Source organism: Pseudomonas sp. EU05-FHT14B02 (assembly GCF_058791055.1).
Genome location: NZ_JBYTDD010000003.1, coordinates 56903 through 263298, shown reverse-complemented (window position 1 = coordinate 263298; position 206396 = coordinate 56903). Strand labels below are relative to the sequence as shown.

At 59.2% G+C, this 206396-nt stretch carries 178 protein-coding genes, 4 tRNA genes, 5 pseudogenes and 1 riboswitch (1 of these 188 cut by a window edge); of the genes and pseudogenes, 82 read left to right on the top strand and 105 right to left on the bottom strand.

Annotation, left to right across the window (positions count from 1 at the left end):
* Positions 1–3 precede the first annotated feature (3 nt).
* The 7 genes from AC3WTM_RS04950 to ltaE all read right to left on the bottom strand — a co-directional run bounded on the left by AC3WTM_RS04950 (position 4) and on the right by ltaE (position 5972).
* Positions 4–80: transfer RNA gene (locus AC3WTM_RS04950), tRNA-Arg, on the bottom strand.
* Positions 81–152: 72 nt separating this feature from the next.
* Positions 153–229, bottom strand: a tRNA-Arg gene (locus AC3WTM_RS04945).
* A gap of 107 nt (positions 230–336) precedes the next feature.
* Positions 337–427, bottom strand: a tRNA-Ser gene (locus AC3WTM_RS04940).
* 62 nt (positions 428–489) lie between these two features.
* Positions 490–678 (bottom strand): carbon storage regulator CsrA, encoded by a 189-nt coding sequence (csrA, locus tag AC3WTM_RS04935; protein WP_002554426.1) that lies wholly within the window; start codon positions 676–678, stop codon positions 490–492.
* Between the two features lie 188 nt (positions 679–866).
* Positions 867–2108 carry an aspartate kinase gene (locus AC3WTM_RS04930; RefSeq protein WP_007971040.1) on the bottom strand — a complete coding sequence of 414 codons (1242 nt, stop codon included), beginning with the start codon at positions 2106–2108 and terminating at the stop codon, positions 867–869.
* Positions 2109–2199: 91 nt separating this feature from the next.
* The gene (gene alaS, locus AC3WTM_RS04925) at positions 2200–4821 is read right to left on the bottom strand and encodes an alanine--tRNA ligase (RefSeq protein WP_102669982.1); all 2622 of its coding nucleotides are present in this window, start codon (positions 4819–4821) and stop codon (positions 2200–2202) included.
* A 146-nt stretch (positions 4822–4967) separates the two neighbouring features.
* A complete protein-coding gene (ltaE, locus tag AC3WTM_RS04920) occupies positions 4968–5972 on the bottom strand; it encodes a low-specificity L-threonine aldolase (protein WP_102669983.1) in 1005 nt (334 codons plus the stop codon).
* A gap of 196 nt (positions 5973–6168) precedes the next feature.
* Positions 6169–6339, top strand: a riboswitch (FMN riboswitch).
* A 103-nt stretch (positions 6340–6442) separates the two neighbouring features.
* Here ltaE and AC3WTM_RS04915 point away from each other — a divergent pair.
* Positions 6443–6952 carry a 6,7-dimethyl-8-ribityllumazine synthase gene (locus AC3WTM_RS04915; protein ID WP_102669984.1) on the top strand — a complete coding sequence of 170 codons (510 nt, stop codon included), beginning with the start codon at positions 6443–6445 and terminating at the stop codon, positions 6950–6952.
* Positions 6953–7082: 130 nt separating this feature from the next.
* On the opposite strand, the gene astE is transcribed toward AC3WTM_RS04915, so the two are convergent.
* From astE to AC3WTM_RS04880, 7 genes are all read right to left on the bottom strand, one after another.
* Positions 7083–8093 (bottom strand): succinylglutamate desuccinylase, encoded by a 1011-nt coding sequence (gene astE / locus AC3WTM_RS04910; RefSeq protein ID WP_102669985.1) that lies wholly within the window; start codon positions 8091–8093, stop codon positions 7083–7085.
* 12 nt (positions 8094–8105) lie between these two features.
* Complete coding sequence (locus tag AC3WTM_RS04905; protein WP_090457332.1) at positions 8106–8396, bottom strand: topoisomerase II; 291 nt, start codon at positions 8394–8396, stop codon at positions 8106–8108.
* Positions 8397–8457: 61 nt separating this feature from the next.
* Positions 8458–9804, bottom strand: coding sequence for an N-succinylarginine dihydrolase (gene astB, locus AC3WTM_RS04900; protein WP_102669986.1), 1347 nt, complete (start codon positions 9802–9804; stop codon positions 8458–8460).
* A 162-nt stretch (positions 9805–9966) separates the two neighbouring features.
* Complete coding sequence (gene astD, locus AC3WTM_RS04895) at positions 9967–11436, bottom strand: succinylglutamate-semialdehyde dehydrogenase (protein WP_173677939.1); 1470 nt, start codon at positions 11434–11436, stop codon at positions 9967–9969.
* The gene (gene astA, locus AC3WTM_RS04890; RefSeq protein ID WP_057713611.1) at positions 11433–12458 is read right to left on the bottom strand and encodes an arginine N-succinyltransferase; all 1026 of its coding nucleotides are present in this window, start codon (positions 12456–12458) and stop codon (positions 11433–11435) included. Before astA ends, astD begins: the two co-directional genes overlap by 4 nt.
* Before the next feature lie 79 nt (positions 12459–12537).
* Positions 12538–13557: an arginine/ornithine succinyltransferase subunit alpha gene (gene aruF, locus AC3WTM_RS04885; RefSeq protein ID WP_102669988.1), complete on the bottom strand. Its 1020-nt coding sequence runs from the start codon at positions 13555–13557 to the stop codon at positions 12538–12540.
* Between the two features lie 209 nt (positions 13558–13766).
* Complete coding sequence (locus AC3WTM_RS04880; RefSeq protein ID WP_057713610.1) at positions 13767–14987, bottom strand: aspartate aminotransferase family protein; 1221 nt, start codon at positions 14985–14987, stop codon at positions 13767–13769.
* A 313-nt stretch (positions 14988–15300) separates the two neighbouring features.
* Here AC3WTM_RS04880 and AC3WTM_RS04875 point away from each other — a divergent pair, with 313 nt between their 5' ends.
* Positions 15301–20328: a dermonecrotic toxin domain-containing protein gene (locus AC3WTM_RS04875; protein ID WP_102669989.1), complete on the top strand. Its 5028-nt coding sequence runs from the start codon at positions 15301–15303 to the stop codon at positions 20326–20328.
* A 17-nt stretch (positions 20329–20345) separates the two neighbouring features.
* On the opposite strand, the gene argR is transcribed toward AC3WTM_RS04875, so the two are convergent.
* The 6 genes from argR to acs all read right to left on the bottom strand — a co-directional run bounded on the left by argR (position 20346) and on the right by acs (position 27287).
* Positions 20346–21326: a transcriptional regulator ArgR gene (argR, locus tag AC3WTM_RS04870; RefSeq protein ID WP_102669990.1), complete on the bottom strand. Its 981-nt coding sequence runs from the start codon at positions 21324–21326 to the stop codon at positions 20346–20348.
* A gap of 248 nt (positions 21327–21574) precedes the next feature.
* Complete coding sequence (locus AC3WTM_RS04865) at positions 21575–22339, bottom strand: ABC transporter ATP-binding protein (protein ID WP_057713607.1); 765 nt, start codon at positions 22337–22339, stop codon at positions 21575–21577.
* Positions 22340–22375: 36 nt separating this feature from the next.
* Positions 22376–23074, bottom strand: coding sequence for an ABC transporter permease (locus AC3WTM_RS04860; protein ID WP_056724135.1), 699 nt, complete (start codon positions 23072–23074; stop codon positions 22376–22378).
* The gene (locus tag AC3WTM_RS04855; protein WP_102669992.1) at positions 23071–23760 is read right to left on the bottom strand and encodes an ABC transporter permease; all 690 of its coding nucleotides are present in this window, start codon (positions 23758–23760) and stop codon (positions 23071–23073) included. Before AC3WTM_RS04855 ends, AC3WTM_RS04860 begins: the two co-directional genes overlap by 4 nt.
* A gap of 91 nt (positions 23761–23851) precedes the next feature.
* Entirely contained in the window at positions 23852–24628 is a 777-nt protein-coding gene (locus AC3WTM_RS04850; RefSeq protein ID WP_102669993.1) for an ABC transporter substrate-binding protein, read from the bottom strand.
* 703 nt (positions 24629–25331) lie between these two features.
* On the bottom strand, positions 25332–27287 hold the full coding sequence (acs, locus tag AC3WTM_RS04845; RefSeq protein WP_102669995.1) for an acetate--CoA ligase: 1956 nt from the start codon (positions 27285–27287) through the stop codon (positions 25332–25334).
* Positions 27288–27756: 469 nt separating this feature from the next.
* Here acs and AC3WTM_RS04840 point away from each other — a divergent pair, with 469 nt between their 5' ends.
* From AC3WTM_RS04840 to AC3WTM_RS04810, 7 genes are all read left to right on the top strand, one after another.
* The gene (locus tag AC3WTM_RS04840) at positions 27757–28020 is read left to right on the top strand and encodes a DUF2790 domain-containing protein (protein WP_057713604.1); all 264 of its coding nucleotides are present in this window, start codon (positions 27757–27759) and stop codon (positions 28018–28020) included.
* A 190-nt stretch (positions 28021–28210) separates the two neighbouring features.
* Positions 28211–28564, top strand: coding sequence for a hypothetical protein (locus tag AC3WTM_RS04835; RefSeq protein WP_102670287.1), 354 nt, complete (start codon positions 28211–28213; stop codon positions 28562–28564).
* Positions 28565–29091: 527 nt separating this feature from the next.
* Positions 29092–30339 carry a ribonucleotide-diphosphate reductase subunit beta gene (locus AC3WTM_RS04830; protein WP_007978181.1) on the top strand — a complete coding sequence of 416 codons (1248 nt, stop codon included), beginning with the start codon at positions 29092–29094 and terminating at the stop codon, positions 30337–30339.
* 1287 nt (positions 30340–31626) lie between these two features.
* Positions 31627–34947 (top strand): STY4851/ECs_5259 family protein, encoded by a 3321-nt coding sequence (locus AC3WTM_RS04825; RefSeq protein ID WP_102670288.1) that lies wholly within the window; start codon positions 31627–31629, stop codon positions 34945–34947.
* 9 nt (positions 34948–34956) lie between these two features.
* Complete coding sequence (locus AC3WTM_RS04820) at positions 34957–41223, top strand: DEAD/DEAH box helicase (protein ID WP_102670289.1); 6267 nt, start codon at positions 34957–34959, stop codon at positions 41221–41223.
* Positions 41224–41665: 442 nt separating this feature from the next.
* On the top strand, positions 41666–42247 hold the full coding sequence (locus tag AC3WTM_RS04815) for a BRO-N domain-containing protein (RefSeq protein ID WP_219736600.1): 582 nt from the start codon (positions 41666–41668) through the stop codon (positions 42245–42247).
* A gap of 116 nt (positions 42248–42363) precedes the next feature.
* Positions 42364–43077, top strand: coding sequence for an HNH endonuclease (locus AC3WTM_RS04810; protein ID WP_102670290.1), 714 nt, complete (start codon positions 42364–42366; stop codon positions 43075–43077).
* 318 nt (positions 43078–43395) lie between these two features.
* On the opposite strand, the gene AC3WTM_RS04805 is transcribed toward AC3WTM_RS04810, so the two are convergent.
* Both AC3WTM_RS04805 and AC3WTM_RS04800 read right to left on the bottom strand, forming a co-directional pair.
* Positions 43396–46899 carry an alkaline phosphatase family protein gene (locus AC3WTM_RS04805; protein ID WP_102670291.1) on the bottom strand — a complete coding sequence of 1168 codons (3504 nt, stop codon included), beginning with the start codon at positions 46897–46899 and terminating at the stop codon, positions 43396–43398.
* Positions 46900–46943: 44 nt separating this feature from the next.
* Positions 46944–48734: a SulP family inorganic anion transporter gene (locus AC3WTM_RS04800; RefSeq protein WP_102670292.1), complete on the bottom strand. Its 1791-nt coding sequence runs from the start codon at positions 48732–48734 to the stop codon at positions 46944–46946.
* Between the two features lie 119 nt (positions 48735–48853).
* On the opposite strand from AC3WTM_RS04800, the gene AC3WTM_RS04795 reads away from it, so the two are divergent.
* From AC3WTM_RS04795 to AC3WTM_RS04780, 4 genes are all read left to right on the top strand, one after another.
* Complete coding sequence (locus AC3WTM_RS04795; protein WP_102670293.1) at positions 48854–49819, top strand: hypothetical protein; 966 nt, start codon at positions 48854–48856, stop codon at positions 49817–49819.
* Positions 49820–49938: 119 nt separating this feature from the next.
* Positions 49939–50256, top strand: coding sequence for a helix-turn-helix domain-containing protein (locus AC3WTM_RS04790; protein ID WP_102670294.1), 318 nt, complete (start codon positions 49939–49941; stop codon positions 50254–50256).
* Positions 50257–50302: 46 nt separating this feature from the next.
* Positions 50303–50665 (top strand): type II toxin-antitoxin system RelE/ParE family toxin, encoded by a 363-nt coding sequence (locus AC3WTM_RS04785; RefSeq protein WP_102670295.1) that lies wholly within the window; start codon positions 50303–50305, stop codon positions 50663–50665.
* A complete protein-coding gene (locus tag AC3WTM_RS04780) occupies positions 50658–50978 on the top strand; it encodes a helix-turn-helix domain-containing protein (protein ID WP_102670296.1) in 321 nt (106 codons plus the stop codon). Before AC3WTM_RS04785 ends, AC3WTM_RS04780 begins: the two co-directional genes overlap by 8 nt.
* A 23-nt stretch (positions 50979–51001) precedes the next feature.
* On the opposite strand, the gene AC3WTM_RS04775 is transcribed toward AC3WTM_RS04780, so the two are convergent.
* The gene (locus tag AC3WTM_RS04775; protein ID WP_102670297.1) at positions 51002–52060 is read right to left on the bottom strand and encodes an MBL fold metallo-hydrolase; all 1059 of its coding nucleotides are present in this window, start codon (positions 52058–52060) and stop codon (positions 51002–51004) included.
* 215 nt (positions 52061–52275) lie between these two features.
* Between AC3WTM_RS04775 and AC3WTM_RS04770 the strand changes: the two genes are divergently transcribed.
* Entirely contained in the window at positions 52276–52884 is a 609-nt protein-coding gene (locus AC3WTM_RS04770; RefSeq protein ID WP_102670298.1) for a TetR/AcrR family transcriptional regulator, read from the top strand.
* Positions 52885–52975: 91 nt separating this feature from the next.
* Here the strand turns inward: AC3WTM_RS04770 and AC3WTM_RS04765 are convergent, their stop codons facing one another.
* Positions 52976–53917 (bottom strand): LysR family transcriptional regulator, encoded by a 942-nt coding sequence (locus AC3WTM_RS04765; RefSeq protein WP_102670369.1) that lies wholly within the window; start codon positions 53915–53917, stop codon positions 52976–52978.
* A 15-nt stretch (positions 53918–53932) separates the two neighbouring features.
* On the opposite strand from AC3WTM_RS04765, the gene AC3WTM_RS04760 reads away from it, so the two are divergent.
* Both AC3WTM_RS04760 and AC3WTM_RS04755 read left to right on the top strand, forming a co-directional pair.
* Positions 53933–54640, top strand: a complete 708-nt coding sequence (locus tag AC3WTM_RS04760) for a CTP synthase C-terminal region-related (seleno)protein (protein ID WP_102670299.1) — start codon at positions 53933–53935, stop codon at positions 54638–54640.
* Positions 54637–54960, top strand: a complete 324-nt coding sequence (locus tag AC3WTM_RS04755) for an antibiotic biosynthesis monooxygenase family protein (RefSeq protein ID WP_102670300.1) — start codon at positions 54637–54639, stop codon at positions 54958–54960. The genes AC3WTM_RS04760 and AC3WTM_RS04755 overlap by 4 nt, the downstream gene beginning before the upstream one ends.
* A 145-nt stretch (positions 54961–55105) precedes the next feature.
* Here the strand turns inward: AC3WTM_RS04755 and AC3WTM_RS04750 are convergent, their stop codons facing one another.
* On the bottom strand, positions 55106–55432 hold the full coding sequence (locus AC3WTM_RS04750; RefSeq protein WP_102670370.1) for a DUF2025 family protein: 327 nt from the start codon (positions 55430–55432) through the stop codon (positions 55106–55108).
* A 211-nt stretch (positions 55433–55643) separates the two neighbouring features.
* On the opposite strand from AC3WTM_RS04750, the gene AC3WTM_RS04745 reads away from it, so the two are divergent.
* Entirely contained in the window at positions 55644–56768 is a 1125-nt protein-coding gene (locus AC3WTM_RS04745; protein ID WP_102670301.1) for a glycerophosphodiester phosphodiesterase, read from the top strand.
* A gap of 128 nt (positions 56769–56896) precedes the next feature.
* Positions 56897–57202, top strand: coding sequence for a PepSY domain-containing protein (locus AC3WTM_RS04740; protein WP_057713587.1), 306 nt, complete (start codon positions 56897–56899; stop codon positions 57200–57202).
* Between the two features lie 60 nt (positions 57203–57262).
* Here the strand turns inward: AC3WTM_RS04740 and AC3WTM_RS04735 are convergent, their stop codons facing one another.
* Positions 57263–58888 carry a methyl-accepting chemotaxis protein gene (locus tag AC3WTM_RS04735; protein ID WP_102670302.1) on the bottom strand — a complete coding sequence of 542 codons (1626 nt, stop codon included), beginning with the start codon at positions 58886–58888 and terminating at the stop codon, positions 57263–57265.
* 271 nt (positions 58889–59159) lie between these two features.
* Between AC3WTM_RS04735 and AC3WTM_RS04730 the strand changes: the two genes are divergently transcribed.
* The 3 genes from AC3WTM_RS04730 to AC3WTM_RS04720 all read left to right on the top strand — a co-directional run bounded on the left by AC3WTM_RS04730 (position 59160) and on the right by AC3WTM_RS04720 (position 62119).
* Complete coding sequence (locus AC3WTM_RS04730; RefSeq protein WP_090457368.1) at positions 59160–60182, top strand: transporter; 1023 nt, start codon at positions 59160–59162, stop codon at positions 60180–60182.
* A 351-nt stretch (positions 60183–60533) separates the two neighbouring features.
* The gene (locus AC3WTM_RS04725; protein WP_090457369.1) at positions 60534–61400 is read left to right on the top strand and encodes a hypothetical protein; all 867 of its coding nucleotides are present in this window, start codon (positions 60534–60536) and stop codon (positions 61398–61400) included.
* Complete coding sequence (locus AC3WTM_RS04720; RefSeq protein WP_102670303.1) at positions 61397–62119, top strand: TylF/MycF/NovP-related O-methyltransferase; 723 nt, start codon at positions 61397–61399, stop codon at positions 62117–62119. The genes AC3WTM_RS04725 and AC3WTM_RS04720 overlap by 4 nt, the downstream gene beginning before the upstream one ends.
* Positions 62120–62243: 124 nt before the next feature.
* Here AC3WTM_RS04720 and AC3WTM_RS04715 read toward each other — a convergent pair whose 3' ends face one another.
* The gene (locus AC3WTM_RS04715; RefSeq protein ID WP_102670304.1) at positions 62244–62678 is read right to left on the bottom strand and encodes a multidrug/biocide efflux PACE transporter; all 435 of its coding nucleotides are present in this window, start codon (positions 62676–62678) and stop codon (positions 62244–62246) included.
* 90 nt (positions 62679–62768) lie between these two features.
* Here AC3WTM_RS04715 and AC3WTM_RS04710 point away from each other — a divergent pair, with 90 nt between their 5' ends.
* Positions 62769–63623 carry a LysR family transcriptional regulator gene (locus AC3WTM_RS04710; RefSeq protein ID WP_057713582.1) on the top strand — a complete coding sequence of 285 codons (855 nt, stop codon included), beginning with the start codon at positions 62769–62771 and terminating at the stop codon, positions 63621–63623.
* A 102-nt stretch (positions 63624–63725) separates the two neighbouring features.
* On the opposite strand, the gene AC3WTM_RS04705 is transcribed toward AC3WTM_RS04710, so the two are convergent.
* The 3 genes from AC3WTM_RS04705 to AC3WTM_RS04695 all read right to left on the bottom strand — a co-directional run bounded on the left by AC3WTM_RS04705 (position 63726) and on the right by AC3WTM_RS04695 (position 65799).
* Entirely contained in the window at positions 63726–64961 is a 1236-nt protein-coding gene (locus AC3WTM_RS04705) for an RNA polymerase sigma factor (RefSeq protein WP_102670305.1), read from the bottom strand.
* A gap of 1 nt (position 64962) precedes the next feature.
* The gene (locus AC3WTM_RS04700; RefSeq protein ID WP_102670306.1) at positions 64963–65307 is read right to left on the bottom strand and encodes a YciI family protein; all 345 of its coding nucleotides are present in this window, start codon (positions 65305–65307) and stop codon (positions 64963–64965) included.
* Between the two features lie 66 nt (positions 65308–65373).
* The gene (locus tag AC3WTM_RS04695) at positions 65374–65799 is read right to left on the bottom strand and encodes a YybH family protein (RefSeq protein ID WP_095944534.1); all 426 of its coding nucleotides are present in this window, start codon (positions 65797–65799) and stop codon (positions 65374–65376) included.
* Between the two features lie 141 nt (positions 65800–65940).
* Here AC3WTM_RS04695 and AC3WTM_RS04690 point away from each other — a divergent pair, with 141 nt between their 5' ends.
* Positions 65941–66426 carry a GNAT family N-acetyltransferase gene (locus AC3WTM_RS04690; RefSeq protein WP_102670307.1) on the top strand — a complete coding sequence of 162 codons (486 nt, stop codon included), beginning with the start codon at positions 65941–65943 and terminating at the stop codon, positions 66424–66426.
* A gap of 130 nt (positions 66427–66556) precedes the next feature.
* On the opposite strand, the gene AC3WTM_RS04685 is transcribed toward AC3WTM_RS04690, so the two are convergent.
* From AC3WTM_RS04685 to AC3WTM_RS04675, 3 genes are all read right to left on the bottom strand, one after another.
* The gene (locus AC3WTM_RS04685) at positions 66557–67045 is read right to left on the bottom strand and encodes a GNAT family N-acetyltransferase (protein WP_102670308.1); all 489 of its coding nucleotides are present in this window, start codon (positions 67043–67045) and stop codon (positions 66557–66559) included.
* Between the two features lie 97 nt (positions 67046–67142).
* A complete protein-coding gene (locus AC3WTM_RS04680; protein ID WP_102670309.1) occupies positions 67143–67628 on the bottom strand; it encodes a GyrI-like domain-containing protein in 486 nt (161 codons plus the stop codon).
* Positions 67629–67694: 66 nt separating this feature from the next.
* Entirely contained in the window at positions 67695–68357 is a 663-nt protein-coding gene (locus AC3WTM_RS04675; RefSeq protein ID WP_057713576.1) for a LysE family translocator, read from the bottom strand.
* A 139-nt stretch (positions 68358–68496) separates the two neighbouring features.
* Between AC3WTM_RS04675 and alaC the strand changes: the two genes are divergently transcribed.
* Complete coding sequence (gene alaC, locus AC3WTM_RS04670) at positions 68497–69714, top strand: alanine transaminase (protein WP_057713575.1); 1218 nt, start codon at positions 68497–68499, stop codon at positions 69712–69714.
* A gap of 96 nt (positions 69715–69810) precedes the next feature.
* On the opposite strand, the gene AC3WTM_RS04665 is transcribed toward alaC, so the two are convergent.
* Both AC3WTM_RS04665 and AC3WTM_RS04660 read right to left on the bottom strand, forming a co-directional pair.
* Positions 69811–71163, bottom strand: coding sequence for a GntP family permease (locus AC3WTM_RS04665; RefSeq protein ID WP_015096544.1), 1353 nt, complete (start codon positions 71161–71163; stop codon positions 69811–69813).
* 81 nt (positions 71164–71244) lie between these two features.
* Positions 71245–71778, bottom strand: a complete 534-nt coding sequence (locus AC3WTM_RS04660) for a gluconokinase (RefSeq protein ID WP_090457379.1) — start codon at positions 71776–71778, stop codon at positions 71245–71247.
* A 215-nt stretch (positions 71779–71993) separates the two neighbouring features.
* Here AC3WTM_RS04660 and gntR point away from each other — a divergent pair, with 215 nt between their 5' ends.
* Entirely contained in the window at positions 71994–73025 is a 1032-nt protein-coding gene (gene gntR, locus AC3WTM_RS04655; RefSeq protein ID WP_057713572.1) for an HTH-type transcriptional regulator GntR, read from the top strand.
* 50 nt (positions 73026–73075) lie between these two features.
* Here gntR and AC3WTM_RS04650 read toward each other — a convergent pair whose 3' ends face one another.
* Positions 73076–73324 carry a DUF6124 family protein gene (locus tag AC3WTM_RS04650; protein ID WP_007974480.1) on the bottom strand — a complete coding sequence of 83 codons (249 nt, stop codon included), beginning with the start codon at positions 73322–73324 and terminating at the stop codon, positions 73076–73078.
* Positions 73325–73768: 444 nt separating this feature from the next.
* Here AC3WTM_RS04650 and AC3WTM_RS04645 point away from each other — a divergent pair, with 444 nt between their 5' ends.
* Positions 73769–74407: a glutathione S-transferase family protein gene (locus AC3WTM_RS04645; RefSeq protein WP_102670310.1), complete on the top strand. Its 639-nt coding sequence runs from the start codon at positions 73769–73771 to the stop codon at positions 74405–74407.
* Between the two features lie 236 nt (positions 74408–74643).
* Here AC3WTM_RS04645 and AC3WTM_RS04640 read toward each other — a convergent pair.
* The 6 genes and pseudogenes from AC3WTM_RS04640 to AC3WTM_RS04615 form a co-directional block, all read right to left on the bottom strand.
* Positions 74644–75051, bottom strand: a pseudogene (locus tag AC3WTM_RS04640) (methyl-accepting chemotaxis protein); the annotation flags it as partial.
* A 138-nt stretch (positions 75052–75189) separates the two neighbouring features.
* A pseudogene (locus AC3WTM_RS04635) lies at positions 75190–75963 on the bottom strand (PAS domain-containing protein); the annotation flags it as partial.
* A 512-nt stretch (positions 75964–76475) separates the two neighbouring features.
* Positions 76476–77489, bottom strand: a complete 1014-nt coding sequence (locus AC3WTM_RS04630) for an ABC transporter substrate-binding protein (protein ID WP_057399024.1) — start codon at positions 77487–77489, stop codon at positions 76476–76478.
* Positions 77486–78034: a sigma-70 family RNA polymerase sigma factor gene (locus tag AC3WTM_RS04625; RefSeq protein ID WP_102670312.1), complete on the bottom strand. Its 549-nt coding sequence runs from the start codon at positions 78032–78034 to the stop codon at positions 77486–77488. The genes AC3WTM_RS04630 and AC3WTM_RS04625 overlap by 4 nt, the downstream gene beginning before the upstream one ends.
* A gap of 139 nt (positions 78035–78173) precedes the next feature.
* Positions 78174–78965, bottom strand: coding sequence for a phosphate/phosphite/phosphonate ABC transporter substrate-binding protein (locus AC3WTM_RS04620; RefSeq protein ID WP_102670313.1), 792 nt, complete (start codon positions 78963–78965; stop codon positions 78174–78176).
* Positions 78966–79108: 143 nt separating this feature from the next.
* The gene (locus tag AC3WTM_RS04615; RefSeq protein ID WP_102670314.1) at positions 79109–80050 is read right to left on the bottom strand and encodes a fatty acid desaturase; all 942 of its coding nucleotides are present in this window, start codon (positions 80048–80050) and stop codon (positions 79109–79111) included.
* Positions 80051–80378: 328 nt separating this feature from the next.
* Here AC3WTM_RS04615 and AC3WTM_RS04610 point away from each other — a divergent pair, with 328 nt between their 5' ends.
* Positions 80379–80789 (top strand): GNAT family N-acetyltransferase, encoded by a 411-nt coding sequence (locus tag AC3WTM_RS04610; protein ID WP_102670315.1) that lies wholly within the window; start codon positions 80379–80381, stop codon positions 80787–80789.
* A gap of 47 nt (positions 80790–80836) precedes the next feature.
* Here the strand turns inward: AC3WTM_RS04610 and def are convergent, their stop codons facing one another.
* Together def and AC3WTM_RS04600 are read right to left on the bottom strand one after the other, a co-directional pair.
* Complete coding sequence (def, locus tag AC3WTM_RS04605; RefSeq protein WP_102670316.1) at positions 80837–81376, bottom strand: peptide deformylase; 540 nt, start codon at positions 81374–81376, stop codon at positions 80837–80839.
* 2 nt (positions 81377–81378) lie between these two features.
* Positions 81379–82335 (bottom strand): YihY/virulence factor BrkB family protein, encoded by a 957-nt coding sequence (locus AC3WTM_RS04600; protein WP_046042267.1) that lies wholly within the window; start codon positions 82333–82335, stop codon positions 81379–81381.
* Between the two features lie 356 nt (positions 82336–82691).
* Here AC3WTM_RS04600 and AC3WTM_RS04595 point away from each other — a divergent pair, with 356 nt between their 5' ends.
* Positions 82692–83069, top strand: a complete 378-nt coding sequence (locus tag AC3WTM_RS04595; RefSeq protein ID WP_008019269.1) for a hypothetical protein — start codon at positions 82692–82694, stop codon at positions 83067–83069.
* A 183-nt stretch (positions 83070–83252) separates the two neighbouring features.
* On the opposite strand, the gene fadD1 is transcribed toward AC3WTM_RS04595, so the two are convergent.
* Together fadD1 and fadD2 are read right to left on the bottom strand one after the other, a co-directional pair.
* Positions 83253–84953, bottom strand: a complete 1701-nt coding sequence (gene fadD1, locus AC3WTM_RS04590; protein ID WP_102670317.1) for a long-chain-fatty-acid--CoA ligase FadD1 — start codon at positions 84951–84953, stop codon at positions 83253–83255.
* Positions 84954–85333: 380 nt separating this feature from the next.
* Complete coding sequence (fadD2, locus tag AC3WTM_RS04585) at positions 85334–87022, bottom strand: long-chain-fatty-acid--CoA ligase FadD2 (RefSeq protein ID WP_102670318.1); 1689 nt, start codon at positions 87020–87022, stop codon at positions 85334–85336.
* A gap of 245 nt (positions 87023–87267) precedes the next feature.
* Between fadD2 and AC3WTM_RS04580 the strand changes: the two genes are divergently transcribed.
* Together AC3WTM_RS04580 and AC3WTM_RS04575 are read left to right on the top strand one after the other, a co-directional pair.
* A complete protein-coding gene (locus AC3WTM_RS04580) occupies positions 87268–88212 on the top strand; it encodes an alpha/beta hydrolase (RefSeq protein ID WP_102670319.1) in 945 nt (314 codons plus the stop codon).
* 44 nt (positions 88213–88256) lie between these two features.
* The gene (locus tag AC3WTM_RS04575) at positions 88257–88727 is read left to right on the top strand and encodes a MaoC family dehydratase (RefSeq protein WP_007995982.1); all 471 of its coding nucleotides are present in this window, start codon (positions 88257–88259) and stop codon (positions 88725–88727) included.
* Positions 88728–88849: 122 nt separating this feature from the next.
* Here AC3WTM_RS04575 and AC3WTM_RS04570 read toward each other — a convergent pair whose 3' ends face one another.
* Positions 88850–89317 (bottom strand): ferritin-like domain-containing protein, encoded by a 468-nt coding sequence (locus AC3WTM_RS04570; RefSeq protein ID WP_102670320.1) that lies wholly within the window; start codon positions 89315–89317, stop codon positions 88850–88852.
* Positions 89318–89519: 202 nt separating this feature from the next.
* On the opposite strand from AC3WTM_RS04570, the gene AC3WTM_RS04565 reads away from it, so the two are divergent.
* Together AC3WTM_RS04565 and AC3WTM_RS04560 are read left to right on the top strand one after the other, a co-directional pair.
* The gene (locus AC3WTM_RS04565; protein WP_003227425.1) at positions 89520–89756 is read left to right on the top strand and encodes a DUF3820 family protein; all 237 of its coding nucleotides are present in this window, start codon (positions 89520–89522) and stop codon (positions 89754–89756) included.
* Positions 89757–89775: 19 nt separating this feature from the next.
* Positions 89776–90957: an aminotransferase class V-fold PLP-dependent enzyme gene (locus AC3WTM_RS04560; RefSeq protein WP_102670321.1), complete on the top strand. Its 1182-nt coding sequence runs from the start codon at positions 89776–89778 to the stop codon at positions 90955–90957.
* 2 nt (positions 90958–90959) lie between these two features.
* Here the strand turns inward: AC3WTM_RS04560 and AC3WTM_RS04555 are convergent, their stop codons facing one another.
* The 4 genes from AC3WTM_RS04555 to zwf all read right to left on the bottom strand — a co-directional run bounded on the left by AC3WTM_RS04555 (position 90960) and on the right by zwf (position 94813).
* Positions 90960–91685 carry an intradiol ring-cleavage dioxygenase gene (locus AC3WTM_RS04555; RefSeq protein WP_102670322.1) on the bottom strand — a complete coding sequence of 242 codons (726 nt, stop codon included), beginning with the start codon at positions 91683–91685 and terminating at the stop codon, positions 90960–90962.
* Positions 91686–91960: 275 nt separating this feature from the next.
* On the bottom strand, positions 91961–92626 hold the full coding sequence (locus AC3WTM_RS04550; protein ID WP_008050561.1) for a bifunctional 4-hydroxy-2-oxoglutarate aldolase/2-dehydro-3-deoxy-phosphogluconate aldolase: 666 nt from the start codon (positions 92624–92626) through the stop codon (positions 91961–91963).
* Positions 92627–92643: 17 nt separating this feature from the next.
* Positions 92644–93357: a 6-phosphogluconolactonase gene (gene pgl / locus AC3WTM_RS04545; protein ID WP_102670323.1), complete on the bottom strand. Its 714-nt coding sequence runs from the start codon at positions 93355–93357 to the stop codon at positions 92644–92646.
* On the bottom strand, positions 93344–94813 hold the full coding sequence (gene zwf / locus AC3WTM_RS04540) for a glucose-6-phosphate dehydrogenase (protein WP_057713554.1): 1470 nt from the start codon (positions 94811–94813) through the stop codon (positions 93344–93346). Before zwf ends, pgl begins: the two co-directional genes overlap by 14 nt.
* 226 nt (positions 94814–95039) lie before the next feature.
* Here zwf and AC3WTM_RS04535 point away from each other — a divergent pair, with 226 nt between their 5' ends.
* Positions 95040–95900 carry a MurR/RpiR family transcriptional regulator gene (locus AC3WTM_RS04535; protein ID WP_170948639.1) on the top strand — a complete coding sequence of 287 codons (861 nt, stop codon included), beginning with the start codon at positions 95040–95042 and terminating at the stop codon, positions 95898–95900.
* 141 nt (positions 95901–96041) lie between these two features.
* On the opposite strand, the gene AC3WTM_RS04530 is transcribed toward AC3WTM_RS04535, so the two are convergent.
* The 11 genes from AC3WTM_RS04530 to edd form a co-directional block, all read right to left on the bottom strand.
* Complete coding sequence (locus AC3WTM_RS04530; protein WP_102670324.1) at positions 96042–96896, bottom strand: D-hexose-6-phosphate mutarotase; 855 nt, start codon at positions 96894–96896, stop codon at positions 96042–96044.
* Positions 96897–97009: 113 nt separating this feature from the next.
* Positions 97010–98356 (bottom strand): carbohydrate porin, encoded by a 1347-nt coding sequence (locus AC3WTM_RS04525; RefSeq protein ID WP_102670325.1) that lies wholly within the window; start codon positions 98354–98356, stop codon positions 97010–97012.
* Between the two features lie 205 nt (positions 98357–98561).
* Positions 98562–99722, bottom strand: coding sequence for an ABC transporter ATP-binding protein (locus tag AC3WTM_RS04520; protein WP_102670326.1), 1161 nt, complete (start codon positions 99720–99722; stop codon positions 98562–98564).
* A 3-nt stretch (positions 99723–99725) separates the two neighbouring features.
* Positions 99726–100571 carry a carbohydrate ABC transporter permease gene (locus AC3WTM_RS04515; protein ID WP_007974434.1) on the bottom strand — a complete coding sequence of 282 codons (846 nt, stop codon included), beginning with the start codon at positions 100569–100571 and terminating at the stop codon, positions 99726–99728.
* The gene (locus AC3WTM_RS04510; protein ID WP_102670327.1) at positions 100564–101472 is read right to left on the bottom strand and encodes a carbohydrate ABC transporter permease; all 909 of its coding nucleotides are present in this window, start codon (positions 101470–101472) and stop codon (positions 100564–100566) included. Before AC3WTM_RS04510 ends, AC3WTM_RS04515 begins: the two co-directional genes overlap by 8 nt.
* 201 nt (positions 101473–101673) lie before the next feature.
* Positions 101674–102972 carry an ABC transporter substrate-binding protein gene (locus tag AC3WTM_RS04505; protein WP_102670328.1) on the bottom strand — a complete coding sequence of 433 codons (1299 nt, stop codon included), beginning with the start codon at positions 102970–102972 and terminating at the stop codon, positions 101674–101676.
* 117 nt (positions 102973–103089) lie between these two features.
* A complete protein-coding gene (locus AC3WTM_RS04500; RefSeq protein WP_102670329.1) occupies positions 103090–104349 on the bottom strand; it encodes a D-mannose isomerase in 1260 nt (419 codons plus the stop codon).
* 216 nt (positions 104350–104565) lie between these two features.
* Positions 104566–105993, bottom strand: coding sequence for an ATP-binding protein (locus AC3WTM_RS04495; RefSeq protein ID WP_198530255.1), 1428 nt, complete (start codon positions 105991–105993; stop codon positions 104566–104568).
* Positions 105994–106024: 31 nt separating this feature from the next.
* Positions 106025–106756 carry a response regulator gene (locus AC3WTM_RS04490; RefSeq protein ID WP_008050538.1) on the bottom strand — a complete coding sequence of 244 codons (732 nt, stop codon included), beginning with the start codon at positions 106754–106756 and terminating at the stop codon, positions 106025–106027.
* A 188-nt stretch (positions 106757–106944) separates the two neighbouring features.
* Positions 106945–107904, bottom strand: coding sequence for a glucokinase (locus AC3WTM_RS04485; RefSeq protein ID WP_102670330.1), 960 nt, complete (start codon positions 107902–107904; stop codon positions 106945–106947).
* Positions 107901–109727 carry a phosphogluconate dehydratase gene (edd, locus tag AC3WTM_RS04480; RefSeq protein WP_102670331.1) on the bottom strand — a complete coding sequence of 609 codons (1827 nt, stop codon included), beginning with the start codon at positions 109725–109727 and terminating at the stop codon, positions 107901–107903. Before edd ends, AC3WTM_RS04485 begins: the two co-directional genes overlap by 4 nt.
* 220 nt (positions 109728–109947) lie before the next feature.
* On the opposite strand from edd, the gene gap reads away from it, so the two are divergent.
* From gap to AC3WTM_RS04440, 8 genes are all read left to right on the top strand, one after another.
* Complete coding sequence (gene gap, locus AC3WTM_RS04475) at positions 109948–110949, top strand: type I glyceraldehyde-3-phosphate dehydrogenase (protein WP_007974423.1); 1002 nt, start codon at positions 109948–109950, stop codon at positions 110947–110949.
* A 136-nt stretch (positions 110950–111085) separates the two neighbouring features.
* Positions 111086–111550, top strand: a complete 465-nt coding sequence (locus tag AC3WTM_RS04470; RefSeq protein WP_102670332.1) for a methylglyoxal synthase — start codon at positions 111086–111088, stop codon at positions 111548–111550.
* Between the two features lie 77 nt (positions 111551–111627).
* Positions 111628–112146 (top strand): RNA polymerase sigma factor, encoded by a 519-nt coding sequence (locus AC3WTM_RS04465; RefSeq protein ID WP_102670333.1) that lies wholly within the window; start codon positions 111628–111630, stop codon positions 112144–112146.
* A 120-nt stretch (positions 112147–112266) separates the two neighbouring features.
* Entirely contained in the window at positions 112267–113232 is a 966-nt protein-coding gene (locus AC3WTM_RS04460; RefSeq protein WP_102670334.1) for a FecR family protein, read from the top strand.
* A 122-nt stretch (positions 113233–113354) separates the two neighbouring features.
* Positions 113355–115922 carry a TonB-dependent receptor gene (locus AC3WTM_RS04455; RefSeq protein WP_102670335.1) on the top strand — a complete coding sequence of 856 codons (2568 nt, stop codon included), beginning with the start codon at positions 113355–113357 and terminating at the stop codon, positions 115920–115922.
* Between the two features lie 113 nt (positions 115923–116035).
* Positions 116036–116644, top strand: coding sequence for a biliverdin-producing heme oxygenase (locus AC3WTM_RS04450; RefSeq protein ID WP_102670336.1), 609 nt, complete (start codon positions 116036–116038; stop codon positions 116642–116644).
* A 160-nt stretch (positions 116645–116804) separates the two neighbouring features.
* Positions 116805–117194 (top strand): YbaN family protein, encoded by a 390-nt coding sequence (locus AC3WTM_RS04445; protein ID WP_102670337.1) that lies wholly within the window; start codon positions 116805–116807, stop codon positions 117192–117194.
* A gap of 147 nt (positions 117195–117341) precedes the next feature.
* Positions 117342–118076, top strand: coding sequence for a hypothetical protein (locus AC3WTM_RS04440; protein ID WP_102670338.1), 735 nt, complete (start codon positions 117342–117344; stop codon positions 118074–118076).
* A gap of 60 nt (positions 118077–118136) precedes the next feature.
* Here the strand turns inward: AC3WTM_RS04440 and AC3WTM_RS04435 are convergent, their stop codons facing one another.
* Positions 118137–118922: a hypothetical protein gene (locus tag AC3WTM_RS04435; protein WP_146023706.1), complete on the bottom strand. Its 786-nt coding sequence runs from the start codon at positions 118920–118922 to the stop codon at positions 118137–118139.
* Positions 118923–119379: 457 nt separating this feature from the next.
* Here AC3WTM_RS04435 and AC3WTM_RS04430 point away from each other — a divergent pair.
* The 3 genes and pseudogenes from AC3WTM_RS04430 to AC3WTM_RS04420 all read left to right on the top strand — a co-directional run.
* Positions 119380–120660, top strand: a pseudogene (locus AC3WTM_RS04430) (methyl-accepting chemotaxis protein); the annotation flags it as partial.
* Between the two features lie 102 nt (positions 120661–120762).
* Positions 120763–121518 carry a methyl-accepting chemotaxis protein gene (locus AC3WTM_RS04425; protein ID WP_371918577.1) on the top strand — a complete coding sequence of 252 codons (756 nt, stop codon included), beginning with the start codon at positions 120763–120765 and terminating at the stop codon, positions 121516–121518.
* 86 nt (positions 121519–121604) lie between these two features.
* On the top strand, positions 121605–122954 hold the full coding sequence (locus AC3WTM_RS04420; protein WP_102670341.1) for a CoA transferase: 1350 nt from the start codon (positions 121605–121607) through the stop codon (positions 122952–122954).
* Positions 122955–123084: 130 nt separating this feature from the next.
* Here AC3WTM_RS04420 and AC3WTM_RS04415 read toward each other — a convergent pair whose 3' ends face one another.
* Together AC3WTM_RS04415 and arcD (AC3WTM_RS04410) are read right to left on the bottom strand one after the other, a co-directional pair.
* Positions 123085–123948, bottom strand: coding sequence for a DNA-3-methyladenine glycosylase family protein (locus AC3WTM_RS04415; RefSeq protein ID WP_102670342.1), 864 nt, complete (start codon positions 123946–123948; stop codon positions 123085–123087).
* Positions 123945–125371, bottom strand: a pseudogene (arcD, locus tag AC3WTM_RS04410) (arginine-ornithine antiporter). Before arcD (AC3WTM_RS04410) ends, AC3WTM_RS04415 begins: the two are co-directional and overlap by 4 nt.
* 445 nt (positions 125372–125816) lie before the next feature.
* Between arcD (AC3WTM_RS04410) and arcD (AC3WTM_RS04405) the strand changes: the two are divergent.
* The 12 genes from arcD (AC3WTM_RS04405) (at position 125817) to AC3WTM_RS04350 (ending at position 140319) form a co-directional block, all read left to right on the top strand.
* Positions 125817–127244: an arginine-ornithine antiporter gene (gene arcD / locus AC3WTM_RS04405; protein ID WP_102670343.1), complete on the top strand. Its 1428-nt coding sequence runs from the start codon at positions 125817–125819 to the stop codon at positions 127242–127244.
* A 33-nt stretch (positions 127245–127277) separates the two neighbouring features.
* Positions 127278–128534: an arginine deiminase gene (arcA, locus tag AC3WTM_RS04400; RefSeq protein WP_102670344.1), complete on the top strand. Its 1257-nt coding sequence runs from the start codon at positions 127278–127280 to the stop codon at positions 128532–128534.
* 24 nt (positions 128535–128558) lie between these two features.
* Positions 128559–129569, top strand: coding sequence for an ornithine carbamoyltransferase (locus AC3WTM_RS04395; protein ID WP_007974406.1), 1011 nt, complete (start codon positions 128559–128561; stop codon positions 129567–129569).
* A 185-nt stretch (positions 129570–129754) separates the two neighbouring features.
* A complete protein-coding gene (gene arcC, locus AC3WTM_RS04390) occupies positions 129755–130684 on the top strand; it encodes a carbamate kinase (RefSeq protein ID WP_102670345.1) in 930 nt (309 codons plus the stop codon).
* Positions 130685–130747: 63 nt separating this feature from the next.
* Positions 130748–131110 (top strand): DUF5064 family protein, encoded by a 363-nt coding sequence (locus AC3WTM_RS04385; protein WP_102670346.1) that lies wholly within the window; start codon positions 130748–130750, stop codon positions 131108–131110.
* Between the two features lie 156 nt (positions 131111–131266).
* Positions 131267–132775, top strand: a complete 1509-nt coding sequence (gene gcsR, locus AC3WTM_RS04380) for a transcriptional regulator GcsR (RefSeq protein WP_102670347.1) — start codon at positions 131267–131269, stop codon at positions 132773–132775.
* Between the two features lie 339 nt (positions 132776–133114).
* The gene (gene gcvH / locus AC3WTM_RS04375) at positions 133115–133498 is read left to right on the top strand and encodes a glycine cleavage system protein GcvH (protein ID WP_007982298.1); all 384 of its coding nucleotides are present in this window, start codon (positions 133115–133117) and stop codon (positions 133496–133498) included.
* A gap of 11 nt (positions 133499–133509) precedes the next feature.
* Positions 133510–136362, top strand: a complete 2853-nt coding sequence (gcvP, locus tag AC3WTM_RS04370; protein ID WP_102670348.1) for an aminomethyl-transferring glycine dehydrogenase — start codon at positions 133510–133512, stop codon at positions 136360–136362.
* 220 nt (positions 136363–136582) lie between these two features.
* The gene (locus tag AC3WTM_RS04365) at positions 136583–137959 is read left to right on the top strand and encodes an L-serine ammonia-lyase (protein ID WP_102670349.1); all 1377 of its coding nucleotides are present in this window, start codon (positions 136583–136585) and stop codon (positions 137957–137959) included.
* Between the two features lie 36 nt (positions 137960–137995).
* Positions 137996–139120, top strand: coding sequence for a glycine cleavage system aminomethyltransferase GcvT (gcvT, locus tag AC3WTM_RS04360; RefSeq protein ID WP_102670350.1), 1125 nt, complete (start codon positions 137996–137998; stop codon positions 139118–139120).
* Positions 139121–139523: 403 nt separating this feature from the next.
* Positions 139524–139736 (top strand): cold-shock protein, encoded by a 213-nt coding sequence (locus tag AC3WTM_RS04355; protein WP_007931076.1) that lies wholly within the window; start codon positions 139524–139526, stop codon positions 139734–139736.
* A gap of 94 nt (positions 139737–139830) precedes the next feature.
* The gene (locus AC3WTM_RS04350) at positions 139831–140319 is read left to right on the top strand and encodes an RDD family protein (protein WP_102670351.1); all 489 of its coding nucleotides are present in this window, start codon (positions 139831–139833) and stop codon (positions 140317–140319) included.
* Between the two features lie 74 nt (positions 140320–140393).
* On the opposite strand, the gene nadA is transcribed toward AC3WTM_RS04350, so the two are convergent.
* The gene (nadA, locus tag AC3WTM_RS04345; RefSeq protein WP_007995624.1) at positions 140394–141452 is read right to left on the bottom strand and encodes a quinolinate synthase NadA; all 1059 of its coding nucleotides are present in this window, start codon (positions 141450–141452) and stop codon (positions 140394–140396) included.
* A 352-nt stretch (positions 141453–141804) separates the two neighbouring features.
* On the opposite strand from nadA, the gene AC3WTM_RS04340 reads away from it, so the two are divergent.
* Complete coding sequence (locus tag AC3WTM_RS04340; protein ID WP_102670352.1) at positions 141805–142761, top strand: alpha/beta fold hydrolase; 957 nt, start codon at positions 141805–141807, stop codon at positions 142759–142761.
* Positions 142762–142859: 98 nt separating this feature from the next.
* Here AC3WTM_RS04340 and AC3WTM_RS04335 read toward each other — a convergent pair.
* The 17 genes from AC3WTM_RS04335 to AC3WTM_RS04255 form a co-directional block, all read right to left on the bottom strand.
* Positions 142860–142935 (bottom strand) — tRNA-Lys (locus AC3WTM_RS04335).
* A 63-nt stretch (positions 142936–142998) separates the two neighbouring features.
* Positions 142999–143691 (bottom strand): 7-cyano-7-deazaguanine synthase QueC, encoded by a 693-nt coding sequence (gene queC / locus AC3WTM_RS04330; RefSeq protein ID WP_090457445.1) that lies wholly within the window; start codon positions 143689–143691, stop codon positions 142999–143001.
* 1 nt (position 143692) lies between these two features.
* Complete coding sequence (queE, locus tag AC3WTM_RS04325; RefSeq protein WP_053155342.1) at positions 143693–144340, bottom strand: 7-carboxy-7-deazaguanine synthase QueE; 648 nt, start codon at positions 144338–144340, stop codon at positions 143693–143695.
* Positions 144341–144506: 166 nt separating this feature from the next.
* Positions 144507–145340 carry a tol-pal system protein YbgF gene (ybgF, locus tag AC3WTM_RS04320; protein WP_102670353.1) on the bottom strand — a complete coding sequence of 278 codons (834 nt, stop codon included), beginning with the start codon at positions 145338–145340 and terminating at the stop codon, positions 144507–144509.
* Between the two features lie 6 nt (positions 145341–145346).
* Positions 145347–145844, bottom strand: coding sequence for a peptidoglycan-associated lipoprotein Pal (pal, locus tag AC3WTM_RS04315; RefSeq protein WP_003178634.1), 498 nt, complete (start codon positions 145842–145844; stop codon positions 145347–145349).
* A gap of 52 nt (positions 145845–145896) precedes the next feature.
* Positions 145897–147186 carry a Tol-Pal system beta propeller repeat protein TolB gene (tolB, locus tag AC3WTM_RS04310; protein WP_173677951.1) on the bottom strand — a complete coding sequence of 430 codons (1290 nt, stop codon included), beginning with the start codon at positions 147184–147186 and terminating at the stop codon, positions 145897–145899.
* A gap of 17 nt (positions 147187–147203) precedes the next feature.
* Positions 147204–148283 (bottom strand): cell envelope integrity protein TolA, encoded by a 1080-nt coding sequence (gene tolA, locus AC3WTM_RS04305; RefSeq protein ID WP_102670355.1) that lies wholly within the window; start codon positions 148281–148283, stop codon positions 147204–147206.
* Positions 148283–148735, bottom strand: coding sequence for a protein TolR (gene tolR, locus AC3WTM_RS04300; protein WP_162130368.1), 453 nt, complete (start codon positions 148733–148735; stop codon positions 148283–148285). Before tolR ends, tolA begins: the two co-directional genes overlap by 1 nt.
* Before the next feature lie 23 nt (positions 148736–148758).
* Entirely contained in the window at positions 148759–149454 is a 696-nt protein-coding gene (gene tolQ / locus AC3WTM_RS04295) for a protein TolQ (protein ID WP_008052448.1), read from the bottom strand.
* A complete protein-coding gene (gene ybgC, locus AC3WTM_RS04290; RefSeq protein ID WP_102670356.1) occupies positions 149444–149911 on the bottom strand; it encodes a tol-pal system-associated acyl-CoA thioesterase in 468 nt (155 codons plus the stop codon). Before ybgC ends, tolQ begins: the two co-directional genes overlap by 11 nt.
* Before the next feature lie 127 nt (positions 149912–150038).
* Complete coding sequence (gene ruvB, locus AC3WTM_RS04285) at positions 150039–151100, bottom strand: Holliday junction branch migration DNA helicase RuvB (RefSeq protein ID WP_102670357.1); 1062 nt, start codon at positions 151098–151100, stop codon at positions 150039–150041.
* The gene (ruvA, locus tag AC3WTM_RS04280; protein WP_102670358.1) at positions 151101–151709 is read right to left on the bottom strand and encodes a Holliday junction branch migration protein RuvA; all 609 of its coding nucleotides are present in this window, start codon (positions 151707–151709) and stop codon (positions 151101–151103) included. It lies immediately after the preceding gene.
* 113 nt (positions 151710–151822) lie between these two features.
* Complete coding sequence (gene ruvC / locus AC3WTM_RS04275) at positions 151823–152347, bottom strand: crossover junction endodeoxyribonuclease RuvC (protein WP_008015799.1); 525 nt, start codon at positions 152345–152347, stop codon at positions 151823–151825.
* A gap of 158 nt (positions 152348–152505) precedes the next feature.
* Positions 152506–153252 (bottom strand): YebC/PmpR family DNA-binding transcriptional regulator, encoded by a 747-nt coding sequence (locus tag AC3WTM_RS04270; RefSeq protein WP_007995641.1) that lies wholly within the window; start codon positions 153250–153252, stop codon positions 152506–152508.
* A gap of 129 nt (positions 153253–153381) precedes the next feature.
* Positions 153382–155157: an aspartate--tRNA ligase gene (aspS, locus tag AC3WTM_RS04265; protein ID WP_102670359.1), complete on the bottom strand. Its 1776-nt coding sequence runs from the start codon at positions 155155–155157 to the stop codon at positions 153382–153384.
* A 119-nt stretch (positions 155158–155276) separates the two neighbouring features.
* Positions 155277–155498, bottom strand: coding sequence for an FmdB family zinc ribbon protein (locus AC3WTM_RS04260; RefSeq protein WP_032829812.1), 222 nt, complete (start codon positions 155496–155498; stop codon positions 155277–155279).
* Between the two features lie 136 nt (positions 155499–155634).
* On the bottom strand, positions 155635–155970 hold the full coding sequence (locus AC3WTM_RS04255) for a ribbon-helix-helix domain-containing protein (protein WP_102670360.1): 336 nt from the start codon (positions 155968–155970) through the stop codon (positions 155635–155637).
* Between the two features lie 511 nt (positions 155971–156481).
* On the opposite strand from AC3WTM_RS04255, the gene AC3WTM_RS04250 reads away from it, so the two are divergent.
* Positions 156482–157084, top strand: coding sequence for a cold-shock protein (locus AC3WTM_RS04250; RefSeq protein ID WP_102670361.1), 603 nt, complete (start codon positions 156482–156484; stop codon positions 157082–157084).
* 65 nt (positions 157085–157149) lie between these two features.
* On the opposite strand, the gene AC3WTM_RS04245 is transcribed toward AC3WTM_RS04250, so the two are convergent.
* Positions 157150–157356: a SlyX family protein gene (locus tag AC3WTM_RS04245; protein WP_008052459.1), complete on the bottom strand. Its 207-nt coding sequence runs from the start codon at positions 157354–157356 to the stop codon at positions 157150–157152.
* Positions 157357–157359: 3 nt separating this feature from the next.
* On the bottom strand, positions 157360–157785 hold the full coding sequence (locus tag AC3WTM_RS04240) for an HIT domain-containing protein (RefSeq protein ID WP_102670362.1): 426 nt from the start codon (positions 157783–157785) through the stop codon (positions 157360–157362).
* Between the two features lie 908 nt (positions 157786–158693).
* Between AC3WTM_RS04240 and AC3WTM_RS04235 the strand changes: the two genes are divergently transcribed.
* Positions 158694–160040 (top strand): OprD family porin, encoded by a 1347-nt coding sequence (locus AC3WTM_RS04235; RefSeq protein WP_102670363.1) that lies wholly within the window; start codon positions 158694–158696, stop codon positions 160038–160040.
* 143 nt (positions 160041–160183) lie between these two features.
* Here AC3WTM_RS04235 and AC3WTM_RS04230 read toward each other — a convergent pair whose 3' ends face one another.
* Together AC3WTM_RS04230 and AC3WTM_RS04225 are read right to left on the bottom strand one after the other, a co-directional pair.
* A complete protein-coding gene (locus AC3WTM_RS04230) occupies positions 160184–161026 on the bottom strand; it encodes a mechanosensitive ion channel family protein (RefSeq protein ID WP_102670364.1) in 843 nt (280 codons plus the stop codon).
* 137 nt (positions 161027–161163) lie between these two features.
* Positions 161164–161649 carry a YajQ family cyclic di-GMP-binding protein gene (locus tag AC3WTM_RS04225; protein ID WP_007977344.1) on the bottom strand — a complete coding sequence of 162 codons (486 nt, stop codon included), beginning with the start codon at positions 161647–161649 and terminating at the stop codon, positions 161164–161166.
* 135 nt (positions 161650–161784) lie between these two features.
* On the opposite strand from AC3WTM_RS04225, the gene AC3WTM_RS04220 reads away from it, so the two are divergent.
* Genes AC3WTM_RS04220 through AC3WTM_RS04210 form a run of 3 tightly spaced genes read left to right on the top strand, consistent with a single transcriptional unit; the run spans position 161785 to position 165368 of the window.
* Complete coding sequence (locus tag AC3WTM_RS04220; RefSeq protein ID WP_102670365.1) at positions 161785–162702, top strand: putative 2-dehydropantoate 2-reductase; 918 nt, start codon at positions 161785–161787, stop codon at positions 162700–162702.
* A gap of 45 nt (positions 162703–162747) precedes the next feature.
* Positions 162748–164784, top strand: a complete 2037-nt coding sequence (locus AC3WTM_RS04215) for a sensor histidine kinase (protein ID WP_102670366.1) — start codon at positions 162748–162750, stop codon at positions 164782–164784.
* A gap of 2 nt (positions 164785–164786) precedes the next feature.
* A complete protein-coding gene (locus tag AC3WTM_RS04210) occupies positions 164787–165368 on the top strand; it encodes a cob(I)yrinic acid a,c-diamide adenosyltransferase (RefSeq protein WP_102670367.1) in 582 nt (193 codons plus the stop codon).
* A 53-nt stretch (positions 165369–165421) separates the two neighbouring features.
* Here the strand turns inward: AC3WTM_RS04210 and AC3WTM_RS04205 are convergent, their stop codons facing one another.
* From AC3WTM_RS04205 to secA, 4 genes are all read right to left on the bottom strand, one after another.
* Positions 165422–166369 (bottom strand): Nudix family hydrolase, encoded by a 948-nt coding sequence (locus AC3WTM_RS04205; RefSeq protein ID WP_492587593.1) that lies wholly within the window; start codon positions 166367–166369, stop codon positions 165422–165424.
* Complete coding sequence (locus AC3WTM_RS04200) at positions 166366–166998, bottom strand: glutathione S-transferase family protein (RefSeq protein ID WP_102671167.1); 633 nt, start codon at positions 166996–166998, stop codon at positions 166366–166368. The genes AC3WTM_RS04205 and AC3WTM_RS04200 overlap by 4 nt, the downstream gene beginning before the upstream one ends.
* Positions 166999–167160: 162 nt before the next feature.
* Positions 167161–168378 (bottom strand): bifunctional glutamate N-acetyltransferase/amino-acid acetyltransferase ArgJ, encoded by a 1218-nt coding sequence (gene argJ, locus AC3WTM_RS04195; RefSeq protein WP_056726069.1) that lies wholly within the window; start codon positions 168376–168378, stop codon positions 167161–167163.
* 120 nt (positions 168379–168498) lie between these two features.
* Positions 168499–171234 carry a preprotein translocase subunit SecA gene (gene secA, locus AC3WTM_RS04190; protein WP_102671168.1) on the bottom strand — a complete coding sequence of 912 codons (2736 nt, stop codon included), beginning with the start codon at positions 171232–171234 and terminating at the stop codon, positions 168499–168501.
* Positions 171235–171541: 307 nt separating this feature from the next.
* Between secA and AC3WTM_RS04185 the strand changes: the two genes are divergently transcribed.
* Entirely contained in the window at positions 171542–171997 is a 456-nt protein-coding gene (locus AC3WTM_RS04185) for a DUF721 domain-containing protein (RefSeq protein WP_102671169.1), read from the top strand.
* Between the two features lie 60 nt (positions 171998–172057).
* On the opposite strand, the gene AC3WTM_RS04180 is transcribed toward AC3WTM_RS04185, so the two are convergent.
* Positions 172058–173545 carry a helicase HerA-like domain-containing protein gene (locus tag AC3WTM_RS04180; protein ID WP_102671236.1) on the bottom strand — a complete coding sequence of 496 codons (1488 nt, stop codon included), beginning with the start codon at positions 173543–173545 and terminating at the stop codon, positions 172058–172060.
* 188 nt (positions 173546–173733) lie between these two features.
* Here AC3WTM_RS04180 and AC3WTM_RS04175 point away from each other — a divergent pair.
* The 5 genes and pseudogenes from AC3WTM_RS04175 to gpgF form a co-directional block, all read left to right on the top strand.
* Positions 173734–174765 (top strand): annotated as a pseudogene (locus AC3WTM_RS04175) (HAMP domain-containing protein); the annotation flags it as partial.
* 93 nt (positions 174766–174858) lie between these two features.
* Positions 174859–175623 (top strand): methyl-accepting chemotaxis protein, encoded by a 765-nt coding sequence (locus AC3WTM_RS04170; protein WP_412072454.1) that lies wholly within the window; start codon positions 174859–174861, stop codon positions 175621–175623.
* Between the two features lie 209 nt (positions 175624–175832).
* Positions 175833–176945 carry an N-acetylglucosaminyl phosphatidylglycerol synthase gene (gpgS, locus tag AC3WTM_RS04165; protein WP_102671171.1) on the top strand — a complete coding sequence of 371 codons (1113 nt, stop codon included), beginning with the start codon at positions 175833–175835 and terminating at the stop codon, positions 176943–176945.
* On the top strand, positions 176938–177714 hold the full coding sequence (gpgD, locus tag AC3WTM_RS04160; RefSeq protein WP_102671172.1) for an N-acetylglucosaminyl phosphatidylglycerol deacetylase: 777 nt from the start codon (positions 176938–176940) through the stop codon (positions 177712–177714). The genes gpgS and gpgD overlap by 8 nt, the downstream gene beginning before the upstream one ends.
* The gene (gene gpgF / locus AC3WTM_RS04155; protein ID WP_102671173.1) at positions 177711–178706 is read left to right on the top strand and encodes a glucosaminyl phosphatidylglycerol flippase; all 996 of its coding nucleotides are present in this window, start codon (positions 177711–177713) and stop codon (positions 178704–178706) included. Before gpgD ends, gpgF begins: the two co-directional genes overlap by 4 nt.
* On the opposite strand, the gene AC3WTM_RS04150 is transcribed toward gpgF, so the two are convergent.
* Entirely contained in the window at positions 178693–178869 is a 177-nt protein-coding gene (locus AC3WTM_RS04150) for a hypothetical protein (protein WP_173677941.1), read from the bottom strand. The genes gpgF and AC3WTM_RS04150 overlap by 14 nt on opposite strands.
* An 86-nt stretch (positions 178870–178955) precedes the next feature.
* Positions 178956–179804: a formyltetrahydrofolate deformylase gene (gene purU, locus AC3WTM_RS04145; protein WP_102671174.1), complete on the bottom strand. Its 849-nt coding sequence runs from the start codon at positions 179802–179804 to the stop codon at positions 178956–178958.
* Positions 179805–180140: 336 nt separating this feature from the next.
* Here purU and mvaT point away from each other — a divergent pair, with 336 nt between their 5' ends.
* Complete coding sequence (mvaT, locus tag AC3WTM_RS04140; protein ID WP_007933316.1) at positions 180141–180518, top strand: histone-like nucleoid-structuring protein MvaT; 378 nt, start codon at positions 180141–180143, stop codon at positions 180516–180518.
* A 99-nt stretch (positions 180519–180617) separates the two neighbouring features.
* Here mvaT and sbcB read toward each other — a convergent pair whose 3' ends face one another.
* The gene (gene sbcB / locus AC3WTM_RS04135) at positions 180618–182048 is read right to left on the bottom strand and encodes an exodeoxyribonuclease I (RefSeq protein WP_102671175.1); all 1431 of its coding nucleotides are present in this window, start codon (positions 182046–182048) and stop codon (positions 180618–180620) included.
* A 187-nt stretch (positions 182049–182235) separates the two neighbouring features.
* Here sbcB and AC3WTM_RS04130 point away from each other — a divergent pair, with 187 nt between their 5' ends.
* The 6 genes from AC3WTM_RS04130 to AC3WTM_RS04105 are packed head-to-tail and all read left to right on the top strand — an operon-like array spanning position 182236 to position 188949.
* Entirely contained in the window at positions 182236–182961 is a 726-nt protein-coding gene (locus tag AC3WTM_RS04130) for an RDD family protein (protein ID WP_102671176.1), read from the top strand.
* Entirely contained in the window at positions 182958–183935 is a 978-nt protein-coding gene (locus AC3WTM_RS04125) for a stage II sporulation protein M (RefSeq protein WP_102671237.1), read from the top strand. Before AC3WTM_RS04130 ends, AC3WTM_RS04125 begins: the two co-directional genes overlap by 4 nt.
* Positions 183922–185466, top strand: a complete 1545-nt coding sequence (locus AC3WTM_RS04120) for a DUF4129 domain-containing protein (RefSeq protein WP_102671177.1) — start codon at positions 183922–183924, stop codon at positions 185464–185466. Before AC3WTM_RS04125 ends, AC3WTM_RS04120 begins: the two co-directional genes overlap by 14 nt.
* 32 nt (positions 185467–185498) lie before the next feature.
* Positions 185499–186626, top strand: a complete 1128-nt coding sequence (locus AC3WTM_RS04115; RefSeq protein WP_102671178.1) for a DUF4350 domain-containing protein — start codon at positions 185499–185501, stop codon at positions 186624–186626.
* Positions 186623–187624, top strand: coding sequence for an AAA family ATPase (locus tag AC3WTM_RS04110; protein ID WP_102671179.1), 1002 nt, complete (start codon positions 186623–186625; stop codon positions 187622–187624). Before AC3WTM_RS04115 ends, AC3WTM_RS04110 begins: the two co-directional genes overlap by 4 nt.
* Entirely contained in the window at positions 187621–188949 is a 1329-nt protein-coding gene (locus tag AC3WTM_RS04105; RefSeq protein WP_102671180.1) for a DUF58 domain-containing protein, read from the top strand. The genes AC3WTM_RS04110 and AC3WTM_RS04105 overlap by 4 nt, the downstream gene beginning before the upstream one ends.
* A gap of 37 nt (positions 188950–188986) precedes the next feature.
* Here the strand turns inward: AC3WTM_RS04105 and AC3WTM_RS04100 are convergent, their stop codons facing one another.
* A complete protein-coding gene (locus AC3WTM_RS04100) occupies positions 188987–189346 on the bottom strand; it encodes a PilZ domain-containing protein (protein WP_102671181.1) in 360 nt (119 codons plus the stop codon).
* A 235-nt stretch (positions 189347–189581) separates the two neighbouring features.
* Positions 189582–189965 (bottom strand): tetratricopeptide repeat protein, encoded by a 384-nt coding sequence (locus tag AC3WTM_RS04095; protein ID WP_102671182.1) that lies wholly within the window; start codon positions 189963–189965, stop codon positions 189582–189584.
* A gap of 210 nt (positions 189966–190175) precedes the next feature.
* Between AC3WTM_RS04095 and pyk the strand changes: the two genes are divergently transcribed.
* Positions 190176–191627, top strand: coding sequence for a pyruvate kinase (pyk, locus tag AC3WTM_RS04090; protein WP_007978464.1), 1452 nt, complete (start codon positions 190176–190178; stop codon positions 191625–191627).
* Between the two features lie 95 nt (positions 191628–191722).
* Here the strand turns inward: pyk and AC3WTM_RS04085 are convergent, their stop codons facing one another.
* The 3 genes from AC3WTM_RS04085 to AC3WTM_RS04075 are packed head-to-tail and all read right to left on the bottom strand — an operon-like array spanning position 191723 to position 194536.
* The gene (locus AC3WTM_RS04085) at positions 191723–192472 is read right to left on the bottom strand and encodes an enoyl-CoA hydratase-related protein (protein ID WP_102671183.1); all 750 of its coding nucleotides are present in this window, start codon (positions 192470–192472) and stop codon (positions 191723–191725) included.
* Between the two features lie 29 nt (positions 192473–192501).
* On the bottom strand, positions 192502–193437 hold the full coding sequence (locus AC3WTM_RS04080; RefSeq protein ID WP_102671184.1) for an iron-sulfur-binding ferredoxin reductase: 936 nt from the start codon (positions 193435–193437) through the stop codon (positions 192502–192504).
* Positions 193430–194536, bottom strand: a complete 1107-nt coding sequence (locus AC3WTM_RS04075; protein ID WP_102671185.1) for a GGDEF domain-containing protein — start codon at positions 194534–194536, stop codon at positions 193430–193432. Before AC3WTM_RS04075 ends, AC3WTM_RS04080 begins: the two co-directional genes overlap by 8 nt.
* 313 nt (positions 194537–194849) lie before the next feature.
* On the opposite strand from AC3WTM_RS04075, the gene AC3WTM_RS04070 reads away from it, so the two are divergent.
* The 5 genes from AC3WTM_RS04070 (at position 194850) to AC3WTM_RS04050 (ending at position 202223) form a co-directional block, all read left to right on the top strand.
* Entirely contained in the window at positions 194850–196373 is a 1524-nt protein-coding gene (locus AC3WTM_RS04070) for a fumarate hydratase (protein ID WP_057396275.1), read from the top strand.
* A 228-nt stretch (positions 196374–196601) separates the two neighbouring features.
* On the top strand, positions 196602–198368 hold the full coding sequence (locus AC3WTM_RS04065) for a sensor histidine kinase (RefSeq protein ID WP_102671187.1): 1767 nt from the start codon (positions 196602–196604) through the stop codon (positions 198366–198368).
* Positions 198362–199696, top strand: coding sequence for a sigma-54-dependent transcriptional regulator (locus AC3WTM_RS04060; RefSeq protein ID WP_057713486.1), 1335 nt, complete (start codon positions 198362–198364; stop codon positions 199694–199696). Before AC3WTM_RS04065 ends, AC3WTM_RS04060 begins: the two co-directional genes overlap by 7 nt.
* A gap of 298 nt (positions 199697–199994) precedes the next feature.
* Positions 199995–201314, top strand: a complete 1320-nt coding sequence (locus AC3WTM_RS04055; protein ID WP_102671188.1) for an MFS transporter — start codon at positions 199995–199997, stop codon at positions 201312–201314.
* 279 nt (positions 201315–201593) lie between these two features.
* Positions 201594–202223: a flavin reductase family protein gene (locus AC3WTM_RS04050; protein WP_102671190.1), complete on the top strand. Its 630-nt coding sequence runs from the start codon at positions 201594–201596 to the stop codon at positions 202221–202223.
* On the opposite strand, the gene AC3WTM_RS04045 is transcribed toward AC3WTM_RS04050, so the two are convergent.
* Positions 202224–202454, bottom strand: a complete 231-nt coding sequence (locus AC3WTM_RS04045) for a hypothetical protein (RefSeq protein ID WP_102671191.1) — start codon at positions 202452–202454, stop codon at positions 202224–202226.
* 41 nt (positions 202455–202495) lie between these two features.
* Positions 202496–202849, bottom strand: coding sequence for a putative quinol monooxygenase (locus tag AC3WTM_RS04040; RefSeq protein WP_102671192.1), 354 nt, complete (start codon positions 202847–202849; stop codon positions 202496–202498).
* Positions 202850–203188: 339 nt separating this feature from the next.
* Between AC3WTM_RS04040 and AC3WTM_RS04035 the strand changes: the two genes are divergently transcribed.
* Entirely contained in the window at positions 203189–204118 is a 930-nt protein-coding gene (locus AC3WTM_RS04035; RefSeq protein ID WP_090457485.1) for an AraC family transcriptional regulator, read from the top strand.
* Between the two features lie 80 nt (positions 204119–204198).
* Here the strand turns inward: AC3WTM_RS04035 and AC3WTM_RS04030 are convergent, their stop codons facing one another.
* The 3 genes in view from AC3WTM_RS04030 to AC3WTM_RS04020 are tightly spaced (at most 18 nt apart) and all read right to left on the bottom strand, a layout consistent with a single transcriptional unit that may run on beyond the window.
* Positions 204199–205254 carry an ABC transporter ATP-binding protein gene (locus AC3WTM_RS04030; RefSeq protein WP_102671193.1) on the bottom strand — a complete coding sequence of 352 codons (1056 nt, stop codon included), beginning with the start codon at positions 205252–205254 and terminating at the stop codon, positions 204199–204201.
* Between the two features lie 18 nt (positions 205255–205272).
* Positions 205273–206121 carry an ABC transporter permease gene (locus AC3WTM_RS04025; protein WP_007978496.1) on the bottom strand — a complete coding sequence of 283 codons (849 nt, stop codon included), beginning with the start codon at positions 206119–206121 and terminating at the stop codon, positions 205273–205275.
* Positions 206118–206396: the 3' end of an ABC transporter permease gene (locus tag AC3WTM_RS04020; protein WP_057713477.1), read on the bottom strand. Its footprint extends 630 nt past the window's final position; 279 of the gene's 909 nt are visible here — the last part of the coding sequence; its start codon lies off the right edge, out of view; it ends in the stop codon at positions 206118–206120. Before AC3WTM_RS04020 ends, AC3WTM_RS04025 begins: the two co-directional genes overlap by 4 nt.

Sequence of the window (206396 nt, the reverse complement as noted above, 5' to 3'; positions counted from 1 at the left end):
GTATGGTGCACTCGACAGGATTCGAACCTGTGACCGCTCGGTTCGTAGCCGAGTACTCTATCCAGCTGAGCTACGAGTGCAATTTGTGTTTTTATACCAGATCACAACTGGTTGAAGCCAAGTTACTTACATTGCTGTAACTAACTCTTAAATGGTGCACTCGACAGGATTCGAACCTGTGACCGCTCGGTTCGTAGCCGAGTACTCTATCCAGCTGAGCTACGAGTGCATTTGTTGCCGCGCATTATAGGCCGTCTAATCTCTATGTCAAACACTTTTTCTAGTAATTTCAACAACTTACCGAAAAAGCCAGATTACAACGTACTACGCAAATAATGGCGGAGAACGGGGGATTCGAACCCCCGACACCCTTTTGAGGTGTACTCCCTTAGCAGGGGAGCGCCTTCGGCCACTCGGCCAGCTCTCCGCAACACGGGGCGTATATTAACCAGCTTCTTCCCCGTTTGCAAACATAAAAAACGATAAAAATTAATGGCTTGGTTCTTCGTCCTTCTCTTTCTTGATACGCAGGTAAATTTCTTCCCGGTGAACAGCCACCTCTTTGGGGGCATTAACACCGATGCGCACTTGATTTCCTTTGACGCCGAGCACGGTCACGGTGATTTCGCCATCACCGATAATCAGGCTTTCTGCGCACCGACGAGTCAGAATCAGCATACCTTTCTCCTCACGCATTACATTTCAGGGACAACAGTCTGCAAAAAAAAGGCACTCGACCCACAACCGGAGCGGTCGCTGCCCTACATGCCTGAGTATTGACTAGCGCGAGCAAAAGAACAGTCTCGGGGGTCACGCCATTCAAAAAAACAAAAGGCGCGGTCAGACCGCGCCTTTTGGCAAACGCATCACTCGCCCTGGCGGGCCGGTGCGTCCAGTTCGAAAGCCGTGTGCAGAGCGCGCACAGCCAGTTCCAGATACTTCTCTTCGATCACTACGGAAACCTTGATTTCCGAAGTTGAGATCATCTGGATGTTGATGCTTTCCTTGGCCAGGGATTCGAACATGCGGCTGGCCACGCCTGCGTGAGAGCGCATGCCAACGCCGACAATCGACACCTTGGCGATCTTGGTGTCGCCCACGACTTCACGGGCACCCAGCTCGCCAGCGGTTTTTTCCAGCACGGCTTGCGCCGCCTGGTAGTCGTTGCGGTGCACGGTGAAGGTGAAGTCGGTGGTGTTATCGTGCGCGACGTTCTGCACAATCATGTCGACTTCGATGTTCGCGGCACTGATCGGGCCGAGAATCTTGAAGGCAACGCCCGGGATGTCTGGCACGCCACGGATGGTCAGCTTGGCTTCATCGCGGTTGAAAGCGATACCGGAAATGATCGGCTGTTCCATGGTTTCCTCTTCATCAATAGTAATGAGGGTGCCCGGACCCTCCTTGAAGCTGTGCAGTACGCGCAGCGGAACGTTGTACTTGCCGGCGAACTCGACCGCGCGGATCTGCAACACCTTGGAACCAAGGCTGGCCATTTCCAGCATCTCTTCGAAGGTGATCTTGTCCAGGCGCTGAGCCACGGACACCACACGCGGGTCGGTGGTGTAGACGCCGTCGACGTCGGTGTAGATCTGGCATTCGTCAGCCTTCAGGGCTGCAGCCAGCGCCACGCCGGTGGTGTCGGAACCGCCACGACCGAGGGTGGTGATGTTGCCGTGCTCGTCGACGCCCTGGAAACCGGCGACAACCACCACACGACCCGCCTTCAGGTCACCGCGAATCTTCTGGTCATCAATCTGCAAGATACGCGCTTTATTGTGCGCGCTATCCGTCAGAATCCGCACCTGGTTGCCGGTGTACGACACTGCCGGCACGCCGCGCTTGATCAGCGCCATGGCCAACAGGGCAATCGTCACCTGCTCACCGGTGGAAACGATCACGTCCAGCTCGCGCGGAACCGGTTGGCCGTCGCCACTGATTTGCTTGGCCAGATCGATCAGACGGTTGGTTTCGCCGCTCATTGCAGACAGCACAACCACCAGGTCATCGCCGGCATCGCGGAATTTCTTAACCTTGTCGGCGACCTGCTCGATTCTCTCGACAGTGCCGACCGAGGTGCCTCCAAATTTCTGTACGATCAAAGCCATTTCAAAGCCGCCTCTGCCCATGAAGGGCGCCCAAATAATCACTCAAACAGCGTTGCGGCCCACCACTAGACTGCGGGCCGCAAGTACTGCCTTATAGACCCTGCTCTACAAACGGAACGGTCAGGGCCAGTGCCGCATCCAGTGCGCCAGCGTCGGTACCGCCGCCTTGCGCCATGTCTGGACGACCACCACCCTTCCCGCCCACTGCCGCAGCGGCTTGCTTCATCAAATCACCGGCTTTGAGTTGGCCAGTCAGGTCTTTGGTTACGCCTGCAACCAGAACGACCTTTTCCTCATGGACACTGCCGAGCAGGATCACTGCGCGGCCGAGTTTGTTTTTCAGTTGATCGACCAGCGCCAGCAGCGCCTTGCCATCCTGACCGTCCAGACGCACGGCCAGCACTTTCACATCCTTGACGTCCAGCGCCTGGGCCGACAGATCGTCGCCCGCGGCACTGGCAGCCTTGGCTTGCAACTGCTCGAGTTGCTTCTCCAGCAGACGGTTGCGCTCCAGCACAGCCGACAGCTTGTCGATCAGGTTATCGCGGCTGCCCTTGACCAGGCTGGCCGCTTCCTTGAGTTGTTCTTCCGCCGCGTTCAAGTAAGCCAGCGCTTGCGCACCGGTGACGGCCTCGATACGACGCACGCCCGATGCCACACCGCCTTCGCTGATGATTTTCAGCAGGCCGATGTCGCCGGTACGGTTGGCGTGGATACCGCCGCACAGCTCGACGGAGAAATCGCCCATGCTCAGTACGCGTACGTTGTCGCCGTATTTTTCGCCGAACAGCGCCATGGCGCCTTTCTGCTTGGCGGTTTCGATATCGGTTTCTTCGGTTTCAACTTCGGAGTTCTTGCGAATCTCGGCGTTGACGATGTCTTCCAACGCTTTCAGTTGTTCAGGCTTGATGGCTTCGAAGTGGCTGAAGTCGAAGCGCAGGCGCTGACTGTCGACCAGCGAGCCTTTCTGCTGAACGTGATCGCCCAGCACCTGACGCAATGCTGCGTGCAGCAAGTGAGTCGCGGAATGGTTCAGCGAAGTGGCGTGACGCACCTCGGCATCCACCTGCGCCTGAACTGGCGAGCCAACGATCAGGCTGCCCGAATCCAGCACACCGTGGTGCAGGAACGCACCGCCGGTCTTGGTGGTGTCGCGCACATCGAAACGCGCAGCGCCAGCCTGGAGGAAGCCGCAATCACCAATCTGACCACCGGACTCCGCATAGAACGGCGTCTGATCGAGAACGACCACGCCCTCTTCGCCTTCGCTCAAAACGTCGACCGACTGCCCATCCTTATAGAGAGCAACGATCTTGGCGGAACCGCTGTGAGCGGTGTAACCAGTGAACTCGGTATCGACGTCAACCTTGACCAGGCTGTTGTAGTCCATGCCGAAGGAACTGGCCGAGCGAGCACGGACGCGCTGGGCTTCCATCTCACGCTCGAAACCTGCTTCGTCAATGGTCAGGCTGCGCTCGCGAGCGATGTCGCCAGTCAGGTCCATCGGGAAACCGTAGGTGTCGTAGAGTTTGAACACTACGTCGCCCGGCACCACGTCGCCCTTGAGCTCGGCCAGATCCTGCTCGAGGATCTTCAGGCCCTGCTCCAGGGTCTTCGCGAACTGCTCTTCTTCGGCCTTCAGCACGCGTTCGATGTGCGCCTGCTGGGATTTCAGTTCCGGGAAGGCTTCGCCCATTTCGGCAACCAGGGCCGCGACGATCTGATAGAAGAAGCTGCCCTTGGCGCCCAGCTTGTTACCGTGACGGCAGGCGCGACGGATGATCCGGCGCAGCACGTAGCCGCGGCCTTCGTTGGACGGCAGCACACCGTCGGCGATCAGGAAACCGCAGGAACGGATGTGGTCAGCCACGACTTTCAGGGAAGCCTGAGCGTCGTTGGTGCAACCGATGGCCTTGGCCGATGCGTTCAACAGGCTCTGGAACAGGTCGATTTCATAGTTCGAGTGAACGTGCTGCAGCACGGCACTGATCCGCTCCAGGCCCATGCCGGTGTCGACCGACGGCGCTGGAAGCGGGTGCAACACGCCATCGGCGGTGCGGTTGAACTGCATGAACACGTTGTTCCAGATTTCGATGTAACGGTCGCCGTCTTCTTCCGGCGAGCCCGGCGGGCCCCCCCAGATGTCGGCGCCGTGATCGTAGAAAATCTCGGTGCAAGGGCCGCACGGGCCGGTATCGCCCATGGTCCAGAAGTTGTCGGAGGCGTACGGCGCGCCCTTGTTGTCGCCGATGCGTACCATCCGCTCGGCCGGAACCCCGATTTCCTTGGTCCAGATGTCATACGCCTCGTCATCGCTGGCGTAGACGGTGACCCAGAGCTTTTCCTTCGGCAGGTTCAGCCATTTGTCGGAAGTCAGGAAGTTCCAGGCGTAGCTGATGGCATCACGCTTGAAATAATCACCGAAGCTGAAGTTACCCAGCATTTCGAAGAAGGTGTGGTGACGAGCGGTATAACCGACGTTTTCCAGGTCGTTGTGCTTGCCGCCGGCGCGCACGCATTTCTGGCTGCTGACAGCGCGGGTGTACGCGCGCTTTTCCTGGCCCAGGAAGCAGTCCTTGAACTGGTTCATCCCCGCGTTGGTGAACAGCAGGGTTGGGTCGTTGCCCGGAATCAAAGAGCTGGAGGCTACACGGGTGTGGCCTTGCTCTTCGAAGAAGCGAAGGAAGGCTTCACGGATTTCTGCGCTTTTCATTAGGTTCTTCCACGGAGGCTGCGGCCAAAGGCCTGTTCGAAACGTCAACAGACGAAGCGACGGCAAAGGGCCGCATTATATCGGCCCTGCGCGCGGGGTACAGCGTGTTTATACGATAGAAACGGTCAATTGGAGTGCTAACGCTATCACTTGCGCGAAAAGTCGACGAATGTCGCGACGACCTGCTCGATTTGCGCACGGCTGACATCCATATGCGTGACCATGCGCAGACGCGCGGCGGCACTGAGTTTGATCCCGTGCCTGGCGGCAAAGGTCTTGATGGCCTCGGCCTGGTCGCCCATCTGCACATAAACCATGTTGGTCTGCACCGGTTCGACCTCGAACCCCGCCCCGCGCAGCCCTTCGGCCAGCAACTGTGCGTTGGCATGGTCATCGGCCAAGCGCTGAACGTTGTTATCCAGCGCATACAGGCCGGCCGCCGCGAGAACCCCGGCCTGACGCATGCCGCCACCGACCATCTTGCGCAGGCGCCGGGCCTTGCCGATCAGCTCGGCCGAGCCGCAGAGCACTGAACCGACCGGTGCGCCCAGCCCCTTGGACAGGCACACCGAGACGGAATCGAAATACTGGGTGATTTCCCGGGCATCCACACCCAGCTTCACTGCCGCGTTGTACAGACGTGCGCCGTCCAGGTGCAGTTGCAAGCCATGCTCGCGGGTAAAACTGCGCGCCCGTGCCAGGTATTCCAGTGGCAGGACCTTGCCTTGCATGGTGTTTTCCAGCGCCAGCAAACGGGTGCGGGCAAAATGGAAGTCGTCCGGCTTGATTGCAGCAGCGACCTGCGCCAAGTCCAGCGAACCATCGGCCTGCACCTCCAGCGGTTGCGGCTGGATCGAGCCAAGCACCGCCGCGCCACCACCTTCGTACTTATAAGTGTGGGCCTGCTGGCCGACGATGTACTCGTCACCGCGCTCACAATGAGCCATCAACCCCAACAGGTTGCTCATGGTGCCGGTCGGCACGAACAGTGCCGCGGCGAAACCCAGGCGCCTGGCCAGTTCGGCTTCCAGGTGATTGACCGTCGGATCTTCGCCATACACGTCATCGCCGGTGGCGGCCTTGGTCATTGCTTCGAGCATGCCAGCGCAAGGTTGGGTGACGGTGTCGCTGCGAAGATCGATAACACTCATGAATCTGGCCTCGGTAAGCAGGGGAAATCCCTTTCAGGAAAGAATTACTGCGGGCATGGCGACGATTAATCAACCCTTGCGTAGGAAAAGGCCGATTAAACCAACAGAAAAGTCGATGACAATCATCCAAAAGGGGTCATGCGCATACCGCAAATATGTGATAAAAACGCTGCGCCACCAAACATTTTGGCGGCAAAAACGTTCTCAGGGCGGGGTGCAACTCCCCACCGGCGGTAATTGCGCGCAATGCGCATAGCCCGCGAGCGCTTGGTGACAGCACGGCTTCGGCGGTGCCTGACAGCAAGGTCAGCAGACCCGGTGTGATCCCGGGGCCGACGGTCATAGTCCGGATGAAGAGAGAACGGGATTGACAAAATAGGGCCGTCCGCCGGCATTCGTGCGAGCGTGCGTACCCTCAAATCCCCTTCGATTCATAACGCCCTGTTTTTCACACAAACAGGAGTCAGAACATGCAACCCACCGCAATCGATAGCAAAAGCAAACACCATCAGGGCGAGCGCGTAGCGTTTATCCAGGCCTGCTGGCACAAGGACATTGTCGATCAGAGCCGTAAAGGCTTCGTCGCCGAAATGATTGCCCAGGGCTATCAGGAGTCCGACATCGATTTCTTCGAAGTCGGCGGTGCCTTTGAAATGCCCCTGCACGCCAAGTTGCTGGCCAAGACCGGTCGTTATGCCGGCATCGTCGCCGCAGCCCTGGTGGTGGACGGCGGGATCTACCGTCACGAGTTCGTCGCCCAGTCGGTGGTCAGCGGCCTGATGCAGGTTCAACTGGAAACCGAAGTGCCGGTGTTCTCGGTGTCCCTGACCCCGCACCACTTCCATGCAGGTGAAGAGCACCAGAAGTTCTTCTTCGAGCATTTCCTGCATAAAGGCCAGGAAGCAGCAAAGACCTGTGCGGATACGTTGCTGAAAATCCGCAGCCTGCGTCGCTCTGAACCGCGCGCCGTAGCGGTCTAAACACCGAAATCCTTGTAGGAGCGAGCTTGCTCGCGATGGTCGTCAACGATAACGCGGGAAGCCTGGCACCCCGCGTCGTTTTCAGATTCATCGCGAGCAAGCTCGCTCCTACAGAGGTTAATTGCCGTAATCAGGCCAGGTTTTCGTCGGTGGTCGGCACGATCAGGATGCCGGCACGCAAACCATTCTTCACCCTGGGGTTCGGGAAAATGATCCGGGCGCCCTCCTCCTCGATGATCCAGCGGGTATTGGCGATGTCTTCAGCCAGCAGGTAACCCACTTCCAGCTCCGAAAAATTCTCGATGTCCGCCGGCAGGTTCAGGCGGAAGCTGTCGCTGTGCTTGATGATTTCTCGCGCCACGCTGTACAGCTGCAAACCGTCCAGCGCGTCCTCAGTCAGTTCTGGTTCGGTACCCTCGATGATCTGCTTGAGGCGCTTCTCCAGCAGCGAGACGTTGACACCGTCGTTCTGACCGAACGGCCGCGCCTTGCCCAACTCCAGGGTAAAGGCCTCGGCACCCAGCTTGTCGTAGGTATAGGAGCTGAACACGATGGACGGCTTGTTCTGCAGCAACACCGCTTCCATGCCGGCAGCACGCAGGCGCGCCAGTTCCTGACGCGAATGCTGGCGGTCCTCCTTCCACGGGTACAAGGCGAACTGCTCGATTTTCGAGCCACGAATCGCCGTGTGCAGGTCGTAGTGCAGGCGCTGGCGATCCGGCAGGCTGAAGAAGCTGGCAGCCAAACGCTCCAGCTCACAGGCGCGCAGAGCTTCGCAACCGCTGCTTTGTTCGTGACGGCCATTGAACAGCCGATTGACGTCCTGCTCGACGAAACGCTCGCCCTTGCGAATCGCTTCCGGGTTGCCGAACAGGAACAGAATACGTGCGCGCGGCTTCAGATCGCCGCGGGCAATGTCGTGCAACAGGCGATCGAGCAACTCGATCGGCGCTGTTTCGTTGCCGTGGATTCCCGCAGAAAGCAGCAGGTCCAGGCCGTTGTCACGGGCTTCAGGTGGCCGGACTTCCAGCGCACCTTCGCTCAACCAGCGCATGCGCACGCCTTCGACAGTCAGTTGAGTCTTCTCCGCCGGTTCGCGGCCGGCGAGGGTCAGTTCAAGCAGTTTGCCGAGGGCGAGCATAAAGCGGTTTCCTTAGTGATCGTGGTTGCAGTCCGGACCGTGGACGTGTTCCTCGTCGTCACCGAGGTCAGCCGGTTCCATTTCCAGTTGCAGACTTACCAGATTAGTCGCCAATGGGCGCAACAGCAGGTTGGCGTACTCGGCGTCGCCTTCTTCGACGTCCACGCCGATCAGCAACTGACCACGGCCATCCTGCTGGATCCACAGCTCTTTACCTTGCCACAGGACCGCGACGCGGGTGCAGGACGTTTCCAGTTGCGTGCCGTCGGTGTCTTCAAGGATCAGCTGCAGGGTATCGCTCATGTCTTTACGCTCTCGTTTGAGATGAATCAGCGCGCTGCCGTAGAAAGCGGCGCGCCGTCGATCAATTGATCTGGAATGGATAAACCGCGCCCAGTTTAAGGATTTGCGTCAGTTCATCCAGTGCCGTCCGGCACTCAAGCAGCAATTGCGGGTCCGCCAGATCGTTTTCGGTCATGCGGTCGCGGTAGTGCTTCTCGACCCATTCGGTCAGTGTGCCGTACAACGGTGCCGTCATGATAACCCCTGGGTTGACGGCCGCCAGTTCGGTTTCGTTGAGCGCGACACGCAGTCGAAGACAAGCAGGGCCGCCGCCGTTCTGCATGCTCTGCTTGAGATCGAAGACTTTCACTTCGCGGATCAGGCCACCGGAGCTGGTCAAACCCTGCAAGTACTTCCAGACACGCTCGTTGCCACGGCATTCTTCCGGCACGATCAACAGCATGGAGCCGTCAGGACGCGACAGCAGTTGGCTGTTGAACAGGTAGGAACGAACCGCGTCTTCCACGCTGACGGCGGAACGAGGCACACACACAGACTGAAATTTCCCACCGACTTTGGCGAGTTTGCTCTGCAATTCAGCGAGCATTTTCTCGGTCTCGAGGAACGCGTCCTCGTGATAGAACAGCACTTCACCATTACCCACGGCGATCACGTCGTTGTGGAACACGCCCTGATCGATCACCGAAGGGTTCTGCTGGGCATAGACCACGCCGTCATCACTCAAGCCGTGCAAACGGGCAACGGCCTGGGACGCTTCGAGAGTCTGGCGCGCCGGGTACTTCTGCGGTGACGGGTAGCGGGTGTCGAACGCACTGCGGCCGAACACGAAGAACTCGACACCGGCTTCGCCGTATTCACGGCAGAAACGCGTGTGGTTGGCCGCGCCTTCGTCACCGAATTGCGCCACGGGCGGCAAGGCGGCGTGGTGGGCGAAGTGTTTCTGGTCAGCGAACATCGCCCCCAGCACGCGGCTGGTGGTCGGGTGTTCGATGCTGCGGTGGTATTTGCAGTTGAGGTTGGCGGCGGTGAAATGCACGCGGCCATCAGCGGTGTCGGCGCTCGGGCTGACGGTCGCGGCGTTGGCCACCCACATGCTCGACGCCGAGCAACTGGCCACCAGCAGCGGCATCGCCTCTTTGGCAGCGCGCTCGATCACTTGAGCGTCGGTGCCGCCAAAGCCCAGGCGACGCAGTGCAGCCACATCCGGGCGCTCTTGCGGTGCCAGTACGCCTTGCTGGAAACCCATTTCCATCAGCGCTTTCATCTTCGCCAGGCCTTGCAGCGCCGCTTCCTTGGGGTTGGAAGACTGTTGGCTGTTGCTCTGGGACGCGACGTTGCCATAAGACAGGCCGCCGTAGTTATGGGTCGGCCCCACTAGACCGTCAAAATTGACTTCATAGGATTTCATCAGCGAGGCTCCACGAGAATCTGTTGTTATAGGCTTCAGTAACTGTTCTTTTAGACCGGGTCGCGGCGATCGCGAGCAAGCTCGCTCCCACAGTGATTGCGTCGTACACAAGATATGTGAACGCCACCGAACCTGTGGGAGCGGGCTTGCCCGCGATGGGCATCACGCCATCTTCACGCCAGGCGTAAGGGCCGCTGGCAATACCAGGCTCGGCGTTTCCAGCGAGGCCACCGGGTACGCGCAGTAATCCGCCGCGTAGTAAGCGCTGGCGCGATGGTTGCCCGAGGCGCCGACGCCGCCGAATGGCGCACTGCTTGCCGCACCGGTCAGTTGTTTGTTCCAGTTGACGATACCGGCCCGGCTTTCCAGCCAGAACTGCTGGTAGCGAGCTTCGGAGTCCGACAGCAGGCCGGCGGCCAGACCGTAAGCGGTGTCGTTGGCTTCAGCGATCGCCGCTTCAAAATCAGCGTAGCGGATCACCTGCAGCAACGGGCCGAACAGCTCTTCGTCAGGACGATCGGCAACGGCGCTCACGTCCAGGATGCCAGGGGTCAGCAAGGCCGATTGAGCCTGAGGCTGAGTCATTTCCAGCAGCGCCACGGCGCCGTTGGCCAGCAGATGTTCTTGCGCATCCATCAACGCTTTCGCAGCGCCAAGGGAAACCACCGAGCCCATGAACGGCGCCGGTTGCTGATCGAAGGCTCCGACTGAGAGGGTCGAGCTGACCGCCACCAGGCGCGCCAGCAATGAGTCGCCCCAGGCACCTTGCGGCACCAGCAAGCGACGGGCACAGGTGCAACGCTGGCCGGCGGAAATGAACGCGGACTGAATGATGGTGTACACAGCGGCATCGAGATCAGCGACCTGATCGACCACCAGCGGGTTATTACCGCCCATTTCCAGCGCCAGGATCTTGTCCGGACGACCGGCAAATTGCTGGTGCAGGTGATTGCCGGTGCGGCTGGAACCGGTGAAGAACAGCCCGTCGATGCCCGGGTTCGCCGCCAGGGCGATACCGGTTTCGCGAGCGCCTTGCAGCAGGTTCAATACGCCGGCCGGCAGGCCAGCCTCGATCCAGCACTTGACCGTCAGTTCAGCGACTTTCGGTGTCAGTTCGCTTGGCTTGAACAGCACGCTGTTACCGGCCAACAGTGCCGGCACGATATGGCCGTTGGGCAGGTGACCCGGGAAGTTGTAAGGACCGAACACCGCCACCACGCCGTGGGGTTTGTGGCGCAGCACAGCGGTGGCATCGCCCAGCGGCCCGCTCTTCTCGCCGGTACGTTCGCGGTAGCTCTGCACCGAGATGGCAATCTTGTTGACCATGCTGGTGACTTCGGTCGCCGCTTCCCACAGAGGTTTGCCGGTTTCCTCGCCGATGGTATGAGCCAATTCGTCAGCGTGATTCTTCAGTGCGGCGGCATAGGCCTCCAGCACCGAGATACGCTCTTCCAGGGTGCGCCGCGCCCAGTCCGGGAACGCCTGACGCGCCGCTTGCACAGCCGACTCGACCTGACCGGCGGTGGCTCCGACGCCAGACCACAGTACCTGCTGGGTCACCGGGTTCAGCGACTCGAAGGCTTCGCCCCCACCTGCCAGCCATTCACCTGCGATGTAAAGCGACTTCATTATTTCGACTCCCGAGCTGCGGACAACGCCACGGCGCGCACTTGATCGCCCGCGTTGAGTTGAAGACGTTTGGCGGTCAGCGGATCGACCACCAGGGTGCCGGCGGCCAGACGTGCAGGCGCGGCAGTGATCCGGCAGTCCTCGCGCTTGCGGTTGTGAATGATGAATGGCGTGGCATCGTCACCCGGTGTGCCGACGGCCAGCACCAGCGCCTGGCTGTCGCGCACCGCGCGGATCTTGCCCGTTTCACACTCGATCGCCGGGCCTGCGTCGAAGATATCGACGTAGCCCTGGTAGCTGAAACCTTCGCTCTTGAGCATGGCCAGCGCCGGCTCGGTGTCCGGATGAACCTGACCGATCACATTGCGCGCATCCGGCGACAGGAAGCAGGTGTACAGTGGGAATTTCGGCATCAGCTCGGCGATGAACGCCTTATTGCCCACGCCGGTCAGGTAGTCAGCTTGGCTGAATTCCATCTTGAAGAAGTGCCGGCCCAGGCTTTCCCAGAACGGCGAACGCCCGGCCTCGTCGGAAACCCCGCGCATTTCGGCAATGATCTTGTTGCCGAACAATTGCGGGAATTCGGCGATGAACAACATCCGCGCCTTGGACAGCATGCGACCGTTGAGGCCACTGCGGTAATCGGCGTGCAGGAACAGCGAGCACAGTTCGGAGTTGCCGGTCAGGTCGTTGGCCAGGAACAGCGTCGGGATTTCACGATAGATGTTCAACTCTTGCGAGGCGCTGACCGTCAGACCGACCCGGAAGTTGTACCAGGGCTCACGCAGGCCAACGGCGCCGGCAATGGCGGAAATGCCCACCACGCGCCCGTCGTCATCTTCGAGCACGAACAGGTAGTCCGCGTCGCCCCGCCCGGCTTCGCCGCGAAAGGTCTTCTCGGCCCAGCCGACCCGATGGGCCAGCCGCTCTTCGTTGGCCGGCAAGGTGGTCAGGCCGGTGCCAGTGCTGCGGGCCAGGTCGATCAGAGCGGGTAAATCGCTGCTGCGTACGGGACGAACGATCATGCTATCTCCTCAAACGGGCCGCTTGCGCCACCCGTGAAACTTCGCTGCTTTCTAAACGAGCAATCAGGCCAGGTCGCTGTTAAACCGCGACCAGGCGCACGCTGGCACCCTCGCCGACACCCAGGGCTTCGGCCGCCTCCAGGTCCAGGGTCACCGGTTTGCCCGGCGCGTAATCGAGCTCGAGCATGACCGCGCGGTAATCCTGCAGCTGGGCATTGGCAACCAGGTACTGGCGACCGACGCCTTTGACCGGTTCACCGATCTTCACCGGCACCACACGGCTCTGGGCGATCGAGCGGATCCCCGAGACACGGGCATGCAGGGTCGGGCCACCGTCGAAGATGTCGATGTAGTGATCGGTCTCGAAACCTTCGCGCATCAGAATGTCGAAGGTGATCTGCGCGCGCGGGTGCACCTGGCCCATGGCCTCTTGAGCGGAGTCCGGCAGCAGTGGCACGTAGATCGGGTAATGCGGCATCAGTTCGGCAAGGAACGTACGGCTTTTGAGCCCGCACAGACGCTCGGCTTCGGCGTAGTTGAGGTCGAAGAAGTTGCGACCGATGGCATCCCAGAACGGCGAGTCGCCGTTTTCATCGCTGTAACCGACGATTTCGGTCACCACGGAATCGGCAAAACGCTCCGGATGGCTGGCTACGAACAGCAAACGGCCACGGGAGTTAAGCTCCGCCCAAGGCGACCCCACCAGTTCGCGCTGTACATAGAAGCTGGTCAGCAAGCTGTTGCCGGTCAGGTCGTGGCACTGCGAGAGCACGTGGATCTTGTTGTGAATCTTCAGCTCGCGGGAAGCGTGCACGAAGGTTTCGTTGCGGAAGCTGTAGAACGGCTCGGAGTAACCGGCCGACGCCACGATGGCCGAGCAACCGACCAGCTTGCCGGTGGTGGAGTCTTCGAGGACGAAGAAATAGCTTTCCTCACCGTTGAAACTCACTTCGGCGGCGAACGAGGCTTCGCTTGCCGCGATCTTGTCGCTCAGGCGCTCAACGTCATCCGGCAAGGAAGTGACACCAATCGGACTGTCCGCAGCCAGACGCTGTACCTCGCCCAGATCAGCCATTTGCGCGGGGCGCATCACCAGCATGGTGTCACTCCTTTTTCTAAAACTCTTTGAGGAAAATAAGCCGGGGCCGCCTTGGAACTCCTGTAGGAGCGAGCTTGCTCGCGATGGAGTGTCAGTCGACACCAATGTGGCTGATCCACCATCGCGAGCAAGCTCGCTCCTACAGTAAAGCGGGCCCGGCATACAAAAATTGGGTTCGACGCCTGAAAGGTCAGGCGTCGAAGGGTCTATCAGGCTTGCGTCAGTTTTGCCGCGGCACGTTCGAAGCGGTCCAGACCGGCATCGATATCGGCGTCTTCCACTACCAGGCTTGGGGCGAAACGCACCACGTCCGGGCCGGCTTGCAGAATCATCAGGCCTTCTTGTTCAGCGGCATTGAAGATGTCCTTGGCCTTGCCTTTCCAGGCATCGCTCAGCACACAGCCGATCAACAGACCCAGGCCACGGACCTGGGTGAACAGGCCGTATTTCTCGCCGATCTGCTCAAGGCGTGCCTTGAACTTGTCGTGTTTGGCATTGACGCCAGCCAGCACCTCTGGGGTGTTGATCACGTCGATCACCGCGCCTGCGACAGCGCACGCCAGCGGGTTGCCGCCGTAAGTGGTGCCGTGGGTGCCGACGACCAGGTGCTTGGCCAGGTCTTCGGTGGTCAGCATGGCGGCGATCGGGAAACCACCGCCCAGGCTCTTGGCGCTGGTCAGGATGTCCGGGATCACGCCGTAATGCTGGTAGGCGAACAGGTGGCCGGTACGGCCCATGCCGGTTTGCACTTCGTCGAACACCAGCAGCGCGTTGTGCTCATTGCACAGCTCGCGGGCGCCTTGCAGGTAGGCCAGTTCGGCCGGCAGTACGCCGCCCTCACCTTGAATAGGCTCCAGGACCACGGCGCAGGTCTTGTCGGAAACGGCAGCTTTCAACGCAGCCAGATCGTTGTATGGCACGTGGGTGATGCCGGTGATCTTCGGACCGAAGCCATCGGAATACTTCGACTGGCCACCGACGTTCACGGTGAACAGGGTACGGCCGTGGAAGCTGTTGAGCGCGGCGATGATCTCGTACTTCTCGCTGCCATAACGGTCGAACGCGACACGACGGGCCAGCTTGAAGGCGGCCTCGTTGGCTTCGGCGCCGGAGTTGCAGAAGAAGGCGCGCTCGGCAAAGGTGGCATCGACCAGCTTGTGTGCCAGGCGCAGGGCCGGCTCATTGGTGAACACGTTGGACACGTGCCACAGCTTGTTCGCCTGCTCGGTCAAGGCACCGACCAGCGCCGGATGCGCGTGACCCAATACGTTGACGGCGATCCCGCCGGCGAAGTCGATCAGCTCGCGACCGGACTGGTCCCAAACGCGGGAACCGGCGCCACGCACAGGAATGAATGCGGCAGGCGCATAGTTGGGAACCATTACCTGATCGAAATCGGCGCGTTGTACCGCAGCGTGCTCAACGGACATCGGAGTCTCCTGAAGAGAAAACACTCGCCTGAAACTGGCGAGCTTGGTGAGGATTGTAAGGACAGTTTTCGGCCCGGCCTTGCCGCCAAGCGACAACTTCTTATAGCGCAAACCCCGGATTTTCCCGGGTTTACGGCAATGCGACATATAGGGTCGCAAAGGCGCAGTTTAACTGGCGGCGGACGTTTGCGGCAGGCTTGCTGCGTTGTAACTCATGGCAATGGCCCGAGCGCGGTAAATATGTACCGCACAGCGTCCGGGCTAACGCGGTTTCCTAAGGGCCTCATCCCACTTCGATGGTCACCTTAACCGCATGAATACCCAACATACCGACATTGCTAGCGATGCATTCAGGCCAGACGCTCACTATCAGCACCTGATCAACGTGATCCCCTCCTGGCTCCGTCAAGCAACGCCTCAACGGCGTGAGGCACTGCGCAACAGCGCGCCAGGCATTCCGGCCGGGCTCAAGGACGCTCCACCCCATCAGCATGCAGAACTGGGCAAACTCATTGCCCGTCATGTGAGCAGCCAGAACCAGGTTGATCAAATGATGGCAAAGCTGCAGAGCCCCGCCGACTTCGCCAAACCACTACTCGAAACGGCGCTCAAGACTCAATTCGGCCTGGAACTGGACGCTCGTAAAACGTTCCTTCGCCTTTATATTCCAGCTCACATTCCATGGCTTCGGCTGAAATCCGGCGCTGCGCGCATCTGGACGGTGTCGCTGCTGGATGCCGCATTGCACAACTTTGAAAGCGCCGAAACCAATGCAGACGCCTTCGAGCCCGCCTCGACTTACATCACGCCCCCCTCTGCTACCGGGCAATTCAATACATTGCCGCAGATACTGGAAAAGATGCCCATCACGGCTTTTACCCGCCTCTGCCGGGAACTGGACATTGGCCAGCGCTATAAAGAGTATCTGGACGACAATCTTGGCATCAGCAATCCCGTGGCCGCGGCAATACTGAAATCGAAAATTCACGACAGCCAGAAAACCGCACTCACCGCTGCCCTGCACATGGCGCAGATGCAAAAATTGCTGGGCAGTGACGTCCACCAACTGACTCTTGGCTTGCTCGACAACCTGCCTTCTTTAGGTTTGCACGGTCTACCCTGGGGCTTCCATGAACTGACAATCATGAACGCTCGCCTGACCGGCATCGTTTTGTTTGCACCGGATCTGGAGCGCGCAACAGAAGTGGTCAGAGTGGTGGCCTACATTCCTGACGACCCCGAACACCCGATCAAGGAATACAGTTCAACCGCCGCATTCGCCGAGGAACTTGGTCAGCGCTTGCGTGCCCCCGAATACCAACAGTTTTTCAGTCGATTCATCAATCATGAGGATCGTGGGCACTTTTTCGCGCAGTTGAACAACGAGCTATCACCTTTAACCTGGCAGCCTGTTCCACCGGGCGATCCGCACCCGACCTGGCGAGAGCGCCCGAACCAACGTCCCGACTTGCACATTGCGGCCAAGCCGGTGAAAGACAATCTCTTGACCCACCTCTACCAGAGCAAGCTCAACAAGATCCTCAACGATGCGCGGGTGATCGCGGTATCCACCGCAACAGTCGACCAGAGAGCCCGCTGGGCGTTATGGGACTCCTTTACCGAAATAGCTTCGACCCTGCTGAACATCGCAGCCTTTATTGCCCTGCCGTTCGTACCTTTCCTTGGCGAGTTGATGTTGGCCTACATGGCCTACCAATTGCTCGACGAAACCTTCGAAAGCATTATTGACTGGGCCGAGGGTCACACCACCGAGGCCTTCGAGCATTTCATGGGCGTTGTTGAATCCGCCGTACAACTGGGCACCTTTGCGGCGGGTGGCGTGATCGCGGCGGGAGAATTTCGCGCGATCCTGCCCAAGGAAATTGTGCAGTTCATCGACCGTTTCAATTCGGTGAAGCAGCCCAACGGCGAAACCCGCTATTGGAAACCCGACCTGACCGCCTACGAGCACCCCGCCACACTCCCAGCCGACTCAAAACCGGATTCACTCGGACTGTACAGGCATCAAGGTAAAACCCTGTTACCCCTGGAAGGCAAAAACTACGCCGTCAGCGAGGACTCAGTCATCGGCGAGCATCGCATCGACCACCCCACGCGCCCTGACGCCTACAAACCACAACTGCGGCACAACGGCAGCGGCGCCTGGCAAACCGAACTCGACCAGCCGTTGAGTTGGGACCAGGCCACCGTGCTGCACCGTATCGGCCCGGACATGCAGCGTTTTTCGGCCAGTACCCGCGAGCGCATCCTCAGTATCAGCGGCAGCCACGAAGATGCCCTGCGCAAGATGCACGTGAATGCCGGGCAGGTGCCGCCGTTGTTGGCCGACACACTCAAACGCTTCGGGATCGATCAGGACATACAAACCTTTATCGATCAGATCGGCAGCGATCAGCCGGAGCACTTCCTCAAGGCGGATCCCGTGACACAGCTGGAACTGCTCAATGAAAACGGTTACTGGCCGGCAAACAAAGGCCTGCGACTGATCGACGAAAATGCGCAAAACCTTTGGCAAAGCCCGGCGCCCGATGTACCCGTGGTGGAAGTCGACGCCTCCCGCCTCACCGACGGCGACCTGCTGAAAACCTTTCTCCTGACCCTGTCGGACAGCGAAGCCAGAACGCTGATGGGCGAAGAATTCGCTCACCCCTCCCCTGGCCTGGAAAACCGGGCGCAGCGGTTGCGCAAGATACTTGCGCAGCTTGCCGAACAGAAACGGCAAGGCCTGTTCGATCAGCGTTATCGCAGACTCGAACGTGGCGCTAGCGCGGCCATACAAGTGGTCATGGATGCCGAGCCCGGACTGCCACGCAGCGTAGCTCAAGCAATTGTGGACACAGCAAGCGACCTGGAACTGCAACAGCTGAAAAAACCAACCATTTCCCCTCGCCTGGTCGAGCTGAGCCAAGAGGCCGGATTGCAAGTGCGCGTGACACGCGCCTACGAGGGGCTTGATTTGCCATCGACCGAGAACAACCTCGACACCGACCGGCTGGCCTTGCACACCCTGGAAAAACTGCCAGGCTGGACGGGACAGCTACGGTTGGAAATCCGCCAGTATGCCCATGAGGGCCTGCTGATCGAGAGCCTTGGCCATGCCGACGCGTCTCTGCGTAAAGTGCTGGTACTCAGAGAGGACGGCTCTTATCAGGCCTTCGATCATGACGGCGAAGAACTCAGCAGCATGGGCTCGCTCTACACCTGCCTGCTACAGGCCATGCCGGACAGTGAACGCACCGCTTTGAACCTTCATATCGGTGAAGGTGAACGACTCAAACAGTTAATTCGCAATCACATCTTGAGCCGTGACGCATTACGCTCGCTGCTGGTTCAACACCCCGACCTCAAACCCACCTACGACCCAAAGGTAATGCGCTTGCTCGGTGGCGGTGACGGGTATCGTCAAATGCCACGCAACACACCTACCTTGCAAGCTCGGGCTCAGACACTGTTCCCCCATCTATCCACCGAAGAGCTCGACGCCTTCGTCGAACGCTTGCAACAGCACCCAAACGGACCGCGGGCAGAACTGAGTCGGCTTATGGTTCAACACACGCAGCTCCAGGAAACGCTTTCTTCCTGGCGCGACGACATTCCGCTGTTTATCCCAGACACACAAACCAGGGTCACCCCCGAGCAATTCGCCGCACAAAAGCAGGTCCGTCAACAGTTCACCATCAACTTGATGGACTGCTGGCGACGGCAATGGACCCTTCCCGAGACCGGGCTTGAAACGGCCGGCTTCAACTTCTTCCAACCGATCATCGGCGAATTGCCAGCCCTGAGCACCGACTTCAGCGGCGTCACGATGCTAAGGATGAATGGTGGTAGCGCCACGCGGGGCATGCACGAGTTTCTGCGCAGTTTTACCGGGCTACGTATCCTGAAACTGCGCGATTTCAACCTTGGCCACTTGCCCGACACCCTTGCATCGCTGCAACTCGAAGAACTCATTCTGAGCAATTGCGCGATCACCCTCAGCCCCGAAAGCCAGCTCGGACTCGCAGGCCTGCATCAGTTGACCACCTTGGACTTGTTCAACAACCCCTTGGGCCTGACACCCGATGTCGGCAGCATGCCCGATTTGAATTACATCGACGTATCGCAGACGGGCATTACTGAACTCCCGCGCGAATTATTGACTCGCCCACGCCTGAGCACCGCCCTGCTCAACAACAACCAGATCAAAGAGTTGCCCGGCGAACTTTTCACGCTGCAACAACGCACCCAGGAGGGTTTCGACCTGGACAACAATCCGCTTTCCAGCGTAACCCGCGAACGCCTAAAACAGCACTTCCATCAGACCCGTCAGGACTTCGGCATCTATGCAGAAGCAGCAGATATCCACCGCGCGCAGGCACTGTACCCCTGGATGGACCAGGAAGATGCCAGCAAATTCATCTACAAACTGCCCGGGACACTGGATGAGGGTCGAGTCGAACTGACCCGCCTGGAAGTCGAACTCACCACCCTGGAGAACGACCTGTCCGCCTGGACCGGCAATATTCCCGCCGTCCACCCCCACAGCAATCAACCCTTCACTGCCCAGCAACTACTGATCGAGCACTCGACACGGGACGCATTCAGAGAGTCCGTACTGCGCTGCTGGCGCCGGGAAACCGAGCTGGATGACTTCGACGATTCACAGCAAACAACTACTTATGACCTGAACCTGGACACGCGGATAACCGGTAACCTGCCGATACTGAGCGCAGACTTCAGCCATGTATCTCTGGTTTACCTGAGTAGCGAGAGTGGCCTGACCACAGGCGTCACCGGATTCCTGGAGTGCTTCCCCAAACTCAAGACCCTCGTTATGAACGACTTCATGCTCGGCGATCTCCCGGAGGCGATCTTCCGGATGAGCGATTTGAGATCGCTCAATCTCCTCGACTGCAACATCACCCTGACCCCGCAGTCTGCCCTGAACCTGGCCGAGATGGCCCACCTGGAATTCATCGACTTGAGAAACAATCCGCTGGGGCTGGCTCCGGATATCAGCCAGATGGCGGATCTGGCAACCCTGCAACTGGACAACTGCGGGCTCACCGAATTACCCCCTGGACTGTTGCAGCTCAAGAGCCTGGAAACCGTAGACCTGAGCGACAACGCAATCAGCCGGATACCCGCCGACCTCCTCGAACTGCCGCTTGAGATCGCCGAAAGCATCAACTTGCGGGGCAATCCGTTCTCCGAAGACAGCCTGCAGATCCTGATCGAGTATTTCAGGCTGACCAGTGTCGACTTCGGCATTCAGGAAGTGATCGATCGGGCAGAATTGGAAGTGTCGACGTCCGAGGCGTCCGAACCGGAAGACTGATCGGGATCAGGAGCTGCTCAGCCGCGTTCCGGCGGCACCGATGACAATTCGAACGGGCTGCTGCTGCGCCGCTGGTTGCGATCTTCCCGCGGCGTGGCACCGAAGAAATTGCGGTAGGCGCTGGAGAAATGCGGCCCCGAGGAGAAGCCACAGGACAGGCCGATCTGGATGATCGACTTGCTGGTTTGCATCAACATCTGCCGGGCCTTGTTCAGGCGCAGTTCCAGGTAATACTGGCTCGGCACACGGTTGAGGTATTGCTTGAAGATCCGCTCCAGCTGCCGACGGGATACGCACACGTGCTGGGCGATTTCGTCGGTAGTCAGCGGTTCTTCGATGTTGGCTTCCATGAGCAACACCGCCTGGGTGAGCTTCGGATGACTGGAACCCAGGCGGTTCTGCAACGGAATGCGCTGGCGCTCGCCGCCCTCGCGGATGCGTTCGACCACCAGTTCTTCGGACACCGCACCGGCCAGTTCCGCACCGTGATCGCGGGCCAGCACGGCCAGCAACAAGTCGAGCACCGACATCCCGCCGCACGCGGTCAGGCGATCGCGATCCCAATCGAACAGGTGACTGGTGGCGATGACCTTCGGAAAGCGCTCGGCGAAATCATCCTGCCAGCGCCAATGCACAGCCGCGCGATAACCGTCGAGCAAGCCCAACTGCGCCAGCGGGTAAACACCGGCCGACAGACCGCCGATCACACAACCGGAACGCACCAGTTGCTTGAGCGCACTGCTGAGCGCCGGCACCAGTGCGGTCGGTGGCTCGTCAGCAAGCAGGAACAGTTTCTGGAAGTTTTCGAGCTTGCCGGTCCACGCCTCACCCGGCAATTGCCAGGCGCTTTCACTCGGCGCTTCGGCCTGCAGGAACGACAGTTCGTAAACCACGTCCGGATGCACACGCTGGGCAACACGCAAGGCCTCCTCAGCCAGCGCAAGCGTCAGTGCTTTAGTGCTGGGCCAAATCAGGAAACCAATTCGATGGGCAGTCATGGGCGAGCGATCCGAAGCGAAGAACAGTGATGAAGGCATGAGCCAATGCTAGCCCGTAAATGAACACAAATCGCAAAACCGGCAAAGATCAAATGTGGGAGCGGGCTTGCTCGCGACAGCGGTGGTTCAGACAGCCATGATGTTGACTGACACACCGTTGTCGCGAGCAAGCCCGCCCCCACAGGGGATCCGGGCCAGCCTTTAGACTGCGAAGCATGCACTATCGCAGTGCACAACGGCAGTTCTGATTACTTCAGGCTACCCGAGAGGAATTGCTGCAAACGCTCGGATTGCGGGTTCACCAGCACTTCGCGCGGGTTACCGCTTTCTTCAACCACACCTTTGTGCAGGAACACCAACTGGTTTGACACTTCACGAGCAAAACCCATTTCGTGGGTCACCACGACCATGGTCCGGCCTTCCTGGGCCAGAGCCTGCATGACTTTCAACACGTCGCCGACCAGCTCCGGGTCGAGGGCCGAGGTCGGTTCGTCGAACAGCATCACCTCAGGTTCCATCGCCAGCGCACGGGCAATCGCCACGCGCTGCTGCTCGCCGCCGGACATGTGCCCAGGGTAAGCATCCTTGCGATGGGCCACGCCCACCTTGTTCAGGTAGTGCTCGGCCTTCTCGCGTGCTTCAGCCTTGGACACGCCCAGCACATGCACCGGCGCTTCCATGATGTTTTCCAGCGCGGTCATGTGCGACCACAGGTTGAAATGCTGGAACACCATCGACAGGCGCGAACGCATGCGTTGCAGCTGCTTCGGGTCGGCGGCCTTCAGCGCACCGTCCTTGTTCGCCACCAGCTTCAGCTCTTCGTTGTTGAGCAGAATCCTGCCCGCGTGCGGCTGCTCCAGCAGGTTGATGCAGCGCAGGAAAGTACTTTTGCCGGAGCCACTGGAACCGATGATGCTGATCACATCGCCGGCTGCCGCTTTCAGGGACACGCCCTTGAGCACTTCGTGACTGCCATAGCGTTTATGCAGGTCTTGGACTTCAAGTTTGTACATGCTGTCGGTTCTCACAAAAACAGTCAGTCAGTGGTATCAGTGCTTGCGCGGGGCCAGGTAGCCCAGCCAGCGGCGCTCGGCCATCTTGAACAGCTTCACCAGGATGAAGGTCAGGCACAGGTAGAACACGCCAGCGGTGATGTACGCCTCGAACGGCAGATAGAACTGGGCGTTGACCGTGCGCGCGGCACCAGTGATGTCGATCAGGGTCACGATGGACGCCAGACTGGTGGTCTGCAGCATCATGATCACTTCGTTGCTGTACTGCGGCAGCGCGCGGCGCAGGGCCGACGGCAGCAGGATGCGCTTGTACATCTTGACCCGCGACATGCCCATGGCCTTGGCCGCTTCGATCTCGCCGTTCGGCGTGGCGCGCAGGCTGCCGGCAATGATTTCGGCGGTGTAGGCGCTAGTGTTGATCGCGAAGGCCAGGCACGCACAGAACGTTGCGCTGGACAGCCACGGCCAGAGGAAACTTTCCCGCACCGCTTCGAACTGCGCCAGACCGTAGTAGATCAAGAACAGCTGCACCAGCATCGGCGTGCCGCGGATCACGTAGGTGTAGAGCCAGGCCGACATGTTGACGACCGAGTTCTTCGAGACGCGCATCAGGCCCAGCGGCAAGGCGCACAGCAAGCCGAAGAACAGCGACAGCGCGAGCAGTTTGAGGGTGGTCACCAGGCCGCCAAGGTACAGCGGCATGGCCTCCCAAATGACGTTGTAGTCGAAGATCATAGATCAGCCGCCCTTACGCCTACCGAGTAGCGCTTCTCAAGGTGACGCAATGCCAGCAACGACACACTGGTGATCACCAGGTACATCGCGGCTACTGCGAGGAAGAAGGTGAAAGGCTCGCGGGTGGCATCGGCCGCCTGCTTGGCCTTGAACATCATGTCTTGCAGACCCACCACCGAAATCAGCGCGGTAGCCTTGGTCAATACCAGCCAGTTGTTGGTGAACCCCGGAATCGCCAGGCGAATCATCTGTGGTACCAACACCCGGAAGAACACCTGAAAACTGCTCATGCCGTAGGCCATGCCAGCTTCGGCCTGCCCCTTGGGGATCGCCATGAAGGCGCCACGGAAGGTTTCCGACAGGTACGCACCGAAGATGAAGCCCAGGGTGCCGATACCGGCGACCAACGGATTCAGGTCGATGTACTCGTCATAACCGAGCATCGGCGCGACGCGGTTGAGCAGGTCCTGGCCGCCGTAGAAAATCAGCAGGATCAGCACCAGGTCGGGAATACCGCGGATCACCGTGGAATACAGATCGCCCAGCCAGGCCAGCCAGCGCACTGGCGAAAGACGCAGTGCCACGCCGATCAGACCCAGGACAATGGCCAGGGCCATGGACGACAAGGCGAGCTGAAGGGTCAGCCAAACGCCATCGAGGATGACAGCCCCGTAGCCTTTCAACATGATTCAGGTCCTCGAAAGTTGGGATGAAAAAATGGCGCAAACCTCAGAGATCCTGTTGCTTGCGCCATTTCGGACTTGTCGCTGGGACGTCTTACTTGCCGTAGATATCGAAGGCGAAGTACTTGTCCTGGATTTGCTTGTACTTGCCGTTCTCGCGAATCGACGCGATGGCGGCGTTGAGCTTGTCCAGCTCAGCCTTGTCGCCCTTGCGAACCGCGATGCCTACGCCGTCGCCGAAGTATTTGACGTCGGTGAACGCAGGGCCGACGAACGCGAAGCCTTTACCGGCGTCGGTTTTCAGGAAACCGTCATCCAGCAGCGTAGCGTCTGCCACGGTGCCGTCGAGGCGGCCGGCGGCCACGTCGAGGTAAATTTCGTTCTGCGAACCGTAAGGCTTGATCTCGGCACCCAGCGGGGCCAGGACTTCGCGGGCGAAACGCTCGTGGATCGAACCACGCTGCACGCCGATGTTCTTGCCTTTGAGCTCGGTCAGGCCTTCGCTGACCGGAGTGCCGGCCTTCATGACCAGGCGAGCCGGGGTGTTGTAGTACTTGTTGGTGAAGTCCACGGACTTCTTGCGATCTTCAGTGATCGACATGGACGACAGGATCGCGTCGATCTTGCGCACTTTAAGCGCAGGGATCAGGCCGTCGAACTCTTGCTCGACCCACACGCACTTGACCTTCATTTCTTCGCACAGCGCGTTGCCGATGTCGTAGTCGAAACCCACAATGCTGCCGTCCGGCGCTTTCGACGCGAACGGAGGGTAAGCCGCCTCGATACCGATTTTCAGAGGTTTTTCATCGGCGAAGGTTGGCAAGGACAGCACGGACAGTGCCAGGGCGCCAAGCAGCACGAGTTTCTTCATCTTGGGACTCCATCGGTAAAGGGCAAAAACGGCAGAGTGAGCAACAGCCCAATATGCGAATGAGTGGAACCAGAAAGCAGTGCTGCGTCCTGGGAAGCGGGTGTTGAAATTCAACACGAGCAACGACGAGCGAGTGATCGGCATTCTAACGACAGGCCCGAGGCCGATATTTCTTCAATGCGACAACTAATTACAGAAGCACCGAGAAAGCCGTTTTAGCACGTTGACAGCCCTGCAAAATCATGCAAGAGCAAAAGATAGTAAACCGATCTATGTTGCAAATTGCGGGCCTATTATTGGCAAACCCTTCTAATCCGGCAAGCGCAGTGTAGCGGCTTATTTTTTTGAGGCGCATTTCAGGCCCGGATTTAAGACCCGGCGTTTCCCAATACCCCGTATTGGCGCGATGCGGTTACACATTCAGTAACCTGAAATAACACAGGTAACAGTAGGAATTGTCCTGCGGCCGAAGCCGATATTTATTGGCCGTTGTTTATTTGGTGTCAGGCAGACCGTCTTCGCGAGCAAGCTCGCTCCCACAATGGTTTTGTGTCGAACGCAAATATCGCATTCACCACAGACCCCCTGTGGGAGCGAGCTTGCTCGCGATGAGGCCAGCCCAGCCAACACAAAAACCCAGGCACAAAAAAGCCCCGCCAGGCTCAACACCTGACGGGGCGTTTAAGTGACTCAGAACCGCCGCTTACGCGACATTCATGGTCTTGTGGGTATCAATCAAATGCTGCACCACACCCGGATCAGCCAGGGTGGAGATATCGCCCAACCCCTCATACTCAGCCGTGGCAATCTTGCGCAGAATCCGGCGCATGATCTTACCCGAACGGGTCTTCGGCAGCCCCGGCGCCCACTGGATTACATCCGGTGAAGCAATCGGGCCGATCTCCTTGCGCACCCAGTTTTTCAGTTCCAGGCGCAGCTGCTCGTTCGGCTCTTCGCCATTTTTAAGGGTGACATACACATAAATGCCCTGCCCCTTGATGTCGTGCGGCACACCGACCACAGCGGCTTCGGCGACTTTCGGGTGCGCAACCATCGCGCTTTCGATCTCGGCGGTGCCCATGCGGTGGCCGGACACGTTGAGCACGTCGTCCACGCGACCGGTGATCCAGTAGTAACCATCGGCATCGCGACGGGCGCCGTCACCGGTGAAGTACATGCCACGGAAAGTCTTGAAGTAAGTGTCGACGAAACGGTCATGGTCGCCAAACAGCGTACGCGCCTGGCCTGGCCACGAATCGAGAATCACCAGGTTGCCCTCGGCCTCGCCTTCGACGATGTTGCCCAGGTTGTCCACCAGTGCCGGCACCACGCCGAAGAACGGACGCGCCGCAGAGCCAGGCTTGAGCGCATGAGCGCCCGGCAGCGGGCTCATCATGTTGCCGCCGGTTTCGGTCTGCCACCAGGTGTCGACGATCGGGCAACGGGACTTGCCGACATTCTTGTAGTACCAGTCCCAGGCTTCCGGGTTGATCGGCTCGCCCACCGAACCCAACAGGCGCAGACTGCTGCCATCGGCACCTTCAACGGCGGCGGTGCCCGAGGCCATCATGGCGCGGATCGCGGTCGGTGCGGTGTAGAGGATGTTGACCTTGTGCTTGTCGACGATCTTCGCCACCCGGGTGATGTCCGGGTAGTTCGGCACGCCTTCGAACAGCAGCGTGGTCGCGCCATTGGCCAGCGGGCCGTAGACGATATAGCTGTGGCCGGTGACCCAGCCGACGTCGGCGGTGCACCAGTAGATTTCACCCGGGCGGTAGTCGAACACGCGCTCGTGGGTCATGGCCGCGTACAGCAAGTAGCCGCCGGTGGTGTGCTGCACGCCCTTCGGCTTACCAGTGGAGCCGGAGGTGTAAAGGATGAACAGCGCTTCTTCGGCGCCCATCTCTTTCGGCGCACACACGGTGCCGGCCACTTTCATCAGGTCCTCGAACCAGATGTCGCGATGCTGGTTCCACTTGATGTCGCCACCGGTACGCTTGCACACGATGACTTTCTGAATGCTGCTGGTTTCCGGGTTGGTCAGCGCGTCGTCGACGTTGGCCTTGAGCGGGATTTTCTTGCCGGCACGAATGCCTTCGTCGGCAGTGATCACCACTTTGGATTTGCAGTCGATGATGCGACCGGCCAGGGCTTCCGGCGAGAAACCGCCGAACACCACCGAGTGAATCGCGCCGATCCGGGTACAAGCCAGCATGGCGACCACGGCTTCGGGGATCATCGGCATATAGATAGTCACCACATCGCCGCGGTGCACGTCCTGGCCACGCAGGGCGTTGGCGAACTTGCAGACTTGTTCGTGCAGTTCGCGGTAAGTGATGTTGCGGCTTTCGGCAGGGTCATCGCCCTCCCAGATGATCGCGACCTGATCGCCGCGCTCGGCCAGATGACGGTCCAGGCAGTTGTAGGAAACGTTCAGGGTGCCGTCGGCGAACCATTTGATGTCGACATGGTGATCGTCGAAGGAAGTCTGCTTCACCGTGGTGAAAGGCTTGATCCAGTCAAGGCGCTTGGCTTGCTCGCGCCAGAAGCCGTCCGGGTTGACGACCGACTGCTGGTACATGGCCTTGTAGGTCGCCTCGTCGGTCAGCGTGTTAGCCAGAACCTCGGGACGAACGGGATACAGGGAAGCCGCACTCATCTTTCTTACCTCGGTGGAATAGTTGTTTTTGTATGACCCTGTTGTAGCCCGGGCCGGGCCTATAGAACCATTCGACGATGGTAGTAACAAGTCCCTACAAAATGTCGTGAATACCCCTACTCCGCCCACAGTTCCCTGTAGGAGCGAGCCCTGCTCGCGATGGTCGTCAACGATAACGCGCCTAGCCTGACACCCCGCGGAGCCCTCAGGTTCATCGCGAGCAAGCTCGCTCCTACAAAAGAAGAGGTTATTCAGGGATTGTTACAGGATCTGTCAAAAGTGTTTATCAAAACCACGCCTATATGGACGAAGCGTCGACGCCTAAAATCAGCCACGCCAACAAGGCAACCTGATTAACCAAGTTGCAGCCCCCACGAAGGCAGTTAATCAAATCCCTGATACCGAAGCTCCACACGCAATCCCAAAAAGATTGCGTGCCCCCTTTCGACCTCTAAAAGGTAAATTTCAAATGAAAGCTTTATTGGTTCTGGCCCTCAGCAGTCTGTGCGCAACCGCCATGGCAAACGAGGTCCCGACTGATGTCGCGCAGCAACAACCAGCAATAGAGGAATACACCTACTCCACCCACCTGGACATCGCCAAAGTGATCTCCATGAGCGAAGCCCCGAACGTGTGTGAAGTTGTGCCGATGAAAATGGAATACGAAGACTCCCACGGCCAACGACATATCCTGCGCTACAGCATGATGGGCAATGGCTGCTCCAACGGCTGATCCCCTGCTTCCCCCCCCCAAAAAAAAGGTTCGACCCACCCGCCGCAATCAGGCAGATGAAGCGCCGAACCTTAATGATCGATTAATTCGATTATTTTAAGCATTTATTTGCGCTTTTTAATCGAAATAGCAGACGTAGAATCAACTGCAACCCAAGACAAACAACACCCACGAATCTGGAGCAACAACCATGAAAACCCAACTGATCCTCGCCCTGACCCTCTCCGTCCTGGCAGCCAACACCTTCGCCGCCGATGGTTACGACCGCACCGGCTCTGCCGTTTACACCAGTGAAGCGGCTGTCGCTTCCGACGGTTCCGACCACACCGGCGCCGCCCGCCTCGCTGCCGATGGTGCCGATCACATTGGCGCAGGCAAACTGGCTTCCGATGGCGCTGACCACACCGGTGCCGCCCGCCTCGCCGCCGATGGTGCCGATCACGTCGGCGCAGGCAAACTGGCTTCCGACGGCTCTGACCACACCGGTGCCGCCCGCCTCGCCGCCGATGGTGCCGACCACGTCGGTGCCGCTCGCCTGAGCTGATCCGCCAGCGTGACTTCACAGCCCGACTTCGGTCGGGCTTAGTTGTGTCTGGAGCCTGAGAAAACCCCACCGAAACACAAGATGTAGTGAAAAAAGCCTTTTTTGGTCATTTCTTGAACAAAAATAATCCGAGGCAAAAAATTAAGAAAAAAAATCTTCCCCCGCCAACATCGTTCAAAGCCCTGTAAACCCTCACTCCGATCGAAAAACGGCCCCCGTCGACCGTTCCGTGAGCCATTTCGCCGCACCACAGCACGCAAAACTTCCCTATAATGCGGCCTTAAACGGGCCTGCAATATTCCCTTACAGGGACGAAAAGCCAGTCTGAAGCCCCGCACAAGCGATCAACGCTTGCTGCGCCCATCAGTGGCTCTCGGAACCCCGTACAAAATTCTGTTTGATGCCTGCGTATAGCTGCCGCAAAAAACGATTCCTTTAGATCCAACGCGGCCAGTAAGGCCGTGTGAAAAACCGACCTATCCAATTTCACACGGGCACACTGGCCCTCACGCAGGAGACGACACGTCATGCTGAGCTGGGACGAATTCGACAAAGAAGACACGGAAGTAGCAGTCAAGAGCGCCAACGCTGGCCACGCCACCGAAGCCAACATGGACCGTCTCGACAGCGCCGGCGGTGCCGCCGCCCTGGAAGCCCGTGCCGTGACCGCCGCTGACTCCGCCGCCGTTGCCCGCGCCAAAGCTGCCCTGGATTCCCTCGACGTCGCCGAAGGCCTCGCCGAACTCGAAGGCGCCTCCGCCCGTGTCGCCGTTGACGAAAAGCGCATGATCAACTGCCGCGCCGACCTCAACCAACTCGTACCCTTCAAGTACGACTGGGCCTGGCAGAAATACCTGGACGGCTGCGCAAACCACTGGATGCCGCAAGAAGTCAACATGACCGCCGACATCGCCCTCTGGAAAAACCCGGAAGGCCTGACCGACGACGAGCGCCGCATCGTGATGCGCAACCTCGGCTTCTTCTCCACCGCCGACTCCCTGGTTGCCAACAACCTGGTCCTGGCCGTGTACCGTCTGATCACCAACCCGGAATGCCGCCAGTACATCCTGCGCCAGGCTTTCGAAGAAGCGATCCACACCCACGCCTACCAGTACTGCATCGAATCGCTGGCCATGGATGAAGGCGAAATCTTCAACATGTACCACGAGATCCCATCGGTCGCGAAAAAAGCCACCTGGGGCCTGAAATACACCCGCTCGATCTCCGATCCGAAGTTCGAAACCGGCACCGTCGAAACCGACAAAGAACTGCTGCGCAACCTGATCGCCTACTACTGCGTTCTGGAAGGCATCTTCTTCTACTGCGGCTTCACCCAGATCCTCTCCATGGGCCGCCGCAACAAAATGACCGGCGTCGCCGAGCAGTTCCAGTACATCCTGCGCGACGAATCCATGCACCTGAACTTCGGCATCGACGTGATCAACCAGATCAAAATCGAAAACCCGCATTTGTGGGATGCCGAAATGAAGGAAGAAGCTTCGCAGATGATCCTGCAAGGTACTCAGCTTGAGATCGAATACGCGCGTGACACCATGCCTCGTGGCGTGTTGGGCATGAACGCGGCGATGATGGAGGACTACCTCAAGTTCATCGCTAACCGTCGCCTGTCGCAGATTGGGTTGAAGGAAGAGTATCCAGGGACGACTAACCCGTTCCCTTGGATGAGCGAGATCATGGACTTGAAGAAAGAGAAGAACTTCTTTGAGACTCGGGTTATTGAGTATCAGACTGGTGGTGCGCTGAGCTGGGATTGATTCCCTAGTCGTGAAGTCGCATCAAAACCTGAACCCATCTCATCAAAAATGTAACGGGTTCTGCGAAAAGGGTTGCCAGCTGGCAGCCCTTTTTTGTTTTTGCTTCGGCGAAAACGAGACTATTGCGGTCGAAGAGGTAGAAGTTTCAGAGCGCGACATTGGCCGTATAGAGAAATCCGTGCGCGCCGGGTAAGAAATCCATGAGGTATTTCCTCGGCTGGCGACGGTAGGCATACGGACGGATTGTGAAGGGGTGAACCTAGTCGTTCATTTTACTAAGAAGGAAGGCGCTCCTGTCCGCTATATCGGTGGTGACGATCCTGCCGATGCGGCAGCGGTGCGTGAGCTAGATCTCCAGGAGAAGTTTTACTTAGAGGCGGCACAGCTCGCGGAGAAGCTCAGTCTGACGCAGCCAAAGGCCAGAGTATTACGAGTCCACTAGGGGGCGATGAGGATGTGTCCTGCCGTCATGTTTTTGAGTTTGGCTCGACCAGACATCCCTGTTTTTCTGACAACGCGTTCAGGAGAATGCGTGAAACCCTGGATAACCTGGATATCGAGGAGATTTGGCGGGCGCGTCCGCTATAGGAGAAGCTGACTCAAAACTCGACGGTCAGCACCTTGATACCCACCGCTTCGCAGAACCGTCCACAGTGGTCAGCGATCTCCCTACCCACACTGGCTCGCGCCGCGAGCAGATCGGCAGCCACTTGGCGCCGAGGCGCAGTTTTAGGCGCCAGGCCTCGCGGTCCCGCAGCACGCGAAACTCTCGCACCGCCCCGGTATCGACCTACGCGCCAGGGTCTACTGCTCAATGGATCTCTTCATTGGCAGCCCTTTCGTCCCACTACTACGCCATGCCCCCCTTTCGCCGAACATAGCTATAGCAAAAAGCCATCTTAAAGGGCGCAACTAAATCTCGGATCACGATACCGCGCCCGATTGTCACGCATTGGCACTGACTAACTCAGTCCACAATCGCCTCGACTCCCCCACCTGTGACTCCATCTCCCGAATCGAATCAACCACCAACCCGCGTCTGATTTCCGGTAAGCGTTCCATAAACCTAAGGACAGCGCGCTCAGCCGAAAAATCAGCCGCGCGTTGCAAGCATGAATAACGATTACAGCTTCTACACTACTATCAAGATACAAATGTCGACGGCGTTTCACGAAGATGGCACAGTGACACACAGCTCAAAAACTGAGGTAGTGCCGCTATAGACGTCGCCAAGAGCCTGCGCAGCGCTGCATGATTTTGAACCATTCAGCATAAGGATTTGCGTCAATGACCGCATACACCCCTGCTGTTAATCCCATAAAAGCTTGGCTCAGTGAATTTTTACTCACCCGAGAGCTATTCAAAGGACCCAACGGCAAACCTCTGTATAGCTACCAACTGTCCGAACACGAGTACGCATCCTTACGTGATTTACTTCGAAAGTATTTGCGTCTGGCGTCCAGTCCAGTACAGGCCATACACCTGGGAGCATGTTTTTGTTTATTCGTCAGCGAGCAGTACCGTAGAAATTACAACAGTTCATGGTCATGGTCAGGCGCTGAGAACGAGCTAGCCATCTCACTTTCACACAGCCAGCATGCAACCTTGACCAGTAAAGGGCTGGAATACTGGAGACGCCCTATTCGGTACCGTGAAAACGGTCGGGATTGGCTAGGGTCCCTTTTCGCAGAAGGCGGGTTACCTTGGCCCCTAGTTCAAAAGGAATCACATGGCTTTGGCAAAGCAGTCCATCGAGGCATTAATCTCTTCAGTGCAGGGAGCAGCCACAGGACAACTGCTGACCTAATAGCGGCGCACGAAGATGAATTGCCAATTTCATTTCGAAATCTAGAAACCAGGCAGCTGCTTGCCGGCATTGTTGAACAGTTGATGCATCTGGCTGGGCAATATCCGCTTAAGGATCAGAAAGACCCTGCTGCCTACCTGGATAAAGTCGCTCCTGAGTGGACAGAAGCCTTTCCAATCCCTCTTGATGAAACTAACGCTAGAGGTCTGATCAATGATTGGCTACATGATGCTGGCAAGCAGCGGCTTGATAGAAAAGAGGCCCTAATTCAAGCCAGAGCATTCACCTGTGAGCATTTCCTATTAGGCACACTGCCGGACTGGAGAATTAGGACAGAGCTGGCCTTGCCAAAGGAACACTCATTTGACATTGATGCCCAGCAGCTGGGTAGTACTCGGCTCGATCAAGCCTATTACGAAGGTGAGCACATATTAGCTCGTGGGCCAGCGGTGTATGCCCAACTGAACGAGTCGCGTCTGACGATTCGCTTCTCAAATCCCTCGATATCAATAGAACGTCGCCGGCTAGGCGAACCTGTCACGCTGCGTTTACTCGACAATGGGCGAGTTGTTCAATGTTATCAATTCGACGGCAGCGAGTTAGATTACGAGGAAACGCCGTTAGTTTTTGAGCAGCGGGCTGATTGCTGGCAATTAGTCGGAACATCCTCTTGCGGTGTTGCTGGTGAGTCCGCACGCATTCGCATTCCGACCAAATTTAGTATTTCGTCAGACGGCCCCGCACCATCACTGCTGACTACCGATAGAGAGAACGGCCAGTGGCTGGATTTACGAGCCGACATATCGCTCCAAAATGGCCCTGACCTCTATCGAATCGAGCTAAATCGAAATCTAAACGAACACCATAAGCCCGCTCTGGCCGGTGTTCAGGGGCTCTATGACAGCAACCCTAGTGTTGTTTATTTGGGTTGGCCACGACTGGAGTTGCCAGAAGACTATGAGTTTGATTTGGGCGATATTCTAGAGTTTGCTAATGGGCAACCCCTGGACACTCTTCGCCGTACCGGGCCCTTAGGTGTCGTTCGTTACACCTTGAAAAGCCGCACGGGAAAAACGCTTTTAACCCGCCGCTTTGCCGTCCTACCCAAAGAATTCGGTACCTCGTTGCTTCCTGCAATCACCGAAAAATCTGCTCGATTACAAGTCAAAGGTGCGCACCAGCTTGACTTAAAAATCGACAGCTCGCTGCTAATGGCCAAGCGATTGGAGACTGATCAGTCCGCAACCACTTTCAGCCTTGTTCATCTAGCTGATACACCTCCTGCTGGTTTTACGCTGGAGATCGACCAGAAAAACAGCAATCAGCCACTACGACTTCGCCTCCCGTATCCGTATCAAGGAGCACGGCTTATTGGACCGGACGACCGGCCCTCACGAGCACACCAACTTACGTTAACTGAGCTGATAGGTCATCGCATCGCATTGACCTCAGGGCAAACTCAAGGGCAAAGTTTCTACATGCAATTGGAACTGGTGTGCGAGGCGCTACCACATCCAAAACGGCACTATGAGATCAAAGTAGGCTCATCGCCCACGCTGCTAAATTTGTTTAGCTACCAAAATGACATGCTTCAAATGCTGGGGGCTGTCGACGAACAAGATGCGTTTATCAAACTCACCCTAGAAACCGAACAGCGCGCGCTCAGCCTGAATATCAGACGGTATAACGGCCGCTTGCAATGGGAGAGTCGAGACACATTCACAATTTGTGAAATAAGTAACGCGACAATTTTGAATGACGCCGAAGTTGAAGCAATGTTGCTTTCTGATCCTAAGCAAGCGCCAGTAAGAATTGAGGAATTCAAAAGCCAGAATGTTGGCACTGGGCGGTTTATTATACCCAATACCATGCTACGCGATGGTCCATGGCTAATCTATCCAGCCAAAAATGGTAAAACTCAATTTCGCCCTGCACTGTTCGTGTCGGCATCGTCGATTACTGATACTCAAACTGAAGTTTTCTCTCTGCACAGAGCGACACAGGTTTTCCACCCAAAAACCAACCCAAACGCCATCAGTCTACAAATCACAGTCATGGCAAAAGAGTTCGGACACAGTGGCTGGCAATATTTAGCGGATTTGAAGCAACACTACGCGCACCTGCCGTTGTCCTCATTTGAAAGCTGGAAGGCACTGTCAAAGCAACCAGAGGCGCTGGCATTCGCAGTGCTCCGACTAGAAATGGACGAAGCGTTCTGCGCTCGAATTCGCGATGAGCTGGCGGTGATCTGGGAAGCAATTCCTCTCCCCATCTGGGTCGAAGCGCATGTACGATTTTTGCGCGGGTTGATGGCGTGTGGCTTGCCTGAGATTCTCATCAAGAACCTTGAAACGAATCGCGCAGCCGTGTTGCGAATTGTGGTTTCCGGTTTTGATTACCTGGGCGACTACCTAAGTACTGGCAATAAAAGCAGTCTGACTAAGATCCCTCCCCAACTGGTGGTACCAGGCTGGAATCAAGCCTTGCGCCAACAGCACTCTACCAATAGGCAGTGGCCCACCGATCTTACTGCGGAGTTGACTAGCTGGCTCCTTCAGAATCCGATACCTGCATTCTTGAGAGAGATTACCCCTGTAGGTTTCACTAAAGCAGTTTCGTACTTACCAATTTTTTTGGCCTATGTGACGGCAGGCAAAGCCACCCTAAATGATCTTCCTGTACCGATGGCGTACCTAAAATTCGCCATTCGATTGGTTTCTGATTTTGACCGTCAGGGATGGTTCGCACCTACTCACGCACTGATGGTTTCGTATTTGCTAGCCTCCGAAGACGAGGCATAAGGAGTTCCGATGCGTTTTTTCACGGATTTAATTGAGCAAAGCCTTAACCGCACGCGGGAAGCAACCCTTGGTGTCCTAGGAATTAACGAATCAGGGCTTCGCCGTCATCTGAACGAAAAAATGGTTGATGAATTGGGCGCCGATGGCTGCTTTCTGGCACCTCCGGTTTTCGAACATACGTTTGGCTGGAAAGAGTCGGAAAAACGTCTTGTGGACTTAGAGGGGTCATTGCTCTCCAAAAGCCTGCTCAATACATTACAAAACGCCCATGCGTATGACTTTCCAAGAGAAGCCCATCCCTATACGCACCAGCTTCAGGCTTGGCGGACTTTGCTTAACGAGAAACCTCGATCTGCCATCATCACCAGTGGTACCGGCTCGGGGAAAACAGAATGCTTTATGGTGCCTATCCTTGAAGATCTAATCCGGGAGCGTGAGCGAAATCAGTCATCCTTGATTGGGGTGAGAGCGCTATTTCTCTATCCTCTCAACGCCCTAATAAACTCTCAACAGGAGCGTTTAGACGCATGGACCCGTGCGTACGGTAAAGATATTCGGTTTTGTTTATACAATGGTAAAACTGAAGAACGCGAAGGGGTCATTCGTAAGATTCAAGAACAGAAACCCAATCAGGTTTTGTCACGTGAGCTTTTGCGCAAAGAGCCTGCGCCAATACTAATGACCAACGCGACAATGCTCGAATACATGCTGGTTCGTCAGGTAGACAATCCTATCCTGGAGATTTCAAAGCAGCAGAAGTCTCTACGCTGGATTGTCCTCGACGAGGCACACACTTACGTTGGTTCTCAAGCCGCAGAAATGTCCCTCCTGCTGCGCCGCGTCGTTCAAGCCTTCGGTAAAAATCCTGAGGAGATTCGTTTCGTCGCAACATCGGCCACCATCGCTGGGGGTGAGGCCGAAGAAAAGCTGAAACGCTACCTTGCAGACCTCGCAGGAGTGCGGCTAGAACAAGTCGACGTCATTGGAGGATCTCGCGTTTGGCCGGATATCCTGTTCGACTCGAAAGTCGAAAAAGCCTCGCTGGAGGTCGTGCAGTCTATCGAGAATGAACAAGAAATATCACCGTCCCGTTTTGATGCTTTAGGACGCAATTCAATAGCACGCTCGTTAAGGCATGCGATTGTTAACTCGACCAAACCGTTGGATTTAAATGAATTACTGGCGATACTGAAATCCGAATTAATTCCTGGCTCGCGGTTGGAGCAGCAACGGGAAGTGTTAGGTTGGCTCGATGTATCAACTGGCACCCGACGCCATAAGGACGAACCGCCGTTTCTTAAGCTACGGACCCATCTTTTTCAACGAATGCTTCATGGACTATGGTCCTGCATAGACCCCAATTGCACTGCCAAATCTGCCAGTCTGAGTGAATGGCCATTTGGCAACGTCTACGTTCATCAACGTGCACTCTGCGAATGCAACGCGCCAGTGTACGAATTAGGATTTTGCGATGACTGTAAAACTCCGCATTTGATTGCAGAGGATCGCAACGGGGTTCTTCACCAATTAAGCCCGTACGCAGGGGATGAGTTTTCTCTGAGCTACGAAAGCGGCGAAGAAGAGACGTCGCCTGAAAGTGTAGTAACCGGCCCCACTACTAGTCGTACGTATGCACAACGTTTGGTAATTGCCGGTTTGCAGGTCGCACAAGATCCCTTTTTTGACGTCAGCCTCGATCTCGACACCCACGGCTTATGTGCTACTAACTCTGCGCGCCCTATCAACATTACCATCGCCGAAGAGAAAGTGGCTTGCTGTAGTCACTGCGATCACGAACTTCCAAACAAAAAAAGCTTTCTGAGAAAAGCGTACTTGGGCGCTCCATTCTATGTTGCGAATGCCGTCCCGACCGTGCTGGAGTTTTGCCCAGATGCCGACAAAAAAGACAGCAATGAGCGCTCCCCAGAAGAATTACCCGGTCGGGGTCGCAAGCTAATTACGTTCACCGATAGCCGTCAAGGTACGGCACGTATGGCCGTACGCATGCAACAAGAAGCCGAGCGTTCGCGGTTGCGTGGCTTAGTATTTGAAACACTTCGGAACGTTCAGGCCAAAGCTGATGCGGAACCTAAAGACGTTCCTACTGGCAACTATGATCTGCTGATGCACCAGGCAGAAGGCTTAGAACAGTCGGGAATGGGTGTAATGGCGGCAGAGCTTCGTAGAAAAGCAGCCGCGCTACGATCCGGCAGCGCCCCACAAAAACGAATCGTCAACGTCGATTGGGGAAGCATGGTGTATGAGCTAGCGGCATCCAAAGATGTTGAACAGTCAATCCTGCGCTACAACCGCTACGCCAATCCTGTCCTTTTTGACGGGAGCCAAGGTGGCGCAACCATGGCTCGCTTACTTTTAGCTCGGGAATTTTCCCGACGCCCAAAAAATCAAAACAGTACGGAGACTCTCGGCCTCGTAAAAGTAACCTACCGAGGTCTCAAAGAAATTAGCTCTACACCGCCGATGTGGACGGAAACAAACGCGGTACCGGCGACAGGACCATTTTCGGCGCCTGAAACTCGCTTAACTCTTGAGGATTGGCACGACTACCTTAAAGTTGCACTTGATTTTTACGTGCGCGAGAACACCTTTATAAACATGGATCGCGACATGCAATCCTGGATGGGCAGCAGGTTCACCCCCAAATCGCTGTTCTCTCCAAAAACCGAGATGGAAGAAAGCACAACAGTAAAAAAATGGCCTCAAGTAAAGTCCGGGAATCCGCATCGGTTAGTAAAACTACTGGAACAAGCCACCGGATTGAATCGGACAGTCGCTACAGATGCGGACAAAATCAATGCTTGGCTAGAGGCTGCGTGGTCTGCTCTGACACAGGCTCTCATCCTGGAGCCCGCAGACCCTGGACATCGTCTGAAGCTAGAAACACTGACCTTTTCGCTATTAGAAGAGGGGTGGCTCTGCCCGATAACACACCGAATCTTTGACTCAACTTTTCGTGGGCTCACCCCCTATTTACCCATAAAGTTGCGTCCGCAAGACTATCGTTGCCAGAAAATCCAACTCGCCTCGCTAGCTAACCTCCAGATAGATGGTAGCGCCGTGGCCAAGCAATTGCAGATTCGTGCGCAGGTCTTACAAGATTCGATCATCCAGCACCTTCGGTCTGAAAATCTCTGGACTGATATCAGCGACCGTACCGTGGAAGGCGGATTTTACTATCGAACCGCAGAACATTCGGCTCAGCAGTCGGCCCAGAGACTCGATGACTATGTTGACCTGTTTAAGAAGGGGGATGTCAACGTACTCAACTGCTCCACGACCATGGAGATGGGCGTAGATATTGGGGGCATCTCTGCTGTAGTGATGAACAATCTGCCGCCCCACCCTGCCAACTATTTACAACGGGCCGGACGCGCCGGACGCCGCAGTGAAGCGCGTGCGATAGCCTACACCCTATGTAAAGCGGACCCTCATAACCAGCGCGCGTTTGCACAGCCCAAGTGGCCATTCATTACCGCCATTCCCGCCCCCACCATTACCTTAAGCTCTTCTCGCATTGTTCAGAGGCATGTCAATTCGCTGCTGCTGTCTATTTTCCTAAAGTCAAAAACCAATAGCGACGGTGACCGAACCAGGCTGACCCTCCAATGGTTTTTTGGCGGTGACGACTCACCCTGCCTGCAATTCAAAAGCTGGCTGACAAGTTGTCAGACCGAATTCGCAGACCCAATCAAACGCCTTGTCAGCGGAACCTGCTTAGATGGCTGCCTGATCAGCTCAATCTCAGCCGAGACTCAGGAAAGCGTACGTATTCTGGAGGACCGATGGCTCGAAGAGTCTCGAAAGCTCAACGCTAAACTGCAAGCGGCGACAGATCTACCGTACAAAAAAGCGCTAGAGCTGGAGAAAAAACGTCACGACGGTGAGTACTTGCTGCGCGATCTCGCGTCCCGTACGTTCCTCCCAGGATATGGATTTCCTACCGATGTCGTGACACTCAATACCTACAACATTGAGGACTTCAAGCACCAGCGAACTCATCCTGAGAGTCGTGAAGACAGCATTTTCAACAACAAAGAGCTTCCGTCTCGCGGCTTAAACATTGCGATCCGAGAGTATGCACCTGGGTCGCAAGTGGTAATCGATGGGCGAGTCTATCGTTCGGCAGGAATCAGTTTGCAATGGCATGCGTCAGGCCAAGTAAACGAAGCACAAAAATTTGATATCGCCTGGCGATGCTCAAATTGTGGTGCGACAGGCGTAATCGAAAATGCGTACACCAACAGCTCCGAGCTAACGTGCTCACACTGCATGCACGCAATTCAACCAAACGAGCGCCGAACCGTCCTTCGCCCTGGCGGCTTTGTAACCGACTTCTATGAGTCCACAACAAACGACATCACTTCTCAGAAGTTCATCCGAGTCGAACGACCTCGCATCCAACTGACTGGCGAGACGATCTCGCTGCCCGACAAACGGTGTGGTTTCGTTCGATTTGGTCACGACGGCAGTGTGTTTCATCATTCATCCGGTGAACACGAAAAAGGTTACGCCGTGTGCCTAACCTGCGGACGTGCAGATTCAATGCTCGCCTCCGGTGACATTCCTAAAAATCTGCTTCCAGATCAGCTACACCGGCCAGTGGGCGGGATCATAGGAAGTCGTAAAGAATTCGACTGCCCCGGCACGGCAGTTAAGCCTAACCTGTTCCTGGGCTATCAAATTCGCACTGACGTCATGGAGCTTTACTTGAGAAGTCCCCAGACAGGCCTGTGGCTCGGAGATAGTCTGACAGAGCAAACCATAGCCACGACTCTTGCCGTTGCGCTACGCGACGTAATCGCCGAACTTTTGGGTATTGCCAGCACAGAAATGGGCTTTGGATTCCGTCTTGATCGCGATATCGAAAGTGGACAAGGGCGAACGGTCATTCAGCTGTTCGATGAAGTCAGCGGAGGAGCCGGGTTTGTCCTGGCTGGCTTAGCGAATACCACCGAGCTATTACGTAAAACGTTAGGGAAACTGCATTGCCCGGTTAACTGCGAAAACGTCTGCTCACACTGTCTTGCCGGTCAAGACAGTCGAGTGGAGCGAGAAGAGCTTGACCGCGAACGCGCCATGGAGTGGCTGACCGTGTCGGGCCTAATCGAACATTTAGACTTGCCCAGCGAGTTTGCAACTGTATTGGGGGCTAGTTATTGCTCGACCGGCCCGATCCGCTATTTGTCCTCTGCGATCAATTCAGCGGAACGCGGTGAAAATGGCACCTCTATTTTACTGGTGATAAGCGGAGATGCAGAGGACTGGGACCTAGACCACCCTTACTTCCGTGAAAAGATTTTGACTTGGGCTATCGCTGACAAACTCAAGGTGATACTGGCAATTCCTTCAGGAGCTTCGCTAAGCAAAGAACAGAAGAACACCCTCTTTGTCCTGGCTAGCCTTGGGGTGGGGATTGAGGAAATGGATAACACCCTCCCAGTGATCAAGCCTTACCTGGTGGCCCAAATACATTCCAAGTCGGGCATCAAGAGTCTTTTTAGCAGCGATGCCTCCGCTGCGACTCCAGGAGCCGGCTGGCTGAATAGCAACGATGGAATAGTATGGGCTGGAAGCGACTGTGTTTCTGCTTGCGGTGGCCAGTCTATCGACGTCCGGAGCTGGCGCCAATTTGAGCAAGGTGCACGGGTCATCGAAATCACCCACGAACTTGACGGGCCTATCAACAACTTGCATAGACGTCTCGCTACTCTCATTGAGAAGCACGCGCCCGAACTGACTGAGTTGATTGCGACGGACCAAGCATCAGTGGTCAGCTATTCCGACCGGTATTTGAAATCTCCTTGGTCGTTAATGTTGTTAAGCGGTTTTCTTGAGCTTTTCAAAAATGAAAAATTTGAGTCGCTTCGAATTCAAACGCTAGCATCCAGTGGCGATCAGTCCAGCAATCAAATTAGTCATGATTGGAGGTTTCAACTTGATCAAGAAGCACTTCTTAAACTTTGGTTGGGTAGTCAGTTCTCCATCTCACCGGAAATTGAAATAAAAGAACGAAGCAGGGAGCTTCAACACGCGAGAGTGATAACAGTAGATTGGGTATCGGGTAAGCGCAGCAAAATTTTCCTTGATCAAGGAATGGGGTACTGGCGAGGTAGAATGCCGTATCGCGACCAGATGGGATTTGATTTCCGTGCTAACCACGAAAGCCAAGCGCTACAAATGTTGGAGAAATATAAAATGGCGCAAATGTGTCCTAGCGGTGATTGGCCCACTTACATGAGTCTGCTCGTGAGCTAAGCCAAGCACCCAATGAGCCAGAGAGTGGTGTCCACCTAAGTTGAAGTGGACGCCACTCGTCTGTCTTTAAAGGCACTCCAAAATTATCTGTGCGTCGGATTTCTTTAGACCACTACACAATTCGAACATCTGATAGCCCCCGATCTGATCGGGGCTTTCTTATGGGGGTAGGAAAACTCCTACTCGCATCTTCAGCAATCGTTAAAACTCCTACGGAAACTCCAGCTCCTTCCGCATTGATGACCATTCAAAGCGCCTCTAAGATCTATCGCAGGTGCCTAAGAAACGCCCAACGTAGAAGCTAACTTCGCCACACAGACCGCATGCTGTTATCAGCTATAAATGCGTAATCCTGTGCCAGAAAGGGATAGCTTGTTGGGATTTCTTAGATCCTCTACGTCGGGTTCGGCCCTCATCAACTTCATACGTAGGGGTAATGGAAATGCCAGTCGACACGCACAACCGCTCTGCGGTACCTCAAAGATCAGTCATATCTGATCCGTACATTTCGACAATTTTCACTCGCCACAACCTCCCTCTACACGCCCTTCTCCTTGAAAACCAACCATGGTTTTGCGCCCGTGATATCGGCCGCTTGATGGGTTTCCATCTAAGTGAGCGCATGGTTAACAAGCTAGACAAGGACCAGCACCGAACATTGTGGATTGAATATTACCGGCAACCGGAAAAGCAGTTGATGCTCAGTGAATCCGGCGTATATGCACTGTTGGTGTATCACTACGTGCCCGGAAATCGGTTACTGCGTGAGTGGATCACCCATCAAGTGGTGCCGGCCTTACGTGACGCGGAGCAGTCGGACAATTCGGATCGACCGATGCTGAGCTTGTTGGATTGGCCGGAGATGTCGCTGAGCCTACTGCATTGGCAGGATGAGCCGTGGATTCGGCTGCGTGATATGCCTTATCTGTTGCTCGATCACACGCAACGGCGGATGCCGGTGGTTAAGCCTTGGTGGCGGAAGGTAGTGCAGGTGTTTCAATTGTCAAAGCAATCGTTGAGTTAGGTGACGTGCTTGTAGGATCGCTTGCGAGATTTGTCTCTGTTTTGTGTAGGAGTTTTCGTAGACAGTTGTAGTGGCCACTCAGTATCGTCCGAGGGTATTTAACCCTCGGCGATTGTATGGATACGGAAAAGAACAACAGCGATTGGAGTGACGAAGAGATTCAGGCTGCGGTCGATGCCTATCTCAGCATGCTTTCTCGCGAGCAGAACGGTCAGGCGATCAACAAGGCTCATGAAAATCGCGTTCTGCGCGAGGGTGCTTTGGCTGGTCGGACCAAAGGTTCTGTTGAGTTTCGGATGCAGAACATTTCTACCGTGTTGGTTGAACTCGGGCGTGATCGCATTGAGGGCTACAAACCCGCCAAAAATGTCGGCGCCAATGTTGCGAAGAGCATTCGTGAAGCACTCAATGCTCCAGGTCCTGTTACCCCCGAGGACTTTACCCCGACAGCGGACGAGGCGACGCTGGAGCAGCGAGCTGCAAAGCTTGAGCGACAACCGATTAAAGAAGAGCCGAAGGGGATTGAGAAACCAGAGCAAACTCAGTCCAGCGGAAAGTCGTATGTTCGCGATCCGGAAGTGAGAGCGTGGGTTCGCCAACAGGCTGAAGGTAAATGCGAAGGGTGTGGTGAGCCAGCTCCGTTTGAAAAATCGGGCAGGCCGTTTCTTGAGGTTCATCACGTTAAGCATTTGGCACAGGAAGGTTCAGATCGAACGAGTAATGCTGTCGCACTTTGCCCGAATTGCCATCGCCGCTGTCACCATTCGAGTGATAGAGAGGAATTCACCGCATCGCTTTATACAAAGGTGAAGCGGTTGAAACCCGAGTAACCGAGCGGAACATTAACCTGTGGCGAGGGGGCTTGTCGGAGCGCCGAACCGCCCCGTTTGGCTGCGCAGCAGTCGTCAATCCGCACAACTCGGTTTGCCTGATGCTCTCGAGTTGCAGTATTTGGGGCCGCTTCGCAGCCCAACGGGGGCAAGCCCCCTCGCCACAAGGTTGGTGCCTGGCTTGGTTGCTGCGTTGGTCTTGCGAATCGCGAGCTCGCTCCCACAAGGGTTCAGCGGCTGGCTTGGGAACGTCGGTGTTATCAAGGTCACGGGACTATCCTGCGGCCCTTTTCTTTGGTTGTGACCGCAGTTACGAGATCATTTCCCCAACCCACTAATCCGCCACGGACACACCGCCGCCCTAACCCCACTCGGCCCAACAATCTCCGGCGTCTGCCCCAACGACCTCGCACTCAACACACTCCCCACCCGCTCAATCAACTGATCAAACCCCAACGTCGCATCCTCCTGATGCAATTTGCGCAGTTGTTCAACCAGGGCATAGGTGAACGCGCCGTAGCTGTTGGACCCCACCTCATACTCATTAGCCTTTTCGTTCTCCCGCGCGGCGTAGAGCATCAGGGGCATGTAGGGCCCGTGGTGGCCGTAGAGTTTGGTTTGGCGTAGCAGTTGGGCTTTTTTCTCGGGGCGCAGGCCGGTGGCGGCGCCTTGGGTGGTGCGGGTGCGGGTGAGGCCGCGGGTTTTGTTGTCTTGTTCGCTGAAGTCGCGGCGGTCGGCGTCGGTAGCGTAGACGCGGCGGTCCCAGTCGCCAGCGTAGGGGTCCCAGCGCAGCATGCGGTGGCGGATGTCGCTGGGTGGGGTGATGCCGCGCACGCGGCCGTTGCCGCGGGTCATGCCGCCGGCGTAGCAGCAGTCGAACATGACGGTGAGTTTGGCGCCGTGGCCGTCCGGGTCGAATGGCAGGTGGCTGTAGAACTGGCGGAACAGTTTGTCGGTGAAGTGGGTGCTTTCGTCGTCCCAGTCGAAGTCGTGGAGCACCAGGGTTTCGTCCATGCAGTCGGCTTCGCCGCTGCTGCTGTAGACCGGCAGTTGAGTGCCGTGGCCGGAGTAGAACAATACGCGCTCGTCGCCGGCACGGGCGCCTTCCACCAGCCATTCGAGGCGTTCGACGAAGTTGGCCCGGGTCGCTCGGGCGTCGTGCAGCAAGCGGATGTCGCCGGCGTCGTAGCCGCTTTCCTGAAGCATGCGGCTGATCAGGTAAGTGTCGTTGATGCAGCCCTCGAGGCGTGCGCTCGGGTCGAGGTAGTCGTTGATGCCGACCACCAGGGCGCGACGTTTGCGTTGACCGCTGCGGGCCAGAAATGCCGGCACTTCCAGCGCTCGCGCCGCCACCACATCGCGGGCCAGTTGCGGCCACAGGCCGGTTTGGCTGGTGGGTGAGGACAAGTAGGCCTGGGCGGCGTGATTGAGGTCGAGCAGGTCATCACGCAGCGGCACGCTGAATTTGGTTTGCAGGTCGACCCGCGCTGAATCCGGTGAGGTGATCGGTCGGGTCAGCAAGCCGTCGTTGGGGTTGTGAAGGTGGAACCAACGGCGGATGCCTCGACCGTTTTCGCTCAGGCGCAGCACCCGCCCGCCCCACACTTCGCGCATCACCAGCGGCAGCGCGATCGGTGAGCCGAAGCTGACGAACACTCGGCCATCGATGCGCTTGAGTGCCGTACCTTTTTTTGCCACCGAGCGGCGCAGGGCGTCATAGCCGATCAGGCTGCCCAGCCCTTGGGCGAAGATGATCTGTGGATTGAATGCCTCGATCTTCTCCAACAGATGTTGAGTCAACGCAGTGCGCAACTCGGCGTCTTCGATCCATTGCACGATGGCGCCAACGGTGGTGCGCAACATTTGATTGACCGGCAGACCCCAACTGCCGAAGTTGTCGTCGGCCTTGCCCCTGGCGTCGGCGCTAAGCATCGCCAGGCCTCGGGTGATCTGGGCGAAGTCTGGCCCCTCCTTGAGTTGCTCGTCGAAGGACAGGAAGTCGATGTCCTGGTCATCGATGGGGCGACCGTTCTGTGCCAGTTGAGTACGGATCAATGAGCGCCACTGGTCCTGCCAGTTCGCATCGATGCCGCCCTGCCCCTGGCCGGCTGGCGTGAAGCCGACACCAGGCAGGCACAGGACGCGCAGCCGTGTTGGTGCAACTTCCGCTCCCGGCTCCGCCAAGGCTTTGCTGGCAGGCAATGCAACGGGGCGAACGGCTTGCCCTTGGGCGGTGACCATCAAATCCTGCAAGCGCCGCAGTTTCGCCTCCAGGCTGTCCGCACTGGGCGCGGCAGGCGTGAGCGCGGCCTGAGCCGGGTCAGCCAGGGCGCGGCTGCGGTTGCCGAGAAAACCACTGACCCATTGGGCGCTGCTCTTCCAGATCTGCTCTGGATCGAGGCCGTCGAGGTAACCGGTGGCGCTGTCCACCACTTGCCGACTCTGGGTCGCCAGCTCCGACTCGATCAATGGCAACCCGACGCGACTGGGCACCACAGTGGCCGCCAATTTTGGCGCAGCCGTTACACCCGGTGCAGCGCACCAGATAGCTGCGTTGCCGAAGTGCTGCGCCGCGACCACCCGTGGGCCGAGGGCACTGCGCGGCAATTTGAAGTGATCGCAAAGAAACGCCAGCAGGCTGGTGTGATCGTAATGCTGGGCCTGGACGTTGCCCGTCCAGGGAATCAAGCCTGGCTTGAGCCACGGCGACGCCAGGATCGCCGGCACCCGAACGCCGAGGCGGGTGAATGGATTTTTCCATGGGACATCGGCCGTTGAACCGGTCGCCACGCAAGTCGGCGGCACCACGTGGTCATGGAAGCCGCCATGCTCGTCGTACAGCAGCACGAACAGGGTTTTGTTCCAGACAGCGGTGTTGGCCGACAAGGCGTTGAACACCTCACCGACAAATTGATCGCCGAAGCGCAGGTCTTCAGGCGGATGATGCGACACATTGGGCCCGAGTTTGCCGTTGAGCAGGCCATAGCTCGGCTCGATCCAGGACAGTTCGGGGAGCCTGTTACCGGCGACGTCCGACTTGAAGTCATCGATGCTCAGGTGCTGAAAACCACCCTTGACCAGCGCCGCCAGCGGGATCGCGCCATCGGAATAAATCCGCGCGTCGTGGCCGTTGTTGCGCAGCAGCGAAAAAATACTCTCGCCGCCGAACTGTGCAATCAGGCTTTTGATGCCGGCCAGCACCGTGCCCGTGGAAGGCATCAGCAGGTGACCATTGCAACTGCCGAGCATGGCAAAAAAACGGTTCGGCCAGGTGGGGCCCGGCACCGAGGAAAACCAGCGGTCGCACACGGTGAAGTTACGCGCCAAGCCGTGGATGGCCGGCAGCGTATCCTTCGCTGGCGTGGCGCCGAACGGGATGTAGTTCATCGCCCGTTGGGCCATGGACTGCGACCAGGTCTTGTACACCTTCAGGTCGCTGCGGGCCTTGTCGTAGGCGTCCTGGGCAAAGCCGGCGAGCGTAGGGTTGGCCGGACTGGTCTTGAAGGAGACGCCCAGTTGCTTCTCCACGTTGACGAACTCGTGGCCAAGGTCGAAACCCTCGCTGTTGTTCGGCGGCAACGCCGGAGGCAGAGGGGGCGGCGGCGCCCACAGGCTGTAGTTCTCCGGGAACTCCGATGCCTGGGTGATCACCGTCGAATTGCCATTGGCCAGCTTCAGCGGGTTGGTGCTGGGCGTCTTGCGGTTGATACCGTCACACGCGGCATTGATGCTTGTGTAATCCCCCAGCAAATGGTCGAACGAACGGTTTTCCATCATCAGCACGACGACGTGCTCAATCCCGGCGGGCCAGTTGTTCGGCATTTTTCGCTCCTTGATGTGAAGTCTCTATTACGATCTCGCGGGTTTCACGGCAATCTGCTCCCTTCATCTTCCCGCGCTCTTTCATCCACCTGATAGTTCGCCACATAACTCTCCACAGCCGTCCCAATCGTAGGAAAAAACGCTGACTCCCCCAACCGCGCAAACAACCCAAATCGCTTGAGCTTGTCCTTGACCGGGTCTTTCATCTCGGCAATGCACAACTCGATACCTGCCGCATGCAGGGTGTCGTCCAGTTCGGCCAGCATGTCGGCAGACGTCACATCGACGCTGGTGACCGGTTCTGCGGCAACCACCAGCCAGCGCACGGGTGTGGGAGATGCCGCCACCGCGTCCAACACTCGGTCGTTGAACAGTTCGGCGTTGGCGAAAAACAAGGGGGCATCCCAGCGAAACAGGACCAGGCCGGGAATCAGGCGTGCGTCGGGGTAGCGTTTGATGTCGTGGTAGCCCTTGACCCCATCGGCGCGGCCCAATACCGCGGAGTACGGGCGCCAGCCGTCCCAGAGGAATTCTATGACGGCAATCACGATGGCCAGGCCGATGCCCTCGATGGCGCCGAACACGGCCACGCCGACGGTGCAGACAATCGACAGCCAGCACTCCCAGCGCTGGATACGATAGATCCGGCGCAGGTCGGTGATTTCGATCAGGCCGATGGCCGAGGCGATCACGACCGCCGCCAGTGCGCTGGACGGTAAATGTTGCAGCAGGTCCGGCGCCACCACCAGCAGCAAGGCAACCGCCAGTGCGCCGACGACGCCGGTCATTTGGGTTTTGGCTCCGGCGGCTTCGGCCACGGGCGTGCGTGACGAGCTGCTGCTGATCGGGAAGCCTTGGAAAAAACCGGCCGCCAGGTTGGCAATGCCGAGGCCCACCATTTCCTGATTCGGGTTGACGTAGGTTCGGGTCCGCGCCGCATAGACGCGGGAGAGCACGCTGGTGTCGGCGAACGAGACGAGTGCGACGGCGCAACCGCCGATCAACACCGGGACGATGTCGGCGCTGGTGATCCAGGGGATGGCGAATCCGGGCAAGCCCTGGGGGAGCGAACCGAGGACCGACACACCGGCGCGCGTCGCAAGGTCGAGTACGCCCACGGCGACTGTCGCGCCAACCACGGCGATCAGGATGCCCGGCACTCGCGGCCATCGTTTGAGCAGCAGGATCACCGCCAGGGTGAGCCCGCCCACCGTGAAGGTGGTCCAGTTGACCTTCCCCTCCATCACCGCTGAGGCAATGGCCCCTATGTTGCTCAATGGGCCGTCGGACTCAATCGTAAAACCGAACAGCTTGGGCAACTGGCTGATCAAAACGGTCAGTGCGATGCCGTTCATGTAGCCGTAGCGGATCGGTTTGGACAGCAGCTCGGTGATAAAACCCAGGCGCGCGATACCAGCCAGGACACACACCGCTCCCGAGACGATCGCCATCATGCCCGCCAGGGCGACGGCTCGCTGCGGGTCGCCGCCGGAGAGTGGAATGATGACCGCAAGGATGACGGCTACGAGGGAGGAATCCGGCCCCATCACCAGAATTCGACTGGGGCCGAACAAGGCATAGAACAGCAGCGGAACGATGGTCGCGTAGAGGCCATAAATGCCGGGCACACCTGAAGCGACCGCATAGGCGATACCGACCGGCACCAACATCGTGGTCAGCACCAGGCCGGCCACGATGTCGTAACGCAACCATGCCGATTGGTATTCGCGCAGCATGCCCAAGCCCGGTAGCCAGCGGCGCCAACCGCTCTGTTCATCCCGGCGTGCTATCCGGCCCGGCTCCGGGAGGGGCGGTGAAGCATCTGAATGGCTCATGAAACCGCTCTCTTTGATGGACTGTGCAGACCCGGCGATATTGAAGTGATCTCAGTGTAGCTATTGCTTCGAATGCGCCATCACTGGAAGCTGTTCATCTAAAGGATTTGGAATCCGTCATGAAATTCGACCTCGCCTACTGCCTCAGCCTCAACGACAAGTTGTCGATCTATGACGTTCGGGATCTGAATTTCGACGAGACGATGGCGTTCGATTCGGCCAAGGAGCATTTCCAGTGCCCCAACGATGCCTGCCGTTTGGCGTTCGATGCGACCAATGAGCTGGGCACCTTCAACGCGAAGAATGTGAATTACGTGCGCACACCGCACTTCAAGAACCTGCCGAGTACGCGGCATGTCGAGGGGTGTCCTTACGCGAGCCTGAAAACGCCGGCGTCGGGTGTGGAGGATGCGGAAACGGATGACAGTCGCGAGGAACATTTCCCGTCGGAATTGTTACTGACTCGGCGTGAGTATGTGCGCAAGCCGTCCAGTCCGAAGGTCGTGGCGGATGCGGTGCGGGAAGAGTCGCTGCCGTCTTCGGCGCCAACCAACGTCGAGCAACCGGGCAGGGAATCGGCTCCGGACAAGACCAGCGTCTTCGCCCATCCGGTGGAGTGTTTCGTGTCGAACTTCGACGACAAGGATTTGCTAAAGCGCGTGCCGCTGAAGATTGGCGAGCACACCGCGCCTTACGGATCGTTTTTCAAGAAGATCGAGTACCTGCAAGACAACAAGGGGCTGATTTACTGGGGCAAGGTCAAGGAGATCAAGGACTACACCCAGAGCTTTCGCATCGATTTCGAGAAGAAGGTCTGGTTCGAGAAAAAGCCTTACTCGGTCAATGTCTACCTGAGCAAGAAACTCATCGACAGCTACCGCAAGCGCAAGGCGTTCCTGGAAGAGATCAAGCACGCCATCGAGAGCGGGCGGGAGTTGTACTGCTTCTTTTATGGCGTGACGCCCGAGTTGAAGCAGGTGCCGAGCAAGAAAAACACCGAGCAGACGTTCGGGGTGTTCAGCGCCAACATCGAGAATCTGGATCACTTCATCGTGCGGGAAGCGCCGGGGTTGGCGGGTAAGTAAGCGCAGCACCGTTCGTCTGCCTGAAACGACAAATCAAAAAATGCGTTTGATCCGGGCTCAAAACAACTGTACAAAAACACAGTGTATTTTGACCAACACTCTCGAGCCCGGAGAACACCATGGCCTCTCAAGCGATGAAAATCACCCTGGAACGTATCGCCCTCTTCCAATTCACCCCGGCCCACTGCGCCCAGGCCCGAGCGATGCTGGGCTGGAGTGTGGAAGAGCTGTCGCGGGAGTCCCGAGTCTCGGTGGAGGCTATTCAACGCTTCGAGGCACGCCAGGAGGTGCTGGATGTCACGCGCCTGGCGTTGGCCTATCGGCTTGAAGCCGAAGGCTTGGTGTTCTTCCCGGGGTTTGCGCCGGGTCGAGGGATGAACATCAAAGGCTCTACGCCGAATCCGGTTGGGCGGGCGGATTTTGCGATGGTGGAGTGAGCCAACTTATCGATTGACGATTATTCCCATTTAGGTATATTTTCACATGAGTACAAGGAAGCCACTCCTGTGGGTTAGCAGCAGTAAAAAAGACCTCAAGCAGATGCCTGCAGATGTACAGGACGTTTTTGGCCACGCTCTTGATCTGGCCCAAAGCAACAAGAAGCACCCAGATGCAAAACCACTGAAAGGCTTTGGTGGTGCCGGAGTCCTTGAGTTGATTGAGGACTTCGATACGAACACCTATCGCGCCGTTTATACCGTTCGTTTTGGTAATGCTGTTTATGTTCTGCACTGTTTTCAGAAAAAGTCGACCACGGGAATCAAAACCGCGCAGCACGACATCGATTTGATCAGGAAGAGACTTCAAGCGGCGCAGGAACACGCAAAAGGATCAGAACATGATTGAAATCGAAGAAGGCAGTGGCAACGTCTACGAAGACCTCGGGACACCGAACGCCAATGAAATGCGAGTCAAATCCCAATTGGCCGCAAAAATTGGCGAAATCATCAAGGCTCGTCATTTGACCCAGGTTCAGGCGTCTGAAATTTTAGGTCTGTCACAGCCCAAGCTATCTGAAATGTTGCGCGGTAAATTTCGTGGGATCAGTGAGGCCAAGATGATGGAGTGCCTGTTACTTCTCGGGCGTGATGTGCAAATCGTGGTCAAGTCGGCCCCGCGCTCACGCAAAGAGGGCCGAATTGAAGTGGTTTTTAGCTGAGGTCTACAACTCAACCAATCACTCTACGCGTTATGAGCGACCACCCGATCACACTCCTCTTCCACCGCCATCCACCACGCCCCACCACGCTGTGGATGCATCAGGTTGAACGCCTCGCCCATCTGCGGCGTGGTAATCGAGACGTTGCGTTCCCAGGCCAGGGCCAGGATGCGGTCGAAAGGTTCGTACCAGGCGTGCATCGACAGGTCGAACGTACCGTTGTGGATTGGCAGTAGCCAGCGGCCCTTGAGGTCGAGGTGAGCTTGCAGGGTTTGTTCGGGTTGCATGTGCACGTGCGGCCAGTCGACGTTGTAGGCACCGGTTTCCATCAGGGTCAGGTCAAACGGGCCGTACTGTTCGCCAATGCGTTTGAAGCCGTCGAAGTAGCCGCTGTCGCCGCTGAAGAAGAGGCGCGTGTCGCCGTCGATCATCACCCACGAGGCCCAGAGGGTGCTGTTGCTGTCGAACAGGCCACGGCCGGAAAAGTGCTGCGACGGGGTAGCGATGAACCGGATGCCATCGACTTCCGTACCTTGCCACCAATCCAGCTGGCGGACTTTGCTCGCGTCGATGCCCCACTTGATCAGGGTGTCGCCTACGCCTAGCGGGGTCAGGAAGTGTTTGGTCTTGTCCGCGAGCTTGAGCACGGCCGCATGATCCAGGTGGTCGTAGTGGTCGTGGGACAGGATCACCGCTTCGATCGGTGGCAATTGTTCCAGGCTGATCGGTGGCTGGTGAAAACGCTTGGGGCCGGCCCATTGCACCGGCGAGGCACGCTCGGCGAAGACCGGGTCAGTGATCCAGAATTTGTCGCGCAGCTTGAGCAACACCGTGGAGTGGCCCAGTCGATAGACGCTGTGGTTGGGCGCAGCGATCAGCGCGGCTTGAGTCAGGGCTTGCACTGGGACGGGCGCGCTCGGGCGGGTGTTTTGCGGTTTGTGGAACAGCACGTTCCAAAGGACGCCCATGGTTTTGCCAAAGCTTAAACGTTGAATCGGCGTAAAGTTTTGATACTGCCCTTGAGCCTGTCGGGACGCTTCGGGTGTGGAAGCGTTGTCCGCCGGGGAGGTTGAATTGGCCATGTCTGAATGACTCCAGAAAAACCGCGCATGACGCGATTCTCCGTTTTGGGACGATGAATGGCCAAAGCACGCACGCATCAGCCGGACTTTCTATTTTTGCTGGGCAGGGTTAACAAAACATTACACTGCACAGTGTAGTTTCAAGGTTGCATCAAAGTCGATGACAAGTAAACTGCTGAGTGTAATTCCCCTCTTCTTCCTGCCGAAGCGTACTTATGACAGCTCCACAGCGCCTCACCGACCGAAAACGCCAAGCGATCATTCAAGCCGCGATCAATGAATTCCGTGACAACGGTTTCGAGATCACCAGCATGGACAAGATTGCTGCCACTGCCGGCGTGTCGAAGCGCACGGTGTACAACCACTTCCCCAGCAAGGAAGAGTTGTTCGCCGAGATCCTCAATCAACTATGGACCCGGGTGACGGCAGAACAGGAAACGGCCTACCGTCCCGACCTGCCGTTGCGTGAGCAATTGCGCGGATTGCTGATGGCCAAGCTGCAAATGTTGGGCGATGACAATTTTCTCGACCTGGCGCGGGTGGCAATAGCGGCGACGATTCATTCACCAGAGCGGGCGCAGGATATGGTGGCGCGAATGGGCGAACGTGAAGAAGGGCTGACGGTATGGATTCGTGCCGCACAGGCCGATGGTCGGTTGAAAGCCATTGCCCCTGATTTTGCCGCACAACAGGTACAGGGGCTGCTCAAGTCGTTTGCCTTCTGGCCGCAGATTTCCATGGGCAAGCCTGGCTTGTCACCCGAAGTACAACACCAGGTGGCCGAGTCCGCGCTGGACATGTTTCTGGCCTGCTATCAGGTGTAATAAATGACAACGTCAACGGCGGTATCGAACGATTGATGGCGCTGATTTGAAGGGCACATTTGTTTCAGAATGAAACTGGCGCTGAACGGCTTCACGGCAGTTTCAGCGCCCGCCCCAACTCATCGAACAAGGTGACCACTGAGCGCAAGGCGCGGCAGTCGGGACGGGTCAGCAGCCACAGCGCGGTGTCGTATCCGTGCAGTGGTTCGCTCAGCGGCTGTAATCCGTCGCCGATCAAAAAGTCCGGCAACGCCGCTACACCCAGGCCGGCCCTGACCAACTCGGTCACCGACAGCATGCTGTTGCAGCGATAGCCAGGCGTTACCCCCGGCAAGGCTTGGCGACGCCAGGTAACGGTCGGGTGATCAGGCAGGAAGTCATCCGGGGCTATCCAGGTCAATGAGGCCAGGTCAGCGGTATTGACCGATTGCAGGTATCGCTCACTGGCGCACACGCGATAGGAAATATCCGCCAGCCGGCGTCCCACCAGATGCTCCGGTGGCGTGCGGGTCAGGCGCAGGGCGATATCGGCATCCCGACGGCTGAGGTTGGCAAAATCATTGGACGTGCTGAGCTCGAGGGTCAGCGCCGGATAGTTCGGCATGAACTGCGCCAGCGCTGGCAACAGCAAACCTTGCAGGACCGAATCGGTACAGGTCAGGCGCACGATGCCGCTGATCACTTCTCCACCCTGCTCCACACCAATGCGCGCCGCCTCCAGAGCCTGTTCAGCGCGCTCGGCCTGTTCCGCCAGGGACTGCGCAAGGGTGGAGGCCAAGTAACCGGCGCGGCTCTTTTCGAAGAGTTGCTGACCCAGTGCAGCCTCCAGCCGGCGAACCGCTCGAAACACCGTCGAGACATCCACCTTCAACAGCTGTGCAGCCCGAGCCAGAGAGCCGCCGCGTACCAGCGCGAGGATCAGGGCCAGGTCCGGGTAGTCCAGCCGATAGTGCGTTACTGCATTGATCACTTGGGAAAACGCCAATATTAAGTGCGTGAGCGCCAATCTATAGTGGGCGCCAGGAATCAACAAGTGCAGAGGCCCCACATGGAAACCCGCCCGATTCGCATCGCCCTGATCGGCGACTACGACCCGCAAGTCACCGCCCACCAGGCCATTCCCGTCGCCCTCGAAATGGCCGCTGAACACCGTGGCCTGAACGTGCAATGGCAATGGCTGGCCACCGATGAAATCCAGGTCGAGACACCGCTGCACAGATTCGACGGGGTCTGGTGTGTGCCGGCCAGTCCTTACCGGAGCATGGACGGTGCATTGCTGGCGATTCGTTTTGCCCGCGAACAGCGTCGACCTTTCCTCGGTACCTGCGGTGGTTTTCAACACGCGGTGCTGGAATATGCGCGCAACGTGCTGGGCTGGTCGGATGCCGAACACGGCGAGACAAATCCCGATGCCGCGCGGGCGCTGCTGACGCCACTGTCGTGTGCGCTGGTGGAAGCGGTCGATACGATTGATTTGCTTGAGGGTTCGTTGCTCGCCAAGGCGTACGAAAACACCGAGATTCGTGAAGGCTATCGCTGTCGTTTTGGTGTGAATCCGCAGTTCGAGGGAGAGTTGCTCAAGCGCGAACTACATGCCGTCGGCCACGATTCGGAACACGGACTGCGGGCGGTCGAACTCAGCGGTCATCCGTTCTTTGTCGCGACCTTGTTCCAGCCCGAGCGGGCGGCGCTCAAGGGCGTATTGCCGCCGTTGGTTGGCGCCTTTGTCGAAGCCTGTGCGGGGCGCTCGTCATGATCGCCGATACGCCAGCTGCGCCTTATTACGCGGTGATCTTCACTTCACTGCGCACCGAGGGTGACCAGGGTTACGCCGAAGCAGCCGCACGGATGCTGGAACTGGCCCGCGAACAGCCGGGGTTTCTCAGCGTGGAATCGGCACGGGGCGAGGATGGGCTTGGGATTACGGTGTCGTACTGGGCCAGTGAGGCGGCCGTCCTGGCGTGGAAGCATCATCCTGAGCATGCGGCCATTCGCGAGCGTGGGCGCTCGACCTGGTATGCGCGGTGTCATACGCGGGTGTGCAGGGTTGAGCGGGCTTACGGATTCAATCAGTAACTGATTTAGAGTTCTTCAGGCCGCCATCGCGAGCAAGCTCGCTCCCACATTTTGATCCCGGTCGGTCACAACATTTGTGCGCGACAAAGATCTACTGTGGGAGCGAGCTTGCTCGCGATGGGGCCCGTCAATTCACCGCAAAAACTCACCCCTGAACCAGACTGCGAACCGCCGAAATCTCCGGCACTTCCCGCCGGTTCATATACACCCGCAACGGCTCGGTGATGTTGATCCGGTCATCGATGTTCTGGTCCAGCAGCAGCTGGATCAATTCACGCTTGAGCGTCATGACCTGCCCGGGCCCCGCGACCCAGACGAATTCGCTGACAGGGATGATGCCGTCGTCCGCCACGTCCATGCCAAACGAGTCTTCGCTGAAGCGCACGATGTAGTGCCCGGTCTTGCGGTTGAGGCCGACGAAGCCTTTGAGTTGGTCGGCAGCCTGGCAGATGAGCTGGGAAGTGATGCGCATGGTAAACCCCGCAATGTTGATCATTGGTTTACACGCAGGGCCTGCGTTTCCCTCTGCCGGGGAAATTGCAGGGCCCCAGCGTACTGCAAACGGGCGCACAAAAGCGCTGACGAAAATCAGCTTTCGACAGGTTTATGTCGGTCTGGCGATAGCGCCTGCAACGATGAATTGTTAAAAGGGACCGCTCATTTATTGCGAAAGGATCTCGACCATGCCCGCAACCTTTACTAAAAGCGCCCTGTTATTGAGCCTGTTGCTCGCCCTCGGCCATGCACAGGCCGCCAGCGAACCCGGTCCCGCGGCACTGGCGACCCGCTTGGACATTCCGCATCCAGCGGTGATCGCCCACCGTGGCGCATCATTCGATGCGCCGGAATCCACCGCCGCCGCCTACAAGACTGCCCGCGATCTGGGCGCCGACTACCTGGAACTGGATCTGCAGCGCAGCAAGGATGGCGTGCTGTTTGCCCTGCACGACAACAACCTGCAACGCACCACCGACGTCGCCAGCAAATTCCCCGAGCGCAAGGACAGCCCCGCCAATGCGTTCACCATGGCCGAACTGAAAACCCTGGACGCGGGCAGCTGGTTCAATACGGCGTACCCGGATCGCGCACGTCCCGCCTTCGCGGGCCTGAAAATTCTGACCCTTGATGAAATCATCGACATCGCCGAGGGCAACAGCCTGCACAAGCCCGGCCTGTACATCGAGACCAAGGAGCCCAAGCAGTTCCCCGGCATCGAGCGCGACCTCAAGGAAAAACTTCAGGACCGGGGCTGGCTGAGCGCGACTGCTTCGAAACCGGCAAAAAACGAGCTGGCGGTCGGCCAAGGCAAAGGCAAGGTGGTCCTGCAGACTTTCGAGAAGAGCAGCCTCGAACTGCTGCAAAAAGAGATGCCGACGGTGCCGAAGATCCTGCTGCTGTGGGTCGGTGAAGGCAGTATCGAGCCCAAGTCCAAGGTGACATTTGCCGAGTCCGGCGAAAAGGACAAAGCCGCTTACTACGCCAAACAGCAACCGAAGGACAAAGCCGAATTCCAGCACTGGGTCGACTACGCCAAGGCCCAGGGCGCCATCGGCACCGGCCCGTCCGCCGCACTGACCCAGGGTGGCGACCAGAGTTACTCGGATCTGGTGCAACCCTGGATGAACCAGTACACCCATGACCAGGGCCTGCTGGTGCACGTCTACACCATCGACGATGCGGTGGACTACCAGAAAGTCATGGACGCGGGAGTCGACGGCATTTTCACCAATCGCGCCAGTGAGTTGTTGAAGTTCTATAAACGCCCGGCGGCGAGTGTTGCGCAGGCGCTACAGAACAACGGGTATTGATCCAGAATTGCGGCGAACACACATTCCCACAGGGATTGATGCAGGACACGTTGAGGGATTTAAGGGTGGATTAAGTTACACAGGTTAACCTGATCTCACTTAAACAGATCACCCAAGGAAAGAAGCCCATGAAGACCCTGACTGCATTGTTTACCGCTGCAGCCCTGACCCTCACCGCCGGCCTGGCCCAGGCCGATGTGCGAGTCGATCAGATCCCGCAACTGGTCAAGGATGGCAAGATCAAGCCACTGGAAGACTTGAACAAGATCGCGCTGGATCTACATCCGGGTGCAACGATTACCAAGACCGAGCTGGACAACCACTTCAACGGTTACGAGTACGAAGTTGAACTGCGTGACGCCAAGAACGTCGAGTGGGATGTGGACATCGATGCCTCCAACGGCAAGGTCCTGGAAAACAAACAGGACACGTAATCCCCAAACAAACAAAAGCCGCACGATGGGAACATCGTGCGGCTTTTGCGTTTTCGGGATTCAAGCGCTCAGGCGCGCCGTCACCTCGTTCAACTGTCCCGACAAGCCGTGCAGGTTGCTACTGGCCGCTTCAGTGCGCTGCACGTTGTCCAGGTTGGTGCTGGCGATGCTGGTGATCTCGGTGAGGTTGCGCGAGATGTCTTCGGCCACCGAGGTCTGCTCTTCGGCGGCAGTGGCGATCTGGCGGTTCATGTCGCGGATGGCTTCCACGGCCAAGGTGATGCGTTCGAGCATGGCGCCGGCCTCGGTCACTTGCTGCACGCTCTGTTCGCTGCGCGACTGACCGCTTTCAATCGCCTGGGCCGCTTCGATTGCACCGGTCTGCACAGTCTGGATGATCTGGTTGATCTCGATGATCGACGCCGCCGTGCGCTGGGCCAGGCTTCGCACTTCGTCGGCCACCACAGCGAATCCGCGTCCGGCCTCACCGGCGCGGGCCGCTTCGATGGCTGCGTTGAGTGCCAGCAGGTTGGTCTGTTCGGCGATCCCGCGAATCACCTCCAGAACCTTACCGATGCGTCCGCTGTCGGTTTCCAGTTGGCGGATGACCGTGGCGGTGTTGGCGATTTCGCCGCGCATCTGGGTGATGGTGTGGATGGTGCCCTGCATGACTTTTTCGCCCTGCTGGGCGGACTGGTCGGCATCGTCTGCAGCCCGCGCCGCTTCGGCGGCATGGCGGGCCACTTCTTGTGCAGTGGCGGACATTTCGTTCATCGCCGTGGCCACCTGATCGGTGCGGTTGAACTGCTCGTTGGTGCCGCCGGCCATCAGGGTGGCGATCGAGTTCAACTCACCGCTGGCGCTGTCCAGGTCCGACGCGCTGCGCTGCAAACGGCTGAAGGTTTCGGCGAGGAAATCGCGCAGGGTGTTGGCGGCGATCGCCAGTTTGCCCAACTCGTCCTGACGGGTGCTGGCCACGCGCTCGGCAATACGCCCTTGGCTGAGTTGCGCCACGTATTCGATCAGTTTGCGGATCGGCTCGACCAGGTTGCGGTTGACCAGCCACAGGCTCAGCAGGCCGATCAGTACCCCCGAAACCAGCATCACGACCAGCCCCAGCAACACCGTGCGCTCGGCACTGGCGCTGATCAGTGTCGATTGCTCGGCGCCCTGCTTGCGCAACTCGCTGACCAGTTCACTCATCTGATCGCTGGTTGCGCGGTCCACACCCTTGACCGCCGCGTCGCCCGCCACTGGGTCACCACCGGCGGCCACGAACGTGTCCCGACCCTTCTGATAGGCCGCGCCCAACAGGCGATGTTCATCTCGCAAGCGCTCGATGCGGCTCTTGAGTTGTGGCTCGATGCCCTTCTTCGCAGCCAGTTCGCCAAGGATGTTTTGCACATCGCGCTGACGCCCCTCGAATTGCCCCCAGTATTTGCTCAGGTCCGCCGGTTGCTTGCCGCGCAGCAGGACGTTTTTCCATTCCTGCACCTGCACCTTGAATTGCAGGTTGGCTTCATCGATCAATTGCGAGGTGTGCAGCGGGCCTTCGATCAGATTGGCGTAGTTCTGCACACCGTTGGACAGGAAGTGAAAGCACGCCAGGGCGATCAACAGCATCGCCAGCAGGCTGCCGCTCAACAGGGCGAGAATTTGTGCTCTCAGGGACTTTTGCAAAAGCATCGCAGGGTACTCATGACAGGAATGGGGCACGCCCGTTAAGGCGTGAAAAGTGTCCGGACATCCCTGTCTGCGGTCCCGGCCCAGGCCGGCGGCGCGCAACCTAACCCAAGCGTGATCGGCTAGACAGAGCGGTTCTTGAGAAAATCCAGACCGCCGGTAGAACAATTTTTTGCGTTGTTTTCCTGTCACAAAAACGTCATTCCCGCTTGCGATGATGCCGCTCAAGTGAACCTGTAAAACATGTGACAGGCGCCTCCCCTTGCGAGTCCTCATGAACCACAGCATCGATCAAAGCCATCGCGACACGGATCTGTTCGGCCTGCTTTACGGTTTCAGCTTTCGCCCCGGTGAGGCCGGTCGGGAAATCAATTCCGCCGAGGCCCTGCAGTACCTGCAACAGCCGCAAAGCGATGAGCAATTTCTCTGGCTGCACCTGAACCTCGCCCACGCCGCGTGCGAGCGCTGGATGAAAAGCCATCTGGAATTGCCCGAGGAATTTTTCGAAGCGCTGCACGAAGGATCGCGTTCGACGCGCATCGAACATGTCGACTCCGCGTTGTTGGCTGTGGTCAACGATGTGGTGTTCAACCTCAGCAACATGGTCTCGTCAGATGTCTCGACCCTGTGGGTGTGTGCCCGCAGCCAATTGATCATCAGCGCCCGCCTGCAACCGCTGCACTCGGTGGACAAATTGCGCTCGTCGGTGAAGGCCCGGGAGTGCTTTCGCTCCCCGTTGGAGCTGCTGGTGCATTTGCTGCGAGACCAGGGTGAGGTGCTGACCCAGATCGTGCGCAAGACCAGTCAGAGCGTGGATCAGATCGAAGACCAATTGCTGTCCTCGCGGCTGTCGACCAACCGCGCTGAACTGGGCGCCAATCGCCGGGTGCTGGTGCGTTTGCAACGGCTGCTGGCGCTGGAACCGGGCTCATTGCTGCGCCTGCTCAACCGGCCGCCGCAATGGCTGCAAAAGGAAGACGTAAAGGAGCTGCGCAAATCCACCGAGGAGTTCGCGCTGATCATCAACGACCTCACGGCGCTGGGTGAGCGGATCAAGCTGTTGCAGGAAGAGATCGCCGCCAACATCAACGAACAGACCAACCGCACGCTGTTCACCTTGACGGTAGTGACGGTGCTGGCGCTGCCGATCAACATCATCGCCGGTTTCTTCGGCATGAACGTCGGCGGCATTCCGCTGGCGGATGACCCCCAGGGTTTCTGGATCCTGGTGGCGCTGGTCGCGACCTTTACCGTGATTGCGGGGCGCTGGGCGTTTCGCAAGCAGCAGGATTATTGAGTCCCCGTCCTCACCTGACACACTGATCAACTGTGGCGAGGCGGCTTGCCCCCGTCGGGTGGCGCAGCCGCCCCAGCACTCGGTCATTCAAACCGGACTAGCAGGATTGAGGACTGCTCTGCAGCCGAACGGGGCGGTGCGGCGTTCCGATAAGCCCGCTCCCACAGGGTACAAGTTCGAAGCACATCATCCCGGCGGGTTTTCCCGTCGGGATTTTTTCGTCCAGCGGCACGGCATTTGCTCGCGAACTCAAGGGCTGCGCTTTATTGACGCACAACTCGTCCGGCAGCCCTTCAGTTTGCCAGCGTGGTGCCGACTCATAAGACACTCGATGTATTCAGGAGAGGAACCGTGAATCTGTACATCAATCAGCTGCAACAGAAAGCTGACTTTAAAGAAGCCATTTACGCGGGCGATATTTTCCTGAACACGCAGTTACGCGCCGCCAAAGAACTCTGTGCCTTTGCCCAGGAAAGCATCACGGCGGCCTTCGATGGCGAGACCAACCATCAGGCGCTGCACACGCTGATGCCGGTGGAAGAGTTCGTGGTGCTGGTGACTCGGCTCAAGGGCCAGTTCACCAACAGCCTGCGTGCCAAGGAGCTGATCCGCAGCTTCACCGACGAAATCGGTGCCGCTCCCGAGGAGTTCATTTTCGACGTCCCGCGCATCCGTGTCGTACCCAACTACGACTACCTGCACGCTGGCGTCAGCTACGCCTACAAACCCCATCGCGATACCTGGTACGGCGGTGTCGACTGCCAGATCAATACCTGGATGCCGGTCTACACGATCCAGCCTGACCAGACCATGATGATCAACCCGGCCTACTTCGACGCCCCGGTGAAAAACACCTCGGCGCAGTGGAGCCTGTCCGACTGGATCGGCGTGCAACGCCAGCGCGCCAAGGACAACGTCAAGGAAGAGGCGCGCCAGCACCCGGTGCCCACCGAAGCGATCAACAGCGCTTCTGAACTGCGCATCGCCGGCAACACCGCCGAGATGCTGGTGTTCTCGGGTTCGCACCTGCACGGCACCGTTCCCAATTACACGCAACAAACCCGCTTCAGCGTGGACTTTCGCCTGATGCACCTCGACGACCTCAAGCACCAGCGCGGCGCGATTAACGTCGACAGCGCCTGCCCGGATGTCGGCGCCGGCTTCAAAGACTACTTCCACGTCCACGACTTTTCGAATTTCCGAGGAATCCCGCAATGACCAAGCGTCGCATCACGCCCGCCGAGGCCCAGTACAACGAAACCCGTACCAACGTCCTGAAACGGGTCGATGCCGAATACGTGGCCGACGCTCCGTTCGTCTTCGCCAACCGCATTGGCGTGACTGCCGCGTTGTCGCGCATGGAGCTGTTCAAGAAGGTCGCGCAAGTGCCGGGCGCCATCATTGAGTGCGGCGTGTACAAGGGCAACTCGTTGATGCTCTACATGCACTTGTCGATGATTCTCGAACCGTATGCGATCAACCGCTCGATCGTGGGTTTCGACACCTTCGAAGGCTTCCAGAGCATCGACAAGAAAGAAGACCCGGCCGACGTCAACGAAACCATGTTCGCCGACACCGACCAGTCGCTGATACAGGACATGATCGACGCCAACGACCTGTTGCGCCCGGTCAACCGCATTCCGCGCTGCGAACTGGTCAAGGGCGACATCGTCAAGACCGTACCGGAGTGGGTCAAGACCCGTCCGGACCTGGTCGTGGCCATGCTGATCCTCGACACCGACCTGTATGAGTCGACCAAAGTCGCGCTGGAAACCTTCCTGCCGTACATGCCCAAAGGCGCGATCGTGGTGCTCGACGAAGTCGCCTACCGCAACTTCCCGGGCGAAACCAAGGCCTTGCGTGAAGTGCTCGACCTGAACAAGATCGAACTCAAGCGCCTGCCGTTCGATTCGTGCGTGGGTTACTTCCACGTTTGACCTGGTGCAAAACCTGTGGGAGCGAGGCTGCTCGCGAAAGCGGTCTGACATTCAGCAATGACGTTGACTGACACGCCGCCATCGCGAGCAAGCTCGTTCCCATAAAAACCGGTTCAAACACGACTCAGCAAACCTCACGAGTCACCAGCATCCGCTCCCGAACTACGTCATATACCCAGTGGTAGACGTAGGTGTACGGCAGGAAGAACAGCAACACACCGATATCCAGCACGAACGCCTGCCACAGGCTGACATTCAGCCACCAGGCGATCAGCGGCACGCCGAGGGCGACCAGTCCGCCTTCGAACAACAACGCATGCACCATGCGAACCCAGGCGTTGTGTGCGATGGCGAGGCGCTTGAGCAGCCGATCGAACATACCATTGAAGACCACGTTCCAGGCCAGGGCCAGGCCGGCGATGAGGATGGTGACCATGCCCATTTCCAGCATCGGTTTCTTCATGATCCAGGCCAGCAATGGGGTACAGATCAGGATGGCCAGCAGTTCGAAGCCGATGGCTTGAAAAATACGTTCAGTAATGGATTTGTTGGCACTCATGGCCGAACTCCCTTGGGTGACTGTGGTTGCCATGATCCATCACTACACCGATACTTCATAACCAATAACCATCGATCAAGGCGATAGTTCATGGCTTCTCACGAAGTGTTGCTGGCGTTTGTCGAAGCAGCGACCCAAGGCTCGTTTTCCGCCGCGGCGCGCAAATTGGGCCGCAGTCAGTCGACCATCAGTGCGGCGGTGGCCAGCCTGGAAATCGACCTGAACCTGACGCTGTTCGACCGCAGCAGCCGCAAGCCCGGCCTGACCCCGGCCGGACACGTCATGCTGCAACGGGCCGAAGACATCCTGGCCGCCACCAGCCGCCTGGAAATAGCCGCCAGCCAACTGTCCCAAGGGGTGGAAGCGAAGCTGACGGTGGCGCTGTCCGATACCTATCAGTCGGACCGCTTCGAAGCCGCCCTCAGTGCCTTCGAGCAGCGTTACCCGGACCTGGAGCTCGAGTGCCTGATCGCCGAATGCGACGACCTGATGTCCCTGGTGCAAAGCGGCCGGGCGCAGATTGCCTTCGCCGAAATGCAGGACAGCTACCCGCCGGACCTGGTCAGTTCGACGGTGGACGAGCGCACGGAAATCGCCTTGTTCGTGTCCCCGACACATCCTTTGGCGACGTTGGACCACATCGACCGGGACGTACTGCAGCAACACCGCGAACTGCGTCTGGCCACCATCATCAATCCCTATGAAAGCCGGGCGAAGGGCCGCGTCTGGTCGGCGCCAAGTTACCTGATGCTGCTGGAAATGGCCCAGGGCGGATTCGGCTGGGCGCCGTTGCCCCGCTGGCTGGTCGAGCGATTCGGGCCTGGTACGTTGCAGGAACTGGTGGTGCGCGGCTGGCCGAAAACGGTGTCGGTGGATGCGTTGTGGTCGCGGCTGAATCCGCCGGGGCCGGCGGGGAGCTGGTTGCTGGGCAAGATGCTGGAGTGAAGGTCCTCCGGCCCTTATCGCGAGCAAGCTCGCTCCTACAGGTCATTGTGGGAGCGAGCTTGCTCCGGGCGGCGATCCGACGATGAGGCCAGAACGGCCACATCAATCCAACGCCTTGAGCCGCCCTTCGATAAACCGCCGCTCCGGCTCTTGCCGGGTCAACGCCAGCGCCCTCTCCCACGCTGCCCGCGCCTCTTGCTTGCGGCCCAGTTGCCAACAGAATTGAGCCCGCGCCGAATACGCCAAGTGGTAATCGAGCAGTTCTCCCCGCTCCAGAATGGCGTCGACCAGCGTCAGCCCCGCCAGTGGACCATCGCGTTGCGAAATCGCCGCCGCACGATTCAACTCGATCACCGGCGACGGCACCGCCCGCAGCAGGACGTCATACAGACCGACAATCTGCGGCCAATCGGTTTCTACCGCCGTCGGGGCTTCGGCATGCACCGCCGCGATCGCCGCTTGCAGGCAATAAGGTCCGAATCGTCCCATGGTCAGCGCCCGCTCGACCAGCGCGCAGCCTTCGCTGATCAACCCGGCGTCCCACAGCGAACGGTCCTGTTCGTCCAGCACAATCAACTCGCCGCTCGCGGAGGTCCTGGCCGGGCGGCGCGACTCGTGCAGCAGCATCAACGCCAGCAAGCCCATTACCTCCGGTTCCGGCAGCAGCTCCACCAGCAACCGCCCGAGTCGGATCGCTTCGCGGGTCAAATCCTCACGAATCAGTTCTGCCCCGATGGACGCCGAGTAGCCCTCGTTGAACACCAGGTAAATCACCCGCAATACACTGTCCAGGCGCTCGGGTAGCTCAGCGAGTGTCGGCACTTGATAAGGGATTTTCGCATCGCGGATCTTCGCCTTGGCGCGCACGATGCGCTGGGCGATGGTAGCCGGGGCCGAGAGAAAGGCCCGGGCGATTTCTTCCGTGGTCAGGTCGCAGACTTCCCGCAGCGTCAGCGGCACTTGCGCGTCTGCCGCCAGGGCCGGGTGGCAGCAAGTGAAGATCAGCCGCAGGCGATCGTCTTCCACGTCTTCATCACTCCAGTCGGCCTGCTCCAGTTCCTCCAGTTGCGCGACCAGCAAGGGCTGCGACGCGGCAAAGCGTGCGCGCCGGCGCAGAGCATCGATGGCCTTGAAGCGCCCGGTGGACACCAGCCAGGCCCGCGGATTGTCCGGCACGCCGTCACGCTGCCAGCGTTCGACCGCGATGAAAAACGCCTCGTGCAAGGCCTCTTCGGCGAGGTCGAAATCACCCAGCAAGCGAATCAGGGTCGCAAGAATCCGCCGCGACTCTTCGCGATAAACCCGCTCGACCTGCGCCTGAACCGGCAGCCCCGGCATCTTAAGGATTCAACTGCCGAACGGGGCGCACTTCGACACTGCCGACCCGGGCCGCCGGAATGTTCCCGGCGACCTGGATGGCTTCGTTTAGGTCCTTGGCATCAATCAGATAAAAACCGGCCAACTGCTCCTTGGTTTCAGCGAATGGCCCGTCGGTGATCGACATCTTGCCGTTGCGCATGCGCACCGTGGTGGCGGTCTGTACCGACTCCAGCGCCTCGGCGGCGACCATCCGGCCACTGCCCTGGATCGACTCGGCATAGGCCATGCACTCTTCGTCCTTCGGGCTTTCCGGCAGCGAATGCAGCAGCTGCTCATCGCTGTAGACCAGGCATAAATACTTCATCACGCTCTCCTTATCGAACGATCAACTATGGCCGCTGATTGGCATTCTGGCTCGGCTTCCCGACGATCAGGGCTTGAGGTCAAACAGTGTCGCGCCGCTGGTCATGTCGAATGGCGCCGACCAATGTTCGTGGACGATCTGCCACAGCCCGGCTTCTTGCCGATAGCAGGCGGTGACGCGCATCCAGCAGGACTGGGTTTCGCCCTTGTCATTGGTGCCACCGCAATTTGCCAGCCAGTGAGCGAACGCAATTTCCTGGGACGGCTCGATGGTGATTTCGTGGAATTCGAAGATGTGCGGGCCGGGGCACATTTCCATGCAGGCCTGCCAATGCGCGCGATACGCCGGCTTGCCTTTGAATTGCAGGGCCTTGACCGCGTCGAAGGAGACGATGTCATCGGCATACAGGGCCATGACTTTTTCAATGTCCTTGGCCATGACCGCCTGACGATAGTTCTCGATGAGGTTCTGGATCTGGGTTTGCGAGTTCATGGTGGTTCTCCGTGGTTTTTATAGTGAAGACACCCTTAGTCGTCCGGCGATCCGGTGAATCGACAAGTGAAATAAAAATAATCCGGGAAAGCAAACTCGCTAGAATCCGAGGCTCATTTGTGATGGAAAAAGGACACTCCCGTGACAGCCCGACTCGTGCCTTATGAAAGCCTGAACACGCTGCAGCGCCAACAGGTCGAGGCCATTGAAGTGCATTCGGAACAGATCAGATTCTCGGGTGACATCCACGGCGCCTTGCACACGCTGTTGTCCAAGCCCGGCCCCGGCGTCAAGGGCTTCGCCCTGCTGGCCGAAGGTGTGCCCGTCGCGTTCCTGCTGCTCAAGCGCCCGCCGGTGTTGCCGGCCTGGGCCGATGAGCACAGCGCCACGCTGCATGCACTGCAAGTCGATCAACGCGCTCAGGGCAAAGGCTACGGCAAGGCCTGCCTGCAGGCGCTACCCGAGGCGGCGCGCCTGGCCTGGCCGGAAATCAAGGGGCTGGAACTGTCGGTGGATGCCGACAACGAGGCGGCCATCGCCCTGTACGCCAGGTATGGCTTTGTCGACAGCGGCGAGGCGTACAAGGGCCGTATCGGCTATGAGCGACGAATGGGGTTGGTATTTTGACTGCGCGTTAGTTTTTACAGGCATTACTGACACAACACTGCCCCCTGCTCGCGATGGAGTATCAGTCGACACCACTTATGCTGACACACCTTCGCGAGCAAGCTCGCTCCCACAGGGGATCTACGTCGGATCAGAGTTCAAGCACCATCTCATGCCACGCCATGCCGCCATGGTCGGAGGCCGAGGGTTTGACGTAAGCAAAACCGAACCCGGCATACAACGGAATATGCCGCTCCTTGCACATCAAGTTGATGGTGACCTTGCCCATCCCACGCATGCGCTCGATGAACTCGCCCATCAGCAGTTTGGCCAGGCCTTGCCCCTGATAATCCGGATGCACCACCACCGACATGATCACCACGTGCGGCCCGGCCGGGTCGTGGCCGATCAGTTCCTTGAACGCCTCGTCCGACATTTCCACTTGGAACGCCGCCCCGGAATTGATGAAACCGGCGACGACTCCGTCCACTTCAGCGACGATAAAACCCTCGGGCCAAGTGGCGATGCGGGTGGCGATTTTCTCGCGGGTCGCGGCTTCGTCACCTTCGTAGGCAAGGGTTTCGATGGCAAAGCAGCGGTCCAGATCGGCGGGGGTGACGTTGCGGATGACGGTGTTCATGGCAGCTCGGGATCAGCGTGGGAAAGGCTGGGGATCATAAATCAGCCGCCGTGGGACATCGAGAGACGAATCGGCTGATCCGCCTCTCGCGCAGGTGTCATGCCTTGATCGGCAGCCAGATTTCCAGCTTGCCGGTGTTGAGCTTTGGGTTGAAGTCTTCGCTGTAGCGCTCGAACTCCGGGGCCGCCAACAGCTCGTGGCCGGACTGCGGCAGCCACGTGCCATGAATGTACTGAAAGGTTTGCGGCAAGGTGTCCAGCGGTCCCTTGTGTTCGAACACCACGTACTGCTGCGGCTGAACTTCCACCCAGCGATAGGTTTCCGGCAAGTCGTCGAGTTTGCTGATCTCGACGCCAGCGATGTAATCGAAGCCGCCCTTGCCATCGAAATTGCAGCAGACGCCGTAGGTGACTTCGCCTTTTTGGCCCGGAATATGGCCCAGATGCGGGATGAGTTTCTCCCAGAGTTCGGGAATGCCTTGCGTGGCCTGCTGGGTAAATCGTCCGCCTAGCCCTGCGATCAGCAGGAAGTGTCCGTGTTCGAAGCGTGGCTCCGCCAGTTCGACGCGTGTTTGCTCATCCATGGCTCAACTCCTGGAGCAAAAAGTGGGTTCGGCTGGGAGTATAGAAGCCAAACCCGATTCGCCCAATTACAGGGCGTGCAATTGCTCGACGGCGCCTGAACCGACAAACTCGTTGTAACCCGATAGGATCACGTAGACCGCGAAATAGCAGAAGATCGCTGCCGATGCCATGTAGGAGTAACGCAGTAACTTGTCGCCGAGCAACTTGCCGCCGTGGCTCGCAGCAAAGCACAGCCCGACACACCAGAGAATCCCTGCGCAGAGAAAACCGCCGAGAAACAACGCCGAACTGAGGGCGCCACCGCCGCCGGAACGGGCGATCAGCGTGCCACCCACCGCAGCGAACCAGAGAATCGCGCTGGGCGACGACATGGCCAGGAAGATCCCGCGAAAGAACTCCTTGCGATGGGAGTTGTGCCCCACCTCGGCCGATTGCGCCAGCACCGCTTCGTGGTGAATCGCCGAATAGATCATCTTCGCTGCGAAGTACACCAGCAGCGCCGAGCCACCGATCCACAACACCCAGCGCACGGTTTCGTACTGCAGCAACACGGTCATCCCGGCCAGCGCCAGCACCGCGTAGATCAGGTCGCCGACACAGGTTCCCAGCCCCAGCGCAAAGCCCTGGAAGTAACCGCGCTGCATGGCCAGGGTGATCATTGCGATGTTGGCCACGCCGATATCCAGGCACAGCGAGAGGCTCAGCAAGAAGCCGCTGGTAAATTCCATCGAACCCTATCCTTCGGAAAAATTTGTTTACATTGAGGCTGGACAGTCTGCCACAGCTGCCCTTACATTCCGCCACAGGTCACCGCAGTGACCAGCGTCGCTCGGACGGTTCCGGGCGCTTACGTTATCCGAGGCAACAATGGCCGAACAAGGTTCGCCGCGCCGCTTTGCGCGCATAGATCGACTCCCCCCTTACGTTTTCAACATCACTGCCGAGCTGAAGATGGCCGCCCGTCGTCGTGGCGAAGACATCATCGACTTGAGCATGGGCAACCCCGACGGCGCCACGCCGCCGCACATCGTCGAAAAGCTCGTCACGGTGGCCCAGCGCGAAGACACCCACGGCTACTCGACGTCCAAGGGCATTCCGCGCCTGCGCCGGGCGATTTCCAACTGGTACAAGGACCGCTACGAGGTCGACATCGACCCGGAAAGCGAGGCCATTGTCACCATCGGTTCCAAGGAAGGTCTGGCGCACCTGATGCTGGCCACCCTGGACCAGGGCGACACCGTGCTGGTACCGAACCCGAGCTACCCGATCCACATCTACGGTGCCGTGATTGCCGGCGCCCAGGTGCGGTCGGTTCCGCTGGTGCCGGGTGTGGATTTCTTCGCTGAACTGGAGCGAGCCATTCGCGGTTCGATCCCGAAGCCGAAGATGATGATCCTCGGTTTCCCGTCCAACCCGACCGCCCAGTGCGTGGAGCTGGATTTCTTCGAACGGGTGATCGCCCTCGCCAAGCAGTACGACGTGCTTGTGGTACACGACCTGGCCTACGCCGACATCGTCTACGACGGCTGGAAAGCCCCGTCGATCATGCAAGTGCCCGGGGCCAAGGACATTGCGGTGGAGTTTTTCACCCTGTCCAAGAGCTACAACATGGCCGGCTGGCGCATTGGCTTCATGGTCGGCAACCCGGAACTGGTCAATGCCCTGGCGCGGATCAAGAGCTACCACGACTACGGCACTTTCACTCCGCTGCAAGTGGCGGCCATCGCTGCGCTGGAAGGCGATCAGCAATGCGTGCGCGACATCGCCGAGCAGTATCGGCAGCGGCGCAACGTACTGGTCAAAGGCCTGCATGAGCTGGGCTGGATGGTCGAAAACCCGAAAGCGTCGATGTATGTCTGGGCGAAGATTCCCGAGGCCTATGCGCACCTGGGCTCGCTGGAATTCGCCAAGAAACTGCTGGCCGAAGCCAAGGTGTGTGTCTCACCGGGCGTCGGGTTTGGCGAGTACGGTGATGATCACGTGCGCTTTGCCCTGATCGAAAACCAGGACCGGATTCGTCAGGCCGTACGCGGGATTCGCGGGATGTTCAGGGCGGATGGGTTGGCACCGAAAACCAACGCCTGACACAAAATCCTGTAGGAGCGAGCAAGCTCGCTCCTACAAATCGATCACCCACAAAAAAACCGCATCGCTGCGGTTTTTTTGTGTCTGTCGAATCGCTTAAACGAACAGCGACAACAACAGGATAAAGCCCAGGCCAACCACGGAGAGGATGGTTTCCATCGCGGTCCAGGTCTTGAAGGTTTCGGCCACGGTCATGTTGAAGTACTGCTTCACCAACCAGAAACCGGCGTCGTTGACGTGGGACAGGATCAGGGACCCTGCACCGGTGGCCAGCACCAGCAGCTCACGGTTCACACCCGGAATCATCCCCACCACCGGCACCACGATGCCGGCGCCAGTGATGGTCGCCACGGTCGCTGAACCGGTCGCGATACGAATCACCGCCGCCACCAGCCAGGCCAGCAGGATCGGCGAGATCTGTGCGTTCACCGCCATGTGGCCGATCACGTCACCCACGCCGCTGGTCACCAGCATCTGCTTGAAGCCACCACCGGCACCGATGATCAGGATGATCGCGGCGGTCGGCGCGAGGCTGGCATCCAGCCATTTCATCATTTGGCTGGAACCGATGCCCTGCTTGTAGCCGAAGGTATACAGCGACAGCAGCAGCGCCAGCAGCAACGCCGAAATCGGGTGACCGATCAGGTCCATGAAGGCGCGGAAGATGTTGCCATCGGGCAGCACCACGTCGGCAAACGTCTTGAGCAGCATCAGGAACACCGGCAGCAGCACGGTCACCAGCGTGATGCCGAAGCTCGGCAGATCGGCCGAATCCGATTCCCGCGCCAGTTGATCCACGAGCTCCTGGTTCGGATGACCGGGAATGTGCTTGGCAATGAACGTACCGAAGATCGGGCCAGCGATGATGGCGGTTGGCAACGCAACGATCAGGCCGTACAGAATGGTCTTGCCGATGTCGGCACCGAACACGCCGATGGCCAGCAGCGGACCCGGGTGCGGCGGCACCAGGCCGTGTACGGCGGACAGACCGGCCAGCAGCGGGATACCGATCTTGATGATCGACACGCCGGTGCGACGGGCCACGATGAACACCAGCGGAATCAGCAGCACGAAGCCGATTTCGAAGAACAGCGGAATGCCGACCAGGAACGCGGCGAACATCATCGCCCACTGCACCTTGTCCTTGCCGAAGGCGCGGATCAACGTTTGCGCAATCTGATCCGCACCGCCTGATTCGGCCATCATTTTGCCGAGCATGGTGCCAAGCGCCAGGATGATGCCGACGAAACCAAGCACGCCACCGAAGCCGTCCTGGAACGCCTTGATGATGGTGCCGATCGGCATGCCGGAGGTCAGCCCGAGGAAGGCTGCGGCGATGATCAGTGCGAGGAATGGGTGCAACTTGAACTTGGTGATCAGGACGATAAGCCCGATCACCGTGACCACTGCATCGAGCAGCAGGAACGTCTCGTGGGACATGCCAAACATTAGGGGTGTCTCCTGGTTGTTGTTGTTATTAAAGCGGGTTGATCAGAAGTCGTGAGGACAGCGCTGTCTTTGCGAGCACAGTCATACCGCCTGTTTCAAGCCGTTCGCCTGCCACCAGGCATGAGCCTGCGCCGCCAGTTGCTCGACGCTATAGGTCGAAGCATCCAGCGCCAGGGTCAACGGCTCGCCGACGGGCGATTCGAGGGTCGCGAACTGGCTGTCGATCAGGGTCGACGGCATGAAGTGGCCTGGCCGATGGGAGACACGGTCGGCGGCGACTTCGGGGGTCAATTCAAGGAACACAAAGCCCAGGCCCGGCAAGGCACTGCGCAGACGTTCGCGATAGACGTGCTTGAGAGCCGAACAGGTCAGCACCGGGCGCTGGCCCTTGGCGTCGACACGGCGCAGTTCATCGCACAGGCTGTCGAGCCAGCCGGCACGGTCTTCATCGTTCAGGGGAATCCCTGCGCTCATCTTTTCGATATTGGCGGCAGGGTGAAAGGAGTCGCCTTCAATGGCAGTGGCGCCGCTCAAATGGCACAGGGCCTCGCTGACGCACGTCTTGCCGCAACCGGCAACGCCCATGATGACCAGGGCGGTGATGGGATGATTCATGTAACACCTCAGCGCGCAGACAGCGCTACCTTTGCCAGTTATGACACTAGACCAAAAGCAGAAGTTGCCGACGCCTTTCTTGTCATTTTATGGGTTGCAGCAGGTTAGGTCCCAACACCAAAAAGCAAGGATCAGGCGAACCCTCGCTCACGCATTTGCAGCTGCATCGAGACAGCGCTACCTTAGTGCCTTGAATTTTGTTTGGCAAGCCGTCGATGAACACAACCAAGAACGATAAAAATACTCGCACCACTGGCCGCCCTACCCTGAATGAAGTTGCCCGACTGGCCGGCGTCAGCCCGATCACCGCCTCCCGTGCCTTGCGGGGCGTCAGCACCGTGGCCACTGAACTTGTGGAAAAGGTGCAGAAAGCGGCGCTGGAGCTCAACTATGTGGTCAACCCTGCCGCCCGCGCCTTGGCCTCGGCCCAGAGCCAATCGGTGGTGGTGCTGGTGCCTTCACTGTCCAACTTGTTGTTCATCGATACCCTGGAAGCCATTCATCGGGTTTTACGCCCCAAGGGCTTCGAAGTGCTGATCGGCAACTTCCATTATTCGCGCGATGAAGAAGAAAACCTGCTGCGCAACTACATGGCCTATCAACCGCGCGGCTTATTGCTGACGGGTTTCGACCGCACCGAAAGTTCGCGGCGGATGATCGAAGCCAGCAATATTCCTTGCGTATACATGATGGAACTGGACAGCGCCGCCGGGCTCAATTGCGTTGGCTTTTCGCAACTGGCGGCCGGCGAAACAGCTGCCGAACACTTGCTGTCTCGCGGCCGCAAGCGCCTGGCCTACATCGGCGCGCAGCTGGACCAGCGCACCTTGTTGCGCGGCGAAGGGTTCCGCAAAGCGCTGCAAAAGGCCGGTCGGTATGACCCGGACCTGGAAGTGCTGACGCCCCGCTCCTCCTCCGTCGGCCTCGGCGGCGAGTTGTTCCTGCAACTGCTGGCCAGTCACCCGGATGTCGATGCGATCTTCTTCGGCAACGACGACCTGGCCCAGGGCGCCTTGCTTGAAGCCATGCGCAACGGGATCAAGATCCCCGAACAAGTGGCGATCCTCGGCTTCAACGACTTGCCCATGTCCGAACACATGGTCCCGCGCCTGAGCAGCATCAACACCCCCCGCGAAGCCATCGGCCGCCGAGCGGCGGAGCAGATGCTGACACTGATGGCCGGCAATACCGTGGCCAAACCGGTGCAGGACATGGGGTTTGAGTTGAAGGTGCGGGAGAGTACCTGAGCCTTGGTTGTTCCCACGCGGAACGTGGGAACAACCATTCAAGCGTGTTTTCAGTCTTGTGGGTCAAGGTTATCCAGTACCCGATTCACCGCCAGCTCGGCCAGCATGATGATCTGCGCAATCGCCAGCGCCGTGTTGCGCTGGCTACCTTCCAGAAAGGTAGCAAAGTCATTGGTCATGACACTCGCCGAGGCCAGTGATTCGCAGGCGTGCGCCAACAGCGTTTCGTTGTTGATGCCAGGCGAGATGGAGAACATGGGGCTTGGATTGCGTGGGGGGTTGGGCGTGGGTTTGAACATGGCAATGCTCCTAGAGTGATGGAGCTGCCACAGTTCGCTGCTAGACGAAAGTTAAGGTGGCAGCCGTGCGTGGGCTAGCAGACCAGGACTCTAGAACCCGGTAGACCCGAAGGTCTTCCCACACACAGCCGCCATAACGTGAACCGATCACGAACGGTGGACGCCATGCGTCTAAAGTATCCAGGCTGCTAGACCCGATCGCTGAATTTGCAGCGACACGGAACGATAGAGTCCGGATACCAGGCGCACAAGTCGGCGGATTCTGGCGTAGTCGTAGGTAATTGCGCAAGAAACCACTGCCTGCGGAAATCCTCTGAAACCCCTTGCCTACAGGCCATTCCTACAGGTTTACGTCTGGTCCTGCGGATCCTGCAGACTTGATGTCAGCCGTCGGCAGGCACACTATGAATTCCCGACGCCTCGATTCGCTGACGGAGTAGCAAAATGGAACATGCACTGAAGATTCTCGGCAAAGCCTCGTCCATCAATGTCAGAAAAGTCCTGTGGACTTGCGAAGAACTGGGTATTGCCTACGAGCGCGAGGACTGGGGCAGCGGCTTCGCGTCCACCCACAGCCCCGAGTTTCTCAGGTTCAACCCCAACGCCAAGGTGCCGGTGATCATTGACGACGCCGGTGTGCTGTGGGAGTCCAACACCATTTGCCGTTACCTGGCCGGCAAACACCACCACCATCACAGCGAGTTACTGCCCACCGAACCTGCGGCACGCGCCCGGGTGGAACAGTGGATGGACTGGCAAGCCACCGAGCTCAATCCATCGTGGAGTTATGCATTCATGGCGCTGGTGCGCAAGGACCCGGAGTTCCAGGACGCCCATCGCCTCGAAGTCGGCGTCCGCGGCTGGAACCAGATGATGGGCATCCTCGAACAGCAACTCGCGACTACCAAGGCCTATGTCGCCGGACCACGGTTTACCCTGGCCGACATCGTCATCGGCCTGTCGGTCAACCGCTGGCTGATGACCCCGATCGAGCGTCCGGACTACCCCGCCGTCGATGAGTATTTCAAACGCCTGGCGCAACACCGCGGTTTCCTGAAGCATTGCTGCAACGGCTTGCCTTGAGGAGCCGCAAAATACCGCGCTGTTTCTTGTAGGAGCGAGCTCGCTCGCGATGGACCCAAGAGCGCCGCGTTCAGCCAGGAAACACGCGTTATCGTTATCGACCATCGCGAGCAAGCTCGCTCCTACAGTGGATCGGCGTTTTTTTGTGGGAGCGAGCTCGCTCGCGATGGACCCAAGAGCGCCGCGTTTAGCCAGGAAACACGCGTTATCGTTATCGACCATCGCAGTTACCGCGACTAGTTCAATTGCAACGTCGAGTTGAACTGACTGATCGCATCCACCACATGCCGCGAGCCCTGCTGGATTTCCAGGATCACTTCCCCCGCCTCGTTCGCCAGTTCCACGCCGAGGCCGGTTCGACTCAGACTCGATTGCATGCTCGACACCGCGCTGAGCGACAAATCGTGGTTCTTGCGCACCACCTCGACAATCTCCAGCGTCGCCTGACTGGTGCGCGCCGCAAGGCTGCGCACTTCATCGGCCACCACCGCAAACCCGCGACCGTGTTCACCGGCCCGGGCCGCTTCAATCGCCGCGTTGAGCGCCAGCAGGTTGGTCTGATCGGCAATGCCGCGAATGGTCTGCACGATGGTGCCGATGATGTCGGACTGCTTGCTCACGGCGTCAATGCTCAGTGCCGCCTCGTTCAAGTCCCGGGAAATATCCTGGATGATCTGCACCGTCTGCTGCACCACCTCGGACCCCTTGCGCGCACAGACGTCGTTTTGTACCGAAGTGCTGTGGGCCGATTCTGCGGCGGTTTGCAGAGTGGTCATCTGGTGGGTGATATCGCTGGCGAACTTGACCACTTTGTACAACCGCCCCTTGGCGTCGAACAACGGGTTGTAGGAGGCTTCCAGGAATATCGTCTGACCTTGCTTGTTCCTGCGTTCGAAACGATGGGAGTGATATTCGCCGCGGTTGAGCGAAGCCCAGAAATTCCGGTAGCCCTGGGACTCGGCCTCGGCACGGTGGCAGAACAGGCTGTGATGCTGCCCCACCACTTCGTTGAGCGGGTACTGCATGGTTTTCAGGAAGTTCTCGTTGGCGGTGATGACCTTGCCTTCGGGCGTGAATTCGATCACGGCCATCGAACGGCCGATCGCGGCGAGCCTGCTTTCGTTTTCGTGCTCCTTGTTGATCCGTGCGGTGATGTCGGTAGCCACCTTGATCACACTTTTCACCTGCCGGTCGGGGCCCAGCACCGGCATGTAACTGGCTTCGAGCCAGATCTCCCGGCCACTCTTGTGCAAGCGCAAAAAGGTCCCGCTCAGCGGCTCGCCCCGCGCCAGATCACGCCATAACTTGGCGTACTCATCGCTGCGGTAATACTGTTCTTCACAAAAGACCCGGTGATGTTTGCCGCGCACTTCGTCAGCGCTGTAGCCCATGGCATTGCAAAAATTTTCGTTGGCATCGATGACGATGCCGTCCGGAGTGAATTCAATCATCGCCATCGAATGACTGATCGCCGCCAACTTGGCATTAGCCTCAGTCAGCGCGCAGCTGAACCGTTCAATTTCCAGCAGGTCGGCCTTGTGATGTAGGTTGAACATTGTCGTATCACCTTCCGCGCGGTTTTTTGATTGATGAACGTTGCAGGTCTTTCAAATCCACCACTACGCTCCGTGAAACAGGCACACGCATCCCTCCAAAAAGAAGGACTAGTCAGGTGATAAATGATGTTCAATCGGAGGGTCCTTACAGCGACACGCTCATCAAGACATCCTTCTCTTGATAGCCCGCATGCGGGCCAGCCCTAACAGGTTCACAACAAATTCCATTTAGCGGACAGCTCCTTGCCATCAAGTGTTGGTGCCTTCGATTGCGCACTCTTGCGACCAGACATCGACCGCCCCATCACGGTCGATATAGCTAGTTACAGCTGATCATAGACAGCAACCTTGGGTTTGCAAGGCCACTAGTACGCCATCACCAAGGACAAAATCGGTTCAGCTACTTGCGGGGGCGTTAGCGTCTGTCGAGCTTGAAAACGGCACTGGCTACCAAACTGGCGTAAGACTTGAGATCAATCGCGAGCCTGCTCGCGATTGCCACCTTCCAGACACTACAAGCTGGCACTCACCTTGGTGGCCACCTCTCCCGGCACCCAACCCTTCCATACCTGCGGCTGCTCGCGCAAAAACGCTTCGGCGACTTCCCGCGGTTTTTGCCGTTTTTCACTCATCTGGCCCAAGGTCTGGTTCAACAGATCAATCGGCAAATCGACCTTTTCAAAGAACGTCACCAAGTCCGGGTATTGCGCCTTGAACGGTGCCGATACGCCAATGGCCAGACTGGCCGGCATCGAACGCGTGCCTTTGGGGTTCGGGTTGTTGGCATCGGCCAGGGTTTTCCAGGCTTCGGCATCAAACGGCGGCTCGTCGAGTTTCACCAGTTTAAAACGCCCCAACAGCGGTGTTGGCGACCAGTAGTAGAACAGCACCGGTTTGCCACGGCGGATCGACGACGCCACCTCGGCATCCAGTGCAGCACCGGACCCGGTGCGGAAGTTGACGTAGCTGGCGGTCAGGTCATAGGCCTTGAGTTTCTGGCTGTTGACGATTTCCGAGGTCCAGCCGGTCGGGCTGTTGAGGAAGCGTCCGCGGCTCGGGTCTTCGGGGTCGCGGAACACGTCCTTGTATTTCGCCAGGTCAGCAACGGATTTCAGCTCCGGAGCCAAGGGCTTGATGCCGCGCTCCGGATCGCCCTTGATCACGTACTCCGGCACCCACCAGCCTTCGGTGGCGCCTTTGACCGTATCGCCAAGGCCGAACACCTTGCCCTCCGCCGCCGCCTTGACCCAGGCAGGGCTGCGTCCGGCCCACTCTTCACCGATGACCTGGATGTCGTTTTTGGCCAGCGCCGCTTCCAGGCTGACGGTGCTGCCCGGCAGCGTGTCGGTCGGGTAGCCGTAACCTTTTTCAACGATCAGGCGCAGGATTTCGGTGATGAGGCTGCCACTTTCCCAAGTGATGTCACCAAAGTGAATAGGTGCCGCTTTTTCCGTGGCCGATGCCGGGTGGGACAACAGGCTCAGGGCCAGCAACGAACTGCCGAGCAGGGTTTTGATCGATCTCATGCGGACCTCTTGTTCTGGAGGGGACGGTTCAGGGATTGGTTGGCGCTGTGCCGGTCGCACAGGGCCTGGGAGCGGGTCATGTAATCGCTGACTGAACGCAGGGAGATGCCCAGCGCAGCGGCTATTTGCGGATAGGTCAGGCCGTCGATCCGCGACAGCAGGAAGGTCGAGCGCACTTTGCCAGGCAGCCGCTGAAGACTGCGATCCACGCGGGTCAGGGTCTGGGACACCTGAGCCAGTTCCTCCGGCGATTGGGCGTGGATCGACTCGGCCTGTTGCAGTTGTTGAAGGTACTGGCGCTCCAGGTCACCTCGACGCCAACGCTGATAGAGCAGGCGCTGGGCGATGGTGGTGAGCAACGCACGGGGTTCACGGATTGCCGTCAGGCCAGGAGCCTGCAGCAGTTGCACGAAGGTTTCGCAGGCAATGTCTTCGACAGCGGCGGCATCGTTCAGGGACTGACGCAGGCGTGTGCAGAGCCAGAGGTAGTGGGCGCGGAACAATCCGTCCACCTGTTTGCGATGAAGAATATCGGCGCCGGACATAGGGGCTCCTGGGTTAGGGGTCGCTGAATGTCCGGTGGTCCGGTGAGGCGAATCCTAGCAAGGAGCCTTATTCATTAATAATATTTAAAACTTATTTTTATATTCTCTAATGGAATTAAAAAGAATACCTGACAGGCCGCTATCGCAAATCCCCATACCCCAGCACCTCGGCCTCACGCTGGTAGTCGAGCACAATCCGATAGTCGCTTTCGTTGGTGGGCAGTACCTCTGGCAAACCGAGGGTTTCGACAACTTCCGGCAGCTCGCGCAACGCCTGGTTCATCACTTGCAGGAGCTCCTCAGCCTGCTCATCCGTGACCGTCGCGGCGGTAATGAACGGTAAGGCAGGACTGAGCGCACTGCGGGCAATCACCCGCAAACCGGCCACTTCCTCTGCGGCGTGGCGTGCCAGATAGGCAAAAGTCACGCTGTCGATGGCCGCCAGATCGGCAAGGTCTTCGCGCAACCAGCGCAGACTTTCGCGATGGCTACCGCTGATTCCGACCTTGGCAAAAAACCGCCCGTCACGTTGCAAGGATGCCAAACGGTGGCGTAGCAAATTCATGCCGCTGTTGGAGTCCTGGCTGTTGATCACCCCTCGGCTGTGGCGAAAATCCGCCAAGGTCTGTCGCCGATCATCGACGCGGCACAACAGCAGGCTGCAATGATTGCCGCCACTGCTGTCCGGCAGCTCATAACGAGGCCGCCCCAGCACCCGGACCTTGCCGCGCAATGCCGTCATCAGCGGATAGCCGCAGGTTTGGGTGAGCAACAAGTGCGGCGACAACCACAAGTCCATCAGTGACAGGCCTTCGGCATCCCGGCGGGTGTCGCCCAGGTGCTCGAGGATTCGCGTCAGCCAGCGTTCGTTGGCCTGGTGGATGGGTTCGGGGGCGGTGTACATCAGCAGTTCGGCGAAGTGTTGGGTCATCGAAGTTTTCCATGTAACAAAGCCCCCCTGTGGGAGCGAGCTTGCTCGCGATAGCGGTGTGACATATTGCCTGGATGTTGACTGACACGACGCCATCGCGAGCAAGCTCGCTCCCACAAGGGAACTCAGTTGGTAGCAAAAAATCAGTAAAACGGATGCCTCGGGCTGTCGATGGCCTTTACAGCATGTTCTCGCCACAACTGCCCATAACCCCGCACCAGAAACCCGCCGCTACGCGCCAGCCATTGTTCGCGGCGGGCTCTGTAGGCGCAGGGCAAGTCGTACCAGGGCAACCCCGGCAACTCGTGGTGCACCAGATGAAAATTGAGGTTCAGGAACAGCCAGCGCCACGGCCACGCCGCTTCATTGAGCACCGTGCGCTGCTCCGGCGCGGCATGAGGTCGATGCTCATAGTAGGAGCGAATCATGGCGATCGACAGCGCCGGCACACTGATCAAAAACAGGTAATACCAAACCGGCAACAGGCTGAAGTTCGCGATGAACAGCAGCATCAACCCGCTGATCAAGCCGTGACTCAACCACATCAGCCAAGCCTGTCGCTCGCCTGCCCTGAGGCGTTGCAGCTCTTCACGGGCCAATGCCAACAAGGCCAGCGGTGCCCCCAGGGAAAAACGACCGAGCACGGTTTTGTTCAGCCAGTGCAGGCTGCGCACCAGTGGTGAACTGCCCTGCCACTGCCCGGCGCTCAAGTAACGGCTTTCCGGATCGCGACCGGGGATCGTCAGGTCCTCGTCGCGGTGATGCTGCAAATGGCTGTCGCGATACAGGGTGTACGGATACCAGACGGCAAACGGCGCGTAGCCAAGGATTTTGTTCAGGGTTGGCCAGCGCGTGGGATGACCGTGCAGCAGTTCGTGTTGCACGGATAACCACAGCACCAGCAATGGAGTCAGCAACAGCGTGCTCCACCATAAACCCAATCGATGGCTGTTCAACACGATGCCAAACCAGCCGCCATACACACCGATCAACAGCAACCAGGTCGGCCATTCGGTGCGCGCGGTGAAGCGTCGGCGCAGGGTTTCGATTTCTTCTTGGTGGGCGCTATCAAAGTAATGAGGCATGGCGTTGCTCAGATCGGGGACCAGTCCCCTTCTGTGCAATGGCCTTGGGAAATCTTGCAGATTATTTTCAGGAGGATCGCTCCCATGTTGCATGGGAGCGATCAATCAACGCGGATCAGTGACCGAATACACCAACTTTTTTGGCCTTCTTGTCCGCACGCTTTTCAATGGCGGTTTTCACCGGTTTCTTTTTCGCCGATTTCTTTGAATCCATACCTTTGGACATGATGCGTACTCCACTCGTGGGGATGTGAGATCAGGTATACACCTATCCCGACGCGCGCGTTCTTTTATAATCGCCCGCTTTGCCTACCGACAGTCCAAAACCATGCCCGAGACCCGATACACCCTGCTCGACGAGCCGTTATGGCCATTGATGAACAAGTTCTACCGCGCTCACCAATCGTCGATGAAGGCTGTGCGCGACGCACAGTTGTGGGTGGCCCGACGTGACCAGATAGTTGCCGCGCTGTGTTTGCGTCCGGTCTCCGGCGGGCATTGGCTGACCGGGTTGTTTGTCGATCCGGCCTGTCGCGAACAAGGGCTTGCCGCCGGGTTGATTGCGGCAGCGGTGAAGGATTGCGAACAGCCGGTGTGGCTGTTCTGTCATCCGGATTTGCGGGGGTTTTATGAGCGCCGCGGCTTTACTTTCGATCCGCCGATGCCTTACGCGATGGTTGAACGGTTGAGCCGTTATGCCCGCAGTAAACCGATGATTGCGATGGGGTTGGAGCCCTGAACCTTGTAGGAGCGAGCTTGCTCGCTCCTACAAGGCTTTGCAGTGATCTAGTCATCCGCCTTCGGGTCCAGGTCCGGGAACATCACCTCGGTGAAGCCAAACTTGCTGAAGTCGGTGATGCGCGACGGGTACAGGCGGCCGATCAGGTGATCGCATTCATGCTGTACCACCCGTGCGTGGAAGCCCGAGGCAATGCGTACGATGGGCTCGCCCTTGGGGTCGACGCCTTCGTAGCGAATCTGCTGGTAACGTTGCACCGCGCCGCGCAGGCCCGGTACGGACAAACAGCCTTCGAAACCCTCTTCCAGGGTCGGGCTCAGCGGGGTGATCAACGGGTTGATCAGGATCGTCTGCGGCACGGCCTCGGCATCCGGATAACGCTCGCTGTGCTCGAAACCGAAGATCACCAGTTGCAGGTCGACGCCGATTTGCGGAGCAGCCAGGCCAACGCCCCCTACGCTTTCCATGGTCTGGAACATGTCATCGATCAGCTGCCACAACTCGGGGCTGTCAAACATTTCGGCCGGCACTGGCGGAGCAATGCGCAGCAGGCGCTCATCGCCCATTTTCAGAATTTCACGAATCATGATCAGGTTTCATCAATGGTCGGTTTGTGTGAGTGATCGCGGCCCAGCCCCGACACGTGGTGCTTTTCCTCATGGACGGGACCATGCTCGCCAGCCACTTTTTCGCCAGGGTCCTTGCCCTCTCGTGACATGTGCTCGATCACGGCATTCATCTCCGCGCCCAATAGCAGCACCGCGGCGGAAATGTAGAAGTACAGCAACAGCACGATAATCGCACCGATACTGCCATACATGGCGTTGTAGTTGGCGAACTCCTTGACGTACAAACCGAAGCCCAGAGACGCGATGATCCATACCACCACCGCCAGCACCGAGCCTGGGGTGATGAAGCGGAATTCCTGTTTGACGTCGGGCATGACGTAGTAGATCAACGCCACCGCGACCATCAGCAAAATCACGATCACCGGCCAGCGCGCGATGGTCCAGAGGGTGACGATGAAGTACTCAAGGCCGACTTGCGCAGCGATCCAGCTCATCACCTGCGGTCCGAGCACCATCAGCGCTGCGGCGATCAGCAGCATGCCGGCAATGCCGACGGTGTAGATGATCGACAACGGAAAGCGTTTCCATAGCGGGCGCCCTTCAACCACGTCGTAAGCTGCGTTCATCGCGCTCATCATCAGCCGCACACCGGCTGAGGCGGTATACAGCGCAATCACGATACCCACTGACAGCAGCCCCCCCTTGGACTGCTGAAGCTGGTCGATCACCGGGTTGACCTGCTCCAGCGCCTGGGGTGGCAATACGAGTTCCGATTGCAGGCGCAGCCAGGAGAAGAAGTCGGGCAGATGCAGGAAGCCGATCAAAGCGATCAGAAACAGAATGAACGGAAACAGCGAAAACAGCATTTGATAGGCCAACGCCGAGGCATAAGTCGACATCTCGTCGGCGATGAATTCGGTGACCGTGCGCATCATCACACGGTGCAGGGGCAAGCCTCTCATGTCCGGGAAAATCATTAGCGTCTCCATTCGCCGCATACGGATTTGGGGGTGAAGTCGTGGCGACTCAGGGGCTGTTTTCTTTCATCAAGGTAGCCCAGTTGGCGACTTTGAAACAAATTCGGCGTGCAAGTTCAGGCTGACACAAAAACGGCCATCTGAAGATGGCCGCGTCTTCTTTTCATTAAAGACATTTCAATGCAGGAAAGTCATTACACAAGGTTGACCGGGGGCTTTTGCAGGGAGTTTCATTTATTTTCACCACGACATTTCATCGTTCAGTGCAGGTTGCGCTTTATGTTTGCGGGCCAACCCTTGAGAATGCGCAACACATTCAGGCCTTGGCGCTGAAGATCCAATCCCGTAGGAACGTTATGAAACTCGATAAAAAGCAGGCCATTGCCCGCAGAAACCAGGAACTCGGCGGTGCTGTGCTTGGCGTCAACAACTGCCACTTCACCGAATTGAACCGCAACCGCAATATCTGGTGGTTCGACATCCCGGTATCGCGCCTGGCCGTGGGTCAGTACGAGTGGATTCACCTGCTGATGCACACGCCGGACACCGACGAACTGCTGCACCTGAAAGTGCCGACCGTGTTCCTGCGTGAGAAGCTCGAAGGCCTGGTAGTGCGCAATGAAGGCAAGCGCAAGGCGGCATTGAGCCTGGAACTGAGCGCCGACAAGGACTCCTTCCTGCAGGACATGCGCCCGGCGGGCACCAACGTCAACTTCGCGCCGTTTCGTCAATAACCATCATTCCTGTAGGAGCGAGCCGGCTCCGGGCGGCGTTCCGACGATGGACGTAAACAATAACGCGGGTGCCTGGATGCCCGCGTTGTCTGTACCTTTTTCGCGAGCATGCTCGCTCCTACAGAGGATCGGCGTTTCCAGTCGACCAACAAAAAGCCCCGCATCGGCGGGGCTTTTTGTTGATTACGCGGTGGCTTTCTTCGCGTTGATCTTCTTCAACTCTTCATCGCGCAATTCACGACGCAGGATCTTGCCGACGTTGGTGGTCGGCAGTGCATCGCGGAACTCCACGGAGCGCGGGACCTTGTAGCCGGTGACGTTGGCGCGCATATGCTCCATCACCTGTTCCTTGGTCAGGGTCACGCCCGGCTTGGCAACGATGAAAATCTTGATCGCCTCGCCCGACTTTTCGTCCGGTACACCGATGGCCGCGCATTGCAGCACGCCCGGCAAGGTAGCCAGCACGTCTTCGAGCTCGTTCGGGTACACGTTGAAACCGGAAACCAGGATCATGTCTTTCTTGCGATCGACAATGCGCATGAAGCCATCGGGCTGGATCAGCGCGATGTCACCGGTCTTCAACCAGCCTTCGCTGTCGAGGATTTCATCTGTGGCTTCCTGGCGCTGCCAGTAGCCTTTCATGACCTGCGGCCCCTTCACGCACAGCTCGCCGATTTCGCCCAGCGGCTGCTCGACACCGGCATCATTGATGATTTTGCACAAGGTCGACGGTACCGGAATGCCAATGGTGCCGACCTGGATGTGCTGGATCGGATTCACCGTCGCCACCGGGCTGGTTTCGGTCATGCCGTAGCCTTCGCAGATGGCACAACCGGTCACCGCTTTCCAGCGTTCGGCCGCGGCCAGTTGCAGGGCCATGCCCCCCGACAAGGTGACTTTCAGCGCGGAGAAGTCCAGCTTGCGGAAGCCTTCGTTGTTGCACAGGGCCACGAACAGCGTGTTCAGGCCGACGAAGCCGCTGAACTTCCACTTCGACAGTTCCTTGACCATCGCCGGCAGATCGCGCGGGTTGCTGATCAGGATGTTGTGGTTGCCTGCCAACATCATTGCCATGCAGTGAAAGGTGAACGCATAGATGTGGTACAGCGGCAGCGGTGTGATCAGGATCTCGCAACCTTCATTGAGGTTGGACCCCATCAGCGCCTTGCACTGCAGCATGTTCGCCACCAGGTTGCGGTGGGTCAGCATCGCGCCCTTGGCTACGCCGGTGGTGCCGCCGGTATATTGCAGTACCGCGACATCACCATTGGCCGGGTTGGCTTCCGCCACTGGCTGGCCAAGGCCTTTGCTCAGCACGTCGTTGAACTTGACGGCCTTGGGCAAGTGATAGGCCGGCACCATCTTCTTCACGTACTTGATGATGCTGTTGATCAGCAGACGCTTGAGTGGCGGCAGCAGGTCGGCGACTTCAGTGACGATCACGTGCTTGACGCCGGTTTTCGGCACCACGGTTTCCGCCAGATGCGCCATGTTGGCCAGGCAGACCAGGGCCTTGGCACCGGAGTCGTTGAATTGGTGTTCCATTTCCCGCGCAGTGTAGAGCGGGTTGGTGTTGACCACGATCAGCCCGGCACGGATTGCACCAAAGACGGCTACCGGGTACTGCAACACGTTGGGCAGTTGCACGGCGATTCGATCACCGGGTTGCAAATCGGTATGCTGTTGCAGGTAAGCGGCAAACGCACCGGACAATTCGTACAGTTCACCGTAGGTGAGTGTCTTGCCCAGGTTGCTGAATGCCGGCTTGTTGGCGAAGCGTTGGCAGGATTGCTTCAACACTGCCTGAATATTCGGATACTCATCGGGATTGATGTCGGCAGCAATCCCAGCTGGGTACTTATCCTTCCAAAAGTCTTCGATCATGGAAGCCCACTCCTCAGCAACGCGAATTCAGCACCGCATTTGATGCGATTATTATTGGTGTTTGGTCATTGGTGAATCTGGCTGATAGAAGGCCGAGAAGTCACAAAGCGCGCCGAGAGTAGCAGCTTTGCCAAGGGTCGACTAGAGCCAAAAGAGGCCTCTACGGTCACTTTTATGACTCAAGACTTACAAGCGGTCATTTTAGAGCAAAGATTCTATAACCCCGTGAAAGCCCCGAAATTCGGGGCTTTGTTTTAAACGTGTAGGAGCGAGCTTGCTCGCGAAAAACGTCCGGGCAACGCGATCATTCAGACAGGGCGCGTTATCGTTGACGTCCATCGCGATCGCGCTCGCTCCTACAAGGATCGGCCATTCACCGATCAGGCGATATCACGCAACTCCCGCCGCAGGATCTTGCCCACCGGTGTCATCGGCAGGGATTCGCGCAGCACGATGTGCTTGGGTACCTTGTACGCCGTGAAATTCTCCTTGCAATAAGCCTTCAGCTCTTCAAGGCTGACCCCTGCTTCACGGGCCACCACAAACAGCTTCACCGCCTCCCCCGACCGCTCGTCAGGCACACCGATGACCGCACAGTTGGCGACGTTCGGGTGAGCCATCACGACGTCTTCGATTTCGTTCGGGTACACGTTGAAGCCCGAGACAATGATCATGTCCTTCTTGCGGTCAACGATGCGCACGAAACCATCCGGGTCGATCACCGCAATGTCACCGGACTTGAACCAACCCTCGGCATCCAGCACCTCGGCCGTGGCATCAGGTTTCTGCCAGTAGCCCTTCATGATCTGCGGGCCCTTGATGCACAACTCGCCGCGTTCGCCCAAAGGTTGTTCGACACCGTCATCATTGATGACTTTCAGCGTGGTGCCCGGCACCGGCAAGCCGACCGTGCCGATCCGCGACTGGTCGCCATAGGGGTTGGTGCAGGCCACCGGCGAAGTTTCGGTCAGGCCGTAACCTTCGGTGATGCGGCAACCGGTCAGTTGTTCCCAACGCTCGGCGGTGGCCTTGACCAGCGCAGTGCCGCCGGAGTTGGTGAGCTTGAGGCTGGAGAAGTCCAGGGTCTTGAAGTCCGGATGATCCATCAGCGCAACAAACAATGTGTTCAGCCCCAGCAACGCCGAGAACCGCCAGTTCTTCAGTTCCTTGATGAAGCCGGCGATGTCCCGCGGATTGGTGATCAGCACGTTGTGGTTGCCCGTCACCATCATGCACATGCAGTTCGCTGTGAAGGCATAGATGTGGTAAAGCGGCAGCGGCGCGATCATCACTTCCTGGCCTTCGCGCAGCAGCGGTTGCCCGTCGCTGGCCGACTGGCTGAGGCAGGCCCGTGCCTGTTGCATGTTCGCCACCAGGTTGCCGTGGGTCAGCATCGCGCCCTTGGCCAGGCCAGTGGTGCCGCCGGTGTATTGCAGCACGGCGATGTCGTCGAGGCCGACCTTCAGTGGCTTGATACCCAGGCCACGGCCCATGCGCAGCGCACTCTTGAAGGAAACGGCCTGGGGCAAGGAATAGTCCGGGACCATCTTCTTGACCTTGCTCACCACCGTGTTGACCAGCCACCCCTTGGCGGCGGGCATCAGGTCGCCCATCTTCGCTTCGATCAGGTACTGGATATCGGTGTCGGAGAGTACTTCCTGGACTTTCTGGCCAAACATGTTCAGGTACACCAGCGCCCGGGCACCGGAGTCCTTGAACTGATGACGCATTTCCCGCGCGGTATACAGCGGATTGGTGTTGACCACGATCAACCCGGCGCGCAAGGCACCGAACACGGCGATCGGGTAATGCAGGACGTTGGGCATCTGCACCGCGATGCGGTCTCCCGGCACCAGGTCAGTGTGGGCTTGCAGGTAGCCGGCGAAGGCAGCGCTCTGGCGCTCCAGCTCGGCGTAGGTCAGGGTCACGCCCATGTTGCTGAACGCCGGGCGGTCAGCAAACTTCTTGCAGGAACGCTCGAACACCTCGATCACCGACTTGTAGGCTCCCAGATCGATATCCAGGGGTACACCGGCCGGGCGTTTGTCATTCCAGAAATCAGGTTGCATTGTTCTTGTCCTCTTTACCTGAATCTATCCGGGGCCACTTTTCTGTCATTTTTCAAAAAAAATGCAAAAAGCGGAGCTTCACGGACACTAGCAGTTATGACGTAGCAGGCAAATATGCCCACGGCCGTCATTGACCGTATGAATCTTCTTGCCGTGGCGTAGGCTGATCAGACGTCCGGCCAAGGATGCGCTATAAACTGCAACGAGCTGTTTGCGACCAGGCAGCCTCATGCAAAGGAACCGCCATGATCCATGACACTTTCTGGCTGACCACCAGCGACCACAGCCGCCTGTTCGTCAACCAGTGGCTTCCCGACGGTAGCCTCAAGGCAATGATTCTGCTGGCCCACGGCATGGCCGAACACAGCGGTCGCTATGGTCCCCTTGCGCAAAAGCTCTGTGACCAGGGCTATGGTGTGTGTGCGCCGGACCTGCGCGGACATGGCAAAACTGCCGAAAACGGGACACTCGGACATTTCGCCGATGACGATGGCTGGTGCAAGGTCGTGAGCGACCTGGCCAGCCTTAACCAGCACATCGGCCAGCAGCACCCTGGCGTCCCGATCGTGCTGCTCGGTCACAGCATGGGCAGTTACATCGCCCAGGCCTATCTGCTGCACCACAGTGCCAGCCTGCAAGGGGCAATCCTCAGCGGCTCGAACTTCCAGCCTGTGGCGCTTTATCGCGCGGCACGGCAAATCGCCCGTCTCGAACGCCTGCGCCAGGGCCGCACCGGACGCAGCGCGTTGATCGAATGGCTGTCGTTCGGCTCGTTCAACAACAAATTCAAACCGGCACGCACTCCGTTCGACTGGCTCAGCCGTGATCCGGCGCAGGTCGATCTGTACGTCAACGACCCGCTCTGCGGTTTCCGTTGCACCAATCAACTGTGGATCGACTTGCTCGGCGGCTTGCAGCAAATCAGCAAAGCGTCCAATCTCGCGCAGATCGACCCGGGCCTGCCGTTGCTGGTGATTGGTGGCGAATGTGATCCGGTGAGCGAAGGCAAACGTCTCAAGGATCTGGCCGACGCGCTGCGGGCGGCCGGCAGCCAGCACCTGCAACTGATCGTTTACCCACAGGCGCGGCACGAACTGTTCAACGAGAGCAACCGCGATGAAATCATCGCAGATGTGCTGAACTGGATCGCACAGGCCTTGAGCACTCCTCGGCCGCACCGGTCCGAATAGATTTTTTTTGTGAATTTTTTAATTCGTCACAGGAATTGAGACAGATGACCCAGGTTACCAACACCCCTTACGAAGCCCTCGAAGTCGGCCAGACCGCCAGTTTCAGCAAGACGGTCGAAGAGCGCGACATCCAGCTGTTCGCTGCGATGTCCGGCGACCACAACCCGGTACACCTGGATGCCGAATACGCCGCCAGCACCATGTTCAAGGAGCGCATCGCCCACGGCATGTTCAGCGGCGCGTTGATCAGCGCGGCGGTCGCTTGCGAATTGCCTGGCCCGGGAACCATCTACATCGGCCAGCAAATGAGCTTTCAGAAACCGGTGAAGATCGGCGACACCCTGACCGTGCGCCTGGAAATCCTGGAAAAACTGCCGAAGTTTCGCGTGCGCATCGCCACTCGCGTGTTCAACCAGCGCGATGAACTGGTGGTGGATGGCGAGGCGGAAATCCTCGCGCCACGCAAGCAACAGAGTGTGACGTTGACCACGCTACCGGCGATCAGCATCGGCTGATTGACGGAGCAAAAACTGTGGGAGCGAGCTTGCTCGCAATGAGGGCCTGACATTCAACATTGATGTTGACTGATCTGGCGCTATCGCAAGCAAGCTCGCTCCACAGTTGTTTCAACCAGTCGTTACGAACGTGCACGCGCCCGGTTACGCAGGGCCTTGACCTGATCGTGGTTACGCTGCACGCCGTGGTACTGACGCTCAACCAGGTCGCGAATGCCCACCAGGTTGTGCTTGTTGATTTTCTCCATGGCGTCGCGGTAAGCCTTCAACGCATGGTCTTCACCGCGCTCGGCTTCATTGAGCACGGCCTCCTCGCCCTTGCCGGTGAACATCGACTTCACGTCGACCCAGCGACGGTGCAAGTCGCCGCTGACACTGGTGGAAGTTTCCGGATCGCCACCCAGTGAACGCACGGCAGACTGCAACTCCGCAGCGGCCGTACCACAATCGCTCGCACGATTGATGAACAGGGTTTTGAGTTCAGGGTGCTTGATGTCTTCAGCGCATGTCTTGAACCCGGCCTGACCGTCCTTGCTGGTTTCAATCAGGTCGTTGAGTACAGAAATCGCTTCTTTATTGATGTCGGTCATTTTTCAATTCCTTACGACGGATGAACGGTGTAAGGAACGTTGCACTCTGCGTGCCAGCCGAAATTGCCTAACTATTCTTTATTTTTCAAATAGTTATCAACTATCAAAAAATCTGTATCCGTTTTATTTGCACGATCTGTCATTTGGCCTGCATGCAGAATGCCTGTATTTTCCAGACTGACCGAATCAAGACGACCGATCGATGAACCCTGAAAAGCTCGAACTGTTGATCACCCGTGAAATGCCCTTCGGCAAATACAAGGGGCGAATCATTGCCGACCTGCCCGGCCCTTACCTGAACTGGTTCGCCCGGGAGGGTTTCCCCCATGGCGAGTTGGGTGGCCTGCTGGCCCTGATGCAGGAGATCGATCACAACGGTTTGTCGGACTTGCTCGAACCGCTGCGCGCCAAACACGGCAAGCCGGCCCCGCGCCATTGAATCACCTACCGAGTACCCCATGCCCGACAACACCCGCCGCGCCCGTGATGAAGCCTTCTGGCGAACCTTTGCCGACCGCTACGATGTCGAACCCGGCCCGCTCAACCTGGAGAACGGTTACTTCGGACGCATGTCGCGCACGGTGGTCGAGGAATACCAGCGCAACATCGAACTGATAAACCGCAGCAATTCGGTGTACGTGCGCCAGCGCTTCGAAGAGGGCGACAGCTTGAAGATCCGCGCGCAACTGGCCAGGTTGATTGGCGTACCCGCCGACAGCATCGCCCTGACCCGTAACGCCTCGGAAGGTTTGCAGTCACTGATCCGCAACTACAACCGGCTGCAGCCGGGCGACCAGGTACTGGTTTGCGATCTGGAATACGACACCGTCAAAGGCGCCATGCGTTGGCTGGCGCGGAATCGCGGTGTCGACGTGATCGAGATCGAACACGCACACCCGGCAACCTTCGACAGCTTGCTCAATACCTATCGGGAAGCCTTCGCGCGCTATCCGCGTCTGAAGCTGATGGCCCTGACCCACGTCACCCATCGAACGGGTCTGGTGATGCCGGTGCAGGCGATTGCAGCCGCTGCGAAGGAACAGGGCATTGACGTCATCCTCGACGGTGCCCATGCCCTCGGCCAGTTTGATTTCGACCTGACCGAGCTCGGTATCACCTTCGCCGGCTTCAATCTGCACAAGTGGATCGGCGCACCGCTGACGCTTGGCTTTATCTACATCGCGCCCGAACGCCTGGCCGACATCGACCCGGACATGGGCGAGATGCATTTTCCGCTCACTGACATTCGCGCCCGTACCCCGTACAGCACCCCCAATATCCCTGCGCTGATGACCCTGCCGCTGGTGCTCGAAGAACATTGGGCGATGGGCGGTGCCGCGGCCAAGGGCGCGCGACTCAATTACCTGCGCAACCGCTGGGTCGCTGCGGCGCGGCAGTTGCCGGGCGTCGAAGTCCTGACCCCGGATGACCCACGCCTGTATTGCGGCATCACCTCGATGCGCTTTATCCGGCATGCCGACCAGCAAACCATGGTCGAGCGCCTGCTCAATGAATACAACCTGTTCACCGTGACCCGCAGTGGCGCGGCATGCGGTCCGTGCATCCGCATTACACCGGGGCTTACCACCACCGCGGCCGACATGGATGTGCTGGTCAGGGCGCTGACCGAACTGGGCTGACCTCAGACGGTGTACTTGTCAAAGTCCTCGGGCTTGATCTGTGTCGACACGGCGAAGGTGTCGATGCCGATGGTCATCTGCCCGAAGTAGCCGTCTTCAGCCGAATCCCGCCCCAGGGTGTGCACACTCAAGGTCGATTTTTCACCGCCCATGGTTGAGTAAAAATAGTCCTGGGCGTTGGTCAGTGCCGGTACGGTTCGGCCGCTGTACGGTCGGCTACTGAGTACTGAACGAGAGGCCACCTCAGGCAGGTAAAGCTGCCCGACCCAGGCGACATGCCGTTCTTGCAGATAGTTGTTGCCGGCCGTGATGCGCACGGCGACGTGAATGTGCAATGCGCGACCGGCGTAAAAACCCGGATAGATCGTGGTGAAGCGCACGATGCCCGACTTGTCGGTGAACTGCCCGCCGCGCAGATAGGTATCGTCATCAGTGCGCGGGACGGCGCCGATATCACCGGTATCGACCTCGACGTCCGGGTTGATCTTGCTCCAGCCCGAATAGGCACCGCGGGCATTGCAGTGCCAGATATCCACCAGCGCATCAGGGACCGGCTCGCCGGTCATGGCATCGACAATGGTCAGCCGCAGCACCAACGGAACGCCTTCGGCGCCTTCGCTGATATTTCTGCGGATCAGTTTGGGGTTGCGGAAATACGGGCCGGCAATCTGCTCGGGAGACAGCAGGTAGACCGGTGCCGGGGGTGCAGTTGAGGTGGTAGCGTCCATGTCGTTCTCTCTTCCATAAGATGAACGCAGGCTAGCACCGGTCGATTTTCGTTATGCGGTAACTATGTATCGCATGATGTCCTTGTCCCTGTGGGCGTGAACTTGCTCTAGATGGCGTCGTGTCAGTCAACATCCATGCAATCTGTCACACCGCTATCGCGAGCAAGCTCGCTCCCATAGGGGTACGACAACTTTCTTCAGGCAAAAAAAAACGGTGCACCGACCAAGCGCACCGTAAAGCCGTAGAACACACAACGAGGTGTAGGGTGAAGCGATCAGTCCAGCAGCGCCAAAGCCTCGGCGGTGCATTCCTGAATGCGGGCCCAGTCGCCGTTCTTGATCCACTCCGGATCAAGCATCCAGCTACCGCCCACGCACATGACGTTTTTCAATGCCATGTAGCTCTTGATATTGGCAGGTCCCACGCCGCCGGTCGGGCAGAATTTCACTTCGCCGAACGGGCCGCCCAGAGCCTTGATGGCCGCGACGCCGCCGCTGACTTCGGCCGGGAATAGCTTGAAGCGGCGATAACCCAGGCCGTAGCCTTCCATGATGCCCGAGGCATTGCTGATGCCTGGCAACAGTGGAATCGGGCTGGCGACGCTGGCTTCCAGCAGGTCGCGGGTGATACCCGGCGTGACGATGAATTGCGAGCCGGCCGCTTCCGCCGCCGCCAGCATGTGGCGATCCAGCACGGTGCCGGCACCGGTCACCAGCTCCGGACGCTGCTCACGCAGAATCTGGATGGCCTTGAGGCCGAATTGCGAACGCAGGGTCACTTCCAGGGCCGTCAGGCCACCGGCCGCGAGGGCGTCGGCCAACGGCAGAACGTCCTGCTCGCGGGCAATGGTGATCACCGGCAGAATCCGCGCTTTTGCGCAAATACTGTCGATCAGGGCAACTTTATCCGCCATGGAAACGGTCGGGGATGGGTTTGTCATAGCGGCTGTTCCTTGGCTCATGGGCACCAGTAAATCTCTAACGTGGGTTGCAGAAACGCGCGCACCGGCATTTCGGCGACATCGTCACCGGCCAGCGCGAAACTCAGGGTGGTCAGCTTGGACTGACCGGAGATCGACAGAATTTTATGCTTGGCCGAAGCCAGCAGCGCGCGACTCATGGTCAGGCGCTGATGCGGCACAGTCGGCGCCAGCATCGGCCAGCAGCGACGAACGCCATCGACCTGTAATGCCTCGGCAAGGTTCGGGCTGTTGGGAAACAGCGATGCGGTGTGGCCGTCATCGCCCATGCCGAGGATCAGCACGTCGATCACCGGCAACTCCGACAGCAAGCGGTCGGCCTGCTCGGCCGCCTGTTCCAGGTTGGCACTGGCGCTGTACAGGCTCAGGAACTGCGCCTTGGCCGCTTGGCCTTGCAGCAGGTAACGCTTGATCAGGCCGGCGTTGCTGTCGGCGTGTTCGACCGGCACCCAGCGCTCGTCGGCCAGGCTGATCACCACGCTCGACCAGTCCAGCGCCTGCTTGGCCAGGTGCTGGAAAAACGCCACCGGGCTGCGGCCACCGGACACCACCAGGGTCGCAGTGCCCTGGGCGTCGATCGCGTCGCTCAGTTGTTTCGCCACGTTCAGTGCCAGGCTTTCAGCCAGCAGCACCGGGCTCTTGTATGCATGGGCGCTGACGCCCTGCGGCAGTTTCAAATCAGATATCGCCATACCACGACCTCCCGTCCCGCGTGATCAGTGCAATGGAGCTCATCGGCCCCCAGGACCCGGCCGCGTACGGCTTGGGCGCATCACCGGATTTTTTCCACCCGGCGATCAACTGGTCACACCACTTCCACGCGGCTTCGATTTCATCTTTACGGACAAACAGGTTCTGATTGCCGCGCATCACTTCCAGCAACAACCGCTCGTAGGCATCGGGAATCCGTGCGCTGCTCCAGGTGTCGGAAAAATTCAGCTGCAACGGACCGCTGCGCAGCTGCATGCCCTTGTCCAGGCCTTGATCTTTGGTCATGACACGCAAGGAAATGCCTTCGTCCGGTTGCAGGCGGATAATCAGCTTATTGCTGATTTGCAGGCGCTGCTCGGGAGCGAAAATGTAGTGCGACGGTTCCTTGAAGTGGATGACGATCTGCGACAGCTTCTGCGGCATGCGCTTGCCGGTACGCAGGTAAAACGGCACGCCGGCCCAGCGCCAGTTGCGGATGTCGGCACGCAGGGCGACAAAGGTTTCGGTGTCGCTCTGGGTGTTGGAATTGGGTTCTTCCAGGTACCCCGGTACTGCCTTGCCTTCGCTGTAGCCGGCGATGTACTGGCCGCGCACCACTTGAGTGGTCAGGCCTTCCGGGCTGATCGGCGCCAAGGCCTTGAGCACTTTGACCTTCTCGTCGCGGATGCTGTCGGCGGACAGGTCGGCCGGCGGGTCCATGGCGATCAGGCAGAGCAGTTGCAGCAGGTGGTTCTGGATCATGTCCCGCAGCTGGCCGGCCTTGTCGAAGTAACCCCAGCGGCCTTCGATACCGACCTTCTCGGCCACAGTGATTTCCACGTGGGAAATGTAATTCTGGTTCCACTGGGTTTCGAACAGGCTGTTGGCGAAACGCAGGGCGATCAGGTTCTGGACGGTCTCTTTACCCAGATAGTGGTCGATGCGGTAGGTGCGGTTCTCCGGGAAGAACTGCGCCACGGCGTCGTTGACCTTGCGCGAGGATTCCAGATCCGAACCGATGGGTTTTTCCAGCACCACACGGGTGTTTTGCGCCAGGCCGACCTTGGCCAGGTTCTCGCAAATCGCGCCATACACGGCGGCAGGGGTCGCAAAGTAGGCGATGACCCGCTGCGAACTGCCGGCGGATTCGGCCAGGGCCACATAATCATCGGGGTTGAGGAAGTCGACGTGCAGGTAGTTCAGGCGCGCCAGAAAACGCTCGACCACGGCTTCGTCCAGCTCTTTGGCACCGACATAGCGGCGCAGCTCGGAGGTGATGAACGCCAGGTGTTCCTGCTCGCTGCCCGGCTCACGGGCCAGCGCGATGATCCGCGTATCCTCGTGCAACAGGCCGGCGCCGTCGAGTTGATAGAGGGCAGGAAACAGCTTGCGCAAGGCCAGATCGCCAAGGGCGCCGAACAAGGCAAAGGTGCACGGTTCAACCGTAATCGAGAGCATGATGTTTGTTCTTTTATCAAGTTAAGCTACAAATACCTTTTTTCAAGGCATCACTCAAGGGAAAATGTAGTAATAACCACAACATTTTCGCAAAATACAGATTCCGAGTGGTGGTCGGTCGGAGCCATCAGTAGGATAGGCCACCGTTACGGGCCTCACCAAAGGCCCTTTTTGCATTAGCCGCGCGCTTGTTGGCGCAGGTGTAAAGGATACTTATATGGACCGCGTGCGAAATTTACTGGAGCAAATCCAGAATCGCCTTGAAGAGCTGAACAAGGCCGAACGCAAAGTCGCCGAGGTGATCCTGCTCAACCCGCAGCAGGCCACCCGCTTCAGCATCGCCGCCCTCGCCCAGGCCGCCTCGGTCAGCGAGCCGACGGTCAACCGTTTCTGCCGTTCGTTCGGTGTCAGCGGCTACCCCGAACTCAAACTGCAACTGGCCCAGAGCCTGGCCAGTGGCGCCGCCTATGTCAGCCGTGCCGTGGAAGCCGATGACAACCCTGAGGCCTACACGCAGAAAATCTTCGGCAGCGCCATCGCGTCCCTGGACAGTGCTTGCCAGGCCCTGGACCCGAACCTGATCAGTCGCGCCGTCGACCTGCTGATCCAGGCCCGGCAGATCCACTTCTTCGGCCTTGGCGCCTCGGCCCCGGTGGCCCTGGATGCGCAGCACAAGTTCTTCCGTTTCAACCTCGCCGTTACGGCCCATGCGGATGTGCTGATGCAGCGCATGATTGCCTCGGTGGCCCATACCGGCGAGCTGTTCGTGATCATTTCCTACACCGGTCGCACCCGCGAACTGGTGGAAGTGGCGCGCATCGCCCGGGAAAACGGCGCCTCGGTGCTTGGCCTGACCGCCGAGAACTCGCCACTGGCCAAGGCCAGCACCCTGAGCCTGAACATTCCGCTGCCGGAAGACACCGACATCTACATGCCAATGACGTCGCGGATCATCCAGCTGACCGTGCTGGATGTACTCGCCACCGGCATGACCTTGCGCCGTGGCGTGGACTTCCAGCCGCATTTGCGCAAGATCAAGGAGAGCCTGAATGCCAGCCGGTATCCGGTGGGAGATGAGTTCAACTGACCGATCCTGAATCTTTACTGCTTGAAAGGACGCCTTCGCGAGCAAGCCCGCTCCCACAGGTGACCAGATTCCTTCAGTTGGAATGTGGTCGAATGTGGGAGCGGGCTTGCTCGCGAAGGGGCCAGCAGCAACACCGCAGAATCAAGCCCCCACCCGCGCCTGCAAACTCAAATGCGCCCGCTCCCCAGGTTTCAGGCACAGGCTGTCGGTGCCGCCGCTAGCGGCCTCTACACAAACGAACTCGGATATCTCGTTCCAGGTCACGCCGAGCAACGGGCGTGAACCGGGATGCCACACCACCGTGTCTGCCGTATCCCCGGTATCAATGCACAACGCCCGCTGCCAGGCATGGTCGTTCAACTGCAATTCGCCGTCGTGCTGGAACACCCGCTGACACCCGCCATCAACGCGTAACTCGCCTTCCTGCTGACAAACCTGTCGGCTCAACTGATCGTAACCCTGCGCGCCTTCGAGCCCAGACAGCGCTATCTCACTGACATCGCCAATACGCCAGTAAGCGTGCAAAGCCTGGCTCAACTGGCACGGCATGTCGTCCTGATGCTCGGTGCTCAGGCGCAGTTCCATGCGCTCACCCAGGTGCGCGTGCAGATCCACCTGCCAGTCGCACAACTTCAGTTGCCAGTGCAATCGCACGCCATCGTCGTGACTGTCGCTGTCGAGCAGCTTCCAGTCGAGCAACCGCGCCCAGCCATGGGACGGCCAGGCGTTTTCGCTCGGATGCCGGCCATACCACGGCCAACACACCGGCACGCCGCCGCGAATGGCGCCGACCTGCGGCCACTTTGCCGCGCACCACAGCCAGGGTTTCTGGCCCTTGGGCTGGAAGTGCAACAACTGCGCGCCCTGACGACTGAACACCGCCTGACACAGCGGATGATCGATCACCAGCACATCGCGCGTCTGATAGCGCTCCCACGCGAACACCGGACGCTCGCGCAAGGATTTGAAGAAGCGTTGTAGCGGATGCTCAAGCATGTGCCACGGTCCTGAAATCAACTGTCACCGGGGTGCGCGGCCCGCAAAAAAAAGCGGACAGCCATGGCTGTCCGCAAATATGCGCACATGGAGAGAAGCTTATCGCAGACGCGTTAGAACACCGACTGAATTTTCAGGCCAGCCACCAACGCGTTGTCGACTTCATCCACACCACCCGGATGAGTGACGTATTGCAGGTTGGGACGTACGGTCAGCCAGTTGGTCACGTGGAAGCCGTAGTTGATCTCGTAGTTGTATTCGGTTTCACGAATCGGCGAGAACAGCGGATTTTCGTATTCCGGAACACCGTTGGCTGCGTTGGTCAGCTCGGCGTTTTTCTTCACGTCATCGTTGACATGGATACGGGCGAAACCGATGCCCACGTCATCCTTCGGACGCGCGTCGAACGGGCCCTTGTACACGAACATCAGCGACTGGTAGTTGTCGATGAAGTTGGTGTCCTTGTCGTGGAACGTGGCGTTGGCCGCGATGTTCAGACCACGGGAAGCATCGCCATTGTGGCTGGTCAGTTGCTGTTGCGCGACGAACCAGTAGCCGTGCTTGCTATCATGGACGCGATAGGGGTTGCCGCTGGTCGCTGCGTCCTGGCCGTTGTCGTCTTCGATAACGTCGTCGGCATTGGCTGTACTTTTGTAGTAACCGACACGGTATTCGCCCGGCAGGTTGTTGACCTTCGGCGACCAGACCAGCTCAACCGGCAGGACGGTGCCTTCGGTACCGCTACCGCTGAGTTTGAAGCCGTTGCCGTGCTCCAGTTGCGACGGGTTCTGATTGTACGCACCGATCTGAGCGTAGAGCTCGTCATTGATGTTGTACTTCACGCGGATCGCCGCCTGGCTGACCGGCCAGTTGTACCAGATGTTGGTGGCCCAGTTACCGACCTGGGATCCGCAGAACGCCAGGTTCTGGAATTCGCACGGGAAGGTGTTGAAGTCTTCGCCTTCACCGAAGTAACCGGCTTTTACGTCCAGTTTGTTGTCGAAGAACTGATGCTGAATCCACAGCTGGGTCAGACGGACCATGTGGCCGCGACCATAGACTTCCTGGGATGAACTCAAGGTGCCCGCACGCGGATCGCCGATACGGTCGTTGGAGATGTTCTCACCGTTACGGTTGGTGAGCTGGATCTTGGCCTGGGTGTTATCCCAGCCAAACAGCTTCTCCAAGTCCAGCGCAGCGCCCAGACCAAACTGGTCGGCGTAGCGCGCGGTCTTGTCATCGTTGAAGCCGCCATGCAGGTTAGCGCCGACTTCACCGACATAATCCATCTTGATGTCGATGCCCTGCTCAATCAGCTTGGTTCGCTCGCCACCCCAATCGCCCGTCATCCATTTGGAGTCGGAGCTGAACGCTTCATCGGCCATCGCATTGCCGGCCAGAACCAGTGCTGCCGCTGCTGAAACCTGGCAGATCAACCGGGCCTTGTTCTTCATTTTCATCCCTACATCCTCGTTTTATTGTTATTAACTTTTCTTCTTTAACGCGGTTACATCCGGTGCAACGCGCGACAGGCCGCGCATTGCCAATCCCCCTCTGTAGGAGCGAGCTTGCTCGCAAGAAACTTGAGAACACCGCGGGGTGTCAGGTTTCCAGTGTCATCGTTGACGTCCATCGCGAGCAGGCTCGCTCCTACAGTCTTGTTCTTCAGCGACCTTTGAATTGGGCCACGTTGTCAGCATGCACCTCGGCTTTCGGCACGCCGGCAACCCCCAGCCGCTCCCCGGTCTTGGCATCGAACAGCAGCACTTTCGCCGGATCGAACTGCAGGGTCAGGGTCTCGCCCACCGCCGGCGCCACGTCCGGCGCCAAGCGGCAGCAGACCTTGGTGTCGTTGAGATTGACGAAGACCAGGGTGTCGGGCCCGGTCGGTTCGGTGACCTGGACTTCGGCGCGAATGGTCGGCAACCCGTTTGCTTCGCCGTTGGCCAGAATGATCTGCTCAGGGCGGATGCCGAGGATCACTTCGCGGTCTTCAAGACCGGCGTCCTGCATGCCCAACGGCAATTCGCAACGGGCCTGGCCACTGTCGAGCAACGCCAGCAGACGACCGTCCTTGCGCTGCAAGCGCAGCGGGATGAAGTTCATCGGCGGCGAACCGATGAAGCTCGCCACGAACAGGTTGGCCGGGTTGTTGTAGATGTCCTTCGGCGTACCGAACTGCTGGATGATTCCGTCCTTCATCACCGCCACTTTGTCGCCCAGAGTCATGGCTTCGATCTGGTCGTGGGTCACGTAGACCGTGGTGGTTTTCAGGCGTTGGTGCATCAGTTTCATTTCGGTGCGCATCTCGACCCGCAGCTTGGCGTCGAGGTTGGACAGCGGTTCGTCGAACAGATAAATCTTCGGCCGCCGCGCCAGGGCACGGCCCATCGCCACGCGCTGTTGCTGGCCGCCGGAGAGTTGGCCGGGCTTGCGGCTGAGCAGGTGTTCGATCTGCAACAGCTTGGAAACCCGAGCGACTTCTTCGTCGATTTCCGCGGTCGGCATTTTGCGAATTTTCAGGCCGAAGGCGATGTTGTCGCGCACGCTCATGGTCGGGTACAGCGCGTAGGACTGGAACACCATGGCGATGTCGCGATCCTTGGGGCTCATGCCGCTGATGTCGGCGTCGTCCACCAGGATCGCGCCACCGCTGATGGTTTCCAGGCCCGCGATACAGTTCATCAAGGTCGACTTGCCGCAGCCCGACGGGCCGACCAGGATCAGGAACTCACCGTCATCGATTTTCAGTTCGATGTTCTTCAGGGTGTCCGGCAAACCGGGGCCGTAGGTCTTGTTGACGTTGCGTAATTCGAGAGTTGCCATGTTCTACCCCTTGACCGCGCCGGACGTCAGCCCGCGCAGGAAATACTTGCCAGCGAATATGTAGACCAGCAGTGTCGGCAGCCCGGCGATCATCGCGGCGGCCATGTCAACGTTGTATTCCTTGGCCCCGGTGCTGGTGTTGACCAGGTTATTCAGGGCCACGGTAATTGGCTGGGCGTCGCCACTGGCGAACACCACGCCGAACAGGAAGTCGTTCCAGATCTGGGTGAACTGCCAGATCAGGCAGACCATCACGATCGGGATCGACATCGGCAGCAGGATCTTCAGGAAGATCGTGAAGAAGCCCGCGCCATCAAGCCGTGCGGCCTTGACCAGCGCATCCGGAATGCTCACGTAGTAGTTGCGGAAGAACAGCGTGGTGAACGCCAGGCCGTAGACCACGTGCACCAGCACCAGGCCAGTGGTGGTGTTGGCCAGGCCGAACTTGCCGAGGGTGAACGAGGCTGGCAGCAGCACGGTCTGGAACGGCAGGAAGCAGCCGAACAGCAGCAGACCGAAGAACAGTTGCGAACCACGGAAGCGCCACATCGACAGCACGTAGCCGTTCATGGCACCAATGAACGTGGAGATCAGTACCGCCGGCACGGTGATCTTCACCGAGTTCCAGAAGTAGCCGCCGACCACGTCCCAGGCCTTGATCCAGCCAATGCCGTCGATCACGGTCGGCCAGCTCAACAGGTTGCCGGTACGGATGTCTTCCGGGGATTTGAAACTGGTCAGCAGCATTACCACCAACGGGATCAAGTACACCGCTGCCGCCAGCAACAGAGTTGCGTAGATCGCGATGCGGCTGAAACTGATACCCGATTTTCCGAGTTGATTAGTCATGGCGTTTGCCTCGCAGCTCGGAGTACAGGTAAGGCACGAGGATGGTCAGCACGGCGCCGAGCATCAGCATGGCGCTGGCCGAACCGATGCCCATCTGGCCACGGCTGAAGGTGAAGGAATACATGAACATCGCCGGCAGGTCGGAGGAGTAACCCGGACCACCCGCAGTCATCGCCGCGACCAGGTCGAAGCTCTTGATCGCGATGTGCGCGAGGATCATGAAGGCGCTGAAGAACACCGGGCGCAGGCTCGGCAGGACGATCTTCAGGTAGATTGTCGGCAAGCTCGCCCCGTCGACTTGCGCGGCACGGATGATCGATTGATCGACACCGCGCAGGCCGGCGAGGAACATCGCCATGACAAACCCGGAGGCCTGCCACACGGCGGCGATCACCAGGCAGTAGACCACGCGATCCTGATCCACCAGCCAGTCGAGACGGAAGCCTTCCCAGCCCCAGTCACGCAGCATCTTGTCCAGGCCAAGCCCTGGGTTGAGCAGCCATTTCCACGCCGTACCGGTGACGATCATCGACAGCGCCATCGGATACAGGTAGACGGTGCGGATGAAGCCTTCCTTGCGAATGCGCTGGTCCAGCAGCACGGCGAGGAATACGCCCAGCACCAGGCTGGTGCCGATGAACATGCCGCCGAACACCGCGAGGTTCTTGCTCGCGACCCACCAGCGGTCGTTGTCCATCAGGCGCATGTATTGCTGCAGGCCGACCCACTTGTAGCTCGGCATGAAGCTGGAGTTGGTGAAGGACAGAATGAACGTCCAGATGATGTAACCGTAGAAGCCAACCAACACGATCAGCATACTCGGCGCGAGTACCAACTTGGGTAGCCAGCGTTGCAGCGCATCGAACGGTGAGGCTTTGCTGAAAACCGCCACAGAGCTCATCGGGATAATCCTGGTGGAGAAGTGAAATCCGGACAGAGTTCCCCCCTGCAGGAGCGAGCTGACTCGCGATGGAATCAAGAACACCGGGGCCTGTCTGGATTGGCACGGTGTCTGGTGATCCATCGCGAGCAAGCTCGCTCCTACAATGGGGCGGAGCTCTCTCTGGGGTTTGCCGCAGGACTCTCCTGCGGCGATTGCGAATTACTGGGCCGCTTTGACAGCAGAAGCCAGTTGGGCGCTGGCCTTGGCCGGGTCTGCGTTCTTGTCGTTCATGAAGTTGGTGACCACGTCGAAGATCGCGCCCTGCACGGCCAGGGAAGTGGCCATGTTGTGCGCCATGCTCGGTTGCAGGCCGCCGCTCTTGTCGTCCGCGATGAAGTCCTTGGCCGACTTCTGGGCACACTCGTCGAAGCCGAGCTTGTCCATTTCGTTCAGCATGTCGTTACGCACCGGGATCGAACCCTTGTTCATGCTGAAGACTTTCTGGAAGTCGGTACCCAACGCGACCTTGGCCAGGTCTTGCTGGGCAGCGATGTCGCCCTTGCGATCGGCCTTGAGCTTGAACACCGCCATTGAGTCGATGTTGTAGGTGAAGGCTTTTTCGGTGCCCGGGAACGCTACGCACTGGTAGTCCTTGCCGGCGATTTTCTTCGCGGCGGTCCACTCGCTTTTCGCCCAGTCGCCCATCATCTGCATGCCGGCCTTGCCATTGATGACGTCGGCGGCGGCGATGTTCCAGTCACGACCGGCGCGGTTCGGGTCCATGTAGCCAGTGATTTTTTTCAACTCGGCGAACGACTTGGTCATCTCCGGGCCGGACAGGGTTTTCTGGTCCAGGTCGACCAGGGCTTTCTTGTAACCGTCAGCGCCCATGACCGAGAGCACCACGTCTTCGAACACGGTGCTGTCCTGCCAAGGCTGACCGCCGTGGGCGAGCGCAATGAAGCCGGCGGCCTTGAGCTTGTCGCCGGCGGCATAGAATTCTTCGAGGGTCGTCGGGGCTTTTTCGATCCCGGCTTTCTTGAACACTTCAGGGTTGATCCACAGCCAGTTGACGCGGTGGATGTTCACCGGCACGGCGACGTAGTCACCTTCGTACTTCACGGTGTCGGAGACTTTCTTCGACAGCAGGCCATCCCAGTTTTCCGCCTTGGAAACGTCCTTCAACGCGTCGGTGCTGAGCAGGCCAGTGCTGCCCCACTCCTGGATGTCCGGGCCTTTGATCTGGGCAACGCCCGGAGGGTTGCCGGCTACGGCGCGACTCTTGAGTACGGTCATGGCCGTGGAACCGCCACCACCGGCGACTGCGCCATCCTTCCAGGTGAAGCCGTCTTTTTCGACTTGAGCCTTCAGGACATCGACCGCTGCTTTTTCACCACCGGAAGTCCACCAGTGAACGACTTCAACGGAACCTTTGGATTCGGCGGCCAGGACACTGAGGGGGAGCGCAGACAGGGAAGCGAGAGAAATGACAGTAGCGAGGCGAGAAATCGCATTCATCTAGGAGCACCTTTCTTGTTGTTATACATGCAAGTCTGTTGCTTGCGCTGCATAAGATTCTAAACAGGAGATATCCCCTCGCAGGTAACGAAGGGATGCGCGAATGTCACCGCATGGTTACATAGAACCGCTCTGGGACAACTGTGCCAGCGCCGTGGCCATGCTCGGCGCCAGCGCCAGGCGCGGAATCAGCACGGCTTGCCAGGCGTGGTAAAGATCAGGCTTGCCGGGCCAGATATCGGCACTCGGGCGGTTTTGCGGGTCGAGTTCGTGATGCCAGCTGCCGCCATCGCGGTCGATGAAATGACTGTCACAGAATTCCCAGAACAGTCGGTACCAGTGTTCGTATTGCGCTTCACCGGTGCGTTTGAGCAGCGCACTGGCGGCTGCACTGGCTTCACAATGGGTCCAGTGCAGGCGATGGCGGACCACCGCTTTGTTGGCCCAGTCCAGGGTGTAGACAATGCCCGGCGCGCCATCGACATCCCAGCCATGGAGGCAATTGTGCTCGAACAGTTTTTGCGCGTCAGTGACCAGCCAACCCGGCGTGAGCATCCCTGCCCTCACCCGCGAAGCTTCGAGGTGCAGCAACAACCGCGCCCACTCGAAACCATGGCCCGGGGTGGTGCCGTAGGGGCGGAAGCCATCGGCCGGATTGTCGCGGTTGTAGTCCCGCAGTGGTTGCCAGGCGCGGTCGAAGTGCTCGATCACCAGGTAATCGTTGGCGGCGGAGTGGCCATGAATTACGCGCTCGACAATCCGTTGGGCGCGGCTCAGCCAGCGGTTGTCATCGGTGACATCGGCCAGGGCGAGGAAAGCTTCGGTGGCGTGCATATTGCTGTTGGCGCCCCGGTACGCCTCCTCTTCGCTCCAGTCGCGATTGAAAGACTCGCGCATCGCGCCTTCTTCTTCGCTCCAGAAATAAGTGTCGATGATATCGATGGCATCATCGAGCAAGGCTTGCGCACCGGGGCGCTGCGCGACCACCGCAGAACTGGCGGCTAGCGCGACGAAGGCATGCAGATAGGCGTTCTTGCCGGTATTGCCGTCGCGATGTTCGGCAGTCGCAAACCAGCCGCCATGCAGCGTGTCGCGCAACGGCCCGCGCAGTGCGGCAACTCCGTGATCCACCAGTTCGGCAAAGCCCGGTAAACCCTGAATGTGGGCCATAGCGAAGCTGTGGATCATGCGCGCGGTGTTCATGGTCTGGGCTTGCGCATCAGGCGGGAGACGGCCTTTTTCGTCGAGGTTGCCGAAGCCTTCAGGCAGTTTCGAAGCCTTGGCGAAGGCCAGCAGGCGCAAGCCTTCGGTGGCGAGCCATTGCTGGTGGGCAGGTGCGTTCAGCCAACTGCTGAAGGCTGGTTGGAAGGTGTCCATGGCGTACCTTTTTTGTTGTTATGACTGCTGGGCAGCATAAACAACGGACGAAGGCGGGCTTGTAACGAAGGGGGTGGGTTATGTCACCGAACTGTGACATTCGCCAAAGGAATATGGTGAATGAGCTGACGCCATCGCGGGCAAGCCCGCTCCCACAAAGATTTAGGTGATCCTGTGGGAGCGGGCTTGCTCGCGAAGAACGATAACGCGGTTTGACTAGTCAACGCTGCGGGGCAACTGCAACGTTACCCGCAACCCACCCTCACGCAAGTTCTGCAAACTCACCTCACCACCATGGCTATGGGCAATGTTGCGGGCAATCCCTAGCCCCAAGCCGTAACCCTGCTGCTGCCCGGCCAGGCGGAAGTGCGGTTCGAACACCTGCTCCAGTCGCTGCTCCGGCACGCCCGGCCCTTCATCATCGACATGCAGGATGAACGCGCTTTCATCGTCATCGATGTGCAGGTGCGCGTTCTGTCCGTACTTCAGCGCATTGTCGATCAGGTTACCGATGCAGCGCTTGAGCGCCAGCGGTTTGCCCGGGTACGCCGCCAGCGCCCGCCCCTGCTGAGTCACGCGGCCGTTGCCGTTCGGCGCGAGATAAGGCTCCACCAGACAGTCGAGCACATGGTTGAGATCCACCGGCTCGATGTTCTCGTGGATGTCGGTGTCTTTCACGCATTGCAATGCGCCCTTGACCAGCAACTCCAGCTCGTCCAGATCGCGCCCGAACTTGGCTTGCAGTGTTTCGTCTTCGAGCAATTCAACCCGCAGGCGCAGGCGGGTGATCGGCGTGCGCAGGTCGTGGGAAATGGCGCTGAACAACTGGCTGCGTTCGGTCAGGTAACGGCTGATGCGCTCGCGCATGGTGTTGAAGGCGCGTCCGACCTCGACCACTTCGCTGCCACCGCCCTCGGCCACCGGTTCCACGTCGGCCCCCAACGACAGGTCCCGTGCCGCTCGCGCCAGGCGCTTGAGCGGACGACTCTGCCAGTGCACCAGCAGGCCGATGAACAACAGCAAAAAGCTACTGGTCAGGACGATGAACCACACCTGCTGCGCCGGCAGGCCCTGCTCTTCAAGACTGGTGTAGGGCTCGGGCAACAGCGAAGCGATGTACAGCCATTCGCCCGGTGCCATCTGGATCTGCGTGACCAGCACTGGCGGGTTCACCGGCTCCAGGGTCAGCGCGTAGTGCGCCCAGGAACGTGGCAATTCATCGAGCTTCAGGCCGCCATTGAAGATGCGCAGGTCTTCCGGGCTGACGAAAGTCACCGAGATGTCCGTGTCCTGGCCGAGGGACTGACGCAGCACTTCGTCAACCGCCTTGAGCACCGCCTCTTTGCGCGGGGTGATGGGCAGAACTTCCATGCCCAGGGGTTTGTCGTTGAGCGTCACTACGAACCGGGTGCCCCCCATGCTGCGCAACTGGTCGAGCACCAAGGGTCGAAACGCCACCGGTAACGAACGGAAATAACTGACGCTGGCGGTCATTGAATGGGCCAGGCTGCGGGCACTGGTGACCAGGCCCTCGAGCTGCGTGGCGCGCAGTTGCGACACCCAGATCACACTCGACAATGCCTGGGCGAACAACACCGCCAGCAGGGTCAACAGCAACATCCGCCCGAGCAGCGAACGCGGCATCGGCACCTTGGCGGCGAGCTTGCGCAAAGCCTCAGTGACCATTGCTGGCAACCACGTTGGCCGCCAGTTGGTAGCCGCTGCCACGCACGGTGCGGATCAGCCGTGGCGGTTTTTCCGTGTCACGCAGGCGCTGGCGCAACCGGCTGACCGCCATGTCGACGATGCGATCCAGGGGCATCAGTTCACGGCCGCGGGTGGCGTTGCCGATGGTGTCGCGGTCGAGGATTTCCTGTGGATGATCGAGGAACAGTTTCAGCAGCGCGAAATCGGCGCCCGAGAGAATCACCTCTTCGCCGTCGATGTGAAACAGCCGATGGCTGACCATGTCCAGCCGCCAGTCATCGAAGGCCAGAACCTCACCGCCACTGCGCTCCTGACCGAACTGCGCGCGGCGCAGCAACGCCTTGATCCGTGCCTGCAACTCCCGTGGGCTGAACGGCTTGCCCAGGTAATCGTCGGCGCCCAGTTCCAGGCCGATGACGCGATCGGCTTCGTCGGAACTGGCGGTAAGCATGATGATCGGCACCTGCGCCTGGCGCGGATGCTGGCGAATCCAGCGGCACAGGCTGAAGCCGTCTTCGTCGGGCAGCATCACATCAAGGATCACCAGATCACTCGGCGCCTCGTTCAGCGCCTGGCGAAAGCCAGCACCGTCGGGCGTGGTACGTACCTGGAAACCGGCGCGGGTCAGGTAGGTATCCAGCAACTCGCGTATCTCTTGATCGTCATCGACCAACAAAATCGACTTGTTGACTGAGCTCACGGGAAGGCGTCCTTGTTGTTGGAATTGGGCGGATTATGCCTTAAGCACTCAACTTACAAACACCACAGAAAAACTGTAGGAGCGAGCTTGCTCGCGATGGAGGTCAACGATGACGCGTGGTTTCTGGACACACGCGGCGCCCTGAAGTCCATCGCGAGCAAGCTCGCTCCTACAGTGATTGATTGCATTCAGACTGGAATGGATTGTTCCAGCGCCACCCCAGCCCCCACCAAACCGGAATACGGCGCCGTCACCAGCCACACCGGAATCCCCTTGAAGTAATCGCTCATGCAACCCTTGTCGGCGAAGCAGCGGGCGAAACCGCTTTCGAGGAAGAAATCGGCAAAGCGCGGAATCACCCCGCCCACGATGTACACGCCACCGCGTCCACCGATGGTCAGCACGTTATTGCCGGCCACGCGACCGAGCCAGCAGCAGAACTGTTCAAGCACTTCCACGGCAATCGGGTCGCCCGCCAGCCCGGCAGCGGTGATGGCTTCCGGTGTGTCGAGCACAGGCGTGTGCCCGTCCACCGCGCAGATCGCCCGGTAGACGCGCGGCAAGCCGCCGCCGCTCAAGGCTGTTTCCGCACTGACATGGCCAATTTCGTTGAAGATGTGCTGCCAGAGTTGGGTTTCACGCGGGCTGCTCAATGGCAGATCGACGTGACCGCCCTCCCCCGGCAACGCGGTAAAACGGCCCGCACCCAAATCGAGCAAGGTGCCGACGCCCAGGCCTGTGCCCGGGCCAATCACCACTGCCGGGCGCAACGGCTCCGGTGTACCTTCGCAGACCACGCGGAATTCGCCGGGCTGCAAACGGGTCATGCCCAGGGCCATGGCCGAGAAGTCGTTGACCAGCAACAGCTGATCCACCTGCAAGGTCTGGCAAAAGCCCTTGCGGCTCAGGCGCCAGTGATTATTGGTGAACTTGAACTCGTCGCCACTCACCGGGCCCGCCACCGACAGGCACACCGAACCGATCGAACCCGGCGCCAGCCCCAGACCATTGAGGTACAGGCTGATAGCTTCTTCCGGGCTGGGGAAATCTGCCGTTGCCAGCACCTGGACCGATTCCAGCTGCTGGTTTTTCCACAACGCGAAACGTGCGTTGGTCCCACCGATGTCACCGACCAAAGCCAGTTTCAATTAAGCGTCTCCAGGGCAGAAGTGAAGGCGCTGGCGCCCTGCTCCGCCGAGCTGAAGGCCATGCGCATGAAACCGAACAGCTCGCGACCGGTGCCGATGTTGTTGCCCAACAGGCCCTTGGCCGGCGTGCGCGCTGCGAATTCTTCGGCGTCCACCTTAAGCTCCAGGGTGCCTTTGACGCCATCGACGCGGATGATATCGCCCTCTTGTACCCGCGCCAAAGCGCCGCCGACATAAGCTTCGGGGCTGACATGGATGGCCGCCGGGATTTTCCCCGACGCGCCGGACATGCGCCCGTCGGTCACCAACGCGACTTTGAAGCCACGATCCTGCAACACGCCGAGGAACGGCGTCATCTTGTGCAGCTCTGGCATGCCATTGGAGCGCGGGCCCTGGAAGCGCATCACCGCGACAAAATCCTTCTCCAGCAAACCGGCCTTGAATGCGTCGGCCAAGTCCTGCTGATCCTGGAACACCATGGCCGGCGCTTCGACGATCTGGTTTTCCACGGCCACGGCCGAGACTTTCATCACACCGCGACCGAGGTTGCCTTCCATCACCCGCAGGCCACCCTCCTGCGAGAACGCGCGGGCGACCGGGCGCAGGATGCTTTCATCCAGGCTGTCGGTCACGCCTTCACGCCAGACCAGTTGGCCATTGTCGAGGAACGGCTCCTGGGTGTAGCGGCTCAGGCCGTGACCCATCACGGTGTTGACGTTTTCGTGGAGCAGCCCGGCTTCCAGCAGTTCACGAATCAGGAACGACATGCCGCCCGCGGCCTGGAAGTGGTTGATGTCGGCTTTGCCGTTCGGGTAGACGTGGCTCAGGGTCGGCACGACTTCGGAGAGGTCGGCCATGTCCTGCCAGGTCAATTGAATGCCCGCCGCCATGGCGATGGCCGGCATGTGCAGGGTGTGGTTGGTCGAGCCGCCCGTGGCATGCAACGCGACAATCGAGTTGACCAGCGAACGCTCGTCGACGATTTCGCCGATCGGCATGAAGTCACCGTTCTGCTTGGTCAGGCGCGTGACCTGGTGCGCGGCTTCGCGGGTCAAGGCATCGCGCAACGGCGTGTTCGGGTTGACGAAGGACGCGCCCGGCAGATGCAGGCCCATGACTTCCATCAGCAACTGGTTGGTGTTGGCGGTGCCGTAGAAGGTGCAGGTGCCAGGGCTGTGGTAGGACTTCATTTCCGATTCCAGCAGCTCTTCGCGAGTCGCCTTGCCTTCGGCGTACTTCTGGCGCACATCGGCTTTCTGCTTGTTGGAAATGCCCGACACCATCGGCCCGCCCGGCACGAAGATCATCGGCAGATGGCCGAAGCGTAGCGCGCCCATCATCAGGCCCGGCACGATCTTGTCGCAGATGCCGAGCAGCAGTGCGCCGTCGAACATGTTGTGGGACAGCGCCACGGCGGTGGACAACGCGATCACTTCGCGGCTCGGCAGGCTCAGCTCCATGCCCGGCTCGCCCTGGGTCACGCCATCACACATGGCCGGGGTACCACCGGCGAACTGGCCGACGGAGCCGATTTCGCGCAGGGCTTTCTTGATCAGTTCGGGGAAGACTTCGTACGGCTGGTGTGCCGAGAGCATGTCGTTGTATGACGAAACTATCGCGATGTTCGCGGAGTTCATCATCCGCAGGCTGTGCTTGTCGTCGCTGCCGCAACCGGCCACGCCATGGGCGAAGTTGGCGCATTGCAGCTTGCCGCGCATCGGACCGTCGCTGGCCGCACCGCGGATCAATGCAAGGTAGGCCTCGCGCGTGGCGCGGCTGCGGGCGATAAGCCGTTCAGTGACCTCAAGGACGCGGGGATGCATGTGTAGAACTCCAGGCTAACGGATGTGGCGACCTGATTGTCTATGCTGATCAGAGGCCGGTGTCGATGGGATGACAGACGGTTTATTTGACCATTCGGACCAGTTGATTCAGGTCACTCGTTGTAGATCGAACAAAATATTGCCATCAAAAAGGCTTGTTTTCTATTTTTTTACGAATAATCTTGTAATTCCAACAACAAAACGACGGTAGTGCCGCACTATGACTCTTCGAATCGCAATCAATGGTTTTGGCCGCATCGGCCGTAATGTCCTGCGCGCACTCTATACCCAGGGCTACCGTCAGGATCTACAGATCGTTGCCATCAACGACCTGGGCGACAGCGCGATCAATGCTCATCTGCTCAAGTACGACACCGTTCACGGCACATTCGATGCCGATGTCCAGCACGACCAGGAGAGCCTGACGGTCAACGGCGACCGCATTTCGGTCAGCGCCATCCGCAACCCGGCCGACCTGCCCTGGGCCGCGGAAAAAATTGATGTGGTGTTCGAATGCACCGGTTTGTTCACCGACCGGGCCAAAGCCGCCGCGCATATTACGGCGGGCGCGCGCAAAGTCATTATCTCGGCACCGGCCAAAGGCGCCGACGCCACCGTCGTCTACGGGGTGAACCACGACATTCTGCGCCAATCGCACCAGATCATTTCCAACGCGTCGTGCACCACCAACTGCCTGGCCCCGGTGGCCCAGGTGCTGCACCGCGAACTGGGCATCGAAAGCGGTCTGATGACCACCATTCACGCCTATACCAATGACCAGCACCTGACCGACGTCTATCACGTCGACCCGTACCGCGCCCGTTCGGCGACCCAGAACATGATCCCGAGCAAGACCGGTGCTGCTGAAGCGGTGGGCCTGGTGCTGCCGGAACTGGCCGGCAAATTGACCGGCATGTCGGTGCGCGTACCGGTCATCAATGTGTCTCTGGTGGACCTGACGGTACAGCTCAAGCGCGAAGCGTCGGCCGATGAGGTCAATGCGCTGATGAAAGAAGCCAGCCAGCACTCGAAGATCCTTGGCTACAACACCCTGCCGCTGGTCTCCAGCGACTTCAACCACAATCCGCTGTCGTCGATCTTCGACGCCAACCACACCAAATCCAGCGGCAAATTGCTCAAGGTACTGGCGTGGTATGACAACGAGTGGGGCTTCTCCAACCGCATGCTCGATAACTGCCTGGCGCTGTGCAACGCCGAATAAGCAGCACGTCCCTTCCTTCTTGCTCGCGATGGTCGTTAACGATAACGCGGGGAACCTGATGCCCCGCGGTGCTCTACAGTCCATCGCGAGCAGGCTCGCTCCTACAGGGTGCGTGTCATTTCTGGAGCCAGCATCGATGATCGGCATCAGCTTTACGCAAAAGACCCTGGCGGCGCGCAAGCGTATCGCCCTGGTTGCCCATGACCACTGCAAGATGTTCTTGCTGGACTGGGCCGAACGAAAAAAAGACAGACTGGCCCGACATGATCTGGTCGCCACCGGCACCACGGGGTTGTTGCTGCAACAACGCCTCGATCTGCCGGTGCAAAGCATGATCAGTGGGCCACTGGGCGGCGACCAGCAGCTCGGTGCGCAAATCGCCGAGCAGCGGGTCGACATGCTGGTGTTTTTCTGGGACCCGTTCGAGCCACAGCCCCACGACCCGGATATCAAGGCGTTGCTGCGGGTCGCTGCAGTGTGGAACATCCCGGTGGCGTGCAACGAATGCAGCGCCGACTACCTGCTCAGCAGCCCTCTGATGGATCAGGCGCACCCCCATCGAATCCCCGACTACGCGAGCTATTTGCAAGGTCGTGCTTAATCCTTGATAAATCAGTCCTTGACCGCCAGAGCTGATGAGAAGCATTATCATTTGCTCCAAATGGATCAGGTTCTCCCGTGAGTCAGTCGCGCTTCAACCACGTTTTCCTCACCCAGCGCACCTCCCTGCTGCGCACGCTGGAGCGGATGGTCAACAATCACAGCACCGCTGAAGACCTCTTGCAGGAAACCTACCTGCGGGTGACCCGGGCATTGAGCGAACGGGCCATCGATCATCTTGAGCCTTTTGTCTTCCAGACGGCGCGCAACCTGGCGCTGGACCATTTGCGCGCGCGGCGCATCCATTCGCGCACCATGGTCGACGACGTGCCGCAGGAGGTGATGCACAGCGTCGCCGCCCCCGCCAGCAGCGCCGAAGACGCCGCCCATGCCGAACAATTGCTGGAGCGCCTGAACGTGAGCCTCAGTGAACTCAGCGCCCGCCAACAGCGGATTTTCATCCTCAGTCGCCTGCACGGGCACAGCTACCAGGAAATCGCCGAAGAGCTGAACGTATCCCTCAGTACCGTGCAGAAAGAACTCAAATTGATCATGTCGATCTGCATCGGGGTTGCCGATCGCTTGAACGCCAACTGAGCGCCAAGCCCCTGCGCTTACCTGGACCGACTGCGCTGATCATTGGGCTTTGCTACCCTTGGCCCACTTTTACGCTTCACTAAAAAAACAGCCGTGCACAGACACTGCCGAGGAAACACCGTGACGGACAACCACCGCTCCCCCGAGCCTTCATCGGCGCAGGACCCCGCAAGCGCGATGGACCAGGCCCTGGACTGGCTGATCGTGCTCGGCAGTCCCGACGAGGAGCAGAGCCGCCAGTTCCATGCATGGCTCGACGCCGATCCGTTGAATGCCCAGGCGTTCGCCAAGGCCCAGGCGATCTGGGACGGCCCGCAAGTGGCGCAATGCGCGCAAAGCCTGGCCGCCCGTCCGGCTAAAATCACTGTCCTCGCCCGTCTGCGCCCGCACTGGAAACCACTGGCCACCGCCGCCGTGCTGCTGCTCGGACTGTTCAGTTTCAGCAGTTTGCCGATGCGCCTGCAGGCCGATCACCTGACTGTGGTCGGCGAACGCCAACGCCTGCAACTGGAGGACGGTTCCAGGGTTCTGCTCAATACCAATTCGGCGTTCTCAAGCACCATCAACGACCAGCAACGTGTTGCCCGCCTGTATCAGGGCGAAGCGTTTTTCGAAGTGCAGGCCAATCGCAGTCAGCCACTGGAAATCGACGCTGGACCGGTCACGGCCAGCGTTCGCGATACCGCATTTGCCGTGCGTTACCTCGACGGTGTGGCGCAGGTGCAGGTACAGCGCGGCGACGTCGACTTGCGCGCCACCCGGGATGACGCGCGGGTACGCTTGTCCGCCGGGGAAAGCATTCGCATCGGTCCCAACGGCTTCGACCGCCCGGCCAAGCTGGATGCCGCCACCGACCTTGCGTGGGTCCAGGGACGGCTGGTGTTCGAAAACTGCCCGTTGAACCAGGTACTGGCAGAACTTCGCCGCTATTACCCGGGCTGGATCATCAACAATAACGACCAGTTGGCCGATGTCACCGTGACCGGCAACTACCGTCTCGATCAGCCGCTGGACGTGGTTCGCTCCCTGGCCCACATCACCTCGGCCCGGCTCCAGGAATTCCCGGCGCTGGTCATCCTGAACTGAATGAGAATTATTTTTACTCGATAGCCAAACCCCGTACGTCTCGTTATAGCCAATGCAATTGATTCGCATCTCACCATGCCAATCAGCACCTATAAAGATTCGTGCGACACGGAGCGCTATCGATGTCCCCTCGCCTTACCCGCCAAGCCCCTACACCTTCCCGCGTGCTGTCGCTGCTGACCGCCGCCATCCTGATGGCCGGTACCGCACCGCTCATGGCCGCCACCGCCACCGAGCAGTCGAGCCGCAAAATGGGCGACTACTCGTTCGCCATTCCCCAGCAATCACTGGTGTCGGCACTCAATGCCTTTACCACCGTAACGGGCTGGCAGATCGGTGTGTCGTCGGAGCTGGCACAAGGTGTGGCCTCGCCGGGAGTGCGCGGCTCCCTGTCACCAGAGAAAGCGCTGGATCGCCTGTTGGTGGGGACCAACCTGAGCTATCGCAAACTGGGTAACAACAGCATCGTTCTGGAAAAGCGCAGCGGTAGCAGTGCCCTGAATCTCGATCAGGTGACCATCAGCGCCACCCGTAACGAACAGTCTGTGAATAGCGTGCCGAGCACGGTCTCTGTCTATACCCGCGAAGATCTGGACCGCAACAACGTCAATACCATCAAGGAGCTGGTGCGCTACGAACCCGGTGTTTCGGTAGGCGGCGCAGGCCAGCGGGCCGGTATCACCGGCTACAACATTCGCGGCATCGATGGCGACCGCGTGCTGACCCAGGTCGATGGCGTGCAGGTACCCGACGGCTTCTTCAACGGCCCCTATGCCCAGACCAACCGCAACTATGTCGACCCGGAAATCGTCAAGCGTGTGGAGATCCTCCGGGGCCCGGCCTCTGTTTTGTACGGCAGCAATGCCATTGGCGGTGCCGTCAGCTACTACACGCTGGACCCGGACGACATCATCAAGCCGGGCAAGGATGTCGGCGCGCGCCTGAAAACCGGCTACAGCTCCGCCGACGACAGCTGGTTGACGTCCGGCACCGTCGCCGGCCGCACCGGCGAGTTCGATGGCCTGTTGCATCTCAGTCAACGCAACGGTCATGAAACAGAGTCCTATGGCGAAACCGGCGGCACTGGCCTGAACCGCACTGAAGCCAACCCCCAGGACGCGCGCACCACCAGCGTGCTGGCAAAACTGGGCTGGAATTATGCCGACGACGCGCGCCTGGGCCTGACCTACGAGCATTACAAGGACGACCGCGACACCAATCAATTGAGCGCAGTGGGCGGCCCGTTCAATGCCGGACGCGGTTTCGGCTACTACAAGTCCCGTACCGGTAACGACACGATCACCCGCGAACGCTTTGGCCTGGAACACCGCTTCGGTCTGGACAGCGCCCTGGCCGACAACATCAAGTGGACGCTGAACTACCAGATCGCCAAGACCGACCAGAGCACCGAGGAAATCTACGCGCCGCCGTCACGAACCGTGCTGCGTAACCGCGATACCACCTACAAGGACCGCCAATGGGTATTCGATGCCCAGGCTGACAAGTCGTTTGCCATCGCCGACACCGACCACCTCGTCACCTATGGCACCACCATCAAGCAGGACAAAATCACCGGCCTGCGTACCGGTACCGGCACCTGCCTGACCGTGGCCGGATCCTGCCGTGTGATTGGCGCCCCTAGCGCCACCGACACGCTGACACCCGCCAGTGACTTCCCGGACCCGACCGTCAACAGCTACAGCCTGTTCGCCCAGGATCTGATCAGCTGGGGCAACTGGACCTTTGCGCCAGGTGCTCGCTACGACTACACCGAGCTCAAGCCGCACATCACCGAAGAGTTCCTGGCTACCGCCGACCAGAGCGGTAACGGTACGGTGAGCGACGAGACCAAAACCTGGCATCGCCTGTCGCCGAATTTTGGCACTACCTACAGCTTCAACGACCATTACACCTGGTATGGCAAATACGCTGAAGGCTTCCGCACCCCCACCGCCAAGGCGTTGTACGGTCGTTTCGAAAACATCGCCGGCGGCTATCGAGTAGCGCCTAATCCTGACCTCGAACCGGAAAAAAGCAAAAGCTACGAGACGGGTTTGCGCGGCAACTTCGAGCAGGGCTCGTTTGACGTGGCGGTGTTCTACAACAAATACCGCGACTTCATTAACGAGAACGCCATCACTCCGGGCTACACAGAGACCACGTTCCAGAGCAACAACATCAAGCACGCCACTATCAAGGGTGCCGAGGTCAAGGGACGCCTGAATCTCGACGCCTTCGGCGCGCCGCAAGGCCTCTACACCCAGGGCTCGGTGGCCTATGCCTACGGTCGCAACGACGACAACGGCGAGCCGCTCAACAGCGTCAACCCGCTGACCGGCGTATTTGGCCTCGGCTACGACCAGGACACCTACGGCGGCTTGCTCAGCTGGACGCTGGTGAAAAAGAAAGACCGCGTCGACAGCACCAGTTTCAAGACCCCGGACGGCACCAGCACCCAGTTCAAGACGCCCGGCTTCGGCATTCTGGACCTGAGCGCGTTCTACAAGGTGACCGACGACGTGACCGTCAGCGGCGGCGTCTACAACCTCACCGACAAGAAGTACTGGCTGTGGGATGACGTGCGCGGCTACGACAGCGTCGGCGAAGCCTCGGTGACCCAACCGGCCAACCTCGACCGTCTGACCCAGCCGGGTCGCAACTTTGCGGTCAACCTGATCTGGGATATCTGATCCGCTCATCTCGCCTGGCGGTTTCATCAAGCCGCCCGGTGAGGACTTTTTACTGTCAGGCGCCTTTCGGTTCGTCTCGTTACCAAGCGCCTCTCTTTCTCCAAGGATTTGCCATGACTACCCAAGCCACCGAACAACACCCCAACCTGCGTTCGCAACGTTTGAACCAGATCACCCACGAGCCGCACAGCAAGCTCGATGCCTTGGTCAAGGCTCATGCCCCGTTTGAAACCCCGGCCAATTTCGCCCGTTTCGTGGTGGCGCAGTACCTGTTCCAGTCGGAACTGATGTCGCTGTACAACGATGCCGAACTGACCAACGTCGTCCCGGACCTGCCGGCCCGCTGTCGTGCCGATGCAGCCAGGGCCGACCTCGCGGACTTGGACACCGACGTACCGGCACCTGTCGCCGGTGCACTGAAGAACCCGACCAAGGCCGAGGCCCTGGGCTGGATCTTCGTCTCCGAAGGCTCGAAGCTCGGCGCGGCGTTCCTCATCAAGCGCGCCGTAGGCCTTGGCCTGAGCGAAACCTTCGGCGCCCGCCACCTCGGCGAACCGGCCGGAGGCCGCGCTGAAGGCTGGAAGAGCTTCGTCAAAACCCTGGATGGCCTGGCGTTCAGCGCCCGGGAAGAAGCCGAAGTGGAAAAAGGCGCCATCGATGCGTTCAACCGTTTTACGGTGTTGCTGGAGCAGGCTTACGCCAGCGCTCCGGAAGTCGCCTGACATACCACATTCCCCTGTGGGAGCGAGCTTGCTCGCGATGACGGTATTCCAGACAGCAATATTGTCGACTGATACTCCCCTATCGCGAGCAAGCTCGCTCCCACAAGGAACGAAGCGAATCCGTAAGATTTCGATCAGCCTCACACGTTGCCTTGAGCCCATGCCAGCCTCCTCCAGACTCTCCCGCCTCCTCTTCGGCCTGCTGGCCTATGCCAGCCTGAGCATCGGCCTGATCGCCATCGTCATACCCGGCCTGCCAACCACCGAGTTCATCCTGCTGGCCGCCTGGGCCGCAACCCGCAGTTCGCCGCGCCTGAGTGCCTGGCTGGAAAACCACCGGCTGTTTGGCCCCATCCTCCATAACTGGCGCAACGGCAAGATCATCGCGCGTCGAGCAAAAGTCAGCGCCACAATCAGCATGCTGTTGTGTGCCGGTCTGATGCTGGCGATGCTCGATCACGGCTGGCCGATTTACCTGGCAATTGCCGGCATGGGGCTGGGCAATCTGTGGATCTGGTCACGGCCGGAATCACTGCCGCAAGTCACCTGAAACCTCTTCAAACCGCCCTGTGACAGCCGACAACGGCATACTTGAAAGTACCTACTTCCTGTTCGGACTTCTCCTACGTGTTTATCAGGTCATCCATGACCGGGTTTGGCCGTTAAGCACGATGAACCCACACAATGAGAAGCTGACATGAATGTAAGTGACGCTGCATCTTTTCAAATTCCGTATCCGCAAACAGTGAAGGCGAGCCCGGAAAAAGCCCAGCTTGAGAAAGTCGACACTCCGGTAATGGATGACAGGTTAAAGCTGACCATAGAGAAACTCCGAGCTCCTCGAAGTGAGCCTAGAAATCTCAGTAGCGAAAAACTGGATGAGGTGGAGGAGTTTTTGAATGAGCTCGAATCAATTAACGGGTTCTATGACCTACCTCCCCTGATTGAAAGCTTTAGATATTCAATGATCAGGCATCATGAATTCCAGGCAAATTTGATGCTCAAAAAAATGGATGAGATTTACTCCGACTTCAAAAAAGACCTGCAAAACAAATGGTCTGGCCTGGCCCATAACGTAATGGGCTTCACCGTGGCCGAAGACGGTCAGTTGAAAGTCACTTCGCCCCCCGACACCCTGACTGCCAGGGATGAGGAAATATTGAATACCCTGTTGAACGAGGCCAAAGGCTTGCAACCCCTGAGCTTCAAGCACGCCAAGACCGTAATCGAGTTGATTCAACTGGATAAGCCACAGTTCGAGGGCAAGGTGAAACTGGACCTAAGCAACTTCCACAAGATGATTGACTATGGATTATTGCTGAACAAAGGTGCGCTTGACCTGAGCAGTACAGACTCCTGGCTGGATCAATTGCATAAAAAAGCCGAAAAGGACCCGAGCGAGAGAAAGCAGGGACTGCACATCGAGGCCTGATCGTTTGAAAAAGCCCGGTAAAGCGATGTACATCATCGCGTTGCCGGGAATATGCCGGATCTAGTTATGCAACATGTTTTGATAGCATATCTGAGCGAATGAAACGTTCGGCACGTTGTGACCGCCCACCCCCGACGCCTCTTTGTCTTGAACCTGAATCGACCAATATCCCAGGTTGTATTCGACCTCCCACTTATAGCGATACTTGCCACTGCTGGTCCAGAAAGGATCAGACTTCAACTGGCCATAGCACCTGCCCAACTCAAGGGCTTGCGCGGCGCTACCAGTGCTGTCCGTTATAAGGTCGAACCTTTCGTCATCCCCCCCCTTGTTCAATATCAAGGTAGCTTTAGCGCCTTCGAGCGGCTGCCCTGTCGAATCCCTCAATCGGACCGACCAGTTCAGGACTCTGTAGGCCTGCGTGGTCGCCCAGTACAGCGGCAGCTCACCGGCATCGCCCCGGACGCGACTGTCGGCGTAGTAAGGTGCTGAACCAAACTCAAGCGTGTAGATATCACCCGCCACGAACGGGGCGGACGGATTCTTCGAGATGCGAACCTGAACTTCCTGATTCGGCTGCAAACCAGAAACCGTTAAGGGTGTACCCCAAGGGATTACGGCCCAGTTTCCATCGCGATTGTATTCCAGCGTCAATGGCCCGCCTTTCGTCCCACTCGCACGGATCCACACATCCTGCCCCCGCACCGCCATGAAGCTGTATTGCTTCACATCCGTTTCGTCAGCCAGACTTTCCTTGAGGGTGTTCAGCTTGTCCGGCAGTACCGTGGCCGCCGAGGGAATTTGAGAGGCAATACCCGAAATAGCTGCCGAGTTCAGAAAAGACATGGCAGGAGCCGCGCCTGCCGCCAACAACATCCCCCAAATCAACAACACCGAGCGCAACCCGGTCCTTTTAAAGCAAGTAATCCACATAGAGTCTTCTCATTATTTTCTGTCAGATGCCGAAAGCCAAAGCTTCCGGAAGTGTTCCACCGAGGTGGCATCTGCATTGAAACGTCCTGCCGTTTATGAGAAGCGGTACATATGTATTTTGTGAATTTCATTCAGGCGCTTCGAGACCGGCGTCCCTGATGCCCCCTGAGTTCACCCCGCGCTTTTTCCTCTTTTTATCCCCATTTACGGCACATTTTTCTGCGCAAACGTTCAACAACTACCGCTCGTCGGGTTGTCCCTCATGTAACCTCTTCGCCACGCCGATGTGCATTGATCGGCGCTAAACGGACTTAGCGAGTGAGCCGCAACGGCCCACAGCCAACACTTCATCCATTCGCGAGTTCGCCCTATGTTCGACTCAGTGTCCATCCGCCTGAAAATTGTCCTGCTGTCCGGTCTGTGCCTGCTGGGCGTAGTCGCCTTGATAGTGGGCATGAACATCTACCAGACCAATCAGAACGATGATCTGGTCAGCGACTCCAGCAGCAGAATGCTCACTGCCAGTGTGCAGGACCTGCTCCAGGCCAAGGCCGCCGAGCAGGCGGTGCGGGTGCAGAAGACCTTCGGTGAAACCCTGACGGTGGTGACCGCCCTCGCGGACCAGATCCAGGACATGCGCAACCTGGCCGCCAAACGCTCCCTCGAGCCCGGCGTCTTGCGAGAAGAGTTGAACCAGAGTCTGAAAACCGCCTTCGAGCGCAACAGCAAAGTACTGGGCATTTGGCTGGCGTTCGAACCCAATGGGCTGGACGGCAAGGACAGCGAATTCGTCAATGACGCCGCCCGCCAGTCCAACGAGATCGGCCGTTTCGCCACGTACTGGAGCCGCGCCGGGGGTGAGTCGCTGAACACGATCATGGTCGAAGAAGACATGACCAAAACCACCCTGAACCTCAGCGGCACGCCGTACAACGTCTGGTACACCTGCCCGCGGGACAGCAAGCGCATCTGCCTGCTCGACCCGTATGCCGATACCGTCGGCAACAAGGAAGTGTTGATGACCACCATTTCCGTACCGCTGCTGGTAGATGGCAAGTCCATCGGCGTGGTCGGCATCGACATCGCCCTCGACGCTCTGCAAGCGGCGGCGGTCGACTCCCAGCGCGACCTGTTCAACAGTGCCGGGCACATGCTCATCGTTTCCGGCACTGGCGTGCTGGCCGCCTACAGTGTCGACGCCGGCAAAGTCGGCAAGAACATCGGCGACACCCTGGGCGGCGATGGCAAGGACATCCTGCAGTTGCTCGCTAGTGGCGCGCCGAAGATTCTCCAGCAAGGCGACCTGATCCGAGCGGTTTACCCAGTCAGCCCGATTGCCGATGCCAAGGCCTGGGCCGTGGTGATCGACCTGCCCAGGCAAGTGCTGCTGGCCGACTCAGTGAAACTGCAAGCGGTACTCGACGATGCTCAGCAAAGCGGCACGATCAAGGCACTGTCGGTGGCAGTGATTGCCGGTGTGATCGGTCTGCTGCTGATGTGGCTTACCGCGTCCGGCGTGACCCGCCCGATCAATAGCGTGGCCGACATGCTCAAGGCGATTGCCAGTGGCGACGGCGACCTGACCCAGCGCCTGCACTACAGCAAGAAGGACGAGTTGGGCGAACTGGTGAGCTGGTTCAACCGCTTCCTCGACAAGCTGCAACCGACCATCGCGCAGATCAAGCAAAGCATCACCGATGCCCGTGGCACGGCCGACCAGTCTTCGGAAATCGCCCGTCAGACCAGTGAAGGCATGCAGGTGCAGTTCCGCGAAATCGACCAGGTCGCCACCGCGTCCAACGAAATGAGCGCCACCGCCCACGATGTTGCCAATAGCGCCTCGAACGCGGCCAACGCGGCGAAAGGTGCCGACCAGTCGGCCCGCGACGGCATGCAAATCATCGAGCGCAGTACCCGCGACATCAATCAACTGGCCGATGAAGTCAGCAAGGCCGTGACCGAAGTCGAAGCCCTCGCAGTCAACAGTGAGCAGATCGGTTCGGTGCTGGAGGTGATTCGCAGTATCGCCGAACAAACCAACCTGCTGGCGCTCAACGCCGCCATCGAAGCCGCCCGTGCCGGTGAAAGCGGTCGTGGCTTTGCGGTGGTCGCCGATGAAGTGCGCAACCTGGCCAAACGCACCCAGGACTCGGTGGAAGAAATTCGCCTGGTGATCGAACGCATCCAGAGCGGCACCCGCGGCGTGGTCGCCACCATGCACTCAAGCCAGACCCAGGCCCACAGCAACGCCGGGCAGATCCAGCAGGCCGTCCAGGCCTTGGGCAAGATCAGCGATGCGGTCACCGTAATCAGCGACATGAACCTGCAAATCGCCAGCGCCGCCGAACAGCAAAGCGCCGTCGCCGAAGAGGTCAACCGCAACGTCTCGGCGATCCGCACCGTCACCGAAACCCTGACCGGCCAGGCCACCGAATCGGCGCAGATCAGCAGCCAGCTCAACTCCCTGACCACCCACCAGATGAAGTTGATGGATCAGTTCCGCGTTTAAAGAACCTACCGAAGATCCCACATGGATTTCATCTGACCTGGAATTTTTTGAACTATGATCGGGCTCTCGCTCCGGAGGGCTCTTCAATGACTGATCTGCTCACGTCCATTCAAGCCGTACTCGGTTTGCCTCACACCCCGATTCCATTCACGTCCAGTGGCGCCTTGCCCTCGGCGTTTGCCGTCACTGATCTGGCCTGCGCCAGCATGGCCGTCGCCGGCCAGGCTGCCAGCGAACTGCTGCACCAACAAACCGGGCGCCTGCCCGACCTTGAAGTTGACCGACGCCTGGCGTCATTCTGGTTCGCAACCTCGATTCGCCCGCTTGGCTGGAGCGTTCCGCCGTTGTGGGACCCGATCGCGGGTGACTACGCCACCCGCGATGGCTGGATTCGCCTGCACACCAACGCGCCCCATCACCGCGCCGCTGCCGAAAGCGTGCTCGGTGCCTGTACCGACCGCGCAGCGATGGCCGACAAAGTGGCTCGGTGGGCGAAAAGCGATCTGGAACAGGCTGTGGTCGATGCCGGTGGCTGTGCCGCCGAAATGCGCACTTGGGAACAATGGCAGGTCCATCCTCAAGGCCAGGCGGTAAACGCAGAACCCTTGATTCAATTCGCCAACCACCCAAGCCGGAGCCGCCAACCGTGGACAGGTTCAGTGGCTCGACCACTGGCTGGCATCAAGGTGCTGGACTTGACCCGGGTACTGGCCGGCCCCATCGCCAGTCGCTTTCTGGCAGGCCTGGGCGCCGATGTCCTGCGCATCGATCCGCCGACCTGGAACGAACCTGGAGTGGTGCCGGAAGTCACCTTGGGAAAACGCTGCGCGCGTCTTGATCTGAACGACAAGTCCGACCGTGCCGTATTCGAATGCCTGCTCAAGGACGCCGACATTCTGCTTCATGGTTATCGTGCCGATGCACTGGAACGACTTGGACTGGGCATGAATGAGCGCCGGCAACTGAACCCGGGCCTGATCGATGTTTGTCTAAACGCCTATGGCTGGAGCGGCCCCTGGCAAAATCGGCGGGGCTTCGACAGCCTGGTGCAGATGAGCAGTGGCATTGCCGAAGCGGGCATGCGCTGGAAGCAGTCGGACAAACCGACGCCATTGCCGGTGCAGGCCCTCGATCACGCCACTGGGTATCTGATGGCGGCCAGTGCGATCCGGTTGTTGGCGCAGCGGTTGAGCGACGGTATCGGGGGGGCGGCGCGATTGTCGTTGGCGCGTACGGCGAGGTTGTTGATCGAGCATGGGGCGGGGACGAGTGAAGCGTTACGTGCGGAAGATGAGCAGGATCAGGGGTTGATGGTGGAGCAGACACCCTGGGGACCGGCGCATCGGTTGCAGGTGCCTCTGAAGATCACAGGAACGCCTCTGCAATGGACCTTGCCCGCGACTGAACTGGGTTCACATCCCGCACAGTGGTGGTGACAGTCATGGCGCCATCGCGAGCAAGCTCGCTCCCACAGGTGACCGAGACCTTCCGAGAGACCGCCATCAACTGTGGGAGCGAGCTTGCTCGCGATAGCGCCAGAAACAGCAGCACAAATTCCGGATCAGCTCAGTCCGCCCGACTCAAGGAAGTCCACAGCACCTGCGCCGCATAACCTCGATACGGCCGCCACCCTTCAGCCCGCTGCAACAGTTGCCTGGCTGTCACCGGCCCCCCCTCCAGCGCCGCCAACGCATTGATCAGCCCGACATCACCATTGGGAAACCCATCCATCTCCCGCAACTGTCGCAAGGCAATGTATTGCGCCGTCCAGTCACCAATCCCGTACAACGCCAGCAACCGCGCTACGCCCCCCTCCCGGCCGGGCTCAAACAATCGCGGATCATCGAGCAGTGCCTGAGCCACCCCAGACAAGGTCCGGCCTCGGCTTTTCGGCATGCCCAGCGCGGCCAGATCTGCGCCTGCCAAAACGCTGGCCCGGGGAAAAACATGGGTCAATCCCGCTAGCGTTGAACTCAGTGGCGTGCCGTACTGCGCTACCAGTTTCCCCGCCAGGCGGATCGCCGCCGCCACCGTAATCTGCTGCCCCAGTACCGCGCGGATCGCCAGCTCCAGCCCGTCCCACGCCCCGGGTACGCGCAGGCCCGGGCGTTCGGCAATCAACCGCGCCATCAGCGGATCAACCGCCAGGCGTCGGTGAATCGTGGACAGGTCGGCATCCAGGTCGAACATTCGCCGCACTCGCGCAACGATCTCAGGCACGGCAGCAACCTCCGGAAAGTCCAGGGTCAGCTCAAGTGCATCGGATGTTGCAGCCTGGATCGAAAACGTACCGTGAACGCCATCCAGGTCGATGCTGCGCGAGTACACACCCTCGACCACCCTTTCCAGGCCCACGATCGCCCGCGCCGACAAGAACCCCAGGAGCGCCGGCCAGTCATAGGGCGGCTGGTACGCCAGCAACAACCTCACAGACTGAGCAACCCGCTGTACAACCCGTAAGCTGCCAGCCCCGCACCACCGATGACACAGGTGAAAATACCTCTCTCGACAACCGTGAACAGTGGCTTGCCCTGCTCATTACGAGCCTTGGCGAACAGGATCACACCCGGTGCATACAGCAGCGCCGACAGCAGCAAATACTTCAGGCCGCCGGCATACAGCAGCCACACCGCGTAGCCCAGAGCGATGCCACCAATGAGCAGGTCCTTGACCCGCTCGGCGGGTGCCTGTTGATAGGTTTCACCCCGTGCGCACAACAACACTGCATACGCCGCCGACCACAGATACGGCACCAGAATCATCGAGGACGCCAGGTAAATCAGGCTGGTGTAGGTGCCGGCGGAAAACAGGGTGATCAGCAGGAACAATTGGATCATCGAGTTGGTCAGCCACATCGCATTGACCGGCACATGGTTGGCGTTTTCCTTGGTCAGGAATGCCGGCATGGTCTTGTCTTTCGCCGTGGCGAACAGTATTTCGGCGCACAGCAACGCCCAGGACAACAAGGCCCCAACAGCGAGATCGCCAGGCCGATGCTGATCAGCAACGCCCCCCAGGGGCCGACGATATGTTCAAGCACTGCCGCCAGCGAGGGGTTCTGCAGTTTCGCCAGTTGCGGCTGGGTCATGATGCCCAGCGACAGCACGTTCACCAGCACCAGCAGTGCCAATACCCCAATGAACCCGATCACCGTCGCCCGGCCCACGTCGGAACGTTTCTCCGCCCGGGCCGAATAGACACTGGCCCCCTCGATCCCGATGAACACGAACACGGTGACCAGCATCATGTGCCGAACCTGATCCATCACGCTGCCGAATTCCGGGTTGTTACGCCCCCAGATGTCGGCGGTGAAGATATCCGCCTTGAACGCCACGGCGGCAATCACGATGAACATGATCAGCGGCACGATCTTGGCCACGGTGGTCACTTGATTGATGAACGCCGCCTCCTTGATCCCGCGCATCACCACAAAATGCACAGTCCAGAGCAGCACCGAAGCGCAGACGATGGCGATCGGCGTGTTGCCTTCGCCAAACACCGGAACGAAATAACCGAGGGTGCTGAACAGCAGCACGAAGTAGCCGACGTTGCCCAGCCAGGCGCTGATCCAGTAGCCCCAGGCCGAGGAAAAACCCATGTAATCGCCGAACCCGGCCTTGGCATAGGCGTACACCCCGGAGTCCAGCTCCGGCTTGCGATTGGCCAGGGTCTGGAACACGAACGCCAGGGTCAACATGCCGACGGCGGTGATTGCCCAACCGATCAGGATCGCCCCGGCATCGGCCCTGGCCGCCATGTTCTGCGGCAGGGAAAAAATCCCGCCGCCGATCATCGAACCCACCACCAGCGCGATCAGTGCGCTAAGGCGAAGCTTGTTCGGTGATTGCGACATCGTTGCATCTCCATTTTTCGTTGGTGGGCGGCAACGGCCGCGAGATCGTCACATAACGAGCGTCAACTAAACTGATGAAGAGTAATAACGTTTGTTGGATAACGCCAACCAGCCTCTTTTTTACTTGCACAAAATGGCTATTTTGACACCCATATATTCATTTGCTTTATACGCACTTTTAATATGTCAACTCTGTACAAAAAAACGCATAAACAAAACTTGCAGATTCGAAAACCCCAACTAGCGTCATAATTCGAAACAAATACAAAAAGTGCTAAAACAAACTGAAAAAGCCTCTAGAACAGGCATTACAGACAGAAACACCGTAAGCGATGGCACTCCGCCAGCAAACTGCTAACACTCTAATTTAGTGATCTAAGTCAGCTGATTCAGCAGTCAACGGAATTAGTCTGTTGCCTCTCTTCTCCTGCATTGGAGCCATGCAATGTCTGAAACTCCCGGAAAACTGAAACTCGGCGCGCTGGTTGCGTTAGTCGTGGGTTCGATGATTGGTGGCGGGATATTTTCCTTGCCACAAAACATGGCGGCCAGCGCGGATGTCGGCGCCATTCTGATCGGTTGGGCGATCACCGCCGTCGGCATGTTGACCCTGGCGTTCGTGTTCCAGACCCTGGCCAACCGCAAACCCGATCTTGATGGCGGGGTTTACGCCTACGCCAAGGCCGGGTTCGGCGACTACATGGGCTTCTCGTCCGCCTGGGGGTACTGGATCAGTGCCTGGCTGGGCAACGTCGGTTACTTCGTACTTTTGTTCAGCACCCTCGGCTACTTCTTTCCGATATTTGGGGAGGGGAATACCCCCGCTGCCGTGATCGGCGCCTCGGTGCTGCTGTGGGGCGTACATTTCCTCGTACTGCGAGGAATAAAGGAAGCAGCGTTCATCAACCTGGTGACCACTGTCGCCAAGATCGTGCCGCTGCTGCTGTTCATGTTGATTGCGGTATTCGCCTTCAAACTGGAGATCTTCACCGCCGACATCTGGGGCCTGAAGAACCCGGACCTGGGCAGCGTGATGGACCAGGTGCGCAAGATGATGCTGGTCACCGTGTGGGTGTTCATCGGCATCGAAGGCGCGAGCATCTTTTCGGCCCGGGCGGAAAAACGCAGCGACGTGGGTAAGGCCACCGTGATCGGCTTCGTCACCGTGCTGCTGTTTTTGGTCCTGGTCAACGTGCTGTCGCTGGGGATCATGACCCAGCCGGAGCTGGCCAAACTGCAGAATCCGTCGATGGCCGCCGTGCTGGAGCACGTGGTCGGTCACTGGGGTGCGGTGCTGATCAGCGTCGGTTTGATCATCTCGTTGCTGGGGGCGCTACTGTCGTGGGTGCTGCTGTGTGCGGAGATCATGTTCGCCGCCGCCAAGGACCACACCATGCCGGAGTTTCTGCGCAAGGAAAACGCCAACCATGTACCGGTCAACGCCCTGTGGCTGACCAACGCCATGGTGCAGGTTTTCCTGATCATCACATTGTTCTCGGCCAGCACTTACCTGTCGCTGATCTACCTCGCCACCTCAATGATCCTGGTGCCTTACTTGTGGTCGGCAGCCTACGCCTTGCTGCTGGCGGTGCGCGGCGAAAGCTACGAAGGCGCCGCGGGCGAGCGGCAGAAGGATCTCATCATCGGCGCGGTGGCTCTGATCTACGCGGTCTGGCTGTTGTACGCCGGCGGCATCAAGTACCTGCTGCTGTCCGCCCTGCTCTACGCCCCCGGCGTGATCTTGTTCGCCAAGGCCAAGCTGGAAATCAACAAACCGGTTTTCACCAACGTCGAGAAGCTGATTTTCGCTACGGTGGTCGTCGGCGCCATAGTGGCGGCCTACGGTCTATATGACGGCTTCCTGACTCTGTAAACCCATGTTTTTGTCATCTGGAGGATCACTGAAATGACCACGGAAAAAGTTAAGTACGGCGTCCATTCCGAGGCCGGCAAACTGCGCAAAGTCATGGTTTGCTCCCCGGGACTTGCCCATCAGCGGCTGACCCCGAACAACTGCGATGAACTGTTGTTCGATGACGTGCTATGGGTGGCCCAGGCCAAGCGCGACCACTTCGACTTCATCACCAAGATGCGCGAACGCAACATCGATGTGCTGGAAATGCACAACCTGCTGACTGACATCGTCGCTATCCCCGAAGCCCTGGACTGGATTCTGGAGCGCAAGGTCACCGCCGACTCGGTGGGCCTGGGCCTGATCAACGAAACCGCCTCGTGGCTGCGCAGTCTGGAGCCGCGCAAGATCGCCGAGTTCCTGATCGGTGGCGTTTCGGGCGATGACTTGCCCACCAGTTTCGGTGGCAAGGCCATCGAGATGTTCCGCGAACTCCTCGGCAACTCCAGCTTCATCCTGCCGCCGCTACCCAACACCCAGTTCACCCGCGATACCACCTGCTGGATCTACGGCGGCGTCACCCTTAACCCGATGTATTGGCCGGCACGCCGCCAGGAAACCCTGCTGACCACCGCCATCTACAAATTCCACCCCGAGTTCACCAACGCCGACTTCCAGATCTGGTACGGCGACCCGGACAAGGACCATGGCAACTCCACTCTCGAGGGTGGTGACGTGATGCCGATCGGCAATGGCGTGGTGTTGATCGGCATGGGCGAACGCTCGTCGCGGCAGGCCATTGCCCAACTGGCGGTGAACCTGTTCCAAAACAAGGCCGTCGAGAAAGTGATCGTCGCCGGCCTGCCGAAATCACGCGCGGCCATGCACCTGGACACGGTGTTCAGCTTCTGCGATCGCGACCTCGTCACGATCTTCCCGGAAGTGGTGAACCAGATTGTCGCCTTCACACTGCGTCCCGATGAAAGCAAAGCGGGCGGCATCGATATCCGTCGTGAAGAAACCAGCTTCCTCGACACCGTGGCTCAGGCCTTGAACCTCAAAGCGTTGCGCGTGGTGGAAACCGGCGGCAACAGCTTCGCCGCTGAACGCGAGCAATGGGACGACGGCAACAACGTGGTGGCCGTTGAGCCAGGCGTGGTCATCGGCTACGACCGCAATACCTATACTAATACCCTGCTGCGCAAGGCAGGCGTGGAAGTGATCACCATCAGTGCCAGTGAACTCGGCCGGGGACGGGGCGGCGGCCATTGCATGACCTGCCCGATCATCCGCGACCCGATTGACTACTAACCTGTTCACCTTAGGAGATCCAAAATGGCGTTCAATATCCATAACCGCAATCTGCTGAGCCTGGAACACCACACCCCTCGCGAATTGCGCTACCTGCTCGACCTGTCCCGCGACCTCAAGCGTGCCAAGTACACCGGCACCGAACAGCAGCATCTCAAGGGCAACAACATCGCGCTGATCTTCGAAAAGACCTCGACCCGCACCCGCTGCGCGTTTGAAGTTGCAGCCTATGACCAGGGCGCCAACGTCACCTACATCGACCCGAATTCCTCGCAGATCGGCCACAAGGAAAGCATGAAGGACACCGCCCGCGTGCTCGGGCGCATGTATGACGCCATCGAGTACCGTGGCTTCAAGCAGGAAATCGTCGAGGAACTGGCCAAGTTCGCCGGCGTACCGGTGTTCAACGGTTTGACCGACGAATATCACCCGACGCAAATGATCGCCGACGTGCTGACCATGCGTGAGCACGCCGACAAGCCGATCCACGAGATCAGCTACGCCTACCTCGGCGATGCGCGCAACAACATGGGCAACTCGCTACTGCTGATCGGCGCCAAGCTCGGCATGGACGTGCGCATCTGTGCGCCGAAAGCCCTGTGGCCGGCGGACGACCTGGTGGCGCGCTGCAAACAGTACGGCGAAGAAAGCGGTGCGCGCATTACTCTCACCGAAGACCCGAAAGCGGCGGTCAAGGGTGTGGACTTCATCCACACCGACGTCTGGGTGTCGATGGGCGAGCCGGTCGAAGCCTGGGCCGAACGCATCCAGCAACTGCTGCCGTATCAGGTCAACGCCGAACTGATGAAGGCCACCGGCAACCCGCGCACCAAGTTCATGCACTGCCTGCCGGCGTTCCACAACTGTGATACCAAAGTCGGCAAGCAGATTGCCGAGCAGTACCCGCACCTGAGCAACGGCATCGAAGTGACCGATGACGTGTTCGAGTCGCCGGCCTGCATCGCCTTCGAGCAAGCGGAAAACCGCATGCACACCATCAAGGCGATTCTGGTGTCGACGCTGGCTGATCTATAACGGCTGACTGGCTCCCACTGACGGAACACGGTCAATGTGGGAGCAGGCTTGCCTGCGATGGCAGCGCCGCGGTGCATCTGACAGACCGCGGCGATCCCATCGCGAGCAAGCTCGCTCCCACAGGGTCAGGGTTCCATCGACAGACCGAGTCGCCCGTTTACTTCTCTTTTAGAAGGACTAGCACCATGCGTATCGTCGTAGCTCTTGGCGGTAATGCCCTGCTCCGCCGGGGCGAACCCATGACCGCTGACAACCAGCGCGCCAACATCCGGATCGCCACCGAACAGATTGCCAAGATCCATCCCGGCAACCAACTGGTCATCGCCCACGGCAATGGCCCTCAAGTCGGCCTGCTGTCATTGCAGGCGGCGGCCTACACCTCGGTTTCGCCTTATCCGCTGGACGTGCTCGGAGCCGAAACCGAAGGCATGATCGGCTACATCATCGAACAGGAACTGGGCAATCTGCTGGACTTCGAAGTGCCTTTCGCGACCTTGCTGACCCAGGTCGAAGTCGATGCCAATGACCCGGCCTTCAAGAACCCGACCAAACCCATCGGCCCTGTCTATACCAAGGAAGAGGCCGAAGCACTCGCCGCCGAGAAAGGCTGGGCCATTGCCCCGGACGGCGACAAATACCGTCGCGTGGTCGCCAGCCCGAAACCAAAACGCATCTTCGAAATCCGTCCGATCAAATGGCTGCTGGAAAAAAGCAGCATTGTGATCTGCGCCGGCGGTGGCGGCATTCCGACCATGTATACCTCGCCCGGCAAACTCGAGGGCGTCGAAGCAGTCATCGACAAGGACCTGTGCTCGGCACTGCTGGCCGAACAGCTTGAAGCCGATCTGCTGGTGATCGCCACCGACGTCAACGCCGCCTTCATCGACTTTGGCAAACCCACGCAGAAAGCCATCGCCCAAGCCCACCCCGACGAAATGGAGAAACTCGGCTTCGCCGCCGGCTCCATGGGACCGAAGGTGCAGGCAGCCTGCGAATTCGCGCGCCATACTGGGAAAGTCGCAGTGATCGGCTCGCTCTCGGACATCGAGGCGATCGTCCAGGGCAAGGCCGGTACGCGCATCAGTACGGTGACACCAGGCATCAGCTATCAGTAAACGAAACGGCGGGGCAGGCCTGGGGCAGGCCCCAATTCAAGACATTTTAAAGGAGAGTCAACAATGGCAACGTTCGAGCCGGGTCACCTGCACATCGAGCGACACGCGCTGAACAAGGATGACGTCAGCTACAACATCTGCATCGACTATGAAGTCGCCCAGGACCCCAAGGAAGGCAAAGGGATGCAGTTCAAGATGCACGGCAGCATCCAGGGCAAGGACATGAGCGAGACGTTCTTCCTGCCCAAGGACATGGCCTACAACTTCGCCAGCAACGTCACCAAGATTGCCGAGAAGCACGGCATCCCGAAACCCCTTAGCAACATCGGTTCGATCCACAAGCATTACGACGCAATGTTCGAGGACGTGCGGGTACAACTGAACATGAAATCGGGCGACCCGGTCAAACCCGAGCACCTGGAATAACCCCGGACTCTGTGAACACCACCGATCCCTGTGGGAGCGAGCTTGCTCGCCCCCACAGGGGGCGTACGCCCAATCGAAGTCCGCGCAGGATTTCAACATTAGCCCGCCCCAAGGCATACTTGCCACCCTTCGCACTGCAGAACCCAAGACCGCCCCATGCGTATCCACGTCAGCTTCATCGACCGCGTCGGTATCACCCAGGAAGTCCTGGCCCTGCTCGGCGGGCGCAATCTGAACCTGGATGCGGTGGAAATGGTCCCGCCCAATGTTTATATCGACGCCCCGACTCTGAGCCCGCAAGTCCTCGAGGAACTGCGCGATGCCCTGTTCAGCGTGCGTGGCGTGCAAGCGGTGACGGTGGTCGACATCCTGCCTGGCCAACGCCGGCACTTGCAGCTCGACGCCTTGCTCGCTGCCATGACCGACCCGGTCCTGGCACTGGACAGTGACGGTAAGGTGCTGCTGGCCAACCCGGCCCTGATCGCCCTGTACGGCCGCGAACCGGACGGTGAAAGCGTGGCCGACCTGTTTGCCGACCCGGCCTTGCTCGACGCCTTGCTCGAACACGGCTTTCGCCTGCCGCTGCGGGAAATCACCGTCAACGGCCAGACCCTATTGCTCGACGCCACACCGATTACCGACGCCGGTGCCCTGCTGACCCTGTACCAACCGAACCGCATCGGCGAACGCCTTTCCGCGCTGCACCATGACCACGCCGAAGGTTTCGATGCCCTGCTCGGCGAGTCGCCGGTGATCCGCACCCTCAAGGCGCGCGCCCAGCGGGTGGCGGCCCTCGATGCACCGTTGCTTATCCAGGGCGAAACCGGCACCGGCAAGGAACTGGTGGCCCGCGCCTGCCACGCCATCAGCGCACGGCACAGCTCACCCTTTCTGGCGTTGAACTGCGCGGCATTGCCGGAGAACCTCGCCGAAAGTGAGCTGTTCGGCTACGCCCCCGGCGCCTTCACCGGCGCACAACGAGGGGGCAAGCCGGGGCTGATGGAACTGGCCAACCAGGGCACGGTGTTTCTCGATGAAATCGGCGAGATGTCGCCGTACTTGCAGGCCAAATTGCTGCGTTTCCTCAACGACGGCAGTTTTCGCCGGGTCGGCGGTGACCGTGAGGTCAAGGTCAACGTACGGATCCTCAGCGCCACCCACCGTGACCTGGAAAAAATGGTCAGCGAAGGCCTGTTCCGCGAGGATCTGTTCTATCGCCTCAACGTCCTCAACGTCGAAGTGCCGCCCCTGCGCGAGCGCGGCCAGGACATCCTGCTGCTGGCCCGCTACTTCATGCAGCAGGCCTGTGCGCAGATCCAGCGACCGATCTGTCGCCTGGCGCCGGGCACTTACCCGGCGCTGCTGGGCAACCGCTGGCCAGGCAACGTGCGGCAATTGCAGAACGTGATCTTCCGCGCTGCGGCGATCTGCGAAAGCAGTCTGGTGGACATCGGCGACCTCGACATCGCCGGCACCTCGGTAGCCCGCCAAGGCGATCATGACGTCGACAGCCTGGAACAGGCCATGGACGAGTTCGAGAAAACCCTGCTGGAAAAACTCTACGCCAGCTACCCCTCGACCCGGCAACTCGCGACCCGGCTGCAAACCTCCCACACGGCGATTGCCCATCGGTTGCGCAAGTACGGGATTCCGAGCAAGGCCTGAAGCCTGACTCCCACAGGTTTTGTGTCTTGCCGAGAGATATCTCCAAAAACGACCTCCATCTGTACTGAAAGCGCTACAGCGGAACGATATCGCTACACCCCCTCTCCGATCGCGGCTGTGCAAGGCTTTGATCCACCTCGGCTTTTATCCTTGACATATACCGTATCGATTTCGCTACAGCGATTGATTTTCAGTGTTTGTCAAAACCAGCTAAATCATTGATTAAAAACGATAAAAACAACGTTGGCCGCGTTCTTGCTATGTAGTCCTCCATAACCTGGGCATTACCCAAGCCTTCAATCGCGTCCACCAGACGAGTCTGGCCCCTTAGGAGTTTCCATGAGCGAGTTGCGTTTTACTGAAGATCACGAATGGCTGCGCACCGAAGCTGACGGCAGCGTCACGGTCGGCATCACCGCTTTCGCACAGAACGCCCTGGGCGACGTGGTTTTCGTTCAACTGCCTGAGCTGCAGTCCTACGACAAAGGCGCCGAAGCCGCCACCGTGGAATCGGTAAAGGCTGCAAGCGGCGTGTACATGCCGCTGGACGGCGAAGTGCTGGAAGTTAACCCGGCGCTCGACAGCAGCCCGGAACTGGTCAACGAAGATCCGCTGGGCGAAGGCTGGTTCTTCCGTTTCAAACCAAGCGACGCCACCGCTGTCGGCCAACTGCTGGATCAGGACGCCTACGACCGCCTGATCAAAGCCCAAGCCGAAGCCTGAGGAGCACTGACATGACCCAGATCAATTTGACCACTGCCAACGAATTCATCGCCCGTCACATCGGCCCGCGCGCCGGTGACGAGCAAGCCATGCTCAACAGCCTTGGTTTCGACTCCCTGGAAGCCCTGAGCGCCAGCGTGATTCCCGACAGCATCAAGGGCACCAGTGTCCTCGGCCTGGAAGACGGCTTGAGCGAAGCCGATGCCCTGGCCTTGATCAAGTCCATCGCGACTAAAAACCAGCTGTTCAAGACCTTCATCGGCCAGGGTTACTACGGCACCCATACGCCGTCGCCGATCCTGCGCAACCTGCTGGAAAACCCGGCCTGGTACACCGCCTACACCCCGTACCAACCAGAAATCTCCCAGGGTCGTCTCGAAGCGCTGCTGAACTTCCAGACCCTGATCAGCGACCTCACCGGCCTGCCGATCGCCAACGCCTCGCTGCTCGACGAAGCCACCGCCGCTGCCGAAGCCATGACCTTCTGCAAACGCCTGAGCAAGAACAAAGGCAGCCACACCTTCTTCGCTTCCGTGCATTGCCACCCGCAAACCCTCGACGTACTGCGCACCCGTGCCGAGCCTCTGGGCATCGACGTGCTGGTTGGCGACGAGCGCGAACTGACTGACGTGACGCCGTTCTTCGGCGCACTGCTGCAATACCCGGCGAGCAACGGTGATGTGTTCGATTACCGCGAGCTGACCGAGCGCTTCCACACCGCCAATGCCCTCGTTGCAGTGGCCGCCGACCTGCTGGCCCTGACCGTGTTGACCGCACCGGGCGAATTCGGCGCCGATGTGGCCATCGGCAGTGCACAGCGCTTCGGCGTGCCGCTGGGCTTCGGTGGCCCGCACGCAGCGTACTTCTCCACCAAGGACGCGTTCAAACGTGACATGCCGGGCCGTCTGGTCGGTGTTTCCGTAGACCGTTTCGGCAACCCGGCCCTGCGCCTGGCCATGCAGACCCGCGAGCAACACATCCGTCGCGAGAAAGCCACCAGCAACATCTGCACCGCACAAGTACTGCTGGCAAACATCGCCAGCATGTACGCCGTGTACCACGGTCCGAAAGGCCTGACGCAGATCGCCAATCGCGTGCATCACCTGACTGCAATCCTGGCCAAAGGCTTGAGTGCACTGGGTCTGAACGTCGAGCAAACCAGCTTCTTCGACACCCTGACCGTAAAAACCGGTGCTCACACTGCTGCCCTGCACGACAAGGCGCATGCTCAGCGTATCAACCTGCGCGTGGTCGATGGCGAGCGCCTTGGCCTGTCCCTGGACGAAACCACCACTCAGGCCGACGTTGAAACCCTGTGGAGCCTGCTGTCCGACGGCAAGGCCCTGCCGGACTTCGCCGCCCTCGCCGCCTCGGTGCAGAGCGCCATCCCGGCCACGCTGGTGCGTCAGTCGCCGATCCTCAGCCACCCGGTGTTCAACCGCTATCACTCGGAAACCGAGCTGATGCGCTACCTGCGCAAACTGGCGGACAAGGACCTGGCGCTGGACCGCACCATGATCCCGCTGGGTTCGTGCACCATGAAACTCAACGCCGCCAGCGAAATGATCCCGGTGACCTGGGCCGAGTTCGGTGCCCTGCACCCATTCGCTCCGGCCGAGCAAAGCGTCGGCTACCAGCAATTGACCGACGAGCTGGAAGCGATGCTCTGCGCCGCCACCGGTTATGACTCGGTGTCCCTGCAACCGAACGCCGGCTCCCAGGGTGAATACGCAGGTCTGCTGGCGATCCGTGCCTACCACCAGAGCCGTGGCGAAGACCGTCGCGACATCTGCCTGATCCCGTCGTCGGCCCACGGCACCAACCCGGCCACCGCACAAATGGCCGGCATGCGAGTGGTCGTCACCGCGTGCGATGCCCGTGGCAACGTCGACATCGAAGACCTGCGCGCCAAGGCCATCGAGCACCGCGAACACCTCGCCGCGCTGATGATCACCTACCCGTCGACCCACGGCGTGTTCGAAGAAGGCATCCGCGAAATCTGCGGCATCATTCATGACAACGGCGGCCAGGTGTACATCGACGGCGCCAACATGAACGCCATGGTCGGCCTCTGTGCCCCGGGCAAGTTCGGCGGCGACGTTTCGCACTTGAATCTGCACAAGACCTTCTGCATTCCCCACGGTGGTGGCGGCCCGGGCGTCGGCCCGATCGGCGTGAAATCGCACCTGGCGCCATTCCTGCCGGGCCACGCACAGATGGAGCGCAAGGAAGGCGCCGTTTGCGCGGCACCGTTCGGCAGCGCGAGCATCCTGCCGATCACCTGGATGTACATTCGTATGATGGGTGGCGCGGGCCTCAAGCGTGCTTCGCAGCTGGCGATCCTCAATGCCAACTACATCTCCCGTCGCCTGGAAGAGCACTATCCAGTGCTGTACACCGGCAGCAACGGCCTGGTGGCGCACGAGTGCATCCTCGACCTGCGTCCACTGAAAGACAGCAGCGGCATCAGTGTCGATGACGTCGCCAAGCGTCTGATCGACTTTGGCTTCCACGCGCCGACCATGTCGTTCCCGGTGGCAGGCACGCTGATGATCGAGCCGACCGAAAGCGAATCCAAGGAAGAACTGGACCGATTCTGCGACGCCATGATCCGCATCCGCGAAGAAATCCGCGCAGTGGAAAATGGCACGCTGGACAAGGACGACAACCCGCTGAAAAACGCGCCGCACACCGCGAAGGAACTGGTTGGCGAGTGGTCGCACCCGTACAGCCGTGAACAAGCGGTTTACCCGGTTGCGTCGCTGATCGAAGGCAAGTACTGGCCACCGGTCGGTCGCGTCGACAACGTGTTCGGCGACCGCAACCTGGTCTGCGCCTGCCCGTCGATCGAAAGCTACGCTTAAACCAATGAGGGGGCGGTTGATCCCGCCCCCTTTTTTGCAGGAACACCACAGTCCTCTGTGGGAGCGAGCTTGCTCGCGATAGCGGTCTTTCAATCAACATCTCTGGTGAATGTCAGTCCGTCATCGTCGGAACGCCGCCCGGAGCAAGCTCGCTCCCACAGGGATCTGTGCCAAGTCTTATGTTCCGTGAATTCCTATAACAAGAAACCGGAGAACCACCATGTCGTTAAGCGTGTTCGACCTGTTCAAGATTGGCATCGGCCCCTCCAGTTCCCACACCGTCGGCCCGATGCGTGCCGCTGCGCGCTTCGCCGAAGGTTTGCGCCGCGAAAACCTGCTTGAAGCCACCGCCTGCGTCAAAGTCGAGCTGTATGGTTCGCTCGGTGCCACCGGCAAAGGCCACGGCAGTGACAAGGCTGTGCTGCTGGGCCTGGAAGGCGAACACCCGGACACCGTGGATACAGAGACCGTCGCCGCGCGCCTGCAAGAGATTCGCGGCAACGGCCGCTTGAACCTGCTCGGCGAACACAGCATTGCGTTCAACGAGAAAGAACACCTGGCCATGATTCGCAAACCGTTGGCCTATCACCCCAATGGCATGATTTTCCGCGCCTTCGACGCCGCGGGCCTGCAGATCCGCAGCCGCGAGTACTACTCGGTCGGCGGCGGTTTTGTGGTCGATGAAGACGCCGCCGGCGCCGACCGTATCGTCGAAGATGCCACCCCCCTGACCTTTCCGTTCAAAAGCGCCAAGGATCTTCTCGGTCATTGCGTCAAATACGGGCTGTCCATCAGCCAGGTGATGTTGACCAACGAAAGCGCCTGGCGTCCGGAAGCGGAAACCCGCGCCGGCCTGCTGAAAATCTGGCAAGTGATGCAGGACTGCGTCGCCGCCGGATGCCGCAATGAAGGCATCCTGCCCGGTGGGCTGAAGGTCAAGCGCCGGGCCGCCGCACTGCATCGGCAATTGTGCAAGAACCCGGAATCGTCGTTGCGCGATCCCCTGTCGGTGCTGGACTGGGTCAACCTCTACGCGCTGGCGGTCAACGAAGAAAACGCCAATGGCGGGCGCGTGGTCACGGCACCGACCAACGGCGCGGCCGGGATCATTCCGGCGGTGCTGCATTACTACATGCGCTTCATCCCCGGCGCGAATGACGACGGCGTGGTGCGCTTTCTGCTCACTGCCGCAGCCATCGGCATTCTGTACAAGGAAAACGCCTCGATTTCCGGCGCCGAGGTCGGCTGTCAGGGTGAAGTCGGCGTCGCCTGCTCGATGGCCGCCGGTGCCTTGTGCGAAGTACTCGGCGGCAGCGTGCAGCAAGTGGAAAACGCCGCGGAAATCGGCATGGAACACAACCTCGGACTGACCTGCGACCCGATTGGCGGGCTGGTGCAAGTGCCTTGCATCGAGCGCAACGCCATGGGCTCGGTCAAGGCCATCAATGCGGTGCGCATGGCGCTGCGCGGCGATGGACAACACTTCGTCTCCCTCGACAAGGTCATCCGCACCATGCGCCAGACCGGCGCCGACATGAAAAGCAAATACAAGGAAACCGCCCGTGGCGGTTTGGCGGTCAACATTATCGAGTGCTGATGCGCGCTCATCTGCACCCTTCTTCAGGAGCTGAATATGTCCACCGAACAACTGTTGAAAACCCCGCTGCACGCACTGCACATCGAGCTCGGCGCCCGCATGGTGCCGTTCGCCGGCTACGACATGCCCGTGCAATACCCGTTGGGCGTGATGAAAGAACACCAGCACACCCGCGACCAGGCCGGGCTGTTCGACGTCTCGCACATGGGCCAGATTCGCCTGACCGGCGCCAATGCCGCCAAGGCCCTGGAAACCCTGGTGCCAGTGGACATCATCGACCTGCCAGTGGGCATGCAACGTTATGCGATGTTCACCAATGAGACCGGCGGCATCCTCGACGACCTGATGGTCGCCAACCTGGGCAACGACGAACTGTTCCTGGTGGTCAACGCCGCCTGCAAGGACCAGGACCTGGCACACCTGCGCAAGCATATTGGCGACCAGTGCACGATCGAACCGCTGTTCGAAGAGCGCGCCCTGCTCGCCCTGCAAGGCCCGGCTGCAGTGACCGTGCTTGCACGTCTGGCCCCTGAAGTGGCGAAGATGACTTTCATGCAGTTCGCCCGCGTGAAGCTGCTGGGCGTGGACTGCTTTGTCAGCCGCTCGGGTTACACCGGTGAAGACGGTTTCGAAATTTCCGTACCGGCCACCAGCGCCGAAGCCCTTTCCCGCGCCTTGCTGGCGGAACCGGAAGTCGAAGCCATCGGCCTCGGCGCACGCGACTCGCTGCGCCTGGAAGCTGGCCTGTGCCTGTACGGCCACGACATGAACACTGACACCACCCCGATCGAAGCCAGCCTGCTGTGGGCCATCTCCAAGCCACGTCGTGCCGATGGCGCGCGTGCTGGCGGCTTCCCGGGCGCCGAAACCGTATTCGCCCAGCAACAGGCAGGTGTAAGCCGCAAGCGTGTCGGCCTCTTGCCACAGGAACGCACGCCGGTGCGCGAAGGTGCCGAGATCGTCAACGAAGCCGGCGACATCATCGGTAGCGTCTGCAGCGGCGGTTTCGGGCCGACCCTGGGCGGGCCGCTGGCCATGGGTTATGTCGACAGCGCTTATATCGCACTGGACACCCCCGTCTGGGCGATCGTTCGTGGGAAAAAGGTGCCTTTGCTTGTAAGCAAAATGCCATTCGTTCCACAACGCTACTATCGCGGCTGATTGAATGTTCCTATAAGTAACGCGGTTGCGTTAACAGCGCACTAATGTGTAACGCAACCGCCATAAAATAGTGCATTGTTTGGCTGTAAGCTTCGATTATGAACTTTGCTTATAACGATCGAAAACAATTGAACAAGGTTAGTGAATAAGGCCTCACTAGTCGACTTACTTTGCCATCAACCCAAGGAAATACGGGGCCTTCAAGGGGCTTGTTTTTTCTCCCGTAGTTGGCGTAGAGTTTGTTCACTGTGTTTGCATGGGTCGCTTGGAATCGTGACCTGGGCAGTAGCCTACAAGTTAGCTACATCCCGTTCGACGTCTTCTTACTCTCCTGCAACCAGCCCCAGTACTCTTTCACGAGAAAGAGACTGTCATTAATTTTTTGCGTCAAAGGAAATAAGAAATGTCCCAACGTCAGAGCGGTACCGTCAAGTGGTTTAACGACGAGAAAGGTTTTGGTTTTATCACTCCTGAAAGCGGTCCGGATCTGTTCGTACATTTCCGCGCCATCCAGGGCAACGGTTTCAAGAGCCTGAAAGAAGGCCAGAAAGTGACCTTCATCGCCGTGCAAGGCCAGAAAGGCATGCAGGCTGACGAAGTACAAGCAGAAGGCTAATCTTCTGTAACGAAAAAGCCCCTGATGCTGACATCAGGGGCTTTTTTGTGCGCGTAAATCCGTAAAATGGCTTCTTTTTCGCCGAGAGCCTGCCATGTCGAAACACCTGCTTACCCCCCAGGGCAACTTTCCTGCCGCTGGCCTGGGTCGTCGCCTGGCAGCCATGTTCTATGATTTCCTGCTGTGCACCGCCCTGCTGATCGTCACCAGCGGGATCTACAAGATGATCCAGATGGCGATCATTGGCGAAGAAAGGATGCGTACCCTGACCGAAGCGGGTGCGCTGGACGGCGATCCCCTGCTCTCCACAGTCCTGCTGTTCGTACTCTTCGGCTTCTTCGCCAAATTCTGGACCTGGTCCGGTCAGACGCTGGGCATGCAGGTCTGGTGCATCCGGGTGCAGAACGCCGATGGCTCGTCCATCAGCCTGTGGCAGGCGCTGCTGCGCTTTGTGGTATCGATTGCTTCGTTGCTGTGTGTTGGCCTGGGATTCTTCTGGTCGCTGTTCGACAAACAGAAACGCAGCTGGCATGACATCTACTCCAATACCGAACTGGTGCGGATTCCGAAGAAGACCAAATAATTTCCCGACGCAGAAACCACTGTGGGAGCGAGCAAGCTCACTCCCACAGTTTTTTTTGGCCTGATTGAAAGATCTCAGGCGTTACCGGCCAGCTTCATCCGCGCCGCCTGGGTGAAATCAAGCATGCGCTTGAGCGGCCGAATCGCCTGCGGAATCAGTGCCGGATCGACAAAGATCTCGTTCGCCCCTTCCTTCAACGCCTTGAGCGTGCGCTCAAGGGTGTTCATGGCCATCCACGGGCAATGTGCACAACTGCGGCACGCCGCGCCGTTACCCGCTGTTGGGGCTTCGATAAAGACCTTGTCCGGGCACAACTGCTGCATCTTGTAGAAAATGCCGCGGTCGGTCGCAACGATCAGCGTCTTGTTCGGCAGGCTCTGTGCCGCCGCGATCAACTGACTGGTGGAACCCACGGCGTCCGCCAGCTCGATCACCGAAGTCGGCGATTCCGGGTGCACCAGAATTGCCGCATCCGGGTACAGCGCCTTCATGTCTTCAAGCTGTTTGGACTTGAACTCTTCGTGAACGATGCAGGCACCGTCCCACAGCAGCATGTCGGCACCGGTCTGGCGCTGAATGTAGGTTCCCAGGTGCTTGTCCGGGCCCCAGATGATGGTCTCGCCGTTGTCCATCAGGCTTTCAACGATTTCCAGCGCACAGCTTGACGTCACAACCCAATCCGCTCGGGCTTTTACCGCAGCGGAAGTGTTGGCGTACACCACCACCGTGCGCTCCGGATGTTGATCGCAGAACGCGGAAAATTCGTCCACAGGGCAACCCAGGTCGAGCGAACAGGTCGCTTCGAGCGTCGGCATCAGCACGCGTTTTTCCGGGTTGAGGATCTTGGCAGTCTCACCCATGAACTTCACGCCGGCGACGACCACGGTCTTGGCCGGATGGGCGTTGCCGAATCGGGCCATTTCCAGCGAGTCGGAAACACAACCGCCCGTCTCTTCGGCCAGCGCCTGAATGACAGGGTCACAATAGAAGTGGGCCACCAGCACCGCGTCCTGAGCCTTGAGCTCGGCAGCGATGGCAGCACGGTAATAAGCCTCTTCATCGGCAGTCAGCGGCTTGGGCTGCTTGGCGTCGAGGTGGGCTTGAACCAGAAGGCGTTCGGAAATTTGCGTCATGTTCGCAAGACCTGCAGGCGCATTCGCGCGAAAGTCGAGTATACACCCGGCTCCGGACCCTTCGGGGTACCGCCGGGAAAGTGAGTATTGATCAGGCACGGACAGCGTTGAAGCTGCGCAAGGCTACAGAATATCCGACGGATGCAAAAGATGATTCTGACCAGGGTGATGAATAGACGCGCCCTGAAACAAGGCCTATGGCCTTGATCCTTCGGGAAAAACATTTGCCGTTGCAGTTATCGCACAAAACCTGAATGGCTTTGCCACTAACCTGCGCAAGGGCGGATAGAAGGGTGACGCCGATTAAAGGAAACCGCCCAACCGAAACTGGAACAACCAAAGGACTGAACACATGTCGATCCAATGCCTGATCACAATCATGACCGCCTCAACCTTGCTGCTCACGGCATGGCTGGTGCCTTCAACACTCGTCCTGGCGGGCGCTAACCTGAATCCAGCCGCGACAACCCGGCATTGTGAAACCCCACCCCTCTGCGCGCGCCTCATCCAGGCAGGCAACAGCACCTGGTCGTATTACGAAAGCGAGCGGCAGGGGCCAACGGTGATCCTGATCCACGGTTTTTCATCAAGCAAGCAAGTCTGGTTCGAACCGGGCAAGGCATTGAGTTCGCGTTTCCACGTCATCATCCCCGACCTCCCGGGCTGGGGAGCCTCCACTGACAATGACCATTCCAACTACGACATCGAGGCGCAAGCGACTCGGCTCCATGACTTTATCCTGGCGCTCGAAGCCGAGAACATCACCCTCATCGGGCATTCAATGGGTGGAGCCATCGCTGGCGTGTATGCAGCCGATCAACCGCAGCACGTCAGCCGGCTGGTATTGGTAGGCGCACTGGGGTTGAGCTTCAAAGACAATGACTTCATGCGGGAATTGAATGCTGGAGGAAATCCGTTTATCTACGACGATCGTGCAGGCGTCGAACGCACTGCCCGCCTCGTCTATCTGAACCCTCCACAGATGTCTGACCGACAAGTGCAGGAAGCAGTCCTTGCCAACCGCGCACAGCGAGCGTTTATCGAATCCGCCCTGGTGCAGATTCGCCCCTCTTCGCAATGGCTCGCCCTCGACCACCGGCTGACAAAATTGAACATGCCGGTACTCGGTATCTGGTGTCGCGAGGATAAAGTGATTGATGTCTCGGCGCTGGACACGTTGCGCAACGGTCTTCCTGCCAGTTCAGCGAACGACTCGGTCATCCTTGAAGGGTGCAACCACCTGCCGATGGTCGAACGCCCAGCCGAGACGCTTCAAGCATTAGACGCCTTCATTGCAAAGAGGGACTAGCCCAATGCAGCGGTGGCAAGGGCACTTTCTTGCGGGCAAAAAAAAACCCGGAAATCCTCACTTTCGTGGGCCTTCCGGATTTTCTAAACCGCCAAAAATGGTGGGTCGTGTGGGATTCGAACCTACGACCAATTGGTTAAAAGCCAACTGCTCTACCAACTGAGCTAACGACCCGCTGTGTGGTGGCGCGTATAATACTGATTTTTAAGGACTATTCAACACCTATTTTGAAATAAATCAAAAATAAGGAGTTGGATCGCTGATTCCGGCCGCTGCAAAGCCTTCCGCACGCAGTCGGCAGCTGTCGCACTTGCCGCACGCACGGCCTTCATCATCGGCCTGATAGCAGGAAACGGTCAGCCCGTAGTTCACGCCAAGCTTCACGCCCGCCTGGACGATCTGCGCCTTGCTGAGGTTTTGCAGCGGTGCCTGAATGCGGAAGCCATTGCCTTCAACGCCGGCTTTGGTTGCCAGGTTGGCCATGCGCTCGAACGACTCGATGAACTCGGGACGGCAGTCCGGGTAACCGGAGTAATCCACGGCGTTGACGCCGATGAAGATGTCCCGTGCGCCGAGTACTTCTGCCCAGCCCAAGGCCAGGGACAGGAACACCGTGTTACGCGCAGGCACGTAAGTCACGGGAATGCCTTCACCGAGCTCCTCTGGAATATCGATGCTGCTGTCGGTCAGGGCCGAGCCGCCCATGCCGTTCAGGTTCAGGCCGATCACCTTGTGCTCGACCACACCCAGGTCCCGCGCCACACGCTCGGCAGCGTACAGTTCGGCGTGAGAGCGCTGGCCGTAGTCGAAGCTCATGGTGTAGCAGCTGTAGCCTTCGGCGCGCGCCATGGCCACGACGGTCGCCGAGTCCAGGCCACCGGACAGCAGGATGACCGCACGTTTTTCAGCAGTATTGAGTTGTTCAGTCATTTCAGCGCCCCGGCTCGTCATTCCATAGATATTTATGCAGTTGCAATTGCAAGCGCACTGGCAGGTTGTCCGCCACCACCCAGTCCGCCAGATCCCGGGCATTGAGATCATGGTGACTTGGCGAGAACAGGACTTCACCGGCACGCCGGTCCAGACCGTACTGGATCAGCTTGGAAACAGACCAGTCATAGTCCTCTCGCGAACAGATGACAAACTTCACCTGATCGTTGGGCGTGAGCAGCTCAATGTTTTCGTAGCGGTTGCGGTGCGCTTCCTTCGAACCCGGGGTTTTCAGGTCGACAACGCGACTGACCCGGGAATCTACTGCCGAGATATCGATGGAGCCACTGGTTTCCAGTGACACTTCGTAACCGGCGTCACACAAGCGCTTGAGCAAGGGAATGGCGTTGGGCTGTGCCAGGGGCTCGCCGCCCGTGACGCAGACGTAACGCGGGCGAAACCCTGCGACCTGCTCGAGGATGTCGTCGAGCGTGCGAATGGTCCCGCCGGTGAACGCGTAGGCGCTGTCGCAGTATTGGCAACGCAGAGGGCAACCGGTCAGGCGCACAAAAACAGTGGGCAGGCCAGCAGTCCGCGTTTCACCCTGCAACGAGTAGAAAACTTCGGTGATTCTCAATGTGTCTTGCATAGTCGCCACGGGCGTAACAGCTAAACAGGCTGTCCGCCTCCGTCAGGCACTTGAAGGAACCCCGGCAAAGCGCAGGCCCCCAAAAGCGTATTTCATAAAAAGGGCGTGAATTCTAACGAAAAAACCCGCGACAAGCGCGGGTTTCTTTGAAACGGGTCAAGCAGGCTTACATTTTTTGCAGATCGCGCTGGGCCAACTGAGCGGCGGAAGTGCCCGGATATTGGGAAACCACCTGCTGCAGAATGCCTTTAACTCGGTCGGTATGCCCCAAGCGACGCTCTACATCAGCAAGCTTGTATAGCGAGTCCGGCACTTTGGCGTGCTTGGGATACAACTGCGAAACCTTGGCAAATGCCTGACCTGCGCCTTGCAGATCGCCTTTGGCCAGGTTCACTTCACCCAACCAGTATTGGGCGTTGCCCGCGTACTGGCTGTTCGGGTATTTGCGCAGGAATGCGGCAAAAGCCTGACTGGCCTTGTCGAAATCCTTGGCTTTGATCAGGTCGAAGGCAGCATCGTAGTAGAGCTTTTCCTTCGCCGGATCCGCCGGCTCGCTACCTGCGGCCGGTGCCTGGGCGGCAGCTGCCCCTGCACCTGCTGCTGCACCGGGGGCGTTCAAATCGCCACCGGTGGAAGAATTTTCAGGAGTCGCGGCTGGTGCAACGCCGGTTCCTATGCGCCGATCAAGATCCTGATATCGCTCCAGGTTTTCCTGCTTCATGCGCGCTACATCATTTTGCAGAACTTCAATCGCACCTTGCTGGCGCTCGATCTGTTGCTGCATTGATTGCAGTTGGTTGAACAGCTCGCCCTGTGCCGAGACAGGGGCCGAAACCCCTCCCCCGGCATAGGCGCCGTTCGTACCGTAACCTGCAGGCGGATAACTGCTCCCGCTATTGTTATAGCCGGAGTCGTTATCGACCACAGGAACCGCAGCCCACGCCGCAAGCGGCGCGAGACTGAGAGCCAGAACAGTTACAGCACGACGGCACGTTCGCATGACGAATTACTTACGCAGTTCGACGCGACGGTTTTGAGCCCAGGACTGCTCGTCGTTGCCGGTAGCAACTGGACGCTCTTCGCCGTAGGAAACCAGTTCCAGCTGAGCTGGGGAAACACCTTGCAGTACCAGGTAGCGCTGAACGGCTTTCGCACGACGCTCGCCCAGTGCCATGTTGTACTCACGAGTACCACGTTCGTCGGTGTTGCCTTCCAGAACAACGCGAGCGCCGTTTGCTTTCAGGTCTTTGGCGTGAACGTCCAGAGCGCGCATGGCTTCTGGCTTCAGGTCCGAGCTGTCGTATTCGAAGTAGAAAGTAGTGATAGCGCGCAGAGCAGCTTCTTCGCTCAGGGAGCCGTCAACTGCACCAGTGTTTGCGCCGTAACCAGCGTTTGGATCTACCGCGCCTTCACCGGCATTGTCGCCGCCTTTGGACGAGCAACCTACAGCTACAGCCATGGCCAGTGCCAGCGCAGCAAATTTACCAAACTTCAGCATTTCCATCGTGAAACTCCTAATGAACCCCAGTGTGTTAAGTACAACGTATAGCGCCGCGTCAGTTCAGGTAAGGGGACCAGGAAGGTTCTCTGACTTCGCCTTGTGCGGTAGGAAGCGGGAGCCTTACGCGTCCATTGATGGACACGAGCATCAAGACTCCCCGGCCCTGCTGGCGGGTGGCGTAGATTACCATGGTGCCGTTGGGCGCGACAGTAGGCGACTCGTCCAGAGTGCTATCAGTGAGGATTTTTACACTACCGCGCTGCAAATCCTGGGCCGCCACTTTGAAATTGGTGAAGCCATCCTGACGGTGAATCATGACAAGCGTCTTTTCATCGGCCGACAGTTTAGGGTTGGCGTTGTAGTTACCGACGAAAGTCACGCGCTCGGCACCACCACCACCACCACCACCGGCACTGGTCTTGTAGATCTGCGGTTTGCCGCCACGGTCGGAAGTGAAGTAGATGGTCGAGCCATCCTTGCCCCAGAACGGTTCGGTGTTGATGCCGGGACCGTTGGTGACGCGACTGATCTGACGCGAACCCAGGTTCATCACATAGATGTCCGGGTTACCGTCTTTCGACAGTACGAATGCCAGGCGATTGCCATCCGGCGACCAGGCTGGCGCACCGTTCAGGCCTTCGAAGTTGGTGATCTGCTCACGGCGACCGGTGTCGATGTTCTGCATGAAGATGCGTGGACGCTTCTGCTCGAAGGAGACATAAGCGATGCGCTTGCCATCCGGTGCGAAACGCGGCGACAGGATCGGCTCGCGCGACTGCAGCAGGGTCACGGCGCGAGCACCGTCGTAGTCCGAACGTTGCAGGGTGTAGCGAGTGTTGTTCTCGGAGAAACGCTCGGCCGTTACGTACAGCAGGCGAGTCGAGAAGGCACCCTTGATACCCGTGAGTTTTTCGAACGACTGGTCGGAGATGTAGTGCGCCATGTCGCGCAACTGATCGACGCCGCCGGACACGCTGCCGGTCAGCACTTGCTGCTCGGTGGCCACGTTGAACAGTGCGTATTGCACCTGCAGGCGACCGCCCGCCGGAACGATGCTGCCGACCATGACATACTGGGCGCCCAGTGCCTTGAAGTCACGGAAGATGATTTCGCTGGCCTGGCTCGGCTGGCTGATCATGTTCTGCTTTGGAAGCGGCGAGTAGTAACCCGAGTTGCGCAGGTCGTTACCGATGATTTCCGCCATGTCGTCCGGCAGCACGCTACCGCCCTGGAAGCCGAACGGCACGACTGCAATCGGGGTCGCCCGATCGCTGCCGCTGGTAACCAGAATGTTTTTCTCATCTGCCATCGCCATCCCTGCCATGCAGCAGATAACGACCAGCATTCCTCGAAGAAGGTTTCTCACAAGGCTAGATCCTCAGGTGTGAATGTCATCTTGAATGAACGATACGGAGCGAAATCACTCGGCTTCATTCCCTGCATTTCTGTCAAACGTCCAATATTCTTCACCGCCGCTACAGCCGATGCGTCAAACGGACCGTCGCCACTGGACTTGGACACGCTGACTGAAGTCACCGTACCGTCCGGCAACATGCCAATTTGCAACACGACCGTCATGCCTTTGCGTGCCGAAGGTGGACGAGCCCAGCCTTCCGCTGCACGCGCACGAATCAGGTCATCGAAACTGCCGGCAACTTCATCGCCCTGCTCATCGGCCAAGGCCTGCTGACGCTGCGGCGTGTCTGAAAGCAAATCTGCCAGGGCCTGGGCCTTTTTGTCTTCGGCGGATTTACGCGCCGCATCCTGCGATTTCTTCTTCGCAGCATCGGCAGCAGCTTTCTTCTTCGCTTCCTCGGCGACTTTCTTCTTCGCCTCTTCAGCTTCAGCTTTCTTCTTGGCGTCTTCCGCGGCTTTCTTCTTCGCGTCTTCGACGATCTTTTTCTTGGCTTCTTCAGCGGCCGCTTTCTTGGCCTCTTCTTCCGCAGCTTTCTTGGCTTCTTCTTCGGCTTTCTTCTTGGCTATATCAGCCAATTGTTTCTCTTCTGCCTTCTTGGCTTCCGCGGTTTTCTTCGCTTCGTCGGCTTTCTTGGCTTCATCAGCCTTTTTCGCCTCGTCCGCTTTCTTCGCCTCGTCGGCCTTCTTGGCTTCTTCGGCCTTTTGAGCAGCCTCTTCTTTCTTTTGTTCCGCAGCCTTCACCGCTTCCTGCTCGACCTTTTTCTGTTCCATCTGCTCGACTTCGGTCTGACGCGCAGCAGATTTCTGCGCTTCACCGGCAATCTTCTGATTAGTCTGGGTGGTCGCCCGACTTTTCGATTTCAGCTGGTACAAGGTCGCCTGGACAATCGGCTTGGCCGGCGGCAGTTCCGGGGTAAAGGCAAAACTGACGAACAGCATGCCGAAGACCAGCACGTGCAAGCCAATCGCCCAGACACTAGGCCAGAAGTAGCTTTCCGAGGCGGACGGCTCTCGCTGTTGCTGCATCAGGGCGCCTCGGTAATCAAGCCAACATTACCGACCCCGGCTTTCTGCAACCCGCCCATGGCGCCCATGACGGAGCCGTAATCGACACTCTTGTCGCCGCGAATGAAGACCTGGGTACGCTTGCCGCCTTCGTTGCCGACGCGAATGATCTTGGTCACCGCGTCAGTCATCTGCGGCAGGGTCATGGCACGATCCTGCTGCTTCTCGGTGTCGACTTCGCTGCCAAGGTTCCAGTAGTAGGTCTTGTCGGACTTGATCGAAATGGTCAGGACCTGAGTGTTGTTGTCCTGCGGCAAGGCTTCGCTGGAAACCTTGGGCAGATCAACTTTCACGCCCTGATTGAGCATCGGCGCCGTCACCATGAAAATGACCAGCAGTACCAGCATCACGTCGATGTAAGGCACCACGTTCATCTCGGCAACCGGCTTGCGCTTGTTTCGCGCTCGAGCGATTAAAGCCATTGGTAATTACCTGCTTATTCTTCGCTGGTGTGCACTTTGCGGTGCAGGATCGCCTGAAACTCATCGGCGAAGGTGTAGTAACGGCTGATCAGCGTTTCGCTGCGAGCGGCAAAACGGTTGTAAGCGATAACGGCAGGGATCGCGGCGAACAGACCGATGGCCGTGGCGATCAGAGCTTCGGCGATACCCGGGGCCACAGTGGCCAGGGTCGCTTGCTGGGCGGTTGCCAGGCCACGGAAGGAGTTCATGATCCCCCAGACGGTGCCGAACAGACCGATGTACGGGCTGACGGAACCAACAGTGGCCAGGAAGGGCAGGCTCTGCTCGAGCTTTTCTTCTTCGCGGGAAATGGCGACGCGCATGGCTCGGGCCACGCCTTCCATGACCGCTTCCGGATCAACGCCTGACTGCTGACGCAGACGGGAGAACTCCTTGAAACCAGCACGGAAGATTTGCTCGACACCCGAATCAGGGTCTGGATTGCTGCCAGCCTGACGGTACAGCTTGGACAGGTCGATACCCGACCAGAAGCGCTCTTCAAAGCTCTCCAGGGCACGTCGACCGGCGCGCAGCAGGTTGCTGCGCTGAAAGATCATGATCCACGAGGTCACCGATGCGGCTACCAGGGTCAGCATTACCAGTTGCACCACGATACTGGCATTGCTGACCAGGCTCCACATGGAGGAATGGTCGACGACGTTAGCTTCCACGCTTTATCTCCTGCTTTGAGTGTGTACCCGCGCCGCTTACGTCGGCAAAGGCCGCTCGTAGAGCTTCGGGAATGGCCCGGGGTTTTAAACTTTCAGTGCGCACACAGGCCACCAGAAACTGCCCTTCGCAGAGCAGTGCATTATCCGCTGCCCGCCTGACCTGCTGCTTGAAGCGCAGACTGGCACGGTTCAATTCGATTACTTCAGCGCTTACCAGCAGCTCGTCGTCCAGTCGCGCCGGCGCGTGGTAGCGCGCTTCGCTGGAATGCACGACGAACAACAGGTCCTCCCCTGCCAGCTGCGATTGGGCAAAGCCCAGATCTCGTAGCCGCTCGGTTCGAGCCCGTTCCATAAACTTGAGGTAATTAACGTAATACACGATGCCGCCCGCATCGGTGTCCTCGTAATAAACGCGACAACGATGTACGAAAGGCTCAAGCCCGTTTTGCGCGCGCATACTCTAGTGCTTACTCCTCAGGTTGCCAATCCGGCATGGCAACTGTTTTTCATTGTTCTGCGGCTTTCACGTGAAAGTACGGTCCTGGGACCCTACATTGCCCGAAAAAATCAGCACGCAATGTTAATTAATCGTCAGCGGCTTCAAGAAACTCGTCTACCACGGGCATTTCGCCCAATCGTGACGGAATGTTTAAGCCGAAATGCAGGTAGGCATGCCGCGTCACCACCCGCCCCCGAGGCGTGCGCATGATGTAACCCTGCTGGATCAGGTAAGGCTCCAGCACGTCTTCGATGGTGTGACGCTCTTCACTGATGGCGGCGGCCAGGCTGTCGACCCCGACTGGCCCGCCGTCGAACTTCTCGATCATGGTCAACAACAGACGTCGGTCCTGGTGATCGAGGCCACGCTCGTCGACGTCCAGCAGGTTCAGCGCCAGGTCGGCAATCGGCTTGGTGATATGCCCCTTGGCCCGAACTTCGGCGAAATCGCGCACCCGGCGCAGCAGCCTGTTGGCGATCCGTGGCGTGCCACGGGCACGGCGGGCGATTTCGAAGGCGCCTTCCGGGTCCAGCGGCAAACCGAGGATGCTCGCCGAGCGACTGACAATCGTCGACAAGTCGGCGTTGTTGTAGAACTCAAGACGCTGAACGATGCCAAAACGGTCACGCAACGGGTTGGTGAGCATCCCCGCCCGCGTCGTTGCGCCGACAAGGGTGAACGGTGGCAGATCCAGCTTGATCGAACGCGCGGCCGGACCTTCGCCGATCATGATGTCGAGCTGAAAATCCTCCATGGCCGGGTACAGCACCTCTTCAACGATAGGCGACAGGCGATGGATCTCGTCGATAAACAGCACATCGTGGGGTTCAAGGTTGGTCAACAGCGCCGCCAGGTCACCGGGGCGCTCCAGCACCGGCCCCGAGGTGCTCTTGATCGACACGCCCATTTCCTGGGCGATGATGTTGGCGAGGGTGGTCTTGCCCAGGCCGGGCGGCCCGAAGATCAGCGTGTGATCCAGGGATTCATTACGACCGCGCGCAGCCTGAATGAACAATTCCATCTGCTCGCGAACGGTCGGTTGGCCAATGTACTCGGCCAGACTGACCGGGCGGATGGCTCGGTCCTGGACTTCTTCGCGCTCACGCGGGCTGTGCGTGGCAGCGATCAGACGATCAGCTTCAATCACTTAGATCATTCCCTTCAAGGCGCGGCGGATCATATCTTCACTGCTCAAATCTTTCTCCTTGATCGCAGACACCGCCTTGCTCGCTTCCTGGGGCTTGTAGCCCAGGGAAATCAAGGCACTGACAGCGTCAGTCTCGGCAGTGCTCACCGGGGCCGGACCATCCGGCTGGTTCGGCACAAGGGCGAACATGGCCGGTACGGTTTCCCAGGCCTTGAAGCGATCCTTGAGTTCTACCAGCAAACGCTCGGCGGTTTTCTTGCCGACGCCCGGGACCTTGGTCAGCGCCGAAGTGTCCTGTGACTGTACACAACGAACCAGTTCGTCGACTTCCAGGCTCGACATCAAGGCCAGGGCCAGTTTCGGTCCGACGCCATTTAGGCGGATCAATTCACGAAAAAAATCGCGCTCACGCTTGCCGACAAAACCATAGAGTAACTGTGCGTCTTCGCGCACGACCAAATGCGTGTGCAAGGTTAGCGGCTCACCGACCGACGGCAAGCGGTAAAGGGTCGTCATGGGCACTTCAAGTTCATAGCCCAGGCCATTTACATCCAGGATCAGATGGGGAGGCTGCTTCTCAGCCAGGGTGCCGCGCAAACGTCCAATCACGTTACAAATCCTTGAGCGTTGGCCAGCTCATGGCCAGCGACTGACAGAGCAAGGAATACCGCCGACAACACAGGCGGAATGCCCTCACTCCATGAAAATGATTGCTGATGCTATCAGAGACGCAGGCGCCCGCCACGACTGCGTGCAGCTCCCAGACCATGGGGTAACAGACTGGAGCGGGTATGAGCGTGGCAGATGGCAATGGCCAGGGCATCCGAAGCATCGATCTGCGGCTTGCTGGTGAGTTTGAGCATGTGCATGACCATCATCTGCACCTGTTCCTTGTTGGCCGCACCGGTACCGACGACCGCCTGCTTGACCTGGGTTGCAGTGTATTCGGCAATTTCCAGGCTTTCCTCGGCTCCCGCCACGATCGCGGCACCACGGGCCTGCCCCAGTTTCAGGGCGGAATCGGCGTTACGGGCCATGAACACCTTCTCGATCCCCATGGTCACCGGGTGGTAAGTCTGAATGATCTCCCGCACCCCGCGGTAGACAATCTGCAGTCGCTCATGCAGCTCGCCGGCACCGGTGCGTATACAACCGGAGGCGACGTACTCACAGCCACGGCCGGTATCGCGAACCACACCGTAACCGGTGATGCGCGAACCGGGGTCGATACCAAGAATTAAAGTCATAACGCCTGCGGATAAATTGAAATAACGCGTCGGCCATGACACCGCACGCTGTAGGAGCGAGCTCGCTCGCGATGGACCTTAACGATAACGCAACGTTTGAAATCAGCGTCGCTCTCAGGTTTATCGCGAGCAAGCTCGCTCCTACAAAGACGCCACTCTCAACCGAGCTGCGCGGCCACCGACTCCGGAATTTCCGCGTTGGAATAGACGTTTTGCACGTCATCCAGGTCTTCGAGCATGTCGATCAGCTTGAGAACCTTCTCCGCACCTTCCAGGTCGAGCTCGGCGCTGGTGGTCGGCAACATGACGATTTCCGCGTCGTCACCTTTGAAGCCCGCCGCTTCCAGTGCGTTACGCACGGAATAGAACCCGGCAAACGAGGTGAAAACATCGATCGAACCGTCTTCGTTGGTCACCACGTCATCGGCGTCGGCTTCCATGGCGGCTTCCATCAGTGCATCTTCGTCAACGCCGGCAGCGAAGGAGATCTGCCCCTTGCGCTCGAACAGATAGGCCACCGAACCGTCTGTCCCCAGGTTACCGCCGCACTTGCTGAACGCGTGACGAACAGCGGCCGCGGTGCGATTACGGTTGTCGGTCATGCATTCGACCATCACCGCCACGCCGCCCGGACCGTAACCTTCGTAGGTCAGTTCGACCACGTCGTCCGTGTCGGCAGCGCCGGTTCCGCGGGCGACGGCACGATCGATGATGTCGCGGCTCATGTTCGCACCCAGGGCCTTGTCCAGGGCCAGGCGCAGACGCGGATTGGAGCCTGGATCACCGCCACCCTGACGGGCAGCGACGGTCAGCTCACGAATCCACTTGGTGAAGATCTTGCCCCTCTTGGCATCCTGACGTTCTTTGCGGTGCTTGATGTTCGCCCACTTGGAATGACCTGCCATAACTCGCTCCGAATTCTCTTTGAAACATTGCCCGCCGCACTGCATTGCGCCGGCCGGCAAACAAAAATCTTGAACTGCTCTGCCTATAAAGGAAAGGGCGCATCCAAAGATGCGCCCTTCAGTTCAGCCTTACTCGGCCTTAGGCGTTTCACGCAGACGAATGTGCAGTTCGCGCAATGCCTTGGCATCCACCTGGCCCGGCGCCTGAGTCATGACATCCGCCGCGCTCTGGGTTTTCGGGAAGGCGATCACTTCACGGATCGACTGGGCGCCGGTCATCAGCATGACCAGACGGTCCAGACCGAAGGCCAGGCCACCGTGCGGTGGTGCGCCGTATTTCAGGGCATCGAGCAGGAAGCCGAATTTCTCTTCCTGTTCCGCTTCGTTGATGCCCAACAGACGGAACACCGACTGCTGCATCTCTTTACGGTGGATACGGATCGAACCACCACCCAGCTCGGTACCGTTCAACACCATGTCGTAGGCACGGGACAGAGCGCCAGCCGGGTTGGCTTCCAGCTCTTGCGGGGTGCACTTCGGTGCGGTGAACGGGTGGTGCAAGGCGGTGAAGCTGCCGTCGTCGTTCTCTTCGAACATCGGGAAGTCGACGACCCACATTGGTGCCCACTTGCAGGTCAGCAGGTCCAGGTCGTGGCCAAGCTTGATCCGCAGCGCGCCCAGGGCTTCGCTGACGATCTTCGCCTTGTCGGCGCCGAAGAACACGATGTCGCCGTCAACCGCACCGACGCGATCGAGGATCACATTGAGGTTGGCTTCAGGAATGTTCTTCACGATTGGCGACTGCAGGCCTTCGACGCCCTTGGCACGCTCGTTGACCTTGATGTACGCCAGACCCTTGGCACCGTAGATACCGACAAACTTGGTGTAGTCGTCGATCTGCTTGCGCGGCATGCTTGCCCCGCCTGGAACACGCAAGGCGGCGATACGGCATTTCGGGTCGTTGGCCGGGCCGCTGAACACCTTGAAGTCAACTTCCTTGAGCTGATCGGCCACGTCCACCAGTTCCAGCGGGTTACGCAGGTCTGGCTTGTCGGAACCGTAGCGGCGCATGGCTTCTTCGAAGGTCATGTGCGGGAACTCGCCGAATTCCAGGCCCAGCACTTCCTTGAACAGGTTGCGGATCATTTGCTCGGTCAGGCCCATGATCTCTTTTTCATCGAGGAAGCTGGTCTCGATGTCGATCTGGGTGAATTCCGGCTGACGGTCGGCACGCAGGTCTTCGTCACGGAAGCACTTGGCGATCTGGTAGTAACGGTCGAAGCCGGCCACCATCAGCAGTTGCTTGAACAGCTGCGGCGATTGCGGCAAGGCGAAGAACGAACCGGCATGAGTACGGCTCGGCACCAGGTAGTCGCGTGCGCCTTCCGGGGTGGCACGAGTCAGGATCGGCGTCTCGACGTCGAGGAAGCCGTTCTCGTCCAGGAAGCGGCGGATGCTTGTGGTCATGCGCGAGCGCAGACGCAGCTTCTCGGCCATTTCCGGGCGACGCAGGTCGAGGAAGCGATAGCGCAGGCGGGTTTCTTCGCCGACGTCAGAGAACTCGTTCAGCGGGAACGGCGGGGTTTCCGACTCGTTCAGCACTTCCAGTTCGTAGCCCAGGACTTCGATCATGCCCGACGCCATGTTGGCGTTGGTCGCGCCGGCCGGACGCAGGCGGACCTTGCCGGTGATCTTCACGACGTATTCGCTGCGCACCCGATCGGCAGCGGCGAAGGTTTCAGCACGGTCCGGATCGAACACGACCTGGGCCAGACCATCACGATCACGGATATCGAGGAAAATCACCCCACCGTGGTCACGGCGACGGTGGACCCATCCGCAAAGGGTAATTTCCTGGCCGTCCAGGCTTTCGTTCAGTTGGCCGCAATAATGGCTGCGCATCATGGTCGTGGTTTCACTTCTCGTAATTCGAAATTCGGTGGAGATCCTACAGCAGCCCCGCCTTTAAAAAAGTCGTCGGGTGATGCAGGAGCACGCGTGTCGTTCAGCTCAGGTTCCAGACCTTAGTCAGCTTTGTCGCCGCCGGCCAGGTTCTTCTTGGAACCGGTCTTGAAATCGGTTTCGTACCAACCCGTGCCGCTGAGGCGGAAGCCCGGCATGGACAGCAATTTTTTAAGCTCTGGCGCCTGACAGGCAGGGCAGTCGACCAGCGGTGCATCGCTGATCTTTTGAATGGCTTCCAACTGATGACCACAGGAAGCACATTGATAATCGTACATCGGCATGGAGGTTGTCTCGGCGATCAGATTGCTACCGCACACACAGGGTTTTGCGGCAAAGAGCGGGATTATATCCATTAAATGCGGCCTGTGCAGCCGTAAGACTGCACAGACCGACACTCTGCTGTTTTCGCCGCCCAGACTAGGCCGTGGCGAAGCAACCCCCTTCCTTGAGACTGTGCACGACACAGACAACCCGCACCAATCCACTGAAGTTCCTTACCCCGCCGTGACGCAAGTGAACTTCGCGATCCACATGAGACAACAGGTTGTTGACCGAGCAACCATTGACCCGGGCCATCTCCCCCAAAATATCCCAATACACCTGCTCGAGCCGCAAACAGGTGGCAAAGCCATTCAATCGTACGGAGCGGGACAAGGGCTGGGCGAGCCCCATATCGAACTCGCGAACAAACGGATCAACCTTTACATCCTTGTGCGAACCGTATCGCCCCTCTTCCTGCCTTTCATAAACCATAACGCTGACACTCCTTTGCCATCCTGGTTTCTTTAAGCGCAACTGTCTGTCGACTTATAAAAGCGCAGGTGCAAAGGTATTTTCCAGCCGACTTTATGATCTTCGACGTAGGATAAGCCAACAACTTTTGGCAGACCCTGGAGAGCGTCCTACTCCGGACATTTTCCCACGCAGCGAAGCGATACTCCCTTCAGAAGCATCTTATGAAATGGCGTAGGAAAGAAGAGCGCGAAAAACACTTCAAGGCGACTGGCAAAACCCGCCGCTGTGCCTCAGCTCCGGAACTTAGGGCAACCCGTGGCAAATCCCCCAAAAAGTGCCGCCGGACGCGCTGATTTGAGTAGCCTGCGGCTTTGCTGTTAAATAGACAGCGTGTCGCCAGCGCCCATTTTTACCGGGCTCGGCGCATAGGCTGATACCGGGTACGTGTCCAACGCCTCTTTATTATCTTGAAGCGAACCGTGCGCCATCAGCTCTTCCTTGTGAGCTGTCTTAACGTGAGTTAATCAAAATGTTGAAAATCGTCCATCTGTTGATAGGCGCAGCGGCCTTGCTGCTGTCCTTCATCCCTAGCCTGCAATCCGAAGCCTTACCTTACCTGCAACAACCCGACGCGCTGTACCTGGCCTTTTTCGGCCTGCTCAACCTCACACTTGCGCCTGTCATCCCTTACTGGAACAAAGGCCCGCGTCACCAACTGCAAAACCTGGTCAGCGCCCTGCTGGTTCTGAGCGTGGTCCTGCAGACCCTGACGCTGATCGCACCGATGCCTGTCATCGCCGGTCAACCCGCCGTACTGTTCAGCCTGGTCGCTACCCTGATCGCCGTCACCCTGCACCTGGGCATCAGCTTCTACAAGTCGTCACCAGCGACCGCCTCGCCAAGCTACGACATGAGCAACCGCGATACCGGCACCGTCAAGTGGTTCAACACATCCAAAGGCTTCGGCTTTATCTCCCGCGACTCCGGTGACGATATCTTCGTCCACTTCCGGGCCATTCGCGGCGAAGGCCACCGTGTCCTGGTCGAAGGCCAGCGCGTGGAGTTCTCCGTCATGAATCGTGACAAGGGCCTGCAAGCCGAAGATGTGATCGCCGCACTGCCGCGCCGCTGATTCAAGGCTAAAAAAAACCGCGAACAGCCTAGCTGTCCGCGGTTTTTTTCATGCCTGCGACGCTCTTAATAGTGCGGTGGCGGCGCTTCTTCTTCGAACGACTCGAACTGCCCGACCATTTCCTCCTGCCGCTTGAGCAGCGCGGCCATTTGCAACTGCAGGCGTTCCACCACCCGCTGCTGCGCCACCAGCACATCATTCAACGCCTGGATGGTGTCATCCTGAAACGCCAGACGGCTTTCAAGCTCGGTAACGCGCTCTTCCAGGCTCATGCTTCAGCCCTCCAGAAACGTAAATTCATCGGTCAAAATCAAGCGCAAACGTTCGCGAATCGCGGCGATCTTCTCCGAACTGTAGGGTTTCGCCGGATGTTTACCCCAAACCGGCGCTGGCCAGGCGGCATCTTCGCGCTTGCGCACTATCACATGCATGTGCAACTGACTCACGACATTGCCCAGCGCCGCCACATTCAACTTGTCCGCATCGAACGCATCCTTGAGCACTTGCGACAGCACTGTTGTTTCCTGCCAAAGCTGTTGCTGCTCTACGACATCCAACTGAAATATCTCGCTGATAGCCTCGCGACGAGGTACCAGGATGAACCAGGGATAGTTCGAATCGTTGGACAGCAGCAACCGGCAGAGCGGAAAGTCCCCGATCGGTAACGTGTCTTGTTGAAGTCGTGGATCTAAAGTGAACACTGCGCGTACTCCCGCCGGGCCATCATTTTTCAGCTTAGCGCCCATCCAGAGGGACAGCGCACCAAGCGACCGGACGGCAGCATACCTGCGAACGGCGCTGGCTTCACGGCGAACCTTGCATCGAAGCCACGAGCGTTAGTGAAAAGCTGACAGCCGCCCCCGAATGGGACAATTTTCGCTGCCACGCACCTTTACAGAACCGAACAACTGGCAACAAACGCCGAAATGACTGATCGACAAGGAAAAGTTCGCTTCAGGCAAGCGACCGACAGAGATGAATTCAGTACAGGGCTAAAATTTTTTGCACCAAAACCGCACAGTGGGTCTACGCTGAACGCTTCGACATCCGCCATTTACTCAGTGATGGGGTGAACCGGTAACATTTTTGATTGCCAGACTGTCGACCAGAAGGTCGAAACATGATGTCAGGCAAGGCGTCAAGCCCAAACTAAAAGCGCTTGAACCCCCGGTTTTATGAGGTTTTTACAGCATCTGACAGCTAACTAGAAAAAAATCGAAAAAAAGACGATTTTGTGCACACTTGTTGCATTCATACCCAACATCGCCCGAGTCGCACCCGCCGGAAGCGGAGGCACTCAGGCAAAAAAAAACAGCGGCAAGGTAGCCCGATGGAGATTCAAACGTTTCACCAGGACTCTTTTTACCGACGACAAGGCGCAAAAAACAGCATTAAAGTTGTCCGCCCGGTTGCGTCGGAGCTGGAAATTTGCGACATCTACCACGCTGTTTGCGACAGGGTCGTAAAGAAGGCGAAAGGTTAGATGCGCAAGTATCGCCAACATTGTCGGCGTGATATAAGTTTGCGCCGACACAAAAAGAAAGAGCCGCCCAGATAATAAAACAGGTGGGACGGCAGTACTCTTCTAAAACCAAAGGAGCAAATCACGATGCGCGTGATGAAGTGGAGCATGATCGCACTGGCAGTTGCAGCAGCAGCCAGTACCCAATTGGCTACGGCCGCCCCTTTCGTAAGTGACCAGGCTGAAGCCAAAGGTTTTGTTGAAGACAGCTCGCTGAACTTGCTGGTTCGCAACTACTACTTCAACCGTGATAACAAAGACGGTGGCCGTGACCAGAAAGACTGGACCCAGGGCATCTGGGCTAACTACAGCTCCGGTTACACCCAAGGCCTGATCGGTGTCGGCGTTGATGCGTACGGCTACCTGGCAATCAAGCTGGACGGTGGTGACGGCACTAGCGGTAGCGGCAACATGAGCCGTAGCGACACCGTTAACGCCAACGGTTCTCGCGATGTCAACGACAGCCAGGGTAAAGCCGGTGGCGCCGTTAAATTCCGCGTTTCCAAAACCGAGCTGAAAGTCGGCGACATGCAGCCAAGCACTTCCCCAGTGTTCGCTGTGGGCGGCTCCCGTATCCTGCCGCAAACTGCTAGCGGTATCCAACTGCAGAGCAGCGAGATCAAAGACCTTGACCTCGAGGCCGGTCACTTCTACTCGGGTAGCAGCCAGGACAAAAACGCCCGTGACGGCGACCTGTTTGCAAACTACGCCGGCGTTTCCGCCAACAAGATCGACTACTTCGGCGGCAAGTACGGTTTCACCGACAACCTGAGCGCATCGCTGTACGGCGCCAAGCTGGAAGACATCTGGAACCAGTACTACGCCAACCTGAACTACACCATCCCGTTCACCGACACCGAGTCGCTGAACCTGGACGGTAACATCTACAACACCAAAGACACTGGCGATGCCAAAGTCGGCGATATCAGCAACACCACGTTCTCCCTGGCGGCTGCTTTCTCGTTCCTGAAAGCACACACCATTACCCTGGGCTTCCAGAAGGTCAACGGTGACACTCCGTTCGACTACATCGGTATTGGCAAGAACAACCGCGGCGGCGACTCGATCTTCCTCGCCAACTCCATCCAGTACTCTGACTTCAACGCTCCGAACGAGAAGTCTGCCCAGGTTCGTTACGACCTGAAAATGGCCGAGTACGGCGTTCCAGGTCTGAGCTTCATGACCCGTTACGTTAAAGGTTGGGACATCGACGGTACCAACACTCCAGCCAACAGCGCTTACGCTGGTCTGTACGGTGCAGATGGCAAGCACAACGAAACCAACTTCGAAGCCAAGTACGTTGTTCAGACTGGCCCGGCAAAAGACCTGTCCTTCCGTATTCGTCAGGCATGGCACTTCGCTAACGCCGACCAAGGCGAAGGCGACGTGAAAGAGTTCCGTTTCATCGTCGACTACCCGCTGTCGGTTTTGTAATCGCATCCAGTTAGTTTGCGGTAACAAAACAAAAGGCCCATCTTCGGATGGGCCTTTTTGTTGGCCGTCGCTTGACTGCTTTAACGACCTGCCCCTTACAGAACATGCCTGACCAAAGAGTCAGACATTGTTCTAATGACCTGTCACTGCACCGCAGATTCCTGAACCACACGAATAACCCGCTGTGGAAATGGAATATCGATGCCGGCCTCTCTCAGGCGATCACGGGATAGTTCGTTGAACATGAACAACACATCCCAGTAATCGGCAGTCTTTACCCAGACACGAAGCGAAAGCGTGATAGAACTGTCACCCAGGGTCGAAACAACTGCCTGTGGTTCCGGATCTGTCAATACTCGCGGGTCCCTGGCCAATTCCAGTAAAACTTCACGAGCTTTCTGAAGGTCCGCTTCGTAATCAACGCCTACATCAAACACGACTTTACGAGTCGGCTGACGGTTTGTGTTAGTGATGATGCCATTCGACAGATTGCCATTCGGCACGATGATGGTCTTGTTGTCACCAGTACGCAGTACGGTATGGAAAATCTGGATGCTGTCGACAGTACCGGCGATACCCTGAGCCTCGATCCAGTCACCGATGCGAAACGGACGGAACAGCAAAATCAGCACGCCACCGGCGAAGTTCGCCAGACTGCCCTGCAAGGCCAGGCCAATGGCCAGGCCTGCCGCACCAATCGCCGCCACAAACGAAGTGGTTTCCACACCGATCATCGAGGCCACGCTGACGATCAGCAGGATCTTGAGAATGATGTTCGCCAGGCTGCTAATGAAACCTTGCAGTGCCAGGTCGGCATTACGCAATGCAATCAGGCCGCCGAGCTTTTTTGTGACTTTGTTGATCAGCCACCAGCCGATGGCCAGAGTGATGACCGCCAGCAGTACACGACTGCCGTATTCCATGATCATCGGGATCCAGGTTTGGGATACCTTGACCAGATTGTCTACCTCAGCATTTAAGTCCATCTGCTTACTCCATTTTCCGGCTATCCGGCATGCGTAAAAAAAAGCGGCAGAAAGATTGAATCGTGACGAGCTCAATCGTTTCTGCCGTTGCCTGGGCCTCCGACGTCGAAAATGCCAAGAGGTTCCCGCTTTTCAGGTCAGTCGCGGAAGTTGTTGAACTGCAGCGGCATACCGAATTCCTTGGCCCGCAGCACTGCAATGGCTTCCTGCAGGTCATCACGTTTTTTGCCGGTAATACGTACCTGCTCACCCTGAATGGCAGCCTGAACCTTGAGCTTGGCGTCTTTGACGTGAGCGACGATTTTCTTCGCCAGCTCCTTGTCGATACCTTCCTTGAGGACGGCTTCCTGCTTCATCAGCTTGCCCGAAGCGAACGCGTCCTTGACTTCAAGGCACTGCACGTCGATTTTGCGCTTGACCAGCGCCAGCTTGAGGATCTCAATCATTGCTTCGAGCTGGAAATCCGCCTCGGCGGTCAGGTTGACGGTCAGGTCTTTTTCCTTGAACTCGAAGCTGCCTTTGCCTTTCAGGTCATAACGACGATCGAGTTCCTTGACGGCGTTCTCGACCGCGTTGGTGACTTCGTGTTTGTCCAGTTCGGATACCACGTCGAACGACGGCATGTAATCTCTCCAAATTTAAAGGCGTACTGATGGAGCACGCCTGGCTTGCGGTTAAAATCCGCGCTGATTATAACGGGTCTTTCCCATCATTCACTGTGAGCTGCCGATGCACGCCTTAAACAGAGCAAAAAGCTGATGCCCACCACCTGGCATATTCTGGGTGTCGGCAGCCTCGGCACTTTATGGGCGACACGTCTGGCACGGGCTGGAGTGCCGGTCAGGCTGATCCTGCGGGACACTGCGAGACTGCAGGCCTATGAGACGGCCGGTGGATTGACATTGGTAGAGCACGGCGAGGCGCAACACTATGCCGTGCCCGCCGAAACGGCCGACAGCAACCAACCGATCCACCGCCTGCTGGTGGCGTGCAAAGCCTACGATACCGAAAGTGCGGTAGCTCGATTGGCGCCACGCCTGGCCCCAGGCGCCGAACTGATCCTGCTGCAAAATGGTCTGGGCAGTCAGGACGCGGTAGCCGCACAGGTTCCTCAGGCACGATGCATTTATGCCTCGAGCACAGAAGGTGCCTTCCGCGATGGCGATTGGCGCGTGGTGTTTGCCGGGCATGGTTTCACCTGGCTGGGGGATGCGAACCATCCAGTGGCGCCGATCTGGCTTGATGACCTGAGCGCTGCCGGCATTCCCCACGAGTGGAGCACGGAGATTCTGACCAGGCTGTGGCGCAAACTCGCCCTCAACTGTGCGATCAATCCGCTGACGGTACTGCACGATTGCCGCAACGGCGGTTTGCAGCAACATCAATGTGAGGTCGCTACCCTGTGCGGCGAACTGGCGGAATTGCTTGAGCGCTGTGGTCAGCCGGCAGCCGCCGAAAACCTGCAGCAGGAAGTCGAACGAGTGATTCACGCCACCGCAGCCAACTACTCCTCGATGCATCAGGACGTCACGAGCCAGCGCCGCACGGAAATCAGCTACCTGCTGGGTTACGCCTGCAAAGTGGCCGGGCGTCATCAACTGAACCTGCCTCACCTCAATCAACTTGAGGCAAGGTTGATCGCTCGCCTGCAAAGCCTTGGATTGCCCAGCGACTGAGCAGCGGCTACGCTGGCCACTTGTTCCTTGTCTGCGATGAATCCGATGCCATTGCGCCAGCGCCTTGAAAACCTGCCCGTCGGCCAGAAACTGCTGGCCGCCCTGCTGGTACTGATGGTCACCGTCCTGCTGGTTGCCAACCTGACCTTCATCAGTGCCGCCTACTACATCTCCCAGGAAAGCATGGCGCCCCAGGCTCTGCAGACCATCGGCCGCCTGATATCCAACCCGAGCCTGGCCTCCGAAGCCCTGGCGTCACCGCAAAGCGCCGAGCGTCTGCTCAATGAACTCAACAGCTATTCGCCGTTGCGCGCGGCGGCCCTGTATGACGGAAAGGGTGAGCGATTGGCTCAATTGCAGCATGGCGACAACCTGGAGCTGCCGAAGCGTTTCCGGCATATAGAAGACTGGCAGGCCACCGAGTTTCGTACCAACCAGGTCATCCCCCTGCCCCGCACCGGTGCGGCACCAGGGCACCTACTGTTGGTGGCCACGAGCGAACTGCCAGTGGCGTTCTACACCGGGACCCTGACGGCCAGCCTGGGAATTCTGATCTTCAGCGTGCTGCTGTGGCTGATCATTGCCCGCCAGATCAAGCGCTTGATTACCCGGCCGATCCACCAACTCGAGGAATTGTCCCGGCAGGTAACCCGTGAAGAAAACTATGCGCTGCGTGCTTCGCGCGGAAACCACGATGAAATAGGCAGCCTCGCCGAAGCGTTCAATACGATGCTTTCGCGGATCGAGGCCAGGGAGCAGCAACTCAAGCGGGCCAGGGACGACTCCCAGGCGGCCTACGACCAGGCCCAGGGTCTGGCAGAGGAAACCCGCCATACCAACCGCAAACTGGAGCTCGAAGTCCAGGTGCGCAGCAAGATCGAGAAAAAGCTCACCGGTTTCCAGAACTACCTCAATAGCATCATCGACTCCATGCCGTCGGCGCTGATCGCACTCGACGAACAGCTCTACGTGACGCAATGGAACCAGGAGGCCAGTGCCTTGTCCGGCACGCGTCTCGATGAAGCCCTGAACCAGCCTATCTTCCTCGCCTTCGAACCGCTCAAGCCTTTCTTGCCGCAACTCAAGGAAACGGTCGAGCAGCATACGGTGGCCAAGATCGAACGTGTCACCTGGCTCAAGGACGATGAGCCCCGCCACTACGCCCTGACTTTCTACCCGCTGATGGGCGGTGCGGGGCGTGGCGTGGTAATCCGGATCGACGACATCACCCAGCGCCTGTCCCTGGAAGAGATGATGGTGCAGTCGGAGAAAATGCTTTCGGTGGGGGGGCTGGCCGCCGGCATGGCCCACGAGATCAACAACCCGCTGGGCGCGATCCTGCACAACGTGCAAAACATTCGTCGGCGCCTGTCACCCGATTTGCCGAAGAACCTCGAAGTGGCTGAACAGGCCGGCATCGAACTGGCGACGGTCAACCAGTACCTGCAAATTCGCGAGGTGCCACAGTTGCTCGACGGCATCCAGCAGGCAGGTGCCCGAGCGGCGAAAATCGTCACCCACATGCTCAGCTTCAGTCGTCGCAGCACCCGCCAGATGGCCCCCTGCGACCTGCCCGCCCTGATCGACCAGGCGGTGGAGATCGCCGGTAACGATTTCGACCTGGCGATCGGCTTCGACTTCAAGGGCCAGGCCATCATTCGTCAGTTCGATCCCGCGCTGGGACCGGTCCCCGGTACCGCCAACGAACTGGAGCAAGTGCTGCTCAACCTGTTGAAAAACGCCGCGCAAGCCATCCACCAGCGCGAAGACGACAGCGAACCTGGACGGATCATTCTGCGCACCAGGCTCAATCCGCCATGGGCGGAAATTCAGGTCGAGGACAACGGCATCGGCATGAGCGAAAGCGTGCGTAAACGGACCTTCGAACCATTCTTCACCACCAAGGAAATCGGCCAGGGCACCGGGCTTGGCCTGTCGGTGTCGTACTTCATCATTACCAATAACCACAAAGGGCAGATGGAAGTGCAATCGACGCTTGGCCAAGGCACCTGCTTCACTTTGCGCCTGCCCCTTGCGAGCACGCCACCTGTCTCGCAACAACTCAATCTGCTATCGAGGTAACCATGGGCTTTCGTTTGTCGAAGATTTACACCCGCACTGGCGACAAAGGCGAGACCGGGCTGGGCGATGGTCGTCGCGTACCCAAGGATCACCCGCGGATCGAGGCCATTGGCGAAGTCGATACGCTGAACAGCCAGGTGGGCGTGTTGCTGGCCGGGCTGGCAGCGCAAACAGGTCAGTTTCCAGACTTGAACGAAGTGATCGAGGTATTGGCCCCCTGCCAGCATCGGTTATTTGATCTGGGTGGCGAACTGGCGATGCCGGTGTATCAGGCGTTGAATGCATCAGAAATCGAACGACTGGAAGCGGCGATCGATCTGTGGAATGAAGAGCTGGGGCCGCTGAAAAACTTCATCTTGCCCGGCGGCTCGACGCTGATTGCCCAGGCCCATGTCTGTCGCAGCCTGGCGCGCAGCGCAGAACGGCGGTGTCAGCAGCTCAACGCGATTGAACCGCTGACCGGGGTTGGCCTGGCGTACATCAATCGGTTATCGGATTTGTTGTTTGTGGTGGCGCGGCTGATTGCCAAGCGTCAGGGAGTAGCGGAGATACTTTGGCAGCCTGCGGCGAAACCCGAGGTTTAATCGGCGCCTGTCAGGACTTCATCGCGAGCTTGCTCGCGATGAAGTCATTTGCATCACTGGGAATCAGGCCAAAACGCCCGAATCCCCGCCACCCCCTGCGCCCCCGCAGCCCAGGCTTTCCCGACCTCCGATGGACCTACACCACCGAGCAGGAACACCGGTTTGCTGAAGCCCTCGATCAGGCTCGATGCCTGCTCCCAACCCAACGGCTCGGCGCCAGGGTGAGTCAGGGTCGGTTGAACCGGCGACAGGGTCACGAAATCCACCCCCATCTGTTCGGCCAGCGCTAGCTCTTCAGCGTTATGGCAAGACGCCGCCAGCCAGCGCGATGCCGGTAGCGGTCGGCCAGCCGCTGCGTATTTGCGCAGTTGCGCCGCGGTAATGTGCCAACCGGCGGACGGGAAGTCGCCCAGCCATTCGAATGGCCCCTTGATCATCAATTGCGCCTTGCCGGCACACAGCCCCACAGCATCCACTGCCAGGTCGCGGTATTTCGGGTCGTAGCCGTTCGGTGCACGCAACTGGATCAGCTTGACGCCGCCGGCAATGGCCTTCTGAATACCACGCAGCAACGCGGGGGTTTCCAAGTCTTCCGGGGTGATCAAGTACTGCTCGGGTAACCGTGCGGCCGCGACGATCGGCCGGTTGGCTTCAGGGAACTCATAGTCCGACAGGTCGCGGGGTGTCACCCAGGCCAGCGGCTGTCCCTCGGCACCGTGGGGCTCGCCGCTAAACGCCGAGACTTCCCAGACATCCAGCAACACCTGCTTGTCTGGATAATCGTGCCGGACCTTGATCAGCGGGCGTGCCGCGCCGACCACGATGCCCAGTTCCTCATGGAGTTCGCGGGCCAGTGCGGTTTCGACCGACTCGTCGGCCTCGACCTTGCCCCCGGGAAACTCCCACAGGCCACCCTGGTGCTGGGTATCGGCACGGCGGGCGATAAGGATCTTGCCGTAGTTATCACGGATAACGGCGGCGGCTACATGAACTCGTTTCACCGCTCTATTTCCTCCAGTCCGGCCTTCTGCCAGGCCTTGAACGCTGGCCATTGGTAGAGGGTTTGAACATAGGCTTCATCAGCCGCGGAGAGTTTCACCCGATAGGTGCGCAGGCGCACGGCGATGGGTGCAAAGAACACATCCGCCAGACTGATACGACCAAACAGGTACGGTCCGGTTTCTGTCGCGACAGCACGGCACTCCGCCCACAGCGCCGACATGCGTTCGATATCGGCCTGAACGTCAGCCGGAACCGGTGACAAAGGGACGTCATGGCTCAGGTCGAACGGCATGTTGCCACGCATGGCGAAAAAGCCACTGTGCATCTGCGCGCACGCCGAACGCGCCTGGGCACGTGCGGCGGTGTCTTTGGGCCACAGGTTCGCATCGGGAAACTGTTCTGCCAGGTATTCCGCAATCGCCAGGGAGTCGGCGATGGTACCGTGTTCGGTTTTCAACAGCGGGACCTTGCCGGTCGGCGAATGCTTGAGCAGACGCTCACGGGTGTCCGGCTGATTCAGCTTGATCAGTTCTTCAGTGTAGGAGGCGCCGGTCAGATCCAGAGCCAGGGCCCCGCGCAGGGACCAGGAAGAAAGCAGTTTGTCGCCGATGATCAGGTGCAGGCTCATGTTCGGGACCTTTTGATGAGGTGGACAGGCCAAAATCTTTAGCGTCCTGTCGTCCGTCATCGCGGGCAAGCCCGCTCCCACAGTGACCGCGCTGAACACAACACCTGTGTACGCCACTGAGCCTGTGGGAGCGGGCTTGCCCGCGATCGGATCGACTCGGTCTTACGTACGGTACTCGGCGTTGATCTTCACGTACTCGTGGGACAGATCGGTAGTCCAGATGGTTTCACTGCAATCGCCACGACCCAACTCGATACGGATGGTGATTTCTTCCTGCTGCATCACCGCCGCGCCCTGAGCTTCGGTGTAGGTCGCCGCGCGCGCACCACGGCTGGCGATGCACACGTCGCCGAGGAATACGTCGATCTTGCTCACGTCCAGATTCGGTACACCGGCACGGCCGACGGCGGCCAGGATGCGGCCCCAGTTCGGGTCGGAAGCGAAGAGCGCGGTCTTGATCAGCGGCGAGTGAGCCACGGTGTAACCGACGTCCAGGCATTCCTGGTGGTTGCCGCCACCATTGACTTCAACAGTGACGAATTTGGTCGCGCCTTCACCGTCGCGAACGATGGCCTGGGCTACGTCCATGCACACTTCGAACACCGCTTGCTTGAGCTTGGCAAACAGTTCGCCTTCGGCGCGGGTGATTTCCGGCAGCGCAGCCTGACCGGTGGCGATCAGCATGCAGCAGTCGTTGGTCGAGGTATCACCGTCGATGGTGATGCGGTTGAACGACTTGTTGGCGCCATCCAGCATCAGGTTTTGCAGCACATCGCGGGAGACTTTGGCGTCGGTGGCGATGTAGCCGAGCATGGTCGCCATGTTCGGGCGAATCATGCCGGCGCCTTTGCTGATGCCGGTAACGGTGATGGTCACACCGTCGTGCTGGAACTGACGACTGGCGCCCTTTGGCAGGGTGTCGGTGGTCATGATGCCGGTGGCGGCAGCTTCCCAGTTGTGGATCGACAGGTCATCGAGGGCCGCTTGCAGCGCGCCTTCGATTTTCTCGACCGGCAGCGGCTCGCCGATCACACCGGTGGAATACGGCAGCACCTGGCTGGCATCGACACCGGTCAACTCGGCCAGTTTCGCGCAAGTGCGCTCGGCGGCGGCCAGGCCAGGTTCGCCCGTGCCGGCGTTGGCATTGCCGGTGTTGGTCAACAGATAACGCACAGGGCCTTGTACGCGTTGCTTGGCCAGGATTACCGGTGCGGCGCAAAAGGCGTTCAGGGTGAACACGCCGGCAACCGTGGAGCCCTCAACACAGCGCATGACCACAACATCCTTGCGCCCCGGGCGCTTGATGCCAGCCGAGGCGATACCGAGTTCAAAACCGGCAACCGGGTGCAACGTTGGCAAAGGACCAAGACCAACAGCCATGAATGCGCTCCTTTATAAATGATGTCAGCACCGTTTCAGCAGAACGGTGGTTCGAATGGTAAAACGCCGCGACGGCAGAAGCCGGTCGCGGCGCGGGTATTTCAGCGATTGAAACGGGTTTTACTGAATCTGCCCGTGGCAATGCTTGAACTTCTTGCCCGAACCGCAGTAGCACAACTCGTTGCGACCCAGCTTCTGCTCGTTACGAACCGGCGCGGCAGCGAGGGCAACATCGACCTCTTCGCCCAACACTTCAGGCTGTTCAAGGCCTGGAGCCTCTTCATGCAGGAACTGCATGCGAGCGGCCAATGCCTCGGCTTCCTGACGCAGGCGCTGCTCCTCTTCGATCGGGTCTTCGCGACGAACCTGAACGTGGGACAGCACACGGATCGAATCGCGCTTGATCGAATCCAGCAATTCGGAAAACAGGGTGAAGGACTCGCGCTTGTATTCCTGCTTCGGGTTCTTCTGGGCATAGCCACGCAAGTGGATACCGTGGCGCAGGTGATCCATGGTCGACAGGTGGTCTTTCCACAGGTCGTCCAGTACGCGCAGAACGATTTGCTTCTCGAAGGTGCGCAACGCTTCGGCGCCCGCCTGGTCTTCTTTCTCGTTGTACGCCGCGATCAGTTCCTGCATCAGTTTCTCGCGCAGGGTTTCTTCGTACAGGTGGTCGTCTTCGTCGAGCCACTGCTGGATCGGCAGCGCCACACCGAAATCGCTCTGCAACGCGGCTTCCAGACCGGCCACGTCCCACTGCTCAGGCAGCGATTGTGGAGGAATGTGCGCGCTGACGGTGGCGTCGAGCACGTCCTGACGGAAGTCAGCGATGGTCTCACCGATGTTGTCGGCGGCCAGCAACGTGTTACGCATGTGATAGATCACTTTACGCTGTTCGTTGTTGACGTCGTCGAACTCGAGCAGTTGCTTGCGAATGTCGAAGTTGCGGCCTTCAACCTTGCGCTGGGCCTTTTCGATAGCGTTGGTCACCATGCGGTGCTCGATCGCTTCGCCAGGCTGCATGCCCAGGGCCTTCATGAAGTTCTTCACCCGGTCAGAGGCGAAGATGCGCATCAGGCTGTCTTCCAGCGACAGGTAGAAACGGCTGGAACCTGCGTCGCCCTGACGACCGGCACGACCACGCAGTTGGTTGTCGATACGGCGCGATTCATGGCGCTCGGAGGCAATCACCTGCAAACCGCCCGATTCGAGCACTTGCTGGTGACGTTTCTGCCAGTCCGCCTTGATCTGGGCAATCTGCTCAGGGGTCGGGTTTTCCAGGGAAGCCACTTCCACTTCCCAGTTACCACCCAACAGGATGTCGGTACCACGACCGGCCATGTTGGTGGCGATGGTCAGCGCGCCCGGGCGACCGGCCTGGGCAATGATCTCGGCTTCCTTTTCGTGGAACTTGGCGTTCAGGACCTTGTGTTCGATGCCTTCCTTCACGAGCAGGCTGGACATGTGCTCGGAGGTTTCGATAGTGGCGGTACCGACCAGGACCGGACGGCCCGCGGCCATGCTTTCCTTGATGTCGGCCACGATTGCCGCGTATTTCTCGTCGGCGGTCAGGAACACCAGGTCGTTGTAGTCCTTACGGGCCAGCGGCTTGTTCGGTGGAATCACCATGACCTGCAGGCCATAGATCTGGTGGAACTCGAACGCTTCGGTGTCGGCCGTACCGGTCATGCCGGACAGTTTGTTGTAAAGACGGAAGTAGTTCTGGAAAGTGGTCGACGCCAGCGTCTGGCTTTCGGCCTGGATGTTCAGGTTTTCCTTGGCTTCGATGGCCTGGTGCAGGCCTTCGGACAAGCGGCGGCCCGGCATGGTACGGCCGGTGTGCTCGTCCACCAGTACGACCTGACCGTCCTGCACGATGTATTCGACGTTGCGATGGAACAGTTTGTGCGCGCGCAGGCCGGCGTAAACGTGAGTCAGCAGGCTCAGGTTGTGGGCCGAGTACAGGCTCTCGCCTTCAGCCAGCAGGCCGATGCGGGTCAGCGTTTCTTCGACGTACTGGTGACCGGCTTCATTGAGTTCGACCTGACGGCTCTTCTCGTCGATGGTGAAGTGACCGGCCTGGGTCACTTCGCCTTCGACTTCTTCAACGTGCAGCTTGAGCTGCGGGATCAGCTTGTTGACCTCGATGTACAGCTTGGAGCTGTCTTCGGCCTGACCGGAGATGATCAGCGGCGTACGGGCTTCGTCGATGAGAATCGAGTCGACTTCGTCGATCACGGCAAAATTGAGTTCACGCTGGAATTTTTCTTCCATGCTGAACGCCATGTTGTCGCGCAGGTAATCGAAACCGAATTCGTTGTTGGTGCCGTAGGTGATGTCGGCGGCGTAGGCAGCGCGTTTCTCTTCCGGTGGCTGGAACGGCGTGACAACGCCGACCGTCAGGCCGAGGAATTCATACAGCGGACGCATCCAGTTGGCGTCACGGCGGGCCAGGTAGTCGTTCACCGTCACAACGTGCACGCCGTTGCCGGACAGCGCGTTGAGGTAAACGCCCAGTGTTGCCACCAGGGTCTTGCCTTCACCGGTACGCATTTCCGCGATCATGCCTTCATGCAAGGTCATGCCGCCGATCAGCTGGACATCGAAGTGGCGCATGCCCATGACACGCTTCCCGGCTTCGCGGGCGACCGCAAAGGCTTCTGGCAGCAGTTTGTCGAGGGATTCCCCTTTGGCGATGCGGGCCTTGAACTCGCTTGTCTTGGCACGCAATTGATCGTCCGAAAGGGCCACCATTTGCTCTTCGAAGGCATTGACGAGTTGCACCGTCTTGAGCATGCGTTTGACTTCACGCTCGTTCTTGCTTCCAAAAAGTTTCTTTAACAAAGGCGCAAACATATCGGCAGGATCTTCCACACTAAAGGGATGGAGGGCGGCCCCGTGAGTCGCCCGTGCAGCCCTCATGGCCGCATGCGAACGAGCATTCTACCCGGAAACGAAGGAGAGGAAAGTGGCGATATTCCACGATGCTGGCACAGCGCTTTGACGGGGCTCACTTAAAATAAGGGCGTTTTGCTCAACTTCAAGCCGTTCAAGGCAGAAGTTAGTTGTTGATTTAATGGGTAAAGCGCCCACAAAAGCAATGGGCGGGCGCACTCGGTGCTTTCTGCTACCATGGCGCCTCTGTTACTTCAGGTGTCCGATCATGGCATTTCGCCCACTTACGGCCAAAGTACCTGCCGTTCTACTACGCGAAGCCAAGCCGCTGAAGGCCATTCTCGGCCACGCTCAACGCCTGGGTCATCTGCAACGTTTGCTCGAAAGCCAATTGCAACCCGCCGCTCGCAAGCATTGCCACGTGGCTTCCTGGCGCGAAGGCAGTTTGTTGCTGATTGTCACCGACGGTCATTGGGCAACCCGCCTGCGCTACCAGCAAAAGCGCCTGCAACGGCAATTGCAGATGTTCGATGAGTTCGCCAATCTGACCCGGATCCTGTTCAAAGTTCAACCGCCGACCGTTCAGCAAGGTGCGGCCGGGCATACCATGGATTTGTCCAACGACGCGGCAGCGACCATCCAGGCCACGGCCGATGGGATCAGCGACCCGAATTTACGGGCAGCGCTGGAGCGACTGGCGGCGCACGCCAAAACCAGGACCTGACATCGGACTAATGTGGGAGCAAGCCCGCTCCCACATTTACTGTGCCCACTCAGGATGGATTCAACGGCGTTTACTGCCGCCCAATAATGACCCCATCAACCCGCGCACCAGCTGTCGCCCAAGCTGGTTGGCCGCCTGACGCATTGCTGATTTCAACGCCTGGCCGGCCGCCGTGCCGAGAAATTCCCCGGCCTGCTCGGTGAAACTCGGTTCTTCGGCTGTTGGTTTGCCCGGTACCGCTTCAGGAACCGGCGCCAACCCCTTGCGTCCCATCAGCACCTCATAGGCCGAGTCACGGTCAATCGGCTTGTCATAACGCCCCTGCAACGGCGAACCGGCAATCAACGCTGTGCGTTCCGCACCGGTCAAAGGCCCGATCCGCGATTGCGGCGGTGCCACCAGCACCCGCCGGACCATTTCCGGCGTGCCTTTTTCCTGCAGGGTGCCGACCAGCGCCTCCCCGATCCCGAGCTCGGTCAGCACCGACAACGCATCAAACGCCGGGTTCGGCCGGAAACCCTCGGCCACCGCGCGCAGGGACTTCTGTTCCTTGGCGGTGAACGCACGCAGACCGTGCTGGATGCGCAAGCCCAACTGCGCCAGCACATCATCCGGCAGGTCACCCGGCGACTGGGTGACGAAATACACGCCCACGCCTTTCGAACGAATCAGCCTCACGACTTGCTCCAGACGGTCACGCAAGGCCTGGGGCGTACCGTTGAACAACAAGTGAGCCTCGTCGAAGAACAGCGCCAGCAACGGCTTGTCGGCATCGCCACGCTCCGGCAACTGCTCGAACAGCTCTGCCAGCAGCCACAACAGGAACGTCGCGTAGACTTTCGGCGCGTCATGCACCAGGCGGCTGGCATCCAGCAAATGAATGCGACCGCGCCCGTCCGCCGTGGGCTGGAGGATGTCTTCGAGTTGCAGAGCCGGCTCACCGAACAAGGCTTCGGCGCCCTGTTGCTCCAGGGTCGCCAGACGTCGCAGCAATGCCTGGCTGGAGCCGGTGGTCATCAATGCCGCATCGTCGCCCAGCAACTGGGGGTTGTCCCGCAGGTGATTGAGCAATGCCTTCAGGTCCTTGAGATCGAGCAACAACAGGCCTTCGCGGTCCGCCACCTTGAACGCGGCGTACAGCGCCGACTGCTGACTGTCAGTCAGCTCCAGCAGACTGCCCAGCAGCAGCGGTCCCATTTCACTCAAGGTTGTGCGTAAAGGATGACCGGACTGACCGTGTATGTCCCACAACGTCACCGGATAAGCCTGAGGCTTGTGGTTGAGCCAGGGCATCCCGGCAATCCGCTCGGCGATCTTGCCTTGGGGATTGCCGGCGGCGCCGAGGCCGCACAGGTCACCCTTGATGTCCGCGGCGAATACCGCCACGCCGGCATCGCTGAAGGCTTCGGCCATTCGTTGCAAAGTGACGGTCTTGCCGGTGCCGGTCGCGCCCGCGATCAATCCGTGGCGGTTCGCCAGGCGCATGGCCTGGGCAATCGGCGGCCCTTCTGGATCGGCGCCGATAACGAGTTGCAATGAGTCAGGCATTTGGTCACCCATGATTAATCTTTGGTCCTACACGGCCGATAGAGATAACGACAAAGCAGTCAGACACGATCTGGTCGGAAATTTCCCTAAGGAGAGTCGGAAAATTCACTTGCTTTCAACCTTGCCCGTCGTGCGTCCCTTTATAAAAGCACGCGCTGGACATTAAGACCTTAGCGGAACCCCAAGCCATGAACAAAAATCTGCGTTTCAGCCATAAAATCCTGCTTGCTGCCGCCCTCATTGTGATTGCCGCCTTCGCCTCCTTTACGCTGTACAACGACTACTTGCAGCGCAATGCCATCCGCCAAGACCTGGAAAATTACCTGCAGGAAATGGGCGCAGTGACCGCCAACAATATCCAGACCTGGTTGAACGGGCGCAGCCTGCTGATTGAAAACCTGTCACAAACTGTTGCGCTCAACCCCGATGCCGACAACGTTTCCAGCCTGCTTGTACAAAAAGCCGTGACCTCGACCTTCATGGGCGCCTACCTCGGCAACAAGGATGGCTCTTTCATCATTCGCCCAGACAGCAAGATGCCCGATGGCTACGACCCGCGTGCACGTCCCTGGTACAAGAGCGCGCAAAGCAGCAGCGGTTCGGCATTGACCGAGCCTTATATTGATCTGGCCTCCGGCCAACTGGTGATTTCCATTGTCGACAGCGTTATCAAGGACGGCCAGAACATCGGCGTGGTCGGTGGCGACCTGAGTTTGCAGGTGATCGCCGACAGCCTTGGCACGCTGGATTTCGACGGCATGGGTTATGCGTTCCTGGTCAGCTCCGACGGCAAGATCCTGGTGCATCCCGACAAAGCGCTGGCGATGAAGACGCTCAAGGACGTCTACCCGCAAGACACGCCGGCCATCAGCAGCGCGATGAGCGAAATCCAGGTCGACGGCAAAACCCGCATCGTGACCTTCACCCCGATCAAAGGCTTGTCATCGGTCAACTGGTACATCGGTCTGTCGATCGATAAGGAAAAAGCCTACTCGATGCTCAGCGAATTCCGCACCTCGGCTGCGGTTGCGACCATCATTGCCGTGGCCATCATCATCGCCCTGCTCGGCATGCTGATTCGCATCCTGACCCAGCCGTTGCACGTCATGACCCGCGCCATGGCCGACATCGCCGACGGCGAAGGCGACCTGACCAAGCGCCTGACCATCCAGAACAATGACGAATTCGGTACTCTGGGCACCGCGTTCAACCGTTTCGTCGAGCGCATTCACGGCTCGATCCGCGAAGTGTCTTCGGCCACCGGCCAAGTCAACGAGGTGGCGCTGCGGGTAGTCGCCGCTTCCAACTCGTCGATGTTCAACTCCGACCAGCAAGCCTCGCGCACCAGCAGCGTCGCGGCCGCGATCAACCAGCTCGGCGCCGCCGCCCAGGAAATTGCCCGTAATGCCGCTCAGGCCTCGAGCCAGGCCAGCGATGCCCGCAGCCTGGCCGAAGACGGCCAGCAAGTGGTGGACCGCAGTATCGTGGCGATGAATCAACTGTCGAGCATGCTCAGTGCATCGAGCTCCAACATCGAATCGCTGAACAGTAAAACGGTGAACATCGGACAGATTCTCGAAGTGATCACCAGCATTTCCCAGCAAACCAACTTGCTGGCGCTCAACGCCGCCATTGAAGCCGCCCGCGCCGGTGAAGCCGGTCGTGGATTTGCCGTGGTGGCGGACGAAGTGCGCAACCTGGCACATCGCACGCAGGAATCGGCGCAACAGGTGCAAACCATGATCGAGGAGCTGCAGGTCGGCGCCCGGGAATCGGTCAGCACCATGAGCGACAGTCAGCGCCACAGCCAGGACAGCGTGGAAATCGCCAACCTTGCGGGTGAGCGCCTGAACAGCGTGACGCTGCGTATCGGTGAAATCGACGGCATGAACCAGTCGGTGGCCACCGCGACCGAAGAACAGACCGCCGTGGTGGAGTCGATCAACGTCGACATCACCGAAATCAATACGCTGAACCAGGAAGGTGTCGAAAACCTGCAATCGACATTGCGCGCGTGCTCGGACCTTGAGCAGCAGGCGGCGCGGTTGAAGCAGCTGGTAGGCAGCTTCAGGATCTAAGGCAACCTCACCGGCCTCATCGCGAGCAAGCTCGCTCCCACAGTAGATCTATAGTGCGACAAAGATTCCTGTGGGAGCGAGCTTGCTCGCGATAGCTGCCTGTCAAACGATACATCCCCCGCTGACATCCCTCCCGCACAACCCCAACCGAACATCTATTCTTCATAAAGGTCAACCAAGGGAGTACCGGGACCGGAGGACCGTTCATCGTGCATATCGCGGACATCACCATGTTCTACGCCCCTGCCAGCGGAGGCGTGCGCACTTATCTGGATGCAAAGCACCGCCGCCTGAGTATCAAGCCGGGCATTCGCCACAGCTTGCTGATCCCAGGATCGTCCTTTGGAAAGCAGGATGGCATCTTCACAGTTCCCGCCCCTGCCCTGCCCTTCGGCAGGGGCTATCGCTTTCCTCTGCGTCTGGCGCCCTGGCGCAATGTCCTGCAAGACTTGCAACCCGACCTGATCGAAGTCGGCGACCCTTACCTCACCGCCTGGGCGGCGCTGGATGCTCGGCGCCAACTCGATGTGCCGATCATCGGTTTTTATCACTCGGACCTGCCCATGCTGGTCAGCAACCGCATGGGCAACTGGGTGACCAATAACGTCGAGGCCTATGTCAGCAAGCTCTACGGCAACTTCGACCGGGTCCTGGCGCCCAGTCGGGTCATGGCCGACAAACTCACCGGGCTTGGGGTCAGGAATGTCTTCGTACAGCCGCTCGGCGTTGACCTGCAAACCTTCAATCCCGATGCCAGAGACCCCGGGCTGCGGGCCGAACTGGGTCTGGACGAAAACACCCACCTCTTGATCTTTGCCGGGCGCGGTTCAAAGGAAAAAAACCTGCCGGTGCTGCTCGACTGCATGAAACACCTGGGCCAACGTTATCATCTGCTGCTGGTTGGGTCGTCGATGCCCACGGCCGTGCCCTCCAACGTGACGGTGATCGACGAGTTCTGCCCAGCGGCGCAGGTGGCCCGCCTGATGGCCAGCGCCGATGCCTTGCTCCACGCCGGCGATCAGGAAACCTTCGGCCTGGTGATACTCGAAGCCATGGCCAGCGGTATTCCGGTGGTAGCCGTGGCGGCCGGGGCTTTCGAAGAAATCGTCACCGAGGACTGCGGCCTGCTCTGTGCGCCGAACAATCCCGCCGCGATGGCCACCGCTGTTCGCGAACTGTTCGGCTCGGGCAGCGTAGCGCTGGGCCAACAGGCGCGATTACATGTCGAACGACATTATGCCTGGGACACGGTAGTCACCAGTTTGCTTCGCCACTACCTCGCCGTGCTCGGCAGCCAATGGCCGCTGACAGCTAATGGTTGAGCCCATGAACAGTCCCGCTTTACTGCTGGTACTGCACGACGTGGCGCCGCCCACCTGGGCCGATTACCAGCCGTTCGTCAAAGCCGTCGACGCTCTGGGTGGCGTGCCGATCACCTGGCTGGTGGTGCCGGATTTGCATAAACAAAACAACCTGGACACCCATCCGCAATTTTGCCGCCGGCTCAGTGCCAGGGTCGCCCGGGGTGACGAACTGGCACTGCATGGCTATTTCCATTACGACGACAGACCGATAACCATCAATCCCCGCGACTGGTTCGTGCGCCGGATCTACACCCACGAAGGCGAGTTTTACCGTTTGTCGCAGGAAGAAGCCCTCGCCCGCCTGCGTTCGGGCATCGAGATGTTCCACCGCCATGACTGGCCACTGGAGGGGTTCGTCGCCCCGGCCTGGCTGATGAGCCAAGGCACTCGCCAGGCATTGCGCCAATTGCCGTTGAGTTACACCAGCGACTCGCAGCATTTATACCGGCTACCGGATTTCACCGCGCTCGAGGCGCCGGGGCTGGTCTGGAGTGCGCGCAGTGCTTGGCGCCGGGGTGTGTCGAAGCTCGTCAGCGACCGGCGTAAACAGCGCTGGCAGCACGCTCCGGTGATTCGCCTGGGCCTGCACCCAGTAGACATGCGCCATGAGTTCTCGCACCGATACTGGCTAAAAACCCTTGAGCGCCTGCTCGACAACGGACGGGTGCCAATGACCAAGGCCCATTGGCTGGCGATGCAAAACGACCGACTGGGCCGTGCCGCATGAGTCGCGCACTGCTGTTGCTCGGCGGTCTGCTCGCGGCAGTGCTGATTCCATTACTGTTGGGCGGTAGCGAAATCTGGTCTCGGCTGACCGCCTTTCCGCTGCCGTGGTTGCTGATCATGTTCGGCATGATCCTGTTGTGCTGGGGGGTAAACACCCTGCGTTTACGCCTATTGCTGGGGGATCAATGCCACAAGGTCGGCCGGCTCAGGAGCCTCGGCGTCGTGATGGCCGCCGAATTCGCCTACTGCGCCACGCCCGGCGGCAGTGGCGGGCCTCTGACCATCATGGCTTTGCTGGCGCGTCACGGCGTGCGTCCGGCCAGGGGCAGTGCGGTGTTTGCCATGGATCAACTGAGCGACTTGCTGTTTTTTCTCTGTGCCCTGAGCGGGATTCTGATTTACGCCCTGTTCCAGCACCTCAGCCAGCGCATGGAATGGATGCTGATGGTCAGCGCCGCTTCGCTGTTCGGCGGCCTGATCAGTTGCGTCATGGTGGCCCGCTATCACCGATTATTGATTCGCCTGAGTGGTCGTTGGCTCGCGCGACTCAATATCAAAGCAGCCACTCGAATGCGCTGGGCGCGCAAACTCCTGCAGTTTCTGGCGGCGTTTACCGACACGTTGAAGTTGCCCGTGCAGACCTTGATCAAGGTATTCGCACTGACCTGTGTGCATTGGGGGCTGCGCTACAGCGTGCTGTACCTGGCGTTGCGCGGGCTCGGCGCGGATTTGCAGTGGGCCTGGAGTTTTCTGATCCAGATGCTGGCACTGAGCGCCGGGCAATTCAGCCTGCTGCCGGGCGGAGCCGGGGCGGCTGAGCTGACGTCTGCCGCGTTGCTGGCGCCCATGGTCGGGAAGTCAACGGCAGCCGCGGCGATTCTGATTTGGCGGGCGGTAACCTATTACTTCTATTTACTGGTCGGTGGGCCTGTGTTTCTGCTGATGCTGGGTCGGCCGCTGCTGAAGAAGTTGATGAAACTCAGGCAGGCTTAGGTTTGTCCTCGGGCTCTTGCTGCAACTGTTCCCACAACTGCGCGGCGTCGGGAAACTCCGTACCGGTTTCAGGCCCCATGTCATCCGGGTCGTAGCGGCTCAGGCACCCCTCGCCCAGCGTGGCGGGAGCCTTGGAAGTGGCTTTGTCCAGTGGATCGGCCATGGTCATGTCCTCGGTGCAAAAACGGCGAAGGGCCTGAAGCGATTGAACGCCCAGGCCCTTCGAATTTCAACGGTGACGTACGTCTGTCAGAAGACGACGGTCTTGTTACCGTGCACTAGCACGCGGTCTTCCAGGTGATAACGCAAGCCACGGGCCAGCACCATTTTTTCGACATCGCGGCCGAAACGCACCATGTCTTCGATGCTGTCGCTGTGGCTGACGCGCACCACGTCCTGCTCGATGATCGGGCCGGCATCCAGCTCTTCGGTCACATAGTGACAAGTCGCGCCGATCAGCTTCACGCCACGCAGGGAGGCCTGGTGGTACGGCTTGGCACCGACGAATGACGGCAGGAAGCTGTGGTGGATGTTGATGACCTTGTGCGCGTATTCGCTGCACAACTCAGGCGGCAGGATCTGCATGTAGCGGGCAAGTACCACCACTTCGGCATCGTGTTGCTTGACCAGGCGCGAAACCTCGGTGAAGGCTGGCTGCTTGTCCTGTGGATTGACCGGGACGTGGTAGTACGGAATACCGTGCCACTCCACCATGCTGCGCAAGTCATCATGGTTGGAAATGACGCAGGAAATTTCGCAGTCCAGTTCATCGCTGTGCCAGCGGTGCAGCAAGTCGGCCAGGCAGTGCGACTCGCGGCTGGCCATCAGGACCACGCGCTTCTTTTGCTCGGTATCGGTGATGCGCCAGTCCATCGAGAACTCTTCGGCGATCGGGGCAAAGGCTTCACGAAACGCTTCGATACCAAATGGCAGGGAGTCGGCACGGATTTCGTGACGCATGAAGAACCAGCCACTGAGATTGTCCGAGTGATGGCTCGCTTCAGTGATCCAGCCGTTGTGTGATGCCAGAAAGTTACTGACTTTGGCAACGATGCCAACACGGTCCGGGCAAGAAATCACCAGACGAAAAGTGCGCATGAGGGGGAAACTCCAGAACTTCGCAAAGGCCGCCATTCTAGCGATTGCGCAACAAAACTGCAGTATTGTTGACGTTTCGCCCTGCCAGAAGGTCAGGGCGGCAGGGCGGACACCAGCAGTGCCTGCTTGCACAGATGCTCTTGCTGTGCCGGCCAATTGTTAATTTGTGTATATCTGACAGAGCGGGACCACACTAATAATCGCACTACCAATGCGCGCCAAAACCCCGGCAATTAAATTAAATAAACTTGCCTTAAATGTTTACTTGATGAAACACCGTGACTATTATTGCCGCACTGTCACCTGCCATCCAGCGCACAACATAAGGTAGTCCACATGTCCTTGATCAACGAATATCGCGCCACCGAAGAAGCTATCAAAGAGCTGCAAGCCCGTTTGAAGAACCTGTCCCAAGACGACAAACTGCAAACCGAGCTGGAATTCGAAGGCAAACTGCGCACCCTGATGGGTGAATACTCCAAGTCCCTTCGTGACATCATCGCGCTGCTGGATCCAGAATCCAAAACCAAGGCACCACGCGGCGGTGCAGTGAAAACTACCGGCACCAAGCGTGCTCGCAAAGTTAAACAATACAAAAACCCGCACAACGGTGAAGTCATCGAAACCAAAGGTGGCAACCACAAGACTCTGAAAGAGTGGAAAGCCAAGTGGGGCGGAGACGTGGTAGAAGGCTGGGCTACCCTGCTGGGCTAAGCCTCAGAGCTTGTCGCAGATGGATCCGTGACAAAAAATAACGCCAGCAAATGCTGGCGTTATTTTATGCTAGGCGTTTAAGCCCTGGCATGTTCGATTTCAAAGACTCAAACGCCGGCGCAGTCCCTGGACATAATCCTGCCAATCACTGAGTACCCCCTGCTGAAACGCAGTAGCACTAATGCTCAATTGGGCCGCGGCTTCTACAAAACTTTCAAGGGTATTTGGCGCCCCCCACTCAGGGTCTGACAAACGTTTCTGACAGAATATTCGCCAGCGCTCTTGCTCTTCGGAATTCAACGTGTCGGGAAAGTTGCGTGCGCGATATCGAAACAGCAATTCAGGCAAACGTTCGTCATCGAAAGGCCACTGCTCTTGTGCCAATTGCATCGGGTCAACGGTCCTGACTTGTTCACACAATCGCCGATCCCGATCACCGATAAATCCATCGTATAACTGTTGCTCCGGATCCTGGCTCTGGGCAAAGTCTTCGCGGGCATAAATCGCCAGGACTTTATCCAGCCAAACTTTACGGGCTTCATTGAGCTGCGACACCCTCTGCTGATACAGCGCCATATCCAGCCCCAGACGCTGCTGATCTTCCTGACGAAGTACCGACAACGGTGCCACCACCGGGCACTTGTTGATGTGAATCAGCTTCAACGGTACCGGTAACTCGTCTTCGGCCAGTTCGTCGCGGCGGGTATACAAGCGCTGGCGCAAACTTTCGGCATCCAGGTCGAGCAGGCCCTGGGGATCGAGGTGCAAGTCACAGACAATCAGGGCGTTCTTGTTGCGCGGGTGCCAGGCCAACGGCAACACCACACCCACATAGTTGCGTGCGGCCGAAAAACGTCCGGAAACATGCACCAGCGGTTGCAGCAGGCGTATCTGGTCCATGACTTTTTGCTTGCTGCGCAGCTGAAACAGCCAGTCGTACAGCTTTGGCTGTTTTTCCCGTATCAGGCGCGCCAGGGCGATCGTCGCGCGAACGTCCGATAGTGCTTCGTGGGCATTGCCATGATCGATGCCATTGGCAGCCGTCAGGCGTTCGAGCTTGAGCGTGACCCGCCCCTCGTCATCGGTCGGCCAGACCAGGCCATCGGGACGCAAGGCATAGGCGGCACGCACCACATCGATCAGGTCCCAACGGCTATTGCCGCCCTGCCACTCCCGCGCATAGGGGTCGAAAAAGTTTCGGTACAGGCTGTAGCGGGTCATCTCGTCATCGAAACGCAAGGTGTTATACCCCGCACCACAGGTACCGGGCGCCGCGAGTTGGGCATGCACCCGGGTCATGAAGTCGGCTTCGCTCAAGCCGTGCTCTTGCAGTTGCCCGGGGGTGATTCCCGTGATCGCGCAGGCGGCGGGATGCGGCAGGATGTCGTCACTGGGCTGGCAGTAAAGATTGACCGGCTCGTCGATTTCATTGAGATCAAAGTCGGTGCGCAGGCCGGCCATTTGCAATGGACGGTCACTACGGGGATTGATGCCAGTGGTTTCGTAGTCGTACCAGAAAATGGAGGTCACGGGCGATTCCTGAACTGAAGATCGGCAAAGTCTAGGCGTTCACCGCCCGCCCCGGCCAGTAGTCTTGTCATTCAAGCACCTTGCGCGACTCACCATGCAATACATAGTTATGTCGTTTCCCCCCGCATAGGCTGCTAGCATCGAATGGATACACAATCCCGAATAAGGCCACATCGTCAGGTTGCCCATGCTCGAGACCACAGCACAGCCACGGAATGCGCCGCTGTCACCGCCGCTGGATACGCAGTACCAGGTCGAAACGCCGGAGGGCGTCGACCTGCCACTGCGCCCGGCCGGGTTGATGGTCCGTGCGCTGGCATTCTCCATTGATCTTGGTTTACGCGGCCTGGTCCTGGGCGTGCTGTTCATTGTGCTGGCGATGCTCGGCAAACTGGGAGCCGGGCTCGGCTCGATCCTGCTGTTCTTGGTGAGCTGGTGGTACATGGTGCTGTTCGAGGTGCTGAACCACGGTCGCTCGCCGGGCAAGCAATGGATGGGCTTGCAGGTAGTGCACGACGATGGCACCCCGGTCGGCTGGTCCGCGTCGCTGTTGCGCAACCTGCTGCGAGTTGTCGACCTGCTGCCGTTCGGTTACTTCCTCGGGGCCATCAGTTGCCTTCAACACCCCCACTTCAAGCGCCTCGGCGATATCGCCGCCGGGAGCCTGGTGATCTACCGCGAACGACCGCACACACGCCCCCTGCTCCCCGAAACCCGACCCCGCCGCCTGGCCTTTGTCCTGACACTCACAGAACAACGGGCCATCCTCGGTTTTGCCGAGCGCCAGGGTGAACTCTCCGAAGCGCGGGTCAATGAACTGGCTTCGATTCTCGCCCCCCCCTTACAAGTCCAACCCCCACAGGCAGTGACCGAGCTCAACGGCATCGCCCGCGGCTTGTTGGGGCCGACATGAAGCAAAGCCTTTTTGAAAGCCGGTACAAGGCCGAATGGGACCATTTCACCCATCTGCTCGAGCAGTTGGAACGGGACGGCAAGGCTACCGACGCCGGCAGCTTCCCGAAGGATTACCGACGCCTCTGCCAACACCTGGCACTGGCACGGGAGCGTGGCTACAGCAGTTTTCTGATCGACTCCTTGCAGCAACAGGTGCTGCGCGGACACCAACAGCTTTACCGTCATCGCAGTCATTTGGGGGCCAATGTGCTGGCGTTCATCCTGGCCGACTTTCCACGACTGGTGCGCGAACAGTGGCGTTTTGTCCTCGCCTCCAGCCTGATGTTTTTTGGCAGCCTGGCCGGTTTCGCGCTGCTGGTGTACCTGTACCCGGCGCTGGTCTACAACCTGATCCCCGCCGAGCAAGTCAGCGAGATGCAAAGCATGTACGACCCCGTTGCCGGTCACCTAGGGCGCACGGTGGAACGAGCCGCCAGTGAGGACTGGGCGATGTTCGGCTACTACATCATGCACAACATCGGCATTGCATTTCAGACCTTCGCCAGTGGTTTGCTGTTCGGTCTGGGCAGCGCGTTTTTCCTGATTTTCAATGGCCTGATGATCGGTGCGGTGGCCGGACACCTGACCTACGTCGGCTACGGGCAAACCTTTTGGTCATTCGTGATCGGCCATGGCGCTTTCGAACTCAGCGCCATCGCCCTGGCCGGTGCCGCTGGTCTGAAGCTGGGCTGGGCCTTGGTCGCCCCGGGGCGCCTGCCACGGGCCGAGGCCTTGCAATTGGCTGCGCGCAAGAGCGTGCTGCTGATCTGCGGGGTCATGCTGTTTCTGTTGATCGCGGCGTTTATCGAAGCCTATTGGTCGTCAATGACCGGCCCTTCGCACCAGACCAAATATCTGGTCGGCTTGGCGCTCTGGCTGTTGGTGGTGGTTTATCTTGTGTTTGCCGGACGTCAGCGCCATGCGCCTGAGTGACGCCACGGTGGTGATTCGCCCGCGCTCGACCTGGGAAGCCATGGACCTGGGGGTGCTGCTGAGCCAACGCCACCGACGCCTGTTGATGACCAGTTGGGCCTTGGTCACCTTGCCGGTTTTCGCGCTGCTCAGTTGGGGGCTCTGGGATTCGCCCGATCTCGCCGTGTTCATTTTCTGGTGGCTGAAGCCCGCGTTCGAACGCCTTCCCCTATACATTCTGTCCAAAGCCATGTTCGGTGAAACGCCCACGCTCAAACAGGCCCTGCACCAATGGCCACGCCTGCTCAAGCCGCAATTGCTGGCCAGCCTGACCTGGCGACGCCTGAGTTTGCACCGCAGTTTCGTGATGCCGGTGGTGCAACTCGAAGGACTGGGCGAGCAGCAACGACAACAACGCCTACAGGTGCTTTTGCAGCGAGACGCCGGCGCCGCACGTTGGCTGACGATCATCGGCGCGCATCTGGAAGGCGCATTGTGGATCGGCTTGATGGTGTTGTTCTATCTGTTGCTGCCACAACAGGTCGCGCTCGACTGGAGCTGGCAATCGCTGATCTCGGCGGTCACCCAGGACTGGCGTTGGCTGGAACACCTGACTAATGCCTTTTACGCACTGGTGTTGGTGGTCTGGGAACCAATCTATGTCGCCTGCGGTTTCAGTCTGTACCTGAACCGGCGCACCGTGCTGGAGGCCTGGGATATCGAACTGGTGTTTCGCCGGATGCGCCAGCGTCTGGTCAGTGCAGGCGCAGTCCTGTTGATGGCCGTGATTATGCTGATGCCAACCACCCACAACGCATGGGCCACAGAACCGGCCGTCTCACCCGACAGCCCGCGCCTGCTGGACCAGCCCCTGACCAGCCAAGCCTCCAGGGACAGCATCAAGGCGATCCTCGAACAGACGCCCTTCAAGAACCGGGAGTCGGTCACGCGCTACCGCTTTGGCGAAGAGCACCCGAATGCTGAAGCTTTGGACGACGGCAAGACACCACAATGGTTGAAAGCGCTGTTGAAGCTGTTCGAGGGGCAACGCTTCGGGGCATTGGCGACACTGATCGAAATCGTACTGTGGGGCATCGTCATTGGCGCCGTCGGCCTGTTGATCTGGCGCTATCGCGATTGGCTGCAGGCGTTCGTCAGCCGACGACCGCCCCTCAATGTCAAAGCCACCCGACCGTTACCGCAGCAGGCGTTCGGCCTGGACCTCAAGCCCGAGTCCCTGCCCGCCGACATCGCCACCCACGCCGAAAGCCTCTGGCAAGCCCACCCACGCGAAGCGCTTGGCTTGCTCTATCGGGCCCTGCTCAGCCGCCTGCTGCACGACTTCAATATCGCGCTCAAGGCCGCCGACACTGAAGGCCAGGTGCTTCGGCGTGTAGAGCGACTGCAGCAGCCAGCTTTGCTGGCCTACAGCCAAAACCTGACCGGGCACTGGCAAAACATGGCCTACGGGCATCGCCTGCCGCCCGCTCAAGTGCAGCAGGAACTGTGTAACGGCTGGCGTGTTCTGTTCGGTCCGGAGGCTGTCCGTTGAGTCGGCGCCGGGGTTCGATAGCCGGTGCGTTGATGGCCGTGTTGCTGGCTGCGCTGAGTGTTTATCTGTACCTCAAGGCGACTCCCTACCAGACCGAAATCGATCACGGCCCCTCCCCCGAAGCCAATGCCAACCCTTATCTGGCGGCCGAGTTGTTCCTGCGCAAGCAAGGCCTGAAGGTCGGCCACGCCAACGGCCTCGATATCCTGCCCAGCCTCGACCCGCATCAACACAGTCTGCTGTTGCTCGGGGAACGCTACAACATGACCCCACGGCAGATCGACCAGGTGATGAACTGGACCCGGGCCGGCGGGCGGCTACTGTTCATCGCCGAGTCGCTGTGGGATGAAAAACTCGGCCATAGCAATGACCTGCTGCTCGACCGGGTGCAACTGCACCAGTCCTTGAGCAAAGACCTCAAGGATCCACCGCCGGATGTCGGTGACGATCCGTACCCGCAACTGACCAAGCTCTATCTGGAAGACGAAGACGCCCCGGCCTATGCCGGTTTCGATACCGCGTTCCATCTCGAAGACCCGAAAAACCTCGCCCTGGCCTGGGCCAACAGCGCCAGGGCCACGCACATGATGCAACTCAACCACGGGCTCGGTTCGATCATCGTGGTCACTGATGCCGACCTGTGGAAAACCCCGGCCATCGACCAGTACGACAACGCCTGGCTGCTCTGGTACCTGACCGCCGACACCCGCGTGACGCTGATCTTCAACACTGATCACGACAGCCTGCTGACGTTGCTGCTGCGTTATTTCCCCCAGGCGCTGGTCGCGTTGTTCGCCTTGATCGGCCTGGGTTTCTGGCACTTTGGCGTGCGCCAGGGACCGCTGCTGGAAGCGGCTCCGAAAGCACGCCGGCAATTGCAGGAGCACCTGCGCGCCAGTGCCGACTTCCTGTTACGCCGCAACGGTCAGGCCGGCCTGCTGCAAGCCTTGCAGCAAGACATCCTGCGGCGTGTACGACGTCGTCACCCCGGTTTTGAACAGCTCGGCGTTGCCGAACAATGGCTGGTGCTCGCGCGCCTGACCGGCCAACCCACACGCGCCATCAGCCAGGCCATGAGCCCGCGGCCGAAACAACGGCTTTCCAGCGTTGAATTCAGCCGTCAGGTCGCCCACCTGCAATCCTTGAGGAATGCCCTATGAGTCAACCGATCGAGCCCGACGTACCGAGCCATGCCGCTCAGCAACGACAGCGTGCCAGCCACCTGGCCCAGGCCGTACGCACTGAACTGCAAAAAGCCTTGATCGGTCAGGACAGCGTGATCGACGACGTCCTGACCGCGCTGATCGCGGGCGGTCATGTGCTGCTCGAAGGCGTACCGGGTTTGGGCAAGACTCTATTGGTGCGCGCCCTCGCCCGCTGCTTCGGCGGCGAGTTTGCCCGTATCCAGTTCACCCCGGACTTGATGCCCAGCGACGTCACCGGGCACGCGGTGTACGACCTGCAGACCGAGCAATTCAAACTGCGCAAAGGCCCGCTGTTCACCAACCTGTTGTTGGCCGACGAAATCAACCGCGCCCCGGCGAAAACCCAGGCGGCGCTGCTCGAAGCCATGCAGGAACGGCAAGTCACCCTCGAAGGCCGTCCATTGCCGATAGCGCAACCGTTCATGGTGCTTGCCACGCAGAACCCGATCGAACAAGAAGGCACCTACCCGTTGCCGGAGGCCGAACTTGACCGTTTCATGCTCAAGGTGCGCATGGATTACCCCGACGCCGAGCAGGAGCTGGACATGGTGCGTCAGGTCAGCCGCTCGACCCGGGCCGACATGCTCGACGTTCAACCGATGCGCACGTTGTTGCAAGCCAAGGATGTACTGGCCCTGCAACGTATCGCCAGCGACCTGCCGCTGGACGATCAGGTACTCGATTACGCCGTGCGCCTGGCCCGCTCCACCCGCAACTGGCCTGGCTTGAGCCTCGGCGCTGGCCCGCGCGCGTCCATCGCGCTGGCGCGATGCGCCCGGGCCCGTGCGCTGCTGCGCGGGGGTGAGTTCGTCATTCCGGATGACATCAAGGGTTGTGCCCTGGCCGTACTGCGTCATCGGGTGCGTATCACGCCGGAGCTGGACATCGAGGGTCTGGATGTCGATCAGGTGCTCCAGCAGTTGCTCGACCAAGTGCCGGCGCCGCGCCTGTGAAACCGTCGCGCCTGATGCTCGCCTGGCTGCTGATCCTGCTGGCCTTCGGCATCGTGTCGGGCACTTTGCGGGCGCTGGAGTTCACGGCTCCGGCGAATCTCACGGCGATCAACTGGGGGTTGTTCCTGGCGCTGTTTGCCCTGGCCTTGCTGGATGCTGTTCGCGTGAAGCGCCTGCCTTCGCCCCGGCTGAAACGACAAATGCCCGGCAGCCTGGCGCTGGGCCGATGGAGCGAAGTGCAACTGACTCTTGAACACGACTTTGCCCAACCGCTGAACGTGCAAGTCTTCGACCATGTGCCAGCGGGCCTGGGCTTCGAAAACCTGCCGCTGACGGTCGAGTTGCAACCCGGCCAGCACAGCCTGGCCAGTTATCGCCTGCGCCCGCTCAAGCGCGGCCACTTCATTTTCGAACACTGCGAAATCAACCTGCCAAGCCCCTTGGGGCTCTGGTCGGAAAGACGCTTGCTCGACCTGCCCGACGCCACCCGTGTCTACCCCGACTTCGCTCGTCTCTATGAAGGCCAATTACTGGCGGTGGACAACTGGCTCAGCCAGCTTGGCGTCCGCCAGAAACAACGGCGGGGCCTGGGCCTGGAATTCCATCAATTACGCGAATTTCGCGAGGGCGACAGCCTGCGCCAGATCGACTGGAAAGCCACCGCCCGCCAGCGCACACCAATTGCCCGCGAGTACCAGGACGAGCGCGACCAGCAGATCATCTTCATGCTCGACTGCGGCCGGCACATGCGTAGCCAGGATGATGAACTGTCGCACTTCGATCACGCCCTCAACGCCTGTTTGTTGCTCAGCTACGTCGCTCTACGTCAGGGCGACGCCGTGGGCCTGAGTACTTTTGCCGGCGAACAGCCGCGCTACCTCGCGCCGGTAAAAGGCACCAGCCATCTCAACACCCTGCTCAACACCGTCTATGATTTGAACAGCACCCAACGCAGCGCCGACTATCAAGCCGCGGCCACGCAACTGCTGGCGCGGCAGAAACGTCGGGCACTGGTGGTGCTGGTGACCAACCTGCGCGAAGAGGATGACGATGAATTGCTTCCGGCCGTCCACCGCCTGAGCCGGCAGCATCAGGTGCTGGTGGCGAGCCTGCGCGAAGACGTACTCGACACCCTGCGTCAGTCACCGGTGCAGACTTTGCCCGAAGCGCTGGCCTATTGCGGGACCGTGGACTATCTGAATGCGCGCGCCGAACTCCATGAGCGCTTGAACGCTCATGGCGTATTGGTGATGGATGCCCGGCCCGGTGAGTTGGGGACAGAGTTGGTGACTCGGTACCTGGGCTGGAAGAGAACCGGACTCTGAGCCTGGGTAATCACCCACAACCAGGTTCCCATTGATCTCACGCCGAAGCCGGTAGCGGCAGAAAACTGAAATACTGCTTCAACGCCTCTACCAGTTGCTCATACTCCGGCGGTGCCCGTTGCAGGCTGAACCCGGCGTCGTAATGTTGGGGGGTCGCGTCTTCGTGGCACCACAGGCAACAGGCCTGCAGGTCGATGATTCGCAGACCACCTTCGCTGGCGGGAATTTTCAGGCGCAGGCTGAAGTCCGCGCCGATCATCATCGGCAGCTGGCTGATCAACATCAGCCCGTCTTCGGAGACATTGCCCAGGTAACCGATGGGTTTGCCGGTGATGCCGTTGAACACTTTCAGGAAGTACGGCAGTTGATGCCGCTCGATTCGGCGGTCAGTGAACATGCGCAATTTCGCTATGCAAGGCTCTTAAGCAGAGCCGCACTACTGCTTCGGAACGGGTATGCATAAGTCTTTGCCCGCTCTCCCCGCTTCCGGTGCGCCAGTCCTTTTAGCGCAGAGTCTTGCTTGTGCCGGTCACAGGTGCTGCCCCGGTTCATCAGAGACAACGCTCTAAAACCGGTTCCCTGGACTATAGCTCACCACCGCCGGGGAGCCAGCGTTCAGAAGGTTACGGCCGTCAGAACTGCGTGGATTTTGCCGCGGCGGCACTGCGTAGCGGGTAGTGACCCAGGCTTTGCAGGGTTTCCAGGCGGGCTCGGGCGCGGTAGGCGTATTCGCTCTGTGGGTACGAGGCGATGATGAACTGATACGTCTGCGCCGCATCGACAAACATCTTCTGCCGTTCCAGGCAAAGGCCGCGCATCATCGATGCTTCCGGCCACACATAAGGCCGCGCCCGGCTTTCGCGCTCGACCTTGGACAGCTCAAGCATGACTTGCTCGCAATTGCCCCGGTCATAGGCTTTGTAGGCATTGTTCAAATGATGGTTCATCGACCAACGGGTACAACCCGTGACGCTGAGGACGCTGATGGCTAGGGCGGCAATGAGTACGCAACGCATGGGAAAAATCTCCTGTCATGAACGCTGTATCGACCCATGGTCGGAAATCTTCAGGCTGCCGGATGCAAAGTTGCGCGGTTCTATTAAAGAAGGCAATCACCAAGCTCTTCGAAAAAACCAAGCTCTTCACGAAAAGTAGTGCAAACGAACAATGACTACACCTTCGGAGCATAGTAGCCTCACTCAGCGCTTGAACTCAGGAGTCTTTGCATGTCCGTCCGTCGTACCAAAATCGTCGCCACCCTTGGCCCGGCCAGTAACTCACCGGAAGTTCTCGAACAGCTGATTCTGGCTGGTCTGGATGTCGCCCGCCTGAACTTCTCCCACGGCACCCCCGACGAGCACAAGGCTCGCGCGAAGCTGGTGCGTGACCTCGCTGCCAAGCACGGCCGCTTCGTTGCCCTGCTGGGGGACCTGCAAGGCCCGAAAATCCGTATTGCCAAATTCGCCAACAAGAAGATCGAGCTGAAGATCGGTGATCAATTCACCTTCTCCACCAGCCATCCTCTGACCGAAGGCAACCAGCAAGTGGTCGGCATCGACTACCCGGACCTGGTCAAGGACTGCGGTGTGGGCGACGAACTGTTGCTCGACGACGGTCGCGTGGTGATGCGCGTCGATACCGCCACCGCCACCGAACTGAACTGCACCGTGACCATCGGCGGCCCGCTGTCCGATCACAAAGGCATCAACCGTCGCGGTGGCGGCCTGACCGCTCCGGCCCTGACTGAAAAAGACAAGGCCGACATCAAGCTTGCCGCGGAAATGGAAGTCGACTACCTCGCGGTATCCTTCCCGCGTGACGCCGCCGACATGGAGTACGCCCGTCAACTGCGCGACGAAGCCGGCGGCACTGCCTGGCTGGTGGCGAAGATCGAACGCGCCGAAGCCGTGGCCGACGACGAAACCCTCGACGGCCTGATCAAGGCGTCCGACGCGGTGATGGTTGCCCGTGGTGACCTGGGTGTGGAAATCGGCGACGCCGAGCTGGTGGGCATCCAGAAGAAAATCATTCTGCACGCACGCCGCCACAACAAGGCGGTGATCGTGGCGACCCAGATGATGGAGTCGATGATCCAGAACCCGATGCCGACCCGCGCCGAAGTGTCCGACGTAGCCAACGCCGTGCTCGACTACACCGATGCCGTGATGCTCTCGGCCGAAAGCGCCGCTGGCCTGTACCCGCTGGAAGCTGTTCAGGCCATGGCGCGTATCTGCGTCGGTGCCGAAAAGCACCCGACCAGCAAGACCTCCAGCCACCGCATCGGCAAGGAATTCCAGCGCTGCGACGAAAGCATCGCGCTGGCGACCATGTACACCGCCAACCACTTCCCGGGCGTGAAGGCGATCATCGCCTTGACCGAAAGTGGCTACACCCCGCTGATCATGTCGCGCATCCGCTCCTCGGTGCCGATCTACGCGTTCACTCCACACCGCGAAGCCCAGGCTCGCGCGGCAATGTTCCGTGGCGTGTACACCATCCCGTTCGACCCGGCTTCGCTGGCGCCGAACGAAGTCAGCCAGAAGGCTATCGACGAGCTGGTCAAGCGCGGCGTAGTACAGAAAGGCGACTGGGTCATCCTGACCAAAGGCGACAGCTACCACACTACCGGTGGCACCAACGGCATGAAGATCCTGCACGTTGGCGATCCGATGGTCTGAGTGACCGGCTGCTGAAAAACAAAAGCCCCGCCATGTGAATGGCGGGGCTTTTTGCATGCTGATCCAATAGTTGTGTTGCCCAGTCAGCGAAAGATTCAATGCCGCTTGATGAACCCCGTCAACGCCGCCAACGCTTCCGGCGACCGCAGCCGCTGGGTAAACAACGCCCCCTCCTCTTCAATCACCTTGCGCAACAGCTCTCGGTCCGGCGCCTTCATCAATTGCTTGCTGATGCGCACCGCTTCCGGCGGCAGCGACTCGAATCGCAGCGCCATCTCCCGCGCCTTGGCCAAGGCTTCTTCGCCACTGCCCAGCGCTTCGGACGCAATGCCCCACGCCGCAGCCTGCTCCCCATTGAAACCTTCACCGAGCAGCAACAACTCCGCCGCCTTGGCCTGCCCGAGCAGACGCGGCAGGATCAGGCTGGAGCCGAACTCTGGGCAAAGACCAAGGTTGACGAACGGCATGCGCAGGCGGGCGTCGCGGCTGACGTAGACCAGGTCGCAATGCAGCAACATCGTCGTTCCAATGCCCACCGCCGCTCCGGCCACGGCGGCGATCACAGGTTTGCGGCATTCGAGCAAGTTGAGCATGAAATGGAACACCGGGCTGTCGAGGCTGTTCGGCGGTTGCTGGATGAAATCGGCGATGTCGTTGCCGGCGGTGAAGCATTCGGCAGAGCCGGTGATCAACACGGCGTTGATATTGGGGTCGCTGTCGGCCTGTTTCAGCGCCTCGGCCAAGTGGCTGTACATGGCGCGGGTCAGGGCGTTTTTCTTGTCCGGGCGATTCAGGCGCAGGGTCAACAGGCCGCGTTCGCGTTCAACTTGGATGGCATCGGTCATGGCAGGTCTCGCGTCTGAAAAGTCAGCGCTCAACCACGGGGCAGGAACACATCGGCCAGCAGTTGATTGCGCGGCAGTCCCGCCAGGTACAGGCGCCGGGCAAAGGCGTCGACACTGTCGGGGCCTCCGCAGAGTAAGGCCAGGGTTTGCCGGGAAACAAGCCGCAGTTGCGCCAAAGCCGCTGGCAACTCGGCCGGGGTCCACAGTTCGACACTCAGGTTCGGACGGCTGCTTGCCATGGCTTGCAGGGGTTTGGCCAGGTAGTGTTCATCGGCATCATGAGCCAGGTGGATGACACGGATGGTGCCTTGGTGATCCTGGCGCAATGCTTCGCGCAAGACACCAAACAATGGCCCCAATCCGGTGCCGGCCGCCATCAACCACAACGGCCGGGTGTGCCAGTCAGGGTCATAATGCAAGGCACCGCCGCGCAGTTCACCGAGACGGATCGGATCGCCGATGCGCATTTGCCTGGCGGCATCGCTGAATTCCCCGGGCTTGCGGCAATCGAGATGAAACTCCAGAAAACGGTCTTCCTGCGGCAGGCTGGTGAGGGAATACGGCCGCGCCACGCTGCCCGCCCACAACACCAGGTGCTGCCCGGCGCTGTAACGCAACGGTCGCTGGGGGGTTACCCGCAAGCGCAGCACCGTGCTACTCAGCCAATCGACCGCCTCGACCTCGGCCGGATGACCATCGGTTTGCGGGTCGAAGGCGTGCACCTGCAAGTCCTCGACCACCTGGCACTGGCACGCCAGCCGCCATCCCTGTTCACGCTGCTGTGCACTCAAGGCATCGGGGCGGCTGTCGTTCGGCAGGCCCCGCACACACTGCACCAGGCACGCATGACAACTGCCGGCGCGGCAACTGTAAGGAACTGGCACGCCGTTCTGATTCAGCGCATCAAGCAGATTGCTGCCCGCCGCCACCGACCAATGGCGCTCGCCGACCCGCAGCTCAGGCATCGACATTCTCCCACGCTGCCGCGCACCGGTTGCGGCCGTCACGCTTGGCGCGATAGAGCGCCTGATCGGCCTGCTGCAATGCATCATCAAGATCGTCACCCAACTCCAGCAGGGTCATGCCGGCGGACAGACTGAGGTTGCGTACATTCAGACCAATCAGCTCGACGTCGGTGAACGCGATGCGCAGCCGTTCGCAGCACGCAGTCAGACTGTCGGCATCGCAATCGGGCAGCAGCACCACGAACTCTTCGCCACCGTAGCGAGCCAGTACGTCACCGTCACGCAGGCACGCGCTGGCAACGCCGGCAAAGGCTTGCAGCACCTGATCGCCGGCAGCATGACCGTGCAGGTCGTTGATGCGTTTGAAATGGTCGAGGTCGATCAGCGCCAGGCCATGCACGACACCGGCGTCCATGGCGTTCAGCTCGCGTGACGCCAGGCGCAGGAAATGCCGACGATTGAACAGGCCCGTGAGCTCGTCGGTGGCCACCAGGTCTTCGAGCTGTCGCATCATCCCGCGCAACGTGTCCTGGTGCGCCTGCAAGGCAAAACGCCGCTGGCGCATGCGTTGTCGCGAGGCCTGGACATAGCGGGCATACAGCACCAGCCACACCAGCACGATGAACAGCACACAGACCTGCAACACCGCCATGGCCGGGTCAGGCAGCTGGAAGTGGTAGCCCTCCCACAGCGTGATCGCACTGAAACTCAAAAACACCAGCAGCGCGCATCGCACTAAAGACCGGCGAGACAGATGGAACAAGCCGAACAGCAGGATCAGCACGTAAAACACCAGAAACGCGCCCCGGGCTTCGTCCAGATGGGCAATCAGCCAGGTTTGCCAACCCAGCCCCAGCAACACTTGTGCCTCGGTCAGGCTGGGGTCGGCGAAGCGCAGGTTGCAGCCGCTGTAGAACACCGCGAACAGGATGGCCTGACTGATCACTACCAGTGCGCTGCCGATGGCGACACTGGACAGCGGTGCGTCGTAGTGACCGGTAAAAAACGCCAGCCACAGCAACAGCAATGCCAGGGCATAGGTGCCGGCCGCGAGGGCGAAACGTTTGAGCAACAGGCGCTGGATGGCGTTTTGGGTCAATCGTTGATTCACCAAATGAAAGGAGACTGACAGAGCGTCCTACTCTACAGACCGTATGTCACTTTAGTGGCGTGGCCGATAAATGACCATTCAATTTTCGGGATGGGCAAGGTCGTCCCGGTTGCAGGAGCTTATGCGACCAACGATTGACTGCCGGCGCGTGTGCCTGTCCGCGAGGCGCGGTATACTGCCGCGCCTTTTTAGCGTCGCGCCAGCTTGCCCGGCGTGCCTTGAAAGGTGCTTGCAACCGACCGATGCACCCAAGCTGCAAGCACCTTATTGAATGTTCCCGTCTTTTAGAGGAGCGCGACTCATGACCGTGATCAAGCAAGACGACCTGATTCAGAGCGTTGCCGACGCCCTGCAGTTCATTTCCTACTACCACCCCGTGGATTTCATCCAGGCGATGCACGAGGCCTACCTGCGCGAAGAATCGCCAGCGGCCCGCGACTCGATGGCACAGATCCTGATCAACTCGCGCATGTGCGCCACCGGCCACCGCCCGATCTGCCAGGACACCGGTATCGTCACCGTGTTCGTGCGTGTCGGTATGGACGTGCGCTGGGATGGCGCCACCATGGGCCTGGACGACATGATCAACGAAGGCGTGCGTCGCGCCTACAACCTGCCGGAAAACGTCCTGCGCGCTTCGATCCTCGCCGACCCGGCGGGCGCTCGCAAGAACACCAAGGACAACACCCCGGCGGTCATCCACTACTCCATCGTTCCGGGTAACACCGTGGAAGTGGACGTGGCAGCCAAGGGCGGCGGTTCCGAGAACAAGTCGAAGATGGCCATGCTCAACCCGTCCGACTCGATCGTCGACTGGGTGCTCAAGACCGTTCCGGAAATGGGCGCCGGCTGGTGCCCACCGGGCATGCTCGGCATCGGCATCGGCGGCACCGCCGAGAAAGCCGCTGTCATGGCCAAGGAAGTGTTGATGGAATCCATCGACATCCACGAACTGAAGGCCCGTGGCCCACAGAACCGCATTGAAGAAATGCGCCTGGAGCTGTTCGAGAAGGTCAACCAACTGGGCATCGGCGCCCAGGGCCTGGGTGGCCTGACCACCGTGCTCGACGTGAAGATCATGGACTACCCGACTCACGCCGCTTCGCTGCCGGTGTGCATGATCCCGAACTGCGCCGCCACCCGTCACGCACACTTCGTGCTCGACGGTTCCGGCCCGGCTTCGCTGGAAGCGCCACCGCTGGACGCCTACCCGGAAATCGTCTGGGAAGCCGGCCCCTCGGCTCGTCGCGTCAACCTCGACACCCTGACCCCGGAAGAAGTGCAGAGCTGGAAGCCGGGCGAAACCGTCCTGCTCAACGGCAAGATGCTCACCGGCCGCGACGCTGCGCACAAGCGCATGGTCGAGATGCTGAACAAGGGAGAAACCCTGCCGGTGGACCTCAAGGGTCGCTTCATCTACTACGTCGGCCCGGTCGATCCGGTCGGTGACGAAGTGGTTGGCCCGGCCGGTCCTACCACCGCCACGCGGATGGACAAGTTCACCCGTCAGATCCTCGAGCAAACCGGCCTGCTGGGCATGATCGGCAAATCCGAGCGCGGCCCGACCGCAATCGACGCGATCAAGGACCACAAGGCCGTCTACCTGATGGCAGTCGGCGGCGCGGCTTACCTTGTAGCGCAAGCGATCAAGAAATCCCGCGTGGTGGCTTTCGCCGAACTGGGCATGGAAGCGATCTACGAGTTCGACGTGAAAGACATGCCGGTAACTGTTGCCGTCGACAGCAAAGGTGAGTCGGTACACATCACCGGTCCTGCCATCTGGCAGAAAAAGATCAGTGAAAGCCTGGCGGTAGAAGTGCAGTAAGCGCTTGGACTGCTCCAGAAAAGGCGACAGGGTTATCCCTGTCGCCTTTTTTATTGCCAAGCCATACCCCTGCAGGAGCGAGCCCGCTCGCGAAGGACGCATGGACAACACAGGCTGTCTGGTGCCCCGCGTTGTCGTTGACTTCCATCGCGAGCAGGCTCGCTCCTACAAGGGCCAAGTCGCTCATGTTATCGTGCGCCCCCTCCGTATTCCTTGTGTAAGCCCTGCATGTTTGAGTCATCTCGATCCCTGCGCCTGGCGCTCTATACCGTATTGATCATTGCCGGTGCTGCCATCGCGGCCACTCTGGCCATGCGCCACACCGTGCGCCAGTCAATGGTCGAAGACGCGGCTCGCGCCAATCAGCAACTGGCACTGTATGCCACGTCCCTGCATACCCTGATCGAACGTTACCGCGCCCTGCCCGCGGTGCTGGCGCTGGACCCGGAGCTGCGCTCGGCGCTCAAGGGCAAGGTCAGTTCCGAACAGCAGGACGCATTGAACCGCAAACTGGAAAAAATCAACGGCGCCGCCCAATCATCGACCCTGGAACTGCTCGATCACACCGGCCTCGCCGTGGCGGCGAGCAACTGGCGCTTGCCCAGCAGTTATGTCGGCCATAACTACGGTTTCCGTCCCTATTTCAACCAGACCCGCACCCAGGGCACCGGGCGCTTTTACGCCGTGGGGGTGACCAGCGGAATTCCCGGCTACTTCCTCTCCAGCGCGGTCAGCGATGACGATGGCCAGTTCCTCGGCGCCATGGTGGTGAAACTGGAATTCCCCGAACTGGAACGCGAGTGGCGCCAGGGCAGCGACACACTGCTAGTCAGCGACGCACGTGGAATAATCTTCATCGCCAACCAGCCGGGCTGGCGCTATCGCTTGCTCAAGCCGCTGAGCGACAGCGATCATGCCGAACTCAAGACCACCCGCCAGTACGACAAGCAGCCGCTGACGCCGCTTGAGTTTCAATCGTTGCGGCGCTTCGACGATAACAGTGACCTGGCTCGGGTCGACGGCCCCGACGGCAAGGCGGATTACCTGTGGGAATCCCTGCCGCTGAATACCGAGGGCTGGACCCTGCACCTGCTGCGGCGCCCACAAGTCGCCTTCGAAGACAGCCGCAATGCTGCCCTCGCCGCGGCCGGGCTATGGCTGACCCTGGTGTTCCTGCTGCTGTTTCTCAACCAGCGCTGGCGCCTGGCCAAACTGCGTCAGCGCAGTCGCGAAGAACTCGAACAGCTTGTAGAAGAGCGTACCCGCGACCTGCGCACCGCCCAGGAAGGTCTGGTGCAATCGGCCAAACTCGCGGCGCTGGGGCAGATGTCCGCCGCCCTGGCCCATGAGATCAACCAGCCACTTACCGCCCAGCGCATGCAGCTGGCGACCTTGCGGCTGCTGCTCGACCACGGCCGGGTCGACGACGCCTACAAGGCGCTCAAGCCGGTGGATGAAATGCTCACGCGCATGGCCGCCCTCACCGGCCATCTGAAAACCTTCGCCCGCAAGAGCCCCAGCGGTTTGCGCGAACGCCTGGACCTGGCGGCGGTGGTGGATCAATCGCTGCAACTGCTCGACACCCGGCTGCGCGACGAACAGGTCAGCACCGTGCTGCATCTGACCCGCCCGGCCTGGGTGCGTGGCGATGCAATTCGCCTGGAACAGGTGCTGATCAATCTGCTGCGCAATGCCCTCGATGCGATGCAGGACAAGCCCTGCAAACGTCTGGAAATCCGCCTCGAAGCCGACGAACAACTATGGCGCCTGAGTGTGATCGACAACGGCGGCGGTATCGCCGAAGAGAACCTGTCCAAGGTCTTCGATCCGTTCTTCACCACCAAACCGGTGGGCGATGGCCTGGGGATCGGATTGGCCGTATCGTTTGCCATCGTTCACGAATCCGGCGGGCGCTTGAGTGCCGACAATCATGACAAAGGTGCCGTGTTCACCGTGACCTTGCCCATCGACCTGGAGGTGCATGAACCATGCTGAACTCAGTGATCGTGGTCGACGACGAAAGCAGCATCCGCAGTGCCGTCGAGCAATGGTTGAGCCTGTCGGGTTTCGAGGTGCAGTTGTTCAGTCGCGCCGATGAATGCCTGGCGCAATTGCCCAGGCATTTTGCCGGGGTGATTCTCAGCGATGTGCGCATGCCCGGCATGACCGGCCTCGAACTGCTGGCCGAGGTGCAACGCCGGGATGCCGATTTGCCGGTGATCCTGCTGACCGGTCACGGCGATGTACCGATGGCCGTCGAGGCCATGCGCGACGGTGCCTACGATTTCCTAGAAAAACCCTTCAGCCCGGAAACCCTGCTCGGCAGCCTGCGCCGCGCCCTCGACAAACGCCGGCTGGTGCTGGAAAACCGCGCGCTGCACGAACAGGCGGACAACCGCGCCAAACTGGATGCCACGCTGCTCGGCGTGTCTCGGGGTCTACAGACCCTGCGTCGGCAAGTTTTGGACCTGGCAGCACTGCCGGTCAACGTGCTGATTCGCGGCGAAACCGGTAGCGGCAAGGAACTGGTCGCGCGTTGCCTGCACGACTTCGGGCCGCGGGCCGACAAGCCCTTTGTCGCACTCAACTGCGCGGCCATCCCCGAGCAATTGTTCGAAGCCGAGCTGTTCGGTCACGAGAGCGGTGCGTTCACCGGAGCGTCCGGCAAGCGCATCGGCAAGCTCGAGTACGCCGACGGCGGCACACTGTTTCTCGATGAAATCGAAAGTATGCCGTTGGCCCAGCAAGTGAAACTGCTGCGGGTGTTGCAGGAGCAAAAGCTTGAACGGCTGGGCTCGAACCAGAGCATCCGCGTGGATTTGCGCATCATTGCCGCGACCAAGCCGGACCTGCTCGACGAAGCGCGGGCCGGACGTTTTCGCGAAGACCTGGCCTATCGCTTGAACGTCGCTGAGCTACGCCTGCCGCCCTTGCGCGAACGCCGTGAAGACATACCCCTGTTGTTCGAATCCTTTGCCCAAAACGCCGCCGAACGCCTGGGACGTAAATTTCCGCCGTTGAGCGGCGCCCAGTTGAGTCACCTGCTGAGCCACGACTGGCCAGGCAACGTGCGCGAATTGGCGAATGTCGCCGAGCGTCAGGTATTGGGGCTCGGTGAGCCGGAGCCCTTGGGCATCGAGCCCGGCCAGTCACTGGCGGCTCAGCAGGAAGCGTTCGAAGCGCAATGCCTGCGTGCGGCATTGACCCGGCACAAGGGCGATGTGAAAGCGGTGCTCGAAGAACTGCAACTGCCACGCCGGACCTTCAATGAAAAGATGCAGCGGCATGGGTTGAGCCGGGAGATGTTTTTGCCCGAGGCCTGATTTTTGTGGTGTCTGCCCTGGCCCCATCGCGAGCAAGCTCGCTCCCACAGTGGATCTGTGTACGCCAAACATTGTGGGAGCGAGCTTGCTCGCGATGAGGCCTGTACAGGCAAAGCAACCAACAAAACCGTAAGCAATTTTCCGCCCATCACCCGCCACGAATAAGCGGATTTCCGCTCACCGAAACACTCCACCCCCTCTAAACCGGCCTTCTCCCCGTTGGCACAGCTCCTGCTATAGCCCTAGCAGGCTGCGTTTAATCGCGCTCCACAAAAACAATTAAATGAAGGATCCTTCAATGGATAACTCCAACGCCCTGCCCCTTGGGTCGGCTGCCACGCCGGCTAAAGAAAGAACCACCGCCAGCCGCATCAAATCGATCTTCAGCGGCTCCGTTGGCAACATGGTCGAGTGGTACGACTGGTACGTCTACGCCGCCTTCTCCCTATACTTCGCCAAGACCTTCTTCCCCAAAGGCGACACCACCGCCCAACTGCTCAACACCGCCGCGATCTTCGCCGTGGGCTTCCTGATGCGTCCGATCGGTGGCTGGCTGATGGGTCTGTATGCCGACAAGGTCGGGCGCAAAAAGGCCCTGATGGCCTCGGTGTACCTGATGTGCTTCGGCTCGCTGCTGATCGCCCTGAGCCCGGGTTATGAAGTCATCGGCATCGGCGCGCCGATCCTGCTGGTGTTCGCGCGCTTGCTGCAAGGCCTGTCGGTGGGTGGCGAATACGGCACCTCCGCCACTTACCTCAGCGAGATGGCGACCAAGGAGCGTCGCGGCTTCTACTCCAGCTTCCAGTATGTGACCCTGATCTCCGGCCAGCTCATCGCTTTGGCGGTGCTGATTGTCCTGCAGAACTTCCTGACCACCGAGGAGCTCTACGCCTGGGGCTGGCGCATTCCGTTTGCCATCGGCGCGCTGTGTGCCGTGGTTGCGCTGTACCTGCGTCGTGGCATGGAAGAAACCGAGTCCTTCACCAAGAAAGAAAAAGCCAAGGAAAGCGCGATGCGCACCTTGATGCGGCACCCCAAGGAACTGATGACCGTGGTCGGCCTGACCATGGGCGGTACGCTGGCGTTCTACACCTACACCACCTACATGCAGAAATACCTGGTGAATACCGTCGGCATGAGCATTTCCGACTCCACCACCATTTCCGCTGCCACGTTGTTCCTGTTCATGTGCCTGCAACCGATCATCGGCGGGCTGTCGGATAAAATCGGTCGTCGGCCGATCCTGATTGCCTTCGGCATCCTGGGCACGCTGTTCACCGTACCGATCCTGACCACCCTGCACACCATTACGACCTGGTGGGGCGCGTTCTTCCTGATCATGGCGGCGCTGATCATCGTCAGCGGCTACACCTCGATCAACGCCGTGGTGAAAGCCGAACTGTTCCCGACCGAAATCCGCGCCCTGGGCGTGGGCCTGCCGTACGCACTGACCGTATCGATCTTCGGCGGCACCGCCGAATACATCGCGCTGTGGTTCAAGAGCATCGGCATGGAGACTGGTTACTACTGGTACGTCACCGCGTGTATTGCCGTGTCGTTGCTGGTGTACATCACCATGAAAGACACCCGCAAGCATTCGCGGATCGTCACTGACTGACAGACGTCAGGCAGTTACCGCAAGGGTGACTGCCAAGGCCCTTCGCGAGCAGGCTCGCTCCCACAGGTTGACCGCGTACCCCGGGAGGAATGCGGTCCAATGTGGGAGCGAGCTTGCTCGCGATGGACTCATGCGCGCCGCGTTCAGCCAGGGAACACGCGTAATCGTTAACGACCATCGCGAGCAAGCTCGCTCCTACAGGGGGTGAGGTCGGGCTGGAAATCTGCGGCGCGTGCTTGCACCATGAGCGCCTCCAGCCCGCTCCGGAAATTCTCTCCAATGCCTGACGACATCCACTTCTACGAACCCGCCCACGGCCACGGCCTGCCCCACGATCCGTTCAACGCCATCGTCGGCCCGCGCCCCATTGGCTGGATCTCTTCACAGGATGCCGAAGGCCACCTGAACCTGGCGCCCTACAGTTTCTTCAACGCCTTCAACTACATTCCGCCGATCATTGGGTTTTCCAGCGTCGGGCGCAAAGACAGCCTGAACAACATCGAACAGACCGGCGAGTTCGCCTGGAACCTGGCCACGCGGCCGCTGGCCGAGCAGATGAACCAGAGCTGCGCCATGGTCGGGCCTGAGGTCAACGAATTCGAACTGGCCGGGCTGACGACCGCTGCCTCGAAGGTCATTCAGGTGCCACGGGTGGCAGAGAGCCCGGTGTCCTTCGAGTGCAAGGTCACGCAGATCATTCAGTTGCAACGGGCGGACGGCAACGTGGTGCCGAGCTGGCTGATCCTCGGCGAAGTGGTCGCCGTGCATATCGCCAAATGGCTGTTGAAGGACGGGGTATACGACACCGCCGCGGCAGAACCGATTCTGCGCGGCGGCGGGCCGGCGGATTACTTCCAGCTGGGGCCTGAGGCGTTGTTCAAGATGTACCGCCCGGGGGCGGTGAAGTGATCACCAGAGCAGGTCGGCGTCTTCTTTGACGTCCCTGAGGTGGGTCAGCTCTTTGGCCGCTGCCAGATCGGCGTCATGGGCGGTCTTGAAGATCTGCCCTTCCAGCACCTTGTGAAAACGCGGGGCGCCGGAACCACCCAGTGCTTTGACGGCGATAGCGGCGTGGTAACCACCCTCGCCCGGTACTACAGCGGAAACAGCTTCGAAGTGTTCAAAGGCTTTACGTGCCATGTCGCGAATCCTGGCTGGTTGAGAATGCCGTCATTAAACCCTCAACCGGCCAGTTTGTGTACCGCCACTGCGGACTGCCCCAGAGCCTGCGCCGCCGAGACATCCTTGAAAGTGTGGAAATCCAGACTGTTGACCACCAGCTCCTGCACCAGCTCGGCAAAGATCTCCATCGCCGGCGTGCTGAAGTACGCGGTCATGGCCTGTTGATTGCTCCAGAAACCGGACACCAGCCACAGCTCCGGATCGCATTGCGAATGCTGCAAGGCAAAGCTCAGGCAGCCTGGCGCTGCGCGGGACGGTTCGATCAGGGCGCTGAGGCGCACACCGAGTTCCTCCGAACGCCCGGCGCGCGCTCGAATGAAGGCCATATGACTGACGGGGATCTGCGTGGACATGTTCAACCCTCCCAGGGAGTCGCGTGGCAGCCGGGGGACGGGCTGCGACAGGATCAAAGGTTAAGGGCCGCGACGCCTGTCTCGTTAGTCGATTCCTGCCGGCGCGTTGCACAATCCTGCGAAACTGCATCGCCGGCCTGTAACAAGCTATAAAACCCTGTCACGGTTCTGCCATACGAGTTTCAAGCAAGTTCTTGCCTCACAAGGCTCTATTGGCTACACCGCCGGTCGACCCCTGGCAGAATCAGGCAAGCATCCGGCAGGATGTGTCTACCGCTGTCGCTTGCACAAACTTATGCTCTGCACCACTCCCTTCATGCCTTGCCGAGGATGCCTCGCATGTCGTCGCTCGATCACTTTCAAGCCCCGCTGGACACCGACATGGAAAAGCAACGCGCGGAACTGGCGGCCATCATCCGCCGCAACACCGCCGAAGATGGCAGTTATGCCACGGCCATCGGCTCGCTGTTCATGTCCCGCCACAGCCAGTCCCACGAGTTCGCCCCGGTGCTCGCGCAACCGGCACTGTGCATCATGGCCCAGGGGCGCAAGGAAGTTCAGCTGGCCAACGAATACTTCAACTACGACCCGCTGAACTACCTGGTGGTCTCGGTCTCGATGCCGCTCAGTGGACGAGTGGTGGATGTCTCGCCTGAGGAACCGATCCTGGCCTTGCGCCTGGACATCGACCCGACGGAAATCACCGCACTGATCGCTGACGCCGGCCCCCTCGGCGTGCCCACCCGGCCGACCGGGCGCGGGCTCTATGTCGAAAAACTCGACACCGCGATGCTCGACGCCGTGCTGCGCCTGGCACGGTTACTGGACACGCCAAAAGATATCGCCATGCTCGCGCCGCTGATTCGCCGGGAGATCCTCTATCGCCTGTTGCGCAGCAAACAGGGGCATCGGCTGTACGAAATCGCCATCGCCAACAGTCAGAGCCATCGCATCAGCCAGGCGATCAAATGGCTCAACGGCAATTTTGAACAGCCGTTGCGCATTGATGAATTGGCCAAGGAAGTGAACCTGAGCGTGTCGACGCTGCATCACCGCTTCAAGGCTATGACGGCGATGAGTCCGTTGCAGTATCAGAAGCAGTTGCGCCTGCAGGAAGCACGGCGGCTGATGCTCGCCGAAGGGCTGGAGGCTTCGGCGGCGGGGTATCGGGTCGGGTATGAAAGTCCGTCGCAGTTCAGCCGGGAGTACAGCCGGTTGTTCGGGGCGCCGCCGTTGCGGGATCTGGCGCGGTTGCGGTTATCGGTTTGAGCTTGTTTCTTTGCAAGCAGTGCCGGCCCTATCGCGAGCAAGCTCGCGATAGGGCCAATTCAGGCAATACAAATCCCGAATCAGGCCCCAAGTACCCGGCAAGCTTCCACCGGCAAGGTCACCGACACCGGATGACCAACGCTCAGGCCAAAGCTCTGACACGGCGTGCTCAGCGCGGTAAACGACACACCGGAACACTCCACCGTGGTCTCGATGGTCGCGCCGATATCGCGCACGAACGTCACCTTGCCCAGCAAACGGTTGCCCGCGGTCGCCTGGGGTGCTGACAGTTGCAGGTCTTCCGGGCGAATCAGCATCTTCACCTTTTCACCGACCACGATGCTGCTGCAGATCGGTACTTGCAGCGCATCGCCGCCCGGCAAGCTGACTTTGCCGTTACCCAGCACCGTGGCCGGGAAGATGTTGCCCGAGCCGATGAAGTCCGCGACGAACTCGTTGGCCGGGTGACGATAGATCTCGATCGGCGTGCCCACCTGCTGCACCTTGTGCTCACCCAACACGACCACGATATCGGCCATGGTCATGGCCTCGCGCTGGTCGTGGGTCACCATGATGGTGGTGATGTTCAGGCGTTGTTGCAGTTGGCGGATTTCCACCTGCATCGACTCGCGCAGCTTGGCATCCAGCGCTGACAGAGGTTCGTCGAGCAGGAGGATTTTCGGGTGCGAGGCAATCGCCCGGGCAATCGCCACGCGCTGGCGTTGGCCACCGGACAGCTTGGCCACCGGACGATTGATCATCGCTTGCAGCTGGATCAGTTCCAGCAATTCCACCACCCGCGCCTGCTGGTCAGCCTTGCTGACCCCGCGCAGTTTCAGCGGATAGGCAATGTTCTCCCCGACCGTCATGTGTGGAAACAGTGCCAGGGACTGAAACACCATGCCGAAATTACGCAGATGCGCCGGGGTGTGGCCGATGTCCTCACCGTCCAGGCGAATCTCGCCACCGCTCAGGGTTTCCAGCCCGGCAATCATGCGCAGCAAGGTGGTTTTGCCACAGCCCGAAGGACCGAGGAAACACACCAGTTTGCCCTCGGGCAAATGCAGGTTTACATCCTTTACCGCGCAGGCCGAGCCGTAATGTTTCTCGACGTTTTCCAGAATCAGACCAGACATAAGAATCACCTCAAGAAATCAGAACGAAACGCCACCTTCACCGACTAACTTCTCCAGCGCCCAAATGAGGACGAAGTCGATCAGCACGATCAGCACGGCAAACGAAAATACGGTTGGGTCGAGCGAAGACACGGTGCGGCTGTACATCCAGATCGGCACGGTCATGACGTCGATGGTGTAGAGGAAATAGGTCACGGTGAATTCGTTGAACGAGACGATGAACGCCAGCAGCATGCCCGCCAGGATCCCCGACTTCATCAACGGCACCACCACATCGACAATCGCCCGCAGCGGTGAAGCACCTAGCATTTGGGCGGCCTCTTCGACTTCGCTGCCGATGGAGAGCATCGCCGCCGTGCAGTTCTTCACCACGAATGGCAACGCGAGGATCACGTGGGCAATCACCAGGCGCGAGGTGGTCATGTGGAACGGCAGGCTGTCGAACACCAGCAGTAACGCCAGGCCCAACACCACCATCGGAAACACCAGCGGCAACGACATCAGTTGCAGCGCCACGGCCTTGCCGCGGAACTCGCAACGGGTCAACGCGTAGGCCGCCGGCACCGCGATGATCGTGGCGAAAATCATGGTCAGGCACGACACCAGCAAGCTGGTGCTCATGGCCTGGCCGAGGCTCAGTACGTCACTGGCGTCCGGCGACACGAAGGTGTGCCAGGCGGCCTTGTACCATTGCAGGCTGTAGCTGCTCGGCGGGAAGTCGAGGTTCGACGCGCCGCTGAACGACATGACGATCATGGTCAGTATCGGCAGTACCGCCAGCAGCAGGATGAAGCCGGAAAGGATGCCGGCAAACTTGCCGGTCTCGCCGGGCAACAGCCCATAACGCTTTTTGGTCAGGGTGCTCATTGGGAAGCCTCCAGCATGCGCCGACGACGGCCAGTGATGTATTCGGACAAGGTCATGATCGCGAGGGTGGTGACGATCAGCACCACGCCGGCAGCGGATGCGGCGGGCCAGTTCATCAGCGGGGCGATCTGGTCATGCACCATCACCGCCAGCATCGGCACGCGCCGACCTCCGAGCAGCAAGGGCACCACGAAACTGCTGGCGTTGTAGGCGAATACCAGGGTCGCACCGGTAATGATCCCCGGCAGACTCATCGGCAATACCACCTGGCGGAA

What these genes read in the sequence shown, in the direction of transcription:
- AC3WTM_RS04350 (WP_102670351.1), top strand. Translation starts at nt 139,831, where the DNA reads ATGTCGAAACACCTGCTTACCCCCCAGGGCAACTTTCCTGCCGCTGGC.
- AC3WTM_RS04235 (WP_102670363.1), top strand. Translation starts at nt 158,694, where the DNA reads ATGCGCGTGATGAAGTGGAGCATGATCGCACTGGCAGTTGCAGCAGCA.
- AC3WTM_RS04615 (WP_102670314.1), bottom strand. Translation starts at nt 80,050, where the DNA reads ATGCCTCATTACTTTGATAGCGCCCACCAAGAAGAAATCGAAACCCTG.
- AC3WTM_RS04675 (WP_057713576.1), bottom strand. Translation starts at nt 68,357, where the DNA reads ATGGAATTTACCAGCGGCTTCTTGCTGAGCCTCTCGCTGTGCCTGGAT.
- AC3WTM_RS04110 (WP_102671179.1), top strand. Translation starts at nt 186,623, where the DNA reads ATGAGTCAACCGATCGAGCCCGACGTACCGAGCCATGCCGCTCAGCAA.
- AC3WTM_RS04245 (WP_008052459.1), bottom strand. Translation starts at nt 157,356, where the DNA reads ATGAGCCTGGAAGAGCGCGTTACCGAGCTTGAAAGCCGTCTGGCGTTT.
- gpgF (WP_102671173.1), top strand. Translation starts at nt 177,711, where the DNA reads ATGAGTCGCGCACTGCTGTTGCTCGGCGGTCTGCTCGCGGCAGTGCTG.
- AC3WTM_RS04025 (WP_007978496.1), bottom strand. Translation starts at nt 206,121, where the DNA reads ATGAGCACCCTGACCAAAAAGCGTTATGGGCTGTTGCCCGGCGAGACC.
- AC3WTM_RS04035 (WP_090457485.1), top strand. Translation starts at nt 203,189, where the DNA reads ATGTCGTCGCTCGATCACTTTCAAGCCCCGCTGGACACCGACATGGAA.
- AC3WTM_RS04495 (WP_198530255.1), bottom strand. Translation starts at nt 105,993, where the DNA reads ATGCCGCGTTCGCTGCTCGGGCGGATGTTGCTGTTGACCCTGCTGGCG.
- nadA (WP_007995624.1), bottom strand. Translation starts at nt 141,452, where the DNA reads ATGACGCAAATTTCCGAACGCCTTCTGGTTCAAGCCCACCTCGACGCC.
- gap (WP_007974423.1), top strand. Translation starts at nt 109,948, where the DNA reads ATGACTCTTCGAATCGCAATCAATGGTTTTGGCCGCATCGGCCGTAAT.
- AC3WTM_RS04685 (WP_102670308.1), bottom strand. Translation starts at nt 67,045, where the DNA reads ATGAACACCGTCATCCGCAACGTCACCCCCGCCGATCTGGACCGCTGC.
- pgl (WP_102670323.1), bottom strand. Translation starts at nt 93,357, where the DNA reads ATGGCGATATCTGATTTGAAACTGCCGCAGGGCGTCAGCGCCCATGCA.
- AC3WTM_RS04820 (WP_102670289.1), top strand. Translation starts at nt 34,957, where the DNA reads ATGCGTTTTTTCACGGATTTAATTGAGCAAAGCCTTAACCGCACGCGG.
- AC3WTM_RS04550 (WP_008050561.1), bottom strand. Translation starts at nt 92,626, where the DNA reads ATGACAAACCCATCCCCGACCGTTTCCATGGCGGATAAAGTTGCCCTG.
- arcD (WP_102670343.1), top strand. Translation starts at nt 125,817, where the DNA reads ATGTCTGAAACTCCCGGAAAACTGAAACTCGGCGCGCTGGTTGCGTTA.
- mvaT (WP_007933316.1), top strand. Translation starts at nt 180,141, where the DNA reads ATGTCCTTGATCAACGAATATCGCGCCACCGAAGAAGCTATCAAAGAG.
- ltaE (WP_102669983.1), bottom strand. Translation starts at nt 5,972, where the DNA reads ATGAGTGTTATCGATCTTCGCAGCGACACCGTCACCCAACCTTGCGCT.
- AC3WTM_RS04120 (WP_102671177.1), top strand. Translation starts at nt 183,922, where the DNA reads ATGCGCCTGAGTGACGCCACGGTGGTGATTCGCCCGCGCTCGACCTGG.
- pyk (WP_007978464.1), top strand. Translation starts at nt 190,176, where the DNA reads ATGTCCGTCCGTCGTACCAAAATCGTCGCCACCCTTGGCCCGGCCAGT.
- AC3WTM_RS04855 (WP_102669992.1), bottom strand. Translation starts at nt 23,760, where the DNA reads ATGTTGAAAGGCTACGGGGCTGTCATCCTCGATGGCGTTTGGCTGACC.
- AC3WTM_RS04575 (WP_007995982.1), top strand. Translation starts at nt 88,257, where the DNA reads ATGACCCAGGTTACCAACACCCCTTACGAAGCCCTCGAAGTCGGCCAG.
- AC3WTM_RS04425 (WP_371918577.1), top strand. Translation starts at nt 120,763, where the DNA reads ATGCAGGTGCAGTTCCGCGAAATCGACCAGGTCGCCACCGCGTCCAAC.
- AC3WTM_RS04665 (WP_015096544.1), bottom strand. Translation starts at nt 71,163, where the DNA reads ATGTTTGGCATGTCCCACGAGACGTTCCTGCTGCTCGATGCAGTGGTC.
- ybgC (WP_102670356.1), bottom strand. Translation starts at nt 149,911, where the DNA reads ATGCGCGCGCAAAACGGGCTTGAGCCTTTCGTACATCGTTGTCGCGTT.
- AC3WTM_RS04930 (WP_007971040.1), bottom strand. Translation starts at nt 2,108, where the DNA reads ATGGCTTTGATCGTACAGAAATTTGGAGGCACCTCGGTCGGCACTGTC.
- AC3WTM_RS04715 (WP_102670304.1), bottom strand. Translation starts at nt 62,678, where the DNA reads ATGAGTGCCAACAAATCCATTACTGAACGTATTTTTCAAGCCATCGGC.
- aspS (WP_102670359.1), bottom strand. Translation starts at nt 155,157, where the DNA reads ATGATGCGCAGCCATTATTGCGGCCAACTGAACGAAAGCCTGGACGGC.
- AC3WTM_RS04055 (WP_102671188.1), top strand. Translation starts at nt 199,995, where the DNA reads ATGGATAACTCCAACGCCCTGCCCCTTGGGTCGGCTGCCACGCCGGCT.
- argR (WP_102669990.1), bottom strand. Translation starts at nt 21,326, where the DNA reads ATGACTGCCCATCGAATTGGTTTCCTGATTTGGCCCAGCACTAAAGCA.
- AC3WTM_RS04740 (WP_057713587.1), top strand. Translation starts at nt 56,897, where the DNA reads ATGAAGACCCTGACTGCATTGTTTACCGCTGCAGCCCTGACCCTCACC.
- AC3WTM_RS04500 (WP_102670329.1), bottom strand. Translation starts at nt 104,349, where the DNA reads ATGGACACCTTCCAACCAGCCTTCAGCAGTTGGCTGAACGCACCTGCC.
- AC3WTM_RS04720 (WP_102670303.1), top strand. Translation starts at nt 61,397, where the DNA reads ATGACCAAGCGTCGCATCACGCCCGCCGAGGCCCAGTACAACGAAACC.
- ruvC (WP_008015799.1), bottom strand. Translation starts at nt 152,347, where the DNA reads ATGACTTTAATTCTTGGTATCGACCCCGGTTCGCGCATCACCGGTTAC.
- AC3WTM_RS04580 (WP_102670319.1), top strand. Translation starts at nt 87,268, where the DNA reads ATGATCCATGACACTTTCTGGCTGACCACCAGCGACCACAGCCGCCTG.
- gcvT (WP_102670350.1), top strand. Translation starts at nt 137,996, where the DNA reads ATGTCCACCGAACAACTGTTGAAAACCCCGCTGCACGCACTGCACATC.
- AC3WTM_RS04030 (WP_102671193.1), bottom strand. Translation starts at nt 205,254, where the DNA reads ATGTCTGGTCTGATTCTGGAAAACGTCGAGAAACATTACGGCTCGGCC.
- AC3WTM_RS04210 (WP_102670367.1), top strand. Translation starts at nt 164,787, where the DNA reads ATGGGCTTTCGTTTGTCGAAGATTTACACCCGCACTGGCGACAAAGGC.
- AC3WTM_RS04100 (WP_102671181.1), bottom strand. Translation starts at nt 189,346, where the DNA reads ATGTTCACTGACCGCCGAATCGAGCGGCATCAACTGCCGTACTTCCTG.
- AC3WTM_RS04215 (WP_102670366.1), top strand. Translation starts at nt 162,748, where the DNA reads ATGCCATTGCGCCAGCGCCTTGAAAACCTGCCCGTCGGCCAGAAACTG.
- AC3WTM_RS04735 (WP_102670302.1), bottom strand. Translation starts at nt 58,888, where the DNA reads ATGCTTTTGCAAAAGTCCCTGAGAGCACAAATTCTCGCCCTGTTGAGC.
- AC3WTM_RS04800 (WP_102670292.1), bottom strand. Translation starts at nt 48,734, where the DNA reads ATGAGCCATTCAGATGCTTCACCGCCCCTCCCGGAGCCGGGCCGGATA.
- AC3WTM_RS04505 (WP_102670328.1), bottom strand. Translation starts at nt 102,972, where the DNA reads ATGAATGCGATTTCTCGCCTCGCTACTGTCATTTCTCTCGCTTCCCTG.
- alaC (WP_057713575.1), top strand. Translation starts at nt 68,497, where the DNA reads ATGGCCGAACAAGGTTCGCCGCGCCGCTTTGCGCGCATAGATCGACTC.
- AC3WTM_RS04850 (WP_102669993.1), bottom strand. Translation starts at nt 24,628, where the DNA reads ATGAAGAAACTCGTGCTGCTTGGCGCCCTGGCACTGTCCGTGCTGTCC.
- AC3WTM_RS04595 (WP_008019269.1), top strand. Translation starts at nt 82,692, where the DNA reads ATGAAACTCGATAAAAAGCAGGCCATTGCCCGCAGAAACCAGGAACTC.
- AC3WTM_RS04650 (WP_007974480.1), bottom strand. Translation starts at nt 73,324, where the DNA reads ATGTTCAAACCCACGCCCAACCCCCCACGCAATCCAAGCCCCATGTTC.
- AC3WTM_RS04450 (WP_102670336.1), top strand. Translation starts at nt 116,036, where the DNA reads ATGACTACCCAAGCCACCGAACAACACCCCAACCTGCGTTCGCAACGT.
- AC3WTM_RS04840 (WP_057713604.1), top strand. Translation starts at nt 27,757, where the DNA reads ATGAAAGCTTTATTGGTTCTGGCCCTCAGCAGTCTGTGCGCAACCGCC.
- tolA (WP_102670355.1), bottom strand. Translation starts at nt 148,283, where the DNA reads ATGCAGCAACAGCGAGAGCCGTCCGCCTCGGAAAGCTACTTCTGGCCT.
- tolB (WP_173677951.1), bottom strand. Translation starts at nt 147,186, where the DNA reads ATGCTGGTCGTTATCTGCTGCATGGCAGGGATGGCGATGGCAGATGAG.
- AC3WTM_RS04520 (WP_102670326.1), bottom strand. Translation starts at nt 99,722, where the DNA reads ATGGCAACTCTCGAATTACGCAACGTCAACAAGACCTACGGCCCCGGT.
- AC3WTM_RS04185 (WP_102671169.1), top strand. Translation starts at nt 171,542, where the DNA reads ATGGCATTTCGCCCACTTACGGCCAAAGTACCTGCCGTTCTACTACGC.
- arcC (WP_102670345.1), top strand. Translation starts at nt 129,755, where the DNA reads ATGCGTATCGTCGTAGCTCTTGGCGGTAATGCCCTGCTCCGCCGGGGC.
- AC3WTM_RS04260 (WP_032829812.1), bottom strand. Translation starts at nt 155,498, where the DNA reads ATGCCGATGTACGATTATCAATGTGCTTCCTGTGGTCATCAGTTGGAA.
- AC3WTM_RS04440 (WP_102670338.1), top strand. Translation starts at nt 117,342, where the DNA reads ATGAATGTAAGTGACGCTGCATCTTTTCAAATTCCGTATCCGCAAACA.
- AC3WTM_RS04700 (WP_102670306.1), bottom strand. Translation starts at nt 65,307, where the DNA reads ATGAAGTATTTATGCCTGGTCTACAGCGATGAGCAGCTGCTGCATTCG.
- AC3WTM_RS04455 (WP_102670335.1), top strand. Translation starts at nt 113,355, where the DNA reads ATGTCCCCTCGCCTTACCCGCCAAGCCCCTACACCTTCCCGCGTGCTG.
- AC3WTM_RS04445 (WP_102670337.1), top strand. Translation starts at nt 116,805, where the DNA reads ATGCCAGCCTCCTCCAGACTCTCCCGCCTCCTCTTCGGCCTGCTGGCC.
- AC3WTM_RS04420 (WP_102670341.1), top strand. Translation starts at nt 121,605, where the DNA reads ATGACTGATCTGCTCACGTCCATTCAAGCCGTACTCGGTTTGCCTCAC.
- AC3WTM_RS04755 (WP_102670300.1), top strand. Translation starts at nt 54,637, where the DNA reads ATGATCGCCGATACGCCAGCTGCGCCTTATTACGCGGTGATCTTCACT.
- AC3WTM_RS04660 (WP_090457379.1), bottom strand. Translation starts at nt 71,778, where the DNA reads ATGAATCATCCCATCACCGCCCTGGTCATCATGGGCGTTGCCGGTTGC.
- AC3WTM_RS04045 (WP_102671191.1), bottom strand. Translation starts at nt 202,454, where the DNA reads ATGGCACGTAAAGCCTTTGAACACTTCGAAGCTGTTTCCGCTGTAGTA.
- zwf (WP_057713554.1), bottom strand. Translation starts at nt 94,813, where the DNA reads ATGCTCTCGATTACGGTTGAACCGTGCACCTTTGCCTTGTTCGGCGCC.
- AC3WTM_RS04170 (WP_412072454.1), top strand. Translation starts at nt 174,859, where the DNA reads ATGTTCAACTCCGACCAGCAAGCCTCGCGCACCAGCAGCGTCGCGGCC.
- AC3WTM_RS04255 (WP_102670360.1), bottom strand. Translation starts at nt 155,970, where the DNA reads ATGGTTTATGAAAGGCAGGAAGAGGGGCGATACGGTTCGCACAAGGAT.
- csrA (WP_002554426.1), bottom strand. Translation starts at nt 678, where the DNA reads ATGCTGATTCTGACTCGTCGGTGCGCAGAAAGCCTGATTATCGGTGAT.
- AC3WTM_RS04095 (WP_102671182.1), bottom strand. Translation starts at nt 189,965, where the DNA reads ATGCGTTGCGTACTCATTGCCGCCCTAGCCATCAGCGTCCTCAGCGTC.
- pal (WP_003178634.1), bottom strand. Translation starts at nt 145,844, where the DNA reads ATGGAAATGCTGAAGTTTGGTAAATTTGCTGCGCTGGCACTGGCCATG.
- AC3WTM_RS04645 (WP_102670310.1), top strand. Translation starts at nt 73,769, where the DNA reads ATGGAACATGCACTGAAGATTCTCGGCAAAGCCTCGTCCATCAATGTC.
- astB (WP_102669986.1), bottom strand. Translation starts at nt 9,804, where the DNA reads ATGAAATCCTATGAAGTCAATTTTGACGGTCTAGTGGGGCCGACCCAT.
- AC3WTM_RS04570 (WP_102670320.1), bottom strand. Translation starts at nt 89,317, where the DNA reads ATGACCGACATCAATAAAGAAGCGATTTCTGTACTCAACGACCTGATT.
- AC3WTM_RS04695 (WP_095944534.1), bottom strand. Translation starts at nt 65,799, where the DNA reads ATGAACTCGCAAACCCAGATCCAGAACCTCATCGAGAACTATCGTCAG.
- gcvP (WP_102670348.1), top strand. Translation starts at nt 133,510, where the DNA reads ATGACCCAGATCAATTTGACCACTGCCAACGAATTCATCGCCCGTCAC.
- gcvH (WP_007982298.1), top strand. Translation starts at nt 133,115, where the DNA reads ATGAGCGAGTTGCGTTTTACTGAAGATCACGAATGGCTGCGCACCGAA.
- fadD1 (WP_102670317.1), bottom strand. Translation starts at nt 84,953, where the DNA reads ATGATCGAAGACTTTTGGAAGGATAAGTACCCAGCTGGGATTGCTGCC.
- AC3WTM_RS04525 (WP_102670325.1), bottom strand. Translation starts at nt 98,356, where the DNA reads ATGAAAATGAAGAACAAGGCCCGGTTGATCTGCCAGGTTTCAGCAGCG.
- AC3WTM_RS04340 (WP_102670352.1), top strand. Translation starts at nt 141,805, where the DNA reads ATGTCGATCCAATGCCTGATCACAATCATGACCGCCTCAACCTTGCTG.
- AC3WTM_RS04680 (WP_102670309.1), bottom strand. Translation starts at nt 67,628, where the DNA reads ATGGATGAGCAAACACGCGTCGAACTGGCGGAGCCACGCTTCGAACAC.
- AC3WTM_RS04620 (WP_102670313.1), bottom strand. Translation starts at nt 78,965, where the DNA reads ATGACCCAACACTTCGCCGAACTGCTGATGTACACCGCCCCCGAACCC.
- AC3WTM_RS04050 (WP_102671190.1), top strand. Translation starts at nt 201,594, where the DNA reads ATGCCTGACGACATCCACTTCTACGAACCCGCCCACGGCCACGGCCTG.
- AC3WTM_RS04040 (WP_102671192.1), bottom strand. Translation starts at nt 202,849, where the DNA reads ATGTCCACGCAGATCCCCGTCAGTCATATGGCCTTCATTCGAGCGCGC.
- AC3WTM_RS04250 (WP_102670361.1), top strand. Translation starts at nt 156,482, where the DNA reads ATGTTGAAAATCGTCCATCTGTTGATAGGCGCAGCGGCCTTGCTGCTG.
- AC3WTM_RS04750 (WP_102670370.1), bottom strand. Translation starts at nt 55,432, where the DNA reads ATGCGCATCACTTCCCAGCTCATCTGCCAGGCTGCCGACCAACTCAAA.
- queE (WP_053155342.1), bottom strand. Translation starts at nt 144,340, where the DNA reads ATGCAAGACACATTGAGAATCACCGAAGTTTTCTACTCGTTGCAGGGT.
- AC3WTM_RS04790 (WP_102670294.1), top strand. Translation starts at nt 49,939, where the DNA reads ATGGCCTCTCAAGCGATGAAAATCACCCTGGAACGTATCGCCCTCTTC.
- AC3WTM_RS04915 (WP_102669984.1), top strand. Translation starts at nt 6,443, where the DNA reads ATGCAACCCACCGCAATCGATAGCAAAAGCAAACACCATCAGGGCGAG.
- edd (WP_102670331.1), bottom strand. Translation starts at nt 109,727, where the DNA reads ATGCATCCCCGCGTCCTTGAGGTCACTGAACGGCTTATCGCCCGCAGC.
- AC3WTM_RS04785 (WP_102670295.1), top strand. Translation starts at nt 50,303, where the DNA reads ATGAGTACAAGGAAGCCACTCCTGTGGGTTAGCAGCAGTAAAAAAGAC.
- AC3WTM_RS04130 (WP_102671176.1), top strand. Translation starts at nt 182,236, where the DNA reads ATGCTCGAGACCACAGCACAGCCACGGAATGCGCCGCTGTCACCGCCG.
- AC3WTM_RS04200 (WP_102671167.1), bottom strand. Translation starts at nt 166,998, where the DNA reads ATGAGCCTGCACCTGATCATCGGCGACAAACTGCTTTCTTCCTGGTCC.
- AC3WTM_RS04470 (WP_102670332.1), top strand. Translation starts at nt 111,086, where the DNA reads ATGATCGGCATCAGCTTTACGCAAAAGACCCTGGCGGCGCGCAAGCGT.
- AC3WTM_RS04395 (WP_007974406.1), top strand. Translation starts at nt 128,559, where the DNA reads ATGGCGTTCAATATCCATAACCGCAATCTGCTGAGCCTGGAACACCAC.
- AC3WTM_RS04610 (WP_102670315.1), top strand. Translation starts at nt 80,379, where the DNA reads ATGCCCGAGACCCGATACACCCTGCTCGACGAGCCGTTATGGCCATTG.
- queC (WP_090457445.1), bottom strand. Translation starts at nt 143,691, where the DNA reads ATGACTGAACAACTCAATACTGCTGAAAAACGTGCGGTCATCCTGCTG.
- AC3WTM_RS04065 (WP_102671187.1), top strand. Translation starts at nt 196,602, where the DNA reads ATGTTTGAGTCATCTCGATCCCTGCGCCTGGCGCTCTATACCGTATTG.
- AC3WTM_RS04385 (WP_102670346.1), top strand. Translation starts at nt 130,748, where the DNA reads ATGGCAACGTTCGAGCCGGGTCACCTGCACATCGAGCGACACGCGCTG.
- AC3WTM_RS04880 (WP_057713610.1), bottom strand. Translation starts at nt 14,987, where the DNA reads ATGTCCGTTGAGCACGCTGCGGTACAACGCGCCGATTTCGATCAGGTA.
- AC3WTM_RS04060 (WP_057713486.1), top strand. Translation starts at nt 198,362, where the DNA reads ATGCTGAACTCAGTGATCGTGGTCGACGACGAAAGCAGCATCCGCAGT.
- AC3WTM_RS04705 (WP_102670305.1), bottom strand. Translation starts at nt 64,961, where the DNA reads ATGCCGGGGCTGCCGGTTCAGGCGCAGGTCGAGCGGGTTTATCGCGAA.
- arcA (WP_102670344.1), top strand. Translation starts at nt 127,278, where the DNA reads ATGACCACGGAAAAAGTTAAGTACGGCGTCCATTCCGAGGCCGGCAAA.
- AC3WTM_RS04150 (WP_173677941.1), bottom strand. Translation starts at nt 178,869, where the DNA reads ATGGCCGATCCACTGGACAAAGCCACTTCCAAGGCTCCCGCCACGCTG.
- AC3WTM_RS04125 (WP_102671237.1), top strand. Translation starts at nt 182,958, where the DNA reads ATGAAGCAAAGCCTTTTTGAAAGCCGGTACAAGGCCGAATGGGACCAT.
- AC3WTM_RS04810 (WP_102670290.1), top strand. Translation starts at nt 42,364, where the DNA reads ATGGATACGGAAAAGAACAACAGCGATTGGAGTGACGAAGAGATTCAG.
- AC3WTM_RS04770 (WP_102670298.1), top strand. Translation starts at nt 52,276, where the DNA reads ATGACAGCTCCACAGCGCCTCACCGACCGAAAACGCCAAGCGATCATT.
- AC3WTM_RS04365 (WP_102670349.1), top strand. Translation starts at nt 136,583, where the DNA reads ATGTCGTTAAGCGTGTTCGACCTGTTCAAGATTGGCATCGGCCCCTCC.
- AC3WTM_RS04835 (WP_102670287.1), top strand. Translation starts at nt 28,211, where the DNA reads ATGAAAACCCAACTGATCCTCGCCCTGACCCTCTCCGTCCTGGCAGCC.
- AC3WTM_RS04780 (WP_102670296.1), top strand. Translation starts at nt 50,658, where the DNA reads ATGATTGAAATCGAAGAAGGCAGTGGCAACGTCTACGAAGACCTCGGG.
- AC3WTM_RS04530 (WP_102670324.1), bottom strand. Translation starts at nt 96,896, where the DNA reads ATGCTTGAGCATCCGCTACAACGCTTCTTCAAATCCTTGCGCGAGCGT.
- AC3WTM_RS04515 (WP_007974434.1), bottom strand. Translation starts at nt 100,571, where the DNA reads ATGACTAATCAACTCGGAAAATCGGGTATCAGTTTCAGCCGCATCGCG.
- AC3WTM_RS04355 (WP_007931076.1), top strand. Translation starts at nt 139,524, where the DNA reads ATGTCCCAACGTCAGAGCGGTACCGTCAAGTGGTTTAACGACGAGAAA.
- AC3WTM_RS04220 (WP_102670365.1), top strand. Translation starts at nt 161,785, where the DNA reads ATGCCCACCACCTGGCATATTCTGGGTGTCGGCAGCCTCGGCACTTTA.
- aruF (WP_102669988.1), bottom strand. Translation starts at nt 13,557, where the DNA reads ATGCTGGTGATGCGCCCCGCGCAAATGGCTGATCTGGGCGAGGTACAG.
- AC3WTM_RS04560 (WP_102670321.1), top strand. Translation starts at nt 89,776, where the DNA reads ATGCCCGACAACACCCGCCGCGCCCGTGATGAAGCCTTCTGGCGAACC.
- AC3WTM_RS04905 (WP_090457332.1), bottom strand. Translation starts at nt 8,396, where the DNA reads ATGAGCGATACCCTGCAGCTGATCCTTGAAGACACCGACGGCACGCAA.
- ybgF (WP_102670353.1), bottom strand. Translation starts at nt 145,340, where the DNA reads ATGCGAACGTGCCGTCGTGCTGTAACTGTTCTGGCTCTCAGTCTCGCG.
- alaS (WP_102669982.1), bottom strand. Translation starts at nt 4,821, where the DNA reads ATGAAAAGCGCAGAAATCCGTGAAGCCTTCCTTCGCTTCTTCGAAGAG.
- AC3WTM_RS04625 (WP_102670312.1), bottom strand. Translation starts at nt 78,034, where the DNA reads ATGTCCGGCGCCGATATTCTTCATCGCAAACAGGTGGACGGATTGTTC.
- AC3WTM_RS04875 (WP_102669989.1), top strand. Translation starts at nt 15,301, where the DNA reads ATGAATACCCAACATACCGACATTGCTAGCGATGCATTCAGGCCAGAC.
- AC3WTM_RS04115 (WP_102671178.1), top strand. Translation starts at nt 185,499, where the DNA reads ATGGCCGTGTTGCTGGCTGCGCTGAGTGTTTATCTGTACCTCAAGGCG.
- AC3WTM_RS04745 (WP_102670301.1), top strand. Translation starts at nt 55,644, where the DNA reads ATGCCCGCAACCTTTACTAAAAGCGCCCTGTTATTGAGCCTGTTGCTC.
- AC3WTM_RS04180 (WP_102671236.1), bottom strand. Translation starts at nt 173,545, where the DNA reads ATGCCTGACTCATTGCAACTCGTTATCGGCGCCGATCCAGAAGGGCCG.
- acs (WP_102669995.1), bottom strand. Translation starts at nt 27,287, where the DNA reads ATGAGTGCGGCTTCCCTGTATCCCGTTCGTCCCGAGGTTCTGGCTAAC.
- AC3WTM_RS04510 (WP_102670327.1), bottom strand. Translation starts at nt 101,472, where the DNA reads ATGAGCTCTGTGGCGGTTTTCAGCAAAGCCTCACCGTTCGATGCGCTG.
- AC3WTM_RS04070 (WP_057396275.1), top strand. Translation starts at nt 194,850, where the DNA reads ATGACCGTGATCAAGCAAGACGACCTGATTCAGAGCGTTGCCGACGCC.
- AC3WTM_RS04085 (WP_102671183.1), bottom strand. Translation starts at nt 192,472, where the DNA reads ATGACCGATGCCATCCAAGTTGAACGCGAACGCGGCCTGTTGACCCTG.
- astE (WP_102669985.1), bottom strand. Translation starts at nt 8,093, where the DNA reads ATGCTCGCCCTCGGCAAACTGCTTGAACTGACCCTCGCCGGCCGCGAA.
- AC3WTM_RS04830 (WP_007978181.1), top strand. Translation starts at nt 29,092, where the DNA reads ATGCTGAGCTGGGACGAATTCGACAAAGAAGACACGGAAGTAGCAGTC.
- AC3WTM_RS04270 (WP_007995641.1), bottom strand. Translation starts at nt 153,252, where the DNA reads ATGGCAGGTCATTCCAAGTGGGCGAACATCAAGCACCGCAAAGAACGT.
- astA (WP_057713611.1), bottom strand. Translation starts at nt 12,458, where the DNA reads ATGATCGTTCGTCCCGTACGCAGCAGCGATTTACCCGCTCTGATCGAC.
- gpgD (WP_102671172.1), top strand. Translation starts at nt 176,938, where the DNA reads ATGGTTGAGCCCATGAACAGTCCCGCTTTACTGCTGGTACTGCACGAC.
- def (WP_102670316.1), bottom strand. Translation starts at nt 81,376, where the DNA reads ATGATTCGTGAAATTCTGAAAATGGGCGATGAGCGCCTGCTGCGCATT.
- AC3WTM_RS04435 (WP_146023706.1), bottom strand. Translation starts at nt 118,922, where the DNA reads ATGTCTTTTCTGAACTCGGCAGCTATTTCGGGTATTGCCTCTCAAATT.
- AC3WTM_RS04860 (WP_056724135.1), bottom strand. Translation starts at nt 23,074, where the DNA reads ATGATCTTCGACTACAACGTCATTTGGGAGGCCATGCCGCTGTACCTT.
- AC3WTM_RS04775 (WP_102670297.1), bottom strand. Translation starts at nt 52,060, where the DNA reads ATGGCCAATTCAACCTCCCCGGCGGACAACGCTTCCACACCCGAAGCG.
- AC3WTM_RS04805 (WP_102670291.1), bottom strand. Translation starts at nt 46,899, where the DNA reads ATGCCGAACAACTGGCCCGCCGGGATTGAGCACGTCGTCGTGCTGATG.
- AC3WTM_RS04080 (WP_102671184.1), bottom strand. Translation starts at nt 193,437, where the DNA reads ATGCCTGAGCTGCGGGTCGGCGAGCGCCATTGGTCGGTGGCGGCGGGC.
- AC3WTM_RS04230 (WP_102670364.1), bottom strand. Translation starts at nt 161,026, where the DNA reads ATGGACTTAAATGCTGAGGTAGACAATCTGGTCAAGGTATCCCAAACC.
- AC3WTM_RS04225 (WP_007977344.1), bottom strand. Translation starts at nt 161,649, where the DNA reads ATGCCGTCGTTCGACGTGGTATCCGAACTGGACAAACACGAAGTCACC.
- AC3WTM_RS04730 (WP_090457368.1), top strand. Translation starts at nt 59,160, where the DNA reads ATGAACCACAGCATCGATCAAAGCCATCGCGACACGGATCTGTTCGGC.
- purU (WP_102671174.1), bottom strand. Translation starts at nt 179,804, where the DNA reads ATGCGCACTTTTCGTCTGGTGATTTCTTGCCCGGACCGTGTTGGCATC.
- AC3WTM_RS04555 (WP_102670322.1), bottom strand. Translation starts at nt 91,685, where the DNA reads ATGGACGCTACCACCTCAACTGCACCCCCGGCACCGGTCTACCTGCTG.
- argJ (WP_056726069.1), bottom strand. Translation starts at nt 168,378, where the DNA reads ATGGCTGTTGGTCTTGGTCCTTTGCCAACGTTGCACCCGGTTGCCGGT.
- secA (WP_102671168.1), bottom strand. Translation starts at nt 171,234, where the DNA reads ATGTTTGCGCCTTTGTTAAAGAAACTTTTTGGAAGCAAGAACGAGCGT.
- gcsR (WP_102670347.1), top strand. Translation starts at nt 131,267, where the DNA reads ATGCGTATCCACGTCAGCTTCATCGACCGCGTCGGTATCACCCAGGAA.
- AC3WTM_RS04600 (WP_046042267.1), bottom strand. Translation starts at nt 82,335, where the DNA reads ATGATTTTCCCGGACATGAGAGGCTTGCCCCTGCACCGTGTGATGATG.
- fadD2 (WP_102670318.1), bottom strand. Translation starts at nt 87,022, where the DNA reads ATGCAACCTGATTTCTGGAATGACAAACGCCCGGCCGGTGTACCCCTG.
- AC3WTM_RS04760 (WP_102670299.1), top strand. Translation starts at nt 53,933, where the DNA reads ATGGAAACCCGCCCGATTCGCATCGCCCTGATCGGCGACTACGACCCG.
- AC3WTM_RS04865 (WP_057713607.1), bottom strand. Translation starts at nt 22,339, where the DNA reads ATGTACAAACTTGAAGTCCAAGACCTGCATAAACGCTATGGCAGTCAC.
- AC3WTM_RS04815 (WP_219736600.1), top strand. Translation starts at nt 41,666, where the DNA reads ATGCCAGTCGACACGCACAACCGCTCTGCGGTACCTCAAAGATCAGTC.
- AC3WTM_RS04710 (WP_057713582.1), top strand. Translation starts at nt 62,769, where the DNA reads ATGGCTTCTCACGAAGTGTTGCTGGCGTTTGTCGAAGCAGCGACCCAA.
- AC3WTM_RS04825 (WP_102670288.1), top strand. Translation starts at nt 31,627, where the DNA reads ATGACCGCATACACCCCTGCTGTTAATCCCATAAAAGCTTGGCTCAGT.
- AC3WTM_RS04565 (WP_003227425.1), top strand. Translation starts at nt 89,520, where the DNA reads ATGAACCCTGAAAAGCTCGAACTGTTGATCACCCGTGAAATGCCCTTC.
- gntR (WP_057713572.1), top strand. Translation starts at nt 71,994, where the DNA reads ATGAACACAACCAAGAACGATAAAAATACTCGCACCACTGGCCGCCCT.
- AC3WTM_RS04630 (WP_057399024.1), bottom strand. Translation starts at nt 77,489, where the DNA reads ATGAGATCGATCAAAACCCTGCTCGGCAGTTCGTTGCTGGCCCTGAGC.
- AC3WTM_RS04795 (WP_102670293.1), top strand. Translation starts at nt 48,854, where the DNA reads ATGAAATTCGACCTCGCCTACTGCCTCAGCCTCAACGACAAGTTGTCG.